Annotated in this window: 209 protein-coding genes, 8 tRNA genes, 2 pseudogenes and 1 riboswitch (2 of these 220 running past the window's edge); of the genes and pseudogenes, 155 read left to right on the forward strand and 64 right to left on the reverse strand. The window is 71.6% G+C overall.

What is annotated here, in order from left to right:
• The 3 genes in view from FDO69_RS41780 to FDO69_RS05930 are tightly spaced (at most 42 nt apart) and all read left to right on the forward strand, a layout consistent with a single transcriptional unit that may run on beyond the window.
• A protein-coding gene (locus tag FDO69_RS41780) for a hypothetical protein (protein ID WP_234387853.1) crosses the window boundary here: on the forward strand, positions 1–606 show its end. The gene continues 750 nt to the left of window position 1, outside the view; the window shows 606 of its 1356 coding nt (coding positions 751–1356); the start codon falls outside the window, past its left edge; its stop codon occupies positions 604–606.
• Complete coding sequence (mycP, locus tag FDO69_RS05925; protein WP_420878489.1) at positions 603–1811, forward strand: type VII secretion-associated serine protease mycosin; 1209 nt, start codon at positions 603–605, stop codon at positions 1809–1811. The genes FDO69_RS41780 and mycP overlap by 4 nt, the downstream gene beginning before the upstream one ends.
• A 42-nt stretch (positions 1812–1853) precedes the next feature.
• Positions 1854–2582 (forward strand): SseB family protein, encoded by a 729-nt coding sequence (locus tag FDO69_RS05930; protein ID WP_104778686.1) that lies wholly within the window; start codon positions 1854–1856, stop codon positions 2580–2582.
• Positions 2583–2602: 20 nt separating this feature from the next.
• Here FDO69_RS05930 and FDO69_RS05935 read toward each other — a convergent pair whose 3' ends face one another.
• Positions 2603–2959, reverse strand: coding sequence for a DUF1844 domain-containing protein (locus tag FDO69_RS05935; RefSeq protein WP_104778687.1), 357 nt, complete (start codon positions 2957–2959; stop codon positions 2603–2605).
• A 395-nt stretch (positions 2960–3354) separates the two neighbouring features.
• On the opposite strand from FDO69_RS05935, the gene infC reads away from it, so the two are divergent.
• The 10 genes from infC to FDO69_RS05985 all read left to right on the forward strand — a co-directional run bounded on the left by infC (position 3355) and on the right by FDO69_RS05985 (position 14258).
• A complete protein-coding gene (gene infC / locus FDO69_RS05940) occupies positions 3355–4017 on the forward strand; it encodes a translation initiation factor IF-3 (protein ID WP_104778904.1) in 663 nt (220 codons plus the stop codon).
• Between the two features lie 107 nt (positions 4018–4124).
• Positions 4125–4319 (forward strand): 50S ribosomal protein L35, encoded by a 195-nt coding sequence (gene rpmI, locus FDO69_RS05945; protein WP_003977225.1) that lies wholly within the window; start codon positions 4125–4127, stop codon positions 4317–4319.
• A 98-nt stretch (positions 4320–4417) separates the two neighbouring features.
• Positions 4418–4801 carry a 50S ribosomal protein L20 gene (rplT, locus tag FDO69_RS05950; RefSeq protein ID WP_003989074.1) on the forward strand — a complete coding sequence of 128 codons (384 nt, stop codon included), beginning with the start codon at positions 4418–4420 and terminating at the stop codon, positions 4799–4801.
• An 87-nt stretch (positions 4802–4888) separates the two neighbouring features.
• Positions 4889–5749, forward strand: a complete 861-nt coding sequence (locus FDO69_RS05955; RefSeq protein WP_104778688.1) for a TrmH family RNA methyltransferase — start codon at positions 4889–4891, stop codon at positions 5747–5749.
• A gap of 53 nt (positions 5750–5802) precedes the next feature.
• Complete coding sequence (locus FDO69_RS05960) at positions 5803–6954, forward strand: sensor histidine kinase (protein WP_104778689.1); 1152 nt, start codon at positions 5803–5805, stop codon at positions 6952–6954.
• Between the two features lie 165 nt (positions 6955–7119).
• Positions 7120–8247 carry a phenylalanine--tRNA ligase subunit alpha gene (gene pheS, locus FDO69_RS05965; protein ID WP_104778690.1) on the forward strand — a complete coding sequence of 376 codons (1128 nt, stop codon included), beginning with the start codon at positions 7120–7122 and terminating at the stop codon, positions 8245–8247.
• The gene (gene pheT / locus FDO69_RS05970; protein WP_104778691.1) at positions 8247–10760 is read left to right on the forward strand and encodes a phenylalanine--tRNA ligase subunit beta; all 2514 of its coding nucleotides are present in this window, start codon (positions 8247–8249) and stop codon (positions 10758–10760) included. The genes pheS and pheT overlap by 1 nt, the downstream gene beginning before the upstream one ends.
• Positions 10761–10981: 221 nt before the next feature.
• Positions 10982–11998: a PP2C family protein-serine/threonine phosphatase gene (locus FDO69_RS05975; protein WP_104778692.1), complete on the forward strand. Its 1017-nt coding sequence runs from the start codon at positions 10982–10984 to the stop codon at positions 11996–11998.
• A 267-nt stretch (positions 11999–12265) separates the two neighbouring features.
• Positions 12266–13606 (forward strand): NsdA family TPR-like regulatory protein, encoded by a 1341-nt coding sequence (locus FDO69_RS05980; RefSeq protein ID WP_104778693.1) that lies wholly within the window; start codon positions 12266–12268, stop codon positions 13604–13606.
• Positions 13607–13712: 106 nt separating this feature from the next.
• Entirely contained in the window at positions 13713–14258 is a 546-nt protein-coding gene (locus FDO69_RS05985) for an NUDIX hydrolase (protein ID WP_104778694.1), read from the forward strand.
• 1 nt (position 14259) lies between these two features.
• Here the strand turns inward: FDO69_RS05985 and FDO69_RS05990 are convergent, their stop codons facing one another.
• A complete protein-coding gene (locus tag FDO69_RS05990; protein ID WP_053668213.1) occupies positions 14260–14517 on the reverse strand; it encodes a hypothetical protein in 258 nt (85 codons plus the stop codon).
• A gap of 235 nt (positions 14518–14752) precedes the next feature.
• On the reverse strand, positions 14753–15628 hold the full coding sequence (locus FDO69_RS05995; RefSeq protein WP_104778695.1) for a 3-hydroxybutyryl-CoA dehydrogenase: 876 nt from the start codon (positions 15626–15628) through the stop codon (positions 14753–14755).
• Between the two features lie 181 nt (positions 15629–15809).
• Between FDO69_RS05995 and FDO69_RS06000 the strand changes: the two genes are divergently transcribed.
• Positions 15810–17039: a glycoside hydrolase family 10-like protein gene (locus tag FDO69_RS06000; RefSeq protein WP_442802774.1), complete on the forward strand. Its 1230-nt coding sequence runs from the start codon at positions 15810–15812 to the stop codon at positions 17037–17039.
• 243 nt (positions 17040–17282) lie between these two features.
• On the opposite strand, the gene FDO69_RS06005 is transcribed toward FDO69_RS06000, so the two are convergent.
• Both FDO69_RS06005 and FDO69_RS06010 read right to left on the reverse strand, forming a co-directional pair.
• Positions 17283–17483 (reverse strand): DUF1918 domain-containing protein, encoded by a 201-nt coding sequence (locus FDO69_RS06005; RefSeq protein ID WP_104778697.1) that lies wholly within the window; start codon positions 17481–17483, stop codon positions 17283–17285.
• Positions 17484–17576: 93 nt separating this feature from the next.
• Positions 17577–18497, reverse strand: coding sequence for a DMT family transporter (locus tag FDO69_RS06010; protein WP_104778698.1), 921 nt, complete (start codon positions 18495–18497; stop codon positions 17577–17579).
• Here FDO69_RS06010 and FDO69_RS06015 point away from each other — a divergent pair.
• From FDO69_RS06015 to FDO69_RS06025, 3 genes are all read left to right on the forward strand, one after another.
• Positions 18496–19932 carry an aminotransferase-like domain-containing protein gene (locus FDO69_RS06015; protein WP_104778699.1) on the forward strand — a complete coding sequence of 479 codons (1437 nt, stop codon included), beginning with the start codon at positions 18496–18498 and terminating at the stop codon, positions 19930–19932. The genes FDO69_RS06010 and FDO69_RS06015 overlap by 2 nt on opposite strands.
• A gap of 41 nt (positions 19933–19973) precedes the next feature.
• Positions 19974–20414, forward strand: coding sequence for a GNAT family N-acetyltransferase (locus tag FDO69_RS06020; protein ID WP_104778700.1), 441 nt, complete (start codon positions 19974–19976; stop codon positions 20412–20414).
• 73 nt (positions 20415–20487) lie between these two features.
• Positions 20488–21084 (forward strand): histidine phosphatase family protein, encoded by a 597-nt coding sequence (locus FDO69_RS06025; RefSeq protein ID WP_104778701.1) that lies wholly within the window; start codon positions 20488–20490, stop codon positions 21082–21084.
• Here the strand turns inward: FDO69_RS06025 and FDO69_RS06030 are convergent.
• Positions 21066–21515: a DUF6314 family protein gene (locus tag FDO69_RS06030; protein ID WP_104778702.1), complete on the reverse strand. Its 450-nt coding sequence runs from the start codon at positions 21513–21515 to the stop codon at positions 21066–21068. The two genes, FDO69_RS06025 and FDO69_RS06030, sit on opposite strands and share 19 nt — an antisense overlap.
• Positions 21516–21649: 134 nt before the next feature.
• On the opposite strand from FDO69_RS06030, the gene FDO69_RS06035 reads away from it, so the two are divergent.
• Positions 21650–24136 (forward strand): alpha-L-arabinofuranosidase C-terminal domain-containing protein, encoded by a 2487-nt coding sequence (locus FDO69_RS06035; RefSeq protein ID WP_104778703.1) that lies wholly within the window; start codon positions 21650–21652, stop codon positions 24134–24136.
• A gap of 61 nt (positions 24137–24197) precedes the next feature.
• Here the strand turns inward: FDO69_RS06035 and FDO69_RS41075 are convergent, their stop codons facing one another.
• A complete protein-coding gene (locus tag FDO69_RS41075; RefSeq protein ID WP_159030594.1) occupies positions 24198–24347 on the reverse strand; it encodes a hypothetical protein in 150 nt (49 codons plus the stop codon).
• A 61-nt stretch (positions 24348–24408) separates the two neighbouring features.
• On the opposite strand from FDO69_RS41075, the gene argC reads away from it, so the two are divergent.
• Genes argC through FDO69_RS06060 form a run of 5 tightly spaced genes read left to right on the forward strand, consistent with a single transcriptional unit; the run spans position 24409 to position 29245 of the window.
• On the forward strand, positions 24409–25437 hold the full coding sequence (gene argC / locus FDO69_RS06040) for an N-acetyl-gamma-glutamyl-phosphate reductase (protein WP_104778704.1): 1029 nt from the start codon (positions 24409–24411) through the stop codon (positions 25435–25437).
• Entirely contained in the window at positions 25434–26585 is a 1152-nt protein-coding gene (gene argJ, locus FDO69_RS06045; RefSeq protein ID WP_104778705.1) for a bifunctional glutamate N-acetyltransferase/amino-acid acetyltransferase ArgJ, read from the forward strand. Before argC ends, argJ begins: the two co-directional genes overlap by 4 nt.
• Complete coding sequence (gene argB / locus FDO69_RS06050; protein ID WP_104778706.1) at positions 26582–27496, forward strand: acetylglutamate kinase; 915 nt, start codon at positions 26582–26584, stop codon at positions 27494–27496. Before argJ ends, argB begins: the two co-directional genes overlap by 4 nt.
• Positions 27493–28692 (forward strand): acetylornithine transaminase, encoded by a 1200-nt coding sequence (locus FDO69_RS06055; RefSeq protein ID WP_104778707.1) that lies wholly within the window; start codon positions 27493–27495, stop codon positions 28690–28692. The genes argB and FDO69_RS06055 overlap by 4 nt, the downstream gene beginning before the upstream one ends.
• A 7-nt stretch (positions 28693–28699) precedes the next feature.
• Positions 28700–29245, forward strand: a complete 546-nt coding sequence (locus FDO69_RS06060; protein WP_104778708.1) for an arginine repressor — start codon at positions 28700–28702, stop codon at positions 29243–29245.
• A 301-nt stretch (positions 29246–29546) separates the two neighbouring features.
• Here FDO69_RS06060 and FDO69_RS06065 read toward each other — a convergent pair whose 3' ends face one another.
• From FDO69_RS06065 to FDO69_RS06090, 6 genes and pseudogenes are all read right to left on the reverse strand, one after another.
• Positions 29547–30350, reverse strand: coding sequence for an FAD:protein FMN transferase (locus tag FDO69_RS06065; RefSeq protein ID WP_234387854.1), 804 nt, complete (start codon positions 30348–30350; stop codon positions 29547–29549).
• Positions 30343–32034 (reverse strand): FMN-binding protein, encoded by a 1692-nt coding sequence (locus tag FDO69_RS42860; RefSeq protein ID WP_104778709.1) that lies wholly within the window; start codon positions 32032–32034, stop codon positions 30343–30345. Before FDO69_RS42860 ends, FDO69_RS06065 begins: the two co-directional genes overlap by 8 nt.
• 40 nt (positions 32035–32074) lie before the next feature.
• Complete coding sequence (locus FDO69_RS06075) at positions 32075–33457, reverse strand: ferredoxin reductase family protein (protein ID WP_167526531.1); 1383 nt, start codon at positions 33455–33457, stop codon at positions 32075–32077.
• A 127-nt stretch (positions 33458–33584) separates the two neighbouring features.
• Positions 33585–34283, reverse strand: coding sequence for a L,D-transpeptidase family protein (locus FDO69_RS06080; protein WP_104778710.1), 699 nt, complete (start codon positions 34281–34283; stop codon positions 33585–33587).
• A gap of 3 nt (positions 34284–34286) precedes the next feature.
• Complete coding sequence (locus tag FDO69_RS06085; RefSeq protein ID WP_104778711.1) at positions 34287–34874, reverse strand: pyridoxamine 5'-phosphate oxidase family protein; 588 nt, start codon at positions 34872–34874, stop codon at positions 34287–34289.
• A gap of 600 nt (positions 34875–35474) precedes the next feature.
• Positions 35475–36365, reverse strand: a pseudogene (locus FDO69_RS06090) (hypothetical protein); the annotation flags it as partial.
• Positions 36366–36589: 224 nt separating this feature from the next.
• On the opposite strand from FDO69_RS06090, the gene argH reads away from it, so the two are divergent.
• From argH to FDO69_RS06110, 4 genes are all read left to right on the forward strand, one after another.
• A complete protein-coding gene (gene argH, locus FDO69_RS06095) occupies positions 36590–38026 on the forward strand; it encodes an argininosuccinate lyase (protein ID WP_104778713.1) in 1437 nt (478 codons plus the stop codon).
• A 201-nt stretch (positions 38027–38227) separates the two neighbouring features.
• Entirely contained in the window at positions 38228–39199 is a 972-nt protein-coding gene (locus FDO69_RS06100) for an aldo/keto reductase (protein WP_104778714.1), read from the forward strand.
• An 89-nt stretch (positions 39200–39288) separates the two neighbouring features.
• On the forward strand, positions 39289–39840 hold the full coding sequence (locus FDO69_RS06105; protein ID WP_104778715.1) for a TetR/AcrR family transcriptional regulator: 552 nt from the start codon (positions 39289–39291) through the stop codon (positions 39838–39840).
• The gene (locus tag FDO69_RS06110) at positions 39837–41372 is read left to right on the forward strand and encodes an MFS transporter (RefSeq protein WP_104778716.1); all 1536 of its coding nucleotides are present in this window, start codon (positions 39837–39839) and stop codon (positions 41370–41372) included. Before FDO69_RS06105 ends, FDO69_RS06110 begins: the two co-directional genes overlap by 4 nt.
• Positions 41373–41618: 246 nt before the next feature.
• Here the strand turns inward: FDO69_RS06110 and FDO69_RS06115 are convergent, their stop codons facing one another.
• A complete protein-coding gene (locus FDO69_RS06115) occupies positions 41619–42293 on the reverse strand; it encodes a lysophospholipid acyltransferase family protein (RefSeq protein ID WP_104778717.1) in 675 nt (224 codons plus the stop codon).
• A gap of 386 nt (positions 42294–42679) precedes the next feature.
• On the opposite strand from FDO69_RS06115, the gene FDO69_RS06120 reads away from it, so the two are divergent.
• The 3 genes from FDO69_RS06120 to FDO69_RS06130 all read left to right on the forward strand — a co-directional run bounded on the left by FDO69_RS06120 (position 42680) and on the right by FDO69_RS06130 (position 44989).
• Positions 42680–43849: a glycerophosphodiester phosphodiesterase gene (locus FDO69_RS06120; protein WP_104778718.1), complete on the forward strand. Its 1170-nt coding sequence runs from the start codon at positions 42680–42682 to the stop codon at positions 43847–43849.
• A 91-nt stretch (positions 43850–43940) separates the two neighbouring features.
• Positions 43941–44435 (forward strand): RNA polymerase sigma factor, encoded by a 495-nt coding sequence (locus FDO69_RS06125; RefSeq protein WP_104778719.1) that lies wholly within the window; start codon positions 43941–43943, stop codon positions 44433–44435.
• Between the two features lie 56 nt (positions 44436–44491).
• Entirely contained in the window at positions 44492–44989 is a 498-nt protein-coding gene (locus FDO69_RS06130) for a GNAT family N-acetyltransferase (RefSeq protein WP_104778720.1), read from the forward strand.
• Positions 44990–45058: 69 nt separating this feature from the next.
• Here the strand turns inward: FDO69_RS06130 and FDO69_RS06135 are convergent, their stop codons facing one another.
• Together FDO69_RS06135 and FDO69_RS06140 are read right to left on the reverse strand one after the other, a co-directional pair.
• Positions 45059–45487 (reverse strand): hypothetical protein, encoded by a 429-nt coding sequence (locus FDO69_RS06135; protein WP_104778721.1) that lies wholly within the window; start codon positions 45485–45487, stop codon positions 45059–45061.
• Positions 45468–45827, reverse strand: coding sequence for a hypothetical protein (locus FDO69_RS06140; protein WP_053668244.1), 360 nt, complete (start codon positions 45825–45827; stop codon positions 45468–45470). The genes FDO69_RS06135 and FDO69_RS06140 overlap by 20 nt, the downstream gene beginning before the upstream one ends.
• Before the next feature lie 69 nt (positions 45828–45896).
• On the opposite strand from FDO69_RS06140, the gene FDO69_RS06145 reads away from it, so the two are divergent.
• The 10 genes from FDO69_RS06145 (at position 45897) to FDO69_RS06190 (ending at position 59121) form a co-directional block, all read left to right on the forward strand.
• Positions 45897–46547 (forward strand): HAD family hydrolase, encoded by a 651-nt coding sequence (locus FDO69_RS06145; RefSeq protein WP_104778722.1) that lies wholly within the window; start codon positions 45897–45899, stop codon positions 46545–46547.
• Positions 46548–46922: 375 nt separating this feature from the next.
• The gene (locus FDO69_RS06150; protein ID WP_104778723.1) at positions 46923–47957 is read left to right on the forward strand and encodes a methionine ABC transporter ATP-binding protein; all 1035 of its coding nucleotides are present in this window, start codon (positions 46923–46925) and stop codon (positions 47955–47957) included.
• Positions 47954–48661: a methionine ABC transporter permease gene (locus tag FDO69_RS06155; protein WP_104778724.1), complete on the forward strand. Its 708-nt coding sequence runs from the start codon at positions 47954–47956 to the stop codon at positions 48659–48661. The genes FDO69_RS06150 and FDO69_RS06155 overlap by 4 nt, the downstream gene beginning before the upstream one ends.
• A gap of 62 nt (positions 48662–48723) precedes the next feature.
• On the forward strand, positions 48724–49542 hold the full coding sequence (locus FDO69_RS06160) for a MetQ/NlpA family ABC transporter substrate-binding protein (protein WP_104778725.1): 819 nt from the start codon (positions 48724–48726) through the stop codon (positions 49540–49542).
• 140 nt (positions 49543–49682) lie between these two features.
• Positions 49683–50315 (forward strand): GNAT family N-acetyltransferase, encoded by a 633-nt coding sequence (locus FDO69_RS06165; protein ID WP_104778726.1) that lies wholly within the window; start codon positions 49683–49685, stop codon positions 50313–50315.
• A gap of 145 nt (positions 50316–50460) precedes the next feature.
• On the forward strand, positions 50461–51681 hold the full coding sequence (gene cbiE, locus FDO69_RS06170) for a precorrin-6y C5,15-methyltransferase (decarboxylating) subunit CbiE (RefSeq protein ID WP_104778727.1): 1221 nt from the start codon (positions 50461–50463) through the stop codon (positions 51679–51681).
• Positions 51682–52060: 379 nt separating this feature from the next.
• Positions 52061–56401 carry a nicotinate-nucleotide--dimethylbenzimidazole phosphoribosyltransferase gene (gene cobT / locus FDO69_RS06175; RefSeq protein ID WP_104778728.1) on the forward strand — a complete coding sequence of 1447 codons (4341 nt, stop codon included), beginning with the start codon at positions 52061–52063 and terminating at the stop codon, positions 56399–56401.
• 193 nt (positions 56402–56594) lie between these two features.
• On the forward strand, positions 56595–57836 hold the full coding sequence (gene cobA, locus FDO69_RS06180; RefSeq protein ID WP_104778729.1) for a uroporphyrinogen-III C-methyltransferase: 1242 nt from the start codon (positions 56595–56597) through the stop codon (positions 57834–57836).
• A gap of 64 nt (positions 57837–57900) precedes the next feature.
• Entirely contained in the window at positions 57901–58719 is an 819-nt protein-coding gene (locus FDO69_RS06185; protein ID WP_104778730.1) for a TrmH family RNA methyltransferase, read from the forward strand.
• 3 nt (positions 58720–58722) lie between these two features.
• A complete protein-coding gene (locus tag FDO69_RS06190) occupies positions 58723–59121 on the forward strand; it encodes an NUDIX domain-containing protein (protein ID WP_104778731.1) in 399 nt (132 codons plus the stop codon).
• Between the two features lie 54 nt (positions 59122–59175).
• Here FDO69_RS06190 and FDO69_RS06195 read toward each other — a convergent pair whose 3' ends face one another.
• Positions 59176–60624, reverse strand: coding sequence for a serine/threonine-protein kinase (locus FDO69_RS06195; protein ID WP_104778732.1), 1449 nt, complete (start codon positions 60622–60624; stop codon positions 59176–59178).
• Between the two features lie 195 nt (positions 60625–60819).
• Here FDO69_RS06195 and FDO69_RS41795 point away from each other — a divergent pair, with 195 nt between their 5' ends.
• From FDO69_RS41795 to FDO69_RS06215, 4 genes are all read left to right on the forward strand, one after another.
• Entirely contained in the window at positions 60820–61059 is a 240-nt protein-coding gene (locus FDO69_RS41795) for a hypothetical protein (RefSeq protein ID WP_104778733.1), read from the forward strand.
• A gap of 236 nt (positions 61060–61295) precedes the next feature.
• Positions 61296–61505, forward strand: a complete 210-nt coding sequence (locus tag FDO69_RS06205; protein WP_053668257.1) for a hypothetical protein — start codon at positions 61296–61298, stop codon at positions 61503–61505.
• A 412-nt stretch (positions 61506–61917) separates the two neighbouring features.
• On the forward strand, positions 61918–62850 hold the full coding sequence (locus tag FDO69_RS06210; protein WP_104778734.1) for a phosphotransferase: 933 nt from the start codon (positions 61918–61920) through the stop codon (positions 62848–62850).
• A 79-nt stretch (positions 62851–62929) separates the two neighbouring features.
• A complete protein-coding gene (locus FDO69_RS06215; RefSeq protein ID WP_104778735.1) occupies positions 62930–63220 on the forward strand; it encodes a TFIIB-type zinc ribbon-containing protein in 291 nt (96 codons plus the stop codon).
• Between the two features lie 73 nt (positions 63221–63293).
• Here FDO69_RS06215 and FDO69_RS06220 read toward each other — a convergent pair.
• From FDO69_RS06220 to FDO69_RS06250, 6 genes are all read right to left on the reverse strand, one after another.
• A tRNA-Val gene (locus FDO69_RS06220) sits at positions 63294–63365 on the reverse strand.
• Positions 63366–63523: 158 nt separating this feature from the next.
• Positions 63524–63595 (reverse strand) — tRNA-Val (locus FDO69_RS06225).
• A gap of 23 nt (positions 63596–63618) precedes the next feature.
• Positions 63619–63687: transfer RNA gene (locus tag FDO69_RS06230), tRNA-Val, on the reverse strand.
• Positions 63688–63713: 26 nt separating this feature from the next.
• Positions 63714–63785: transfer RNA gene (locus FDO69_RS06235), tRNA-Val, on the reverse strand.
• Positions 63786–63901: 116 nt separating this feature from the next.
• Positions 63902–63975 (reverse strand) — tRNA-Cys (locus tag FDO69_RS06245).
• Positions 63976–64012: 37 nt separating this feature from the next.
• A tRNA-Gly gene (locus tag FDO69_RS06250) sits at positions 64013–64085 on the reverse strand.
• Between the two features lie 178 nt (positions 64086–64263).
• Here FDO69_RS06250 and FDO69_RS06255 point away from each other — a divergent pair.
• From FDO69_RS06255 to FDO69_RS06265, 3 genes are read left to right on the forward strand one after another with little or no spacing between them, the layout of a single operon-like run.
• Positions 64264–65319 carry a chorismate-binding protein gene (locus tag FDO69_RS06255; protein ID WP_104778736.1) on the forward strand — a complete coding sequence of 352 codons (1056 nt, stop codon included), beginning with the start codon at positions 64264–64266 and terminating at the stop codon, positions 65317–65319.
• Complete coding sequence (locus FDO69_RS06260; RefSeq protein ID WP_104778737.1) at positions 65316–66137, forward strand: aminotransferase class IV; 822 nt, start codon at positions 65316–65318, stop codon at positions 66135–66137. Before FDO69_RS06255 ends, FDO69_RS06260 begins: the two co-directional genes overlap by 4 nt.
• A 54-nt stretch (positions 66138–66191) precedes the next feature.
• The gene (locus tag FDO69_RS06265) at positions 66192–67016 is read left to right on the forward strand and encodes a GNAT family N-acetyltransferase (protein WP_104778738.1); all 825 of its coding nucleotides are present in this window, start codon (positions 66192–66194) and stop codon (positions 67014–67016) included.
• A 31-nt stretch (positions 67017–67047) separates the two neighbouring features.
• Here FDO69_RS06265 and FDO69_RS06270 read toward each other — a convergent pair whose 3' ends face one another.
• On the reverse strand, positions 67048–67572 hold the full coding sequence (locus tag FDO69_RS06270; RefSeq protein ID WP_104778739.1) for a DsbA family protein: 525 nt from the start codon (positions 67570–67572) through the stop codon (positions 67048–67050).
• Positions 67573–67749: 177 nt separating this feature from the next.
• Here FDO69_RS06270 and FDO69_RS06275 point away from each other — a divergent pair, with 177 nt between their 5' ends.
• On the forward strand, positions 67750–68199 hold the full coding sequence (locus tag FDO69_RS06275; protein ID WP_104778907.1) for a hypothetical protein: 450 nt from the start codon (positions 67750–67752) through the stop codon (positions 68197–68199).
• A 157-nt stretch (positions 68200–68356) separates the two neighbouring features.
• Positions 68357–68575, forward strand: coding sequence for a hypothetical protein (locus tag FDO69_RS06280; RefSeq protein ID WP_104778740.1), 219 nt, complete (start codon positions 68357–68359; stop codon positions 68573–68575).
• A gap of 113 nt (positions 68576–68688) precedes the next feature.
• Here FDO69_RS06280 and FDO69_RS06285 read toward each other — a convergent pair whose 3' ends face one another.
• Positions 68689–69249 carry a CGNR zinc finger domain-containing protein gene (locus tag FDO69_RS06285; protein WP_104778741.1) on the reverse strand — a complete coding sequence of 187 codons (561 nt, stop codon included), beginning with the start codon at positions 69247–69249 and terminating at the stop codon, positions 68689–68691.
• 330 nt (positions 69250–69579) lie between these two features.
• A complete protein-coding gene (locus FDO69_RS06290) occupies positions 69580–69993 on the reverse strand; it encodes an SsgA family sporulation/cell division regulator (RefSeq protein ID WP_004002642.1) in 414 nt (137 codons plus the stop codon).
• 191 nt (positions 69994–70184) lie between these two features.
• Between FDO69_RS06290 and FDO69_RS06295 the strand changes: the two genes are divergently transcribed.
• From FDO69_RS06295 to FDO69_RS06325, 7 genes are all read left to right on the forward strand, one after another.
• A complete protein-coding gene (locus tag FDO69_RS06295) occupies positions 70185–70640 on the forward strand; it encodes a TIGR02611 family protein (RefSeq protein ID WP_104778742.1) in 456 nt (151 codons plus the stop codon).
• A 46-nt stretch (positions 70641–70686) separates the two neighbouring features.
• Positions 70687–70758: transfer RNA gene (locus FDO69_RS06300), tRNA-Val, on the forward strand.
• 491 nt (positions 70759–71249) lie between these two features.
• On the forward strand, positions 71250–72539 hold the full coding sequence (locus FDO69_RS06305) for an ABC transporter substrate-binding protein (RefSeq protein WP_104778743.1): 1290 nt from the start codon (positions 71250–71252) through the stop codon (positions 72537–72539).
• The gene (locus FDO69_RS06310; protein ID WP_167526532.1) at positions 72539–73540 is read left to right on the forward strand and encodes a carbohydrate ABC transporter permease; all 1002 of its coding nucleotides are present in this window, start codon (positions 72539–72541) and stop codon (positions 73538–73540) included. Before FDO69_RS06305 ends, FDO69_RS06310 begins: the two co-directional genes overlap by 1 nt.
• The gene (locus FDO69_RS06315; protein WP_104778744.1) at positions 73537–74424 is read left to right on the forward strand and encodes a carbohydrate ABC transporter permease; all 888 of its coding nucleotides are present in this window, start codon (positions 73537–73539) and stop codon (positions 74422–74424) included. Before FDO69_RS06310 ends, FDO69_RS06315 begins: the two co-directional genes overlap by 4 nt.
• A gap of 52 nt (positions 74425–74476) precedes the next feature.
• Complete coding sequence (locus FDO69_RS06320) at positions 74477–75061, forward strand: hypothetical protein (protein ID WP_104778909.1); 585 nt, start codon at positions 74477–74479, stop codon at positions 75059–75061.
• Between the two features lie 114 nt (positions 75062–75175).
• Positions 75176–77911, forward strand: coding sequence for an exo-rhamnogalacturonan lyase family protein (locus tag FDO69_RS06325; protein WP_104778745.1), 2736 nt, complete (start codon positions 75176–75178; stop codon positions 77909–77911).
• A gap of 71 nt (positions 77912–77982) precedes the next feature.
• On the opposite strand, the gene FDO69_RS06330 is transcribed toward FDO69_RS06325, so the two are convergent.
• The 4 genes from FDO69_RS06330 to FDO69_RS06345 form a co-directional block, all read right to left on the reverse strand.
• Positions 77983–78189, reverse strand: coding sequence for a hypothetical protein (locus FDO69_RS06330; RefSeq protein WP_104778746.1), 207 nt, complete (start codon positions 78187–78189; stop codon positions 77983–77985).
• A gap of 11 nt (positions 78190–78200) precedes the next feature.
• Positions 78201–79547, reverse strand: a complete 1347-nt coding sequence (locus FDO69_RS06335) for a type III PLP-dependent enzyme domain-containing protein (RefSeq protein ID WP_104778747.1) — start codon at positions 79545–79547, stop codon at positions 78201–78203.
• A gap of 260 nt (positions 79548–79807) precedes the next feature.
• Positions 79808–81454, reverse strand: a complete 1647-nt coding sequence (locus FDO69_RS06340) for a helix-turn-helix domain-containing protein (protein WP_104778748.1) — start codon at positions 81452–81454, stop codon at positions 79808–79810.
• A gap of 131 nt (positions 81455–81585) precedes the next feature.
• Positions 81586–84009, reverse strand: a complete 2424-nt coding sequence (locus FDO69_RS06345) for an SCO7613 C-terminal domain-containing membrane protein (RefSeq protein ID WP_104778749.1) — start codon at positions 84007–84009, stop codon at positions 81586–81588.
• Positions 84010–84070: 61 nt separating this feature from the next.
• On the opposite strand from FDO69_RS06345, the gene FDO69_RS06350 reads away from it, so the two are divergent.
• Together FDO69_RS06350 and FDO69_RS06355 are read left to right on the forward strand one after the other, a co-directional pair.
• Positions 84071–84517 (forward strand): SRPBCC family protein, encoded by a 447-nt coding sequence (locus FDO69_RS06350; protein ID WP_104778750.1) that lies wholly within the window; start codon positions 84071–84073, stop codon positions 84515–84517.
• Between the two features lie 39 nt (positions 84518–84556).
• Positions 84557–84628 (forward strand) — tRNA-Val (locus FDO69_RS06355).
• A gap of 72 nt (positions 84629–84700) precedes the next feature.
• On the opposite strand, the gene FDO69_RS06360 is transcribed toward FDO69_RS06355, so the two are convergent.
• Positions 84701–85429 (reverse strand): 3'-5' exonuclease, encoded by a 729-nt coding sequence (locus tag FDO69_RS06360; protein WP_104778751.1) that lies wholly within the window; start codon positions 85427–85429, stop codon positions 84701–84703.
• A 168-nt stretch (positions 85430–85597) separates the two neighbouring features.
• Between FDO69_RS06360 and FDO69_RS06365 the strand changes: the two genes are divergently transcribed.
• The 4 genes from FDO69_RS06365 (at position 85598) to FDO69_RS06380 (ending at position 90113) form a co-directional block, all read left to right on the forward strand.
• On the forward strand, positions 85598–86164 hold the full coding sequence (locus FDO69_RS06365; protein WP_104778752.1) for a DUF4365 domain-containing protein: 567 nt from the start codon (positions 85598–85600) through the stop codon (positions 86162–86164).
• A complete protein-coding gene (locus FDO69_RS06370; RefSeq protein ID WP_104778753.1) occupies positions 86161–87387 on the forward strand; it encodes a hypothetical protein in 1227 nt (408 codons plus the stop codon). The genes FDO69_RS06365 and FDO69_RS06370 overlap by 4 nt, the downstream gene beginning before the upstream one ends.
• Positions 87388–87510: 123 nt before the next feature.
• Positions 87511–89487: a threonine--tRNA ligase gene (thrS, locus tag FDO69_RS06375; protein ID WP_104778754.1), complete on the forward strand. Its 1977-nt coding sequence runs from the start codon at positions 87511–87513 to the stop codon at positions 89485–89487.
• Positions 89488–89552: 65 nt separating this feature from the next.
• Entirely contained in the window at positions 89553–90113 is a 561-nt protein-coding gene (locus tag FDO69_RS06380; RefSeq protein ID WP_031104476.1) for an HIT family protein, read from the forward strand.
• A gap of 138 nt (positions 90114–90251) precedes the next feature.
• On the opposite strand, the gene FDO69_RS06385 is transcribed toward FDO69_RS06380, so the two are convergent.
• Complete coding sequence (locus FDO69_RS06385; protein WP_104778755.1) at positions 90252–91919, reverse strand: hypothetical protein; 1668 nt, start codon at positions 91917–91919, stop codon at positions 90252–90254.
• A 170-nt stretch (positions 91920–92089) separates the two neighbouring features.
• Positions 92090–94288 carry an elongation factor G-like protein EF-G2 gene (locus tag FDO69_RS06390; protein ID WP_104778756.1) on the reverse strand — a complete coding sequence of 733 codons (2199 nt, stop codon included), beginning with the start codon at positions 94286–94288 and terminating at the stop codon, positions 92090–92092.
• Between the two features lie 245 nt (positions 94289–94533).
• Here FDO69_RS06390 and pgsA point away from each other — a divergent pair, with 245 nt between their 5' ends.
• From pgsA to relA, 19 genes are all read left to right on the forward strand, one after another.
• On the forward strand, positions 94534–95292 hold the full coding sequence (gene pgsA / locus FDO69_RS06395; RefSeq protein WP_234387865.1) for a phosphatidylinositol phosphate synthase: 759 nt from the start codon (positions 94534–94536) through the stop codon (positions 95290–95292).
• Positions 95289–96197: a phosphatidylinositol mannoside acyltransferase gene (locus FDO69_RS06400; RefSeq protein ID WP_104778758.1), complete on the forward strand. Its 909-nt coding sequence runs from the start codon at positions 95289–95291 to the stop codon at positions 96195–96197. The genes pgsA and FDO69_RS06400 overlap by 4 nt, the downstream gene beginning before the upstream one ends.
• Complete coding sequence (locus FDO69_RS06405) at positions 96194–97357, forward strand: glycosyltransferase family 4 protein (RefSeq protein ID WP_104778759.1); 1164 nt, start codon at positions 96194–96196, stop codon at positions 97355–97357. The genes FDO69_RS06400 and FDO69_RS06405 overlap by 4 nt, the downstream gene beginning before the upstream one ends.
• A 228-nt stretch (positions 97358–97585) precedes the next feature.
• Positions 97586–97726 (forward strand): lasso RiPP family leader peptide-containing protein, encoded by a 141-nt coding sequence (locus FDO69_RS06410; protein WP_158761618.1) that lies wholly within the window; start codon positions 97586–97588, stop codon positions 97724–97726.
• 52 nt (positions 97727–97778) lie between these two features.
• Complete coding sequence (locus FDO69_RS06415; protein WP_104778761.1) at positions 97779–99614, forward strand: lasso peptide isopeptide bond-forming cyclase; 1836 nt, start codon at positions 97779–97781, stop codon at positions 99612–99614.
• 1 nt (position 99615) lies between these two features.
• Positions 99616–99849 (forward strand): lasso peptide biosynthesis PqqD family chaperone, encoded by a 234-nt coding sequence (locus FDO69_RS06420; RefSeq protein WP_234387856.1) that lies wholly within the window; start codon positions 99616–99618, stop codon positions 99847–99849.
• Positions 99846–100277, forward strand: a complete 432-nt coding sequence (locus FDO69_RS06425; RefSeq protein ID WP_104778763.1) for a lasso peptide biosynthesis B2 protein — start codon at positions 99846–99848, stop codon at positions 100275–100277. Before FDO69_RS06420 ends, FDO69_RS06425 begins: the two co-directional genes overlap by 4 nt.
• Before the next feature lie 61 nt (positions 100278–100338).
• Entirely contained in the window at positions 100339–100881 is a 543-nt protein-coding gene (locus FDO69_RS06430; protein ID WP_104778764.1) for a LemA family protein, read from the forward strand.
• Positions 100882–101017: 136 nt separating this feature from the next.
• Complete coding sequence (gene pdxS, locus FDO69_RS06435; protein WP_030843057.1) at positions 101018–101923, forward strand: pyridoxal 5'-phosphate synthase lyase subunit PdxS; 906 nt, start codon at positions 101018–101020, stop codon at positions 101921–101923.
• 13 nt (positions 101924–101936) lie between these two features.
• Positions 101937–102545, forward strand: coding sequence for a pyridoxal 5'-phosphate synthase glutaminase subunit PdxT (gene pdxT / locus FDO69_RS06440; protein WP_104778765.1), 609 nt, complete (start codon positions 101937–101939; stop codon positions 102543–102545).
• Between the two features lie 48 nt (positions 102546–102593).
• On the forward strand, positions 102594–103346 hold the full coding sequence (locus FDO69_RS06445) for a YebC/PmpR family DNA-binding transcriptional regulator (protein WP_104778766.1): 753 nt from the start codon (positions 102594–102596) through the stop codon (positions 103344–103346).
• A gap of 201 nt (positions 103347–103547) precedes the next feature.
• Positions 103548–104087, forward strand: coding sequence for a crossover junction endodeoxyribonuclease RuvC (gene ruvC / locus FDO69_RS06450; protein ID WP_104778767.1), 540 nt, complete (start codon positions 103548–103550; stop codon positions 104085–104087).
• Positions 104084–104689 (forward strand): Holliday junction branch migration protein RuvA, encoded by a 606-nt coding sequence (ruvA, locus tag FDO69_RS06455; protein ID WP_104778768.1) that lies wholly within the window; start codon positions 104084–104086, stop codon positions 104687–104689. The genes ruvC and ruvA overlap by 4 nt, the downstream gene beginning before the upstream one ends.
• Before the next feature lie 25 nt (positions 104690–104714).
• Positions 104715–105785, forward strand: a complete 1071-nt coding sequence (ruvB, locus tag FDO69_RS06460; protein WP_104778769.1) for a Holliday junction branch migration DNA helicase RuvB — start codon at positions 104715–104717, stop codon at positions 105783–105785.
• A 196-nt stretch (positions 105786–105981) separates the two neighbouring features.
• Entirely contained in the window at positions 105982–106467 is a 486-nt protein-coding gene (gene yajC / locus FDO69_RS06465) for a preprotein translocase subunit YajC (RefSeq protein ID WP_104778770.1), read from the forward strand.
• 132 nt (positions 106468–106599) lie between these two features.
• The gene (gene secD, locus FDO69_RS06470) at positions 106600–108366 is read left to right on the forward strand and encodes a protein translocase subunit SecD (protein WP_104778771.1); all 1767 of its coding nucleotides are present in this window, start codon (positions 106600–106602) and stop codon (positions 108364–108366) included.
• Position 108367: 1 nt separating this feature from the next.
• The gene (gene secF, locus FDO69_RS06475; RefSeq protein ID WP_104778772.1) at positions 108368–109483 is read left to right on the forward strand and encodes a protein translocase subunit SecF; all 1116 of its coding nucleotides are present in this window, start codon (positions 108368–108370) and stop codon (positions 109481–109483) included.
• On the forward strand, positions 109480–110019 hold the full coding sequence (locus FDO69_RS06480) for an adenine phosphoribosyltransferase (protein ID WP_104778773.1): 540 nt from the start codon (positions 109480–109482) through the stop codon (positions 110017–110019). The genes secF and FDO69_RS06480 overlap by 4 nt, the downstream gene beginning before the upstream one ends.
• Positions 110020–110222: 203 nt before the next feature.
• A complete protein-coding gene (gene relA, locus FDO69_RS06490; protein ID WP_104778774.1) occupies positions 110223–112742 on the forward strand; it encodes a GTP pyrophosphokinase in 2520 nt (839 codons plus the stop codon).
• A 167-nt stretch (positions 112743–112909) separates the two neighbouring features.
• Here relA and FDO69_RS06495 read toward each other — a convergent pair whose 3' ends face one another.
• Together FDO69_RS06495 and FDO69_RS06500 are read right to left on the reverse strand one after the other, a co-directional pair.
• Entirely contained in the window at positions 112910–114139 is a 1230-nt protein-coding gene (locus FDO69_RS06495; protein ID WP_104778775.1) for a DUF349 domain-containing protein, read from the reverse strand.
• A gap of 135 nt (positions 114140–114274) precedes the next feature.
• Positions 114275–115120, reverse strand: coding sequence for a peptidylprolyl isomerase (locus FDO69_RS06500; protein WP_104778776.1), 846 nt, complete (start codon positions 115118–115120; stop codon positions 114275–114277).
• 167 nt (positions 115121–115287) lie between these two features.
• Here FDO69_RS06500 and FDO69_RS06505 point away from each other — a divergent pair, with 167 nt between their 5' ends.
• Together FDO69_RS06505 and hisS are read left to right on the forward strand one after the other, a co-directional pair.
• Positions 115288–115995, forward strand: a complete 708-nt coding sequence (locus FDO69_RS06505) for an MBL fold metallo-hydrolase (protein ID WP_104778777.1) — start codon at positions 115288–115290, stop codon at positions 115993–115995.
• 11 nt (positions 115996–116006) lie between these two features.
• A complete protein-coding gene (gene hisS, locus FDO69_RS06510; RefSeq protein WP_104778778.1) occupies positions 116007–117269 on the forward strand; it encodes a histidine--tRNA ligase in 1263 nt (420 codons plus the stop codon).
• Between the two features lie 110 nt (positions 117270–117379).
• Here hisS and FDO69_RS06515 read toward each other — a convergent pair.
• Positions 117380–117754, reverse strand: a pseudogene (locus tag FDO69_RS06515) (ATP-binding cassette domain-containing protein); the annotation flags it as partial.
• A gap of 142 nt (positions 117755–117896) precedes the next feature.
• Here FDO69_RS06515 and FDO69_RS06520 point away from each other — a divergent pair.
• From FDO69_RS06520 to nusB, 17 genes are all read left to right on the forward strand, one after another.
• Positions 117897–118553, forward strand: coding sequence for a vitamin K epoxide reductase family protein (locus FDO69_RS06520; RefSeq protein ID WP_104778779.1), 657 nt, complete (start codon positions 117897–117899; stop codon positions 118551–118553).
• 56 nt (positions 118554–118609) lie between these two features.
• Positions 118610–119962 carry a replication-associated recombination protein A gene (locus tag FDO69_RS06525; protein ID WP_104778780.1) on the forward strand — a complete coding sequence of 451 codons (1353 nt, stop codon included), beginning with the start codon at positions 118610–118612 and terminating at the stop codon, positions 119960–119962.
• A gap of 304 nt (positions 119963–120266) precedes the next feature.
• The gene (gene rpsD / locus FDO69_RS06530; protein ID WP_030843106.1) at positions 120267–120881 is read left to right on the forward strand and encodes a 30S ribosomal protein S4; all 615 of its coding nucleotides are present in this window, start codon (positions 120267–120269) and stop codon (positions 120879–120881) included.
• A 177-nt stretch (positions 120882–121058) separates the two neighbouring features.
• On the forward strand, positions 121059–121499 hold the full coding sequence (locus tag FDO69_RS06535) for a DUF948 domain-containing protein (protein ID WP_104778781.1): 441 nt from the start codon (positions 121059–121061) through the stop codon (positions 121497–121499).
• 9 nt (positions 121500–121508) lie between these two features.
• Entirely contained in the window at positions 121509–121871 is a 363-nt protein-coding gene (locus tag FDO69_RS06540; protein ID WP_104778782.1) for a hypothetical protein, read from the forward strand.
• Complete coding sequence (gene alaS, locus FDO69_RS06545; protein WP_104778783.1) at positions 121871–124543, forward strand: alanine--tRNA ligase; 2673 nt, start codon at positions 121871–121873, stop codon at positions 124541–124543. The genes FDO69_RS06540 and alaS overlap by 1 nt, the downstream gene beginning before the upstream one ends.
• Before the next feature lie 17 nt (positions 124544–124560).
• Complete coding sequence (ruvX, locus tag FDO69_RS06550; protein ID WP_104778784.1) at positions 124561–125025, forward strand: Holliday junction resolvase RuvX; 465 nt, start codon at positions 124561–124563, stop codon at positions 125023–125025.
• A 121-nt stretch (positions 125026–125146) separates the two neighbouring features.
• Entirely contained in the window at positions 125147–126910 is a 1764-nt protein-coding gene (mltG, locus tag FDO69_RS06555) for an endolytic transglycosylase MltG (RefSeq protein WP_104778785.1), read from the forward strand.
• Positions 126891–127730 (forward strand): shikimate dehydrogenase, encoded by an 840-nt coding sequence (locus FDO69_RS06560; protein WP_104778786.1) that lies wholly within the window; start codon positions 126891–126893, stop codon positions 127728–127730. Before mltG ends, FDO69_RS06560 begins: the two co-directional genes overlap by 20 nt.
• Before the next feature lie 51 nt (positions 127731–127781).
• Complete coding sequence (locus FDO69_RS06565; protein ID WP_104778787.1) at positions 127782–128198, forward strand: hypothetical protein; 417 nt, start codon at positions 127782–127784, stop codon at positions 128196–128198.
• Between the two features lie 140 nt (positions 128199–128338).
• Positions 128339–129523: a chorismate synthase gene (gene aroC, locus FDO69_RS06570; RefSeq protein ID WP_104778788.1), complete on the forward strand. Its 1185-nt coding sequence runs from the start codon at positions 128339–128341 to the stop codon at positions 129521–129523.
• Positions 129520–130035, forward strand: coding sequence for a shikimate kinase (locus FDO69_RS06575; RefSeq protein ID WP_104778789.1), 516 nt, complete (start codon positions 129520–129522; stop codon positions 130033–130035). The genes aroC and FDO69_RS06575 overlap by 4 nt, the downstream gene beginning before the upstream one ends.
• Positions 130032–131123, forward strand: a complete 1092-nt coding sequence (aroB, locus tag FDO69_RS06580; RefSeq protein WP_104778790.1) for a 3-dehydroquinate synthase — start codon at positions 130032–130034, stop codon at positions 131121–131123. Before FDO69_RS06575 ends, aroB begins: the two co-directional genes overlap by 4 nt.
• Before the next feature lie 196 nt (positions 131124–131319).
• Positions 131320–132171 (forward strand): Pro-rich N-terminal domain-containing protein, encoded by an 852-nt coding sequence (locus FDO69_RS06585; protein WP_104778791.1) that lies wholly within the window; start codon positions 131320–131322, stop codon positions 132169–132171.
• 194 nt (positions 132172–132365) lie between these two features.
• Positions 132366–133481, forward strand: a complete 1116-nt coding sequence (locus FDO69_RS06590; RefSeq protein WP_104778792.1) for an aminopeptidase P family protein — start codon at positions 132366–132368, stop codon at positions 133479–133481.
• A 53-nt stretch (positions 133482–133534) separates the two neighbouring features.
• The gene (gene efp, locus FDO69_RS06595; protein WP_031138970.1) at positions 133535–134101 is read left to right on the forward strand and encodes an elongation factor P; all 567 of its coding nucleotides are present in this window, start codon (positions 133535–133537) and stop codon (positions 134099–134101) included.
• Positions 134102–134103: 2 nt separating this feature from the next.
• Positions 134104–134538 carry a transcription antitermination factor NusB gene (gene nusB, locus FDO69_RS06600; protein ID WP_104778793.1) on the forward strand — a complete coding sequence of 145 codons (435 nt, stop codon included), beginning with the start codon at positions 134104–134106 and terminating at the stop codon, positions 134536–134538.
• Positions 134539–134734: 196 nt separating this feature from the next.
• Here the strand turns inward: nusB and bldD are convergent, their stop codons facing one another.
• A complete protein-coding gene (bldD, locus tag FDO69_RS06605) occupies positions 134735–135238 on the reverse strand; it encodes a transcriptional regulator BldD (RefSeq protein ID WP_006131213.1) in 504 nt (167 codons plus the stop codon).
• A gap of 267 nt (positions 135239–135505) precedes the next feature.
• Here bldD and pyrR point away from each other — a divergent pair, with 267 nt between their 5' ends.
• The 14 genes from pyrR (at position 135506) to FDO69_RS06675 (ending at position 152341) form a co-directional block, all read left to right on the forward strand.
• Complete coding sequence (gene pyrR, locus FDO69_RS06610; RefSeq protein ID WP_104778794.1) at positions 135506–136081, forward strand: bifunctional pyr operon transcriptional regulator/uracil phosphoribosyltransferase PyrR; 576 nt, start codon at positions 135506–135508, stop codon at positions 136079–136081.
• A 100-nt stretch (positions 136082–136181) separates the two neighbouring features.
• A complete protein-coding gene (locus FDO69_RS06615; RefSeq protein WP_104778795.1) occupies positions 136182–137159 on the forward strand; it encodes an aspartate carbamoyltransferase catalytic subunit in 978 nt (325 codons plus the stop codon).
• A gap of 5 nt (positions 137160–137164) precedes the next feature.
• Positions 137165–138451, forward strand: coding sequence for a dihydroorotase (locus tag FDO69_RS06620; RefSeq protein ID WP_104778796.1), 1287 nt, complete (start codon positions 137165–137167; stop codon positions 138449–138451).
• On the forward strand, positions 138448–139017 hold the full coding sequence (locus FDO69_RS06625) for a PH-like domain-containing protein (RefSeq protein WP_104778797.1): 570 nt from the start codon (positions 138448–138450) through the stop codon (positions 139015–139017). Before FDO69_RS06620 ends, FDO69_RS06625 begins: the two co-directional genes overlap by 4 nt.
• Positions 139014–140156 (forward strand): glutamine-hydrolyzing carbamoyl-phosphate synthase small subunit, encoded by a 1143-nt coding sequence (gene carA / locus FDO69_RS06630; RefSeq protein WP_104778798.1) that lies wholly within the window; start codon positions 139014–139016, stop codon positions 140154–140156. The genes FDO69_RS06625 and carA overlap by 4 nt, the downstream gene beginning before the upstream one ends.
• On the forward strand, positions 140149–143457 hold the full coding sequence (gene carB, locus FDO69_RS06635) for a carbamoyl-phosphate synthase large subunit (RefSeq protein WP_104778799.1): 3309 nt from the start codon (positions 140149–140151) through the stop codon (positions 143455–143457). The genes carA and carB overlap by 8 nt, the downstream gene beginning before the upstream one ends.
• Positions 143458–143527: 70 nt before the next feature.
• Positions 143528–144634 (forward strand): quinone-dependent dihydroorotate dehydrogenase, encoded by a 1107-nt coding sequence (locus tag FDO69_RS06640; RefSeq protein ID WP_104778800.1) that lies wholly within the window; start codon positions 143528–143530, stop codon positions 144632–144634.
• Positions 144631–145476: an orotidine-5'-phosphate decarboxylase gene (gene pyrF, locus FDO69_RS06645; RefSeq protein ID WP_104778801.1), complete on the forward strand. Its 846-nt coding sequence runs from the start codon at positions 144631–144633 to the stop codon at positions 145474–145476. The genes FDO69_RS06640 and pyrF overlap by 4 nt, the downstream gene beginning before the upstream one ends.
• A 277-nt stretch (positions 145477–145753) precedes the next feature.
• Positions 145754–146077 carry an integration host factor gene (locus FDO69_RS06650; protein ID WP_003977346.1) on the forward strand — a complete coding sequence of 108 codons (324 nt, stop codon included), beginning with the start codon at positions 145754–145756 and terminating at the stop codon, positions 146075–146077.
• Positions 146078–146135: 58 nt separating this feature from the next.
• Positions 146136–146729, forward strand: a complete 594-nt coding sequence (gene gmk, locus FDO69_RS06655) for a guanylate kinase (RefSeq protein ID WP_051814725.1) — start codon at positions 146136–146138, stop codon at positions 146727–146729.
• 68 nt (positions 146730–146797) lie between these two features.
• The gene (rpoZ, locus tag FDO69_RS06660) at positions 146798–147070 is read left to right on the forward strand and encodes a DNA-directed RNA polymerase subunit omega (RefSeq protein WP_003988945.1); all 273 of its coding nucleotides are present in this window, start codon (positions 146798–146800) and stop codon (positions 147068–147070) included.
• 113 nt (positions 147071–147183) lie between these two features.
• Positions 147184–148386, forward strand: coding sequence for a bifunctional phosphopantothenoylcysteine decarboxylase/phosphopantothenate--cysteine ligase CoaBC (coaBC, locus tag FDO69_RS06665; RefSeq protein ID WP_104778802.1), 1203 nt, complete (start codon positions 147184–147186; stop codon positions 148384–148386).
• 237 nt (positions 148387–148623) lie between these two features.
• Positions 148624–149832, forward strand: a complete 1209-nt coding sequence (gene metK, locus FDO69_RS06670; RefSeq protein WP_104778803.1) for a methionine adenosyltransferase — start codon at positions 148624–148626, stop codon at positions 149830–149832.
• Between the two features lie 343 nt (positions 149833–150175).
• Entirely contained in the window at positions 150176–152341 is a 2166-nt protein-coding gene (locus FDO69_RS06675) for a primosomal protein N' (RefSeq protein WP_104778804.1), read from the forward strand.
• A gap of 280 nt (positions 152342–152621) precedes the next feature.
• Here the strand turns inward: FDO69_RS06675 and FDO69_RS06680 are convergent, their stop codons facing one another.
• Positions 152622–153167, reverse strand: coding sequence for a hypothetical protein (locus FDO69_RS06680; protein ID WP_104778805.1), 546 nt, complete (start codon positions 153165–153167; stop codon positions 152622–152624).
• A 398-nt stretch (positions 153168–153565) separates the two neighbouring features.
• Between FDO69_RS06680 and fmt the strand changes: the two genes are divergently transcribed.
• Together fmt and FDO69_RS06690 are read left to right on the forward strand one after the other, a co-directional pair.
• Positions 153566–154498 (forward strand): methionyl-tRNA formyltransferase, encoded by a 933-nt coding sequence (gene fmt / locus FDO69_RS06685; protein ID WP_104778806.1) that lies wholly within the window; start codon positions 153566–153568, stop codon positions 154496–154498.
• A gap of 356 nt (positions 154499–154854) precedes the next feature.
• Entirely contained in the window at positions 154855–156273 is a 1419-nt protein-coding gene (locus FDO69_RS06690) for an RsmB/NOP family class I SAM-dependent RNA methyltransferase (protein ID WP_104778807.1), read from the forward strand.
• Here FDO69_RS06690 and FDO69_RS06695 read toward each other — a convergent pair.
• Entirely contained in the window at positions 156254–158395 is a 2142-nt protein-coding gene (locus tag FDO69_RS06695; RefSeq protein ID WP_234387857.1) for an MMPL family transporter, read from the reverse strand. The two genes, FDO69_RS06690 and FDO69_RS06695, sit on opposite strands and share 20 nt — an antisense overlap.
• Positions 158396–158550: 155 nt before the next feature.
• Between FDO69_RS06695 and rpe the strand changes: the two genes are divergently transcribed.
• The 8 genes from rpe to FDO69_RS06735 all read left to right on the forward strand — a co-directional run bounded on the left by rpe (position 158551) and on the right by FDO69_RS06735 (position 166365).
• The gene (rpe, locus tag FDO69_RS06700; RefSeq protein WP_104778809.1) at positions 158551–159237 is read left to right on the forward strand and encodes a ribulose-phosphate 3-epimerase; all 687 of its coding nucleotides are present in this window, start codon (positions 158551–158553) and stop codon (positions 159235–159237) included.
• A gap of 78 nt (positions 159238–159315) precedes the next feature.
• Positions 159316–160359 (forward strand): sugar-binding transcriptional regulator, encoded by a 1044-nt coding sequence (locus tag FDO69_RS06705; protein ID WP_104778810.1) that lies wholly within the window; start codon positions 159316–159318, stop codon positions 160357–160359.
• A gap of 3 nt (positions 160360–160362) precedes the next feature.
• Complete coding sequence (locus FDO69_RS06710; protein ID WP_170320847.1) at positions 160363–160734, forward strand: barstar family protein; 372 nt, start codon at positions 160363–160365, stop codon at positions 160732–160734.
• A gap of 108 nt (positions 160735–160842) precedes the next feature.
• Entirely contained in the window at positions 160843–162285 is a 1443-nt protein-coding gene (locus FDO69_RS06715) for a GuaB1 family IMP dehydrogenase-related protein (protein ID WP_167526533.1), read from the forward strand.
• Between the two features lie 88 nt (positions 162286–162373).
• Positions 162374–162868, forward strand: coding sequence for a GNAT family N-acetyltransferase (locus tag FDO69_RS06720; RefSeq protein WP_104778812.1), 495 nt, complete (start codon positions 162374–162376; stop codon positions 162866–162868).
• Between the two features lie 231 nt (positions 162869–163099).
• Positions 163100–164569: an amino acid permease gene (locus tag FDO69_RS06725; protein WP_104778813.1), complete on the forward strand. Its 1470-nt coding sequence runs from the start codon at positions 163100–163102 to the stop codon at positions 164567–164569.
• A gap of 10 nt (positions 164570–164579) precedes the next feature.
• Complete coding sequence (locus tag FDO69_RS06730; protein WP_104778814.1) at positions 164580–165032, forward strand: Lrp/AsnC family transcriptional regulator; 453 nt, start codon at positions 164580–164582, stop codon at positions 165030–165032.
• Between the two features lie 136 nt (positions 165033–165168).
• Entirely contained in the window at positions 165169–166365 is a 1197-nt protein-coding gene (locus FDO69_RS06735) for an MFS transporter (RefSeq protein ID WP_104778815.1), read from the forward strand.
• On the opposite strand, the gene FDO69_RS06740 is transcribed toward FDO69_RS06735, so the two are convergent.
• On the reverse strand, positions 166334–166873 hold the full coding sequence (locus FDO69_RS06740) for a Repetin (protein WP_104778816.1): 540 nt from the start codon (positions 166871–166873) through the stop codon (positions 166334–166336). The genes FDO69_RS06735 and FDO69_RS06740 overlap by 32 nt on opposite strands.
• A gap of 308 nt (positions 166874–167181) precedes the next feature.
• Between FDO69_RS06740 and FDO69_RS06745 the strand changes: the two genes are divergently transcribed.
• Positions 167182–167970, forward strand: a complete 789-nt coding sequence (locus FDO69_RS06745; RefSeq protein WP_104778817.1) for a carbon-nitrogen hydrolase family protein — start codon at positions 167182–167184, stop codon at positions 167968–167970.
• A gap of 53 nt (positions 167971–168023) precedes the next feature.
• Positions 168024–169721 (forward strand): flavin monoamine oxidase family protein, encoded by a 1698-nt coding sequence (locus tag FDO69_RS06750; protein ID WP_104778818.1) that lies wholly within the window; start codon positions 168024–168026, stop codon positions 169719–169721.
• Positions 169722–169795: 74 nt separating this feature from the next.
• Here the strand turns inward: FDO69_RS06750 and FDO69_RS06755 are convergent, their stop codons facing one another.
• Entirely contained in the window at positions 169796–170509 is a 714-nt protein-coding gene (locus tag FDO69_RS06755; RefSeq protein WP_104778819.1) for a DUF5995 family protein, read from the reverse strand.
• Positions 170510–170684: 175 nt separating this feature from the next.
• On the opposite strand from FDO69_RS06755, the gene FDO69_RS06760 reads away from it, so the two are divergent.
• Positions 170685–171830: a glycoside hydrolase family 6 protein gene (locus tag FDO69_RS06760; RefSeq protein ID WP_104778911.1), complete on the forward strand. Its 1146-nt coding sequence runs from the start codon at positions 170685–170687 to the stop codon at positions 171828–171830.
• Here FDO69_RS06760 and FDO69_RS06765 read toward each other — a convergent pair.
• Both FDO69_RS06765 and FDO69_RS06770 read right to left on the reverse strand, forming a co-directional pair.
• The gene (locus FDO69_RS06765; protein WP_104778820.1) at positions 171794–173188 is read right to left on the reverse strand and encodes a uracil-xanthine permease family protein; all 1395 of its coding nucleotides are present in this window, start codon (positions 173186–173188) and stop codon (positions 171794–171796) included. The two genes, FDO69_RS06760 and FDO69_RS06765, sit on opposite strands and share 37 nt — an antisense overlap.
• 102 nt (positions 173189–173290) lie before the next feature.
• Entirely contained in the window at positions 173291–174496 is a 1206-nt protein-coding gene (locus tag FDO69_RS06770; protein ID WP_104778821.1) for an MFS transporter, read from the reverse strand.
• 135 nt (positions 174497–174631) lie between these two features.
• On the opposite strand from FDO69_RS06770, the gene FDO69_RS06775 reads away from it, so the two are divergent.
• Positions 174632–175903 carry an ROK family transcriptional regulator gene (locus FDO69_RS06775; RefSeq protein ID WP_104778822.1) on the forward strand — a complete coding sequence of 424 codons (1272 nt, stop codon included), beginning with the start codon at positions 174632–174634 and terminating at the stop codon, positions 175901–175903.
• 34 nt (positions 175904–175937) lie between these two features.
• Here FDO69_RS06775 and FDO69_RS06780 read toward each other — a convergent pair whose 3' ends face one another.
• Both FDO69_RS06780 and FDO69_RS06785 read right to left on the reverse strand, forming a co-directional pair.
• Entirely contained in the window at positions 175938–176714 is a 777-nt protein-coding gene (locus tag FDO69_RS06780; protein WP_104778823.1) for an SDR family oxidoreductase, read from the reverse strand.
• Positions 176715–176814: 100 nt separating this feature from the next.
• Positions 176815–177702 carry an RNA polymerase sigma-70 factor gene (locus FDO69_RS06785; RefSeq protein WP_104778824.1) on the reverse strand — a complete coding sequence of 296 codons (888 nt, stop codon included), beginning with the start codon at positions 177700–177702 and terminating at the stop codon, positions 176815–176817.
• Between the two features lie 346 nt (positions 177703–178048).
• Positions 178049–178179, forward strand: a riboswitch (FMN riboswitch).
• 144 nt (positions 178180–178323) lie between these two features.
• Between FDO69_RS06785 and FDO69_RS06790 the strand changes: the two genes are divergently transcribed.
• The 9 genes from FDO69_RS06790 (at position 178324) to FDO69_RS06830 (ending at position 185722) form a co-directional block, all read left to right on the forward strand.
• Positions 178324–178932: a riboflavin synthase gene (locus tag FDO69_RS06790; RefSeq protein WP_104778825.1), complete on the forward strand. Its 609-nt coding sequence runs from the start codon at positions 178324–178326 to the stop codon at positions 178930–178932.
• Positions 178929–179570: a nicotinamide mononucleotide transporter family protein gene (locus tag FDO69_RS06795; RefSeq protein WP_104778826.1), complete on the forward strand. Its 642-nt coding sequence runs from the start codon at positions 178929–178931 to the stop codon at positions 179568–179570. Before FDO69_RS06790 ends, FDO69_RS06795 begins: the two co-directional genes overlap by 4 nt.
• A complete protein-coding gene (locus FDO69_RS06800) occupies positions 179567–180856 on the forward strand; it encodes a bifunctional 3,4-dihydroxy-2-butanone-4-phosphate synthase/GTP cyclohydrolase II (protein ID WP_104778827.1) in 1290 nt (429 codons plus the stop codon). The genes FDO69_RS06795 and FDO69_RS06800 overlap by 4 nt, the downstream gene beginning before the upstream one ends.
• A 53-nt stretch (positions 180857–180909) precedes the next feature.
• Entirely contained in the window at positions 180910–181395 is a 486-nt protein-coding gene (ribH, locus tag FDO69_RS06805; protein ID WP_053668350.1) for a 6,7-dimethyl-8-ribityllumazine synthase, read from the forward strand.
• A gap of 34 nt (positions 181396–181429) precedes the next feature.
• Complete coding sequence (locus tag FDO69_RS06810) at positions 181430–181702, forward strand: phosphoribosyl-ATP diphosphatase (RefSeq protein ID WP_019983911.1); 273 nt, start codon at positions 181430–181432, stop codon at positions 181700–181702.
• A gap of 46 nt (positions 181703–181748) precedes the next feature.
• A complete protein-coding gene (hisG, locus tag FDO69_RS06815) occupies positions 181749–182597 on the forward strand; it encodes an ATP phosphoribosyltransferase (protein WP_030843264.1) in 849 nt (282 codons plus the stop codon).
• Between the two features lie 14 nt (positions 182598–182611).
• On the forward strand, positions 182612–183067 hold the full coding sequence (locus FDO69_RS06820; protein WP_104778828.1) for a PH domain-containing protein: 456 nt from the start codon (positions 182612–182614) through the stop codon (positions 183065–183067).
• A gap of 247 nt (positions 183068–183314) precedes the next feature.
• Positions 183315–184649: a hemolysin family protein gene (locus tag FDO69_RS06825; RefSeq protein ID WP_104778829.1), complete on the forward strand. Its 1335-nt coding sequence runs from the start codon at positions 183315–183317 to the stop codon at positions 184647–184649.
• Positions 184646–185722: a hemolysin family protein gene (locus FDO69_RS06830; protein WP_104778830.1), complete on the forward strand. Its 1077-nt coding sequence runs from the start codon at positions 184646–184648 to the stop codon at positions 185720–185722. The genes FDO69_RS06825 and FDO69_RS06830 overlap by 4 nt, the downstream gene beginning before the upstream one ends.
• Before the next feature lie 44 nt (positions 185723–185766).
• Here the strand turns inward: FDO69_RS06830 and FDO69_RS06835 are convergent, their stop codons facing one another.
• Together FDO69_RS06835 and FDO69_RS06840 are read right to left on the reverse strand one after the other, a co-directional pair.
• Positions 185767–187626, reverse strand: a complete 1860-nt coding sequence (locus FDO69_RS06835) for an AAA family ATPase (protein WP_104778831.1) — start codon at positions 187624–187626, stop codon at positions 185767–185769.
• A gap of 432 nt (positions 187627–188058) precedes the next feature.
• A complete protein-coding gene (locus FDO69_RS06840; RefSeq protein WP_104778832.1) occupies positions 188059–188715 on the reverse strand; it encodes a uridine kinase family protein in 657 nt (218 codons plus the stop codon).
• Positions 188716–188937: 222 nt separating this feature from the next.
• Between FDO69_RS06840 and FDO69_RS06845 the strand changes: the two genes are divergently transcribed.
• The 3 genes from FDO69_RS06845 (at position 188938) to FDO69_RS06855 (ending at position 191280) form a co-directional block, all read left to right on the forward strand.
• Positions 188938–190317, forward strand: coding sequence for a peptidase C39 family protein (locus tag FDO69_RS06845; protein WP_104778912.1), 1380 nt, complete (start codon positions 188938–188940; stop codon positions 190315–190317).
• 90 nt (positions 190318–190407) lie between these two features.
• A complete protein-coding gene (locus FDO69_RS06850) occupies positions 190408–190548 on the forward strand; it encodes an SCO1431 family membrane protein (protein ID WP_104778833.1) in 141 nt (46 codons plus the stop codon).
• 75 nt (positions 190549–190623) lie between these two features.
• The gene (locus FDO69_RS06855; protein ID WP_104778834.1) at positions 190624–191280 is read left to right on the forward strand and encodes a TetR/AcrR family transcriptional regulator; all 657 of its coding nucleotides are present in this window, start codon (positions 190624–190626) and stop codon (positions 191278–191280) included.
• Between the two features lie 48 nt (positions 191281–191328).
• Here FDO69_RS06855 and FDO69_RS06860 read toward each other — a convergent pair whose 3' ends face one another.
• Positions 191329–192591, reverse strand: a complete 1263-nt coding sequence (locus FDO69_RS06860; protein ID WP_104778835.1) for a glycoside hydrolase family 18 protein — start codon at positions 192589–192591, stop codon at positions 191329–191331.
• A gap of 331 nt (positions 192592–192922) precedes the next feature.
• On the opposite strand from FDO69_RS06860, the gene FDO69_RS06865 reads away from it, so the two are divergent.
• On the forward strand, positions 192923–194095 hold the full coding sequence (locus tag FDO69_RS06865) for an acyl-CoA dehydrogenase family protein (RefSeq protein ID WP_104778836.1): 1173 nt from the start codon (positions 192923–192925) through the stop codon (positions 194093–194095).
• Here FDO69_RS06865 and FDO69_RS42990 read toward each other — a convergent pair.
• Positions 194058–194306, reverse strand: a complete 249-nt coding sequence (locus tag FDO69_RS42990) for a hypothetical protein (RefSeq protein WP_078615159.1) — start codon at positions 194304–194306, stop codon at positions 194058–194060. The two genes, FDO69_RS06865 and FDO69_RS42990, sit on opposite strands and share 38 nt — an antisense overlap.
• Positions 194307–194514: 208 nt before the next feature.
• The gene (locus FDO69_RS06875; RefSeq protein ID WP_104778837.1) at positions 194515–194943 is read right to left on the reverse strand and encodes a hypothetical protein; all 429 of its coding nucleotides are present in this window, start codon (positions 194941–194943) and stop codon (positions 194515–194517) included.
• A gap of 269 nt (positions 194944–195212) precedes the next feature.
• Here FDO69_RS06875 and FDO69_RS06880 point away from each other — a divergent pair, with 269 nt between their 5' ends.
• The 4 genes from FDO69_RS06880 (at position 195213) to fxsA (ending at position 199363) form a co-directional block, all read left to right on the forward strand.
• A complete protein-coding gene (locus FDO69_RS06880; protein ID WP_006136660.1) occupies positions 195213–195653 on the forward strand; it encodes an Lrp/AsnC family transcriptional regulator in 441 nt (146 codons plus the stop codon).
• Positions 195654–195749: 96 nt separating this feature from the next.
• Positions 195750–197351, forward strand: a complete 1602-nt coding sequence (locus FDO69_RS06885; protein ID WP_104778838.1) for an amidohydrolase — start codon at positions 195750–195752, stop codon at positions 197349–197351.
• Between the two features lie 534 nt (positions 197352–197885).
• Entirely contained in the window at positions 197886–198689 is an 804-nt protein-coding gene (locus FDO69_RS06890) for a polyprenol monophosphomannose synthase (RefSeq protein ID WP_104778839.1), read from the forward strand.
• A gap of 98 nt (positions 198690–198787) precedes the next feature.
• On the forward strand, positions 198788–199363 hold the full coding sequence (gene fxsA, locus FDO69_RS06895; RefSeq protein WP_104778840.1) for an FxsA family membrane protein: 576 nt from the start codon (positions 198788–198790) through the stop codon (positions 199361–199363).
• A gap of 147 nt (positions 199364–199510) precedes the next feature.
• Here fxsA and FDO69_RS06900 read toward each other — a convergent pair whose 3' ends face one another.
• The 4 genes from FDO69_RS06900 to yczE all read right to left on the reverse strand — a co-directional run bounded on the left by FDO69_RS06900 (position 199511) and on the right by yczE (position 203164).
• Positions 199511–199885, reverse strand: coding sequence for an RNA polymerase-binding protein RbpA (locus FDO69_RS06900; protein ID WP_030247095.1), 375 nt, complete (start codon positions 199883–199885; stop codon positions 199511–199513).
• A gap of 266 nt (positions 199886–200151) precedes the next feature.
• The gene (locus FDO69_RS06905; RefSeq protein ID WP_104778841.1) at positions 200152–201498 is read right to left on the reverse strand and encodes an MFS transporter; all 1347 of its coding nucleotides are present in this window, start codon (positions 201496–201498) and stop codon (positions 200152–200154) included.
• 248 nt (positions 201499–201746) lie between these two features.
• Positions 201747–202514, reverse strand: a complete 768-nt coding sequence (locus tag FDO69_RS06910; protein ID WP_104778842.1) for a glycerophosphodiester phosphodiesterase family protein — start codon at positions 202512–202514, stop codon at positions 201747–201749.
• On the reverse strand, positions 202511–203164 hold the full coding sequence (gene yczE / locus FDO69_RS06915) for a membrane protein YczE (RefSeq protein WP_104778843.1): 654 nt from the start codon (positions 203162–203164) through the stop codon (positions 202511–202513). The genes FDO69_RS06910 and yczE overlap by 4 nt, the downstream gene beginning before the upstream one ends.
• A 99-nt stretch (positions 203165–203263) precedes the next feature.
• Between yczE and FDO69_RS06920 the strand changes: the two genes are divergently transcribed.
• Positions 203264–204763, forward strand: coding sequence for an SCO1417 family PLP biosynthesis transcription factor (locus FDO69_RS06920; protein WP_104778844.1), 1500 nt, complete (start codon positions 203264–203266; stop codon positions 204761–204763).
• An 84-nt stretch (positions 204764–204847) separates the two neighbouring features.
• On the opposite strand, the gene FDO69_RS06925 is transcribed toward FDO69_RS06920, so the two are convergent.
• Together FDO69_RS06925 and FDO69_RS06930 are read right to left on the reverse strand one after the other, a co-directional pair.
• On the reverse strand, positions 204848–206641 hold the full coding sequence (locus FDO69_RS06925; protein ID WP_167526534.1) for a hypothetical protein: 1794 nt from the start codon (positions 206639–206641) through the stop codon (positions 204848–204850).
• 51 nt (positions 206642–206692) lie between these two features.
• The gene (locus tag FDO69_RS06930) at positions 206693–206887 is read right to left on the reverse strand and encodes a hypothetical protein (RefSeq protein ID WP_030843336.1); all 195 of its coding nucleotides are present in this window, start codon (positions 206885–206887) and stop codon (positions 206693–206695) included.
• Positions 206888–207183: 296 nt separating this feature from the next.
• On the opposite strand from FDO69_RS06930, the gene FDO69_RS06935 reads away from it, so the two are divergent.
• The 5 genes from FDO69_RS06935 to FDO69_RS06960 all read left to right on the forward strand — a co-directional run bounded on the left by FDO69_RS06935 (position 207184) and on the right by FDO69_RS06960 (position 212674).
• Positions 207184–207576 (forward strand): ankyrin repeat domain-containing protein, encoded by a 393-nt coding sequence (locus FDO69_RS06935; protein WP_104778845.1) that lies wholly within the window; start codon positions 207184–207186, stop codon positions 207574–207576.
• A 301-nt stretch (positions 207577–207877) separates the two neighbouring features.
• On the forward strand, positions 207878–209296 hold the full coding sequence (locus FDO69_RS06945) for a HEAT repeat domain-containing protein (RefSeq protein ID WP_104778847.1): 1419 nt from the start codon (positions 207878–207880) through the stop codon (positions 209294–209296).
• 194 nt (positions 209297–209490) lie between these two features.
• The gene (locus FDO69_RS06950; protein WP_104778848.1) at positions 209491–210618 is read left to right on the forward strand and encodes a glycosyltransferase family 4 protein; all 1128 of its coding nucleotides are present in this window, start codon (positions 209491–209493) and stop codon (positions 210616–210618) included.
• On the forward strand, positions 210615–211811 hold the full coding sequence (locus FDO69_RS06955; RefSeq protein WP_104778849.1) for a glycosyltransferase: 1197 nt from the start codon (positions 210615–210617) through the stop codon (positions 211809–211811). The genes FDO69_RS06950 and FDO69_RS06955 overlap by 4 nt, the downstream gene beginning before the upstream one ends.
• The gene (locus tag FDO69_RS06960) at positions 211808–212674 is read left to right on the forward strand and encodes an SGNH/GDSL hydrolase family protein (protein ID WP_104778850.1); all 867 of its coding nucleotides are present in this window, start codon (positions 211808–211810) and stop codon (positions 212672–212674) included. Before FDO69_RS06955 ends, FDO69_RS06960 begins: the two co-directional genes overlap by 4 nt.
• Before the next feature lie 335 nt (positions 212675–213009).
• Here the strand turns inward: FDO69_RS06960 and FDO69_RS06965 are convergent, their stop codons facing one another.
• The 5 genes from FDO69_RS06965 to FDO69_RS06985 are packed head-to-tail and all read right to left on the reverse strand — an operon-like array spanning position 213010 to position 217389.
• On the reverse strand, positions 213010–213879 hold the full coding sequence (locus FDO69_RS06965; RefSeq protein ID WP_104778851.1) for a 5-oxoprolinase subunit C family protein: 870 nt from the start codon (positions 213877–213879) through the stop codon (positions 213010–213012).
• Positions 213876–214493: a 5-oxoprolinase subunit B family protein gene (locus FDO69_RS06970; protein WP_104778852.1), complete on the reverse strand. Its 618-nt coding sequence runs from the start codon at positions 214491–214493 to the stop codon at positions 213876–213878. The genes FDO69_RS06965 and FDO69_RS06970 overlap by 4 nt, the downstream gene beginning before the upstream one ends.
• A complete protein-coding gene (locus FDO69_RS06975; RefSeq protein ID WP_104778853.1) occupies positions 214490–215248 on the reverse strand; it encodes a LamB/YcsF family protein in 759 nt (252 codons plus the stop codon). The genes FDO69_RS06970 and FDO69_RS06975 overlap by 4 nt, the downstream gene beginning before the upstream one ends.
• Positions 215249–215263: 15 nt before the next feature.
• Entirely contained in the window at positions 215264–216091 is an 828-nt protein-coding gene (locus tag FDO69_RS06980; RefSeq protein WP_104778854.1) for a putative hydro-lyase, read from the reverse strand.
• Entirely contained in the window at positions 216088–217389 is a 1302-nt protein-coding gene (locus FDO69_RS06985; protein WP_104778855.1) for an MFS transporter, read from the reverse strand. The genes FDO69_RS06980 and FDO69_RS06985 overlap by 4 nt, the downstream gene beginning before the upstream one ends.
• A 196-nt stretch (positions 217390–217585) precedes the next feature.
• Here FDO69_RS06985 and FDO69_RS06990 point away from each other — a divergent pair, with 196 nt between their 5' ends.
• The 4 genes from FDO69_RS06990 to FDO69_RS07005 all read left to right on the forward strand — a co-directional run bounded on the left by FDO69_RS06990 (position 217586) and on the right by FDO69_RS07005 (position 225653).
• Complete coding sequence (locus FDO69_RS06990; protein WP_104778856.1) at positions 217586–218281, forward strand: GntR family transcriptional regulator; 696 nt, start codon at positions 217586–217588, stop codon at positions 218279–218281.
• Between the two features lie 178 nt (positions 218282–218459).
• Complete coding sequence (locus FDO69_RS06995; protein ID WP_104778857.1) at positions 218460–219986, forward strand: hypothetical protein; 1527 nt, start codon at positions 218460–218462, stop codon at positions 219984–219986.
• Positions 219987–220095: 109 nt separating this feature from the next.
• Entirely contained in the window at positions 220096–220977 is an 882-nt protein-coding gene (locus tag FDO69_RS07000) for a hypothetical protein (protein WP_104778858.1), read from the forward strand.
• Between the two features lie 35 nt (positions 220978–221012).
• Positions 221013–225653 (forward strand): coiled-coil domain-containing protein, encoded by a 4641-nt coding sequence (locus FDO69_RS07005; RefSeq protein WP_104778859.1) that lies wholly within the window; start codon positions 221013–221015, stop codon positions 225651–225653.
• A gap of 31 nt (positions 225654–225684) precedes the next feature.
• Here the strand turns inward: FDO69_RS07005 and FDO69_RS07010 are convergent, their stop codons facing one another.
• The 3 genes from FDO69_RS07010 to FDO69_RS07025 all read right to left on the reverse strand — a co-directional run.
• Complete coding sequence (locus tag FDO69_RS07010; RefSeq protein ID WP_104778860.1) at positions 225685–227247, reverse strand: APC family permease; 1563 nt, start codon at positions 227245–227247, stop codon at positions 225685–225687.
• Positions 227248–227572: 325 nt separating this feature from the next.
• Positions 227573–228721 (reverse strand): aromatic ring-hydroxylating oxygenase subunit alpha, encoded by a 1149-nt coding sequence (locus FDO69_RS07020; protein WP_170320848.1) that lies wholly within the window; start codon positions 228719–228721, stop codon positions 227573–227575.
• Positions 228722–228755: 34 nt separating this feature from the next.
• Positions 228756–229046 carry the final stretch of a GcvT family protein gene (locus tag FDO69_RS07025; RefSeq protein ID WP_104778862.1) on the reverse strand. 2160 nt of this gene lie beyond the right edge of the window, so 291 of the gene's 2451 nt are visible here — the last part of the coding sequence; the start codon falls outside the window, past its right edge — the gene reads right to left on this strand; its stop codon occupies positions 228756–228758.

Here is a 229046-nt window from a genome sequence, read left to right on the forward strand (position 1 = left end):
CACAGCGTCCCGGTCGACCAGCTGTTCCCGCCCACCGTGCAGGGCCGGGGCGCCGGCCCCGGCGGAGCGGACCGCACCTGGACCCGGATAGCCGTCGCCCCCGACAGCGGCTGCAAGGACGCCTTCGACCCGCTGCTGCGCCAAGCCCTCGCCCCCGTCGGCTGCGAGCGCCTCCTGCGCGCCACCTACACCGACGCCACCGAGAGCTACGTGACCACCGTCGGCCTGCTCTTCACCACGGCCGACGCCCCCGGTATGACCGCCCTCGCGAACCGTTTCCGCAAGGAACGCCTGGACCGCCGCAGCGACCTGATGCCCCTGCCGTACGCCGCGCAGGGCACGCCCGCCGCCGGCTTCGGCGCCCGGCAGCGCGCTTCCTGGACCGTCTCCGTGCTGACCGAGGCCCCCGTCGTCGTCTATGCCGTCTCCGGCTGGGCCGACGGCCGCACCGTCGACGACCCGCAGCCCGCGGGGGACGCCATGGAGGCCGACGCCACCACCGCGGCCGCCCAGGCCGGCCTCGGCAACGAGGCGCAGGGCCTCGCCGACCGCGTCGAACGCGACCTCCGCAAAGACGTCCGCTCGACCTCGGAGCAACCGTCGTGACCGCCGTGCACGCCCCGGCCGGAAAGCACCCGCGCAGGCCGTCCCGCAAGGCCGCCGCCCTCGGCGCCCTGCTCACCGTCGGCCTCGTCCTCCTCCCCGCCGCCACCGCCCACGCCGACGGCATCCGCGCCCAGCAGTGGGCCCTGGAGGCCATGCACACCGAAGAGGCCTGGCAGACCACGAAGGGCCGGGGGATCACCGTCGCCGTCCTGGACACCGGTGTCGAGGCCGACCACCCCGACCTGGCCGGCAACGTCCTGCCCGGCAAGGACCTGGTCCGCTTCGGCGCCGAGCCCGGCGACCGCGCCTGGGCCCGGCACGGCACCGCCATGGCCGGAATCATCGCCGGCCACGGGCACGGCCCGGGCGGCGCCGACGGCGTCATCGGCATCGCCCCCGAGGCGAAGATCCTCCCCGTCCGCGTGATCCTGGAGGACGGCGACCCCTCCCGGGCCAAAGCCCGCAGCACCCGCGGCAACGCCCTCGCCGAGGGCATCCGGTGGGCCGCCGACCACGGCGCCGACGTCATCAACCTCTCCCTCGGCGACGACTCCGCCTCCGCGCACCCCGAACCCGCCGAGGACCAGGCCGTCCAGTACGCCCTGGGCAAAGGCGTGGTCGTCGTCGCCTCCGCGGGCAACGGCGGCGAGAAGGGCGACCACATCTCCTACCCGGCCGCCTACCCGGGCGTCATCGCCGCCACCGCCGTCGACCGCGCGGGAACCCGCGCTTCGTTCTCCACCCGCCGCTGGTACGCCACCGTCAGTGCCCCGGGCGTCGACGTCGTCATCGCCGACCCCGACCACAAGTACTACGAGGGCTGGGGCACCAGCGCCGCCGCCGCCTTCGTCTCCGGCGCCGCCGCCCTGGTCAAGGCGGCCCACCCCGGCCTGACCCCGGCCCAGATCAAGTCGCTCCTGGAGGACACCGCCCGCAACGCCCCCACCGGCGGCCGGGACGACTCCCGTGGCTACGGGTTCATCGACCCGGCGGCCGCCATCAAGGCGGCCGGCCGGCTCAAGCCCGAGGACCTGCAGTCCGCGTCCCACGGCGCGAAGTACTTCGGCAGCGGACCGGACGAGGACGCCTCGGGCGACGGCACCGCCGCCTGGGCCGCCCCCCTCGCGGGCGGCGCCGGTGGCGTCCTGCTGGTCGCGGCGGTCGTCCTGTGGCGCGGCGGCCGCAGGAGCCGCGAGGACTTCTGAGGCGCTGCCGGGAGCGCAGCGCCCGGCGGATAGGGTCGACGCGTGGCGAACAAGAACATCCCGGACTCCGGCTTCTCCGACGACGACGGCTCCGCCGACCCCCGGCTGAGCGCGGCACTCGCCGCCTGGGCCGAGGACCGGAGCGCGGTGGGCCCGGTCCTCGCCGCCCTCAAGGGCGCCCGGCTGCTCGTGCCCGTCGTGGCGATCCTCGGCGAGGTCGAGGAGGACGAGAACGGGCTGCGCCGCGAGAAGACCAGCGACATGGCCGTTCCCACCCTCAAGGCCGGAAACCGCACCGCCCTGCCCGCCTTCACCTCAACGGACTCCCTCGCCCGCTGGGACCCGCAGGCCCGCCCCGTCGCCGTACCGCTGCACCAGGCCCTGCAGGCCGCCGCCCACGAGAAGGCGGACACGGTCGTGCTCGACATGGCCGGACCGGTGACCTTCGAGCTGACCGGCCCCGCCCTGCTCGCCCTCGCCGAGGGCCGCGCGAGCACCGACCCGCTCGCCGACCCGGCCGTCGTCGGGGCCGTACGGGACGCCGTCGCCGCCGAGCCCGCCGTCGTGCGGGCCCACCTCGGCCCCGGGCAGGCCGACGGCACCCTCGCCCTGGTCCTCGACCCGTCCGCGGTTCCGGCCGAAGCCGCCCGGGCGGTCGCCCGGCGGCTCGCGGCCGACGAGACGCTGAGGGCCCGCCTGGTGCGCGGTCTCGACCTGGCACTGCTGCCGGCCGAGGCGACGCCACCCGGCGAGCCCCTGTTCGTGCGCTGAGGTACGGGTCAGGACACGTTCTAGCCGTAGACCGGGCCGGTGTACTTTTCGCCCGGCCCCTGGCCCGGCTCGTCCGGGACGAGCGAGGCCTCGCGGAACGCCAGCTGCAGCGACTTCAGGCCGTCCCGCAGGGGAGCCGCGTGGAAGGAGCTGATCTCGGTCGCGGTGGCGTCCAGCAGACCGGCCAGGGCGTGCACCAGCTTGCGGGCCTCGTCCAGGTCCTTGTGCTTCTCGCCCTCCTCGGTCAGACCGAGCTTCACGGCGGCGGCGCTCATCAGGTTGACGGCGACCGTCACGATCACCTCGACCGCGGGGACCTCGGCGATGTCACGGGCCATGGCGTCGAAGTCGGGGGACTCAGGAGGGGTGTCACTCATGCCCCACACGATAGGCGCAGGGAGCGGGCGAACCCCACGTGACCCCGGTACGCCCGGATTGGCCGTCCCTGGCCATTGCTGGTAATCTCGTGTAACGACCGGTCGGACACGTGTGCCTCACAGCCCGCGCGTTCGACCCACAAGTGGAGGCTATCGAACTCCCACCCGATCACCCTCAGGGCGGCGGGTCACCGGTCAGGCGGTCCCGTCCCAGCGGCGGCGATCCGTCCGAAAGCGTGCCCCGCGGCCCCCCGCGGCGGTGCTCCGGTAGTTCGAGGAGCCCCGCCTGGGATCGTCCGGGGCATTTTTATTGCTTCGGCGCGGTTAGGTCTATCGATAAAAGACGTTACGCGGCCGTCCGCCAGACCGTCGCGTGGTGCTACCGAGGAGGATCCATCAGCGCCGAGCCCCGCATCAACGACCGGATTCGCGTTCCAGAGGTGCGACTTGTCGGTCCCAGTGGCGAGCAGGTGGGCATCGTCCCCCTGGCCAAGGCACTGGAGCTTGCGCAGGAGTACGACCTGGACCTGGTCGAGGTGGCGGCTACCGCCCGTCCGCCTGTGTGCAAGCTCATGGACTACGGGAAGTTCAAGTACGAGTCGGCCATGAAGGCCCGTGAGGCGCGCAAGAACCAGGCGCACACGGTCATCAAGGAGATGAAGCTCCGGCCGAAGATCGACCCGCACGACTATGACACCAAAAAGGGTCACGTCGTCCGGTTCCTCAAGCAGGGCGACAAGGTCAAGATCACGATCATGTTCCGTGGTCGCGAGCAGTCCCGGCCCGAGCTGGGCTACCGGCTGCTGCAGCGTCTCGCGGAGGACGTGGCCGACCTCGGGTTCGTGGAGTCGAACCCGAAGCAGGACGGCCGCAACATGATCATGGTCCTCGGTCCGCACAAGAAGAAGACCGAGGCGATGGCCGAGGCTCGCCAGGCGCAGGAAGCCCGCAAGGCGGACGCGAAGGCCAACCCCGGCAAGTCGCAGAACGCCGCGGAGGCCGAGGCGATGGCCGAGGAGCCCACCGAGGCGCCCGCTGAGGAACCCGCCGAGGCGTGACTCCCGGGACGCCAGTCCCAGGAAGCAACCGATACAAGACGACGCTTCACCGTGCCCGGTTTCACGACCGGGCACCGGAGCGCCACCGACGAGGAGAGTACGGCGCTATGCCGAAGAACAAGTCGCACAGCGGTGCCAGCAAGCGCTTCAAGATCACCGGCTCCGGCAAGGTGCTGCGCGAGCGCGCCGGCAAGCGCCACCTGCTCGAGCACAAGTCGTCCCGCGTGACGCGTCGCCTCACCGGCAACGCCGAGATGGCCCCGGGCGACGCCGCGAAGATCAAGAAGCTTCTCGGCAAGTGACGTCCGGGCGCGCGAGCGCCGGACGCACGTCAGACCGGGACCCAATCGATTTCGGGTCGTGTGAGCACCCCCACGACCCCGCTACAAGGAGTTAACAAGTGGCACGCGTCAAGCGGGCAGTCAACGCCCACAAGAAGCGCCGGGCGATCCTCGAGCAGGCCTCCGGCTACCGCGGTCAGCGCTCGCGCCTGTACCGCAAGGCCAAGGAGCAGGTCACCCACTCGCTGGTCTACAACTACAACGACCGCAAGAAGCGCAAGGGCGACTTCCGTCAGCTGTGGATCCAGCGCATCAACGCCGCTGCCCGCGCCAACGGCATGACCTACAACCGCTTCATCCAGGGTCTGAAGGCCGCCAACGTCGAGGTCGACCGCAAGATCCTGGCCGAGCTGGCCGTCAACGACGCCGGTGCGTTCGCCGCCCTCGTCGAGGTCGCCCAGAAGGCGCTGCCGAGCGACGTGAACGCGCCGAAGGCTGCGTGACGCCGGCTCCGAGCCGATGTGACTGAAGGACCCGCAGGCCGGACGGTCTGCGGGTCCTGCTGTGCAGCTACCGAGAAAGCGAACCGGATGCCTCCCGCCACCCCCGAGCTCATCTCCCCCCGCTCTCCCCGCGTCCTGGCCGCGCGGCGGCTGGCCAAGCGGAACTTCCGGGGGAAGGACCGGCTGTTCCTCGCGGAGGGACCGCAGGCCGTGCGGGAAGCCGCCGGGCACCGGGCCGGGGACGCGTCGACACTCGTGGAGGTGTTCGCCACGCTCGAGGCCGCCGAGCGCTACGCCGACATCGTCGGGGCGGCCCGGGACGCCGGAGCCCGGGTGCACCTCGCCGCCGAGCAGGTCATCGCCGACATCTCCACCACCGTCACCCCGCAGGGGCTCGTCGGTGTCTGCCGCTTCCTGGACACGCCCTTCGAGGACGTCCTCGCGGCACGGCCCCGGCTCGTCGCCCTCCTCGCCAACGTCCGCGACCCCGGCAACGCCGGGACCGTGCTGCGCTGCGCCGACGCCGCCGGCGCCGAGGCCGTCGTCCTGACCGACGCCTCCGTCGACGTGTACAACCCCAAAGCCGTCCGCGCCTCCGTCGGCTCCCTGTTCCACCTGCCGGTCGCCGTCGGCGTACCCGTGGAGCAGGCCGTCGACGCGCTGCGGGACGCCGGTGTCCGGGTCCTGGCCGCCGACGGGGCGGGCGACCGCGATCTCGACGACGAGCTCGACAAGGGCACCATGGGCGGGCCCACCGCCTGGGTCTTCGGCAACGAGGCCTGGGGCCTGCCGGAGGAGACCCGCGCCCTCACGGACGCCGTCGTGCGCGTTCCGATCCACGGGAAGGCCGAGAGCCTGAACCTCGCCACGGCCGCCGCCGTATGTCTCTATGCGTCGGCGCGTGCACAGCGCGCCTCCGGAGGGTGCCGCTCCGTCACCGGGAACTAGTAGGGTGACCAGCTCAGGGACCCCTCTGCGAGCCTTGGAGGTGGGGTACGGGGATGACCGTCGGCACGAGCAGCGCACCGGGAGCCCAGGACGCCGGGAGCCCGCCCGGCGCGTCCCGGCCACCCGGTGACCACGCCGGCCTCGGCATCGACCCCGACCAGCTGCCCGACGGGCTCGTCGTCGCCGACGAGCAGGGCCGTGTCATCTGCTTCAACGCGGCCGCCGAGCGCATCACCGCCGTCCGCGCCCGGGACGCCCTCGGGCAGCGCCTGGAGAAGGCCCTGCCATTAGAGGACCTGGAGGGCCGGCGCTGGTGGCAGCTCACCGATCCGTACGGCGGCCTCGCCATCCGCGTCGGACAACCCGAGCGCAATCTGCTCCTGCCCGGCGGCCGTGAGGTGCTGGTCTCCGCGCGCTACGTCCGTACGCGGCCGACCGGACCCGTCCGGCGCCTGGTCGTCACCCTGCGCGACACCGAGGCCCGCCGTCGCACCGAGCGCAGCCACGCAGAGCTGATCGCCACCGTCGCCCACGAACTGCGCTCCCCGCTCACCTCCGTCAAGGGCTTCACCGCCACGCTGCTCGCCAAGTGGGAACGCTTCACCGACGACCAGAAGCGCCTGATGCTGGAGACCGTCGACGCCGACGCCGACCGGGTCACCCGGCTCATCGCCGAGCTGCTCGACATCTCCCGCATCGACTCCGGCCGCCTGGAGGTGCGCCGCCAGCCCGTCGACATCGGCGCCGCCGTCGGACGGCACATCCAGGCCTACGTCGCCGCCGGACAGCCGGCCGACCGCTTCCTGCTGCGCGTCCAGCAGCCGCTGCCCGACCTGTGGGCCGACCCGGACAAGATCGACCAGGTGCTCAGCAACCTGCTGGAAAATGCCGTGCGGCACGGCGAGGGAACTGTCACGATCGACGTCACGGCCACGGCGTCCCTCCGCGAGGGCGAGTACGCCGAGAACGCAGCTACGTCGGTCACGGTGAGCGACGAGGGGCCCGGCATCCCGGAGGAGTCCATGAACCGCGTCTTCACCCGCTTCTGGCGGGGCAGCAAGCGCGGCGGGACGGGCCTTGGGCTCTACATCGTCAAGGGCATCGTCGAAGCCCACGGCGGCACCATCACGGTCGGCCGCGCCCCCGGCGCCGGCGCCGAGTTCCGATTTACGTTGCCCGTGAGCGCTCCGGCGTATCTCGCCTGAGCCCGCGGGCGCCTTCGCCTACCTGAGGACCCCTCCCGGACCGGGCGTCCTAGAGGGACCCTCCACCCCGTTAGACTCGGCCATTGGCACCTTTGTGTCCCTTCAGGCGGCCGTCCGAGTCGGAGACGGGGACCTCCAGCCAGCCAATCGGAAGCACGGGAAGAGATGTCGGCACCGAATAAGTCGTACGACCCTGTCGAGGTCGAGACGTTGAAACCGGAAGAGATCGAGCGCATGCGGGACGAGGCGCTCGCCGCCTTCGCCGCCGCGGATTCCCTCGACGCGCTCCACGAGGCCAAGGTCGCCCAGACCGGCCCCACCTCCCCGCTGGCCCTCGCCAACCGCGAGATCGGCGCCCTGCCCCCGCACGCCAAGGCCGAGGCCGGCAAGCGCGTCGGGCAGGCCCGCGGTGCCGTGAACAAGGCCCTCGCCGCCCGCCAGGTGGAACTCGAGGCCGAGCGGGACGCGCGCGTGCTCGTCGAGGAGGCGGTGGACGTCACGCTGCCGTACGACCGCGTACCGTCCGGCGCCCGGCACCCGCTCACCACCATGATGGAGCGCGTCGCGGACGTCTTCGTGGCCATGGGCTACGAGGTCGCCGAAGGGCCGGAGGCCGAGGCGGAGTGGTTCAACTTCGACGCCCTGAACTTCCTGCCCGACCACCCGGCCCGGCAGATGCAGGACACCTTCTTCGTGCAGGGCCCCAAGGGCACCGACGAGTCCGGGTCCGGCGTCGTCCTGCGCACCCACACCTCCCCGGTGCAGGCCCGCGCGCTGCTCGACCGTGAGCTGCCGGTCTACATCGTCTGCCCCGGCCGTGTGTTCCGCACCGACGAGCTCGATGCCACGCACACGCCCGTCTTCCACCAGATCGAGCTGCTGGCGGTGGACGAGGGCCTGACGATGGCCGACCTCAAGGGCACCCTGGACCACATGGTCCAGGCCCTGTTCGGCGCGGACATGAAGACCCGGCTGCGGCCGAACTTCTTCCCGTTCACCGAGCCGAGCGCCGAGATGGACATGCTCTGCTACGTCTGCAAGGGCGAGTCCATCGGCAACCCCGACCGCCCCTGCCGCACCTGCTCCTCCGAGGGCTGGATCGAGCTCGGCGGCTGCGGCATGGTCAACCCGCGGGTGCTCACCGCCTGCGGCGTCGACCCCGAGAAGTACAGCGGGTTCGCCTTCGGGTTCGGCATCGAGCGGATGCTGATGTTCCGCCACAACGTCGAAGACATGCGAGACATGGTCGAGGGTGACGTCCGGTTCACCCGGCCGTTCGGGATGGAGATCTGATGCGGGTCCCGCTTTCTTGGCTGCGGGAGTACGTCGACCTGCCGGAGACGGAGACCGGTCGCGACGTGCAGGCCAAGCTCATTTCGGCCGGTCTGGAGGTCGAGACCGTCGAGCAGCTCGGCGCCGACCTCAAGGGTCCCCTGGTCGTCGGCCGGGTGGCGACGATCGAGGAGCTGACGGAGTTCAAGAAGCCCATCCGCTTCTGCACCGTCGACGTCGGCCAGGCCAACGGCACCGGCGAGCCCCAGGAGATCGTCTGCGGCGCGCGCAACTTCGCCGTCGGCGACAAGGTCGTCGTGGCCCTGCCCGGCGCGGTCCTGCCCGGTGACTTCCAGATCGCCGAGCGCAAGACCTACGGCAAGATGTCCCGCGGCATGATCTGCTCCAGCGACGAGCTGAACATGGGCGACGACGGCACCAAGGGCATCATCGTCCTGCCGCCGGAGATCGAGATCGGCAAGGACGCCGTCGAGCTGCTGGAACTGGTCGACGAGGTCCTCGACATCGCGGTCACGCCCGACCGCGGCTACTGCCTGTCGCTGCGCGGCGTGGCGCGTGAGACTGCCATCGCCTACGGCCTGCCGCTGCGCGACCCGGCCCTGATCGACGTGCCCGCCCCGAACGCCTACGGCTACCCGGTGCAGATCTCGGACCCCACCGGCTGCGACCGCTTCACCGCCCGCACGGTGACCGGCCTGAGCGCCGAGGCCCGCTCCCCGATCTGGCTCCAGCGCCGGCTGCAGAAGGTCGGCATGCGCCCGATCTCCCTCGCCGTCGACGTCACGAACTACGTGATGACGGAGCTCGGCCAGCCGCTGCACGCCTACGACCGCGGCCTGGTCCAGGGCACGATCGGGGTCCGCCGGGCCGAGGCGGGCGAGAAGCTCACCACCCTCGACGGTGTCGAGCGCGCGCTGGACGCCGAGGACCTGGTGATCACCGACGACCGCGGCCCGATCGGGCTCGCCGGTGTCATGGGCGGCGCCAACACGGAGATCGCCGACCACGGCGACCTCGAGAACGCCACGGCGGACGTCGTCAGCGAGGCCGCGCACTTCGACGCCGTGTCGATCGCGCGCACCGCCCGCCGCCACAAGCTCTCCTCCGAGGCGTCCCGGCGCTTCGAGCGCGGCGTCGACCCGCAGGCCGCCGCTGCCGCCGCGCAGCGCACCGTCGACCTGCTGGTGCTGCTCGCCGGCGGCACCGCCGAGGCCGGCGTCACCGAGGTCCTCGCCCCGTACGCGCCGCGCACCATCACCATCCCGGCCGACCACCCGGACAAGGTCGCGGGCGTCGCCTACGGCCGCGAGACCGTCGTACGCCGCCTCCAGGAGGTCGGCTGCGACGTGTACGGGCAGGACGAGCTGGTCGTCACCGTGCCGTCCTGGCGGCCCGACCTCACCGACCCGAACGACCTGGCCGAAGAGGTCATCCGGCTGGAGGGCTACGAGAACCTGCCCTCCACGCTGCCCAAGCCGCCGGCCGGCCTCGGCCTGACGGACCGGCAGCGGCTGCACCGCCGCGTCGGCCGGGCCCTGGCCGGTGCCGGATACGTCGAGGCGCTGAACTACCCGTTCATCGGTGAGCAGGTCTTCGACCAGCTCGGCCTGGAGGCGGACGACCCGGCCCGCCGCGTCGTGAAGCTCAGCAACCCGCTGAGCGACGAGGAGCCCGCGCTGCGCACCTCGCTGCTGCCGGGTCTGCTCGCCGCCCTGCGCCGCAACGACGGCCGCGGCTCGCACGACCTCGCGCTGTTCGAGTCCGGTCTGGTCTTCCGGCCGCGCGAGGAGCAGCGGATCGCGGCCGTGCTGCCCGTCGACCGCCGCCCGACCGACGAGGAGCTCGCCGAGCTGAACGCGGCGCTGCCCGAGCAGCCGCGGCACGTGGCCGTGGTCCTCGCCGGTGCGCGCGAGCAGGCCGGCTGGTGGGGCAGGGGCCGCCCGGCCGACTGGGCCGACGCGGTCGAAGCCGCCCGGTCCGTCGCCCGTGAGGCCGGCGCCGAGCTGGTCATCCGCAAGGGCCAGTACGGGCCGTGGCACCCCGGGCGGTGCGCCGAGCTGGCGGTCACCGTCGACGGTGCCGAGCGGGTCGTGGGGCACGCGGGCGAGCTGCATCCGCGGGTCGTGAAGGCCCTCGGTCTTCCGGCGCGCACCTGCGCGATGGAGATCGACCTGGACGCGGTGGAGACCGCCGGTGACGCCACGGCCGCGGCGCCCCGGATCTCCGCGTTCCCCGTCGCCACGCAGGACGTCGCCCTGGTCGTCGACGCGTTTGTGCCGGCCGTGGACGTCGAGGCGGCGCTGCGGGACGGTGCCGGGGAACTGCTGGAGTCCATCCGGTTGTTCGACGTGTACGAGAACGCCGAGCAGCTGGGCGAGGGCCGGAAGTCGCTGGCGTACGCCCTGCGGTTCCGGGCATCCGACCGGACGCTGACCGTGGATGAGGCTTCCGCGGCTCGGGACGCGGCGGTCGCCCTTGCGGGCGAGCGGGTGGGCGCCGAGTTGCGGAGCTGAATGCCCAAGGGGCGGGGAGCTGCGGTGTGTTGGCGGCTGCGGATACGTCGTGGCCGTTCGCGCAGTTCCCGCGCCCCCGGGAGAGGGTCGGGTCACCTCACTCGTTCGAGTGGTAAAGGTGGGTGATCTCCCCCATTCTCAGCGTGCTGTCGACAGAATCGGACCGGCCTTCTAGGGCCGGTCCGATTCTGTGCGTCAGGGCCTATTGGGGGGCCATCGGCATGATCCGCGTCAGGGGTCGGGTACGCAGCCTCGGTCTTCCCATCGTGTGGGGCGCGGCGGCCGTCGCGTACAAGCTGGCCTGTCCGCTCGCCCAGGAAACCGATCTCCAGGCGCGAATCGTCTCCAGTGCGGTGTTCTTCGCGGTCGGGACCGGGCTGATCCTTCAGGTACGGCACGCGCTGATGCGTGAACTGCGGCAGCTGCGCCGGGTCGCCGGTGCCGCGCAGCGCGCGCTGCTGCGGCCGCTGCCCTCGCGGGTCGACGGGCTGGACGTGGCGGCCGTCCAGGTGTCGGCGGAGCGTGGCGCCGCGGTCGGGGGTGACCTGTACGAGGTCGTCGCCACCGAGCACGGGGTCCGGGCCGTGATGGGTGACGTACGCGGGCACGGGATCGGCGCGCTCGGGACCGTCGCCGCCGTGCTCGGCTGTTTCCGCGAGGCGGCGCACGACGAGGAGGACCTCGGCGGGGTGCTGCGCCGGCTGGAACGGGCCCTGGACCGCCATCTGCGCCAGGAGCATCCCGCGAGCGCCGCCGAGGAGTTCGTGACGCTGCTGCTCGTGGAGATCCGGCCCGACGGTGAGATGCTCGCCCTGAACTGCGGCCATCCCTGGCCGTACCGGCTGAGCCGCGGCCGGGTGGAGCAACTGGCCCCCGGCGACCCGCACCCGCCACTGGGCCTGTTCCCGCTGCCTGCCGTCCTGCCGACGGTGGACCTCGGGTACCTCGCACCCGAAGACGCGCTGTTCCTCTACACGGACGGCGCCCAGGACGCCAGGGACGCCCGTGGCCGGTTCTTCCCGTTGGGGAGCGCGCTGACGAGCGTCGCGGGGGACGGCCCACTCTCCTCGCAGGGTGTCGTCGGCAGGATCTCAGCCGCCCTCCTCCACCACACACGCGGCCAACCGCCGGACGACATCGCGCTGCTCGTGCTCACGAGCAGCGGAGGGATGCCGTCAGGGGCGCGGGGAACGGCGCGATCGACCACGACGTGCCCGCAGCCGACCCCACACCGCTGACCGCAGGGCGAGAGAACGCACCGCCGGCGATGCCGTCCGCCCCGCCACGGAGTGTCGGGCAGGCAGCCGGGCGGACGGCGGTAGCGGGCCGCCGCACTGTACGAGGGGGAGCCGGCGGCCCGGCCGACCTCTTTCGAGGCAGTTCAGTCAACCGGTCCGCGACTGTGAGCGACAGTGTGCACACCCTGCGGATTCGAGCACTCTGTTCACACCCCGTGTGAAGGCGGAACCACTACTCTGTCGGCACCGAGCCACCGGGGGGCCCACATGCAGCCCAACACTCTGCTCGACGCGATCCTGGACGAGGCCGGGATCTCGCACGCGGGGCTGGCCGCACACGTCAACCAGGCAGGGCGGGCCCGTGGCCTGTCCCTGAGGTACGAACACACCGCCGTCGCCCGGTGGTTGAAGGGGCAGCGCCCCCGGGGGCAAGTGCCCGACCTGATCTGCGAAGTGCTCGCCGCCCGGCTGCAACGGCACGTCACGCTCGACGACATCGGCCTCGGCGTGCCCGGCGAGCCGTCCGCCCCGCACACCGGCACGCTGTCCGGGTTCGTCGAACGGGCCACCGCCCTGTGGCGCTCCGACCAGCAGCAGCGCCCGCACATCCTGGGCGCGCCCGCCCTCACCGGCACGCCCGCGGTGATGCCGGTGTGGGAGTGGGAGAACCCGCCCGAGGACGTGGACGTCTCGCGGGGCGGCAGACACCGGGTCACGGCGGGCGACCTGGAGATGCTGCGGGCCGCCCGTACGCACTACGAGCAGATGTACCGCAAGGCCGGGGGCATCGCCACCCGGGCCCGGATCGTCGGCTTCCTCAACGCCGAGGCCGCCCCGCTGCTGCGCGGCAGTTACACCGACGAGACCGGCCGCCAACTGCACCGGGCCACCGGCGGGTTGGTGGCGGTCGCCGGCATCTGCGCCTACGACTCCGACGCGCACGGGCTGGCCCAGCGCTACTTCCACCAGGCGCTGCGGCTGGCGAAGGCCAGCGGCGACCGGGGACTCGGGGCGTACGTCATCGCTCTGCTGGTCAACCAGTCGCTGTTCATGCGGGAGTACCGGCAGGCCGTCGCCTTCGCGGAGGCCGCGCTGCGGGCCGCAGGCAAGCACATCACCCCGGCGCTCGCCTCCGACCTGTACGCGATGCAGGCCAAGGCGTACGCGCATCTCGGCGACGGCACGAGCGCCCTGTCCCGTATCCGGCGGGCCGAGCAGGCGGCCGAGCGCATCCGGCGCGGCTACGAGCCCGACGAGACCGGCTATGTCCAGCCCGGGCTCGTGAACGTCCAGGTCGCGGAGGCGTTGCTGAGCCTGGGCGAGATCGCGGCCGCCGGAGAGCATGCCGCGGCCGCCGTCGACAACCCGGCGCACGACCGCGGCCGGGTGCACCGGCTGGCCATGCTCAGCACCATCGAACTGCGGCAGGGCAACGCCGACAAGGCGGTGGCCATCGCCGTGCAGATGGCCGAGCAGGCCCGGGGCATGGAGTCCCAGCGGCTGCGCGACCGGCTGCGCGCGGTGCGGGAGCACCTGGTGCGCAACGGCTGCGCGGGCACCGCCGAGGCCGCCGAACTCATCGACGGAGCACTGCGCGTACCGTTGTAGATCCGGGCCCGGGTGCCCGGATCGCTCCGAGGCGCTTCCCGTGCGCCTGCTGCCCGTCCGTCCCTGCTGCGATATTGCCACTTACTCGACGGAAGGTGGCAGAACCGTGCAGTGGACGAAACACAACGAGCAAAATGTGTACTCAAACCGCTGGTTCAGCGTCAATCTCGCGGATGTCGAACTGCCGGACGGCAGGCATCTGGACCACTTCCTCATACGGCTGCGGCCCGTTGCGGTGGCCACGGTCGTGAACGAGGCCAACGAGGTGCTGCTGCTCTGGCGGCACCGTTTCATCACCGACAGCTGGGGGTGGGAACTCGCGGCGGGAGTGGTCGAGGACGGTGAGGACATCGCCCGTGCGGCCGCCAGGGAACTGGAGGAGGAGACGGGCTGGCGGCCGGGACCCCTGCACCACCTCATGAGCGTGGAGCCGTCCAACGGGCTCACCGACGCCCGGCACCACGTGTACTGGGCCGACGAGGGCGAGTACGTCGGGCACCCCGTGGACGACTTCGAGTCGGACCGCCGTGAATGGGTGCCCCTCAAGGTCGTCCCCGACATGGTCGCCCGCGGCGAGGTCCCGGCCGCCAACATGGCGGCCGCATTACTCCTGCTGCACCATCTCAGGCTCGGTCAGGACACGTTGCCCTGAGCTAGCGCCCCAGCGCCTGCCAGATCGTCACGACGAGGGCACCCACGGCGGTGAGGGCGGCGACCGCGGGCAGCGGCCAGCGCGCGTGTTCCAGCGAGTTGATCCGGGTGTTGAGCTCGTCGAGTTCCTTGGCGGTCTCCTCGGTGCGATGGCTGAGCAGAGCCAGCCCGCCCTCGACGCGGGCGTAGGCCACATCGAGGCGGCGCCGTAACTCTGCGAGTTCTCCATGAACGACGGGATGTTCGGGCTCGGCGGTCACGAGTCCGCTCCTTTCCGTAGTCGTTTTCACATCCCTTGCATGCGCATGAGGAGTCAACTCGCCTGGTGGGCGCCTGGGGAGAGTGTGCGTAGGGCATATGCGAGCCCGGCGCGCACACGGTGTGTGAATGCCGCGGGCCCGGCACCAAATGCGTTGCCGGGCCCGTCGCTTGGCCGAAATCTGACCGTCCGTAATCGGCCTCGGGGGGCCGGTACGGCATGGCGAAGTGGATCGGTCAGGCGTACGTGTAGAAGCCCGAACCCGTCTTGCGGCCCAGCCTGCCCGCGTCGACCATGCGCTGCAGGAGCGGGGGAGCGGCGTACAGGGGCTCCTTGTACTCCTCGTACATGGACTGCGCGACCGAGGCGACCGTGTCCAGGCCGATCAGGTCGGACAGCTTCAGGGGGCCCATCGGGTGGGCGCAGCCCATCTCCATGCCGTTGTCGATGTCCTCGCGGCTGGCGATGCCCGTCTCGAACATCCGGATCGCGGAGAGCAGATACGGGATCAGCAGCGCGTTGACCACGAAGCCGGAGCGGTCCTGGGCGCGGATCGCGTGCTTGCCGAGCAGCTTCTCGGTGAAGAGCTGGGCGCGGCTGATCGTGCCCTCGGACGTGGTGAGCGCCGGGATCAGCTCGACGAGATTCTGCACCGGGGCCGGGTTGAAGAAGTGGATGCCGATGACCTGGTCGGGGCGCGAGGTCGCGACCGCCAGCTTCACCAGCGGGATCGAGGAGGTGTTGGACGCCAGGATCGCGTCCGGCCGGGTCACGACCTGGTCGAGCACCTGGAAGATCTCGGTCTTGACCTGCTCGTTCTCGACGACGGCCTCGATCACCAGGTCACGGTCGGCGAACTCGCCGAGATCCGTGGTGAAGCTCAGGCGGGCCAGCGTGGCCTCCTTCTCCTCCTCGGTGATCTTGCCGCGCTCGGCTGCCTTGGCCAGGGAGGTGAACAGCCGGGTGCGGCCGATCTCCAGTGCCTCGCCGGTGGTCTCGGCGACCATGACGTCCAGGCCGGCCCGGGCGCACACCTCGGCGATGCCCGCGCCCATCTGACCGCAGCCCACGACTCCGACGCGTGCAATGTCTCCCGCTGGGATGTCCGTCACATCGTCCCTTTCGCTGCTGATCTACGTCCGGGCAGACCGGCCGGGTCCCGGCGACTGCTCCGTTCGTGCACGTTACTCCGAAGTATCGATGATCGATCGCCGGGGGGCGGGCCCGCATCGGGCATGCTGGCCCCGGAGCGATCCGCGACCGGGCGGATCCGCGGCTTTTTGGGGCATGCGGATGGGACGAGTCTCACGCAGGGCGTTCGCGGTCGCGGCGCTGTCGGCTTTCACGATGATGCCTCGGGCGTCGGCCGCGAGCGGGCGCCGGGGCGGGGCGCCGGACTCCGAGATGCGGGGCGTCTGGATCGCGTCCGTGGCCAACCGGGACTGGCCCTCCAAGCCGGGGCTGACCGCCTCGCAGCAGCGCGCCGAACTGCTCACTCACCTCGACACGGCGGTCCGCAACCGGCTCAACACCGTGTTTTTCCAGGTCCGGCCCACGGCGGACGCCCTGTGGCCCTCACCGTACGAGCCGTGGTCGCAGTACCTCACCGGCACCCAGGGCAAGGACCCCGGCTGGGATCCGCTGGGCACGGCCGTCAAGGAGGCGCATGCCCGTGGTCTTCGGCTGCACGCGTGGTTCAACCCGTACCGGATCGCCGCCCACGCCGACCCGGCCCGGCTCGCCCCCTCCCACCCGGCGCGCGAGAACCCGGACTGGGTGGTGACGTACGGCGGGAAGCTCTTCTACAACCCGGGGCTGCCCGAGGTCCGTGCCTTCGTGGAGGACGCGATGCTCCACGCGGTGGCGAAGTACCCCGTGGACGGCGTCCACTTCGACGACTACTTCTACCCCTACCCCGTGGCGGGGCAGACCTTCGACGACGAGGACGCCTACGACGAGCACGGCGACGGCTTCCCGGACCGGGCCGCCTGGCGGCGGGACAACATCGACCGGCTGGTGCGTGAGACCGCGGACCGGGTGAAGGAGGTGCGGCCGAGCGCCCGCTTCGGCATCAGCCCGTTCGGCGTGTGGCGCAACGCCTCGACGGACCCGGCCGGTTCGGACACCCGGGCCGGTGTGCAGACCTACGACGACCTGCACGCGGACACCCGCAAGTGGGTGCGCGAGGGCTGGATCGACTACATCGTCCCGCAGCTGTACTGGAACATCGGCTTCGCCGCGGCCGACTACGCGAAGCTGGTGCCCTGGTGGGCGAAGGTCGCGCGCGACAGCCCGACGCAGCTGTACGTGGGGGAGGCGCTGTACAAGGCCGGCGACCCGGCGCAGCCAGCGGCATGGCAGGAGACGGCTGAACTGTCCCGGCATCTGACGCTGGCCGGGAAGTACGCGCAGGTGCGCGGACACGTCTACTTCGCCGCCCGGGACGTGGCGGCCGACCGGATCGGGTCGATGGCGCGGGTGGTCGCCGACCACTACGGGCAGCCGGCGTCGCCTCCGCGCTGAGCGGCCGAATGTCCTGGTCGTGCGGGTCGATCCTCGGCCGGAGCTTCTACCAGGGGCGCCAGCCGCCGCCCCCGTGCCGAGTCGCCGACGGCCAGGGGCAGCCGCCGCCTCGACGTAGGGTCGCCGACCCCGATGGGCGCCAGCCGCCGCCCCCGTGCCGAGTCGCCGACGGCCAGGGGCAGCCGCCGCCTCCACGTAGGGTCGCCGACCCCGCCGGGCACCAGCCGCCGCCCCCGCGCCGAGTCATGGCCCGGTCATGGTCTCCCTGTGCCGGATCTCCGTGTCGGGTCCCGGGGAGCACACGCCCTCGTGCCCGTCCTCGAACCGGACGCGGTACGGGGGGTTGCCCTCCTGGCCGAGCACTTCGACGATCTCGCCGATCTTGTCGTGCTGACCGACCACCCTGCCGTGCTGGACAAGCTGGTCGCCCACGGTTGCGCGCATCTGGGGCCTCCTCACGATGTGCGGAGCAGCGGTCCGTGGCCTTGAGTCTACGGCGGGGTGCGCCCGTCGGCAGTGGCCGTGCACGCTCCCCGCTCAGCCCCGTGATCGCTGTGTGACGGCGATGCAGACCAGCACCGCCGCGGCCGTCAGCGGGGCGGCGACCGTGAGGTGTTCGCCCAGCAGCAGCACCGACCACACCAGTGTGAGCAGCGGCTGGGCGAGCTGCAACTGGCTGGCCTTGGGGATGCCGATGGCCGCCATGCCGCGGTACCAGACGACCAGCCCGACGAACTGCGAGCCCGCCGCGACCCAGAGCAGGCCGGTGACGCTGTGCGCGGTCAGCTGCACGGGTTCGTGGGCCAGGGCGATCGAGGCGACCGGCACGGTCAGCGGCAGGCACAGCGCCAGCGCCCAGCCGATCACCTGCCAGCCCGGCATGACCCGGGCCAGCCGGCCGCCCTCGGTGTAGCCGGCCGCGCAGACCAGCAGTGCGGCGAACAGGTACAGGTCGGCGGTGGTCAGGGCGCCGCCGCTCTGCTGCGCGGTGAAGGCCAGTACCGCGGCCGCGCCCGCGAGGGCGGCGATCCAGAAGGTGCGCGAGGGCCGGGTGCCGACGCGCAGGGCCGAGAAGAGCGCCGTGGTGAGGGGGAGCAGGCCGACCACGACGGCCGCGTGCGCGGTGGTGGAGGTCTCCAGTGCCAGTGTGGTCAGCAGCGGGAAGCCGAGGACGACGCCGGCTCCGACGACCGCGAGGCCCGGCCAGTGCCGCCGGGCGGGCAACGGCACCCGCAGCGCCAGGAGGGCCGAGCCCGCGATCACCGCGGCCAGGACGCTCCGCACGGCGACGAGCGACCAGGGCCCGAACCCCTCCAGTCCCCAGGCGGTCGCGGGGAACGTCAGGGAGAAGGCGACGACGCCGAGGGCCGCCTGGAGCGTGCCGAAGCCGCTGCCTTCCCGATCCGGTGCGGCCACTGCTATCGCGGGCGGCGCAGTAGCGCTACTCTGTGCTCTCATGCAAGAGCGTAGCAGCGTGGGTGAACTGGCGGAACAGCTGCGGCGGGAGCTCGACCGCTACTCACCCGGTGGAAAGCTGCCGTCGAGCCGGGCCCTGGTCGAGCGGTTCCGGGTAAGCCCGGTGACGGTGTCGCGGGCCCTGGCGCAGCTCGCCGCCGAGGGTCTGGTGGTCACCCGGCCCGGCGCGGGCGCCTTCCGCGCGCAGGCCAGGACGGCGCCGGCTCCCACCGGCGACACCTCCTGGCAGGAGGTCGCGCTCAGCGCGGACGGCGCCGCCGACCTCGTGCCGCGTTCCGTGGACGCCTCCGGGGTGCTGGTGTCGCTGGCCGCCCCGCCGCCCGGCGTGATCGAGTTCAACGGCGGCTATCTGCACCCGTCCCTGCAGCCCGAGCGGGCGATGGCCGCCGCCCTCTCGCGCGCCGGGCGCCGTCCCGGTGCCTGGGGGCGACCGCCCATGGAGGGGCTGCCGGAGCTGCGCGAGTGGTTCGCGCGGAGCATCGGCGGGTCGGTCACGGCCGCCGAGGTGCTGGTCACCGCCGGCGGGCAGTCCGCGCTCACCACCGCCCTGCGCGCCCTCGCCCCGCCCGGCGCACCCGTCCTGGTCGAGTCGCCCACCTACCCCGGCATGCTCGCCATCGCCCGCGCCGCCGGCCTGCGCCCGGTGCCCGTCCCGGTGGACGCCGACGGCGTGCGTCCGGCGCTGCTCGCGGACGCGTTCCGGGCCACCGGCGCCCCGGCCTTCGTCTGCCAGCCTCTCTTCCAGAACCCCACGGGCGCGGTGCTCGCGCCCGAGCGGCGCGCCGAGGTGCTGCGCATCGCGCGGGAGGCGGGCGCGTTCGTCGTCGAGGACGACTTCGTGCGGCGGCTCGTGCACGAGGACGCGGGGCCACTGCCGCGCCCGCTGGCCGCCGACGACCCCGACGGCGTCGTCGTCCACGTCTCCTCGCTGACCAAGGCGACCTCGCCGAGCTTCCGGGTGAGTGCCCTGGCCGCCCGCGGTCCGGTCCTGGAACGGCTGCGCGCGATCCAGGTCGTCGACACGTTCTTCGTGCCGCGCCCCCTCCAGGAGGCCGCCCTCGAACTCGTCGGATCGCCCGCCTGGCCGCGTCATCTGCGGGCCGTCTCCGCCGAGTTGAAGGCCCGCCGGGACGCGATGACCGGCGCCCTCGCCCTGCACCTGCCGCAGTTCGCCCTGCCTCACATCCCCTCCGGCGGCTACCACCTGTGGCCACGCCTGCCCGACGGCACGGACGAGTCGGCCCTCACCTCCGCGGCCCTGCGGGCCGGCGTCGCCCTCGCACCCGGCCGCCCGTACTTCAGCGCCGAACCCCCGGCCGCGCACGTCCGGCTGAGCTTCGCGGCGGTCGCCGGGACGGGGGAGATCGCGGAGGGCGTACGGCGCCTGCGTACCGCCTGTGACGAGGTGCTGGGATAACCGCTCGACGCGCCTTCGGGCGGCCTGCGAGCATCGCGGACATGACCGACACCCCGAGCCTGCCCGAGGGCTACGAGATCTCCACCGACCCCGCCCGCGTCGACCGCGAGCGTGTGCACCACTGGCTGTCCACCGACGCCTACTGGGCACTGGGGCGCCCCCGGGCGACGCAGGACCGGGCGATCGAGGGGTCACTCAACTTCGGGGTCTTCGACACGGTGTCGGGAGAGCAGGTCGCCTATGCCCGGGTGATCACCGACCGGGCGACGTTCGGGTGGCTGTGCGATGTGTACGTCGATCCGTCGGTGCGCGGCAAGGGCGTCGGAAGCGCGCTCGTGGCCGCCGTGCGGGAGGAGCTGCGATCGTTCGGGGTGCGGCGGGTGCTGCTCGCCACGCAGGACGCGCACGGGGTGTACGCGAAGCTCGGATTCGCCCCGCTGGAGCGGCCCGAGCAGTGGATGGCGCTCATCTTCGACCGGTGAGGACCGGGACACCCTGGGTAACTCGTAGGTAACATCTCTTGACCTGCTTACTTGCTGCGCCCACGATCGCCGCATGCCACTTCGGGTCACCTTCGTCGCCGCCGCGCGCAGCTCCCCGCTGCTCGCCGAGCGTTTCGAGGACGACCGGCCGCTGGACCAGGCCGGCTGGGGCGAGGTGGAGCGCGCCGCCCGGGAACTGCTGCCGCTCGCCGCAGCCGAACTGCGCTACTGCTCGCCGACTCCGCGCAGCCGGGCGACGGGGGAGGGGCTCGGGTACGCGCCGCTGGTGCAGCTTGGCCTGCGCGACTGCGACATGGGCCGGTGGCGGGGGCTGACCCTGGGCGAGGCGATGGCCCGGGAGCCGGATGCCGTGGACGCCTGGCTCGCCGACCCCCGCGCCACACCGCACGGGGGCGAGTCGCTGGTCGACTTCATCACCCGCGTCGGCGGCTGGCTCGACACCCGGCCCGTCGAGGACGGCTGCCGGGTCGTGGCGGTGGCCGAGCCCTCCGTGATCCGGGCGGCCCTGGTGTACGCCCTGAAGGCGTCGCCCGCGACGTACTGGAACATCGACGTCCGCCCGCTGTCGACGACCGCCGTGACGGGCCGGGCGGGCCGCTGGCACCTGCGCTTCGACGGCGGGGCGCCGGCTCAGTCCTCGCGCGCGTAGTCGGTCCGCAGGACCAGGTCCTTGGCGGGACCGCGGACGCGCCACACCGTCCGCCAGTGATCGCTGTCGCGGACGACGAACTCGCCGCGGTAGAGGTCCGCCGCACAGGGATGGTCGGCGACGTGCCGGCCCGACGTCAGGTCCAGGTCGTGGAACGGCCGCCCGTCGGCGAACCGCACGTCCGCCGTGCCGCCCGGGCCGGGCAGGAACCGCAGGGTCCGCTCGGCGGGCCGGGCGACGCCCTGCCAGACGAAGGTGCCGGACTCGTGGTGCAGCAGCCCGCCGTCGGGGCTCTCCGTGTCCTCACGGAACCCGGTCGTCCCGGTGAACTCCCCTTCCGCACCGCTCGCGAGATCCCGCACCGACCGCGACACCCTCCAGCGCCCGGCCAGATACGCCAGCACGTCCGGCACTGGCCAGAACTCGCCCATCCTGCCTCGCTCTCCGTCCCGGCCGTTGCGTGCGACCCATTGACGCGCATCCGCCCCCTCCCTATGTTGCCGTTCGAAGTGCTGACCAATGTCTGATATTTCGAACACCTCTAGCAGAGAGCCGCGGAGTATCCATGCCACGCACCGACGCCCGTACCCGATGGAGACTCGGTCTCACGACCACCGCCCTCCTGACGGCAGCAGCCCTCGTACCGGCCCCCGCGCACGCCGAGGACGTCGCCGACTACACGATCACCGTCGACCCGTCCGCCCAGGGCGCGAAGATCGACGACACGATGTACGGCGTCTTCTTCGAGGACATCAACCGCGCCGCCGACGGCGGTCTCTACGCCGAGCTCGTGCAGAACCGGTCGTTCGAGTACTCCACCGCCGACAACGGCTCCTACACGCCCCTGACCTCCTGGACGGTCGGTGGCACGGCCCAGGTCGTGAACGACTCCGGCCGCCTCAACGAACGCAACCGCAACTACCTCTCCCTGGGCGCCGGTTCGTCCGTCACGAACGCCGGCTACAACACCGGCATCCGAGTCGAGCAGGGCAAGCGGTACGACTTCTCCGTGTGGGCCCGCGCCGAGAGCGGCAGCACCCTCACCGTCTCCCTGAAGGACGCCGCGGGCAGTCTGGCCACCGCCCGCCGGATCGCCGTGAAGGGCGGCTGGGCCAAGTACCAGGCCGGCTTCACCGCGTCCCGCACCAGCAACCGCGGCCGTCTCGCCGTGGCCTCCACGAACACGGCCGCGCTCGACGAGGTGTCGCTGTTCCCGCGCGAGACGTACAAGAACCAGCCGAACGGCCTGCGCAAGGACCTCGCCGAGAAGATCGCCGCCCTGAAGCCGGGCTTCGTGCGCTTCCCGGGCGGCTGCCTGGTCAACACCGGCTCCATGGAGGACTACAGCGCGACCTCGAACTGGCAGCGCAAGCGCAGCTACCAGTGGAAGGACACCATCGGCCCGGTCGAGGAGCGCGCCACCAACGCCAACTTCTGGGGCTACAACCAGAGCTACGGCCTCGGTTACTACGAGTACTTCCGCTTCTCCGAGGACATCGGCGCCATGCCGCTGCCCGTCGTCCCCGCCCTGGTCACCGGCTGCGGGCAGAACAAGGCCACCGACAACGAAGCGCTGCTCAAGCGGCACATCCAGGATGCCCTGGACCTCATCGAGTTCGCCAACGGACCGGCGACCTCCGAGTGGGGCAAGGTCCGCGCGCGGATGGGCCACCCCAAGCCCTTCCGCCTCACCCACATCGAGGTCGGCAACGAGGAGAACCTCCCCAAGGAGTTCTTCGCCCGCTTCCAGCAGTTCCGGGCCGCCATCGAGGCGAAGTACCCGGACATCACCGTCATCTCCAACTCGGGCCCCGACGACGCCGGTTCGACCTTCGACACCGCCTGGCAGCTCAACCGCGACGCCAAGGTGGACATGGTCGACGAGCACTACTACAACAGCCCGAACTGGTTCCTGCAGAACAACGACCGCTACGACTCCTACGACAGGAACGGCCCCAAGGTCTTCCTCGGTGAGTACGCCTCGCAGGGCAACGCCTGGAAGAACGGCCTGTCCGAGGCCGCCTTCATGACGGGCCTGGAGCGCAACGCGGACGTCGTCAAGCTCGCCTCGTACGCCCCGCTGCTCGCCAACGAGGACTACGTGCAGTGGCGGCCCGACCTGATCTGGTTCAACAACCGGGCCTCCTGGAACTCGGCCAACTACGAGGTCCAGAAGCTGTTCATGAACAACGTCGGCGACCGAGTGGTCCCCTCCGAGGCCACCGGCACCCCGGACGTCAGCGGTCCCATCACCGGTGCCGTCGGCCTGTCGACCTGGGCGACCAGTGCCGCGTACGACGACGTGAAGGTCACCTCGGCGGACGGCTCGACCCTCCTCAGCGACGACTTCTCCGGTGACGCCTCGAAGTGGAAGCAGGGCGGCACCGGCAGCTGGAGCATCCAGGACGGGGCCTACGTCCAGACCGACACCGCCGCCGAGAACACCATGGTCACGGCGGGCGACCCGGCCTGGAAGGACTACGACCTGCATGTGAAGGCCACCAAGAAGTCCGGCAAGGAGGGCTTCCTCGTCGCCTTCGGAGTCAAGGACACCGGCAACTACTACTGGTGGAACCTGGGCGGCTGGAACAACACCCAGTCGGCGATCGAGCAGGCCGTGGACGGCGGCAAGGGCACCCTGATGACGAAGCCCGGGTCGGTCGAGACCGGCCGTGCCTACGACATCGACATCAAGGTGCGCGGCCGCCAGGTCACCCTCTTCCTCGACGGCAAGGAGTGGGGCAGCTTCAAGGACGACAAGCCGGCCGAGCCGTTCCGTCAGGTCGTCACCAGGGACGCGAAGACCGGTGACCTGATCGTCAAGGTCGTCAACGCCCGGTCGGCCGAGGCCCGTACGGCCGTCGACCTCGGTGGCGCCAAGGTCGACTCCACGGCCCGCGTCACCACGCTGGCCGCCGACGAGGACGCCGTGAACACCGAGACGGACACCCCGGTGACGCCGGTGACGTCCACGTTCCGGGGTGTGGCGAAGAAGTTCGCCTACACCTTCCCCGCGAACTCCGTGACGTTCCTGAGGATCAAGCAGAGGTGACATCCCGCTGTGTGGCCGCCGCCCCGGGCGGCGGCCACACAGCGCCGTCAGCGCCTGCGCGTCAGCCGCCGGCCTTCCACCCCGGGACCGTCGGCAGGACCTTCTCCGCGACGCGCAGCAGCACCGCGTCGTCGGGCACCACTCCGTCCACTCGCCACAGGGTGACGTCGAGGGAGCCGCGCGGCGCCGTCGCGACGACCGCGTGGCCCATGAATGGGATTGCATAAACGTGCAGCGAAACGTATAGTCATGCCCTCTAAGGAGGAGGATCCATGGCGGTACGTGCGGCAGTGGCCGGAGCGAGTGGGTACGCGGGCGGAGAACTGCTGCGTCTGCTCCTGGCACACCCCGAGGTCGAGATCGGCGCCCTGACCGGCAACTCCAACGCGGGGCAGAAGCTCGGTGCGCTCCAGCCGCACCTGCTGCCCCTGGCCGGCCGAGTGCTCCAGGAGACCACCCCGGAGGTCCTCGCCGGCCACGACGTCGTCTTCCTCGCGCTGCCGCACGGGCAGTCCGCCGCCGTCGCCGAGCAGCTCGGCCCGGACGTGCTCGTCGTCGACATGGGCGCCGACTTCCGCCTGACGGACGCCGCCGCCTGGGAGCAGTTCTACGGCTCGCCGCACGCCGGAACCTGGCCCTACGGCCTTCCCGAACTGCCGGGCGCCCGCGCTCGGCTTACGGGGTCCAAGCGCATCGCGGTGCCCGGTTGCTACCCGACCGCCGTCTCGCTGGCCCTGTTCCCTGCGTACGCGGCAAGCCTCGCGGAGCCCGAGGCCGTGATCGTGGCCGCGTCCGGCACGTCCGGCGCGGGCAAGGCGCCCAAGCCGCACCTGCTGGGCAGTGAGGTCATGGGGTCGATGTCCCCGTACGGCGTCGGCGGCGTGCACCGGCACACCCCCGAGATCACCCAGAACCTCAGCGCGGCCGCCGGCGCTCCGGTCTCCGTGTCCTTCACCCCGACCCTCGCGCCGATGCCGCGCGGCATCCTCGCCACGTGCAGCGCCAAGGCCGCCGACGGCGTCACGGGCGAGTCGCTGCGCGCCGCCTACGAGAAGGCCTTCGCCGACGAGCCGTTCGTGCACCTGCTGCCCGAGGGCCAGTGGCCCGCCACGGCGTCCGTCTACGGTTCGAACGCCGTTCAGGTGCAGGTCGCGCACGACGCGGCCGCCGGACGGATCATCGTGATCAGCGCCATCGACAACCTCACCAAGGGCACCGCGGGCGGTGCCGTCCAGAGCATGAACATCGCCCTGGGTCTCGACGAGACCACCGGGCTGACGACGATCGGAGTTGCGCCGTGAGTGTGACGGCAGCAAAGGGATTCACGGCGGCGGGCATCGCCGCCGGGATCAAGGACAACGGCAACCCCGACCTGGCCCTCGTGGTCAACACCGGCCCCCGCCGCGCCGCCGCCGGCGTCTTCACCTCCAACCGTGTGAAGGCCGCCCCGGTCCTGTGGTCCGAGCAGGTGCTGAAGAGCGGCCAGGTGTCCGCCGTCGTCCTCAACTCCGGTGGCGCCAACGCCTGTACGGGCCCCAAGGGATTCCAGGACACCCACGCCACGGCCGAGAAGGCCGCCGAGGTCCTCGGGCGGGGCGCCATCGAGGTGGCCGTCTGCTCGACCGGCCTCATCGGTGTCCTGCTCCCCATGGACAAGCTGCTCCCGGGCGTCGAGACGGCCGCCGCCCAGCTCTCCGAGCACGGCGGTGAGAAGGCCGCCATCGCCATCAAGACCACCGACACCGTCCACAAGACGTCCGTCGTCACCAAGGACGGCTGGACCGTCGGCGGCATGGCCAAGGGCGCGGGCATGCTCGCCCCCGGCCTCGCCACCATGCTCGTCGTCCTCACCACCGACGCGGACCTGGAGAACGACGTCCTGGACAAGGCCCTGCGCGCGGCCACCCGGACGACCTTCGACCGGGTCGACTCCGACGGCTGCATGTCCACCAACGACACGGTGCTGCTGCTCGCCTCCGGCTCCGCCGAAGTCACCCCCGAGTACGAGGAGTTCGCCGAGGCCGTACGGCAGGTCTGCGACGACCTCGGCCAGCAGCTGATCCGGGACGCCGAGGGCGCCAGCAAGGACATCAAGGTCGAGGTGGTGGGCGCCGCGACCGAGGACGACGCCGTCGAGGTGGGCCGCTCCATCGCCCGCAACAACCTCCTCAAGTGCGCCATCCACGGCGAGGACCCCAACTGGGGCCGCGTGCTCTCCGCGATCGGCACCACGTCCGCCGCCTTCGAGCCCGACCGGCTCAACGTCGCCATCAACGGCGTCTGGGTATGCAAGAACGGCGGGGTCGGCGAGGACCGCGACAAGGTCGACATGCGCTACCGCGAGGTGCACATCGTCGCCGACCTCGCCGCCGGGTCCGAGACCGCCACCATCTGGACCAACGACCTCACGGCCGACTACGTCCACGAGAACAGCGCGTACTCGTCATGAGCAGTGGAGCGACGCGCAAGCACACCGCCCTGCCCAAGGCGCAGATCCTCATCGAGGCGCTGCCCTGGCTGGTCCGGCACAACGGCAAGACGGTCGTCATCAAGTTCGGCGGCAACGCCATGATCGACGAGGACCTCAAGGCCGCCTTCGCGAAGGACGTGGTGTTCCTGCACCACGCCGGCCTCAAGCCCGTGGTCGTGCACGGCGGCGGCCCGCAGATCAGTCGGGCCCTCGATCAGCACGGCATCGTCAGCGAGTTCAAGGCCGGCCTCAGGGTGACCACCGAGGACGCCATGGACGTCGTCCGCATGGTGCTGGCCGGGCAGGTCCAGCGCGAACTGGTCGGGCTGCTCAACCAGCACGGGCCGCTCGCCGTCGGCCTGACCGGCGAGGACGCCCACACCATCACCGCCACCAAGCACCAACCCGAGATCGACGGCGAGCTGGTCGACATCGGGCGCGTCGGTGAGATCACCGCGATCGACACGGGCGCGATCGAGGCCCTGCTCGCCGACGGCCGCATCCCGGTCGTCTCCTCGATCGCCCGCTCCCAGGACGACGGACATGTCTACAACGTCAATGCTGATACGGCGGCTGCGGCACTCGCTGCTGCACTGGACGCCGAAACCCTCATGGTCCTCACGGACGTGGAGGGACTCTACGAGGACTGGCCGCACAGCGACGAGGTGATCAGCCGCCTCACCGCGACCGAGCTGGAGCGGCTGCTGCCGGACCTGTCGTCCGGCATGGTGCCGAAGATGGAGGGCTGCCTGCACGCCGTGCGCAACGGCGTCACCACCGCCCGCGTCATCGACGGCCGGGTCCAGCACTCGATCCTGCTGGAGATCTTCACCGACGAGGGCATCGGCACGATGGTCGTGCCCGACGAGCACGAGGGGGACGCCGTATGACCGCGCAGCAGGAGTACGCCGGGCGGTGGCAGGGCGCGCTCATGAACAACTACGGCACCCCACTGCTGCCCCTGGAGCGCGGCGCGGGCACCAAGGTGTGGGACGCCGACGGCAATGCGTACCTCGACTTCGTCGGCGGCATCGCCACCAACGCCCTCGGCCACGCCCACCCGGCGATCGTCGAGGCCGTCAGCCGGCAGATCGGTTCCCTCGGCCACATCTCCAACTTCTTCATGGCCGAGCCGACCGTCGCCCTCGCCGAACGGCTGCTCACCCTGTTCGGCCGGGACGGCAAGGTCTTCTTCTGCAACTCCGGCGCCGAGGCCAACGAGGCCGCCTTCAAGATCGGCCGGCTGACCGGGCGGACCCACATCGTGGCCACCGAGGGCGCCTTCCACGGGCGGACCATGGGCGCCCTGGCGCTGACCGGCCAGCAGGGCAAGCGGGAGCCGTTCCTGCCCCTGCCCGGCGATGTCACGCACGTGCCGTTCGGCGACGCGCAGGCCCTGGCCGCCGCCGTCACCGAGGAGACCGCGCTCGTCATCATCGAGCCGATCCAGGGCGAGCTCGGCGTCGTCGTCCCGCCCGCCGGTTACCTCAAGGCGGCCCGGGCCATCACGGCGGCGACCGGGGCGCTCCTCGTCCTCGACGAGGTGCAGACCGGCATCGGCCGGACCGGGCACTGGTTCGAGTACCAGGCCCACGAGGGCGTCCTGCCCGACGTCGTCACCCTCGCCAAGCAGCTGGGCGGCGGCCTGCCGCTCGGCGCGACCGTCGCCTTCGGGCGGGCCGCCGACCTGCTCCAGCCCGGCCAGCACGGCACGACCTTCGGCGGCAACCCCGTGGCCTGCGCCGCCGGGCTCGCCGTCCTCGACACCATCGCGAACGAGGGGTTGCTGGAGAACGTCAAGCGGCAGAGCGAGAGGTTGCGGGACGGAATCGAGGGCCTCGGCCATCAGTTGATCGATTTCGTCCGGGGTACGGGACTCCTCCTGGGTATCGTGCTCACCGAGCCGCTGGCGCCCCAGGTGCGCGAGGCGGCTCAGGAGGCCGGATTCCTCGTGAACGTGCCCGCCCCCGACGTCGTACGGCTGATGCCGCCGCTGAACCTGCGCGACGACGAGGTGGACGCGTTCCTCGGGGCGCTGCCCGGCATCCTCCAGGCAGTGAGCGGGGACGGACGATCCGGGGAATGAGACGACGATGAGTCAGGCGCAGGACCACGAGCAGCCGGGGGCGAACGGGCCCGCCGTGCCGCAGACCCGCACCGCCCGCCACCGCCGGATCGTGGACATCCTCAACCGGCAGCCGGTCCGGTCGCAGAGCCAGCTGGCGAAGCTGCTCGCCGACGACGGGCTGAGCGTCACGCAGGCCACGCTCAGCCGGGACCTGGACGAGCTGAACGCGGTGAAGATCCGCAACGCCGACGGCGACCTGATCTACGCGGTGCCCAGCGAGGGCGGCTTCCGTACGCCCCGGGCGCCGCTGGGCGGGTCGGCGAAGGAGGAGCGGATGCGGCGGCTCTCGCAGGAGCTGCTGATCTCCGCGGAGGCCTCGGCGAATCTCGTGGTGCTGCGTACTCCTCCGGGGGCGGCGCAGTTCCTGGCCTCGGCCATCGACCAGGCCGAGCTGCACGACATTCTGGGGACGATCGCCGGTGACGACACGCTGATGTTGATCAGCAGGAACCCCGACGGGGGACAGGCACTGGCCGATCATTTGCTGAGGTTGGCACAGAACGGGCACTAGCTAGGGGTTGTCGTTCGTCTGCGGGCGCGCTGCGGCTGGTCGCGCTGTTCCGCGCGCCCCTTCAGGGCGCTGACCCAGCTGTGGGCATGTGTGGCCGTATGGGTGCCGGTGGTGGGTGTGTGCGGGTGCGTTGTGGCTGGTCGCGCTGTTCCGCGCGCCCCTGGGTCGGGTCCGCTGCGGGCAGTCGTGCCGCCAGGGCGGCACGGGTGGGCGTGGGGGTCGCCCGTGCTCGAGCGAGCCGAGAGCTTGGGGGAGGCGCCCCGCCACGCCGGGCTGCGGACCCACCCGCCCCAGCCAGAACTCACCCCAGCCGTGCCGCCAACCCGCCGGTGCAACGCACCTCGTCCCCGGCCGTGATCAGCAGCGCTTCCACGTCCGGCAGCGACTCCAGCCACGCCAGGCCCTCCCGCGAGCCCATCGCGAACGCGGCCGTCGCCCAGCAGTCCACCCACGTCAGCCGGGGGCCCACCACCGTCACGGCGACCAGGTCGGTCACGGCGGAACGCCCCGTACGGGGGTCGACTATGTGGTCCCCGCGCTCCGCCGTCCCGGACGTGGCCACGGACAGTTCCTCCGCCCCGGCCGCCGAGACGACCGCCGCGAGACCCCCCGGACGCAACGGGTCGGACACGCCCACGCGCCACGGTCGCTGCCCACCCGGTGTCCCGAGCAGTTGCACATCGCCGCCGCCGTTCAGGTTCACCCCGCACACCCCGGGCACCTCCGCCAGCAGCCGTGCCGCCCGCTCGACCGCCCAGCCCTTCACGATGCCGGTCGGATCGAGGCGGCCCTGGTACGACGTGCTGAACCAGCCGTCGCTCAGCCGCTCGGCCTCGGCGGCCAGTTCCAGCACCTCGGCGACCTCGGGATCGCACTGCGCGACGGTCACCTCACCGCGCTGCAGCCGTGAGATCTGGCTGTCCTCGCGGTACGTGCTGAACACCTCGTCGACCCGGTGCAGCCCGGCCACGGCCTCGTCCAGGGCCGTGCGCACGGCGGCCGGTTCCCCGCCGCGGACGTCGAAGGAGAAGACGGTCCCCATCGTCTCCTCGGCATGACGTACCGCGGCGGGAGCCTGTGCGGAGTCGGCCACCGTGTCAGCCACCGGCCTGGTCCAGCGCGGACTGGAGGGACTGCTTGTAGCCCGCGCTGGTGTACGTCGCCCCGGACACGGCGTCGATCTGCGCGTTCCCGGCCGCCACGGCCGCCTGGTTGAGGCGGGGGACGGAGGAGGAGGTGATCTGGTCGCTGCGGCCGCCCTTGGGGGCCTGGACCGCCTCGGCCTTGGTGATCTTCCCACCGGCGACGGTCACCCGCACCTGCACCGGCCCGTACTGCGTCTGCGCCACGCTGCCGGTCAGCGTCTGCGTCGCCGCCTGGCCGCCCCCCGAACCCGCCGCCTGCGAGGAACCGCCCTGGGCCGGCGCCTTGTCGAGCGCCGACTGGAGCGACTTCTTGTACCCGGCGCTCGTGTACGTGGCGCCCGAGACCGCGTCGATGTCCGCGGTTCCGGCCGTCACGGCCGCCTGGTTGAGGCGGGGGACGGAGGAGGAGGTGATCTGGTCGCTGCGGCCGCCCTTGGGGGCCTGGACCGCCTCGGCCTTGGTGATCTTCCCACCGGCGACGGTCACCCGCACCTGCACCGGCCCGTACTGCGTCTGCGCCACGCTGCCGGTCAGCGTCTGCGTCGCCGCCTGGCCGCCCCCCGAACCCGCCGCCTGCGAGGAACCGCCCTGGGCCGGCGCCTTGTCGAGCGCCGACTGGAGCGACTTCTTGTACCCGGCGCTCGTGTACGTGGCGCCCGAGACCGCGTCGATGTCCGCGGTTCCGGCCGTCACGGCCGCCTGGTTGAGGCGGGGGACGGAGGAGGAGGTGATCTGGTCGCTGCGGCCGCCCTTGGGGGCCTGGACCGCCTCGGCCTTGGTGATCTTCCCGCCGGCGACGGTCACCCGCACCTGCACCGGCCCGTACTGCGTCTGCGCCACGCTGCCGGTCAGCGTCTGCGTCGCCGCCTGGCCGCCCCCCGAACCCGCCGCCTGCGAGGAACCGCCCTGGGCCGGCGCCTTGTCGAGCGCCGACTGGAGCGACTTCTTGTACCCGGCGCTCGTGTACGTGGCGCCCGAGACCGCGTCGATGTCCGCGGTTCCGGCCGTCACGGCCGCCTGGTTGAGGCGGGGGACGGAGGAGGAGGTGATCTGGTCGCTGCGGCCGCCCTTGGGGGCCTGGACCGCCTCGGCCTTGGTGATCTTCCCGCCGGCGACGGTCACCCGGACCTGCACCGGCCCGTACTGCGTCTGAGCGACATCGCCCGTCAGCGTCTGCGCGCCGCCCGAACCCTGCTGCGCTCCGGCCGACGCCTTCGCCTTGTCCAGGGCCGACTGGAGCGACTTCTTGTAGCCGGCGCTGGTGTACGTCGCCCCGGAGACCGCGTCGATGTCCGCGCTCTGCGCCGCCACCACGGCTTGGTTCAGGCGCGGCACCGAGCTGGCGGTGATCTGGTCGCTGCGGCCGCCCTTGGGGGCCTGGACCGCCTCGGCCTGGGTGATCTTGCCGTTGCTCATGGTCAGGCGGACCTGCACCGCGCCGTACTGCGTCTGCGCCGCGTCACCGGTGACCGCGCCGTTCACGCCGCCCTGCGGTGCCTGCCCGGCCGCCGCGGGCGGTGCCTGCCCCGCCGCCTGGGCGGACCCCGGGTCGGAGGCCGGCTTCAGGGACAGCAGCAGCACGATCCCGGAGACGGTGGCTGCGCCGGCGAGCACGGCACGCCGGACGGGGTGAGACTTCCTCATCGTTTCCCAAACTCCTGAAGGGCCGTTGGTGTCCCGTCGCTCACATCTCGAACGACTCGTGATGGATGCGGCGGGCGGGTACTCCCGCTCCGCGCAGTGCCTCGTAGACCGACTGCGCGAAGCCGGGCGGCCCGCACATGAAGACGTCGTGGTCGTCGATGTCCGGGATCTTCCGCTGGAGTGACTCCGCGGAGATGTCCGGGCGTTCCCCCTCCGGGCTGTTGACCGCGTACATCAGCCGGGCACCGCGCTCGTCGGCGATCTTGGCGAGCTCGCCCCACAGCGCCAGGTCCTGAGTGGTGTTGGCCCGGTAGAGGAGGGTGATGTCGCCGGACGCGCCCGGCAGCGTCTCGAACAGCGCCCGCATCGGTGTGATGCCGACACCTCCCGCGACGAGCAGCACCTTGCCGCGGCTGCGGCGCTGCGCGGTCATCGCGCCGTACGGGCCCTCGGCCCACACCTTGGTGCCGGGCTCGAGATCCCGCAGCCGGGAGGTGTGGTCACCGATCGCCTTCACCGTGATGCGCAGCATGTCCGGGCGGGGCGCCGCCGACAGCGAGTACGGGTGCGAACTGAAGCGCATGCCCGGCGCCTTGAACCGCCAGCGGAAGAAGTGCCCGGCCTCCGCGCCCATCCGGTGCAGCTTGCGCCCGCTGATCAGCACGGACACGATCCCCGGGGTCTCCTCGATGACCGCCGCGACGCGCATGCGGTGCCGCAGGTTCAGCCGGATCGGGGTGAGGATGCGGTACCAGACGACCAGCGCGGTCACCACGCCGTACAGCCCGTACCAGAACGTCTTCGCGGCCGGCTCGACGGCGAACTCGTTGCCGGTCGTGATCTGGTGCCAGAACGTCATGTACACCGAGGCGTACGTGAGCAGGTGCACGTGGTACCAGGTGTCGTAGCCGATCAGGCGGCGCACCCCGCCGATCGACAGGATCCCGATGAGGAACAGCAGGCCCGTGCCGATGGCGGCCTTGCCCATGTCCGGCAGCTGGTTGATGGAGTCCGTCGTCTGCTGGACGATGTCGCCGAGTCCCTTGCCCGCCTGGAGCGCGTAGCCCCACATGGTGAGGAAGACGTGGGCCAGCACCAGACAGAGCGTGTAACGGCCGGTCATGGCGTGCCAGCGCGCCACCCGGTCGGTGCCCACCCGGCGCTCCAGCGCGGGCACCCGGGCCATCTGGAGCACCACCAGCGCCATGAGGTAACCGGCGAGCAGACCGGTGATCCGGCCCGCGGCCAGGATCTTGCTCGTGTCGTCGGCGAGGGACGGTGTGTTGTCCCACCACAGCCACAGCACGGCCGCCGCACCGGCCCACAGGGCGATCAGCAGCGGAACGGCGGGGGAGCGGCGCGGGCGGATGCGGCGCATCGTCTGGCGGCGGGCGGCACGTCCGCCTGCGAGCGTGGTGGTCACGGTTCCTCCGTGGGGACTTGACCCTTGGCCCACAGATACGGACCGCGACACGGGAGTGTTCAGTCGTGCACCGAGTCGCGTGCGGACGGGCGTGACCGCTGGTCACGCTCACCCGGCCCCGCACCGTTCACAGGCGGGTGACGGCCGTGCTCCCGCTCTGCGTGCCCACGGCGATGTGCGGCCGCCGCGCGGGGTCGGCCCACCCGAGGATCCGCCGCATCGCCTTCTCGGACACGGAGACACAACCGGCCGTCGCCCCCCGCCCGTGGACATGGAGGAAGATGCCCGCACCGCGCCCCCGCACGGGCCGCTCGTAGTTGAAGCCGATGACGAGCGCGTGCGCGTACTGCGCGGCGTAGGTGATCAGGTGCTCGGACTCGGCGGCCCGGCAGTCGGCCGCACGCGGCTCGCTCCAGCGGTTGTAGGACCGGGAGTCGTTGTCCTGGCACCACCAGGAATCCCGGTGCACCCGGCGGTAGGCGTACGCCGTCCCGCGCGGCGCGGCCTTGATGCCGAAGGCGTACGGCAGGTCGTAGAGGCCGGTGGGCGTGGTGTTCGTGCCCTGCTTGCGGGTGGCGCCCGCGGCGAGTCCGTTCGCTCCGAAACGGGCGGGTGCGGAGCCCCTCTTCACCCAGCGCCCGTCCTCGCGGTCCCACCAGGTGACCGTGCCCGTCGTCGAGGCCCGCTTCGGGGCCACCGCGGTGATCAGCTGGGTGCCGCCGCCGGTGTGGGCCATCCGGGCCGGCAGTGGTGGCGAGGGGGCGCCCGGACCGGCGCCGAGCACGATCAGGGAGGAGACGGCGAGGGCGACGGCACCGGGGCGCATGCCTCAGACGGTAGAGGGCGGCAGCGGCAACGGCAGCCCGGGTAGTCCGTCCAGGCTGGTGGCGATGTGCTCCTTCTTGCTGAAGTACGCGCTGAGCGAGGCGTCGTCCTCCCGGGCGAACCGCTTGCCGTGCAGGTCCCGGTCCTCCTCGTACGCCATGAACGGGACCCCGTAACCGCACGTGTCGCGGACGAGTTCGGCGGTGACGACGATGATCGCGCGCAGGCCGTGCTGAGCCGGGTCGATGTCCGGGAAGTGCGCGAGCAGTTCCCCGAAGCGGGGATCGTCACGGAAGACCGGCTCGCCCCTGCCGTGCACGCGGACGATGTTCGGCGGGCCCTGGAAGGCGCACCACATCAGGGTGATCCGCCCGTTCTCCCGCAGATGGGCGATGGTCTCGGCGTTGGAACCGGCGAAGTCGAGGTAGGCCACCGTGAGCTCGTCGAGCACCGCGAAGGAGCCCGTGAGGCCCTTGGGGGAGAGGTTGACGGTGCCGTCGGCGGCCAGGGGCGCGGTGGCGGTGAAGAAGACCGGCTGTGCCTCGATGAAGGTGCGGAGCCGGCCGTCTATGCGCTCGTGTGTCTTTCCCATGTCGAACGATTATGGCCGCAGATCTTTCGACCGTCTAAGGAATTGCGGGGTCCGGTCACCTCTGCCGGACCCCGCGCGGACGTCTGCCGTGGCCGCCCCGGCCGGCGCTCCCACGGGGCGGCCACAGCGCCTGTCAGCTCACTTGTTGAGCGTGCAGGCGGCCAGGGAGTCCAGGCCCTGGGGCTTCGCGGCGGTGCGTCCGATGGCGGTGGCGATGCGGTTGACGGTCGAGACGCGCTTGTCCTTGAGGGGGCCGAGGATGGCGTTCTGGACGAAGTTGGGGCCGCCCTGGCCGACGGTGTTCACCAGGCGGGTGTTGGCTTCCCGGATCTGGGTGTCGAGGAGGGCGAGGTTGCGGTCGACCTCGGCCTTGGCGGAGGCGGGGACCGCCGGGAGCTTGGAGCGGACGTCCGGGCACGTGATCGTGCCGGCGGCGGCCTTGCCGGCATTGCCCGCGCTGCCGGCATTCCCTGCATTGCCGGCGTTACCTGCGTTGCCCGCGTTACCGGCGTTACCTGCATTGCCGGTGTTGCCGCCCGCCTGCGGCTTGCCGGCCGCGCCGCCGCCCGCGTTGGTGCCCGCGTTGGTGCCCGCGCCGTTCAGGGTGCAGCCGGCCAGGGAGTCCAGGCCCTGGGGCTTCGCGGCGGTGCGTCCGATGGCGGTGGCGATGCGGTTGACGGTCGAGACGCGCTTGTCCTTGAGGGGGCCGAGGATGGCGTTCTGGACGAAGTTGGGGCCGCCCTGGCCGACGGTGTTCACCAGGCGGGTGTTGGCTTCCCGGATCTGGGTGTCGAGGAGGGCGAGGTTGCGGTCGACCTCGGCCTTGGCGGAGGCGGGGACCGCCGGGAGCTTGGAGCGGACGTCCGGGCACGTGATCGTGCCGGCGGCGGCCTTGCCGGCATTGCCCGCGCTGCCGGCATTCCCTGCATTGCCGGCGTTACCTGCGTTGCCCGCGTTACCGGCGTTACCTGCATTGCCGGTGTTGCCGCCCGCCTGCGGCTTGCCGGCCGCGCCGCCGCCCGCGTTGGTGCCCGCGTTGGTGCCCGCGCCGTTCAGGGTGCAGCCGGCCAGGGAGTCCAGGCCCTGGGGCTTCGCGGCGGTGCGTCCGATGGCGGTGGCGATGCGGTTGACGGTCGAGACGCGCTTGTCCTTGAGGGGGCCGAGGATGGCGTTCTGGACGAAGTTGGGGCCGCCCTGGCCCACGGTGTCGACCAGGCGCTTGTTGGCTTCCTGGATCTGCGTGTTGAGCAGGGCGAGGTTGCGGTCGACCTCGGCCTTGGCGGAGGCGGGGACCGCCGGGAGCTTGGAGCGGACGTCCGGGCACGTGATGGTGCCGGGACCCGCCAGCGTCCGGGCGTTCTTGGCGCCGCTGTCGGGCGTCTCCCCGGCGAGGGCGAAGCCGGCGATGACCGTGCCGGACAGAGCCACCGCGGCGGCGCCGCCGATGAACGTGACGCGACGCTTGTTGTACTTCGGAAGAGCCCTGGACATGCGGATGCCTCACTAGGGGGTCGGAGTGTCGTCGGTGTCGTAACGCGGCGCCTGCGTTCGGCGAGAGGTACGGGTAAGCGGTTTCCCGCGTTCAAGGGATCTTCAAATTCCTTTCGCGTGACCGGAAACCGCCTGTCGGCCCCGCTGAATTGACGAATCATGCAGCGGTCTGCATACTCATGCATGAAGGTGAGGCACAACCACACCCCTTGAGGAGCGCGCAGGTGAGCAGCAACAGCGGTGACGTCCGGCTCTGGGGCGGCCGTTTCGCCGACGGTCCCGCCGAGGCTCTGGCGAAGCTGTCCGCGTCCGTCCACTTCGACTGGCGGCTCGCGCCGTACGACATTGCCGGTTCGCGTGCCCACGCGCGCGTGCTGCACAAGGCGGGCCTGCTCACGGAGGACGAGCTGACCCGCATGATCGCCGGTCTTGACCAGTTGGAGGCGGACGTCGCCGACGGCTCCTTCGTGGGCACGATCGCCGACGAGGACGTCCACACCGCCCTGGAGCGCGGCCTCCTGGAGCGCCTCGGCGCCGACCTCGGCGGCAAGCTGCGCGCGGGCCGCTCTCGCAACGACCAGGTCGCGACCCTCTTCCGTATGTACCTGCGGGACCACGCCCGGATCGTCGGCGGCCTGATCGCCGAGCTCCAGGACGCGCTGATCGGCCTCGCGGAGGCCCACCCCGACGTGGCGATGCCCGGCCGCACGCACCTCCAGCACGCCCAGCCCGTCCTGTTCGCCCACCACGTCCTGGCCCACGTCCAGTCCCTCTCCCGTGACGCGGAACGGCTGCGCCAGTGGGACGCCCGCACGGCGGTCTCGCCCTACGGCTCGGGCGCCCTGGCCGGCTCCTCCCTCGGGCTGGACCCGGAGGCGGTGGCCAAGGACCTCGGCTTCGAGCACGGCTCGTCCGGCAACTCCATCGACGGCACGGCCTCCCGGGACTTCGTCGCCGAGTTCGCCTTCATCACGGCGATGATCGGCGTCAACCTCTCCCGGATCGCCGAGGAGGTCATCATCTGGAACACGAAGGAGTTCTCCTTCGTGACCCTGCACGACGCGTTCTCGACGGGCTCGTCGATCATGCCGCAGAAGAAGAACCCGGACATCGCGGAGCTGGCCCGTGGCAAGTCGGGCCGTCTGATCGGCAACCTCACGGGCCTGATGGCCACGCTCAAGGCCCTCCCGCTCGCGTACAACCGCGACCTCCAGGAGGACAAGGAGCCGGTCTTCGACTCCATCGACCAGCTGGAGGTCCTGCTCCCGGCCTTCACCGGCATGATGGCCACCCTCACCGTCCACCGCGAGCGCATGGAGGAACTGGCCCCGGCCGGCTTCTCCCTCGCCACGGACATCGCCGAGTGGCTGGTCAAGCAGGGCGTGCCGTTCCGCGTGGCCCACGAGGTCGCCGGCGAGTGCGTGAAGGTCGCCGAGTCCGAGGGCAAGGAACTGGACGCCCTGACGGACGAGCAGTTCGCCAAGATCTCCGCCCACCTCACTCCCGAGGTGCGGACGGTCCTGAACGTCCCCGGCGCCCTCGCCTCCCGCAACGGCAGGGGCGGCACGGCCCCGAGCGCGGTCGCCGTCCAGCTGGCAGAGGTGAAGGCCGACGTGGCGGCCCAGCACGAGTGGGCGGTGGCCAAGGGAAGCGCCCTCTAGGCTGTTGCGAAAGCGGCGTCGTCGCACGGCAGGCGCCGCTTTCGCAGCAGACCCTGGGGGCGCGGGGAACTGCGCGACAAGCCACGACGAACCCGCACTCGCCGAACCACCGCTCGAACCGAGCTCTGATCGCGAGCGCCGAAGGTCATCGCGGGTACGTTGGTCGGAAGCCGTACCGGACCCGACCGAACGGAGCTTGCGATGCCCTTCGCGCGACTGGCGACCGCAACGACCCCCACCTGCCACATCGGACTGGGCCTCGCCGCCGTGGGACGCCCCGGCTACATCAACCTCGGCCGGGACGAAGACCTCGGAGAGGACCGCAGCGTCGAAACGCTGCGCAACCGCACCCACGAACTCCTCGACTCCGCCTACGCCCAGGGCGTCCGCTATTTCGACGCGGCCCGCTCCTACGGCCGCTCCGAGGAGTTCCTCGCCGACTGGCTGAAGGACAGGCCCGGCCTCGACGACATCGTCGTGGGCAGCAAGTGGGGCTACACCTACACCGCCGACTGGTCCACCGACGCCGAGCAGCACGAGGTCAAGGACCACACCCTCGCCACCTACGAACGGCAGCGCGCGGAGAGCGACGCCCTACTCGGAGACCGGCTCGATCTCTATCAGATCCACTCGGTCACCCCGGACAGCCCGGCCCTGACCGACAAGGAACTGCACGCGAAGCTCGCGGAAGCCGCCGCGCAGGGCCTCACCGTCGGATTCTCCACCAGCGGCCCCGCCCAGGCGGACGCCGTCCGCGCCGCCCTCGCCGTGACGGTCGACGGCGAGCCGCTCTTCCGTACCGTGCAGTCCACGTACAACGCGCTGGAGACCTCCGCGGGCCCCGCCCTCGCCGAGGCGCACGACGCCGGACTCACCGTGATCGTCAAGGAGGGCATGGCCAACGGCCGGCTCGCCGGGCCGCACGCCCCGGACGCCGTGCGGGAGATCGCCGAGCGGACCGGGCTGGGCTGCGACGCTGTCGCCCTGGCCGTCATCCTGCGGCAGCCCTGGGCCGGTGTGGTCCTGTCCGGCGCTGCCACCACCAACCAGCTCGCCTCGAATCTGCACGCGGCGGTCGTCGACCTCGACGACGAACAGCTCGCCCGCCTCGGCGCGCTGGTGGAGGAGCCCCACGCGTACTGGGAGCGGCGCGCGCAGCTGCCCTGGCACTGATCACCCCGTCAGCCGCACCCACACGGCAGCCGTGAGTCACGCACTCCCCGAATGAGACATCCATGTCTCATATGGTCTAAGCTTGTCTCATGGCTGTCGATCCTGAGCACGTGCTGCGCGCCGCCGCGGCCCTGCTGACCCGCAAATCCACCGCGACCATGGACGAGGTCGCCAAGGCCGCCGGAATCAGCCGGGCCACGCTGCACCGGCACTTCGCCGGACGTGACGCCCTCGTCCGGGCGCTGGAGGCGCTCGGCATCGCGGAGTGTGAAGCCGCTCTGGACGAGGCCCGGCTCGACGAGGGCCCGGCGAGTGACGCCGTACGCCGACTGGTCGGGGCCATCGAGCCCGCCGCCGGACTGCTCGCGTTCCTCTACACCGAGAACCAGCTGTTCGAGGGCGAGGAACAGAACGCCGGCTGGGCCACGATCGACGACCGGATCTCCGCCCTGTTCCGGCGCGGCCAGCTCGGCGGTGAATTCCGCATCGACCTCACGCCCGCCTGGCTCACCGAGGCGCTGTACGGCCTGATGGCCTCCGGCGCCTGGATGGTGCACAGCGGCAAGGGCGCCCCCAAGGACTTCCAGCACATGATCGTCGAGTTGTTGCTCGGCGGCGCACTCAGAAGAGAGGAATCATGACCAGCACCCTGCAGCCGGCGAAGACCACCGAGGCGGTGGAGCGCCCGGGCCGCTGGCTCGCGCTCGGCGTCCTCGTGCTCGCCGTGCTGCTGGTGGCCGTCGACGCGACCGTCCTCGGTCTCGCGACCCCCTACATCAGCGAGGACCTCAAGCCCTCCGGCACCCAGCTGCTGTGGATCGGCGACGTCTACTCGTTCGTCATCGCCGGTCTGCTCGTCTCCATGGGCAGCCTCGGCGACCGGATCGGCCGCAAGCGGATCCTGCTGATCGGCGCGACGGCGTTCGGCGCGATATCCGTGTTCAACGCCTACGCCACGACACCCGAGATGATGATCGTCGCCCGGGCGCTGCTCGGCGTCGCCGGAGCGACCCTGATGCCGGCCACCCTCGCCCTGATCCGCAACCTCTTCCACGACCCGCGCGAACGCAGCCTCGCCGTCGGCGTCTGGGGCGCCACCGCCTCCGCCGGTACGGCGGTCGGGCCGATCGTCGGCGGGTTCCTGCTGGAGCACTTCTGGTGGGGCTCGGTCTTCCTGATCAACCTGCCCGTGATGGCCGTCCTGGTCCTCGTCGGGATCAAGCTGCTGCCCGAGTCGCGCACCGCGAACCCCGGCCCCTGGGACCTGGTCAGCGTCGTCCTGTCGCTGGTCGGCATGATCGGCGTGGTGTACGCGATCAAGGAGGCGGCCACCCACGGCTTCGGGTGGAGCACCCTGGCGGCGGGCCTGCTGGGCGCGGCCGCCCTGTACGGATTCGTACGCCGTCAGCTCAGGCTGCCGACGCCGCTGCTGGACATGCGGTTGTTCCGTCACCGCGGCTTCAGCGGGGCGGTGCTGGCCGATCTGCTGACCATCCTCGGTCTGTCCGGGCTGGTGTTCTTCCTGTCCCAGTACCTGCAACTCGTCCAGGGCAGGCGGCCCTTCGAGGCCGGGCTGGCCGAGCTGCCCGCGGCGATCGGAGCGGTGGTGGCCGGACTGATAGCGGGACGGGTGGCCCGGCGCTTCTCGGTGCGGGCCGTGGTCTCCGGCGGCCTCGCGGCGATAGGCATGGCTCTGGCCGCACTCACGGTGCTCGACCAATCCACCGGCTACCCGCTGCTCGGGACCGCGCTGCTGGTGGTCGGCGTCGGCGCCGGCTTCTCGTTCACCGTGACCGCCGACGTGATCCTCTCCAGCGTGCCGAAGGAGCACGCGGGCTCCGCGTCCGCCGTGTCCGAGACGGCGTACGAACTCGGTGCCGCGCTCGGTATCGCCGCGCTGGGCTCCATCGTGACCGGTGTCTACCGCGACTTCACCGGCCCCGCGGGCACACCGGCGGCGGCCCACGAGTCGCTGGGCGGCGCCGTCGAGGCGGCGGCGCACATGCCCGCCCACAGCGCCGCCACGATGCTGGACGCGGCCCGCACGTCCTTCGTCGACGGCCTTGCCCTGGCAGCAGGCGCAGGCGCGGCGGTCCTGCTGGCAGCGGCGGTGGCGGCGTGGTTCCTGCTGCGGGGCCAGAAACTGGAAGGCGGCACAACGGAACACGCATGAGCCCCACGCCTCAGGGGCGCGGGGAACTGCGCGAATCGGGCACAGGGTCCGACACGGTCACGCCCTGAAGGTCATGCCCTCGGGGGCGCGGGGAACTGCGCAAAGCGGGTACAGGGTTCCACACACCCACGCCCTGAAGGTCATGTCCCAAGGGGCGCGGGGAACTGCGCGACAAGCCCCCACGACCCGCAGCCGCCCACGCAAGCCCCACCAGCCCGAGCTCGCCCGCGCCCGCGCCCGCAAAACCTACGCCGCTTCCTTCGCCTTGCTCGCGTACATGTCCACGTACTCCTGCCCGGACAGCCGCATCACCTCGGCCATCACCGAGTCGGTCACGGCCCGCAGCACATAGCGATCCCGGTCCATCCCCTCGTACCGGGAGAACTCCATCGCCTCACCGAAGCGCACCGTGACCTTGCCGGGCCGGGGCAGCCCCGCCCCACCCGGCTGCAGCTTGTCCGTGCCGATCATGGCGAAGGGCACCACCGGCGCACCCGTCATCAGCGTCAGCCGGGCGATCCCCGTCCGCCCCCGGTACAGCCGCCCGTCGGGCGACCGCGTCCCCTCCGGGTAGATGCCGAACATGCGGCCCTGCTCCAGCACGCGCCGCCCGGTCATCAGCGCGGCGACACCGCCCCGGCCACCGTCCCGGTCCACCGGGATCATGCCGACGCCGGTGAAGAACCAGGCCATCAGCCGGCCCTTGAGCCCCTTGCCGGTGACGTACTCGTCCTTGCCGATGAAGACGACCTGACGGTCGCAGACCAGCGGCAGGATCATCGAGTCGATGAACGTCAGGTGGTTGCCGGCCAGGATGACCGGACCGTCGCCGGGAATGTGCTCCGCACCCTCCACCTGTGGGCGGAACATCAGGCGCATGATCGGGCCGAGCACTGCCTTGATGAGCACGAAGCGGGACAACGGGCCCTCCGGTGTCAAGGGGTTCTGTATGAGTCTGTGCAGGTGAGGACGATACTCGTGGCCCCGGCCATCGCGCACATCGGGCACGGCGACTTCACCGAGGCCTTACGCACTGTTGACGCGCGTTTACCTGCGGTGGCACCCCGCCGACGGTACGAAACGCGGCCGACATGCTGTGACACACGTCGCCCCGGAGCCCACCGCACGCGTTCCCAGAACGGCCGGGCCGAATCGAACAGACACGACGAACCGTCAACTCATCCTCCTCACCAGCCACTACGACATCCGAGGTCACCCGCGTGTTCCGCCCGAGGTCTCCCACTGGTCATGTACGCGCCCCTACGATCGGCGCGGACGGACGAGCCGAACCGGCAGAGAGGGCGCTCATGGGAACGCGGGAGTCGAACGAAGAAACGAGCGGTACCGGACGGCGGGCCCTGCTCGGCGCAGCGGTGCTCGGCGCCGGCGGAGCGGTCCTCGGCATGGCCGGCACCGCGCGCGCCGACAGCGCCCGGCACGGTGGCGGACACGGCGGAGTCAAGAGCCTGCCCAAGCCGACGATCATCGGCCACCGGGGTGCCAGCGGCTACCGGCCAGAGCACACCTTCGGTTCGTACCAACTGGCCCTCGACCTGGGTGCTGACATCGTCGAGGCGGGCGACCTGGTCCCGACCAGGGACGGGCACCTGGTCTGCCGTCACGAGCCGGAGATCGGCGGTACCACGGACGTGGCCGACCATCCCGAGTTCGCCGACCGCAAGAAGACCAAGCTGCTCGACGGCGTCTCCATCACCGGCTGGTTCACCGAGGACTTCACGCTCGCCGAGCTGAAGACGCTGCGCGCGGTCGAGCGCATCCCGGCCAACCGCCCGCACAACACGCTCTACAACGGCCGCTGGGAGATCCCCACCTTCGAAGAGGTCCTCAGGTGGCAGGACGAGCAGACCCGCAAGCGCGGCAAGCAGGTGTGGATCTACCCCGAGCTCAAGCACCCCACCTACTTCCGCAAGCAGGGCCTGCCCCTTGAGGAGCGGGTCGCCAAGCTGCTGGGCAAGTACCGCAAGGACCGGCGCACCTCCCCGGTCATCCTCCAGTCCTTCGAGCCGACCAGCGTCCAGCGCCTGCACAAGCTCGTCGACAACCCGCTGGTCGTCCTGTTGTCCTCGGCGGACTCCCGCCCCTGGGACTTCGTCGAGACCGGCGACCCGCGCACGGTCGCCGACCTGGTCAAGCCGGCCGGCCTCAGGGAGATCGCCTCCTACGCGCAGGGCATCGGCCCGACCCTGGACCTGGTCGTCCCGCGCGACGCCCAGGGCAGGCTCACCAGGCCGACGACGCTCGTCTCCGACGCGCACCGGGTGGGTCTGATCCTGCACCCGTACACCATGCGCAACGAGAACCCCTTCCTGCCCGCCGACTTCCGCGAGGGCACGGACCCGGACGCCTACGGTGACGTCTTCGGTGCCTACAAGGCGTACTTCGCGACGGGCATCGACGGCGTCTTCACCGACCAGCCCGACACGGGTGTGCTGGCCCGCGGGGACTTCACCGGCTGAGCCGCGTCAACGGCCGGGCTCACACCCCCCGGTCGAGTGAGCTTCGGCCGCCCGGGCAACCCGCTGCCCGGGCGGCCGCGTCGCTCCGCATATGACGCACGACCTGGTCGCCGCCCTGCGCCCGCTGCTCACCGCCGAGGCCTCCGCCGAGGCATATTCCGCCGGTACCGAGCCGGGTGACCTGGAACAGGCGGTCTGGCTCCGTCTGCTGGAGCGGCTCGACACCGAAGGGCCGCCGCTCGACCCCGAGCAATGGCTCCGTCGCGCCGTCCGCTCCGAGGCGCGCCGAACCCGCCGTACGAGTCGCCTCGAACGGCCGTACGCCGGTGAACCGGTCGACGACGGGGACCGCGACCCCGAACAGCTCGCCCTCACCGCGGCCCGTGGCCGGGCGCTGCGCGAGGCCGTGCGCCGCCTCCCGGGCCGCTGCCCCCGGCTGATGGAGGCACTGCTCTCGCCGGAGGACCTGACATACCGGGAAATCGCAGGGGAGTTGGGTATCTCACAGGGGAGTCTTGGCCCGGAACGTTCCAGATGCCTGGGATGTCTCAGGAGATTACTGACACCGGAGGTTGCGGCCCACTGAGGACGGGGATAGGAGTGGGGACACCAGGTGATCAGATGAGCGGGAGGCGTGCGCACATGGGCATGAGCGTGACCATCTCTGCGGCGACCGAGCAGGACGCGGAGCAGATCTTCAGACTGCAGTACCTGTGCTTCCAGTCGGAGGCGGCGCTGTACGGGAACTACCGCATCGACCCGCTCGTCCAAACCCTCGACTCGGTTCGCGATGAGGTCACCCGCGACTGCGTCTTCGTGGCCCGGCTCGGCGAGGAGGTCGTCGGCTCGGTCCGGGGCTCGGTCACCGAGGACGGCGCCGCCGCGATCGGCAAGCTCTGCGTCCACCCCCGTCTCCAGGGCCACGGCATCGGCGCCCGTCTCCTCAGGGCGGCCGAATCGGCCCTCGCCGGCGACCGCGGAGCCACCCGCTTCCGCCTCCACACCGGCCACCGCAGCGAGGGCAACCTCCGCCTCTACCGCAAAGTCGGCTACGAAACGGTCGGCACGTCCCAGGGCGCGGACGGCGTCCCGATGATCGTCCTGGAAAAGCCGGCGAGTACGTACGCGGCGACGGCCTGAGTCTCGCCCCTCAGGGGCGCGGGGAACTGCGCGACTAGCCACACCCGGCGCGCGGCCGCCTGACGAACCTCAGGCGGCACCCTCGCGAGGCGCACCCTTCCGCAACCAGTAAATGGCGGACACCGGCAAGATCACGGGAATGAAGAGATACCCCATCCCGAAGTCCGACCACACGGTCGCGTCAGGGAACGCCGAGGGCTCGACCAACGTCCAGGTCCCCACCGTCAGCACACCCGCCAACTCGGCGACACAGCACGCCAGCGCGGCTTTCCGCGCCGTCTCCCCACCCCGCACCAGCGAGTACGTGATGAACCCGTACACGACACCGGCCACGGCCGACAGCGAGTAGGCGAGCGGCGCCCGGTCGAACTCCGTCGCGATCTGAAACGCGGACCGCGACACCGCCCCCACGACCATCACGCCGTACAGCCACACCAGCAGCGTGCCCGGCCCGCTGATCAACCGGCGCCGGCTCACCTCAGCCTCCCCAGATGTCATAGAGACGCACCTCCAGCACCGCCAGCACCACACCGCCGGCGGCCACCGTCACCGAACCCCACCGGGTCCGCTCGGCCAGCGACATGAACCCCGCCGCCGGGACACACGCGAACGCCCCCAGCAGATACGCCACGAAGATCGTCGTGCCCTGCTCCGGCTTCTCGCCCTGCGCGAGCAGCACGATCCCCACGACCAGCTGGACCAGCGACAGCAGCGTGACCACGGCCATCCCGATGAAGTGCCAGTCCTTCGTCGGCTGGTCGCGATAGGCCGCCCAGCCGCACCAGGCGGCGAGCAGCAGCGCGGCGACGCCGGTCACCAGCGTCAGGGCATTCAGCATGCAGCGACCTTATTACGGCCGAAAAGGCCCCCTGCTTCCGGCCCTGGCCTGCACCGTAGGGTCGAGGTCATGACGATCCACGCGCAGGCCCTGCTGTTCGACAACGACGGAACCCTCGTCTCCTCCCTCGCCTCGGTGGACCGCTGCTGGACGCGGTGGGCCGGAGAGTACGGGATCACGGCCGAGGAGTTCGCGCGCATCGAACTGCACGGCCGGCCGGCCGCCGAGATAGCCGCCGACCTGCTGCCCGCCGAGGCCGTGCCGGCCGCCGTCGCGCGGATCGAGGACCTGGAGGTGGAGGACGTACCCAACGACGGGGTGCACCTGCTGCCGGGCACCCGGGCCTTCCTCGACGTGCTGCCCGCCGAGCGCTGGGCCGTCGTCACCTCCGCCACCCGGCGCCTCGCCGAGGCCCGGCTCGACGCCGTCGGCATCCTGCCCAAGACACTCGTCGCCGCCGACGACATCACCCGCGGCAAGCCCGACCCCGAGCCGTACCTGCTCGCCGCCCGCGCGCTCGGCGTCGATCCGGCGCACTGCGTCGTCTTCGAGGACGCCCCGGCGGGCCTGACGGCCGGCCGCGCCGCGGGCATGACCACCGTGGCATTGACCACAACCCATCAGGCACACGAACTCCACGCCGATCTCGTCGTCGAGAATCTGTCGGCACTGTCCGCGCTGGTCACCGAGCGGGGCGTGGAGATCTCCCTGCGCGGCTGACGCTCCCCGGAACCCGTCCACCGCTGTCCAGCATCCGGACAGCGGGGGGTCGGTCATGACCGTACGCATGTTTTACTGACGACATGACCACGACGAGCGACCGCACCCCCGCGACCGAGGCGACCATGACGCCCGGTGCTCGTTGTATGTGTCGAATGTGCGCCTTCTAGAGGGCCCCTGCACCACCCCTGAGCTCGCGCCCCGAAGCGAGACGCGGCCTGTCCGCACGCCCTGAGCGTCGCGTGACCCGAAGCCGCCCCGCGCACATGTTCTCCCCGGTTCCACATCCCAGCGAGAACCGTGTCGCGTCCCTGACCGAATGCACCTGTGCCCGGGCACACCCACGCCCGCGCACTCGACAGTGACGGAATCCCAGTGATCACCACTTCGGGCCTGACCAAGGTCTACCGTGCGCGCGGCCGTGAGGTCACCGCCCTGGACGGCGTCGACCTGCACGTCCGCGAGGGCGAGGTGTACGGCGTCATCGGACAGTCCGGCGCCGGCAAGTCCTCGCTCATCCGCTGCGTCAACCTGCTGGAGCGCCCCACCGCCGGCACCGTGACCGTCGCCGGACAGGACCTGACCGCCCTGGCCGGCCGTGGCCCGCGCGCCGGGAAGGAACTGCGTCAGGCGCGCAGCCGTATCGGCATGGTCTTCCAGCACTTCAACCTGTTGTCCTCCCGGACCGTCCAGGACAACGTCGAGCTGCCGCTGGAGATCCTCGGGAAGTCCGGGCAGGAACGCTCCCGCAAGGCGCTGGAGCTGCTCGACCTGGTCGGTCTCGCCGACAAGGCGAAGTCCTACCCGGCGCAGCTCTCCGGAGGCCAGAAGCAGCGCGTCGGCATCGCCCGGGCCCTCGCCGGCGACCCGAAGGTACTGCTGTCCGACGAGGCCACCAGCGCCCTCGACCCGGAGACCACCCGCTCCATCCTGGCGCTGCTGCGCGACCTGAACCGGCAGCTCGGCCTGACCGTCCTGCTCATCACCCATGAGATGGACGTCGTGAAGTCGGTCTGTGACTCGGCCGCCCTCATGGAGAACGGGCGCATCGTCGAGTCCGGCACCGTCAGTGAACTCCTCGCGACCCCCGGCTCGGAACTCGCCTCGGCGTTGTTCCCGCTCGGTGGTGAGGCCTCCGGTGAGGACCGCACCGTCGTCGACGTCACCTTCCAGGGCGAGAGCGCCACCCAGCCCGTCATCTCGCAGCTCTCCCGCACCTACAACATCGACATATCGATCCTCGGCGCCGCCATCGACACCGTCGGCGGCCTCCAGGTCGGCCGGATGCGCATCGAACTGCCCGGCCGCTACGAGGACAACGTCGTGCCGATCGGCTTCCTGCGCGAGAAGGGCCTCCAGATCGACCTTTTGGGCCACGACTCCGAACCGGTGAAGGAAGGTGCCAAGTGACCTGGTCCGAGATGCAGCCCCTGCTGGAGCAGGCGTGTTGGGACACGCTCTACATGGTCGGCTGGTCCACGCTCATCGCCGTCGCCGGCGGGTTGCCGCTCGGCATCCTGCTGGTCCTCACCGACCGCGGCGGCCTGCTGCAGAACCTCGCCGCCAACAAGGTCATCGGGCAGGTCGTGAACATCGCCCGCTCCCTGCCGTTCATCATCCTGATGGTCGCGCTGATGGGCTTCACCCGCTCGATCACCGGGACGACCATCGGCGTCGAGGCGGCCATCGTGCCGCTCGCCGTCGGCGCCATCCCGTTCTTCGCGCGTCTGGTCGAGACGGCCGTCCGCGAGGTGGACCACGGGCTCGTCGAGGCCGTGCAGGCCATGGGCGGCAGCACCTGGACCATCGTCCGCAAGGTCCTCGTCCCCGAGTCCCTGCCGTCGCTGATCTCCAGCATCACCACCACGATCGTCGCCCTCATCGGCTACTCGGCCATGGCGGGCACCGTCGGCGCCGGCGGCCTCGGCGACATCGCCATCCGCTACGGCTACCAGCGCTTCGAGACCCAGCTGATGTGGATCACCGTGGCGATCCTCGCCGTCGTCATCTCGGTCATCCAGTTCGCCGGCGACTACGCGGCCCGCTCCCTGCACCGCCGCGGCGCCCACTCCGGCCCCGCCCCCAAACTGCGGCTGCTCAAAGCCGCGTCCTGAACTCCCCGTTCACCCACGACGGGGCCGCACCACCCTGAAGGTCATAAGGAAAGGCACTTTTCGTGCGTAACACCGCCCAGATCACCACCGCCGTTCTCGCCGCCGGAGCCCTCACCCTCGGGCTCAGCGCCTGCGGCGCGGACAGCTCGGACACCGACGGACCCCTGATCGTCGCAGCCAGTCCCGTCCCACACGCCGAGATCCTGAACTTCGTCAAGGACAACCTGGCGAAGAAGGAGGGCCTCGACCTGGAAGTCAAGGAGTTCACGGACTACACCACCCAGAACCCCGCGACGCAGGACGGCTCCGTCGGTGCCAACTACTTCCAGAACAAGCCGTACCTCGACGACTACAACAAGAAGAACGGCACGGACATCGTGCCCGTCGTCACGGTCCACCTGGAACCGCTCGGCCTCTACTCCCACAAGGTCAAGAAGGCCGACGACCTGAAGAGCGGTGCGACCGTCGCCGTCCCCAACGACACGGTCAACGAGGCCCGCGCCCTCAAGCTCCTCGCCGCCAACGGGCTCATCACCCTCAAGGCGGGCGTCGGCAACGAGGCGACCCCCTCCGACATCGCCAAGAACCCCAAGAACCTCAAGTTCAAGGAGCTGGAGGCGGCCCAGACGCCGCGCTCCCTCGACGACGTGGACGCCGCGGTGGTCAACGGCAACTACGCCATCGAGTCCGACCTCAAGCCGTCCAAGGACGCCCTCGTCCTGGAGTCCGCGAAGAACAACCCCTACGGCAACTTCCTCGCCGTGAAGAAGGGCAACGAGGACGACCCGCGCGTGAAGAAGCTCGCGAAGCTCCTCACCTCGCCCGAGGTCAAGAAGTTCATCCAGGACAAGTACGCCGGCTCCGTTCTCGCCTCCTTCTGAGCCCACGCCCGGCACCCGCGCACACGGGGCCCTTCCCCCACCCGGTGGGGAGGGTCCCGTGATGCGGATCAGTGCTTTCATGCTGCATGCTGGGCAGTTCAGCATGCCCTGAAGGTTCACCGAAGGTTACGGAGCGGCGCATGACGAGCACCTTCCCCAACATCTCCATCAGCACGGAGCGGTTGGTGCTGCGTCCCCTTGACGAAGACGACGTCGCCTCCCTGGCCGCGATGATGAACGACGAACAGGTGGCGGCCTGGACCTCCGTCCCCCAGCCCTTCACGGAAAGCGGCGCCCGCACCTGGATCACCGAGTACGCCCCCACCCAGCGCACCGAGGGACACGGAATCGACTTCGCGATCACCGAGTTCCTCACCCAGCGCCTGGTCGGCGTCATCCAGCTCGGCAGGACCAACTGGCACGTGCGCTCCGCCGAACTGTCGTACATCATCGCCCCCTGGGCACGCGGTGAGGGCTACGCCTCCGAGGCCGCCCTGGCCACCGCCCAGTGGCTCTTCGGGGACCAGAAGTTCGAGCGCATCGAACTGCGTACGGCGGCCGACAACACCGCCTCCCAGCAGGTCGCCCAGAAGATCGGCTGTATCAGCGAGGGCGTGCTGCGCAACGCCTGTATAGCCCGGGCCCGTGCCGAGGACGGCACATGGACCGACGTACGCACCGACTTCATCGTCTGGAGCCTGCTCCCCGAGGACCTGGAGGGCGTCGGCGAGCAGCTCCGCGACGGCTTCACCTCTTTCGGCGACTGGAACTGACCGGAAGCACCCGGAGGACGCCGGCGACGACGACACCGAAACCCCCTCCGACATCTCCACCGGGTACCCTCACGGAGCCCGCCCCCGGGCTGCTCCCCACCACGCCACGCAGACGACCTGCGAAAACCCCTGGAGACTGACGACGATGGCCGACCGCGTCACGGTGATCGGCTGGGACGGTTCACCGCTGACCGCCGCGGCGAGCGCCGCCCTGGGCGCCGCCACGCTGGTGGCCGGCGCCGCCCACCACCTGGCGCTCCCAGAAGTACCCGCCGGTGCCGAGCGCATTCGCCTCGGCAGTGTCGCCCTCGCCGCCCGCCGCATCGCCGCCCACCGCGGCACGGCCGTGGTCCTCGCCGACGGCGACCCGGGCTTCTTCGGCGTCGTACGCACCCTGCGGGCCCCCGAGTTCGGCCTCGAGGTGGAGGTCGTCCCCGCCGTCTCCTCCGTCGCCGCCGCCTTCGCCCGCGCCGGGATGCCCTGGGACGACGCACAGGTGGTCGTCGCACACCCCCGCACGCTGCGGCGGGCGATCAACGTATGCCGAGCGCACACCAAGGTGGCGGTCCTCACCTCACCCGGTGCCGGGCCCGCCGAACTCGGCCTGCTCCTCGAAGGAGTCCACCGCTCCTTCGTCATCTGTGAGGAACTCGGCACCGCCCGCGAACGCGTCTCCGTCGTCACCTCCGACAAGGCCGCCGACCACACCTGGCGTGACCCCAACGTCGTCATCGTCCTCGGCGGCCCGGCCCGGCCGGACACGGCGGGGGAGAGCGGCGGCTGGATCTCCGGCCGTGACCCGTCCGCCGGGCCGCGCGGCTGGACCCTGCCCGCCGACGCCTACGGGACGGACCTCGGCGAGGGTGAGAACCAGCTGCTGCGCGCTTCCCAACTCGCCCGCCTCGGGCCCCGCGTCGGTGACCTCGTGTGGGACATCGGCTGCGGCAGCGGTGCCTTCGCGGTCGAGGCCGCCCGGGCCGGTGCCGCCGTCCTCGCCGTCGACGGCGACCGGACCGCCTGCGCCCGCACCGACGCCGCCGCCCGTCGCCTCGGCGTCCAGCTCCAGATCGTGCACGGCACCGCCCCGCACGTCCTGGAGAACCTCCCCGAGCCGGACGTCGTCCGCGTCGGCGGCGGGGGAGCGGCCGTCGTCTCGGCGGTCGCCGACCGCCGCCCGCAGCGCATCGTCACGCACGCCGCCACCCGGGACGCCGCCGAACTGATCGGCCGCGACCTGACCGAGCACGGCTACGGCGTCGAGTGCGCACTCCTCCAGTCCGTCGAACTCGACACCAGAGCCTGGACGGAGAAGGAGCGGAGCGTCGCGTTCCTGCTCAGCGGCGTCCTGACGAAGCGCGGCGCCTGACCCCGCGACCGTCTCCACGACCGTCCCCGTGATCGGTTTGTCGTACTGCGCGCGGTAGGCTGGCCGATCGCTGCACCGCACAAGGACGCCCGGCGCTTCGTCGGTCAATGTCCGGAAAACCCGCCCGTTTTGGGGTGTGTGTGGTACGGCAGAACCGGAGGACGCGCAACGTGGCGCAGTCCACAGCGGAACCGTCGCGGATCAAGCTGCCGTGGGGGTGGTTCGACCGCGACAATGCCAGTGAATGGCTTTGTCGCCTTTTCCGGGCGGACCGTTCGTGCCGCTGGGGACGCACGCTCGTTCTTCACTGCGGGGCGGTCGGTGCGCCGTTCCGGGCGAGCTGGTCGTAGGAGCACTAACCGATGGGCGAGGGGTACGCATGACCGACACCGGCCAGGTCCCGGGCGAGGGACTGCCGGAGAGCGCAGGCATGGTGGAGCAGCCGGACGCCCCCGCGCCCGGTGCGTACCCCTACCTCTCCGAGACCACCGCCGAGGACGAAGACCTGCTGCTGTTGCCGGGCGCCCAGGGCGCCTGGGGCAACGAGGTCCCGCCGCCCGCGCCGGAGCCGGTCCAGGAGACCGTGCACCAGCCCGGACCGCACGAGATCTCCGGCCGCGACAGCGGCTCCGTCGACCTCGGCGGCGTCCGCCTGCCCGACCCGCCGCCGATTCCGCCCATCACCCCGCGCCGACCCCTGCACCTCGGCCCGCCGCTGCCCGACAGCTCGGCGAGCCCCGTCCGCTCCCTCGCCGACCGCGGCCCCGCCGACGCGCCGGCACGCCAGCCGGCAGCGTCCTCGGCGGGTCCCGAGTACCTCGACGGCTCCCGTACCTCCGAGGCGCAGACGCAGCCCGCCACGCCCTGGGGCGTACCGGCCCCGCACCCGGCCCAGGTGAGCGCCGGGGTGGCGACTGCGGAAACGGTTGTTCCGGCGGCGGAACCGATGGGCACGGCCGAGACGGTCGCGACCCAGGTGCCGACGGAGACGGACCACACGACGCCGTCGGCTCCGGCCGCACCCGCGCAGCCCGTCGACGCCGAGCAGCCCGCGGGCCCGCCCCTGGCGACCGCCGAGCCCGAGCAGGTCGTCCCCGACGCCGACGCGGCTGCCGTAGGCGACCCCGTGGTTCCGGATGCGGTGCCGGGAGTGGGCCCGGCGGAGGGTCAGCCGGCTGCGGCCGAGGCCGGCCAGGCCCCTGCGGGTGTTCCCGTCGGTGTGGCCGTCCCCGCTGGTGCGGGTGTCGTCCCGGACGGGGCCCAAGTCGTCGCCCCGGAGGAGGTCATGGCCGCGCAGGGGGCAGACCCCGCAGTCCTGGACGTGGACGCGGCGGTGGGCCGAGTGACTGCCGCCCAGGCCGGTCTGGTCGCTGCCGGTGGTCCCACCGGTGCGGCCGAGGCTCAGGTGGCAGGGGTTCAGGTGACCGAGGCTCAGGTGACCGAGGCCGGGTACGTGACTCCCGAGCAGGCTGAGGCCGTCGCGGGTGACCCCGCCGGAACCGCCGCCGTTGCCGACGCGGGCCCGGTGACTGCCGCCGACGCGGGGACCGTGGCTGCTCCGGAAGCGGTCGCACCGCCGGCTTCGGAGCCGGGACCTGTCGTGAACGGCCCTGCGCACAACGGTGAACCTGCCGGAGGCTCTCCTGAGGCTCCCGGGCCGGACGCCTCCGGCGAACAGGCCCCGACACCCGCTGCCGAGCAGGCCGTGGCGGCTCCTGCCCCGCAGGCCGACCAGGCTCCGCAGGCCGTGGCGGCTCCTGCCCCGCAGGCCGACCAGGCTCCGCAGGCCGTGGCGGCTCCTGCTCCGCAGCCCGACCAGGCTCCGCAGGCCGGCCAGGTCCCGGAGGCGGTCCCGTTCCCGGATGCCGCCGCTGCCCCGGAGCACTCGGCCGTCATCCCGCCCGAGCCCACCGGCGGAGAGGCCCCCGCCCAGGTATCGGACGAGGCAGTCCCAGACGCTGCCGCGCCCGCGCCCGACGCAGCGGCCCCGGCCCCGGAGGCCGTTGCGCAGATGCCGGCCCCGGGCGTTGCCCCCGATGCCGCCGCATCAGGCCCGGCCGAGGCTGGACCCGGTGCGGACGCCACCGCCACCGCCACCGCCTCCGAGACCGCGGAGCCGGATCCGGAGGCCGGCGCCGAAGACGCTGGTCCGCAGCCGCAGCCGCAGCCGCAGCCGCAGCCGGTAATTGACGCTGCGCCAGCCGTGCAGGACCCCGAGGCGGCGGCCCCGCAGCCCACCCCGCCCGGCCCTCTCCCCGAGGCACCCGGCCAGGTCGACGCCGCCCAGGCCACCGAGCAGGTCGGCCCGGAAGCGACCGCTCCGTCCGCCGAGGCCGCCGCCACCCCCGGCCCGGCCCAGGTCGCCGAAGGCAGCGCTGCCCCGCCGGCGGACGGTGCCGTCACCCCGGCCCCGGAACCGGCAGCCCTGGCCGCCGAGCCTGCCGAGACACCCGCCCCCGCGCCGGACACCACCCCGGAAGCGACCGCCCCGGCCCAGCCCCCCGCGGCAGCGACACCCGACGAGGCCCCCGCACCGGCCGAGGCCCCGGCCCCCGCACCCGCTCAGGCACCCGAGGCGCCCGTGCCTGCCGCCACCGCCGCGACAGCCCCCACCGCCGACGCGGCAGACCCGGCCCAGGCGCCGGAGGCGGTCACGGCCGCCCCGACCGCCGAGACCGTCGAGCCCGGCCCTGCCCCCGACGCTCCGACATCCGCCGAGGACGTCACCGTCGTCCTCCCCGCCCCGGCCGCGGACGAGCAGCCCGGGCAGCCGGTGCAGGGCCCGCAGCAGTCGCCGCCGGCGACGCCCGAGACGCCGGAGCCCTCCGCACCCGCCGTCACCGTCCCGGCACCCCGCGCCGGCGACGCCGAACTCGCACAGAACGCCGACGACCTGGACACCCGGGCCGCCGAACAGGAAGACCTGGCCGACCAGGAACGCCGAGAAGAGAGTGCGGCCGCAGTGGCAGAAGCCCGACAGTCCACCGGCCCCGCGGCCCCCGGCTACGACCCCGCCGAGCGCGAGGCCGTCCTGAAGGTCATGCGCGAACGCCGCGACATCCGCAACGGCTTCCGCAGCGACCCGATCCCGCACGAGGTGCTGCTGCGCGTCCTGGAGGCCGCCCACCACGCCCCGTCCGTCGGCCACTCGCAGCCGTGGGACTTCGTCGTCATCCGCTCCGCCGACACACGGCGCGCGATGCACGAACTGGCCATGCGCCAGCGCGACGCCTACGCGAAGTCCCTCCCCAAGGGCCGGGCGAAGCAGTTCAAGGAACTGAAGATCGAGGCCATCCTCGACACGCCGGTGAACATCGTCGTCACCGCCGACCCGACCCGTGGCGGCCGCCACACCCTCGGCCGCCACACCCAGCCCCAGATGGCCCCGTACTCGGCCGCCCTGGCCGTGGAGAACCTCTGGCTCGCCGCCCGCGCCGAAGGCCTCGGCGTCGGCTGGGTGAGCTTCTTCGACGAGCGCGAGATGGTCCGCGCCCTCGGCCTGCCCGAGCACCTGGAGATCATCGCCTACCTGTGCGTCGGCTACGTCGACGAGTTCCCGGACGAGCCCGAGCTGTTGCAGGCCGGCTGGTCCAAGCGCCGCCCGCTGTCGTGGGTCGTGCACGAAGAGACATACGGCCGCCGTGCCCTGCCCGGAGAGGAACCCCACGACCTGCTCGCCGAGACCGTCGCGCAGATCCGCCCGCTGGACGCCAAGGCGCTCGGCGAGGCGTGGGAGCGCCAGAAGCGTATGACCAAGCCGGCCGGAGCGCTGGGCATGCTGGAGATCATCTCCGCGCAGCTGTCCGGCCTGTCCCGCCAGTGCCCGCCGCCCATCCCGGAGCCCGCGGCCGTCGCGATCTTCGCGGGCGACCACGGTGTGCACGCCCAGGGCGTCACCCCCTGGCCGCAGGAGGTCACGGCCCAGATGGTGGCCAACTTCCTGGGCGGCGGGGCCGTCTGCAACGCCTTCGCCACCCAGGTCGGTGCCGAGGTGTGCATCGTGGACGTGGGCGTTGCCGCCGACCTGCCGGCCACCCCTGGCCTGCTGCCCCGCAAGATCCGTGCCGGCACGTCCGACCTGACGACCGGCCCCGCCATGACCCGCGAGGAGGCCAAGCAGGCCATCGAGGTCGGCATCGAGACCGCCCGCGATCTGGTCGCCGCCGGCAACAAGGCCCTGCTGACCGGTGAGATGGGCATCGCGAACACCACCGCGTCCGCCGCCCTGATCTCCGTCTTCACGGGTGCGGACCCGGCGGAGGTCACGGGCCGGGGAACCGGAATCAACGACGAGACCCTCGCCCGCAAGACCGAGGTCGTGCGCCGCGCCCTGGAACTGCACCAGCCGGACCCGGCCGACCCGATCGGCGTGCTCGCCGCGATCGGAGGCTTCGAGCACGCCGCCATCGTCGGCCTGCTCCTCGGCGGCGCCTCCCTGCGGACGCCGGTGATCCTGGACGGCGTCAGCGCCGGCGCCGCCGCCCTGGTCGCCCGCGCGATCGCGCCGGAGGTACTGGCCGCGTGCATCGCGGGCCACCGCAGCGCCGAGCCGGGACACGTCGCCGCCCTCAACAAGCTGGGCCTGCGCCCCCTGGTCGACCTCGACCTGCGGCTCGGCGAGGGCACCGGTGCCCTGCTCGCCCTGCCGCTGGTCCAGAGCACGGCCCGGGCGATGCACGAGGTGGCGACGTTCGATTCGGCAGGAGTGACGGAGAAGTAGGGCTCCCGGCCCTCCCCGTGGGTCAGTGGGCGGGCGTCCCGCAGAGTGCAGCGCCCGTCCGGACCGCCCCGGACCGCCCACCGGCGGCACCCTCGGGTGCCCAGCCACTGGACCACCTGAGCCGCTCTCCCTCCCGCCCACTAAAATCCGCACGTCAGGGCACTGAACACCGCCGCAACAGGAGCCGCACCTCATGGCCGAACACCCCGCCTACCCCGTAGGCCTCCGCCTCACCGGCCGTCGTGTGGTCGTCCTCGGCGGCGGCCAGGTCGCCCAGCGCCGCCTCCCGGCGCTGATCGCGGCGGGCGCGGACATCCTCCTCGTGTCCCCCGAGGCGACCCCCTCGGTCGAGGCCATGGCGGACGCCGGCGAGATCACCTGGCTGAGGCGCCCGTACCAGGAGGGCGACCTCGCCGACGCCTGGTACGCCCTGATCGCCACCGGCGACACGGAGGCGAACGGCACGGCATCGGCCGAGGCGGAACGCCACCGCGTCTGGTGCGTCCGGTCCGACGACGCCGACAAGGCCACGGCCTGGACCCCGGCCACCGGCCACAGCGAGGGCCTCACGGTCGCCGTCCTGACCACCGACGCCAAGGGGCGCGACCCCCGCCACACCGCGGCCGTCCGCGACGCGGTCGTCGAAGGCCTGCGCGACGGCACACTCGTCGCCCCGCACCACCGCACCCGCACCCCCGGAGTCGCCCTGGTCGGCGGCGGCCCCGGCGACCCGGACCTCATCACCGTGCGCGGCCGCCGCCTGCTCGCCGAGGCGGACGTCGTCATCGCGGACCGCCTCGGCCCGCGCGACCTCCTCGCCGAACTCCCGCCCCACGTCGAGGTGATCGACGCGGCGAAGATCCCCTACGGCCGCTTCATGGCCCAGGAGGCCATCAACCACGCGCTGATCGAGCACGCGAAGCAGGGCAAGTCGGTCGTCCGGCTGAAGGGCGGCGACCCGTACGTCTTCGGCCGTGGAATGGAGGAGCTCCAGGCCCTCGCCGAGGCCGGCATCCCCTGCACGGTCGTCCCCGGGATCTCCAGCTCGATCTCGGTCCCGGGCGCGGCCGGCATCCCGGTCACCCATCGCGGCGTCGCCCACGAGTTCACCGTCGTCAGCGGCCATGTCGCGCCCGACGACGAGCGCTCCCTGGTCGACTGGCCGTCCCTGGCCCGCCTGACCGGCACGCTGGTGATCCTCATGGGCGTCGACAAGATCGGAAAGATCGCCGAGACGCTCGTCGCCCACGGAAAGCCGGCCGGCACCCCCGTCGCCCTCGTCCAGGAGGGCACGACCGCCGCCCAGCGCCGCGTCGACGCGACCCTCGCGACGGTCGCGGAGACCGTGCGGACCGAGGACGTGAAGCCCCCGGCGGTCATCGTCATCGGCGAGGTCGTGAAGGTCGGCGCCCCGGCCTCGGCGACAAAAGAGTAACCCCGGGTAACCCAACCCGTCCCGAGCCGTTGGCACCACACCCAGGACAAGGCAGTATCACCCTGTGGCCGATCTCATCACCGTCGAGGATCCCGACGACCCGCGTCTGCGCGACTACACCGGCCTGACCGACGTGGAGCTGCGCCGCAAGCGCGAACCCGCCGAGGGCCTGTTCATCGCCGAGGGCGAGAAGGTCATCAGAAGGGCCAAGGAAGCGGGCTACGAGATGCGGTCCATGCTGCTCTCGGCCAAGTGGGTCGACGTCATGCGCGACGTCATCGACGAACTCCCCGCCCCGGTCTACGCCGTCAGCCCGGAGCTCGCCGAGCAGGTCACCGGCTACCACGTGCACCGCGGCGCGCTCGCCTCCATGCAGCGCAAACCCCTGCCGACGGCCGCCGACCTGCTCCGGACCGCCCGCCGCGTCGTCATCATGGAGTCGGTCAACGACCACACCAACATCGGCGCCATCTTCCGGTCGGCCGCCGCCCTCGGCATGGACGCCGTCCTGCTCTCGCCCGACTGCGCCGACCCCCTCTACCGCCGCAGCGTGAAGGTCTCCATGGGCGCGGTCTTCTCCGTCCCGTACGCCCGCCTCGACACCTGGCCCAAGGGCCTGGAGTCGGTCCGCGAGGCGGGCTTCACCCTCCTCGCCCTCACCCCCGACGAGAAGGCCCGGTCCCTCGACGAGGCCGCCCCGCACACCATGGACCGCGTGGCCCTCATGCTCGGCGCAGAGGGCGACGGCCTGTCCACCCAGGCCCTGGTCGCCGCCGACGAGTGGGTCCGCATCCCGATGTCCCACGGCGTCGACTCCCTCAACGTCGGCGCGGCCGCAGCCGTGGCCTTCTACGCCGTGGCCACCGGCCGGCCCACGGCCTAGGTCATGGCCTGGGAGCAGCGCGAGGCGATCGTCGCCGTGCTCCGGCGCGGCGAGCGCCTCCTGGCGATCCGGCGTGGCCCGGCCGTCGCCCGGCCCGGCTACTGGCAGCCCCTGAGCGGCAAGGTCGAGCCGGGCGAGAGCCAAGAGCAGGCGGTCGTCCGGGAGGTCCACGAGGAGGTCGGCCTCACCGTCGTACCGGAGGCGAAGGTCTGGGAGTCGGAGACCGACGACCACCGTTTCCGGCTCCACTGGTGGACCGCCCGGGCCGACACCGGCGAGGTGGTCCCCGACCCGCGCGAGGTCGCCGAGACCCGCTGGGTCACCCCGGGGGAGTTCCTGGCCCTTGACCCGGTCTTCGACGGCGACCGCGAGTTCTTCGAGAGGATCCTGCCGGAGCTGTGACAGCCCGCTGAAGCCGGGCGTCGCTCCACGGCCGCAGTCGCGCGCCCCGGTTTCCTACGGCTCGAAGTTCCGCGGGAGACCGTCCTGCTGGACGTGCTCCTGCCGCACGCCGCCCCCGTCGCCGCCGAGCCCCCGCGCCGGTCCCTGGCAGCCCTGCACCAGGGCGATACCGACCGCCACCAGCAATGTCACCACGACGAACACGAACAGCCGCTGCCGCAGCAACCGCGGATTGGCGGGCCGTAGTTTCGTCCCCGTGTTCCTGGACGCCGGGCGCCCGGTGCCGCTGTGCGGGGCGGGGCGCCCGCCACTGCCCGACCGCGTCCCGTCGCGTCCGGTGGGCGTGGGCCGTGGCCCCGACCGCGACGGGGTGCCGCCCCGCGAGGCACCGGGCCCGCGCATCGGGGTCCTGCCGCGGTTTCCACTCTCCGGCGACCGGTTCCCGCCCCCGGTCGCCCGGGCTCCGCCCCGCGCACCGGTCTGCGAAGCCGTACCGTCCGTCGAGGCATGGCCGTCCCGGGAGGGAGACGAACCCCGGGGCGGGGGAGTGCCCCGGCCCCGCTGCGCCCCGGAACTCTGCTGTCCCTGCGGACGCCGGGTCCGATCGGGGTAGGTGTCGACGGGCCGGTCGCCGTCGGCACCGCGCGGCGCGGGCGGCCGGACGCCGGCGAGGTCCTGCGACTCCCGGGCCGCGATCTCCTTCAGCCGCAACGACAGTTGGAGCGTGCTGGGCCGCTCCTCGGGGTCCTTCGCCAGACACGCCCGGACGAGCGGGGCCAGCGCGTCGGGCACACCGTGCAGCTGCGGCTCCTCGTGCACCACGCGGTACAGCATCACCTCGGAACTGCCGTGCCCGAAGGGCGAGTCGCCCATCGAGGAGTACGCGAGCGTGGCGCCGAGCGAGAACACGTCCGTGGCCGGTGTGACGGCGGCCCCGCGCACCTGCTCCGGCGCGAGGAAGCCGGGCGAGCCGACCGCCGTGCCCACATGGGTGAGCGTCGAGGCGCCGGTGGCCCAGGCGATGCCGAAGTCGATGATCCGCGGCCCCTTGGGGGACAGCAGGATGTTGGACGGCTTCAGGTCCCGGTGCACCACTCCGGCCTCGTGCACCGCGACCAGGCCCTCCGAAAGGGCGGCGCCGACGGCCGCGACATCGGCCGCGCAGAGCGGCCCCTCGGCCGCGACCTTGTCGTGCAGCGAAGGGCCGGGTACGTACTGTGTCGCGAACCAGGGGCGGTCCGCGTCGAGGTCGGCGGCCACCAGCCGGGCCGTGCAGCCACCACGGATCCGCCGGGCCGCCGAGACCTCACGGGCGAACCGGGAGCGGAACTCCTGGTCCTCCGCCAGGTCGGGACGGATGACCTTGAGCGCGACCCGCTGCCCCTTCTTGTCGGAGCCCAGGTAGACCACGCCCATCCCGCCCGCGCCGAGCCGTCTGTGAAGCTTGAACGAGCCGACGACGCGCGGGTCCTCGCGCCTCAGGCGCATCATCGCCATGTTCATCCCCGCTGCCCGGTCCTGTGACGAGCCACAGCTTACGTTTCCGCGGCCGCCCGCGCGCAGAGGCCGCGCCCTCTCGGCGTGATGGATTGTCAGTGGTGGGTGGGAGACTTGAAAGGTGGTCAGGGAGGGCGCGAAGAGGCGGACTTCGCGTGGCGAGTGATCCCAACCACCCGTCGCAGAAGGGGGATTGGTCCTGTGAAGGGTGATCGTGTGGAGATAGTCGTGGACGCGGGGGACACGACGCGGACGTATGAGGTCGTGGCGAGCAGAGCGGGACGCAGGGTGGAGACGACGGTACGCCGAGGTGTCGTGGAAGTGAGCGAAGTCACCCGTAGTGGGAGGGTCGTGCGTACTGCCCGCTTCATGGCGAATCGGGTGCTGGCCCTGGTGGAACAGCCCGTTCCGCGCGAGGAGAGCTCGGACAAAGAGGGATGATCCCGGCGGCCCGTCGGGGAAGACCCTGAGACCCGCGCCCCCGTCTCCACCCAGGGGAGTACATCGCAGGTGGCGGCTCATCCTCGGGGAGGCCCGGCAATCGGTACGAGGGCATGACGCCGGGGAGGGCCCGGACGCCTAGATTTGAGGTCAAGCGGCGGGTGGCAGCACTCGTCCCCCGAGGTCAGACGCCCGCCGCTGCCAACGACAACTGAGAACGGTCAGGAGAGGGACCCATGGCCCAGACGGCACCGCGGACACTGCTCCGCGAGGAGGGACGCAAGGCGTACGCCGCCGCGTTCCGCCCGCGCCGCCAGGGCCGTCGCCACCCGCTGGTGGCGACGCTGATGGCCCTTCCCCTGGCGGTCCTGCTCCTCCTCGTCTTCGACGGGTGGGAGACAGTGGCCACACAGGCGTCGTCCGTGGGAGAGATGCTGGGGCGCTGAGCGGCGACCCCAGGCCCGGAAGAGCGGTCCGGGCGGGGACATCACACCCATGAAACCCCGTGGGGACGGGGGTGCGGCGGACGGCACAAATGCCGGCGCAGCTGGGGAGCTGCGCCGGCATTGCTTTTCCCCCAGCCGGTTCCACTCACCTCCGCGACCGGCATGCGTGCCGGCCAGGGGCGGCACGGGAAGGCCCAGCGGCATCCCACTCCATCGGGCCGCCCCCACCCGGCCCCAGCCGCAGGCCCGACGCCGAGCGCCCGATGTTGGCAGTTCCCGACACCGAGCAGCCTCTGCCGAAGGCTCCTGACACCGCGCACTCGATGCCGAAAGTGCCTGACACCGCGCACCCGATGCCGGCAGTTCCTGACACCGCGCACCTCACCGCAGGTACCGCACGTACCCTCGGCCCGTGACCCCCGCCCCACTCCTGCGTGCGCTCGCCGCCAGGGCACGAGCCGCCGCCCACGCGCGTTCGTCGGCCTGCCCCTGCGGCGCGGCCACGCTCGCGGACCGCCCGGACGGCATCGTCGTACGCCACGCGGACACCGTCGCGAAGGCCCACCCACCGGACAGCGACCCGGCCGAACTCGCCGGCCGCCTCACCCTGGCCACCCGCCTCCCCGGCATCCTCCTGCCCCCACTCGACCCCACTCCGCTCGCCCTGCACGGCCGCCTCGTGACGTTCTGGCCGTACGGCGCCCCTGTGGATCCCGACGACCCGGACGCCGCCCCTTGGGAGGCCGCCGCCACCCTCCTCGCCCGCCTCCACCGCACTCCGGCCCCGCGGGGCCTGCCCCCCATGCGTGGCCCTGCCAAGGCCGCCCGAGCCGTGGCCCGGCTCCGCGAGGCCGGCCCGCACCCCGCGGCCGCCTCCGTCCTGCGCGCCTGGGCCACCCTCCCGCCCTGGGCCCGGGCCGAGGCCCCGATGCCGCACACCAGCACCCTCTGCCACGGCGACCTCCACCTCGGCCAGCTCGTGCGTCGCCCCGCCGACGGCCCCTGGCTGCTGATAGACGTGGACGACCTCGGCACCGGCGTCCCCGCCTGGGACCTCGCCCGCCCCGCCGCCTGGTACGCCTGCGGCCTGCTCCCGCCCGAGGAATGGAACCGGTTCCTCGCCGCGTACCGCGAGGCCGGCGGTCCCGCCGTCCCGGTCGAGGGCGATCCCTGGCCCGCTCTCGACGTCACCGCCCGCGCCCTCACCGCGCAGACCGCGGCCCGGGCCGTCGCCAAGGCGGTCGCGGCCGGGCGCCCGCTGGACGAGGTGGAGCAGTCGGTCGTGGACGCCTGTGACCGAATGGCTACCGTCCCGCCACAGTTGGCGCAGGAGCACACGAAGTAGGGTGCAACCGACTGCAGCGGGACAGAGTCTGTCCTGGCGAGATGTGAAGCAGGACCGACCGGCGAGGAGTTGAACGACCATGCAGTGTCCGAAGTGCCGTGCGCCGATGCACACGTACAACCGCAACGGTGTCCAGATCGAGCAGTGCAGCGGCTGCCGCGGGATCTTTCTCGACTACGGCGAGCTGGAGTCGCTGACGCGGCTGGAGGCCCAGTGGTCCCAGCCCGCCCCGCCGCCTCCGGCCGCCCCGCAGGCCTACCCCGCCCCGCCGGCTCCCGCCTGGGGCGCCCCGCACGGCGGCCACGGCCATCACGGTCATCACGGCCACCACCGCAGCAAGAGCTTCGGTCACATGCTGTTCTCGTCCTGACACACGTCCAAGGACGGCGTCGCGAGACGCAAGGAGCCCCCGGCCGCGAACGGCCGGGGGCTCCTGTGTGATGTGGACGATACTGGGATTGAACCAGTGACCTCTTCCGTGTCAGGGAAGCGCTCTCCCGCTGAGCTAATCGTCCTCGGGGCCATGCGCACGGACTGTGTCCGTACGCGGGCACTGCGTGCGCGATACTGGGATTGAACCAGTGACCTCTTGCTGCGCTAATCGCGCCTCTCCCGCTGAGCTAATCGTCCTCGGGGCCATGCGCACGGACTGTGTCCGTACGCGGGCACTGCGTGCGCGATACTGGGATTGAACCAGTGACCTCTTCCGTGTCAGGGAAGCGCTCTCCCGCTGAGCTAATCGCGCGGGTGGGATCGTGAGAGATCCAGTGGACGATACTGGGATTGAACCAGTGACCTCTTCCGTGTCAGGGAAGCGCTCTCCCGCTGCGCTAATCGCGCGGGTGGGCTCGTGATAGATCCAGTGGACGATACTGGGATTGAACCAGTGCCCTCTTCCGTGTCAGGGAGGCGCTCTCCCGCTGAGATAATCGTCCTCGGGGCCATGCGCACGGACTGGGTCCGTACGCGGGCGCTGCGTGCGCGATACTGGGATTGAACCAGTGACCTCTTCCGTGTCAGGGAAGCGCTCTCCCGCTGAGCTAATCGTCCTTGGAGGTGGAGACGGGATTTGAACCCGTGTAGACGGCTTTGCAGGCCGTTGCCTCGCCTCTCGGCCACTCCACCAGGAGTGTAGGGGACCGGGAGTCCCCCTCTTCCTTCGAGCGGACGACGAGGTTCGAACTCGCGACCTCAACCTTGGCAAGGTTGCGCTCTACCAACTGAGCTACGTCCGCCTGTCGTTTCGGTCCGCTCTCGCGGCCCGGCGACGTGTTGAACTCTAGCGGATTCCCGGGCCAGTACAAAAACGCGTTTGTGCAGCGTGCTGCGCTTCCCCTGCTCAAGGACGTCACAGGGGCGCCCGACGGGACATCCCCCGGCCACCCGCGAGACACCCGCCATAGACTCGACTGCGTGCTCGACCTCCCTCCTCTCGCCCGCTTCGGCGACCGTGTCGCCACCGGGCTCCTCGACGTCACCGACGACCCCGAAGCCCTGGAGTCCAGCGGTTTCTGGGCCGTCTGCGCCGACTTCGAGGGCCGGCTGACCTGCGCACGCTTCGCGCAGATCCGGACCGCGGACGTGCCCGCCCCGGTGCCGGGCGCATGGCACGGACCGGCGGCCGGTGACTGGACGTCCTCGCTCGACCGCGCTGCGTACACGGCCGCCGTGCGGCGGATCCGCGACCACATCGCGGCCGGCGAGGTCTACCAGGCGAACCTGTGCCGGGTGCTGTCGGCGCCCGTCCCGCCCGGCGCCGACGTGGACGCCCTCACGGCACTGCTCGCCCGCGGCAACCCGGCACCGTATGCGGGAACGATTCGCCTGCCCGGGCACGGCGTGGAGATCGCCACCGCCTCCCCCGAACTGTTCCTGCGCCGCGACGGCCGGACCGTCGAGTCCGGGCCGATCAAGGGCACCGGCAGGACGGAGGCGGACCTGCTGGAGAAGGACTACGCCGAGAACGTGATGATCGTGGACCTCGTCCGCAACGACATCGGGCGGGTGTGCGCCACGGGCAGTGTGACGGTGCCCGACCTGTGCGCCGTCGAGAAGCACCCGGGGCTGGTCCACCTCGTCTCGACGGTCCGAGGCGAGCTGGGCCACGGGGCGGGCTGGGCCGAGCTGATCGGCGCCGCCTTCCCTCCCGGCTCGGTCACCGGCGCGCCCAAGTCCAGCGCGCTGCGGATCATCGACGCCCTGGAGACGGGGCCCAGGGGGCCGTACTGCGGCGGGATCGGGTGGGTCGACGCCGACCGGGGGGTCGGAGAGCTGGCCGTCGGCATCCGTACGTTCTGGATCGACCGGGCCGAGGGCGTGCTGCGCTTCGGCACCGGTGCCGGCATCACCTGGGGCTCCGACCCCGAGGGGGAGTGGCGGGAGACCGAGCTGAAAGCGTCCCGGCTGCTCGCGATAGCGTCGGGAGAGTATGAGGTGAGTGGAGAGGACCTGCGGGAGGACCTGACGTGAAGATCTGGCTCGACGGCGCACTGCAGGACATCGAGTCCGCCCGCGTCTCCGTCTTGGACCACGGCCTGACCGTGGGCGACGGCATCTTCGAGACGGTGAAGGCCGTACACGGCCGGCCGTTCGCCCTCACCCGGCACCTCGACCGGCTGACCCGGTCCGCCCGCGGCCTGGGACTGCCGGACCCGGACCACGACGAGGTGCGCCGAGCCTGCGCCGCGGTCCTCGACGCCAACCCCGTGCCGCTCGGCCGTCTGCGCATCACCTACACCGGCGGCCACGGCCCCCTCGGCTCCGACCGCGGCGATCACGGCCCGACCCTCGTCGTCGCCCTCGGCGGGACGACCCGCCGCCCCGACTCCACCGCCGTGATCACCGTGCCCTGGACCCGCAACGAGCGCGGCGCCCTCACCGGCCTGAAGACCACCTCGTACGCCGAGAACGTCGTCGCTCTGGCCCGGGCCCGCGAACAGGGCGCCTCCGAGGCCCTGTTCGCCAACACGGTGGGACAGCTGTGCGAGGGCACCGGGTCGAACGTCTTCGTCGTCCTCGACGGCGAGATCCACACTCCGCCGCTCGCCTCGGGCTGCCTCGCGGGCATCACCCGCGCGCTGGCGGCCGAATGGACCGGCGCGAAGGAGACCGACCTGCCGCTGGACGCCCTGGAGCGGGCCGAGGAGATCTTCCTGACGTCCACCCTGCGGGACGTGCAGGCCGTGCACCGCGTCGACGGCCGTGAGCTGCCCGGCGCGCCCGGCCCGGTGACCGCCAAGGCCATGCGGATCTTCGAGGAGCGGGCCGGGAACGACCTCGACCCCTGACAGCCCCCGGAAATTCGGCTGAACAGGGCCGTGGTTGCGGGTAGAACACCCCTGATGACCACGACCCTGCGGCCGACCGAGCCGCTTCAGCAGAACGCCGACGGGACGCGCTCACGCCGCTACCAGGTATGCGTGAACAGCCGTCCCGTGGGGGCGATACACCTCGGCACGCATCCCGTGTTCGGCGGGGCGGTGGCCCGGATCATGAAGCTGCACATCGACGAACCGGACCGCAGGCGGGGCCGCGGCACGGTCGCCGCGCTCGCCGCGGAGGAGGTGGCGCGCGGCTGGGGGTGCCGCCGCATCGAGGCGGTGGTCCCCGCCACGTCCGAGGCGGGCCTGAGGCTCGCCACGGCGCTCGGCTACGTCGTCCGCAACCGCGGCATGGAGAAGCAGCTCGGCGACACCCCGCCGGAGCTGCCCGAAGGCACCCGCGCCCGGCCCATGACCGAGGCGGAGTTCGGCCCTTGGCTGGAGAAGGGCAAGGAGGACTACGCGCGCAGCTGGATCGAGCGGGGCGTCCCGGAGGCCGAGGCCAGGGCCAAGTCGGAGCGCGACCACGCCACCCTGCTGCCCGACGGCCTCGCCACCCCCGGCATGCTGATCAGCGTCGTCGAGCACCTGGGGACACCGGTGGGCACGCTGTGGCTGGCGGTGCGCGCGGACAACGCGTTCGTCTTCGACGTGGAGACCGACGCCGCCCACCGCGGAAAGGGCCACGGCCGCACCCTGATGCTGCTGGCCGAGGCCCAGACGATCGCGGAGGGCAGGCGTGCCCTCGGTCTCAACGTCTTCTCCGGCAACACCCCGGCCGAGCGGCTCTACGCCTCGCTCGGCTACGAGACCGAGCAGTACGCCATGTACAAACCGCTGCTCTAGCGGCCCGGGAGCCGGGAGCGGGGCGAGGGAGTCAGTGTTCCTGCCCGGCCAGCAGCCGGTCCGCGATCTCCTCGATCCGCTCGCGCAGCCCCTCCTGGCTCTTGCCGCCGTCGAGCCGCTCACCGCCGATGACGTACGTCGGGGTGCCGGTCACGCCGATCGCCTTGCCCTCGGCCTGGTCGGCGTCCACGATCAGGATGTGCCGGCCGTCGACCAGCGCGGTGTCGAACTCCTCGGCGTCCAGGTCCAGTTCGCGGGCCACCTCGACCAGGAAGGGTTCGCCCTCACGGGCCAGCTCCTCGACCCGCCCCAGCAGGGCCTCCGTGTACGGCCATCCCCGGCCCTGCTCCCACGCCTCCTCCGCTGCCTGGGCGGCGGCGAAGGCGTGCTTGTTCTTCTCCAGCGGGAAGTGCCGCAGCCGCAGTTCCAGACGCTCGCCATAGCGGGCGCGCAGGGCACGGAGATCGTCCAGCGCGGTACGGCAGTCCGGGCACTGGAGGTCGCACCAGACCTCGAGGACGGGGGTGGCGGAACGGTCGGAGGAGGAGTCGCTCATACCGACAGTCTTCCAGCAGGTGCGACCGGGAGCGCAGCCCGCATCGGCACCTGCGGAGGAGGAGACCCGGAGATGTCCCTGATGTCGGGCCCGGAGCATGGCCCGCCGGGGTGCGGCGGGTGCAGGATGGAAGGGACGAAGCGTTCCGACCCGACCGTGCCACGCCTGGAGGACCGGATGATTGCCGAGACCGTCTGCTCCGCCGTGTCCGCGGCAGGCCTGGGCATCGCGGTCGTGACGGCGTACCGCAAGCGTTACCTCACCGCGGTCCGTGTCGCGGCCTACTCCCTCGTCCCGATCGGCCTGGTGATGACGGGGGTCGTCGAGTGGCTGGCCGACACCGCGTTCAGCCCGACGGCCTGGGCCGGGTTCGGGGTGCTCGGCGTCGCGTGGGTGCTCTTCATGACCACACGAGCCGTGGAGCGCCGCCGCGGCGGCACCCGCAAGGAGCGCAGGGCCGCGGCCCGGGCGGCCGAGCGGCCCGACGCGGTGGCACCCGCCTCGGCACCGTCACTGGGGCAGAGCTCCCGCCCCGCGTCCCGCCCCGCGTCCCGGCCCGCGTCGGCGTCCCGCGGCGAGGACGACTTCAGCGACATCGAGGCCATCCTCAAGAAGCACGGCATATGACGGCCGCCCCCGCCCGCCGCTGAATCGTCACAGTGAGTCCGCCGACGCGCGGAAGTGATCACAACCCGAACGGGACCTCGCGGAATCGGCGCACTCCCGCACGGAACGAGTGCGTTGATCGCGTTCGGCGGGGCGACTGCGTCATCATCGCCGCGAGATGCTGGACACGACGAAACAGAGCGACCCCGCACCGCCGCAGGACGAGCCATGTCCGCCGCGGGACGAGCCCTTTCTCCCGCAGGACGAGCCACGTCCCCGGCAGGACGAGCCGCGCGGTTGCCTCTTCGCCCTCTCCCAGCCACCGCTGATGATCTTCCTTGCGGTGATCGGGAGCCTGCTGCTCATGGCCTCGTTGCACGATCTGCTGTTGCTGTGAGCCTGACCCGCGGTGCCCGGCGTCACCCGCCGGGGCCGCGTCGGCATCGACGGCCTGCGCAGGGGCCGCGTCGGCATCGACCACGTCCGCGGTCTCCGGCCCGGCGACGGCTGTCAGCCCGCGGCCTCCTTGCGGCGCGCGCGATATGCGGCCACGTGCAGGCGGTTTCCGCAGGTGCGGCTGTCGCAGTAGCGCCGCGAGCGGTTGCGGGACAGGTCGACGAAGGCGCGCCGGCAGTCGGGCGCCTCACAGCGCCGCAGCCGCTCCTGCTCCCCGGCGACCACGAAGAACGCCAGCGCCATCCCGCAGTCGGCGGCCAGGTGATCGGCGACGGAGGCACCGGGGGCGAAGTAGTGCACATGCCAGTCGTAGCCGTCGTGGTCCGTGAGCCGGGGGGTGGTGCCGGCGGCCGCGACGAGGTCGTTGATCTGCCCGGCGGCGGTCCGGGCGTCGGGGGCGGCGAAGACGGCGGCGAAGCGTGCGCGGATCTTGCGCACGGCGGAGAGGTCGAAGTCCGAGAGCACCCCGACATCGCTGATCTCGTGGTTGTGCACGAAGTCCGTGAGGGTCGCCACGTCCGGCAGCCCGTCCGCCGCCGTGTCGTCCTCCGGTGCGGTGTTCACCAGATCGACCACGGTGTCGAGGGCGCACCGGGTGTCGTGGGTGATCAGCACGATTCGCTCCCTGGCCTGAGGGTCGGGCGGGCGCCCGCCGATGCTGGCCGATGGTAACGGCTCCGCCACCGCCGGACCCTCCAGATGCCCGCACATGGCTTCGAATACAACGCCGCAGGGCCCACGGAGGTTCCCGAGGGCCGCAGGGCCCGCGGGGTTCCCGAGCGGTCGGCAGCGGATGTGAGCGAGCGGGGGAGGGGAGCGCACGCGAACCGGCGCCGGACCGCGTGAGCCGCGGTATCGGCGCCGGTGTCATCCCGTATGCGGTGGTCCGAGCCCGAGCCGTCTCCCCGAGTGGACGGCGCCGGGCGGCTTTGTGGGGGCCTCGCCCTAGCTTTCCGCCAGGATGTGCGAGAGCTCCTGGTCGAGGTCGAAGTGCCGGTGTTCCGTGCCGGGCGGCACGGCGGCGTCGGTCCGCTTCAGGAAGGACTCCAGGGCCCGTGCCGGGGCCTCCAGCAGGGCCTCGCCCTCCGGCGAGCTCAGGGCGATGCACACGACGCCCTGGCCGTGACTGCGCGACGGCCAGACGCGGACGTCGCCGGTGCCCGTAGGGCGGTGAAGTCCCTCGGCGAGGAGGTCGCGGGCGAACACCCACTCGACGGTTTCCTCGGCTCCGGTGTGGAAGGTGGCGTGCACGGCGTAGGGGTCGGCCGTGTCGTACCGCAGGCCTGCGGGGACAGGCAGGGAGGACTCGCTCGACACAACGAGGCGCAGGTGCAGCTCGCAGCTGACCGTGGTGTTCATAAGCGCCAGGGCCTTTCGCTCAGTGTGCGCTCGGGGATTCGCACGTCGGCGAAATCGACATGCCACCTACGGTGCCGTTGTAAACCCCTCTGAGTGTTTTGCGTGCCTTTACGTAACTCTTCCGGCCGAGGGATCGTTCGCGTCGTGCGTCCATTCCGGTGACTGGTTTCGCTCGGGTAGTGTTCGGCCGTATGAATACGGGGAGTGACGAGCCGGGCGAGGTGGCCGTGGCATCGGACGGGACGGGGCCGGGCGGGCACGGCGAGCAGGACCGCGGGCTCGGCTCGCGAGCGCCGGAATTCATCAAGGCGCGCCGGGCGCTGCACGTGAGCTGGCAGGTCGGTGTTTTCATCATCGGGCTCGCGGTCGTGGTGGCCGGCATCATCATGCTGCCGCTTCCCGGACCGGGCTGGGTCGTGATCTTCGGCGGCATGGCGATCTGGGCGACGGAGTTCGTCTGGGCCCAGCTGGTGCTCCGCTGGACCAAGCGGAAAGTCACCGAGGCGGCCCAGCGTGCCCTCGACCCCGAGGTGCGGCGCCGCAACATCATCCTGACATCGGTCGGGCTGGTGATCGTGGGCGTCCTGGTCGGTGTCTACCTGTGGAAGTTCGGCATCGTCATGCCGTGGAAGATCAAGGACCAGTGAGCGTCACAGGCACCCCCTGACATGGGGTAATGTTCTTCCTGCGCCCGGGCGATTAGCTCAGTGGGAGAGCGCTTCGTTCACACCGAAGAGGTCACTGGTTCGAACCCAGTATCGCCCACCCGGACCGGCAGCCCACCTGTGATCACGCAGGTGGGCTGCCGTCGTCGTATCTGCCGGAGCATCGTCGGGCCTCCTGGCGCGGGCGGGAGGCCGTAGTCGCGAGAGCGCTGACGAAAGGCTTGCGCGAGGCGGGCAGCGCCGTCCGGCGGTGTGGCCGGAACACCGCCCCCGCCGATCGGGCGCATGGCCGGAAAGGGCCCCCGTCCCGCACCCTCCGTCCGAGGAGCCCGACGTCGCTTTTCGGTCGCGCCCGAACGCGGCCCGGCTCGCCCCTCTGCGTTCGGCGCCTCGGCCACATCGTCGTCACCAGCGAGGTAGCCCGACCCGGCCCACGGCCCCGCCTCCGGGGCCCGGCCCGTCACCCACCGCCTCGGTAAGAAATTCTTGTCCGAATCATTGACGCACTCTCAGCCCCTCCGTACCTTGTGCCAGCAAGCGCTTACTTGAAACGATTCATGCGAGCGGGACGACGTGCGGGGAGGTCCAACCGTGGTGAACGGCAGGAATGTTGAGAGACGTACGATCCTGAAGGCGGCCGGAGCCACGGCAGCCACGCTGGGGCTGGCCGCCACGACCGGCTGCGGTGGTGACGGAGGGACCTCCGCGGACGGGACGGTGACGATCCGTTACGCGTGGTGGGGTGCGGAGGACCGCGCCGAGCGAATCAACAAGACGATCGCGCTCTTCGAGAAGAAGTACCCGAAGATCAAGGTGAAAACGGACTTCCAGCCTTATCTCGACTTCTGGAAGAAGTTCAACACCCAGGCCTCCGGCGGCAATCCGCCGGACGTGTTCCAGAATGCGATCGGCTTCCTCCGGAAATACGACGCGAAGAACGTGCTGCTCGATCTGAGCGAGCAGGCCAAGGCCGGCAACCTCCGGATGGACGGATTCCGCGCGGGCCTCGAGAAGTTCGGCGAGGTCGACGGCAAGCTGCTCGGCGTTCCGGTCGGTTCGAACTCCATGGCCCTGGTCATCGACAAGCCCGTCTACACGCGAGCCGGGGTGAAGCCGGAGCAGGGCTGGACCTGGGACGACTACCACGCGGCGATGAAGACGATCCGTGACAAGACGGGGCGTGCCGGTGACACCGGCCCATACAACATCATGTACCTCTACGACCTCTACCTGCGCCAGAACGGCAAGGCGTTCTTCACCGAGGACGCGCTCGGCTTCACCGAGGCGGATCTGACGGACTGGTGGACGAAGGCCGAGGAAGGCGTCGAGGACGGCAGCTACGCCAACCAGAAGAAGGTCGCCCAGATCAAGCCCAAGTCGGCGGTCGCCGGGGAGATCTCCGGCGGTGAGTTCACCTGGGACAACTTCACCGTCCGCTACACCTCCGAGGGCAAGAGCGAGTACGGCCTGGCCCCCATCCCGACCACGGACGGCAAGAAGACCGGCCAGTACCTCGGCTCCCTCATGCTGAGCGCCTCCAAGCGCACCCAGCACCCCAAGGAAGTCGCCCAGTTCATCGACTTCATGGTGCACGACCCCGAGGTCGCCAAGATCATGGGCTACGACCGTGGCGTGCCCGCGACGCAAGCGCAGTACGACGCGTACAAGCCGACCGACGAGGTCAACAAGGCGATCGCCGCCTACGAGGAGTCCCTCGTCAAGGCGGGCGTCCTGGAGCCCATCACCCCGCACCCGAACGGCGCGGACGTCTGTGAGGCCGCCTTCCTGCGCATCGGCGAGGAACTCGGCCTGGGCAAGCGTTCGGTGGCCGAGGCCGTCAAGCAGTTCTTCACCGAGTCGAAGACGGCTCTCAGCACCTGATGGGAACCACCGTGACACACGCCCCTGCGATGGAGGGCCTGTCCCAGGACTCCGAGCCGCGGCACGGTCCGGTGAAGCCCGAGCGCCCCGCCGCCCTCAAGCGGCGGCGGCGCCGGGAGAACCTGGCCGGCTATCTCTTCATGTCCCCGTGGATCGCCGGGTTCCTGCTGCTCACCGCGGGCCCGATGATCGCCTCGCTCTACTACGCCTTCACCGACTACAACCTCTTCGACGCCCCCAAGTGGATCGGTCTCGACAACTTCTCGGAGATGTTCGGCGATCCGCGATGGCGCCACTCGGTGCAGGTGACGCTCTGGTACGTCGCCGTGGGCACGCCGCTCAAGCTGATCGCCGCCCTCGGCGTGGCGCTGCTGCTCGCCCAGAGCCGGCGCGGGCAGGCCTTCTACCGGGCCGCCTTCTACGCGCCGTCGCTCATCGGTGCGAGCGTCTCCGTCGCGATCGTCTGGAAGGCGATCTTCTCGGACGACGCGATCGTCGACCGTACGCAAAAGCTCTTCGGTATCGACGTCGGCGGCTGGACCGGCGACCCGGACATGATCATCTACAGCCTGGTGGCGCTCACCGTCTGGCAGTTCGGTGCCCCCATGGTCATCTTCCTGGCCGGTCTCAAGCAGGTCCCGCGCGAGCTCTACGAGGCGGCCGAGGTCGACGGGGCCGGCAAGCTGCGGCGGTTCTGGAACATCACGCTGCCGATGATCTCCCCGGTCCTCTTCTTCAACGTCCTGCTGGAGACGATCCACTCCTTCCAGATCTTCAGCTCGGCGTACATCGTCGGCGGCGGTGCCGGTGGCAACGCCTGCGGACCGGCCGACGGGTCGATGGTCTACACCTGCTACCTCTACGTCCAGGGCTTCGAGAACAGCCGCATGGGTCTGGCCTCCGCGATGGCCTGGCTCCTGCTGATCGCGGTCGCCCTGGTGACGGCGGTGCTGTTCTGGTCCCAGAAACGCTGGGTGCACTACGAGGAGGGCGCCCGATGAGCGCGCAGGCCACCACCGACGTCAAGTCGTCCGGCTCGGGGGCGCTCCGGCACAAGCTGCCCGGCTCCCTCGCCTGGCACCTCGGGTCCCTGCTGGTCCTCGCCGTGATCCTGTACCCGGTGGTCTGGGTCGTCGGCGGGTCCTTCAAGAAGAGCGAGGACATCGTCGGCAGCCTGGACCTTCTGCCGAGCGACCCCGTCGTCGCCAACTACAAGAGCCTGGCCGACGGCATCGCCGACATCTCCGTCTCCACGTTCTTCTACAACTCGCTCTTCCTCGCGGTCGGTTCCGTCATCGGCATCCTGGTGTCCTGCTCGCTGACGGCGTACGCCTTCTCCAGGATCCGGTTCGCAGGCCGCAATCTGCTGTTCACGCTGATGATCGGCACGCTCCTGCTGCCGTACCACGTGCTGCTGATCCCGCAGTACGTGCTGTTCCGCAACATGGAGCTGATCAACACCTACACGCCGCTGCTGCTCGGGAAGTACCTGGCCACCGAGGCGTTCTTCGTCTTCCTGATGGTGCAGTTCATGCGCAACATGCCCAAGGAGCTGGACGAGGCGGCCCGGCTCGACGGCTGCGGGCACTTCCGGATCTACTGGTCGATCGTGCTGCCGCTGAGCCGGCCGGCCCTGATCACCAGTGCGATCTTCACGTTCATCAACTCCTGGAACGACTTCATGGGCCCGCTGATCTACCTCAACGAGCCCGACAAGTACACGGTCTCGCTCGGTCTGAAGATGTTCGTCGACCAGGAGGGACTGGCCAACTACGGCGGCATGATCGCCATGTCACTGGTCGCGCTGCTGCCGGTGCTCGCCTTCTTCCTGGCCTTCCAGCGCTATCTGATCGACGGTATGGCCACGTCGGGTCTGAAGGGCTGAGGCGGGCATGACCGGGAGACGGGTGAAGGCACGCGGGGAGTCGGCACTGGCCATGGGGGCGTCCCCTGCTCGAGCGGAGTCGAGAGCTTGGGGAAGGTTCGCGGTGTTCGCCGAGTGCCTGCTGACCGGTGTGTGGATCGCGGTGGCCTCTCTGGGAGTGGTCACCTACCCCGCCGCGTTCGCGGCCGGGGCGCGGCACCTGCGGCGCTGTACCGCCCATGAGGGCGGTGGCCGCCGGGAGTTCGTCGCCGACTTCCGCACCGCCCTGCGCGGCGGGTGGCTCGCCGGGCTCGCCGGGTGGGCGGCGGTGGCCGCGGTCTGGGTGGACGTGCAGGCGGCCAGGGCGGGGATTCCCGGCGGGCCGCTCGTCGGGGCCCTCGGTGTCGTGGCGCTGATCGGGCTCGTCGTGGCGGGGCTGCGTGCGGCGGCGGTCTGGGAGCCGGGCGCACGCTGGCGGACGCTCCTCGCGCACGCCGGGCGCCGTACGGTGCTCGACCCGGCCGGGTCCTTCCTGATCGTCGGCGGGCTGGCCGTGGTGGCCGTGTCCGCCTGGTTCGCCGCGCCCCTGGCGCTCCCCGTCCTCGGGGCCGTGGCGGCGGCGGCCGTCGCCGTGGAGGAGCGGTACCGGCACCGCTGAACGGCGGTGCCCCCCATGTTCCAGGTCGGCGCCTCGGCGCCGCACCTCACTCTGTCATGCCCCTGACCACGTACGCGTTCGCTTCCCGCACGGACAAGGAAAGGCAGCATCGCCATGTCTCCCATCCCCCGCAGGTCCGTTCTCAAGGCGGCCGCCGTGACCGGAGCCGCCGCCCAGTTCAGCTGGGCGCTGGGCGCGCAGCACGCCCAGGCCGCGCCCGGAGCCGAAGCGGCCGACGCCGACCCGGTGACCCTGGACTGGCTGGAGGACGGCGGCCTCGGCGCCGCACCCGGCTCCACCGTCGGTGTCCCCTGGCCGAAGGGCGCGTACCAGAAGGACCAGACCTTCGCGCTGACGGACGCAGGCGGCAAGGCCGTGCCCGTGCAGTCCTGGCCGATCGCCTACTGGCCCGACGGCTCCCTCAAGTGGACCGCGCACGCGGTCGCCTCCGGTGACGGCAAGCTCACCCTCGCCGCCGGGACGCCCGCCGCACCCGAGAAGAAGGTCACCGTGCACAAGCGCGGCGGCGCCATCGACATCTCGACCGGCGTCATCACCGCGAGGATCGGCACGTCCGGCTCCACCCTCGTCAAGTCCGTCACCCGCGGCTCGACGGAGATCGCGAAGAACGGCCGGCTCGTGCTGATCCGCCAGCCCGAGATCGAGGACGAGGACCAGGGGGCGGTCAGGACCGAGCGCTTCGACGGCGCGATCTCCAAGGTCGAGGTCGAGCAGGCGGGCCCGGTCCGCGCGGTCGTCCGTATCGACGGCAAGCACCGCAAGGGCGGCCGCAGTTGGCTGCCCTTCTCGATCAGGCTCTACTTCTACGCGGGCGCCGACTCCTTCCGCATGGTGCACACCATCACCTACGACGGCACGCAGGAGCCCGGCAAGGCCAGTGGCGACTTCATCCGCGGCCTCGGAGTCCGCTTCACCGTGCCCCTGCGGGACGAGTCGTACGACCGCCACATCCGCATCGGCGGCGACGGCACCGGACTGCTGCGCGAGGCCGTCAAGGGCATCACCGGACTGCGCCGGGACCCCGGAGCGGCCGTGCAGGCGGCCCAGTTCGAAGGCCGCAAGCTGCCCGACCCCGCCACCTGGGACCAGCGGGTGACGACCCGGCTGCAGTACATCCCCGAATGGGGCGACTACACCCTCTCGCAGCTGTCCGCCGACGGCTTCACGCTGCGCAAGCGCACCAAGAAGGGACACGGCTGGGTCGCCGCGGGCGGTGGCCGGCGCGCCTCCGGCTTCGGCTACGTGGGCGGGGCGAGCGGCGGGTTCTCCTTCGGACTGCGCGACTTCTGGGAGAAGTTCCCCGCCCAGCTCGACATCCGGGACGCCCACACCGACGAGGCCGAGGTGACCCTCTGGCTCTGGTCGCCCGAGGCGCAGCCCATGGACATGCGCTTCTACCACGACGGCATGGGCCAGGACACCTTCCCGGAGCAGCTCGAAGGCCTCAACATCACCTACGAGGACTACGAGCCGGAGTTCGGCACCCCGTACGGCATCGCCCGTACCTCCGAACTCCTCTTCTGGGCCAACGAGACGACCCCGAGCCCCGACCGGTTCGCCGAGCAGGTCGAGGCCGTCCGCGTGCTGCCGCAGCTGGCCGCCCCGCCCAAGCAGCTCATCACGGCCAAGGTCTTCGGGCCGGGCCTGTACTCCGAGCCCGACCGCTCCACCCCCGCCAAGGCGAAGATCGAGGACCACCTCGACTTCCTCTTCACCTACTACAAGGACCAGGTGGAGCAGCGCCGCTGGTACGGCTTCTGGGACTACGGCGACATCATGCACACCTACGACACCGTCCGGCACCAGTGGCGGTACGACATCGGCGGCTACGCCTGGGACAACTCCGAACTGTCGCCCGACCTCTGGCTCTGGTTCGCCTACCTGCGCTCCGGCCGCGCCGACATCTTCCGCTTCGCCGAGGCCATGACCCGGCACACCGGCGAGGTCGACGTCTACCACCTGGGCAAGTGGGCGGGCCTCGGCACCCGGCACGGTGTGCAGCACTTCGCCGACAGCGCCAAGCAGCAGCGCATCGCCAACACCACCTACCGGCGCTACTACTACTTCCTCACGGCGGACGAACGGGTCGGCGACCTCATGCACGCCAACGTCGACTCCGACGAGACGTTCCTCGTCCTCGACCCCATCCGCAAGATCCGCACCGAGCCCTACACACCCGACCGGCACGCCCTGTCGATCGGCTTCGGCACGGACTGGAGCGGCCTGGTCTCGGCCTGGCTGACGGAGTGGGAGCGCAAGGGCCCGAAGTGGGAGAAGGCCAAGGCACGCGTCCTGTCGACCATGGAGACCATCGCGGCCCAGCCCAACGGATTCGTGCAGGGGACCGGGCTCTACGACCTCGACACGGGCAAGTTCGCCATCGCCGACAAGCCGGTCGTCAGCGTCTCGCACCTCTCCGCCGTCTTCGGCCTCAACGAGCTGTGCGCCGAGCTCATCGACCTCGTCGACATGCCGAAGTTCAACGAGGCGTACTTCGACTACTGCCGGTACTTCAACGCCACCAAGGCCGAACAGAAGGCCCGCTACGGCTCCGACTTCGGCAGCCTGCTGCTGTTCCAGGGCCACTCGCGCCTCGATGCCTACGCGGCCGTCGAGACCGGTGACGAGAAGCTCGCCGAGCGGGCCTGGGAGAAGTTCTACAACTCCGACGGCTACAAGGAGTCGGCACCCTGGCGGACTGAGAAGGTGAGCGGCCCGGTCGCGCTGGTGCCGGGCAGCGAGGCCACCTGGGTGTCCACGAACGACACCGCGCTGTACGGCCTCGCCGCCATCGAGAACCTGGCGCTGCTCGGCGACAGGATGCCGTAGCGGGAAGCTGACCGGGCGGAAGACCGCGACGAGCGGTTCCCGTGGCGACGCCGCGGCGGGAACCGCTCGTCCTAGTCGATGATCTGGTTGAAGAACAGGACGGCCGGGGCCACCACCCCGCCTCCGACGCTCACCGCGACCGGCCACACATTGCCGGCCAGCGCCGCCAGGACGGTGGCACCGATGCCGGCCAGGGCTGCCAGCAGGAAGACGATCGCGGCGCGCTGACTGATGAGCGGTCCGTCCCGGCCGGGCCCTCGACGGTCGGCGTGTGCCACCTCGGTGCCCCCTACCCCACGCGGTGAGCGGGCTCGTGCGCCCGTTCCCGCGGGGACACGGCGTGGCCGCCCGGGCCCGGCACGTCCCAGGGATCCTGCGCCGGACGCAGGAGTTCGAAGCGGACACCGCCGCTCGTCCGGACCCCGTACACGGCGGGTTCGGGCAGGCTGTTGTAGTGGAACGGCGTCGAGAAGTAGTAGGCGCCGGTGTCCGGGACGGTGACCATGTCACCGGGTTCCAGAAGGGGCAGAGCGCGGTCGCGCGCCAGCAGGTCCCCGGCGAAGCAGGCGGGGCCCGCGATGTCCTGGCGGACCGGTCCGCCCCGCTTGGCCCTGCCGCTCGCGTCGTGCGCCTCGATCCGCAGCGGCCAGGCGTCGGGGTTGAACACCGTGCGGGTGGCCACCTGCACACCGGCGTGGGTGACCGCGATCGGCCGGCCGCCCATGCTCTTGGTGTACTCGACGTACGCGGCGGTGAACCCGTTCTTGGCGAGGACGGACCGCCCGAACTCGGTGACGATCTCGTACCCGCCGGAGAACAGGGCGGGAGCCTGGGCGCGCAGCTGCCGGACGTACGTGTCGAAGGTGGGCGTGACCTCGTCGTCGGCGAAGTTGACGGGGAGTCCGCCGCCGATGTCGATGCCGACGACCTGGCGCCGTCCGAGCGAGGCGTTGACCTCCTCGGCGAACGCCACGGCCTGCCCGACCCCGCCGGCCATGAGGTCGAGCGGGCAGCCCTGCGAACCGGCGTGCGTGTGCACCCAGGTCAGCCACGGGTGGTCGTGGTAGGCGCGCAGCAACCGCTGCCGGCTTCCCGGGTCCGCCAGGGGCACGCCGAACTTCGAGGTGCTCGTCGCCGTGCTCATCGCGGCGATGCTGCCACCGCCGAGCTGGGAGTTGACGCGCACCCCGATCCGCGAGACCGGGACGCGGCCGCCCAGCGCCCGGTCGATCCTCGCCAGTTCCTGGTAGTTGTCCGCGTTGACGGTCACACCCAGGTCGAGGGCGTGCCGCAGTTCGGCCTCCGTCTTGGCGGGGGAGTCGAAGACGATCCGGTCCGGTGCGAACCCGGCTGCCAGCGCGCGGGCCAGCTCCCCCGCGGTTGCCACCTCGCAGCCCATGCCGAGCCGCCGCAGCTCCGCCAGCACCGGCACCAGGCAGTTCGCCTTGGCGGCGAACGCATGCAGCACACGCGGCGCGCAGGGGAAGGCGCGGTGCAGGGACGCGACGGTCGCGGCGACGCCGTCGAGGTCGACGAAGGCGGCCAGCTGGGACCGGCCGGCGTCCAGCAGTCCCTGCCGCACCGCTTCCTGGAGGATCCGTTCGCGCCGCTCGGCGGCGGGGGTGGGTCGGGTCATGGCGAGCCTTCCGGTGTCGTACCGCGCCCGGGACCGCCCCGGGTGGAACACCAGGCTGGGGCCCGCACCGGCACGGCGTCTTCGTCGAGTCGTCAAAGACGCGGGCCTCATCGACGGCGGTCGGACGCAACAACTCCTCCGCCGGACACAGGCGTTGTGCGATACGACAAAAGGGAGGCCCTTCGATGGTGGCCCGGGCCGAACGGCGCACGGCACGTCCTCGGTCGCGCCTCGTCGCCGGTCACTCAGGAGCGTGTGCCTCAGGACTCCCCACCCAGACGCAACTGCACCTGGGCGAGCAGCCGGGCGTCGGGATTCTCCAGGTCCAGTCCCGACACCTGCCTGATCCTGCGCAACCGGTAGCGCAGGCTGTTGGCGTGTACGCCCAGCGCGCGCGAGGCGGCGGACACGTCGCCGAAGTGGTCGAGGTAGGCGCGCAGGGTCTCCACCAGGCAACTGCCGCCGTGATCGGCGTCGAACTCCATCAGCCGGGCCACCGAGGTCCGCGGGGGCAGCGTCAACCCGCGCAGGGCCTCGACGACCTGGAGGATGCCCACGGTGTCCGCGACGTCCTCGCTCCGCGCGACGGTGTGCGGCCCGGCGGCCGCGACGAGCGCCCGCAGGGCCTGCTCGGCCGACCGGCGTGACGCGGGCGCCCCTGCCAGGCCGGGGACCACGTCGCCGAGCCCCACCCTCACCGCCGAGCCGATCGTCGCCGACAGCTGATCGGCCAGTGCGTTCCCCAGCCGTCTCACCTGGCCGTCGGCCCGCTCGGGGGCGCGCTCCAGCCCACTCAGCAGCACCAGGGTCCCGCCGCCCGCCGGGACCACCACGACCCGGTGGCCCAGGGCCGCGCAGTGCAGGGTCAGCAGGCCGTACAGCCCGGGCGGGCCGTCGTCCGCGGCGTGGCCGGAGCCGATGCCCACCGCCAGCACGGCACAGGGCTCCCGGGGCGGCAGCGAGGCCCGCTGCGCGAGCACCTCGACGGATCCACGGTCCTCCAGCAGCGCCCGGGCGGCGTCCTCCACCAGTCGGCCGTCCGAACTGTGGGTGCGGTGATGGAGCAGGTGGGCGGCGGCGGTCCGGGCGGCCGCGCGCAGCGTCTGTGCGGCGTTCGGCGACAGCGGGCGGCCGGCCACCGCCGCCACCCAGATCGACCCGAGCGCCTCCCCGCCCGCCCGCACGGCGCCCACCAGACGCTCCGGGTCCTGCCCGTGGGCGGGCCGGTGCAGCACGTCGTCCGCACCCCACAGCGCCTGGAAGAACCCCGCCTCCCGCATGGCCGCCACCCGCCAGGGCGGCACGCGACGGCCGAGGATGGTCAGCCGGCGCATCTCGTCCACGTTCTCCTCGGTGGACGAGTACGCCAGCACCCGCGACTCCGTGTCCTCGATCGTCACCGAGCCTCCCACCAGGCTGGCCACCGCGTCGGCCAGTGAGTCCAGATCGCCCAGAGGCACGCCGCTGGTGGCGGGCATCGGGGGAGCACCCGCCGCGGCCAGCCCGGCCCTCAGCACCCCCACGAGTTGCGCCCAGGTGCACCAGGCGGTGCGGAAGAGAACCGCCGTGCCGCCTTCCTCCGCGGCTGCCTGCAACGCCCGTACGGTGGGATCGGACCGGCCCGGGCCGAACACCACACCCGCCGCACCGGCCTCACCGGCCCGGCGCACCACGTCGACCGCGTGCGCCGAGCTCGGGTCGACACCGACCGCGAGCAGTAACTCCCGCGGTCTGATGACCGGTTCCAGGGCGTCCAGCACATGGACGCCGGTGACCTGCGTCCGCAGCCCCTGCGGGGCCGTGTGCAACTCCACGGCTCCCACCCCCACCACCGAGAGCAGGCGCTCCAGTGTCCCCTGGTCCCCGGTGCCCGTGCCCCCGCCCCGCGATTCCCCCAGGTCCGTCATGCCGCCCCCTGTCCCCGCCCCGAGCGTGCCGATGGCACGGCGGCCGATCGGAGACGTATGACATCACGGCACTTGTCCGCAGTCGAGACGGCCTCGGCGCACCTGCTGCCCCGACGTCGCCTGCAACGGCACTAGTTCATCCTCCGCAGGACCTGTCGCATCCGCCGGACGTCCCGGATCCGCTGCTCGTACGTCGCGCCGAGGGCGAGCAGCAGGAGGCCGGCGAGGGCGGGGGGTGCCCAGCGGGGGAGGGCTCCCGTCACCTGCACGACGTAGGGGGCGAGTTCGTGCAGGGCGACCAGGGTCAGCACCGAGCCGCCGAGCACCAACGGTGCCCGGAGGTGGTGCCGGGCGCCCAGCAGGGTGACCAGCAGCGCCGCGCCGCCGAGCAGCAGCGGCCGCGTCCACTGCGGGTCGGCCCAGGCGGCGGCCAGGCTCGGCAGGAGGGTCGCGGCGAGCCCTGGGCCGTATGCCGTCCAGGAGGAGGCCTGCGGGTCGCGGCGCCGGCGCAGTGCTCCGACCAGCAGCGCCGGGACGGTCACCGGGAGGGTGTAGGCCTCCGGCGTGCCGACGTCCCAGGCGGCCAGCCGGACCCAGGCGGCCAGCACGAACAGGGCCGTGGCCGCGTAGCCGACGGGGCGGCGCTCGGCGCGCAGGGCCGTGCCCGCGGCGATCACTCCGCACAGGGCCAGCACCAGCGCGAGCATCGGCGGGTCGGTGACGGCCAGTCCCACGGCGAACAGACCGAGGGCGGCTCCCACGGACTCGACGGGCACCGTCGCCCGTGACGCACCGAGACGCGCCGCCAGCAGCGCGGCGGCAGCCGTGACCGCCAGGACGGGCAAGGCGGTTCGGGAGGCGGGCCAGTCCGCCGCGGCACCCGACGCCGAAGCCAGCGCGGCGGCGCTCACGAGAGCCGCCGGAGCCGTGAACGGGGAGACGTCCGACCGCCAGGAGACCGCGCCGAACAGCACCGTCAGCACGGACAGCACGACGAGGGTCGCGGACTGGGACGCCAGGGAGACCAGGGTGAGACCGGCAGCCGTGACCAGGGCGAGGACGAGTGCGGTGACCTGCGCGGCCGACGACGTGATCCGGCACGCGTACAGGGCGGCCGCTGTCAGCACGCCCAGGACCAGCATGCCGGCGACGTACGGTATCTCCAGGATCGCCGGAAGGATCAGCGCCGTGGCCCAGAGGAGGCCGACAGCACCGAGCCGGGCCCGTGAACGCCACGCCTGCGCGCGGACCGCCAGGGCGAGCACGGCCGCCACGGCCACCGGCACCACCGGGGCCACGGCCGCGTGCGGCGGCCAGGGCGCGTCGACGACCACCGCCGCACGGGCATCCGACGGTGCCCCGCTCCACACCCGGCCCAGCCATCCGGCCGGTCCCAGCAGCACCACGGCCACGACGGGCAGCGTCCACAGCACGGCCAGCGCCTGTACGGCACCGGAGGCCCAGGCGAGACCCCGCCGCATCGCCTCCGGCAGCCGTTCGACCCGTACCGCCGCCAACAGGGCGATGCCGACGACCAGATGAGCCGGAACCGCCCACTGCGACGGCAGCCCGGAACGCGCCACCCCACCCAGCGCCCCCACGACGAGCAGCCCGGCCGTGATCGCGAGGCCCAGGGCGTGCCCGACGCCCGGCCCTCGCCGGGCCGAACCCACGGCGATCGCCGCAGCGAGCAGGAGCAGCGCCCCGGCGCGGGAAGCGTCGACCGGACCGTCGGCCGTCAGGGACAGCCAGCCGGCACCCGCAACGCCCCAGCCGCCCACGCCGTACGCGCCCACGACGGCGGTGACCCGCACCGCCCCGGCCGGCAGCAGCACCACCGCGACCGCGTCCAGCCCGGCCGTCACCAGCAGCGCGGCCGTGACCACAAAGGGACCCGCGTCGGCCGCCAGGGCCCCCAGCAGCAGCGGGAACTGGGCCGCCGCCAGCGCGCAGGGCAGGGGCAGGCGCAGCGCGGACGTGGCCGGCAGCAGGCCGTACGCCGTCCAGGCCGCTGCCAGCACCGCCGTCGCGGCGGCCGCGTAGCCGGTCCCGCCCGTCCCGGGAAGGGCCGCCGCGTGCAGCGCGTAGGCGTCCAGGACGGTCAGGGCGAGCCCCAGGCCCGCCACGGCCTCGGCCGTCGACCGCAGTCCCCGCTTCAGCAGGGCCACGGGCGCGGCGAGTGTCGCCACCGTGACCGCGCCCAGCACCAGGGCCCGCCCGGCGATCCCCATGTGCCCCCAGCTGACCAGCGTGAACACCGCCGCCGCGAGCGTGAGCAGGACACCGCCGAGGACCAGCAGCGCGTTCTGCACGCTGGGCGCGGCCGTCTCCGCTCGCGGCGGTGCGGGTGCGGTGTGCGGCGGCTGCGGTGACGCCTGGGCGGGCGACGGCTGTGTCCGGTGCAGGGCCGCGACCAGCCAGGCGCGACGGGCCAGCAACTGGGAGCGCCGGGCGTCCAGTTGCCAGAGTTCGGCATCGAGGAGCCGCAACTCCTCGGCCGGGGGCGGAAGATGGGTCATGTACCGCAGTGTGGTCCGCGTCACCTCGTACGGCATGAGTGCGGGTACTCAGGCGCGTACTCAGACAGTCCGCGCCGTGAGTGGGCAGACTGCCGGAATGGACTTCAACCATTACCGCTTCCGCACCCTGTGGACCCTGCCGACACCACCGGCCAGGGTGTACGGCGTGCTGGAGCGCCCCGAGGACTACCCGCGCTGGTGGCGCCAGGTCCAGGAGGTGACCCGGCTCGACGACACCACCGGGGTGATCCGCATCCGCTCCGTCCTGCCGTACGACATCACATTCACGGCGCGGGAAGCGCGGCGCGACCCCGCGGCCGGCGTGCTGGAGACCGCCCTGTCCGGGGACATCGAAGGCTGGGCACGCTGGACCGTCACACCGCACCGGGCGGGCAGCCTCGCGCGGTACGACCAGGTCGTCAGCGTGCACAAGCCGCTGCTGCGGCGCCTCGCCGTACCGGGACGGCCCCTCTTCCGCGCCAATCACGCGCTGATGATGCGGTCCGGACGGCGCGGACTCCTCCGGCACCTTCAAGCGGTTTGAAGGAAGCGTGCCCGGACCTGTATGGTTCAGTGCGTTCCCGGGCGATTAGCTCAGTGGGAGAGCGCTTCGTTCACACCGAAGAGGTCACTGGTTCGAACCCAGTATCGCCCACCGGAAACAGCCGGTCCGTCGCAGACGGACCGGTTTTTTCATGCCCGCGCGGGCCCCACGCCAGATGCGTGCTCAGGCCGCCGCCGGCAGGTCCGGACGCAGCGGCCACGCCGGGTCGACCGCCTCGTCCACACCGCTGCGGGCGAACCACGCCTGCAGGCCCCGCGCCTGCGCCGCGTGCCACACCGCCTGCAGGGTGTGCAGCTCACCCGGGGCGAGACGCTCCAGCCGGGACGCGAACCGGCGGCCCACCGCCCGGGTGACCTCCAGCGCCGCCACCGCGTCGGCCGCCGCGTCGTGCGCGCCCTCCAGGGCCACGCCGTAGTGCGCGCACAGGTCGGTCAGGGTGCGGCGGCCCTTGCGGTAGCGGTCCAAATGCTTGTCCAGGACCCGCGGGTCGAGCACGGACAGCGGCGCCGACTCGAACCAGCGGTCGAGCGCCGAGGCACGGTGGCGGCGCAACTCCCGGTCGAGCAGGGTCAGGTCGAACGGCGCGTTCATCACCACGACCGGCCGCCCCGCGTGTGCCTGCTCCGCCAGCGCCTGCGCTATCTCGTACATCACCGGCGCCGGCCACCGGCCGTTGCGCTGCAGGTGCTCCTCCGTCAGCCCGTGCACCGCCGTCGCCTCGGCGGGCACCGGCACCCCCGGGTTCACGAGCCAGCGGCTCACCCGCGGCCGGATGCCCGGCGCGTCCTGGACCACGACGGCGGCCGACACGATCCGGTCGGTCTCGACGTCCACGCCCGTCGTCTCCGTGTCGAAGGCGGCCAGCGGCCCCTCGTACCAGCACGTCGTCATAGCCACACAACCCCTCGTTCACCTTCGGCAGTTGACGCACCGTCCGCTGCCCGATCCGGTGATACCCGGGCTGTTTGCGCCGTACGCCGGAAGGAGACAACAGGAGTACGGGTCGTTGCAGTTCAGCGGCCCGCACGGGGAAACACTTGTTCTGGAAGGCTGTTGGCCATGGCCATTGCGCAGCCCGAACGGGGCGGGCTGCTGCCCGAGCGCACGGCTCCCTCCCGCGGCACTCTCGCCACCACCGCCTGCATGGAGACACTGCAGGTCGGCTATCTGCACGCCGTCGCGGCAGCCGCCGGCTGTTCGCTGTCCCAGCCCTTTCCCGACAACGGCATCGACTGGCACGTCAGCCACAGCGCCCCCGGGCACACGGTCGACGACGAGGTCACCATCAAGGTGCAGCTCAAGGCCACCTACCAGCTGCCGCCCCACCCACCCGGCCGTACCTTCTCCTTCACCCTCGACAACGACCACCTGGCGAAGCTCGCCCGCACACCCGTGTCGGTGCACAAGATCCTCGTGGTGATGCTGGTGCCGCGCTCCCAGGACGACTGGCTGCGCGCCGGCCACGACCGGCTGGACCTGCGGCACTGCTGCTACTGGACCAACCTCGCCGGACAGCCGATCACCGGCCGCCGCCGCACCACCGTGCGGATACCGACCTCACGCATCTTCGACGACCGGGCCCTGTGCGAGATCATGACGCGGGTCGGGACGGGAGGGAAACCGTGACGCACCGCCCGACCGAGGAGCCACTGAGGCAGGTCCGGCCGCACCCCGTCGACACCACCTGGAGCGGTTCACCGCCCGAGCCGCTCGATCCCGCCGGTATCGACCCGGCGGTGCTGGGCGCCCTGCTGAGCCGGCACGGCTGGCAGCGGCGCGGCGGCGCCCCCGGACGCTACGGCCGCTGGACCCCGCCCGGTCCCGGCGGCAGCGGCACCAGCCTCCTGGTGCCGGAGAGCCGCGCCTTCCCCGACAGCGACGAGCTGCTCGGCGAGGCCCTGCTCGCCCTGTCCCGCAGCGGCTCGCCCTCCGCCCGTGAGGTCCTCGTCTCCCTCGCCGTGCCCAGCGACGAGATCCGCTGGTGGCACGACGTCCCCGCCGGGCCCGCCGCCGCGGCGTCCTGGACCGTCGAGGACCGGCTGCGCGGCGCCGCCCGCCGGATGCTGCTCGCCGCGGCCCTGGCCACCCGCGCCCGGGCCGGCTACCACGGCGCCCGTCACCGTCGCTCCGCCGCCGCGGCCCTGGAGAACGTCCTCGTCGGCTCCGCCGCCGACGGCCGGCTCACCGCGTTCGTGCCCGTCGCCGGCGGCCGCCCGCTGGCCGTACGCCTCCACCAGGCGCTGTTCGCCGCCCGGGAGGCCATCGACTACCAGCGGGCCACCGGCGGCATGGACGGCTTCGACACCGCCGTCGAGGCCGGGGTGAGCCACGAACTCACCGAGGCCCTGGTGACCCTCGTCCGGGGCACGGAGGGGGCCCGGATCGCCGTCGAGTGGGCCCCGGCAGCCGGTGTTCCCGAGGGCTGCTCGCCCGCCGCCGAGCCCGTCGAGTTCTCGCCCGGCGACCTGGCCGTGCTGCGCGAGGCGGGCGCCCGTTACCTGCGTGAGGAACCCGCCGTGCCGGTGCGGATCACGGGAGCGGTGGTACGGCTGCGCCGGTCCGGGCCGCGCGGCGACGGCACCGTACGGCTGCGCGTGCTGGCCGGGGCCGACGTCCCGAACGTCCGGATCACCCTCGACGAGGACGCGTACCGGATCGCCGGGCACGCCCATCTCGTGGGGCTTCCGGTCCGGGTGCAGGGGCGGCTGGAGAGCCGGGGCGGCTTCCGCCGCCTCACCGGTGCCCACGGCGTCGTGCCGGTCCAGGTCGACGACGCCGAGCGGGACCGCCTGATGAAGGAGCTCCACGAGAACCTCGACTTCTTCGAGGGGGCCTGCGAAGGGGACTGACGAAGCCTGCGCCAGGGGGCTGCCGGGGCTGATTTCGCGTCGGGCGGTCCCGGGTCGGTACGATCCTTACTCGTGCGCGCGCTCGGGTATGGCGCCGCAGCCCCCTTCAGTCAGGAGAGACCGGTGTCAGACGTCCGTGTGATCATCCAGCGCGATTCCGAGCGGGAAGAACGCGTGGTGACGACGGGCACTACGGCCGCCGAGCTCTTCGCCGGCGAGCGCTCGATCATCGCCGCGCGCGTGGCCGGCGAGCTCAAGGACCTGTCGTACGCCCTGTCCGAGGGCGACGAGGTCGAGGGCGTCGAGATCTCCTCCGAGGACGGCCTCAACATCCTGCGCCACTCCACCGCGCACGTCATGGCACAGGCCGTGCAGGAGCTCCACCCCGAGGCCAAGCTCGGCATCGGCCCGCCCGTCAAGGACGGCTTCTACTACGACTTCGACGTCGAGAAGCCGTTCACGCCCGAGGATCTCAAGGCCATCGAGAAGAAGATGCAGGAGATCCAGAAGCGGGGGCAGCGCTTCTCCCGCCGCGTGGTGACCGACGAGGCCGCCCGCGAGGAGCTGGCCGACGAGCCCTACAAGCTGGAGCTGATCGGCCTCAAGGGCTCCGCCTCGTCCGACGACGGCGCGGACGTCGAGGTCGGCGCCGGTGAGCTGACGATCTACGACAACCTGGACGCCAAGACCGGCGACCTGTGCTGGAAGGACCTCTGCCGGGGCCCGCACCTGCCGTCCACCCGGGCCATCCCGGCGTTCAAGCTGATGCGCAACGCGGCCGCCTACTGGCGCGGCAGCGAGAAGAACCCCATGCTCCAGCGCATCTACGGCACCGCCTGGCCCACCAAGGACGAGCTGAAGGCGCACCTGGAGTTCCTCGCCGAGGCCGAGAAGCGCGACCACCGCAAGCTGGGCAGCGAGCTGGACCTGTTCTCCGTCCCCGAGCAGATCGGCTCCGGCCTCGCCGTCTTCCACCCCAAGGGCGGCATCATCCGCCGGGTCATGGAGGACTACTCGCGCCGCCGGCACGAGGAGGAGGGCTACGAGTTCGTCTACACCCCGCACGCCACCAAGGGGAAGCTCTTCGAGACCTCGGGCCACCTGGACTGGTACGCCGACGGCATGTACCCGCCCATGCAGCTCGACGAGGGCGTGGACTACTACCTCAAGCCCATGAACTGCCCGATGCACAACCTGATCTTCGACGCGCGCGGGCGTTCCTACCGTGAACTGCCGCTGCGCCTCTTCGAGTTCGGGACCGTGTACCGGTACGAGAAGTCCGGCGTCGTGCACGGCCTGACCCGCGCCCGCGGCTTCACCCAGGACGACGCGCACATCTACTGCACCCGCGAGCAGATGTCGGAGGAGCTCGACAAGACGCTCACCTTCGTCCTCGGCCTGCTGCGCGACTACGGCCTGACCGACTTCTACCTGGAGCTGTCCACCAAGGACCCGGAGAAGTTCGTCGGCTCCGACGAGGCCTGGGAAGAGGCCACGGAGACGCTGCGCCAGGTCGCCGAGAAGCAGGGCCTGCCCCTCGTCCCCGACCCGGGCGGCGCCGCCTTCTACGGCCCGAAGATCTCCGTGCAGACCAAGGACGCCATCGGCCGCACCTGGCAGATGTCGACGATCCAGCTCGACTTCAACCTGCCGGAGCGCTTCGACCTGGAGTACACCTCCGCGGACGGCTCCAAGCAGCGCCCCGTCATGATCCACCGCGCGCTGTTCGGCTCCATCGAGCGCTTCTTCGCGGTGCTCCTGGAGCACTACGCGGGCGCCTTCCCGGCGTGGCTGGCCCCCGTCCAGGCGGTCGGCATCCCGATCGGCGACGCGCACGTGGAGTACCTGGAGAAGTTCGCCGCCGCGGCCAAGAAGAAGGGCCTGCGCGTCGAGGTCGACTCCTCCTCCGACCGCATGCAGAAGAAGATCCGCAACGCCCAGAAGCAGAAGGTGCCCTTCATGGTCATCGCGGGCGACGAGGACATGTCCCACGAGTCCGTGTCCTTCCGCTACCGCGACGGTTCGCAGGAGAACGGCATCCCCTTCGACGAGGCCATCGCGAAGATCCAGAAGGTCGTCGAGGAGCGCGCCCAGGTCTGATCACACCGTGCAAAGGCCCCCGGGGAGATCCGGGGGCCTTTGCCGTCCCCCCAGCTCGACGCCATATGCTGCACTGCATGACGAGTGAGCCGGAGCAGCAGCTGGGAGTGGGGACGCAGGACGCGTTCCAGCGTCTGTGGACGCCGCATCGGATGGCCTACATCCAGGGCGAGAACAAGCCCACCGGCCCGGGCGCCGGCGACGGCTGCCCCTTCTGCTCGATCCCGGCCAAGTCCGACGAGGACGGGCTCGTCGTCCGGCGCGGCGAGCAGGTCTACGCGGTGCTCAACCTCTACCCGTACAACGGCGGCCACCTGATGACCGTGCCCTACCGGCACGTCGCCGACTACACCGACCTCACCGCGGGGGAGACCGCCGAACTCGGAGAGCTCACCAAGCAGGCGATGACGGCCCTGCGCACGGCCTCCGGCGCCCACGGCTTCAACATCGGCATGAACCAGGGCACGGTCGCCGGCGCGGGCATCGCCGCACACCTGCACCAGCACATCGTGCCGCGCTGGGGCGGGGACACGAACTTCATGCCCGTGGTCGGGCACACGCGTGTGCTGCCGCAGCTCCTGGCGGACACGCGGAAGATGCTGGCGGAGGCCTGGCCGACCGCTTGATTGCGGCGGGTGCGGCCTACCCCAGCCCGTCCGGCGTTTGAGGACGAGGCCGTTCAGGCCGATGGGGGTCTGGGGGCGCAGCCCCCAGGGGCACCAGCCACCGCTGGCCCGGGGATGATCGGCTCGACCGCCGGAGGCCTACGCGTCGTACACATCCGCCTTCTTCGGCGAAGCCTCCTGCACCGCCCCGCTGAGCGCCGCCGACCTGGACCCGAACTTCTCCACGTCCACCCCGTTCTCCCGCAGCACCTTCAGCGCCGCCGTGTGCACCACCCGCAGCACCGGCGTGGCAGCCCGCAGCGCGTCGTCGGCCATGAACCGGTGCCGCCACGGCTGGTCGGCCCACGCGTGCCGCAGGCCGAACGGCTCCGGCAGCGTCAGACTGCCGCCGAGCCAGTTCAGCACCGGCGGGTACCAGGTCAGCGGGGCGCGCGCGGCCAGCCGTACCACCTCGTCGGCGTCGATCAGCGGGAGCTTCACCGTGCGGGTCTCCCAGAACCGGAGCGACTTCTGGACCGTCTTCTCCTTGGCGGCGGGCTTCTCGTTGAACAGGGAGTTCACCGGCCCCAGGGCGTGCCCGGTGACCTCGATGCGCAGCGTGTCGTGCAGCACGGTCACCGTGATCAGCATCGTGATCACCAGGTGGCCGTCCCACAGGGTCCACTGCACGCCCAGGTAGTGCCGGTCGCCGCTGCCGAACTGCTGCTTGTTGCAGATGTCCTGTATGGCGTGGGTCCGGACCGTGTACGCGTCGACGTCCGTGCCGCTCGGTCGGGACACCTCCGTCGCCTTCTCGCCGATCGGCGTGACGACCCAGTGCGTGATGGACGGCTTGGGGAAACCGCCGGTGTTGATGGACGTGCGCTCCAGCATGCCGAGACCGCCCTGGATCGCCACGATGACGTCCCAGCTGCGGAACGGGTGGAACTCCTTGCCCGGCTCGGCGGAGACCAGTTCCTCGGCCAGCTGCCAGCTGCCCCACCGCGTGCCCATGCCGAGTATGCCCTTGGGACCGGCGTAGAAGACCGAGTTGGACCGCTGCTCGGCGGCGAGGCGGGCCAGCTCCTTGCGGACCTGCTCGGCCGCGTCACCGGGGTTGCCGGGGACGGCCTCGGGGATCTTGGCGCCGACACCGCCGCCCGACAGCAGGCTCGACCAGCGCTCCCGCAGGTCCCGGGCGGTCCGCTCGCAGATGTGCTTGGCCCAGAACCAGCCGACGACCGGCATGATCACCGCCGCGCGCCCGTACAGGGCCCAGAACCCGGTGAACGGCATGCGCAGCAGGAACAGCACGGCCAGTGCGCTCACCGCGACCAGCAGCGTCGTGGCCAGGGCGCCCGCACGCTTGTCCTCGCGCTTGGCCATGGTGGTGCGCAGGGTGAACACCAGCAGCCACACCAGGAAGCCCGGCAGGAACAGGAGCCCGCAGATCACCGTGATCGCCGACAGCCAGTTGTCGCGGTCCCGGCGGATGCGGTGGGCCGCCAGGCAGTGCTCCACGACGACCTGGGGCTCGATGCCGAAGGACTGGATGACCGGCTTGCGCCCGGCCCCCAGCATCCGGTCGATCACCGCGCGCGAGAAGGCCTCGCCGAGCCTGGGGCGGAAGATCTTCGCCCAGGAGCGCGGCGGGGTCACCTTCGACTGGTGCCACTCGTTGTCGGCGGCCAGGATCTTGGTGACCTCGTCGTCCCGGTACGCCGCCGCGGCCAGCGCGTAGGTCGCCGCCGTCTGGCCGCTCGCACCCGCGAGAGGAACCTGCGCTCCCGGGCTGAAGTCGAATCCGTCCGTCACTGCCGCCCCCATCGCTGCCGCATCCGCATCTGCGGCCTTCCCGACTTCCGCGCTGCGCACACCTGTTGATCAGGTCATCAGCGTATCCGTCCACACCGGCGTGCGGGGGCGGGCGGCCTGTCAAGCCGTCCGCCCCCGCGGAGGGGAGCCCACACGAGGGCACTTGGTGGCGCCGGCGCCAACTACGAGGCTTTGCGCTCCTCTTCACGCACCCGGTCCGCGACCTGCTGCGGCATCGGTTCGTGCCGCGCGTACCGGCGGCTGAACGCCGCCGTGCCGTGCGCCATCGACCGCAGGTCGATCGCGTACCGGTCGATCTCGATCTCGGGCACCTCGGCCCGGATCAGGGTGCGCCCGCCGGGTGTCTGCTCGGTGCCGAGCACCCGGCCGCGCCGCCCCGACAGGTCGCTCATCACGGCGCCCACGAAGTCGTCGCCGACCAGCACGGACACCTCGGCCACCGGCTCCAGCAGATGGATCTTCGCGTCGGCCGCGGCCTCCCGCAGCGCGAGCGCGCCGGCCGTCTGGAACGCGGCGTCGGAGGAGTCCACCGAGTGCGCCTTGCCGTCCAGGAGGGTCACCCGTACGTCGAGGAGCGGGTAACCGGCCGCGACTCCCCTGGCCGCCTGTGCGCGTATGCCCTTCTCCACCGACGGGATGAACTGCCGGGGCACGGCGCCGCCCACGACCTTGTCGACGAACTCGATGCCGGACCCGCCGGGCAGCGGCTCGACCTCGATCTCGCAGATGGCGAACTGCCCGTGCCCGCCGGACTGCTTGACGTGCCTGCCCCGGCCGGCCGACCTGGTCGCGAACGTCTCGCGCAGGGACACCCGGTGCGGCACGACGTCGACCTGGACGCCGTACCGGCTGCGCAGCCGCTCCAGGGCCACGTCGGCGTGCGCCTCGCCCAGGCACCACAGCACCACCTGGTGGGTGTCCTGGTTCTGTTCCAGCCGCATCGTCGGGTCCTCGGCCACCAGCCGGGCCAGACCCTGGGAGAGCTTGTCCTCGTCCGGTTTGCTGTGGGCCTGGATGGCCAGCGGCAGCAGCGGGTCGGGCATCTGCCACGGCTCCATGAGCAGCGGGTCGTCCTTGGCGGACAGGGTGTCGCCGGTCTCGGCGCGGCCCAGCTTCGCCACACAGGCCAGGTCACCCGCGATGACGTGCGACACCGGGCGCTGCTGTTTGCCGAACGGCGTGGACAGGGCGCCGATCCGCTCGTCGACGTCGTGGTCCTCGTGCCCCCGGTCGGCCAGCCCGTGCCCGGAGACGTGGACCGTCTGGTCGGCGCGCAGGGTGCCGGAGAACAGCCGGATCAGCGACAGCCGGCCCACATAAGGGTCGGAGGAGGTCTTCACGACCTCCGCGACCAGCGGAGCGCCCGGGTCGCACGGCTTGAGCTCGCGCGGCTTTCCGTCGATCGTCGTCACCCGCACCGTCTCGTGCTCCAGGGGCGTCGGGAAGCCCCGCGTGATCAGCTCCAGCAGCTCCAGGGTGCCGAGGCCCTGCCGGGCGCCCTCACCCGCGGGGGCGGCGGCCAGCACGGGGAAGAAGACGCCCCGTGCGACGGCGCGTTCCAGATCCTGGATGAGCGTTCCGACGTCGATCGGCTCCCCGCCGAGGTAGCGGTCCATGAGGGTCTCGTCCTCGCTCTCGGAGATGATCCCCTCGATGAGACGGTTGCGGGCCTCCTCGATCAGTGGCAGCTGGTCCTCGCCGGGTTCGGACTCCTTGCACTCGCCGGTCGAGTAGTCGAACAGCTTCTGCGACAGCAGGCCGATCAGCCCGGTCACGGGGGCGTGCCCGTCCGGGGCCTGAGGGCCGTGCAGCGGCAGGTAGAGCGGCAGGACCGCGTCGGGGTCGTCCGCGCCGAAGGCCTCCGCGCAGGTCCGGGTCATCTCCTCGAAGTCGGAACGCGCCGACTCCAGGTGCGTGACGACGATGGCCCGGGGCATGCCCACGGCCGCGCACTCCTCCCACACCATGCGGGTCGAGCCGTCCACGCCGTCCGAGGCCGAGACGACGAAGAGGGCCGCGTCCGCCGCGCGCAGACCGGCCCTGAGCTCACCGACGAAGTCGGCGTATCCGGGGGTGTCGAGCAGATTGACCTTGATGCCGTCCCACTCGACGGGCACCAGGGAGAGCTGTACCGAGCGCTGCTGCCGGTGCTCGATGTCGTCATAGTCGGAGACGGTGCCGCCGTCCTCCACACGGCCCGCCCGGTTGACCGCCCCCGCCGTGAGTGCGAGGGCTTCGACCAACGTGGTCTTTCCCGATCCGGAGTGGCCGACCAGCACCACATTCCGTACGGACTGAGGGTGGTCGGCCGCTTGTGCCCTGCCGGCGGCCCCAGGGTGTGTCTGTGCCTTGTCGCCCATGATCCTGCCTCCCGTGCACGGTGAGGTCACTGTGGGCGCGGACACGCGGAATCCTCCCCCAGACTCCGTCCGGGGGTACCCCCAGCGGTGGTGGCTCCGGCGACGCCCGCGGTCATTCGACCTTCCCACTCCCGTCACGGCGCGTCCATACGAACGACGTGAGCGCGCCGCCCACCAGGGGCTCGCGGGTTCCCCCGAAAGGGGTCCGGGTGCCCGCACCTCGCCCACGCGCGCGCGTGACTACGATGGGCCAGCCGGTGGCCAGCAGGGGCCAGACGGCGACACCGACCCTCGGGAAGGCCATGCTGAACAAGTACGCGCGTGCATTCTTCACGCGTGTCCTCACACCGTTCGCCGCGTTTCTCATCCGCCGGGGCGTCAGCCCCGACACGGTCACGCTCCTCGGCACCGCCGGTGTGGTCGCGGGCGCACTGGTCTTCTACCCCATGGGCGAGTTCTTCTGGGGCACGGTCGTGATCACGCTGTTCGTGTTCTCCGACCTCGTCGACGGCAACATGGCGCGTCAGCTCGGCCGCTCCAGCCGCTGGGGCGCCTTCCTGGACTCCACGCTCGACCGGGTCGCCGACGGCGCGATCTTCGGCGGCTTCATCCTCTGGTACGCGGGAGGGGGCGACGACCTCGTCCTGTGCGCGGTCTCGATCTTCTGCCTGGCCAGCGGCCAGGTGGTGTCGTACACCAAGGCCCGGGGCGAGTCGATCGGCCTGCCGGTGGCGGTCAACGGGCTCGTCGAGCGTGCCGAGCGGCTGGTGATCTCCCTGGTCGCGGCGGGGCTCGCGGGCCTGCACAAGTTCGGTGTGCCCGGCATCCGGTACCTGCTGCCCGTCGCTCTGTGGATCGTCGCCGTGGGCAGCCTCGTCACGCTGATCCAGCGGGTCGTCACGGTCCGCAGGGAATCCGCGGAGGCGGAGGCGGCCGCGCAGGGCGAGCAGGACGATGAGGACGAGCAGCAGAACGCCTCTCACGGGAGCGAGGCGGCCACGTGAGCGCACAGGACCGGCTGACGGACGCGCTGTACGGCCTCGGCTGGAGCACGGTCAAGAAGCTCCCCGAGCCGGCCGCCGTACGCCTCGGCCGCACCATCGCCGACCTCGCCTGGAAGCAGCGCGGCAAGGGTGTCCAGCGCCTGGAGAGCAACTACGCGCGCGTGGTGCCCGGCGCGAGTCCGGAAGCCCTCGCCGAACTGTCCCGCGCGGGCATGCGCTCCTACCTGCGCTACTGGATGGAGTCCTTCCGCCTCCCGGCCTGGAGCAAGGAGCGGATCAAGGCCGGTTTCGAGGCCAAGGACCTGCACCACCTCACCGAGGGCCTGGCCGCGGGCAAGGGCGTCGTACTCGCCCTGCCGCACCTGGCCAACTGGGACCTCGCCGGCGCCTGGGTCACCACGAAGCTCGGCATCCCGTTCACCACGGTCGCCGAGCGGCTGAAGCCCGAGACGCTCTACGACCGGTTCGTCGCCTACCGCGAGGGCCTCGGCATGGAGGTCCTGCCGCACAGCGGCGGCACCGCCTTCGGCACCCTGGCCCGGCGGCTGCGCGAGGGCGGCCTCGTCTGCCTGGTCGCCGACCGTGACCTGTCCGCCTCCGGCGTGGAGGTGGACTTCTTCGGCGACACGGCCCGCATGCCGGCCGGACCCGCCCTGCTCGCCCAGCAGACCGGCGCCCTGCTGCTGCCCGTCACCCTCTGGTACGACGACTCGCCCGTGATGCGGGGCCGCGTCCACCCGGCCGTCGAGGTGCCCGAGTCGGGCACGCGCGCCGAGAAGACGTCCGTCATGACACAGGCGCTGGCCGACGCCTTCGCCACGGGGATCGCCGACCATCCGTCGGACTGGCACATGCTGCAGCGCCTGTGGCTCGCGGACCTCGACCCCGCGAAGGGACGCCCGTGAGAATCGGTATCGTCTGCCCGTACTCCTGGGACGTCCCGGGTGGCGTGCAGTTCCACATCCGTGACCTCGCCGAGTACTTCATCCGCCTCGGTCACGAGGTGTCCGTCCTGGCCCCGGCCGACGACGACACCCCGCTCCCGCCGTACGTGGTCTCGGCCGGACGCGCCGTGCCGGTGCCGTACAACGGGTCGGTGGCCCGGCTGAACTTCGGCTTCCTGAGCGCCGCCCGGGTGCGCCGCTGGCTGCACGACGGTGCGTTCGACGTGATCCACATCCACGAGCCGACCTCGCCGTCGCTGGGCCTGCTCACCTGCTGGGCCGCCCAGGGCCCGATCGTCGCCACGTTCCACACGTCCAACCCGCGCTCCCGCGCGATGATCGCCGCGTACTCGATCCTCCAGGCCGCCCTGGAGAAGATCAGCGCCCGCATCGCGGTCAGCGAGTACGCCCGCCGCACGCTGGTGGAGCACCTCGGCGGCGACGCGGTCGTGATCCCCAACGGCGTCGACGTGGACTTCTTCGCCGAGGCCGAGCCCAAGGCCGAGTGGCAGGGCGACACGATCGGCTTCATAGGGCGTATCGACGAGCCCCGCAAGGGACTCCCGGTGCTGATGAGGGCCCTGCCCAGGATCCTCGCCGCGCGCCCGCAGACCCGGCTGCTCGTCGCAGGGCGCGGCGACGAGGTGGAGGCCGTGGAGTCCCTGCCGGCCGACCTGCGCTCCCGCGTCGAGTTCCTCGGCATGGTCAGCGACGAGGACAAGGCCCGGTTCCTGCGCAGCGTCGACCTCTACGTCGCGCCCAACACCGGCGGCGAGAGCTTCGGCATCATCCTCGTCGAGGCCATGTCCGCCGGAGCCCCCGTGCTCGCCTCCGACCTGGACGCCTTCGCCCAGGTCCTGGACCGCGGAGCGGCCGGCGAACTGTTCCCCAACGAGGACGCCGACGCCCTGGCCGCAGCGGCCGTACGGCTCCTGGCGGACCCGGAGCGGCGGGCGGAGCTGCGGGCGCGGGGGAGTGCCCACGTACGGCGCTTCGACTGGTCGACCGTCGGCGCGGACATCCTGTCCGTCTACGAGACGGTCACGGCGGGAGCGGCGGCGGTGGCCGAGGACGAGCGGACGACCGGCCTGTGGGGGCGGCTGGGGTTCGCCCGGGACTGACGGCGGGCGCCCGGTCCTTTCAGGCCACGTCAAAAGGGCAGGTCGGGCGTCCGCGTGCCACGGTGCACAATGATCGATTGCGCAGATCACCCGTGATCTTTCCGTGTCGTTCGAGTGTCCGAAGTGGCTGCCGGGACTTGAGTGAAAACCGATGGATCATGAATCAACATCGAATGTACGGTGCAATGGGTAGCTGACCGGCTGCCCCTTGTAACGGGAGGAGATGTTGTGGACGAGCAGATCGAGCTCACGACCGCCGAGCCGTACGCCCCGCCGACGCTGACCGAGGTCGGAGAGTTCAACGAGGACACCCTGGGCTTCATCGGCTGGGGCAACGACATCTTCGGTCACTACTCGGGCGGCTTCTGACAGTCGTCTCGCCGGCTCTCGTCGGCACGAGCACGCTCGGAGAGTTGAGCAGATGAGCAGCACCGGGTTCGTGGTCCTGCCGGACACGGCAGCGGCGGCCGCCTTTCGCGCGGCCGTGCCGTGGGCGTCGCCGCAGGAGTACGCGCACGCCTCGGGGCGGCCGTGGCTGGTGGGCCGTTGGTCCACCGGCGAGATCACGGTGGTCACCGCGGGTCCGGTGCGGGTGGCGGTGGTCGGGGTCTGCCCCGTCCCCGCCGCCCGGCTCCGCGAACTGGCCGCCCGCATACGGACGGTGTCCGACGCGGACGCGCTCGCCACGTCCCTCCCCGGCTCCTGCCACCTGGTCGTCTCGGCCCACGGGGAGGTTCGCTTCCAGGGCAGCGCGACCGGACTGCGCCGGGTGTTCCGCACCCGGACGAACGACGTCGAGGTGGCAGCCGACCGGGTCGATGTCCTCGCCGCGATGACCGGTGCCGGGATCGACGAACAGGCCCTGGCCCTGCGCGTGGCCACCGGTGGGTTCCTGCCGCCTCCGCTGGGCGACCGGCCCCTCTGGGCCGGCATATCCGCCCTCGCCCCCGACCACTGCCTGGTGTGGGAACACGAGCGGATACGCGAGACACGCTGGTGGCAGCCGCCGGCTCCCGAACTGACCCTGACCGCGGGCGCCGAGGCGGTGCGCCACGCTCTCACCTCGGCCTTCGACGACCGCGCGCCCGAGCAGGGCCGGCTGAGCACGGACCTGTCCGGCGGCATGGACTCCACGTCGCTGTGCTTCCTCGCCGCCCGGAGCACGCCCGACCTGGTGACGTTCCGCTGGGGCGAGGCCGAGGCCGGCAACGACGACGCCGCCTTCGCCACCCACGCCATCGGCGCCCTCGACCGGGCCGAGCACCTCGTGGTCCCGCCCGGCGACCTCCCCTCCCTGTTCACCGACTGCGACGAGCCGGTGGACACCGAGGGGCCCTACCCGTTCGCCCGCACCCTCGCCCGCACCCGGCACACGGCCCGCCTGCTGGCCGGCACCGGATCGCGCAGACACCTCGCCGGACACGGCGGCGACGAACTGTTCACCCCGTTCCCCGGCTACCTCCACGGACTGCTCCGCCACCGCCCGCTGACCGCCCTGCGGCACGTCCGCGGATACGGCGCGCTGAGCCGCTGGCCCGTCCTGCCGACCCTGGCCGCGCTGACCCGCCCCGGTGACGAGGCCGCCTGGTGGCGCCGCCAGGCCGACCAGCTCACCGACCCGCCCCCGCCCAGACGCCGACCCGCTCTCGGGTGGGGCCTGTGGACGCTGCGCGCCCCGTCCTGGGCCACCGGCACCGCGATCGAGGCTGCCCGAGAGGCCCTGCGGGACACCGCGACCCGGGTACAGCCGCTCTCCGGCGACCTGGCACAACACCAGTCGCTCCTCGCCGTGCGCACCGCCGCCCCCTGGTACCGGCACCTGGCCCGCGTGTTCGCCGACGACGGCGTACAGCTCGACTCGCCGTTCTTCGACGACCGCGTGGTGGAAGCGGTCCTGGCGGTCCGGGCCCACGAACACGCAGGTCCCTGGCGCTACAAGCCACTGCTGGCCGACGCGATGCGCGGCATCGTCCCGCAGCCCGTGCTGGGCCGCTCCACCAAGGGCGAGTTCAGTGACGAGGCCAACAGCGGGCTGCGCCGCAACCTGCCCGCGATCCTGGAGATGCTCGACGACTCGGCCCTGGCCGCCCGGGGCCTGATCGATCCCGCAGCACTGCGCACCCGGTTGCTCGCACCCCAGCCGGACAACTCCACGAGGATCGCCCTGGAACCCCTGATCGGCTGCGAGACCTGGCTGCGCGCCGCCACCCGCCCCACCCCTGCCTGGAGGTTCGACGCCCGTGCGCCTGCACCCTGACGTGAGCACCACCGACACCGACGACGGCACGGTCCTGCTCAACGAACGCACCGGCCGCTACTGGCAGTTGAACAACACCGGTGCCCACGTGCTGCGCGAACTGCTCGACGGGCACCAGCCCGCCGCCATCGCCACCGGTCTCGCGAACCGGTACGGGATCGACTCCCAGCAGGCCGAACGCGACGTGAGCGCCGTGATCGAGCGCCTGCGAGGCTCGGAACTGGTGATCTCGTGAGCATGCCCGTCGCGCTGGCCGAACGGCGCCGTCTCCCTGTGCACCGCCGCATCCTGCCCCTGCTGGCCGTGGGAGTCGCCCGGCCGCTGGCCAAGGCCAGACCCGCCCGGCTGCGCACCGTCCTGGAGTTCGCCCGCCGGGGCGCCGCACCCGCGACAGCCGCGCAGGCGCTCACAGCCCGCGAAGAGGTCGTGTCCGTCAGCCTGCGCTGCGCCGGGCAGGGCTGCCTGCAGCGCTCCATCGCCACCGCCCTGCTGTGCCGCATGCGCGGTGCCTGGCCCACCTGGTGCACCGGGGTGCGCACCCACCCCTTCGCCGCCCACGCCTGGGTCGAGGCGGAGGGCCGACTCGTCGGCGAGGGGCACCCCAAGGGCCACTTCAAGACACTGATGTCCATCCCGCCGCCGGCGGAGGACCGCAACCGCTGACCACGCACGGGGCAGGGCGGGGTGAACGGCCGGACCCCTCGTGCCGCTAGCCTTGCCGCCCGTGACCACCACTCTCATCTGGATCGCCGTCGCCCTGGTCGCGATCGGGCTCTACCTGAGCTGGACCGCCGGCCGGCTCGACCGTCTCCACGCCCGGATCGACGCCGCCCGGGCCGCCCTGGACGCGCAGCTGCTGCGCCGGGCCTCGGTGGCGCAGGAACTGGCGACCTCGGGGGTCCTGGACCCGGCCGCCTCGATCGTGCTGTACGAGGCCGCGCACGCCGCCCGGCAGGCCGAGGAGGACCAGCGGGAGGTCGCCGAGAGCGACCTGAGCCAGGCGCTGCGGGCCGTCTTCGGAGAGGCCCCTCAGGTGGAGGCGGTGCGGGAGGCACCCGGGGGAGAGGAGGCGGCCCGGGAACTCACCGAGGCCGTCCGCAGGGTGCCGATGGCCCGGCGCTTCCACAACGACGCCGTACGCGCGGCCCGGGCTCTGCGCCGGCATCGCAAGGTGCGCTGGTTCCGTCTGGCCGGTCACGCCCCCTTCCCGATGGCCTTCGAAATGGACGACGAGCCTCCGGTGGCCCTGGTGGATCGGGCCGCCTGAGCCCCCTTCACCCGTCGTTTTCCGGCCGTCCGTCGCAAAAGGATCCACGGCGTTCGCATTGGCCCTTGCTGTGGCCTGGTTCTCTCACGTTTCCTCAGTGCTGCAGAAACCCCCTTTCCCCTCAGTGAGGTCACCCGTGTCCATCTCCGAAAACCAGGCTCCCGAGACCGGTACCGCCCGTGTGAAGCGCGGCATGGCCGAGCAGCTCAAGGGCGGCGTCATCATGGACGTCGTCACGCCGGAGCAGGCGAAGATCGCCGAGGACGCGGGCGCCGTCGCCGTCATGGCCCTGGAGCGGGTCCCGGCCGACATCCGCAAGGACGGCGGTGTGGCCCGCATGTCCGACCCGGACATGATCGAGGGCATCATCGACGCCGTCTCCATCCCGGTCATGGCCAAGTCCCGCATCGGCCACTTCGTCGAGGCCCAGGTGCTGCAGTCCCTCGGCGTCGACTACATCGACGAGTCCGAGGTCCTCACCCCGGCCGACGAGGTCAACCACAGCGACAAGTTCGCCTTCACCACGCCGTTCGTCTGTGGCGCCACCAACCTGGGCGAGGCCCTGCGCCGCATCGCCGAGGGCGCGGCGATGATCCGCTCCAAGGGCGAGGCCGGCACCGGCAACGTCGTCGAGGCCGTCCGCCACCTGCGCCAGATCAAGAACGAGATCGCCCGCCTGCGCGGCTACGACAACAACGAGCTGTACGCCGCCGCCAAGGAGCTGCGCGCCCCGTACGAGCTGGTCAAGGAAGTCTCCGAGCTCGGCAAGCTCCCCGTGGTGCTGTTCTCCGCCGGTGGCGTCGCCACCCCGGCCGACGCCGCCCTGATGCGTCAGCTCGGCGCCGAGGGCGTCTTCGTCGGCTCCGGCATCTTCAAGTCCGGCGACCCGGCCAAGCGCGCCGCCGCCATCGTGAAGGCCACCACCTTCTACGACGACCCGAAGATCATCGCCGACGCCTCCCGCAACCTCGGCGAGGCCATGGTCGGCATCAACTGCGACACCCTCCCCGAGGCCGAGCGCTACGCCAACCGCGGCTGGTAAGGCACAGGAATCCATGAACGACACCCCCGTCATAGGCGTCCTGGCCCTCCAGGGCGACGTACGGGAGCACCTCGTCGCCCTGGCCGCGGCCGATGCCGTGGCCAGGCCGGTGCGGCGCCCCGAAGAACTCGCCGAGGTGGACGGCCTCGTCCTCCCCGGCGGCGAGTCCACCACCATCTCCAAGCTGGCCGTCCTGTTCGGCCTGATGGAGCCCCTCCGCGCGCGCGTGCGGGACGGCATGCCCGTCTACGGCACCTGCGCCGGCATGATCATGCTCGCCGACAAGATCCTCGACCCGCGCTCCGGCCAGGAGACCATCGGCGGCATCGACATGATCGTGCGCCGCAACGCCTTCGGACGGCAGAACGAGTCCTTCGAAGCGGCCGTCGACTTCCGGGGCGTCGAGGGCGACCCGGTGGAGGGCGTCTTCATCCGAGCCCCCTGGGTGGAGTCCGTCGGCGCCCGGGCCGAGGTGCTCGCCGAGCACGACGGCCACATCGTCGCGGTCCGCCAGGGCACCGCGCTGGCCACGTCGTTCCACCCGGAACTGACCGGCGACCACCGCGTCCACGCCCTGTTCGTCGACATGGTGCGGGCGAACCGGGAAGCCGACTCCTTGTAGGATTCCTGCGTTCGTTGCTGAGATGGGTTACGCGAAGGAGACAGGCAGATGTCCGGCCACTCTAAATGGGCTACGACGAAGCACAAGAAGGCCGTGATCGATGCCAAGCGCGGCAAGCTCTTCGCGAAGCTGATCAAGAACATCGAGGTCGCGGCCCGGATGGGCGGCGTCGACATCGAGGGCAACCCCACTCTTTACGACGCCATCCAGAAGGCCAAGAAGCAGTCGGTCCCGAACAAGAACATCGACTCCGCGGTCAAGCGCGGCGGCGGCCTCGAGGCCGGCGGCGCCGACTACGAGACGATCATGTACGAGGGCTACGGCCCCAACGGTGTCGCGGTGCTCATCGAGTGCCTCACCGACAACCGCAACCGCGCCGCCTCCGACGTCCGCGTCGCCATGACCCGCAACGGCGGCTCGATGGCAGACCCGGGCTCGGTGTCGTACATGTTCAGCCGCAAGGGCGTCGTCATCGTCCCCAAGGGCGAGCTGTCCGAGGACGACGTCCTCACGGCCGTCCTGGACGCGGGCGCCGAGGAGGTCAACGACCTCGGCGAGTCCTTCGAGGTCATCAGCGAGGCCACCGACCTGGTCGCGGTCCGCACCGCCCTCCAGGACGCCGGCATCGACTACGACTCCGCCGACTCCAGCTTCGTGCCGTCCGTCCAGGTCGAGCTGGACGAAGAGGGCGCCAAGAAGATCTTCAAGCTGATCGACGCGCTCGAGGACAGCGACGACGTGCAGAACGTCTTCGCCAACTTCGACGTGAGCGACGAGGTCATGGAGAAGGTCGACGCGTAACGCTGCCGCGAGTGCCGCGATCTCGGCGGGCCGGGAGACACATGTCTTCCGGCCCGCTGTCGTTGTCGGTGGCAGCGGATAGCCTGGCGTGGCCAAAGATCACCGTCCACGGGCCACGACCATCGATCGAGGAACCACGACGGTGCCCAGCCAGGTCCGCGAGAGCGGCGGCGGTTCAGCCGCGAGAAAAGGGGAGGGCGCGTGCGCGTACTGGGGGTGGACCCGGGACTGACCCGGTGCGGTGTCGGCGTCGTCGAGGGCGTCGCCGGGCGGCCGCTCACGATGATCGGCGTCGGCGTCGTCCGCACGCCCGCCGACGCCGACCTCGGCCACCGCCTCGTCGCGGTCGAGCAGGGCATCGAGCAGTGGCTCGACGAGCACCGGCCCGAATTCGTCGCCGTGGAACGCGTCTTCAGCCAGCACAACGTGCGTACGGTGATGGGCACCGCCCAGGCCAGCGCCGTCGCCATGCTCTGTGCCGCCCGCCGCGGGATCCCCGTGGCGCTGCACACCCCGAGCGAGGTCAAGGCCGCCGTCACCGGCAGCGGCCGGGCCGACAAGGCACAGGTGGGCGCCATGGTGACCCGCCTGCTCCGGCTCAGCGCCCCGCCCAAGCCCGCCGACGCGGCCGACGCCCTCGCCCTCGCCATCTGCCACATCTGGCGCGCCCCCGCGCAGAACCGACTCCAGCAGGCCGTCGCCCTGCACACCGCCCAAGCACCGAAAGGCCGGACGGCATGATCGCCTTCGTCAGCGGCACAGTGGCCGCGCTCGCTCCGGACACCGCGGTCGTCGAGGTCGGCGGCGTCGGCATGGCCGTCCAGTGCACACCGAACACGCTCTCCACGCTCCGCATGGGCCAGCCGGCCAAGCTGCACACCTCCCTGGTCGTACGGGAGGACTCGCTGACCCTGTACGGCTTCGCGGACGACGACGAGCGGCAGGTGTTCGAGCTGCTCCAGACCGCGAGCGGCGTGGGACCGAGACTCGCCCAGGCGATGCTGGCCGTGCACACCCCGGACGCGCTGCGCCGGGCCGTCGCCACCGGCGACGAGAAGGCCCTCATCGCCGTCCCCGGCATCGGCAAGAAGGGCGCCCAGAAGCTGCTCCTGGAGCTGAAGGACCGGCTCGGAGCCCCGGTCGGCGCACCCGCCGTCGGCGCACCGGTCAGCGCCGGCTGGCGCGACCAGCTGCACGCGGCGTTGATCGGCCTCGGCTACGCGACCCGGGAGGCCGACGAGGCCGTCGCCGCCGTGACCCCGCAGGCCGAGGCCGTCGAGGGCACGCCCCAGGTGGGGCAGCTGCTGAAGGCGGCCCTGCAGACGCTGAACCGAGCCCGCTGATCCACGATTCTTCTGAGGCGCATCTATGAACTGGGACGACACGACCGACACCACCGCCGGCGAGCGGCTGGTGGACTCTGTCGCCGACCGTGAGGACCAGGCCGTCGAGGCGGCCCTGCGCCCCAAGGACCTGGACGAGTTCATCGGCCAGGAGAAGGTGCGCGAGCAGCTCGACCTCGTACTGCGCGCCGCACGCGCGCGCGGGGCCACGGCCGACCACGTGCTGCTCTCCGGCGCCCCCGGCCTCGGCAAGACCACCCTGTCCATGATCATCGCGGCCGAGATGGACGCCCCGATCCGCATCACCTCGGGCCCCGCCATCCAGCATGCCGGCGACCTCGCCGCGATCCTCTCCTCCCTCCAGGAGGGCGAGGTCCTCTTCCTCGACGAGATCCACCGCATGTCCCGGCCCGCCGAGGAGATGCTGTACATGGCCATGGAGGACTTCCGCGTCGACGTCATCGTCGGCAAGGGCCCCGGTGCCACGGCCATTCCCCTGGAGCTGCCCCCCTTCACCCTGGTCGGCGCCACCACGCGCGCCGGCCTGCTGCCGCCCCCGCTGCGCGACCGCTTCGGCTTCACCGCGCACATGGAGTTCTACGAACCGGCCGAACTGGAGCGGGTCATCCACCGCTCGGCCGGCCTCCTGGACGTCGAGGTCCGGCCCGAGGGCGCCGCCGAGATCGCCGGACGCTCCCGTGGCACGCCCCGTATCGCCAACCGCCTGCTGCGCCGCGTCCGCGACTACGCGCAGGTCAAGGCCGACGGGCTGATCACCAGGGACATCGCGGCGGCCGCCCTCGCGGTGTACGAGGTGGACGCGCGCGGCCTCGACCGCCTCGACCGGGGTGTGCTGGAAGCCCTGCTCAAGCTGTTCGGCGGTGGCCCGGTCGGCCTCTCCACGCTCGCTGTCGCGGTGGGGGAGGAACGTGAGACCGTGGAGGAGGTCGCCGAGCCCTTCCTCGTACGGGAGGGACTGCTGGCCCGCACCCCCCGAGGCCGGGTCGCCACGCCCGCCGCATGGGCGCATCTCGGCCTCACCCCGCCACGCTCCCAGACCACCGGAAACGGACAACAGGACCTGTTCGGGGCGTGACGGCGCCGTCACGGCTCCGGGGCGGCGGGGTCGCGGCGAGGTCACTGGCCGGACCAGGAACCCCGGTGCCATGCTGAGCGTTGTTCCATGCGCGCGGACTCGCTTAGACTCCGCCGATGCCGCCTTTGTCGGCGGCGTACACACCCCCAACCAGCTGGCCGCTCACAGCGCGGTCGTGTGAAGGAAGTACCGACCCGTGAGTCTCCTGACCCTCCTCCCGTTCATCGTGCTCATCGGGGCCATGTTCCTGATGACCCGGTCGGCCAAGAAGAAGCAGCAGCAGGCCGCCGACATGCGGAACCAGATGCAGCCCGGCAGCGGTATCCGCACCATCGGGGGCATGTACGCCACGGTCAAGGAAGTGAACGAGGACACCGTCCTCGTCGACGCCGGTCCCGGCGTCGATCTCCTCTTCGCCAAGAACGCCATCGGCGCCGTTCTCACGGACGACGAGTACAACCGCATCGTCCACGGCGTCGAGCACGACCTGAAGTCCGACGCCGACCTCGTCCCGGACGACGCCTCCTCCCTCACCGAGACCGGCGACTCCGCCGCCCCCGCTGACGACAAGGCCGTCGACCTCGGCAAGAAGGACACGGCCGATGAGCCGGCCGACGAGGCGATCGAGGCGAAGACGGACGCAGAGCCGAAGAAGACCGACGGCGACTCCGAGGCGAAGTAGTCGTGACCCGGGGTGCGCGGGTCCGGCCCGCGCACCCCGGGGCACGCCCAGCTCGCACGGAATCCCGACACCATGTCATGGCCGCCCGTCCGCCGATCCGGAGCGAGGTGGCCCGAGAGGGAGTACGAGAAGGTGGCCACACCTAAAAAGGGCAGGAACGCGAGCGCCCAGAGCAAGCCGGGGCGCTCGCTGGCCCTGATCCTGATCGCCATCGCGGCGCTCACCGGTGGAATGTTCGCCTCGGGTCACACCAAACCGCGTCTGGGTATCGACCTGGCCGGTGGCACGAGCATCACGCTCCGCGCGGTCCCCGAGGCCGGCAACGAGTCGGCGATCAACAAGACCAACATGGACACGGCCGTCTCCATCATGGAGCGCCGCGTCAATGGTCTGGGCGTCTCCGAGGCCGAGGTCCAGACGCAGGGCCGCGACAACATCGTCGTGAACATCCCCAAGGGGACCAACTCCGAGCAGGCCCGCAAGCAGGTCGGCACCACCGCCAAGCTCTACTTCCGCCCGGTCATCGCCACCGACATCTCCGGCGGCAAGGGCGCGGCCAGCCCCTCCCCGAGCCCGACCGGCAACCCCTCGGACCAGCCGTCCGGCAAGGCGTCCGACAAGCCCGAGGCCACCGACAAGAACTCCGCCTCGCCGTCCGCCACACCCACCACCCAGGGCCGCGCGGTCACCGACGGGCTGAAGGCCGACGCCACGCCGTCCGCGAGCGCCTCGGACAAGCCCGGGACCAGCCCCTCCCCGTCGGCGAGCGGCGGCACCGCCGAGGCCGACGCGAAGGCGCTGCAGGCGAAGTACGCCAAGCTCGACTGCACGGACACCAAGACCCGCTCCACCGTGGGCGACGGCGTCAAGGCCTCCCAGCCCACCCTGGCCTGCGGCAAGAACTCGTCGGGCCAGTGGCAGAAGTACATCCTCGGCCCCGCCGAGGTCGACGGCACCGACGTCGACAAGGCCCAGGCCGTCCTGAACACCCAGACCGGTGCCGGCTGGACGGTCACGATGGACTTCACGGACGCCGGCGCCAAGAAGTTCGGCGACATCACCGGCAAGCTGGCCCAGAACCAGCCGCCGCAGAACCAGTTCGCGATCGTCCTGGACGGCGACGTGGTCTCCGATCCGTCCGTCAAGCAGGCCCTGACCGGCGGCAACGCCGAGATCTCCGGCAACTTCAACCAGCAGTCCGCCCAGGAACTGTCCAACATGCTGAGCTACGGCGCGCTGCCGCTGACCTTCAAGGTCGACAGCATGACGACCGTGACCGCCGCACTGGGCGGTGACCAGCTGCAGGCCGGTCTGATCGCCGGCGCGATCGGTCTCGCGCTGGTCGTCATCTACCTGCTGGCCTACTACCGCGGTCTGTCGTTCGTCGCGATCCTCTCGCTGCTGGTCTCCGCCGCCCTCACCTACACGCTCATGGCCCTGCTCGGCCCGGCCATCGGCTTCGCGCTGAACCTGCCGGCCGTCTGCGGTGCCATCGTCGCCATCGGCATCACGGCGGACTCGTTCATCGTCTACTTCGAACGCGTCCGCGACGAGATCCGCGAGGGCCGTACGCTGCGCCCCGCCGTCGAGCGGGCCTGGCCTCGCGCCCGGCGCACCATCCTGGTCTCCGACTTCGTGTCGTTCCTCGCCGCCGCGGTGCTCTTCATCGTCACCGTCGGCAAGGTGCGCGGCTTCGCCTTCACGCTCGGCCTGACCACGCTGCTCGACGTGGTGGTGGTCTTCCTCTTCACCAAGCCGCTGCTGACCCTCCTGGCCCGTCGCACCTTCTTCGCGAGCGGCCACAAGTGGTCCGGCCTCGACCCGAAGAGCCTGGGTGCCCAGCCGCCACTGCGCCGCACCCGCCGTCCCTCCGCCCCCGTCGACACGAAGGAGGCGTGAGATGTCGAAACTCGGCAACCTCGGCGCCCGGCTGCACCGTGGCGAGATCGGCTACGACTTCGTCAAGAACCGCAAGATCTGGTACGGCCTGTCGATCCTGATCACCGTCACGGCCATCGTCGGCCTGGCGGTGCGCGGCCTGAACATGGGCATCGAGTTCCAGGGCGGTGCCGTCTTCACCACCCCGAAGAACATCAGCGCCTCCGTGTCCCAGGCCGAGGAGTACGCGGAAACGGCCTCCGGTCACGACGCGATCGTCCAGAAGCTCGGTGACGGCAGCCTGCGGATCCAGGTCGCGGGCATCGAGACCGACAAGGCCAACCAGATCAAGAACCAGCTCTCGGACGACCTCAAGGTCGACTCGGAGCAGATCAACGCCGAACTCGTCGGTCCCAGCTGGGGTGAGCAGATCGCCAACAAGGCCTGGCAGGGCCTAGGCATCTTCCTGATCCTCGTGGTCATCTACCTGGCGATCGCGTTCGAGTGGCGCATGGCGCTCGCCGCGTTCGTCGCGCTGATCCACGACATCACCATCACCGTCGGCATCTACGCCCTCGTCGGCTTCGAGGTCACACCGGGCACCGTGATCGGTCTGCTGACCATCCTCGGTTACTCGCTCTACGACACGGTCGTGGTCTTCGACAGCCTCAAGGAGCAGACGAAGGACCTCACCAAGCAGACCCGCTGGACCTACAGCGATGTCGCCAACCGCTCGATCAACAGCACCCTGGTCCGCTCCATCAACACCACGGTGGTGGCGCTGCTGCCGGTCGCGGGCCTGCTGTTCATCGGTGGCGGTGTCCTCGGCGCCGGCATGCTGAACGACATCTCGCTGTCGCTGTTCGTCGGTCTCGCCGCCGGTGCGTACTCCTCGATCTTCATCGCCACGCCGCTCGTCGCCGACCTCAAGGAACGCGAACCGCAGATGCAGGCCCTGAAGAAGCGCGTCCTGGCCAAGCGGGCCCAGGCCCCGGCCAAGGGCGAGACCGGTGCCCAGGCCGACGGCGAGGTGTACGCGGACGAGCCCGAGGACGCCGCACCCGCGGTGGTCGGGCCGCGCAACCAGCCCGCCTCCCGCAACCGCGGCCGCGGCCGTCCGTCGGGGAAGCGCCGATGACCGAGATCAGGGACCTGCTCCTCAGCCGCATCAGGGACGTGGCGGACTACCCGGAGCCGGGCGTGATGTTCAAGGACATCACCCCGCTCCTGGCGGACCCGGCGGCGTTCACCGCGCTCACCGACGCCCTCGCCGAGATCGCCGAGAGCACCGGGGCCACCAAGGTCGTCGGCCTGGAGGCCCGTGGCTTCATCCTCGGTGCCCCGGTCGCCGTCCGCGCCGGCCTCGGCTTCATCCCCGTACGCAAGGCGGGCAAGCTCCCCGGAGCCACCCTCGCCCAGGCCTACGACCTGGAGTACGGCTCGGCGGAGATCGAGGTGCACGCCGAGGACCTGAACCCCGAGGACCGGGTGCTCATCGTCGACGACGTCCTCGCCACCGGCGGCACCGCCGAGGCCGCGGTCGAGCTCATCCGCCGGGCCGGCGCCGAGGTCGCGGGTCTCGCCGTCCTCATGGAGCTCGGCTTCCTGAGCGGCCGGGCCCGCCTGGAGCCGGCGCTGAACGGTGCCCCGCTGGAGGCGCTGCTCACGGTCTAACAGCCACGCAGCCGCCCCGGTGGGCACCTGCACGACACCGCAGAGGCGGGCCCGGAGGAATCCGGCGCCCGCCTCGTGCGTTACCTGCGTTTCCCGGGTAGACGGTCCTCACATTGGCCTGAAGGCGATCCCGGGGCCCGGGATCGCTACCATGGGGGTCCGGAGCCTGACCGGGGGACCCGGATCGCGCACGAGGAGTCCTCTTGCCAGACGAGGCCCAGCACCTGACCGCCGCCAAGCCCGAGTCCGCCTCGGCAGCCGCGGCCAAGCCCGCGCCGAACGCGCCCCACGCGAAGAACGACACCCGCGGGCCGGTCGAGCACGCCCAGGCGGCGCCGGTCGACAAGCCCGATGAGCAGTCGCGGCCCAAGCCCACCCCGCCCGCGGTCCGTCAGGCGGCCGGCCAGCAGGCCCGCTCCGGCTCCTCCAACCGCGTCCGCGCCCGTCTGGCCCGGCTCGGTGTGCAGCGCGCGAACCCGTACAACCCCGTGCTGGAGCCGCTGCTGCGGATAGTCCGCGGCAACGACCCGAAGATCGAGACGGCCACGCTCCGCCAGATCGAGCGCGCCTACCAGGTCGCCGAGCGCTGGCACCGCGGCCAGAAGCGCAAGAGCGGCGACCCGTACATCACGCACCCGCTCGCCGTCACGACCATCCTCGCCGAGCTGGGCATGGATCCGGCCACGCTGATGGCCGGTCTGCTGCACGACACGGTCGAGGACACCGAGTACGGCCTGGAGGACCTGCGCCGCGACTTCGGCGACGTCGTCACGCTGCTCGTCGACGGCGTCACCAAGCTCGACAAGGTCAAGTTCGGCGAGGCCGCGCAGGCCGAGACCGTGCGCAAGATGGTCGTCGCCATGGCCAAGGACCCGCGCGTCCTGGTCATCAAGCTCGCCGACCGCCTGCACAACATGCGCACCATGCGCTACCTCAAGCGTGAGAAGCAGGAGAAGAAGGCGCGCGAGACCCTCGAGATCTACGCGCCGCTCGCCCATCGCCTGGGCATGAACACCATCAAGTGGGAGCTGGAGGACCTCGCCTTCGCGATCCTCTACCCCAAGATGTACGACGAGATCGTCCGGCTGGTGGCCGAGCGGGCGCCCAAGCGTGACGAGTACCTGGCCATCGTCACCGACGAGGTCCAGCAGGACCTGCGCGCCGCCCGCATCAAGGCGACCGTCACCGGCCGCCCGAAGCACTACTACAGCGTCTACCAGAAGATGATCGTCCGCGGCCGGGACTTCGCGGAGATCTACGACCTGGTGGGCATCCGCGTCCTCGTGGAGACCGTCCGCGACTGCTACGCGGCCCTGGGCACGGTGCACGCGCGATGGAACCCGGTCCCCGGCCGGTTCAAGGACTACATCGCGATGCCCAAGTTCAACATGTACCAGTCGCTGCACACGACGGTCATCGGCCCCGGCGGCAAGCCGGTCGAGCTGCAGATCCGCACCTTCGACATGCACCGCCGCGCCGAGTACGGCATCGCCGCGCACTGGAAGTACAAGCAGGAGGCCGTCGCCGGCGCGTCCAAGGTGCGCTCCGACGCCCCCAAGTCGTCCGGCAAGGGCAAGGACGACCACCTCAACGACATGGCCTGGCTGCGGCAGCTGCTGGACTGGCAGAAGGAGACGGAGGACCCGGGCGAGTTCCTGGAGTCGCTGCGCTTCGACCTCTCCCGCAACGAGGTCTTCGTCTTCACCCCCAAGGGCGACGTCATAGCGCTCCCCGCCGGCGCGACCCCGGTCGACTTCGCGTACGCGGTGCACACCGAGGTCGGGCACCGCACGATAGGCGCCCGCGTCAACGGCCGCCTGGTGCCGCTGGAGTCCACCCTCGACAACGGCGACCTGGTGGAGGTCTTCACCTCCAAGGCGGCCGGCGCCGGCCCCTCCAGGGACTGGCTCGGCTTCGTCAAGTCACCGCGTGCGCGCAACAAGATCCGGGCCTGGTTCTCCAAGGAGCGCCGCGACGAGGCGATCGAGCAGGGCAAGGACGCCATCGTCCGCGCGATGCGCAAGCAGAACCTGCCGATCCAGCGCATCCTGACCGGCGACTCCCTGGTGACCCTCGCGCACGAGATGCGCTACGCCGACATCTCCGCGCTGTACGCGGCGATCGGCGAGGGCCATGTCTCCGCGCAGAACATCGTGCAGAAGCTGGTCCAGGCCCTCGGCGGCGAGGAGGCCGCCACCGAGGAGATCGACGAGTCGGTCCCGCCGGCCCGCGGCCGCAGCCGCAAGCGCCGCTCCAGCGCCGACCCGGGCGTGGTCGTCAAGGGCGTCGAGGACGTGTGGGTCAAGCTGGCCCGCTGCTGTACGCCCGTCCCGGGCGACCCCATCATCGGCTTCGTCACCCGCGGCAGCGGCGTATCGGTGCACCGCAGCGACTGCGTGAACGTCGACTCGCTCTCCCGCGAACCCGAGCGCATCCTCGACGTCGAGTGGGCACCCACCCAGTCCTCGGTCTTCCTGGTCGCCATCCAGGTCGAGGCCTTGGACCGCTCCCGGCTCCTCTCGGACGTCACCCGCGTCCTGTCCGACCAGCACGTCAACATCCTCTCAGCGGCCGTCCAGACCTCCCGCGACCGCGTCGCCACCTCCCGCTTCACCTTCGAGATGGGCGACCCGAAGCACCTCGGCCATGTGCTGAAGGCGGTCAGGGGCGTGGAGGGCGTCTACGACGTGTACCGGGTGACGTCGGCGCGCAGCAGGTCGTAGCGGCCCGCAGGACACGGAAGGGGGGCTCCGGTACGACGTGTATGGACCCCCCTAGCGGCCACACGAAAGGGGGGCTCCGATACGACGGGTACGGAACCCCTCCAGCGGCCACACGAAAGGGGGGCTCCCGTACGAGGTGTACGGGAGCCCCCCTTCGCGTCGGCTGCTCAGCCTCCGAACTCCTGCAGGCCCTTCTGCGCCTGGTCCAGCAGCGCCTGGCGGCCGTCGAGCTCACGCTGGAGCTTGTCGGCCCTGGCGTTGTTGCCCTGCGCGCGGGCCTGTTCGATCTGGCCCCGCAGCTTGTCCACCGCGGCCTGGAGCTGGCCGGTCAGACCCTCGGCGCGCGCGCGTGCCTCCGGGTTCGTCCGGCGCCACTCGGCCTCCTCGGCCTCCTGGATGGCCCGCTCGACCGCGTGCATCCGGCCCTCGACCTTGGGCCGGGCGTCGCGCGGCACATGGCCGATGGCCTCCCAGCGCTCGTTCACGTTCCGGAACGCGGCGCGGGCCGCCTTCAGGTCCGTGATCGGCAGGAGCTTCTCGGCCTCCTCGGCCAGCTCCTCCTTGAGCTTGAGGTTCTCCGACTGCTCGGCGTCCCGCTCGGCGAAGACCGAGCTGCGGGCCGCGAAGAAGACGTCCTGGGCGCCGCGGAAGCGGTTCCACAGGTCGTCCTCGTGCTCGCGCTGAGCGCGGCCCGCGGCCTTCCACTCGGACATCAGCTCGCGGTAGCGCGCCGCCGTCACGCCCCAGTCGGTCGAGTTCGACAGCGCCTCGGCCTCGGAGACCAGCCGCTCCTTGGTCTTGCGGGCCTCCTCGCGCTGCGCGTCCAGCTGCGCGAAGTGCTGCTTGCGCCGCTTGGAGAACGCCGACCGCGCGTGCGAGAACCGGTGCCACAGCTCGTCGTCGGACTTGCGGTCCAGGCGCGGCAGACCCTTCCAGGTGTCCACCAGGGCCCGCAGCCGCTCACCGGCCGCCCGCCACTGGTCGGACTGCGACAGCTCCTCCGCCTCGGCGACCAGCGCCTCCTTGGCGTGACGGGCCTCGTCGGACTGCTTCGCCCGCTGCGCCTTGCGCTCCTCGCGGCGCGCCTCCACCAGCTCCACGAGCTTGTCCAGCCGGACCCGCAGGGCGTCCAGGTCGCCCACCACGTGGTGCGCGTCGACCTGCTCCCGGATGTGGTCGATGGCGGCCTGGGCGTCCTTCGCCGACAGGTCGGTGGTCTTCACTCGCTTCTCGAGGAGGCCGATCTCGACAACCAGGCCCTCGTACTTGCGCTCGAAATAGGCCAGCGCCTCCTCAGGGGAGCCCGCCTGCCAGGAACCGACGACCTGCTCGCCGTCGGCCGTACGCACGTACACGGTCCCCGTCTCGTCGACGCGGCCCCACGGGTCGCTGCTCACAGCGCCTCCTCCACATGATGCCTGCGGGGGGCATCAGCTCCCCCGGGCATCGTCCACAGTTTCGTCACGGCCAACATAGGCGACCGGCGGGGGGCCTGTCCGCATCCCGCGCGACCGAAATTTCGCAGTTGGGGGTCAGGATTCGGTGATCGTGGCCTTGTTGATCACGACCGTCGCGTTGGGCGCCGTATTGCCCGTCTGGGGGTCGGGGGCCTGCGCTCCGGCGTCCGCGATCTTCTTCAAAACCTTCATGCCCGCCTCGGACACCGTACCGAACGGCGTGTAGTCGGCCGGAAGCTGACTGTCCTGGTAGACGAGGAAGAACTGGCTGCCGCCGCTGTTGCGGCCCTGCTTCGTCTGCGCGTTGTACTGGTTCGCCATCGCGACCGTGCCCGCCGGGTACATGCCGCCCTTGAGGCTCTTGTCCTTGAGGTTCTCGTCCGGGATGGTGTAGCCCGGTCCGCCCATGCCGGTGCCCTGCGGGTCGCCGCACTGCAGGACGTAGATGCCCTGGTTGGTGAGCCGGTGGCACTTGCTGTGGTCCAGGTAGCCCTTGCCGAGCAGGAAGTCGAACGAGTTGACGGTGTGCGGCGCTGCCGACGCCTTCAGCGCCACGTCTATCTCACCGCAGGTGGTGTCCAGCTTCATCGTGTACTTCGCCGACTTGTCGATGGTCATCGCCGGTTCCTTCTTCCAGGTCTCCGACTTGACCTTGCCCGGGGCCGGCTTCTCGCACGGGTCCGGGGCCTTGCTGGGGGTGGCGCTCGGGGTGACCTCCGCGCCCGCGTTCTCCTTCTTGCCGTCGTCCTCGAACGGCTTGGTCAGGAAGACCGTCACCGAGAGCACCACGATCACGCCGAGAGCCGAGGCGATCACGGAGTTGCGGATACGGGCCTTGCGTCGCGCGTCCGTGCGTCGCTGCTGCTGCCGCAAGAACTTCTCCCGGGCGAGCTGACGCCGCCGCTGTTCCTGGCTGACCACCGGGTTCTCTCCTCATGGGTCTCGAACGTCGACCGGTACGCCTGCGTCCTGTGTGCCGAGCGCGTGCGTGTGCCCCGTACCGTATATGGGTTCGCTGAGGAATCGGCAGCGCCGGTAGGCTCTGTGAGCAGCCGTAGCCGCCCGTATCGACACAACGAAGGACGATCGTGCTCATTGCCGGGTTCCCCGCCGGGGCCTGGGGGACGAACTGCTACCTCGTCGCCCCCGCCGCCGGTGAGGAGTGCGTGATCATCGACCCCGGCCATCAGGCCGCCGACGGCGTCGAGGAAGCGATCAGGAAGCATCGCCTCAAGCCGGTCGCCGTCGTCCTCACCCACGGCCACATCGACCATGTCGCCTCGGTCGTCCCGGTGTGCGGCGCGCACGACGTGCCGGCCTGGATCCACCCCGACGACCGGTACATGATGAGCGACCCCGAGAAGGCGATCGGCCGTTCCATCGGGATGCCGCTGCTGGGCGAGCTGACCGTGGGGGAGCCCGATGACGTCAAGGAGCTGACCGACGGGGCGAAGCTGGAGCTGGCGGGCCTGGAGCTGTCCGTCGCGCACGCGCCGGGCCATACCAAGGGGTCGGTGACCTTCGGCATGCCCGAGGCGGCGGACATCCCGCCGATCCTCTTCTCGGGCGACCTGCTGTTCGCCGGCTCCATCGGACGTACCGACCTGCCCGGCGGCGACATGGCCGAGATGCTCGACTCGCTGGCCCGCGTGTGCCTGCCGCTCGACGACTCGACCGTGGTGCTGTCCGGCCACGGCCCCCAGACGACCATCGGCCAGGAGCGCTCCACCAACCCGTATCTGCGGCAGGTGGCCGCCGGCCAGGGACCTTCTCCGGCTCCCCGACGAGGAATGTGACGAGACCTTCCGTGAGCACCTTCAAGGCCCCCAAGGGCACGTATGACCTGATCCCGCCGGACAGCGCGAAGTACCTCGCCGTCCGTGAGGCGATCGCCGCTCCGCTGCGCAACTCCGGCTACGGCTACATCGAGACGCCGGGCTTCGAGAACGTCGAGCTCTTCGCGCGCGGGGTGGGTGAGTCCACCGACATCGTGACCAAGGAGATGTACGCCTTCGAGACCAAGGGCGGCGACCGGCTCGCCCTGCGTCCCGAGGGCACGGCCTCGGTCCTGCGCGCCGCGCTGGAGGCGAACCTGCACAAGGCGGGCAACCTTCCGGTCAAGCTCTGGTACTCCGGCTCGTACTACCGCTACGAGCGTCCCCAGAAGGGCCGCTACCGCCACTTCTCCCAGGTCGGTGCCGAGGCGATCGGCGCGGAGGACCCGGCGCTGGACGCCGAGCTGATCATCCTGGCCGACCAGGCGTACCGCTCGCTGGGCCTGAGCAATTTCCGGATCCTACTCAACAGCCTGGGCGACCAGGAGTGCCGCCCGGTGTACCGGTCGGCGCTGCAGGAGTTCCTGCGGGGCCTGGACCTCGACGAGGACACGCTGCGCCGCGCGGAGATCAACCCGCTGCGGGTCCTGGACGACAAGCGTGAGTCGGTCCAGAAGCAGCTGGGGGACGCGCCGCTGCTGCGCGACTACCTGTGCGACGCGTGCAAGGCGTACCACGAGGAGGTCCGTGAGCTGATCACGGCGGCGGGCGTCTCCTTCGAGGACGACCCGAAGCTGGTCCGCGGTCTGGACTACTACACCCGCACCACCTTCGAGTTCGTCCACGACGGCCTCGGCTCGCAGTCCGCGGTGGGCGGCGGCGGCCGCTACGACGGCCTCTCCGAGATGATCGGCGGCCCCGCGCTGCCGTCCGTCGGCTGGGCTCTCGGCGTCGACCGCACGGTCCTCGCCCTGGAGGCGGAGGGCGTCGAGCTCGAACTGCCCGCGACCACCAGCGTGTTCGCCGTCCCGCTCGGCGAGGAGGCCCGCCGGGTCCTGTTCGGCAAGGTCACGGAGCTGCGCAAGAACGGCATCGCGGCGGACTTCTCCTACGGCGACAAGGGCCTCAAGGGCGCGATGAAGAACGCCAACCGCAGCGGCGCCCGCTACACGGTCGTCGCCGGCGAACGCGACCTCGCCGAGGGCGTCGTCCAGCTCAAGGACATGGAGTCGGGCGAGCAGACGGCGGTGGGCGTCAACGAGATCGTGGCGGAGCTGGAGGCGCGGCTCGGCTGAGCGCCGCAGAGGGGCGCCGGGGTCTCCCGGCGCCCTCCTCACTCCTCCGGCAGCCCGAACCACATCGCGCTCGTCACCGCGCCCGTCCGGTCGTCCACTCCCAACGTGCCGAACCCGGTCGTCGGCTCGTCCGGGAGCAGCAGGTCGGGACCGCCGATCACGCCCAGTGCCACGTCCAGGCGACGGCGCTGGCCGCCCGACAGCGCCTTGATCCGGCGTTCGCCTTCGCCTCCAGACCGACCAGGCCGATGACCTCCTCCGGGTTCCGCGGCCGGGGGTAGTAGCGGGCGAAGTGGCGCACCGTCTCCCGGACCGTCAACTCCGCGGGCGCCGATTCGTCCCGCCAGACGATTCCGACCCGTGAACGCCACGCGCGCGTGGCGGTCGCCGGGTTCGACCCGAGCACGGACGACGGCGGTCACGCCCTCGTAGCGCTTGCGCAGACCTCGCACGTCCACGGCCAGTTCGTACCCCTGTGCTGTCATGCGACGAGCGTCGGCCGGAACACAACCCTCCGGGACGACCGGGCGGACATCCTTATGTCCACTGAACGGTGGACAGCGGCATCTGTGCGGCACAATGGCCCTGCCCGAAGATGTTCAGGTCTCAAGTGACGGAATCGGCGTGATGAGCAAGACGACAGTGAAGGACGTCTCCGTGGAGCCCGAGCCGCAGCGCGCCGAGATCGCGCCCCGCGCTGAGGGTGGCAGCCGGGCCCTCGCCCTGCTGCTGGTGATCACCGGCGCGGCCGGACTGCTCGCCGCCTGGGTCATCACGATCGACAAGTTCAAGATCCTCGAGGCCAAGGTCGCGGGCACGTCGTACACGCCCGGCTGCAGCCTCAATCCCGTCGTCTCCTGCGGCAGCGTCATGGAGAGCAAGCAGGCCGCGGTCTTCGGTTTCCCGAACCCGATGCTCGGCATCGTCGCGTACGGCATCGTCATCGGCGTCGGCATGGCGCTGCTCGCCCGCGCCCGCTTCCCGCGCTGGTATTGGCTCACCTTCAACGCGGGCTGCCTCTTCGGCGTGAGCTTCTGCGCCTGGCTGATGTTCCAGTCCCTGTACCGGATCAACGCGCTGTGCCTGTGGTGCAGCCTGGCCTGGGTCGCCACGATCCTGATGTTCTGGTACGTGACGTCGTTCAACATCCGCAAGGGCTTCCTGCCCGCCCCGAGCTGGCTCAAGAGCTTCTTCGGCGAGTTCACGTGGGTCATGCCCGTGCTGCACATCGGCATCATCGGCATGCTGATCCTGACCCGCTGGTGGGACTTCTGGCTCAGCTGAGCCCCCGGCTCCGGGGCCCGGCCGGATTGTCGGTGCCGTGAACTAGGGTTTCTGACGTGGAGCCCGACCTGTTCACCGCCGCAGCCGAAGAACGCCAGGAGAAGGAGCCGTCCAGCAGCCCCCTGGCGGTGCGGATGCGCCCGCGCACCCTCGACGAGGTCGTGGGCCAGCAGCATCTGCTGAAGCCGGGCTCACCGCTGCGCAGACTGGTCGGGGAGGCGTCCGGCCCCGCCGGGCCCTCCTCGGTGCTGCTCTGGGGCCCGCCCGGCACCGGCAAGACCACCCTGGCCTACGTCGTCTCCAAGGCGACTGACGCCCGCTTCGTGGAGCTGTCCGCGATCACCGCCGGCGTCAAGGAGGTCCGCGCGGTCATCGACGGCGCCCGCCGCGCCTCCGGCGGGTACGGCAAGGAGACCGTCCTCTTCCTCGACGAGATCCACCGCTTCAGCAAGGCCCAGCAGGACTCCCTGCTCCCGGCCGTCGAGAACCGCTGGGTGACACTCATCGCGGCGACCACGGAGAACCCGTACTTCTCGGTGATCTCGCCGCTGCTGTCCCGCTCCCTGCTGCTCACCCTCGAACCGCTCACGGACGACGACATCAGGGCCCTCATCCGGCGCGCCCTCACCGACGAGCGGGGCCTCAAGGAGGCCGTCACCCTCCCCGAGGAGACCGAGAACCACCTCCTGCGGATCGCCGGCGGTGACGCCCGCCGCGCCCTGACCGCCCTGGAGGCGGCCGCCGGAGCCGCCCTGGACAAGGGCGAGGCGGAGATCGGCCTCACCACCCTGGAGGAGACGGTCGACCGGGCCGCCGTGAAGTACGACCGCGACGGCGACCAGCACTACGACGTGGCCAGCGCCCTGATCAAGTCCATCCGCGGCTCCGACGTCGACGCGGCCCTGCACTACCTGGCCCGCATGATCGAGGCCGGCGAGGACCCCCGCTTCATCGCCCGGCGCCTGATGATCTCCGCCAGCGAGGACATCGGCCTGGCCGACCCGACCGCCCTGCAGACGGCGGTCGCCGCCGCCCAGGCCGTCGCCATGATCGGCTTCCCCGAGGCGGCCCTCACCCTCAGCCACGCCACCATCGCCCTCGCCCTGGCCCCCAAGTCCAACGCCGCGACCACCGCGATCGGCGCCGCCCTGGAGGACGTCCGCAAGGGCCACGCCGGACCGGTCCCCGCCCACCTGCGCGACAGTCACTACAAGGGCGCGACCAAGCTGGGCCACGGCCAGGGCTACGTCTACCCGCACGATCTGCCCGAGGGCATCGCGGCCCAGCAGTACGCCCCGGACGAGCTGAAGAACCGCGAGTACTACGAGCCGACCCGGCATGGCGCGGAGGCCCGCTACGCGGACGCGGTGGAGTGGACCCGGAAGAACCTCGGTCGAAAGCGGTCCTGAGCACCCTGTAAACTCGATCGGAGTGCCGCGTCCCGTGCAGTCAGAACGGGACGGTCGGCCGGAGCCCGATCCCCCGGGATCGGCTCCAGGAGCGTCGCGCACCGTCGAACGGTGTCGCGGGCAGCCCACCACCACCCGTCGCAGGACGGGAGCGGTCGGTGGGCCACTCGCGTGCTGCACGTATGTGCCCAGACCAGGGAGCGGCTGCCCACCCGGTGCCCATCAGGGCCCCAGGCGGGTTTCCCCGGCTGCGGATGCGACCTCCCACAACCCTGACAAGCCGATACAACGAAAGCGAAAAACAGTGGCGAACCAGCCCCGCCCCAAGGTCAAGAAGTCGCGTGCCCTCGGCATCGCGCTGACCCCGAAGGCCGTCAAGTACTTCGAGGCCCGCCCCTACCCGCCGGGTGAGCACGGCCGCGGCCGCAAGCAGAACTCGGACTACAAGGTCCGTCTGCTCGAGAAGCAGCGTCTGCGCGCGCAGTACGACGTGTCCGAGCGCCAGCTCGTCCGCGCCTACGAGCGTGCCTCCAAGGTCCAGGGCAAGACCGGTGAGGCCCTGATCATCGAGCTGGAGCGTCGTCTCGACGCCCTGGTTCTGCGTTCGGGCATCGCCCGCACGATCTACCAGGCCCGCCAGATGGTCGTCCACGGCCACATCGCGGTCAACGGCAAGAAGGTCGACAAGCCCTCCTTCCGTGTCCGTCCGGACGACGTCGTGCAGGTCCGCGAGCGCTCCAAGGAGAAGACCCTCTTCACGATCGCTCGTGAGGGTGGCTTCGCCCCCGACGGTGAGACCCCGCGCTACCTCCAGGTGAACCTCAAGGGCCTGGCGTTCCGCCTGGACCGCGAGCCGAACCGCAAGGAGATCCCGGTGATCTGCGACGAGCAGCTCGTCGTCGAGTACTACGCCCGCTGATCCACGGCAGGCGCGCGGTACCTCAGCCCGCCGTCTCCCCGCCCTTCCGGGCGGGCGAGGCGGCGGGCTTTCGCGATCGACCTGGCGCCGGAGGGTAATCCGGTACGGAGCGCCACCCCCGGCGCGATAGGCTCGGCGCACGACTTTTTCGATGTTCAGGCACGTTTCAGGGAGCGGGTGCACACAGTGTCCGGTGGAGAGGTTGCCGGAATCCTGGTGGCCGTCTTCTGGGCGATCCTGGTCTCTTTCCTCGCCGTCGCGCTGGCGAGGGTGGCCCAGACGCTCAAGGCGACCACCAAGCTCGTGGCGGACGTGACCGACCAGGCCGTCCCGCTGCTGGCCGACGCCTCCGCGGCGGTGCGCTCCGCGCAGACCCAGATCGACCGGGTCGACTCGATCGCCTCCGACGTCCAGGAGGTCACGTCGAACGCCTCCGCGCTGTCGACCACCGTCGCCTCCACCTTCGGCGGCCCCCTGGTCAAGGTCGCGGCCTTCGGCTACGGCGTGCGCCGGGCCCTGGGCGGCGGCAAGGAGGACGTGCCCGCCAAGGCGTCCAGGCGTACCGTGATCGTGGGCCGCACGGTCACCCGGCGCAGCGCCCGAGGGAAGAGGGACTGAGAGCCAGCGATGTTCCGCCGTACCTTCTGGTTCACCACGGGCGTCGCCGCCGGTGTGTGGGCCACCACCAAGGTCAATCGCAAGCTGAAGCAGCTGACCCCCGAGAGCCTTGCCAGAACCGCCGGGAACAAGGCGATCGAGGCCGGTCACCGCATCAAGGACCGCGCGGTCGGCTTCGCGCTGGACGTCCGGGACAACATGGCCGTGCGGGAGGCCGAACTCGGCGACGCCCTCGGGATCAACGAGAATCCCGAACTCCCTGCACCCCGGCGCCACATCGCCATCGAGAACCGCAACGACCCCAAGTACGTCGATGGTTCGAAGCACCAGACGTACCAGACGTACCCGTACAACCGGAATGAGGACCACTGATGGAGTCGGCTGAGATTCGCCGCCGCTGGTTGAGCTTCTTCGAGGAGCGCGGTCACACCGTCGTCCCTTCGGCGTCGCTCATCGCGGACGACCCGACTCTGCTCCTCGTCCCGGCCGGCATGGTGCCCTTCAAGCCCTACTTCCTGGGTGAGGTCAAGCCGCCCTTCGCGCGCGCCACCAGCGTGCAGAAGTGCGTGCGCACGCCCGACATCGAAGAGGTCGGCAAGACCACCCGGCACGGCACCTTCTTCCAGATGTGCGGCAACTTCTCCTTCGGCGACTACTTCAAGGAAGGCGCCATCAAGCACGCCTGGGAGCTGCTCACCAGCGCCCAGGACAAGGGCGGTTACGGCCTCGACCCCGAGCGCCTGTGGATCACCGTCTACAAGGACGACGACGAAGCCGAGCGCATCTGGCACGAGGTCGTCGGTGTGCCGAAGGAGCGCATCCAGCGCCTCGGCATGAAGGACAACTACTGGTCCATGGGCGTCCCCGGCCCCTGCGGCCCGTGTTCCGAGATCAACTACGACCGCGGCCCCGAGTTCGGCGTCGAGGGCGGCCCCGCCGTCAACGACGAGCGGTACGTGGAGATCTGGAACCTCGTCTTCATGCAGTACGAGCGGGGCGAGGGCATCGGCAAGGACAACTTCGAGATCCTCGGCGACCTGCCCAGCAAGAACATCGACACCGGCCTCGGCCTCGAGCGCCTCGCCATGATTCTGCAGGGCGTGCAGAACATGTACGAGATCGACACCTCGATGGCCGTCATCGACAAGGCCACCGAGCTGACCGGCGTCCGCTACGGCGACGCCCACGACTCGGACGTCTCCCTGCGCGTGGTCACCGACCACATGCGCACCTCCGTCATGCTCATCGGCGACGGCGTCACCCCCGGCAACGAGGGTCGCGGCTACGTACTGCGCCGCATCATGCGCCGCGCCATCCGCAACATGCGCCTGCTCGGCGCCACCGGTCCGGTCGTGAAGGACCTGATCGACACCGTGATCGAGATGATGGGCCAGCAGTACCCCGAGCTCATCACCGACCGCGAGCGCATCGAGAAGGTCGCCCTCGCCGAGGAGAACGCCTTCCTCAAGACGCTGAAGGCCGGGACCAACATCCTCGACACGGCCGTCACCGACACCAAGGCCGCCGGCGGCACCGTCCTGGCCGGCGACAAGGCCTTCCTGCTCCACGACACCTGGGGCTTCCCGATCGACCTCACCCTGGAGATGGCCGCCGAGCAGGGCCTCTCCGTGGACGAGGACGGCTTCCGGCGCCTGATGAAGGAGCAGCGGGAGCGGGCCAAGGCCGACGCCCAGGCCAAGAAGACCGGGCACGCCGGTGCCGGTGCCTACCGTGAGATCGCCGACCAGGCCGGTGCCACCGACTTCATCGGCTACACCGACACCGAGAGCGAGTCCACGATCGTCGGCATCCTCGTCGACGGTGCCTCCTCCCCGGCCGCCACCGAGGGCGACGAGGTCGAGATCGTCCTCGACCGCACCCCGTTCTACGCCGAGGGCGGCGGTCAGATCGGCGACACCGGCCGCATCAAGGTCGACACCGGTGCCGTCATCGAGATCCGCGACTGCCAGAAGCCGGTCCCGGGGGTCTACGTCCACAAGGGCGTCGTCCAGGTCGGCGAGGTGACCGTCGGCGCCAAGGCCCACGCCTCGATCGACGACCGCCGCCGCAAGGCCATCGCCCGCGCCCACTCGGCCACGCACCTGACCCACCAGGCCCTGCGCGACGCCCTCGGCCCGACGGCCGCCCAGGCTGGTTCCGAGAACCAGCCCGGCCGCTTCCGCTTCGACTTCGGCTCCCCGTCCGCCGTCCCGACGGCCGTGATGACCGACGTCGAGCAGAAGATCAACGAGGTGCTCGCCCGCGACCTCGACGTCCGTGCCGACGTCATGGGCATCGACGAGGCCAAGAAGCAGGGCGCCATCGCGGAGTTCGGCGAGAAGTACGGCGAGCGCGTGCGCGTGGTGACCATCGGCGACTTCTCCAAGGAGCTGTGCGGCGGTACCCACGTGCACAACACCGCCCAGCTGGGCCTGGTGAAGCTGCTCGGTGAGTCGTCGATCGGCTCGGGTGTCCGTCGCATCGAGGCCCTGGTCGGCGTGGACGCCTACAACTTCCTCGCCCGTGAGCACACGGTCGTCGCCCAGCTCCAGGAGCTGATCAAGGGCCGTCCGGAGGAGCTCCCGGAGAAGGTCTCCGCCATGCTCGGCAAGCTGAAGGACGCCGAGAAGGAGATCGAGAAGTTCCGCGCCGAGAAGGTCCTCCAGGCCGCCGCCGGTCTCGCCGAGTCCGCCAAGGACATCCGTGGCGTTGCTGTCGTGACCGGTCAGGTCCCGGACGGCACGACCGCCGACGACCTGCGCAAGCTGGTCCTCGACGTGCGCGGACGCATCCAGGGCGGGCGGGCCGCCGTCGTCGCCCTGTTCACGGTGGCGAACGGCAAGCCGCTGACGGTCATCGCCACCAACGAGGCCGCCCGCGAGCGCGGCCTGAAGGCCGGCGACCTGGTCCGTACGGCCGCCAAGACCCTCGGTGGCGGCGGTGGCGGCAAGCCGGACGTCGCCCAGGGCGGCGGCCAGAACCCGGCCGCCATCGGTGACGCCGTGGACGCCGTGGAGCGTCTGGTCACCGAGACGGCCAAGTAAGAGACGGGTCGAACAGCATGCGCAGAGGACGTCGACTCGCGATCGACGTCGGGGACGCCCGCATCGGGGTCGCCTCGTGCGACCCCGACGGGATCCTCGCCACCCCGGTGGAGACGGTTCCGGGGCGTGACATCCCCGCAGCTCAGCGGCGGTTGAAGCAACTCGTCGAGGAGTACGAGCCCCTGGAGGTCGTCGTCGGACTCCCGCGCTCCCTCAAGGGGGGCGAGGGCCCGGCCGCGGTCAAGGTCCGGGGCTTCACCCAGGAACTGGCCCGCATGATCTCCCCGGTCCCGGTGAGACTCGTCGACGAACGCATGACGACGGTGACGGCCAGTCAGGGACTGCGAGCCTCCGGCGTGAAATCCAAGAAGGGCCGGTCCGTCATCGACCAGGCCGCAGCCGTGATCATCCTGCAACAGGCCCTCGAATCCGAACGGATGTCAGGTAAAGCACCCGGCGAAGGCGTCGAAGTGGTCATCTGATCGCGATACGGTAACGTTCCGCGCGATGCGACGGCATTCGAACAGCCGCCGCACAGCAAGAGGCGGGACGGGAGCCGAGCCGGAAGTCGCGCGACCGCCGCCTCGCGGCTCTAGGGGATCGATGACTGAGTATGGCCGGGGCCAAGGCTCCGAACCGTGGCATCCGGAGGACCCGTTGTACGGGGACGGCGGATGGGGCGGGCAGCAGGCCCATCAGGGTCAGCAGTCCCCCTACGGCGGCCAGCCGCAGCACTATCCAGAGCAGCCGCAGCAGTCGCAGTACGGCGACTGGGGCACCGGTGACCAGGCCGGATACGGTCAGGCGCAGCAGCAGTACCCGTACGACCAGCAGTACGCGGCACAGGCCCACGGGCACCAGCAGTACCCCGATCAGCAGTACCCCGGCCAGCAGTACCCCGTCCAGCAGGACCACGGACATCACCAGGCTCAGGGCTACCACCAGCAGCAGTACGACACCGGCGGCTGGGCCAACGACCCCCACCAGCAGGTTTCGTACTCCGGTGATGCCCAGGATCCGTACGGGCAGCAGGCCGGCGCCTACGGCGGGGACCAGCAGGACTACTACGGGACACCCGAGGCGTATCCACCCTCGGAGCCGCCCGGCCGTGGGCCAGAGCCCGCCCCGGAGACCCCTCAGGAACCGGCCACCGACTGGGATCCCGGCCCCGACCAGGGCGAACACGCCTTCTTCGCGGGCGGCGACGACGATGACGACGGCGAGGAGCCGGAGGGCCGTCGCGGTCGCGACGACAAGCGCGGACGCGGCGGCGGGAAACCGAAGAAGAAGAGCCGCAACGGCATGGCCTGCCTGCTGGTCGCCGTGATCCTCGGCGGCGGCCTCGCAGGCGCCGGCTACTTCGGCTACCAGTTCTACCAAAGTCGTTTCGGCGACGCCCCGGACTACGCGGGTGCGGGCAACGGTCAGCAGGTGACGGTCGAGATCCCCGAGGGCGCGCTCGGATACAAGATCGGCCAGGTGCTGAAGGACGCGGGGGTCGTCAAGAGCGTCGACGCGTTCGTCGCGGCCCAGGAGGGCAACCCCGACGGCAAGGGCATCCAGGACGGCGTCTACACACTGCAGAAGCAAATGTCGGCGGCGAGCGCGGTCGAACTGATGCTCAGTCCGAAGAGCCGCGACAACCTGATCATCGCGGAAGGCAAGCGCAACGCCGACATCTACCGGCTCATCGACAAGCGCCTCAAGGTCAAGGACGGCACCACCGCCGCGGTCGCCGAGAAGGACTACAAGAAGCTGGGCCTGCCCGCCTGGGCGCTGAATCATCCGAACGTCAAGGATCCGCTGGAAGGATTCCTCTACCCCTCCAGCTACGGCGTCAGCAAGGGGCAGAAACCCGAGGCCGTGCTCAAGCAAATGGTGGCTCGGGCCACCGCGACGTACGACAAGGCCGGCGTGGAGAAGAAGGCCGAGAGCCTCGGACTCGAGAACCCGTGGCAGCTGATCACCGTCGCGAGCCTCGTCCAGGCCGAGGGCAAGACGCACGACGACTTCCGGAAGATGGCCGAGGTGGTCTACAACCGCCTCAAGCCCACCAACACGGAGACCAACCAGCTGCTCCAGTTCGACTCGACCTTCAATTACCTGAAGAACGAGAGCAACATTCACATCAGCGAGTCCGAGATCAACAGCAACAAGGACCCGTACAACACGTACACCAACAAGGGCCTGCCGCCGGGTCCGATCGGGAACCCGGGGGACGTCGCGTTGCAGGCGGCCCTGAACCCCACGAAGGACGGCTGGATCTACTTCGTGGCGACCGACGGTGTGAGCAAGACCGAGTTCGCCAAGACCCATGCGCAGTTCCTGAAATTGAAGGAAAAGTTCGATGCCAGCTCGGGCAACTGACGCCCGCCGTGCCGGGGTGCTCGGCAGCCCCATCGCCCACTCCCTCTCCCCGGTGCTGCACCGCGCCGCGTATGCGGAACTGGGGCTGAGTGGCTGGTCGTACGACCGCTTCGAGATCGACGAAGCGAAGCTGCCCGGCTTCCTCGAGGAACTCGGGCCCGAGTGGGCCGGGCTCTCGTTGACCATGCCGTTGAAGCGGGCCGTTATCCCCTTGCTGGACGAGGTCAGTGAGACCGCCGCGTCGGTGGAGGCGGTCAACACCGTCGTGCTCACCGAGGACGGCCGCCGTATCGGCGACAACACCGACATCCCCGGCATGGTCGCCGCCCTGCGCGAGCACGGCATCGACGAGGTCGACTCCGCCGCCGTCCTCGGCGCCGGCGCCACCGCCTCCTCCGCGCTGGCCGCGCTGTCCCGGATCTGCACGGGCGAGATCGCCGTGTACGTGCGCAGCGAGGCCCGGGCCGCCGAGATGCGGCAGTGGGCGGAGCGGCTCGACGTCGCCGTCCGGATCGCCGACTGGGCCGACGCCGAGCAGGCCCTGCGCGCCCCCCTGGTGATCAGCACCACGCCGGCCGGTGTCACCGACGCCCTCGCCCGGTCCGTACCGGAGCGCCCGGCCGCCCTCTTCGACGTGCTGTACGACCCCTGGCCGACCGACCTCGCCGCCCGCTGGTCGGCGTACGGCGGTGCCGTCGTCAGCGGTCTCGACCTGCTGGTGCACCAGGCCGTGCTCCAGGTCGAGCAGATGACGCGGCTGGCCCCGGCTCCCCTGGACGCCATGCGAAAAGCGGGCGAGCGGGCTCTCGCGGCCCGATAAGATCCGCTCTCGGTTCCGCAGGGGGCGGAACAGGGGAGGGGAACATCCGTCATGTCCACCGGCATGCCTCAGGCGTCCGTCAAGTCCCAGATATTCGAGTCCCTGCTGGGATTCCTGCCGGACTGGGTGCAGGCCACGGTGCTGGCCCTGATCGTGCTCGCCGTCGTGGCGTCGTGGGTCGTCAAGATCAAGCGCAAGGTCGCCTACCGGCGAGCCGTCCGCAACGGGCAGCCGGTCCACGCGGCGGCCCAGTACGGGCAGGGGCGCGGCGCCGACTACCTGGGGCAGTACGCGCCTCAGCAGCAGACCCAGCCTGCACAGCAGGGCAGCGGGGCCGACCACCTGGGGGCGTATGCCTCGCCGCAGCCGGATCGGACCGTGCGGCAGCCGAGCGGCGCCGACTTCCTCGGGGCGTACGCGCCGCACCAGCGGCAGGGCGAGGGCCCGTCCGCGAACGCGTCCGCTTGATGGACCGGCCGCCGGGCAGAGGGCTCCGGCGTGGGAGGATCGGAGATGGCGGACCGGGCCGCGCACCCGGTCACGTCTCGCCGTACGCGACGAGGCGCGTACGCAGGGCAGTACCAGAGCGCGAGCACTGAGGAGCACCGTTGAGCAGGTTGCGCTGGCTGACCGCGGGGGAGTCCCACGGTCCCGCACTCGTGGCGACGCTGGAGGGCCTTCCCGCCGGCGTGCCGATCACCACGGACATGGTGGCGGACCATCTCGCGAGGCGGCGCCTGGGCTATGGGCGCGGTGCCCGGATGAAGTTCGAGCGCGACGAGGTCACCTTCCTCGGCGGCGTCCGGCACGGCCTCACCCTCGGCTCCCCGGTCGCGATCATGGTGGGCAACACCGAGTGGCCCAAGTGGGAACAGGTCATGGCCGCCGACCCCGTCGACCCGGAGATCCTCGACGGGCTCGCCCGTAACGCCCCGCTGACCCGGCCGCGCCCCGGCCACGCCGACCTCGCGGGCATGCAGAAGTACGGCTTCGACGAGGCCCGGCCGATCCTGGAGCGCGCATCCGCCCGGGAGACGGCCGCTCGCGTGGCGCTGGGCGCGGTGGCCCGTTCGTACCTCAAGGAGACGACGGGCGTCGAGATCGTCTCGCACGTGGTGGAGCTGGCGGCGGCGAAGGCGCCGAAGGGCGTGTACCCGACCCCGGCCGACGTCGAGAAGCTGGACGCCGACCCGGTGCGCTGCCTGGACGCCGACGCCTCGAAGGCGATGGTCGCCGAGATCGACCAGGCTCACAAGGACGGTGACACCCTCGGCGGCGTGGTCGAGATCCTCGCGTACGGCGTGCCCGTCGGTCTCGGTTCGCACGTGCACTGGGACCGCAAGCTGGACGCCCGGCTCGCCGGTGCCCTCATGGGCATCCAGGCGATCAAGGGCGTCGAGGTCGGTGACGGTTTCGAGCTGGCCCGCGTGCCCGGCTCCAAGGCGCACGACGAGATCGTGAAGACCGACGACGGCATCCGGCGCACCTCCGGCCGCTCCGGCGGCACCGAGGGCGGTCTGACCACCGGTGAGCTGCTGCGGGTCCGCGCCGCGATGAAGCCGATCGCGACCGTGCCGCGCGCCCTGCAGACCGTGGACGTCACCACCGGCGAGGCGACGCAGGCCCACCACCAGCGCTCCGACGTGTCCGCGGTCCCGGCCGCCGGCATCGTCGCCGAGGCCATGGTGGCCCTGGTGCTCGCGGACGCGGTCGCGGAGAAGTTCGGCGGTGACTCGGTGGCCGAGACCCGCCGCAACGTGACGTCGTACCTCGACAACCTCGCCATCCGATGAGCGGTCCGCTGGTCGTCCTGGTCGGCCCGATGGGCGTGGGCAAGTCCACCGTCGGGCAGCTGCTGGCCGAGCGGCTCGGGCTCTCCTACCGGGACACCGACGACGACATCGTGGCCGCGCAGGGCAGGACCGTCGCCGAGATCTTCGTCGACGAGGGCGAGCCCGCCTTCCGCGCGATCGAGAAGGCGGCCGTGCACCGGGCGCTCGCCGAGCACGACGGCGTCCTGGCCCTGGGCGGCGGCGCGATCCTCGACGCCGACACGCGCGCGCTGCTCGCCGGGCAGCGGGTGGCGTACCTGTCGATGGACGTCGAGGAGGCGGTCAAGCGCACCGGCCTCAACGCGGCCCGCCCGCTGCTCGCGGTCAACCCGCGCAAGCAGTGGCGCGAGCTGATGGAGGCCCGCCGCCACCTGTACGAAGAGGTCGCCACGGCCGTGGTCGCCACCGACGGCCGTACGCCCGAAGAGGTCACCGAAGCAGCCCTGGACGCACTGGAGTTGAAGGACGTATGAGCGAGGCAGTCACCCGGATCCAGGTCGGCGGCACGGCGGGCACCGACCCGTACGAGGTCCTGGTGGGCCGGCAGCTGCTGGGTGAACTCGGCGGGCTGATCGGCGAGAAGGCCCAGCGGGTCGCGATCCTTCACCCCGAGGCGCTGGCCGAGACCGGTGACGCGCTGCGTGCCGACCTCGCCGAGCAGGGCTACGAGGCCATCGCCATCCAGGTGCCCAACGCGGAGGAGGCCAAGACCGCCGAGGTCGCCGCCTACTGCTGGAAGGCGCTCGGGCAGTCCGGGTTCACGCGCACGGACGTCATCGTCGGCGTCGGCGGCGGCGCGACCACGGACCTCGCCGGGTTCGTGGCCGCCACCTGGCTGCGCGGAGTGCGCTGGATCGCGATTCCCACCACCGTGCTCGCCATGGTGGACGCGGCCGTCGGCGGCAAGACCGGCATCAACACCGCCGAGGGCAAGAACCTCGTCGGCGCCTTCCACCCGCCCGCCGGTGTGCTCTGCGACCTGTCCGCGCTGGACTCCCTGCCGGTCAACGACTACGTCTCGGGCCTCGCCGAGGTCATCAAGGCCGGGTTCATCGCCGACCCGGTGATCCTGGACCTCATCGAGTCCGACACCGAGGCCGCCCGCACCTCGGCCGGCCCGCACACCGCAGAGCTCATCGAGCGCTCCATCCGGGTCAAGGCCGACGTCGTGTCGTCGGACCTGAAGGAGTCGGGCCTGCGCGAGATCCTCAACTACGGGCACACGCTCGGCCACGCCATCGAGAAGAACGAGCGCTACAAGTGGCGCCACGGCGCGGCCGTCTCGGTCGGCATGCACTTCGCCGCCGAACTGGGGCGTCTGGCGGGCCGGCTGGACGACGCGACGGCCGACCGCCACCGCACGATCCTCGAAGCGGTCGGACTGCCCCTGCACTACCGGCACGACCAGTGGCCCAAGCTGTTGGAGACCATGAAGGTCGACAAGAAGTCCCGCGGCAACCTGCTGCGCTTCATCGTCCTCGACGGTCTGGCCAAGCCCACCGTCCTGGAGGGACCCGACCCGGCCGTGCTGCTCGCCGCGTACGGCGAAGTCGGGCAGTAAGTCCGCCGGCGCGCCTTCCGCCCGAATTCACCTTCGGAGCCGGGCACTTCGGGCCGCCCCCGGCCGTTCACACATCGACGACCGGGGGCGGTACCGTTCGGATGGGGGTCCTCCCACGCCCTTTAGGCTGTGGGGGAAAGCGGGTTCCGCCCCCGCTGTCAGCGCCCATCGCCTGTACGAGACGGAGTGGCACCGGATGCAGCACGCAGTGGGTTCTCCGCTGCCGCCGCCCCATCAGCCGGGGCACGGACCGGCCACGGGCTGGTCGCCGGCCGCACATCACCCCGGCCCGCAGAACGCGGGCGCCCACCAGGGCTCGGTGCCCGTGCCCCCGCCGCCCCCGGCGCCGGGACATCCGGCGCCCCCGCCCCGACCGGCCTCCTCCTGCGCCCCGTCGGCGCCGGAGACCACCGGCCATGTGCCGCTGCCTCCCGGCGGCCCCGTGGCCATGCCCATGGCCCCGCCCGCCGCGACGCTTCCCGACCCCGCCGGTACGACCCTCGCGGTGCTGCTCATCGGCCCCGCGGGTGCGGGCAAGACCAGCGTCGCCAAGTACTGGGCGGACCACCGCCGGGTCCCCACGGCCCACATCAGCCTCGACGACGTACGCGAGTGGGTCCGCTCCGGCTTCGCCGACCCCCAGTCCGGGTGGAACGACAACTCCGAGGCGCAGTACCGCCTCGCCCGCCGCACCTGCGGCTTCGCCGCGCGGAACTTCCTGGCCAACGGCATCTCGTGCATCCTCGACGACGCGGTCTTCCCCGACCGCCCGGTCGTCGGCCTCGGCGGCTGGAAGCGCCACGTGGGGCCGGGGCTGCTGCCGGTCGTCCTCCTGCCGGGCCTGGAGATCGTCCTGGAACGCAACGCCGAGCGCTCCGGCAACCGCCGCCTCAGCGACGACGAGGTCGCCCGCATCCACGGCCGCATGGCGGGCTGGTACGGCTCGGGCCTCCCGATCATCGACAACTCCCAGCTCGACATCCCGCAGACGGCCCAGGTCCTGAACGACGTCCTGTCCCGCTCCATCGCCAGCCCACCCCAGTGGTGAGCGCCCTCAGGTAAGCGCCCCTCAGGGGCGCGGGGAACTGCGCGACAAGGCCCCACACAGCCGCGGACGGCACACACCCCCTGCGCGGCACGACCCCTCCCGAACAGCACCCTCACCCACCCGGACCCATCCGGCACCGCCCACTCAGACGCCCTCAACCGGCGCCAAACCGGCGGAGCTCATACGCTCGGGTCATGTCAGAGGTGTACGCGGCCCGCCGGACGCGTCTGAGGGAATACTGCAACGCGGGCGGCAGCGCGGCGGCGCTGGTCTCCCGCCCCGCCAACGTGCGTTATCTCGCGGGCGCCGCCCCGCACGACGCCGTTCTGCTGCTGGGCAGGACCGAGGAGCAGGACCGCCTGGTCTGTGCCGGGCCGACGGCCGACCGCCCCATACAGGAGCGCCCCGACGAGGCCCTGCGCGTCCACACCCTGCCCGGAGTCGGCGGCGGTGACCCGGCCGTCGCGGCGGCCCGTCTCGCCGTGGACCAGCACGCCGACTCGCTCGCCGTGGAGGAGCACCACCTCACCGTGGCCCGGCACCGCGCCCTGGGCTCGGTCGCCCCCGGGCTGCGCCTGGCGGGCCTCGGCAGCGCGGTCGAGCAGCTCAGGGTCGTCAAGGACGAGGAGGAGATCTCCTGCCTGCGCATCGGCGCCGAGATCGCCGACCAGGCCCTGGGCGAGCTGCTGGAGTCGATCCTCGTCGGCCGAACCGAGCGTCACCTCGCCCTGGAACTCGAGCGGCGACTCGTGGACCACGGGGCGGACGGGCCGGCCTTCCCGACCTCCGTCGCCACCGGCCCGAACTCCGGCCGGCCCGGACACCGGCCCACCGACCGCCGCGTCGAGGAGGGCGACTTCCTCTCCGTCTGCCTCGGTGCGACGTACCGCGGCTACCGCTGCGAGATCGGCCGTACCTTCGTCATCGGCACCGCTCCCGCGGACTGGCAGATCGAGCTGTACGACCTGGTCTTCGCCGCCCAGCGGGCCGGGCGTGAGAGCCTGGTACCCGGCGCCGCCTGCCGGGACGTCGACCGCGCCGCACGCCAGGTCCTGGACTCCGCGGGGTACACGGAGGGCCTCACGATCCTGACCGGACACGGTGTAGGGCTCGAAATCGACGAGGACCCTCAATTGAGTCCCGCGGCCATGGGTAAACTGGACGCTTGCGTGCCAGTCACCGTCGAACCGGGAGTCCACCTCCCGGGCCGGGGCGGTGTCCGGATCGATGACACGCTCGTCGTCCGCCCCGAGGCGGACGGCGGACCCGAGCTACTCACCATCACGACCAAGGAGCTGCTCGCCCTGTAGCCAGGCAGGTGCGTGCCCCAGGGTCGTACGTCAGTCCAGGAGATTCCGCAACCGTGGCTTCCACGAACGACCTCAAGAACGGCATGGTGCTCAAGCTCGAAGGCGGCCAGCTCTGGTCCGTCGTCGAGTTCCAGCACGTCAAGCCCGGCAAGGGCCCGGCCTTCGTGCGCACCAAGCTCAAGAACGTGCTCTCCGGCAAGGTCGTCGACAAGACCTTCAACGCCGGCGTCAAGGTCGAAACGGCCACCGTCGACAAGCGCGACATGCAGTTCTCCTACATGGACGGCGAGTACTTCGTCTTCATGGACATGGAGACCTACGACCAGCTGCACGTCGACAGGAAGGCCGTCGGCGACGCCGCGAACTTCCTCATCGAGGGCTTCACCGCCACCGTCGCGCAGCACGAGGGCGAGGTGCTCTTCGTGGAGCTGCCCGCCGCCGTCGAGCTCGTCATCCAGGAGACCGAGCCGGGCGTCCAGGGCGACCGCTCCACCGGCGGCACCAAGCCCGCCATCCTGGAGACCGGCCACCAGATCAACGTGCCGCTCTTCATCACCACCGGTGAGAAGATCAAGGTCGACACCCGCACCAGCGACTACCTCGGCCGGGTGAACAGCTAACCGTGGCTGCCCGCAACACGGCCCGTAAGCGCGCCTTCCAGATCCTCTTCGAGGGGGACCAGCGCGGTGCCGAGGTGCTGACCGTCCTCGCGGACTGGGTCCGGCTGTCCCGGGCGGACACCCGGCAGCCTCCGGTCAGCGAGTACACGATGGAGCTGGTCGAGGGCTACGCGAAGCACGCGAAGCGCATCGACGAGCTGATCGCTCAGTACTCCGTCGGCTGGACCCTCGACCGGATGCCCGTCGTCGACCGCAACATCCTGCGGCTCGGTGCCTACGAGCTGATCTGGGTCGACGCGACGCCGGACGCCGTCGTCCTCGACGAGATGGTGCAGCTGGCGAAGGAGTTCTCCACGGACGAGTCGCCCTCGTTCGTGAACGGCCTGCTCGGCCGGCTGAAGGAACTCAAGGCCTCGCTCCGCCGCGACGAGGTCTGAAGCCGGACCACACGCCGGAGGGCCCGCAGCGTCATCGCTGCGGGCCCTCCGGCTTCCGCGTACGTCCCTGGGACCTCTGTGCGGCCGGACCCCGTCAGAGCGTCGACAACGCCGCCGGGGCGGCCGAGAACCATACGGTTTCGGCCACCCCGGCGGCACGTTTCTGCTGGACCCGGCTGCTGGACCCGTGAAGCGGTCAGGCGTCCTCGTGGGACGCCACCGCGCGGCGCGCGTCCGCGTCCAGGACACCCCAGCTGATCAGCTGCTCGGTCAGGACGGACGGCGACTGGTCGTAGATGACGGCGAGTGTGCGCAGGTCGTCCTGGCGGATCGACAGCACCTTGCCGTTGTAGTCACCGCGCTGCGACTGGATCGTGGCCGCGTAGCGCTGGAGGGGGCCGGCCTTCTCGGCCGGCACCGTGGCCAGCCGCTCCAGGTCCAGGACCAGCTTCGGCGGCGGCTCGGCGGCCCCGCCCGGGGTCGTGCCCGGAAGCAGTTCCTGCACCGGAACGCCGTAGAAATCCGCCAGCTCGGCAAGGCGCTGTACGGTCACGGCACGGTCGCCGCGCTCGTACGAACCGACCACGACCGCTTTCCAGCGTCCCTGGGACTTCTCCTCGACACCGTGGAGGGAAAGGCCCTGCTGGGTGCGGATCGCCCGGAGCTTGGCCCCGAGCTGTTTGGCGTATTCGCTGGACATATAGCTCCCCGGCACTGTGTCGACGCGTCTGGCGTGGGTGCCAGGCCGCGCGGCTGGTAACTCACTGTGAGGTTACGCAGCGTTACTCTGCCGCGTCAAGCCGAATGGTCCGCACCGACTCTTCCGTGGTATCGGCGTTCCGTTGCGCCGAGTGGGTGATCCAAGGGGGCCGTACGGGCGATCACGGGGGACCTGCTACCGTGTATGGCGCAATCTCGACGTCCTTTAAGGTCCGTCCCGTGAGGCGGAGAAGGAGGTCCGTTTCGTATGGACACGCATGACACGCGCGACACGCAGTCCGATGCCCGGCCCGTGCTCGAAGGGCCCGACATCGCGCGGGTGCTGACCCGCATCGCCCACGAGATCGTCGAACGCGCCAAGGGCGCCGACGACGTGGTGCTCCTCGGCATTCCGACCCGGGGCGTCTTCCTCGCCCGGCGGATCGCGGACAAGCTCGAGCAGATCACCGAGCGCAAGGTCCCGTGCGGCTCGCTCGACATCACCATGTACCGCGACGACCTGCGCATGCACCCGCCGCGGGCGCTGGCCCGCACCGAGATCCCCGGTGACGGCCTCGACGGCAAGCTCGTCGTCCTCGTCGACGACGTGCTCTTCTCCGGCCGCACCATCCGCGCCGCCCTCGACGCCCTGAACGACCTCGGGCGCCCGCGCGCGGTGCAGCTCGCCGTCCTCGTCGACCGCGGTCACCGCGAACTGCCCATCCGCGCCGACTACGTCGGCAAGAACCTCCCCACGTCGTTGCGGGAGACGGTCAAGGTCCAGCTCGCCGAGGAGGACGGTCGCGACACCGTGCTGCTCGGTGCCAAGCCGACCCCTCAGTAGCGCTCCGGGCGTATGCCACCGCCGTACGCCCGCTCGTTGCGCCCTCGCGCGCCCGTCTGCCCCGATTCTCCCGAATGAACTGCCTTACGGAGCCTGACAGATGCAGCGTCATCTCATCTCGGCCGCCGACCTCACCCGTGACGACGCCGTCCTGATCCTCGACACCGCCGAGGAGATGGCCCGGGTCGCCGACCGGCCGATCAAGAAGCTGCCGACCCTGCGCGGCCGCACGATCGTCAACCTCTTCTTCGAGGACTCCACCCGGACCCGGATCTCCTTCGAGGCCGCCGAGAAGCGGCTGTCCGCGGACGTCATCAACTTCACCGCCAAGGGTTCCAGCGTCTCCAAGGGCGAGTCCCTGAAGGACACCGCCCAGACACTGGAGGCCATGGGCGTCGACGCCGTGGTCATCCGGCACGGCGCCTCCGGAGCCCCGTACCGCCTCGCCAACTCCGGCTGGATCGACGCCGTCGTCGTCAACGCCGGGGACGGCACCCACCAGCACCCCACCCAGGCCCTGCTGGACGCCTTCACCATGCGCCGCCGCCTGATCGGCCCGGACGCGGGACTCGGCCGCGACCTCGAGGGCAAGCGCATCACGCTCGTCGGCGACGTCCTGCACAGCCGGGTCGCCCGCTCCAACGTCGACCTGCTGCACACCCTCGGCGCCGAGGTCACCCTCGTCGCCCCGCCGACCCTGCTGCCGGTCGGCATCGAGACCTGGCCCTGCGAGGTCTCCTACGACCTCGACAGCACGCTGCCCAAGTCCGACGCGGTGATGATGCTGCGCGTCCAGCGCGAGCGCATGAACGCCGCGTTCTTCCCCACCGAGCGCGAGTACTCCAGGCGCTACGGGCTCGACGGCGACCGCATGGCCCGGATGCCCGAGCACGCCATCGTGATGCACCCCGGCCCGATGGTCCGTGGCATGGAGATCACCGCCGAGGTCGCCGACTCCGACCGCTGCACCGTCGTCGAGCAGGTCGCAAACGGAGTGTCCATCCGGATGGCCGTCCTGTACCTGCTGCTCGGTGGGAACGAGCCCGCCGTCACCCACCCCCGCACCGAGGAGAAGTAAGACAGATGAGCAAGATCCTGATCCGTGGTGCGAAGGTGCTCGGCGGCGAGCTCCAGGACGTCCTGATCGACGGCGGCACCATCGCGGAGGTCGGCAACGGGCTGTCCGCCGAAGGCGCCGAGGTCGTCGAGGCCGACGGCAAGGTGCTGCTGCCGGGCCTGGTCGACCTGCACACCCACCTGCGCGAGCCCGGCCGCGAGGACTCCGAGACCGTCCTCACCGGCACGCGCGCCGCCGCCTCCGGCGGCTTCACCACCGTCTTCGCCATGGCCAACACCTTCCCGGTCGCCGACACCGCCGGTGTCGTCGAGCAGGTCTGGCGGCTCGGCAAGGAGCACGGCTACTGCGACGTCCAGCCCATCGGCGCGGTCACCGTCGGCCTGGAGGGCCGCAAGCTCGCCGAGCTGGGTGCCATGCACGAGTCCGCCGCCGGCGTCACCGTCTTCTCCGACGACGGCAAGTGCGTCCACGACGCCGTGATCATGCGCCGGGCCCTGGAGTACGTGAAGGCCTTCGGCGGTGTCGTCGCGCAGCACGCGCAGGAGCCGCGGCTGACCGAGGGCGCCGAGATGAACGAGGGCGTCGTCTCCGCCGAGCTGGGCCTCGGGGGCTGGCCCGCGGTGGCCGAAGAATCGATCATCGCCCGGGATGTCCTGCTCGCCGACCACGTCGGCTCCCGCGTCCACATCTGCCACCTGTCGACCGCCGGCTCCGTCGAGATCGTCCGCTGGGCCAAGTCCCGCGGCATCGCCGTCACCGCCGAGGTCACCCCGCACCACCTCCTGCTCACGGACGAGCTGGTGCGCACCTACAACCCCGTCTACAAGGTCAACCCGCCGCTGCGCACCGAGCGCGACGTCATGGCCCTGCGCGAGGCGCTCGCCGACGGCACGATCGACATCGTCGCCACCGACCACGCTCCGCACCCGCACGAGGACAAGGACTGCGAGTGGGCCGCGGCCGCCATGGGCATGGTCGGCCTGGAGACCGCGCTGTCGGTGGTGCAGGAGACCATGGTCGACACGGGCCTGCTCGACTGGGCCGGCGTCGCCGACCGGATGTCCGTCAAGCCCGCGCAGATCGGACAGGCCACCGGCCACGGACGTCCCGTCTCGGCAGGTGAGCCCGCCAACCTCACCCTGGTCGACACGGCATACCGTGGGCTCGTGGAACCCGCGGGCTTCGCCTCGCGCAGCCGCAACACCCCCTACGAGGGGCGTGAGCTGCCGGGCCGTGTGACGCACACGTGGCTGCGGGGCAAGGCCACGCTCGTCGACGGGAAGCTCACGTGACACCTGTACTCCTGCTGGCCGCCGAGAAGGAATCGGCGCAAGTGACCGACTGGGCCGCCCGCGTCGGATGGGTCGTCGGCCTCGCCCTGTTCGTCGCGCTCGTCTACTGGCTGATGCGCGAGGGCTGGAAGTGGCGCGGCACCCTGCAGGGCGATCTGCCCGAGCTGCCCGTCACCCCGGACGACCCGGGCCCCGCCAAGCTCAGCACGAGCGGCCGCTACCACGGCTCCACCACCGCCGGGCAGTGGCTCGACCGCATCGTCGCGCACGGCCTGGGCACCCGCAGCCGAGCCGAGCTGACCCTGACCGACGCCGGCCTCGACGTCGTACGCCCCGGTGCACAGGACTTCTTCGTCCCGGCCGCGGCGCTGCGCGAGGCCCGGCTCGACAAGGGCATCGCAGGCAAGGTGCTCACCGAGGGCGGCCTGCTGATCGTCACCTGGGAGCACGGCGACCGGCTGATCGACTCCGGGTTCCGCTCCGACCACGCGGCCGAGCACCACGAGTGGGTCCAGAAACTCAACTCCATGATCGAAACGAACACCAGGGAAGGCGCCGAACGATGACCACCTCCACCAGGGGAGCCGCCAAAACTCCCGCCGTACTCGTCCTGGAGGACGGCCGGGTCTTCCGGGGCCGCGCCTACGGGGCCGTGGGGGAGACCTTCGGCGAAGCGGTGTTCTCCACCGGCATGACCGGCTACCAGGAGACCCTCACCGACCCCTCATACCACCGCCAGGTGGTCGTCATGACCGCCCCGCACGTCGGCAACACGGGCGTCAACGACGAGGACATGGAGTCCAGGAAGATCTGGGTCTCCGGTTACGTCGTGCGCGACCCCGCCCGCGTGCCGTCCAGCTGGCGCTCCCGGCGCACGCTGGACGAGGAGCTGGACGCCCAGGGCGTCGTCGGCATCAGCGGCATCGACACCCGCGCCCTCACCCGCCATCTGCGTGAGCGCGGCGCCATGCGCGTCGGCATCTTCAGCGGCGACGCCGTCCGGGACGACGCCGCGCTGCTGGCCCGCGTCCAGGAAGCCCCGCAGATGAAGGGCGCGAACCTCTCCGCCGAGGTCGCCACCACCGAGCCGTACGTCGTCCCGGCCATCGGCGAGAAGAAGTTCACCGTCGCCGCCGTCGACCTCGGCATCAAGGGGATGACCCCGCATCGCATGGCCGAGCGCGGCATCGAGGTGCACGTGCTCCCGGCGACCGCGACCGTCGAGGACATCTACGCGGTGAACCCGGACGGCGTGTTCTTCTCCAACGGCCCGGGCGACCCGGCCACCGCCGACCACCCCGTCTCCGTGATGCGGGGCGTCCTGGAGCGCGGCACCCCGCTGTTCGGCATCTGCTTCGGCAACCAGATCCTGGGACGCGCGCTCGGCTTCGGCACCTTCAAGCTGAAGTACGGCCACCGTGGCATCAACCAGCCGGTGCAGGACCGCACGACCGGCAAGGTCGAGGTCACCGCGCACAACCACGGTTTCGCCGTCGACGCCCCGCTCGACCAGGTCTCCGAGACCCCGTTCGGCCGCGCCGAGGTGTCCCACGTCTGTCTGAACGACAACGTGGTGGAAGGGCTCCAGCTCCTCGACCGCCCCGCTTTCAGCGTCCAGTACCACCCCGAAGCGGCAGCCGGCCCGCACGACGCCGCCTACCTGTTCGACCGCTTCGTATCCCTGATGGAGGGCCAGCGTGCCTAAGCGCACCGATATCCAGTCCGTCCTGGTCATCGGCTCCGGCCCGATCGTCATCGGCCAGGCCGCCGAGTTCGACTACTCCGGCACCCAGGCGTGCCGCGTCCTGAAGGCCGAGGGCCTCAGGGTCGTCCTGGTGAACTCCAACCCGGCGACGATCATGACCGACCCGGAGATCGCCGACGCCACCTACGTCGAGCCGATCACCCCCGAGTTCGTCGAGAAGATCATCGCCAAGGAGCGCCCCGACGCGCTGCTGCCGACCCTGGGCGGCCAGACGGCGCTGAACACCGCGATCTCGCTGCACGGCAACGGCGTCCTGGAGAAGTACGGCGTCGAGCTGATCGGCGCCAATGTGGAGGCCATCAACAAGGGCGAGGACCGCGACCTGTTCAAGGAGGTCGTCGAGGAGGTCCGCAAGAAGATCGGGCACGGCGAGTCGGCCCGCTCGTACATCTGCCACTCCATGGACGACGTCCTCAAGGGCGTCGAGGAGCTCGGCGGGTACCCGGTCGTCGTCCGCCCGTCCTTCACCATGGGCGGCGCCGGCTCCGGCTTCGCGCACGACGAGGAGGAGCTGCGCCGCATCGCCGGCCAGGGGCTCACGCTCTCCCCGACCACCGAGGTGCTCCTGGAGGAGTCCATCCTCGGCTGGAAGGAGTACGAGCTGGAGCTGATGCGCGACAAGAACGACAACGTCGTGGTCGTCTGCTCCATCGAGAACTTCGACCCCATGGGCGTCCACACCGGTGACTCGATCACCGTGGCGCCCGCGATGACGCTGACCGACCGCGAGTACCAGGTGCTGCGCGACGTCGGCATCGCGATCATCCGCGAGGTCGGCGTCGACACAGGCGGCTGCAACATCCAGTTCGCGGTGAACCCCGAGGACGGCCGGGTCATCGTCATCGAGATGAACCCGCGCGTGTCGCGCTCCTCGGCGCTGGCCTCCAAGGCGACCGGCTTCCCGATCGCCAAGATCGCCGCCAAGCTCGCCGTCGGCTACACGCTGGACGAGATCCCCAACGACATCACGCAGGAGACCCCGGCCTCCTTCGAGCCCACGCTCGACTACGTGGTCGTGAAGGCCCCGCGCTTCGCCTTCGAGAAGTTCCCGAGCGCCGACTCCACCCTCACCACCACGATGAAGTCGGTCGGCGAGGCCATGGCCATCGGCCGCAACTTCACCGAGGCCTTCCAGAAGGCGCTGCGCTCGCTGGAGAAGAAGGGCAGCCAGTTCACCTTCGTCGGCGAGCCCGGCGACAAGGACCGGCTGCTGCGCGACGCGGTCCGCCCCACGGACGGCCGTATCAACACCGTCATGCAGGCCATCCGCGCCGGCGCAACGCCCGAGGAGATCTTCGAGTACACGAAGATCGACCCCTGGTTCGTCGACCAGCTCTTCCTGATCAAGGAGATCGCCGACGAGCTGGCCGAGGCGCCCGAGCTGACCACCGACCTGCTCGCCGAGGCCAAGCGGCACGGCTTCTCCGACCAGCAGATCGGCGAGATCCGCGGCCTGCGCGAGGACGTCGTCCGCGAGGTCCGGCACGCGCTGGGCATCCGCCCGGTCTACAAGACGGTCGACACCTGCGCCGCCGAGTTCGCGGCGAAGACGCCGTACTTCTACTCCTCGTACGACGAGGAGACGGAGGTCGCCTCCCGCGAGAAGCCGGCCGTCATCATCCTGGGCTCCGGCCCGAACCGCATCGGCCAGGGCATCGAGTTCGACTACTCCTGCGTCCACGCCTCCTTCGCGCTGAGCGACGCCGGGTACGAGACCGTGATGGTCAACTGCAACCCGGAGACCGTCTCAACGGACTACGACACCTCCGACCGCCTGTACTTCGAGCCGCTGACGCTCGAGGACGTGCTGGAGATCGTGCACGCCGAGCAGCAGGCCGGACCCGTCGCGGGCGTCGTCGTCCAGCTCGGCGGCCAGACCCCGCTGGGCCTGTCGCAGGCGCTGAAGGACAACGGCGTGCCGATCGTCGGCACCTCCCCGGAGGCCATCCACGCCGCCGAGGACCGGGGCGCCTTCGGCCGGGTCCTCAAGGAGGCCGGCCTCCCGGCCCCGAAGCACGGCACGGCCACCACCTTCGCCGAGGCCAAGGCCATCGCCGACGAGATCGGCTACCCGGTCCTGGTCCGCCCGTCCTACGTCCTCGGCGGGCGCGGCATGGAGATCGTCTACGACGAGACGCGCCTGGAGGCGTACATCGCCGAGTCGACCGAGATCAGCCCCTCCCGGCCGGTCCTGGTCGACCGGTTCCTCGACGACGCGATCGAGATCGACGTCGACGCCCTCTACGACGGCGAGGAGCTCTACCTCGGCGGTGTCATGGAGCACATCGAGGAGGCCGGCATCCACTCCGGCGACTCGGCGTGCGCCCTGCCCCCGATCACGCTCGGCGGCTTCGACATCAAGCGCCTGCGTGCCTCCACGGAGGGCATCGCCAAGGGCGTCGGCGTCCGCGGCCTGATCAACATCCAGTTCGCGCTCGCCGGCGACATCCTCTACGTCCTGGAGGCCAACCCGCGCGCGTCCCGGACCGTGCCCTTCACCTCGAAGGCGACGGCGGTGCCGCTGGCCAAGGCCGCCGCCCGGATCTCGCTGGGCGCCACCATCGCCGAGCTGCGCGCCGAGGGCATGCTCCCGGCCACCGGCGACGGCGGCGAGCTGCCGTTCGACGCGCCGATCTCCGTCAAGGAGGCCGTCATGCCGTGGTCGCGCTTCCGCGACATCCACGGACGCGGCGTCGACACGGTCCTCGGCCCGGAGATGCGCTCCACCGGCGAGGTCATGGGCATCGACTCGGTCTTCGGCACGGCCTACGCCAAGTCGCAGGCCGGCGCCTACGGCCCGCTGCCCACCAAGGGCCGCGCGTTCATCTCGGTCGCCAACCGCGACAAGCGCTCGATGATCTTCCCGGCCCGCGAGCTGGTGGCGCACGGCTTCGAGCTGCTCGCCACGTCCGGCACGGCGGAGGTCCTCAAGCGCAACGGCATCAACGCCACCATCGTGCGCAAGCAGTCCGAGGGCACCGGCCCGAACGGTGAGAAGACCATCGTCCAGCTCATCCACGACGGCGAGGTCGACCTCATCGTCAACACCCCGTACGGCACGGGTGGCCGCCTCGACGGCTACGACATCCGTACGGCGGCCGTGGCGCGCTCCGTGCCCTGCCTGACGACGGTCCAGGCCCTGGCGGCGGCGGTCCAGGGCATCGACGCCCTCAACCGCGGCGACGTGAGCGTCCGATCGCTCCAGGAACACGCGGAACAGCTGACCGCGGCCCGCGACTAGCAGCCCCGAGGGGGACACCGGAAACGGTGTCCCCCTCTTCGTGAGGACACCGAGTCCTCGTGAGGACACCATGTACAAGATCTTCTTCCGCCTCGTCTTCAAGCGGCTGGACCCGGAGCAGGCCCACCACCTGGCCTTCCGCTGGATCCGCCTGGCCGCCCGCGTGCCCGTGCTGCGCACCTTCCTCGCGGCCGCCCTCGCGCCCCGGTACAAGGAGCTGCGCACCGAGGCCCTCGGCCTGCGCATGCACGGCCCCTTCGGGCTCGCCGCGGGCTTCGACAAGAACGCCGTCGGCATCGACGGCATGGCCATGCTCGGCTTCGACCACGTCGAGATCGGCACGGTGACCGGCGAACCGCAGCCGGGCAACCCCAAGCAGCGGCTCTTCCGCCTGGTCAAGGACCGGGCGCTGATCAACCGCATGGGCTTCAACAACGACGGCTCGCTCCGCGTCGCCGCCCGCCTGGCCTCCCGGACGCCCGTCTTCAAGCCGGTCGTCGGCGTCAACATCGGCAAGACCAAGGTCGTGCCGGAGGAGGAGGCCGTCGCCGACTACGTGAAGTCCGCCGAGCGGCTCGCGCCGTACGCCGACTACCTGGTCGTCAACGTCTCCTCGCCGAACACGCCGGGCCTGCGCAACCTCCAGGCCACCGAGGCACTGCGGCCCCTGCTGAGCGCCGTCCGCGAGGCCGCCGACCGCACGGTCTCCGCCCGCCGCGTGCCGCTCCTGGTCAAGATCGCGCCGGACCTGGCCGACGAGGACGTCGACGCCGTCGCCGACCTCGCCGTGGAGCTCGGGCTGGACGGCATCATCGCCACCAACACCACCATCGCGCGCGAGGGACTCGGCCTGAAGTCCGACGCCTTCCTGGTCAAGGAGACCGGCGGCCTGTCCGGCGCGCCCCTGAAGGACCGCTCCCTGGAGGTCCTGCGCCGCCTCTACGCGCGCGTGGGCGACCGGATCACGCTGGTGGGCGTCGGCGGCATCGAGAACGCCGAGGACGCCTGGCAGCGCATCCTGGCCGGTGCCACGCTGGTCCAGGGCTACAGCGCCTTCATCTACGAGGGGCCCTTCTGGGGCCGCGCGATCCACAAGGGGCTCGCCGCTCTCCTGGCCACCAGCCCCTACGCCACGCTCGCCGACGCGGTGGGCGCCGACGTGAGGAAGACGGCATGAGTGGTCTCGAACCCTTCGGCGCCCGTCTGCGCCGGGCCATGGACGAGCGCGGCCCGCTGTGCGTCGGCATCGACCCGCACGCCTCCCTGCTCGCCGAGTGGGGCCTGAACGACGACGTGGCGGGCCTGGAGCGGTTCAGCCGCACGGTCGTCGAGGCGGTGGCCGACCGGGTCGCGGTGCTGAAGCCGCAGAGCGCGTTCTTCGAGCGCTTCGGCTCCCGCGGTGTCGCCGTACTGGAGAAGTGCGTCGCCGAGGCGCGGGCGGCCGGCGCGCTGGTCGTGATGGACGCCAAGCGCGGCGACATCGGCTCGACCATGGCCGCCTACGCCGAGTCCTTCCTGCGCGAGGACGCGCCGCTGTTCTCCGACGCGCTGACCGTCTCTCCGTACCTCGGGTACGGCTCGCTCAGCCCGGCCGTCGCGCTGGCCCGCGAGAGCGGCGCCGGACTGTTCGTGCTGGCGCTGACCTCCAACCCGGAGGGCGGCGAGGTCCAGCACGCCGTCCGCTCCGACGGCCGGAACGTCGGAGCGACGATGCTCGGGCACCTGGCCGCCGAGAACGCGGGGGAGGAGCCCCTGGGGTCCTTCGGCGCGGTCGTCGGCGCCACCCTCGGTGATCTGTCGACGTACGACCTGGACATCAACGGCCCGCTCCTCGCGCCCGGTATCGGCGCCCAGGGTGCCGAGCCGGCCGACCTTCCCGGTGTCTTCGGTGCGGCGGTGCGCAACGTCGTGCCGAACGTCAGCCGTGGAGTGCTACGCCACGGTCCCGACGCGGTCGCTCTGCGTGACGCCGCGGAGCGCTTCGCGGAGGAGATCCGTCACGCCGTGACGTCCTCGTGAGGCGGTCCGGACCTTCCGGTGAGACCTCCGATGAGTGGTTCGGGGCGGCCCTGAGTCTGAATACATCCTCAAATCCGGGGCAGTATGTCCTAAATGTCCGTTCAGATGAAGGCTGACCAGGACTTTTCCGCTGTTCTCAATGACTCCGGCGGACTTGCCCGCTAGTCTCCGACGAGAGAACGGGCAAGCGTGTGTTGCTCGTGGCTCCCCAGGTGTGGGGCGACTAGGTTCCTCACCGGTCCGTATCCGACAGTTCGACATCCGAGGTGACGTAGGCGTGGCTCTTCCGCCCCTTACCCCTGAACAGCGCGCAGCCGCGCTCGAAAAGGCCGCCGCGGCTCGCCGGGAGCGGGCCGAGGTCAAGAATCGACTCAAGCACTCCGGCGCCTCCCTTCACGAGGTCATCAAGCAGGGCCAGGAGAACGACGTCATCGGCAAGATGAAGGTCTCCGCCCTCCTCGAGTCGCTGCCGGGCGTGGGCAAGGTCCGCGCCAAGCAGATCATGGAGCGACTCGGCATCTCCGAGAGCCGCCGTGTGCGTGGCCTCGGTTCCAACCAGATCGCCTCCTTGGAGCGCGAGTTCGGCAGCACCGGCTCCTGAATCGGGCAGTCCGGGGAAGCGAGTCCCGGGCACTCCGCGATTGCTGGATAATCGCTGCATGGCTGCAACACCCCGGGGGACGTCCCCCGTACCCCCGGACGTACGTCCGCGGCTGACCGTGCTCTCCGGCCCCTCAGGGGTCGGCAAGAGCACGGTCGTCGCCCATATGCGCAAGGAACACCCCGAGGTCTGGCTCTCCGTGTCGGCCACGACCCGCAAGCCCCGCCCCGGCGAGCAGCACGGAGTCCACTACTTCTTCGTCTCCGACGACGAGATGGACAAGCTCATCGCCAACGGGGAACTGCTGGAGTGGGCCGAGTTCGCCGGCAACCGCTACGGCACGCCGCGTGCGGCCGTGCAGGAGCGCCTGGAGAACGGCGAGCCCGTACTCCTGGAGATCGACCTGCAGGGCGCCCGCCTGGTCCGCGAGTCGATGCCCGAGGCCCAGCTGGTGTTCCTGGCTCCGCCCTCCTGGGAGGAGCTCGTGCGCAGACTCACCGGGCGGGGCACCGAACCGCCCGAGGTGATCGAGCGCCGGCTCGATGCGGCGAAGATCGAACTCGCGGCCGAGCCGGAGTTCGACACCACCCTGGTCAACACCTCCGTCGAGGACGTGGCACGCGAGCTGCTAGCCTTGATGGACGTCGTGTGACCATCGCTGACCGTTCCGGCCGGCCGATCACCCCGACAGAATCTTTCCCATCCATCGGAAGGTAGAGCGTGTCCTCTTCCATCTCCGCGCCCGAGGGCATCATCAACCCGCCGATCGACGAGCTCCTCGAGGCCACCGACTCGAAGTACAGCCTGGTGATCTACGCGGCCAAGCGTGCCCGCCAGATCAACGCGTACTACTCGCAGCTCGGCGAGGGTCTCCTCGAGTACGTCGGTCCTCTCGTCGACACCCACGTCCACGAGAAGCCGCTCTCGATCGCCCTCCGCGAGATCAACGCGGGGCTCCTGACGTCCGAGGCGGTCGAGGGCCCGGCGCAGTAATGAGATTTACAGCTTGACGCTGACTTATCCACAGGCCCGGCAGGCCGACTGCCGGGCCTGTGGTGTGTCATGGAGTCGTACGGTGTGCCGGTTGCCGAGGTGCGGGGAGAGACGTGGACAAGCCGAAGGTCGTTCTGGGTGTCAGCGGGGGCATCGCCGCGTACAAGGCCTGTGAGCTGCTGCGGCGGCTGACGGAGTCGGGCCACGACGTGCGCGTGGTGCCCACGGCCTCCGCGCTGCACTTCGTCGGCGCCGCCACCTGGTCCGCGCTGTCCACAAACCCGGTCTCCACCGAGGTGTGGGACGACGTGCACGAGGTCCCGCACGTCCGCATCGGGCAGCACGCCGACCTGGTCGTCGTCGCCCCCGCCACCGCCGACATGCTCGCCAAGGCGGCCCACGGCCTCGCCGACGACCTCCTCACCAACACGCTGCTCACCGCCCGATGTCCGGTGGTCTTCGCGCCCGCCATGCACACGGAGATGTGGGAGCACCCGGCCACCCAGGAGAACGTGGCGACGCTGCGCCGCCGCGGCGCCCTCGTCATCGAGCCGGCCGTGGGCCGCCTCACCGGCGTCGACACCGGCAAGGGCCGGCTTCCCGACCCGGGCGAGATCTTCGAGGTCTGCCGCCGCGTGCTGGCCCGGGGCGTCACCGAGCCCGACCTCGTGGGCCGGCACGTCGTCGTCAGCGCCGGCGGCACCCGCGAGCCCCTGGACCCCGTCCGCTTCCTCGGCAACCGCTCCTCCGGCAAGCAGGGCTACGCCCTCGCCCGTACCGCCGCCGCCCGCGGCGCCCGCGTCACACTGATCGCGGCCAACAGCACCCTGCCCGCCCCGGCCGGCGTCGACGTCGTCCCGGTCGGCACCGCCGTGCAGCTGCGCGAGGCGGTGCTGCGCGCCGCCCCGGAGGCCGACGCCGTGGTGATGGCGGCCGCGGTGGCGGACTTCCGTCCGGCGGCCTACGCGGCGGGGAAGATCAAGAAGAAGGACGGCCAGGAGCCGGAGCCGATCAGCCTGGTGCGGAATCCGGACATCCTCGCGGAGATCTCCGGGGACCGGGCCCGCGCCGGACAGGTGATCGTCGGCTTCGCCGCGGAGACGGACGACGTCCTCGCCAACGGCCGTGCCAAGCTCAAGCGCAAGGGCTGCGATCTGCTCGTCGTGAACGAGGTGGGGGAGCGCAAGACCTTCGGTTCCGAGGAGAACGAGGCGGTCGTGCTGGGCGCCGACGGCAGCGAGACCGCCGTGGCGCACGGCCCCAAGGAAGCCCTGGCCGACACGGTGTGGGACCTGGTGGCCGAGCGCCTGCGCTGATGTCTCGGACGCCGTGCACGCCATCGAAAGCCGGTCGATCGGGGCGTGGCGCCTCTGGCCAACGTCGCTCGCCATTGGGCAGAATGCCCGTGCCGCAGGTCACAGCACTCCCGAGTGGCGAGACAGGGGGACCGTGGCCGAAGCGTGACCCGTAAACTGTTCCACGGACGGCGCCGGGTGCAGCCCCCGCCGTCCGCCAATGATCAGCCAGCAGCCGCTGCAACCTCAGGGAGCGTTGTGTCCCGTCGCCTTTTCACCTCGGAGTCCGTGACCGAGGGTCACCCCGACAAGATCGCTGACCAGATCAGCGACACCATTCTCGACGCGCTCCTGCGCGAGGACCCGTCCTCCCGGGTCGCCGTCGAGACCCTGATCACGACCGGCCTGGTGCACGTGGCCGGCGAGGTCACGACCAAGACGTACGCGGACATCGCGACGCTGGTCCGGAACAAGATCCTCGAGATCGGCTACGACTCCAGCAAGAAGGGCTTCGACGGCGCCTCCTGCGGCGTCTCGGTGTCGATCGGCGCGCAGTCCCCGGACATCGCCCAGGGTGTGGACACGGCGTACGAGTCCCGTGTCGAGGGCGACGAGGACGAGCTCGACAAGCAGGGTGCGGGCGACCAGGGCCTGATGTTCGGCTACGCGACGGACGAGACGCCGACGCTGATGCCGCTGCCGATCTTCCTGGCCCACCGTCTGTCGAAGCGCCTGTCCGACGTGCGCAAGAACGGCACCATCCCCTACCTGCGCCCGGACGGCAAGACGCAGGTCACCATCGAGTACGACGGCGACAAGGCGGTCCGTCTGGACACCGTCGTCGTCTCCTCGCAGCACGCCTCCGACATCGACCTGGACTCGCTGCTGGCTCCGGACATCAAGGAGTTCGTGGTCGAGCCGGAGCTGAAGGCGCTGCTGGACGAGGGCATCAAGCTCGACACGGAGAACTACCGCCTCCTGGTCAACCCCACCGGCCGCTTCGAGATCGGCGGCCCGATGGGTGACGCGGGCCTGACCGGCCGCAAGATCATCATCGACACCTACGGCGGCATGGCCCGTCACGGCGGTGGCGCGTTCTCCGGCAAGGACCCGTCCAAGGTCGACCGCTCCGCCGCATACGCGATGCGCTGGGTCGCGAAGAACGTGGTCGCCGCGGGTCTGGCCACCCGGTGCGAGGTCCAGGTCGCGTACGCGATCGGCAAGGCCGAGCCGGTGGGTCTGTTCGTCGAGACCTTCGGCACCGCCAAGATCGACACGGAGAAGATCGAGAAGGCGATCGACGAGGTCTTCGACCTCCGTCCGGCCGCCATCATCCGCGACCTCGACCTGCTCCGCCCGATCTACTCCCAGACCGCGGCGTACGGCCACTTCGGCCGCGAGCTTCCCGACTTCACGTGGGAGCGCACGGACCGCGTGGACGCGCTGCGCAAGGCCGCGGGGCTGTAGGTCCCGATCCCACGGCGTCGTGACGAGGCCCGGCCCCCTTCGGGGAGCCGGGCCTCGTCATGCAGCCGGGGGCCCGTTTCCACCGCACCCGCCGTCTCCCCCCTGAGCGGGCAAAACGGTTCGCGGGCAGCGGCGGGCGGTCCCTACGCTGGAGGCGTGCCGGGGCGCCCGGTGCGAAGGTGACGGATGCTTCTGGCTCGGAGGAGCCCCGCGGGTTCGAATCCCGCCGCCGGCCGGGCCGTGCCCGGTGGCGTGGCCGAGTGGTCCAAGGCGAGTGAACGCCGTCGCCGCCGGGGAACTCGGGCGCTGCCGGTTGTCAGTGGTGTTTGGTAAGAATGCAGGCGTGAGCAGCGAGAACGAACAGTCGGGCGGGGGCGCGGAGGGTGCGCCGCCCGAGCAGCTCGCGCTCATCCGGGACAGTGTGCGCAAGGCGAACACGCCCCGGGCCAAGCCGCGGACCTGGCGGGGGGCCGCGCTCGCCAAGGAGCTGCCCGTCGCGCGTGTCCTCGTCGACAAGGGCGTGCTTCATCTCGACCGGTACTTCGACTATGCCGTGCCCGAGGAGCTGGACGCGGACGCCCAGCCGGGCGTGCGCGTGCGGGTCCGGTTCGGGGCCGGGCGGCATCGCGTGCGCGAAGGGCGGCGCGAGGGCGGTGGACTGATCGACGGGTTCCTCGTCGAGCGGCTGGCCGAGTCCGACTACTCCGGGCCGCTGGCCGCCCTCGCCCAGGTCGTGTCGCCCGAGCGGGTGCTGAGCGAGGAACTGCTGGGGCTTGCCCGGGCGGTCGCCGACCGGTACGCGGGCAGCCTCGCCGACGTCCTGCAACTCGCCGTCCCGCCGCGCAACGCACGGGCCGAGCAGCGGCCCTCACCCGACCCGCTGCCACCGCCCCCGGCGCCCGGGGCGGGAAGCTGGCAGCGGTACGAGCAGGGGGCGGCCTTCCTGGAGTCCCTGGTGTCCGGCGGAGCACCCCGGGCCGTGTGGAACGCGCTGCCCGGGCCGCAGTGGAGCGAGGAGCTGGCTCGGGCCGTCGCCGCGACGCTGGCCTCCGGGCGAGGGGCGCTCGCCGTCCTGCCCGACGGACGGGCGGTCGCACGGGTCGACGCCGCCCTGACCTCCCTGTTGGGGAAGGGACGGCACGCGGTGCTCACCGCCGACGCCGGCCCCGAGAAGCGCTACGCGCAGTGGCTCGCGGTGCGGCGCGGTTCCGTACGGGCCGTGATCGGGACCCGGGCCGCCATGTTCGCGCCCGTCCAGGACCTCGGCCTGGTCGCCCTCTGGGACGACGGCGACGACAGCCACAGCGAGCAGCACGCCCCGCAGCCCCACGCCCGCGAGGTGCTCCTGCTGCGGGCCGCCCAGGACAAGTGCGGCTTCCTGCTGGGGAGCTGGGGCTGCACGGTGGAGGCCGCGCAGCTCGTCGAGAGCGGCTGGGCGCGGCCGCTCGTCGCCGGCCGGGACCAGGTTCGGGGGGCCGCCCCGCTCGTCCGGACGGTCGGGGACCAGGATCTCGCCCGGGACGAGGCCGCCCGGGCCGCCCGGCTGCCGACCCTGGCCTGGCAGGCCGTCAGGGACGGCCTGCGGCAGGGCCCGGTGCTGGTGCAGGTGCCCCGCAGGGGGTACGTCCCACGCATGGCGTGTGCCCAGTGCCGTGCTCCGGCGCGGTGCCGGCACTGCTCCGGGCCGCTGGAGGCGCCGGACGGCGGCGCCCTGAACTGCGGGTGGTGCGGGCGCGAGGAGAACGGCTGGCACTGCCCCGACTGTGGTTCCTTCCGCCTGCGCGCCTCGGTCGTCGGGGCCCGGCGGACCGCCGAGGAACTGGGCCGGGCCTTCCCCGCCGTACCGGTACGCACCTCGGGGCGGGAACACGTGCTCGACACGGTGCCGGGGGCGCCCGCGCTGGTCGTGAGCACGCCCGGGGCCGAGCCCGTCGCCGACGGCGGGTACGCGGCGGCGCTGCTGCTCGACGGGTGGGCCATGCTCGGGCGGCCCGATCTGCGGGCCGGGGAGGACGCCTTGCGGCGGTGGATCGCGGCCGCGTCCCTCGTCCGGCCGCAGCCGGCGGGGGGCACGGTCGTGGTCGTGGCCGAGCCGACGCTGCGGCCCGTGCAGGCGCTCGTCCGCTGGGATCCCGTGGGTCACGCGGTGCGGGAACTCGCCGAGCGGGCCGAGCTGGGGTTCCCGCCGGTGTCGCGGATGGCGGCCGTGTCGGGCCCGCCGGATGCGGTGGCCGAATTCCTCCGTGCGGCCGAACTGCCGACCGAGGCGGAGGTGCTGGGGCCGGTGCCGTTGCCCGCCCCCGCGCCCGGGCGACCTCGCCGGGCGGGGGCGCCGCCGCCCGGCGAGCACTGGGAGCGGGCGCTGCTGCGGGTGCCGCCGGGCAGGGGCGCCGCACTGGCCGCCGCACTCAAGGTCGCGCAGGCCGCGCGGATGGCCCGGGGGAGCGGCGGTGGGGCGGGAACCGGTGCCGGGGTCTGGGTGCGGATCGATCCGGCCGACATCGGGTGAGCGTCGCTCGGACCGGAACCAGGAATTGCTGCGGACGACGGAGTGCCGGCGCCGCTGACGCCGGGTCACGAGCGCCGGACGTACTTGGCGAGGGCCATGCCGAGCCCGGCGAGCGCGATCGGCCTCGCCGGAAGCTGCTGCCGGGTTTCCGGGACGCCCACGTCCATCCGATGGGCGCGGGGCGGTGCGGGTGGCGGCGGGAGTCGTCGGCGGGTCCGGCCGGATACGCGGCCGCCCTCCCGGAAGGGGTCCGAGAGGGCAGGGTCGGGGGTGCGGTGCGTCAGCCGTTGCGGGGGCCCGGGAAGGCCGTCGGCCTGGCCTCGTCGCGGAGAGCGGGGCTGCCCGCCGTGGGCTGTGTGGGCATGGAACGGGCCGCGGGGACCGTCGGAACCGGAGGCAGGCCGGTCGTCACACCGACCGAGCGGCCGCCCGTCGGCTCCGGCGTGCGCTCGGGCTCGGGCGCGGCCGACTGGGCCGTGGCGCGGCGGGCGCCGTAGCGGCGGTGGACCGCCTGCTTGGTGACTCCGAGCGCGGAGCCCACCGCGTCCCACGAGAAGCCGAGTGAGCGGTCGAAGTCCACGGCCGCCGTCACCAGGGTCTCGACACTGTCCCGCAGCTCCTGGGCGAGACGTACGGTCGGGGCGGGAGCGCGTCCGTAGACGACGAAGCCCGTGGAAGGGCCGGAGCGGCGCGGGCGGTAGACGTTGCCCAACTGGGCGGTCAGGGTGCGCAGTGCGTCCACCTGCCGGCGGACCCGCTCGATGTCCCGCACCAGCAAGTGCAGGCTGGCCCGAGCCTGGGCGTCGTGGGTTGCGTGGTCGGCCATGAACAAGCCTCTCGAACCGGCGTTGAAAGGGAATGGGCCGCGATCGCGGCCCGTTGTGGTCAACTCTGTCTTGACCAACGCGGATTCGCTCCGCGGGTCACGGTGTGGGGGCGTGGGAGTACATGCGTGCGCCTGTCTGGGCGGGGTGTGCGCCTCGGCCTTCGGCCCTTGGCCTTTGGTCTCCCACCCGCGCACCGCCCGTAGCTCGGCCGAGAGGCCGAGCTCTCGCGTGGGGCCGGGCCGTCGTCGGCGGCGTTCCGTGGCTGTCGGCCGAGAGGCCGAGCCCTCATGTGGGGGGCAGGCCGTCGTCGGCGGCGTTCCGTTTCTGCCTCCGGTTCCGGCTCATAGACTTGGGCGTTGCCCGTCATCGTCCCCGCCCGAGAGGCCCCCACCACCCCATGAAGCTCGTCTTCGCCGGTACACCCGAGGTCGCCGTTCCCGCTCTGGACGCTCTGCTCGCCTCCGGGCGGCACGAGGTGGCCGCCGTCGTCACGCGGCCCGACGCGCCGGCCGGGCGCGGACGCAGGCTCGTCGCGTCGCCCGTCGCCGAGCGGGCGGAGGAGGCCGGGATCGAGGTGCTGAAGCCCGCGAAGCCGAAGGACCCCGAGTTCCTGGAGCGGCTGCGGGAGATCGGGCCGGACTGCTGCCCCGTCGTGGCCTACGGGGCGCTGCTGCCCCGGGTGGCGCTCGACATCCCCGCGCACGGCTGGGTCAATCTGCACTTCTCCCTGCTGCCGGCCTGGCGCGGTGCCGCGCCCGTGCAGCACGCCATCATGGCCGGCGACGAGATCACCGGGGCGTCGACCTTCCTGATCGAGGAGGGGCTCGACTCCGGTCCGGTGTACGGGACGGTGACGGAGGAGATCCGGGCCACCGACACCAGCGGGGACCTGCTGACGCGGCTCGCCTTCGCCGGTGCCGGGCTGCTCGCGGCGACCATGGACGGCATCGAGGACGGCACGCTGAAGGCCGTACCGCAGCCGGCCGACGGGATCAGCCTCGCTCCGAAGGTCAACGTCGAGGACGCGCACCTGGACTGGAGCGCGCCCGCGCTGCGGGTCGACCGGATGGTGCGGGGCTGCACCCCGGCCCCCGGTGCCTGGACCACGTTCCGCGGTGAGCGGCTCAAGCTCATCCAGGTCACCCCCGTGCCCGAGCGGACCGACCTCGCTCCCGGGCAGATCGCCGCCGGGAAGAACAACGTGTACGCGGGCACCGGCTCGTACGGCGTCGAGCTGCTGTGGGTGCAGGCCCAGGGCAAGAAGCCGATGCGGGCGGCGGACTGGGCGCGCGGGGTGCGGATCGGCGAGGGCGAGCAGCTCGGACAATGAGCCAGGGTGGGTCCCGTTCCCTCACGCGGCCCGGCCAGGGCGAGCAGCTCGGAGGCTGAACCGGGGCTGGGCCCTTCGCGCGGCCCGACACCCCGCTGCGGAGCCCCTCGCGCTGCCCGACACCCGCTGCCGGGCCCTTCGCGCTGCCCGACACCCGCTGCCGGGCCCTTCGCGCTGCCCGACGCCCGTTGCCGGGCCCGTCGCGCGGCCCGACGCCCGTTGCCGGGCCCGTCGCGCTGCCCGACGCCCGTTGCCGGGCCCGTCGCGTGGCCCGACACCCCGCTGCCGGTTCCTGACCGCGCCCGGCGGCGTAGGCTGGACGGCGCACTTCTTCTCACCCCCGGAGCACCTTTTTCGTGAGCGAACAGCCCCGTCGAGGCCGCACGTCAGGCAAGCCCTACCGTCGGCCCAAGAAGGACCCCGTCCGCATCCTCGCCTTCGAGGCACTGAGGGCCGTGGACGAGCGGGACGCCTACGCCAACCTCGTACTGCCCCCGCTGCTGCGCAAGGCGCGGGAGAACGACGACTTCGACGCCCGGGACGCCGCGCTCGCCACCGAGCTGGTGTACGGCACGCTGCGTCGGCAGGGGACGTACGACGCGGTCCTGTCGTCCTGCGTGGACCGACCGCTCGGGGAGGTCGACCCGCCGGTGCTGGACGTGCTGAGCCTCGGCGCGCACCAGTTGCTCGGCACGCGCATCCCGACGCACGCGGCGGTGTCCGCCACCGTGGAGCTCGCGCGGGTCGTGCTCGGCGACGGGCGGGCCAAGTTCGTCAACGCCGTGCTGCGCAAGGTCGCGCAGCACGATCTGGACGGCTGGCTGGAGCGGGTCGCGCCCCCCTACGACGAGGATCCCGAGGACCACCTCTCCGTCGTCCACTCCCATCCGCGGTGGGTGGTGTCCGCGCTGTGGGACTCCCTCGGCGGCGGGCGCGACGGCATCGAGGAGCTGCTGCGCGCCGACAACGACCGGCCCGAGGTCACGCTCGTGGCCCGGCCCGGGCGGGCCACCGCGGAGGAACTGCTCGACGAGGACGCCGCCGTGCCGGGCCGCTGGTCACCCTATGCGGTGCGGCTGACCGAGGGCGGGGAGCCGGGCGCCATCGCGGCCGTGCGGGACGGGCGTGCGGGCGTGCAGGACGAGGGCAGCCAGCTCGTCGCGATGGCGCTCGCCAACGCGCCCCTGGACGGACCCGACCGGCGCTGGCTGGACGGATGCGCGGGGCCCGGCGGCAAGGCCGCGCTGCTCGGCGCGCTGGCTGCCGAGCGGGGCGCCCTGCTCGTCGCCTCCGAGAAGCAGACCCATCGCGCCGGCCTCGTCGCCAAGGCGCTGGACGGCAATCCCGGGCCGTATCAGGTGATCGCCGCCGACGGGACGCGCCCGGCGTGGCGGCCCGGCAGCTTCGACCGGGTGCTGGTCGACGTGCCGTGCACCGGCCTCGGCGCCCTGCGCCGCCGCCCCGAGGCACGCTGGCGGCGCCGTCCGCAGGACCTGGAGGGCTTCGCGCCGCTGCAGCGCGGGCTGCTGCGCACCGCCCTGGAGTCCGTGCGGGTCGGCGGTGTCGTGGGCTACGCGACCTGCTCGCCGCACCTCGCCGAGACCCGGGCCGTCGTCGCCGACGTGCTCAAGCAGCACCCGGACACCGACCTCCTCGACGCCCGGCCGTTGCTGCCCGGCGTACCGGACCTGGGCGACGGGCCGGACGTGCAGCTGTGGCCGCATCTGCACGGGACCGACGCGATGTATCTGGCGCTCATTCGCCGGACCGGCTGACCCCCGCTCCCACGGCCGCCCGGCCGGGCGCCCCGCCGTCGTGGCGCGCCAGCCGGTGCGGCCACCACACCTTCGGCCCGACGTCCAGGAACAGCGACGTCACCAGGACCGAGCGGACGATGAAGGTGTCGATGAGGACGCCGAGGGCGACCGTGAAGCCGATCTCGGCGAAGGCGACCATCGGGAGGGTGCCGAGGGCGGCGAAGGTACCGGCCAGGACCAGCCCGGCCGAGGTGATGACCGCGCCGGTGGCGGCGAGGCCCGTGACCACGCCGCCTCTGGTGCCCTGGCGGGCCGCCTCCTCGCGGATGCGCGTGGTCAGGAAGATGTTGTAGTCGATGCCCAGGGCGACCAGGAAAACGAAGACGAACAGCGGGAAGTCGGTCGCCTCGCCCGCGTAGTCGAAGACGTACCGGAACGCCAGCGCGCTGATGCCGAGCGCCGCCGCGAAGGAAAGGATCACCGTCCCGACGAGCAGCAGCGGGGCGACCAGGGCGCGCAGCAGGCCGCACAGGATCAGCAGGACGACCACGAGCACCAGCGGGATGATCAGCACGTTGTCGTGCGTGGTCGCCTCGTCCATGTCCAGCAGGGCCGCCGTACCGCCGCCCACCGCGGCGTCGGCGTCCGGCACCGCGTGCACGGCGTCCCGCACCCGCTCCACCGTCTGTTTGGCGGCCTCGCTGTCCGACGGGGCGGTCATGGTGGCCTCGAAGAGGACCTTGCCCTCGAAGGCCGGTCTCGTGCCGGGCGGCAGACCGAGGGACTGGGGGACCACGCCCGGCGTCCCGGCGACCGCGCGGCCCACCTGCACGGCCTGCGCCTGGTTGCTGACGATGACCAGGGGATCACCGCTGCCCGCCGGGAAGTAGCGCGCCGACACCTCCTGGCCGGTGATCGAGTCCGGCTTCCCGGTGAACGCGTCCGCGTTGCCGATGCCCTCCGCGCGCAGCTGGATCAGACCCAGCGAGCAGAGGGCCAGCGCGAGCGCCGTCACGGCCCAGATCATCCGCGGTCGGCGGGCGATACGGCGCCCGGTGCGGGCCCAGACGCCGCGCTCGGTCGGGTCGGGCGTCCCGAAGCGCGGCACCACCGGCCAGAAGATCCACCGGCCGAAGATCACCAGCAGGGCCGGGAACAGGCTCATCATCGCCACCAGGGCGACGGCGACACCGATCGCGGCCACGGGGCCCAGACCGCTCGTCGAGTTCATCTCGGCGGCCAGCAGGACCAGCATGCTCAGCACGACGGTCGCGCCGGAGGCGAGCACGGCCGGGCCGGCGCGGTGCAGGGCCAGGGCCATCGCCTCGTGCCGGTCCTCGTGCCGGCGCAGTTCCTCCCGGTAGCGGGCCACCAGCAGCAGGGCGTAGTCCGTCCCCGCCCCGAAGACCAGCACCGTGAGGATGCCGGCGCTCTGGCCGTTGACCGTCAGGCCGCCGTGCTCGGCCAGCAGGTAGATCAGCGCCTGGGCGGTGAACAGGGCGCAGACCACCGCGATCAGGGGGACCAGCAGCAGGGTCAGGCTGCGGTAGGTGATGAGGAGCATGACGATGACGACCGCCATCGCCGAGAGCAGCAGGGTCGAGTCGATGCCCTCGAAGGCCTCGGCGAAGTCAGCCGACGTGCCGCCCGGGCCCGTGATGTGCACGGACAGTCCCTCACCGCCCGTGCCCACGTCGTCGCGGATGGAGTCCACGGCCGGTGAGATCCGCTCCCACCCCTCCTCGTCCATCAGGATCGGCACGAAGACCTGCGCCGCCCGCGGGTCGTCCTGCCGGTCGAACACCGGCCCGCGCGTCCGCTCACCGATGATGCCGTGGTCGCCGAGCTGCTTCAGCTGCCGCACGTCCTCGGCGATCTCCGCACGGTCCTGCGGCGTCAGGCCGCTCTGGCGCGCATAGACGACCACCGCCGGGATCTGCTCCGGCCTGAAGTCCTCGGAGATCTGCAGCACCTGCGTCGACTCGGCGGACCCGGGCAGCCAGGACGCGGCGTCGTTGTCCTGCGCGTCGGTGAGCTTCATGGCGAGCGGCGCCGCGACGACCAGCACGACCACCCAGAAGACCAGCACGAGCCACTTGGCCCGCCGCCCGCAGACCAGGTGAGCGACGCCCTGCTTCACGACGGCCCCCTCCGCGAAGACGCCCGGTAAGGGGCGCGGGGCTGTGACGTGTGCGGCTCCGCCGCGTGGGCGCGACGAGCCACATGAGTCCCGCACCCGACGGACCACCTGGGTCCGATGCTCACAACCCCCGCAGGGCATGGCAGTCTTAGGACATGGCCGCGCAGATCAACCCCAGCATCCTGTCCGCAGACTTCGCCCGCCTCGCGGACGAGGCGAAGGCCGTGGAAGGAGCCGACTGGCTCCACGTCGACGTCATGGACAACCATTTCGTCCCGAACCTCACGCTCGGCGTGCCGGTCGTAGAGTCGCTGGCCCGTGCGACGGACACCCCGCTGGACTGCCATCTGATGATCGAGGCCCCCGATCGGTGGGCGCCCCAGTACGTGGAAGCGGGGGCCGGTTCGGTCACCTTCCACGTCGAGGCCGCCGCGGCTCCGGTCCGGCTCGCCCGGGAGATCCGTGCCAAGGGCGCCCGCGCCTCGATGGCGCTGAAGCCCGCGACCCCCATCGAGCCGTACGAGGACCTGCTCCCCGAGCTCGACATGCTGCTGATCATGACGGTCGAACCGGGCTTCGGGGGACAGGCCTTCCTCGACATCATGCTTCCGAAGATTCGCCGCACCCGCGAGTTGATCAGCAAGCACGGACTGGAGCTCTGGCTCCAGGTCGACGGCGGAGTTTCCGCTTCCACCATCGAGCGCTGCGCCGACGCCGGAGCCGACGTCTTCGTGGCCGGATCGGCGGTCTACGGGGCAAACGACCCGGCAGAAGCGGTACGTGCACTACGCACCCAGGCCGAGGCGGCGTCGGCGAAGGCCACCTGGGCCTGCGACCACTGAGCCACAGCAAAGTGAACGGCTCTCATCAGGGCTGATCAACCGCGCCACATCTGCAAGGATGAACGGCGAATCCAGAGTGTGAACAGCAGTGAGGAGAACGCCGTGTCGGGTATGTCGGCGGGCCGGTCAGCCATGCGGATGGGACCCGCTGAGCTGGTGCAGGCGGCGGCCATGGCCCGCCGCTTCTACCTCGAGGGCAAGTCCAAGATCCAGATCGCGGAGGAGTTCGGCGTCAGCCGCTTCAAGGTGGCCCGGGTCCTGGAAACCGCTCTCGAACGGGATCTCGTGCGTATCGAGATCCGTGTGCCGGCCGAACTGGACGCCGAGCGCTCGGACGCGCTCCGCGCCCGCTACGGCCTCAGGCACGCCGTCGTGGTCGAGTCTCCGGCCGAGGCCGAGGAGAGCCCCGACCCCGAGAACCTGGGAGAAGTGGCCGCCGACCTGCTCGGCGAACTGGTCGACGAGGGGGATGTGCTGGGCCTGGCCTGGGGCCGCTCCACCATCCACATGGCGGCGGCGCTCGACCGGCTGCCACCCTGCACGGTGGTGCAGCTGACGGGTGTCTACGACGCCGGGACCGCCGAGCGCGGCTCGGTGGAGGCCGTGCGCCGCGCCGCCCAGGTGTCCGGCGGCGACGCCCACCCCATCTACGCCCCGATGCTGCTGCCCGACGCGGCCACGGCCACGGCCCTGCGCAACCAGACGGGAATCGCCCGGGCCTTCGAGCACTTCGACAAGGTCACCGTCGCCTGTGTCTCCATCGGCTCCTGGGAGCCGGGCATCTCCACGGTGCACGACATGCTCAGCGACGAGGAGCGCGCGCACTACGCCTCTCTCGGTGTCGCCGCCGAGATGTCCGCGCACCTCTTCGACGCCGACGGCCGCCGGGTCGGCCGCGACCTGGGCGAGCGGTGCATCACCGTCAAGGCCGACCAGCTCCGGCGGATCCCCGAGGTCGTCGCGATCGCGGGCGGGCAGCGCAAGGGGCCCGCGATCGACGCGGTGCTGCGGTCCGGGCTCGTGACCAGCCTGGTCACGGACACGTCGGCCGCCGACTATCTGATGACGGCCGGACCGGCGCCGAAGAATGCGCTCAACAGGTCCGACCCGGACGGGGTCTGACGAGTGGCCGGCCAGGCGCACGACGTGCACGACCCGGCGGGCCGGATCGTGCTCGTCCTGGACCTGGACGGGGTCACGGACAAGGCGGGCCTCATGGACCGCTGCGCCCGTGACCTGGCCCTGCCCGACTGGTTCGGCCGCAACTGGGACGCCCTCGCCGACTGCCTCTCCGACCCCGCCCTCTATCCCGAGGGGGCCGGGGAGCGGGGGCTGCTGGTCGTCGTGCGGGGCTGGCGGACGTACGCCGAGGAGCGGCCCGAGGAGTGGCAGGTCGCCGAGGAGATCTTCGCCGAGGCGACGGACCGGGGACCCGGGCTGTTCGTGACCCTCGGCCTTGGAGAATCCTCCGAGACGCCCCCTGACCAGCCTGGATGATCCGCTGGGGGTCGTTCGGGCGGGTGGCATGGGAGAATGAAGTACGTGCTCTTTCCCCCTGGCCGGCCGGTCCGGGGGTCACCTCTGATCGACTGGGATGTGCAGCACGTGCGTTTCCTCAATGACATCCAGCCCGGGTACGACCTGACGTACGACGACGTCTTCATGGTGCCGAGCCGCTCCTCGGTGGGCTCGCGGCAGGCCGTCGACCTCAGCTCCCCGGACGGCACGGGCACCACCATCCCGCTCGTCGTCGCCAACATGACCGCCATCGCCGGCCGCCGCATGGCCGAGACCGTGGCCCGCCGCGGCGGCCTCGTGGTGATACCCCAGGACATCCCGAACGACGTGGTCACCGACGTCGTCTCCTGGGTGAAGAGCCGGCACCTGGTGCTGGACACCCCGATCATCCTGTCCCCGCACCAGACGGTCGCGGACGCGCTGGCCCTGCTGCCCAAGCGCGCGCACGACGCCGGTGTCGTCGTCGACGAGAACCACAAGCCGGTCGGCGTGGTCACCGACGCCGACCTGTCCGGCGTGGACCGCTTCACGCAGCTCGCCGAGGTCATGTCCCGGGACCTGCTGCTCATCGACGCGGACATGGACCCGGGCGAGGCCTTCAACACCCTCGACCACGCCAACCGCCGCTACGCCCCCGCGGTCAACGGGGACGGCACGCTCGCCGGCATCCTGACCCGCAAGGGCGCCCTGCGCGCCACCCTCTACCAGCCGGCCACCGACGCGCAGGGCCGGCTGCGCATCGCCGCCGCCGTCGGTATCAACGGCGACGTCGCGGGCAAGGCGCAGGAACTGCTGGACGCGGGTGTCGACGCGCTCGTCATCGACACGGCCCACGGCCACCAGGAGTCGATGATCAGCGCCCTGAAGCTGGTGCGCGACCTCGACCCGCAGGTGCCGATCGTCGCGGGCAACGTGGTCGCCGCCGCGGGTGTGCGCGACCTCATCGAGGCCGGCGCGGACATCGTCAAGGTCGGTGTCGGACCCGGCGCCATGTGCACCACGCGCATGATGACCGGCGTCGGCAGGCCGCAGTTCTCCGCCGTCCTGGAGTGCGCCGCCGAGGCGAAGAAGTACGGCAAGCACGTGTGGGCCGACGGCGGTGTCCGCCACCCTCGTGACGTGGCCATGGCCCTCGCGGCCGGCGCGTCCAACGTGATGGTCGGCTCCTGGTTCGCCGGCACCTACGAGTCCCCGGGCGACCTGCAGCACGACGCCCAGGGCCGCGCCTACAAGGAGTCCTTCGGCATGGCCTCCGCCCGGGCCGTGCGCAACCGCACCTCGGAGGAGTCGGCGTACGACCGCGCCCGCAAGGCGCTGTTCGAGGAGGGCATCTCCACCTCCCGGATGTTCCTCGACCCGGCCCGCCCGGGCGTCGAGGACCTGATCGACTCGATCATCGCGGGCGTCCGCTCCTCCTGCACCTACGCCGGTGCCGGCTCCCTGGAGGAGTTCGCCGCAAAGGCCATCGTCGGTATCCAGAGCGCCGCGGGTTACGCGGAGGGCAAGCCCCTGCACGCCAGCTGGAGCTGACGCCCAATCCCCTGTCAGCGGCCCCCGTCGACCCGCCCCGCGGGAAAAACGGGGGCCGTTTCGCGCACGCGGACCCTACCGTCGGCGCATGGAGATCGCCGAGTGCAGGACCGAGGACATCGAGGCGCTGGAGCGCCACATGCCGTCGCACAGCGCCGACGGCAGTCATGCCGCCCGCTTCGCACGGCAGCGGGCGGGGGAGAGCACCTATCTGATCCCGTGGCGGGAGGGCAGTCCGGTGGGCCATGCGGAGATCCGCTGGACCGGCTGCGAGGCGCCGGAGGTGCAAGCCGCTCTACCCGGGTGCCCGGAGATCAACGGCCTCTTCGTCTGGCCCGCATCGCTCCGCTCCCGGGGCGTCGGCACCGCGCTGGTGCACACCGCCGAGCGGCTGGCGCGGGAACGAGGTATCGGCGCGATGGGCCTCGGCGTCGGGGACGACAACCCCCGCGCGGCCGCGCTCTACGCCAGGCTCGGCTATCTGCCCACCGTGGCGTACGTCGACCGTTGGGTCCACCTGACCGCCGAGGGCGTTCGACAGGAGCGGGCCGATTCCTGCGTGTTCCTCGTGAAAGCCCTCTGACGGCTCCCTGATGCAACACTCGACAGCCGTCCCGCAACGAACACCCGCCCATCCCCCGGTAACGCAATGATCTTGCAGGTACGCGCAAGGTTGCTGCATTTCACCAGCAACGCCGATGCTCGTAGGCTGTCGCCTCGTACGTGGCGTGGCGGGGACTCCGCTCGGTGGGTCCCTGCTCAAGGGTGCCCGCGGTCCCCGCCGGCCTGACCGGCAGCGATAAGGAGCCAGCGCGTGCTCGACCAAGGCGCACCCCCGCAGAACCCAGGCCCCACGGCGGCCTCCCGACCCCCCGGCGTCGGCGCACGCCTCATGCGCCGCAAGCCGGTGGAACGCCTGGTCGCGGAGGGTGGTCAGGGCGAGGGTGGGTCACTGCGCCGCACCCTCGGGCTGTGGCAGCTGACCATGATCAGCATCGGCGCCACGCTCGGCACCGGCATCTTCGTCGTCCTCGGCGAGGCCGTCCCCAAGGCGGGCCCGGCCGTCACCCTCTCCTTCGTGATCGCCGGTCTCACGGCCCTGTTCTCGGCCCTGTCCTACGCCGAGCTGGCCGGCACCATCCCGGTCGCCGGCTCCTCGTACTCGTATGCGTACGCAACGATGGGCGAGCTGATCGCCTGGATATGCGGCTGGTGCCTGGTCCTGGAGTACGGCGTGTCGGTGGCCGCCGTCGCCGTCGGCTGGGGCGAGTACCTCAACGAACTGCTCGACGGCACCATCGGCGTCACCATCCCGGCCGCCCTGTCCGCCCCGCCCGGCGACGGCGGCGTGTTCAACCTGCCGGCGCTGATCGTCGTCCTGCTCGCGATGGCGTTCCTGCTGGGCGGTGCCCGCGAGTCCGCCCGCGCCAACACCGTCATGGTCGTCGTGAAGATCGCCGCGCTGGTGATGTTCTGCGCCATCGGCGTCCAGGGCTTCCGCTCCGGCAACTACGAGAACTTCATGCCGCTCGGCATGGCGGGCGTCAGCGCCGCCGGTGCCACGCTGTTCTTCTCCTACATCGGCTTCGACGCCGCCTCCACCGCCGGTGAGGAGGCCAAGAACGCCCAGCGCGATCTGCCCCGCGCGATCATGCTGTCGCTGGTCATCGTCACCGCGCTGTACGTCCTCGTCGCCGCCGTAGCCGTCGGTGCCAAGCCCTGGAAGGGCTTCACCGACTCCGAGGCCGCCCTCGCCCAGATCATGCGCGAGGTCACCGGACAGACCTTCTGGGGCACCCTGCTGGCGTTCTGCGCCGTCATCGCCATCGCGAGCGTCGTCCTCACCGTGCTGTACGGCCAGACCCGCATCCTGTTCGCCATGTCCCGCGACGGTCTTGTGCCCAAGGTGTTCGCCAGGGTCCACCCGAAGACCGGCGCCCCCCGCGCCAACACCCTGATCGTGTCGCTGTTCTGCGGTGTCCTGGCCGCCGCGATCCCGCTCGGGCAGCTCGCCGACGCCACCAGCATCGGCACCCTGTTCGCCTTCGCCCTCGTCAACGTGGCCGTCGTCGTGCTGCGCCGGACCAAGCCGGACATGCCGCGCACCTTCCGGGTGCCGCTCTCCCCGGTCCTGCCCGCGCTGGGTTTCGCCTTCTGCATCTGGATGATGGGCAGCCTGTCGACCGTGACCTGGGTGGTCTTCGGTGTCTGGATGGCCGCCGGGCTCGTGTTCTACTTCCTGTACGGCTACCGCCGATCCCGACTCGCGCCATCCGAAAAGTGAACGACCCACTGTGCTGAACGATCTCGACGAACGCATCGTGCACGCCCTCGCCGAGGACGCCCGCCGCTCCTACGCCGACATCGGCTCGCTCGTCGGCCTGTCCGCCCCCGCGGTGAAACGGCGCGTGGACCGGCTGCGGGCCACGGGAGCCATCACCGGCTTCACCGTACGGGTTGACCCGGGCGCCCTCGGCTGGGAGACCGAGGGGTTCGTCGAGATCTACTGCCGCGGGAACACCTCCCCGGAGACCATCCAGCGGGGCCTGGAGCGCTACCAGGAGGTCGTGGCCGCGTCCACCGTCACGGGGGACGCGGACGCGATCGCCCAGGTCTTCGCCTCCGACATGCGGCACTTCGAACGGGTCCTGGAACGGATCGCCGGGGAGCCGTTCGTCGAGCGGACCAAGTCCGTGCTCGTGCTCTCGCCGCTGCTGCGGCGCTTCTCGTCCGGTTCGCCCACGTAACTCCGTGGCCCCCAGCGGACGACACCCCTAGCCTGGGTGTCATGACCTGGCGACATTGATCCACCAGCCGTGCCTCCCGAGGACCGCCTCGGCCGCCGTACCTCCGGCGTCCGATCCGTCCTTCCGGGAAGGCCTCATGACACTCTCACCCGCACGCGTGCAAGCGACCGGTGTCCGCCGTCTGACGCGCACGCTGTACGGCTACGCGTTCCTCGACGACTTCGTCCTGCTCTACCCGGTGTACGCGCTGCTCTTCGCCGACACCGGCATGTCGCTCTGGCAGATCTCCTCCCTGTTCGCCCTGTGGTCGATCACCTCGGTGGTGCTGGAAGTGCCCTCCGGCGCCTGGGCCGACGCCATGTCGCGCCGCAGGCTGCTGTGGATCGGCCCGCTGCTGACCGCCGCCGGGTTCGCGCTGTGGGTGGCCGTCCCGTCGTACGGGGCCTTCGCGGCCGGCTTCGTCCTGTGGGGCGCGGGCGGGGCCCTCGGCTCCGGCGCTCTGGAAGCGCTGGTCTACGACGAGCTGGACCGGCTCGGCGCCGCCGACCGGTACGCGTGGGTCATGGGCCGGGCCCGGGCCGCACGGCTGCTGGGCACGGTGGCCTCCACCGGCCTGGCGGGGCCCGTTCTCGCCCGGGGCGGCTACCCGGCCGTCGGTGCCGCGAGTGTCCTGGCCTGTGTGCTGGCCGCCGTCACCGCGACCCGCTTCCCGGAGCACCGGGTGCGGCCGGAGAGCACCGGCGACTCCTGGGCGAGGACCCTGCGCACCGGCCTCGCCGACGCCCGCGGGAACCGTGCGGTGCGCGGCGCCCTGCTGCTGGTCCCGGCCGTCGCCGCGGTCTGGGGCGCGCTCGACGAGTACACCCCGCTGCTCGTCCGGGACCTCGGCGTCGCCGAGGCCACGGTCCCCTACCTGATCATGCTGATCTGGGCCGGCGTCACCCTCGGCAGCCTCCTGACCGGACCGGCCGAACGCCTCGGCACGACCGGGCTCGCGGTGCTGCTCGCGGGCGCCGCCCTCGCCCTGGCCGTGGGAGCCCTGGCCCGCTCCCTGGCCGGTGTCGTCCTGGTGAGCCTCGCCTTCGCCGGGTTCCAGCTGGCCGAAGTACTCGCCGACGTCCGTCTCCAGCACCGCATCGGCGACTCCCGCCGGGCCACGCTCACCTCAGTGGCGAGCCTGGGCACCGAGCTGGCGACGGTCGCCACGTTCGGCGTGTACGCGCTGCTCGGGACCGACATGGCGCACAGCACCGTCTTCGCGGTGCTGGCGATCCCCTACCTGGTGACGGCCCTGGCGCTGGCTAGAGCTCGGGCTGCCACGGTACGACCGTGAAGTCGCCCGTCCCCTTCTTCACCTTCTCGAAGGGGGCGGCACTCGCGCACTTCGGCGGTTCGTTCCCTTCGGCAGGACTGCCCGACTCCATCCAGCTGTAGCCGAGCCGATCGTGGCGGCCGAGGTCGTGGACGGTGACGCCGACCCGCCTGCCCTCTGCGCCCGGGAGGTCGGACGCGGTGACGACGCCGGAGACGACAGCGACCTTGCCTCCGGTCACCAGGCAGTCGACCCTCGCCTTCGCCCAGGCGCCCTTGCCGTTCAGGTAGTGGCTGAACTCGAAGGTGCCGGTCGCCTGCATCGGGATGGCGGTGTCCTTCGACGCCAGGTGTGCGTCGAACGAGAAAGTGATGTCGTCCCCGTCCGAGCGATACAGCTTGGCGGTACCGGTGAGGGCCGCGGCCTCCCGTGGCGGCCGGGGCGCGTCCGACGCGGTCGCGGCCGAGGCCGCCCCGGCCGTGAGGAGCAGGGCGGAGCCGAGCACGACGATCTTCGTACGGCGCTTCATTGTGTTCCCTTCCGCAGGTCGTGTGGACAGCCCTTACTCTTCCGGCCCGGCGCGGCGGGAACATCGCGCCAGGGGCGGGACCCCGCCTCCGCCGTACGGCGGGGGAGGCCGCGCGGAGCTGCGCTCCGAGGAGGAGCGGGAGTGAGACCCGAGGGGCGCAACGAATCGCCGCGGCGGCCTCCAGGCACGCAACGAACCGTTCACCGGCGCGCAACGGCTCCTGCTTGTCCGCCCTGGTCAGCCGCCCGTACCGTCTACATGGCCCCCCAAAGGTCCCCAACCCCCCTTCCGTCCGGTGAGGATCACGCATGCGCACCGCCCTGCTCCAGAGCTCCGGCCACCCCGGCTCCACCGTCGAGAACCTCAAGGTCCTCGACGAGGCCGCGGGCCGGGCCGCCGCCGCGGGCGCCGGGCTGCTGGTCACGTCCGAGCTGTTCCTGACGGGGTACGCGATCGGCGACGAGATCGGCCGGCTCGCAGAGTCCGCCGACGGCGACTGTGCCGACGCCGTCGCCGAGATCGCGACGAGCCACGGGCTGGCGATCGCCTACGGCTACCCCGAGCGGGCCGGCGAGGCCGTGTTCAACTCCGTCCAGCTGATCTCCGCCGACGGCACCCGCCTCGCCAACCACCGCAAGACGCACCTCTTCGGCTGCTTCGAGCGCGACCACTTCACACCCGGGGACCTGCCGGTCGTCCAGGCCGAGATCGACGGCCTCAGGGTCGGTCTCCTGATCTGCTACGACGTGGAATTCCCGGAGAACGTCCGCGCCCACGCCCTGGCGGGCACCGATCTGCTCGTCGTCCCCACCGCGCAGATGCACCCGTTCCAGTTCGTCGCCGAGTCGGTGATCCCGGTCCGGGCCTTCGAGAACCAGATGTACGTCGCGTACGTCAACCGCGTCGGCCCGGAAGGCAAGTTCGAGTTCGTGGGGCTGTCCACGCTCGCCGGGCCCGACGGGGTCGCCCGGACCCGGGCCGGACGCGGGGAGGAACTCGTGCTCGCCGACGTCGACCCGGCCTTCCTCGCCGCGTCGCGCGAGAACAACCCGTATCTGCGGGACCGGCGGCCCGGCCTGTACGGCTCGCTCGTCTGAATCCCCCTGAACCTGAACCGCCCGCTCGTACCCGTGCAAGGAGTCCGTACCCCATGACGTCCACCGTGCCCAACGCCGTCGAGCACGCTGACGCGCAGCAGCCGCCGATCACCATGTTCGGCCCGGACTTCCCGTACGCCTATGACGACTTCCTCGCCCACCCGGCGGGGCTCGGGCAGATACCCGCGACCGAGCACGGCACGGAGGTCGCGGTCATCGGCGGCGGCCTGTCCGGCATCGTCGCCGCGTACGAGCTGATGAAGATGGGCCTGAAGCCGGTCGTGTACGAGGCCGACCAGATCGGCGGCCGGCTGCGCACGGTGGGCTTCGACGGGTGCGACGAGTCCCTCACCGCCGAGATGGGCGCGATGCGCTTCCCGCCGTCCTCCACGGCCCTGCAGCACTACATCGACCTGGTCGGCCTGCAGACGCGGCCGTTCCCCAACCCGCTGTCGGAGGCGACCCCGTCGACCGTCGTCGACCTCAAGGGAGAGTCGCACTACGCCGAGACGATCGGCGACCTGCCCCAGGTCTACCGGGACGTCGCCGAGGCGTGGAACCGCTGCCTGGAGGAGGGCGCCGACTTCTCCGACATGAACCGGGCACTGCGCGAGCGGGACGTGCCGCGCATCCGTGAGATCTGGTCCAAGCTCGTCGAGAAGCTCGACAACCAGACCTTCTACGGCTTCCTCTGCGACTCCGAGGCGTTCAAGTCCTTCCGGCACCGCGAGATCTTCGGCCAGGTCGGTTTCGGCACGGGCGGCTGGGACACCGACTTCCCGAACTCCATCCTGGAGATCCTGCGGGTCGTCTACACCGAGGCCGACGACCACCACCGCGGCATCGTCGGCGGCTCCCAGCAGCTGCCGCTGCGCCTGTGGGAGCGCGAGCCGCAGAAGATCGTCCACTGGGCCCTGGGGACCTCGCTCGCGACCCTGCACGAGGGTGGCGAGCCCCGCCCGGCCGTGACCCGGCTGCACCGCACCGCAGGCAACCGCATCACCGTGACCGACGCGAGCGGCGACATCCGCACCTTCCAGGCGGCGATCTTCACCGCCCAGTCCTGGATGCTGCTGTCGAAGATCGCCTGTGACGACTCGCTCTTCCCGATCGACCACTGGACGGCGATCGAGCGCACCCACTACATGGAGAGCTCCAAGCTGTTCGTGCCGGTGGACCGCCCGTTCTGGCTGGACAAGGACGAGGAGACCGGCCGGGACGTCATGTCGATGACGCTCACCGACCGTATGACGCGCGGCACTTACCTGCTCGACGACGGCCCCGACAAGCCCGCCGTCATCTGCCTCTCCTACACCTGGTGCGACGACAGCCTGAAGTGGCTGCCGCTGTCCGCGAACGAGCGGATGGAGGTCATGCTGAAGTCGCTCGGCGAGATCTATCCCAAGGTCGACATCCGGGGGCACATCATCGGCAACCCGGTGACGGTCTCCTGGGAGAACGAGCCCTACTTCATGGGCGCGTTCAAGGCCAACCTGCCCGGCCACTACCGCTACCAGCGGCGCCTGTTCACGCACTTCATGCAGGACCGGCTGCCCGAGGACAAGCGCGGCATCTTCCTCGCCGGCGACGACATCTCCTGGACCGCCGGCTGGGCCGAGGGCGCCATCCAGACCGCCCTCAACGCGGTCTGGGGCGTCATGCACCACCTGGGCGGCACGACCGACCCGACCAACCCGGGCCCCGGCGACGTCTACGACGAGATCGCGCCCGTCGAGCTGCCGGAGGACTGAATCGCCGGAGGACTGAAGTGCCGGGGGCCGAGCTGCCGGAGGACTGAAGTGCCGGGGGCCGAGCTGCCGGAGGACTAGCTCCGCAGCGGCGGCTCGGTCAGGGGCGTGAGCAGCATGCGCCCGGCGAAGCCCACCGCCGTGTCCAGGCGCTCGGTGAACTCATCGGCGACGTCGGGGAGTTCACGCAGGACCCACAGGGCCCGGGCCGCCGTCCACGCGGCGTCCCGGGCGCGGTCCAGGCTCCAGGAGCCGAGCAGGTGGGTCAGCGGGTCGGCGATCCGGAGAAGGTCGGGCCCCGGCATCAGATCGTCGCGGATGCGCTCCTCCAGCGAGGCGAGGAGATCGCCCACCATGTCGAACTCGTCCTCCAGATCGACGGGTGCGCAGCCGAGCGTACGGCAGGTGTCCACGACGGCCAGGGCCAGATCGTGCCCGATGTGCGCGTTGATGCCCGCCAGCGCGAACTGCAACGGCCGTACCCCGGGATGGCGGCGGAACTGGAACAGCGGCCGCCAGCAGGCGGGCGGACGCCGCTCGTCCGCCGCCGACTCGACGGCCGCGAGGTACCGCTGCGCGAACCGTACGTCCAGCGTGATCGCGGCGTGGGCGTCCGCGAACCGGCCGGTGTCGACGTACCGGTCCACCGCCTCCGTCACAGCGAGGTAGACACGGTTGAAGACCGCCACCCCGTCCCGCGGGTGCAGGGCCGCGTCGAGGGCGCGCATACGGGAGATGACGGTGTCGACCGGAGTGTCCACGGCTGGGGGGAGTTGTTCGCATCGCGGCATGCGGGCAGAGTCGCAGCTCTAGGCTGACGGGAGTGCCGGCGGGCCCGGCGCTTCCCCGAAACGGGGGAACACCGCCCGCCGCAGGGGGAGGGGGAGCAGCACCGTGGCAGGCTCGCGTGCCCAGCGCCTGGCCGCCCGCAGGGCCGGGCGCAGGCGCGCCGCCCGGCGCGGCGCGATGGTCGTGGCCGCCTCCGTGGTGGTCGCGGCCGGCGCCGTCGCGGGCATCCTCTCCGCGTTCGACGGCAGTCGGGCCACGGACGAGGCCGCGCCCGCCGAGGTGTCGGCCTCGCCCCGCCTGGCGCCCCTGCCGGCCGTGCCGTCGCCGTCCGCGCCGACCGTCACCGAGTCCGCCTCCGCCTCACCGTCGCCGTCCGCGCGTCCGACGCGGAGCCCGTCGCCGCCGAGGACCGAGACGAAGCGGGAGCACACCGCCACCGTGCCCGGACGGCTCTACCGCCACCCCGACTCCCAGGTGCTGGATTGGGTCCGCTCCCACTCCGGCGATCCGCGGCACGCGGTCATCGCGTCCCGTATCGCCCAGCAGCCGGCGGCCGTCTGGTTCGCCGACTACTCCCCGCAGACCGTCACAGCCCGGGTCGCCGCGGTGACGTCGGGCGGTACCGCGCTGGGCCGGGTGCCCGTGGTCGTGCCGTACGCGATCCCCGGCCGGGACTGCGGGGGCCACTCCCAGGGCGGTGCGCCCGATCTGAACGCCTACGACGCCTGGATCGACCGGTTCGCGCAGGGGCTGGGCTCCGGCGAGGTCATCGTCGTCCTGGAGCCGGACTCGGTCGCCCAGACCGAGTGCCTCTCCGCGGCCGCACGCGCGGACCGCTTCGCCTCGCTGGCCCGGGCCGGCCGCGTGCTGAAGGCCGCCAACCCCCGGGCCCGGGTCTACTTCGACGCGGGGCACTCGGGCTGGAACGCGCCCGCCCGGCAGGCGGCTTGGCTGCGGCAGGCCGGTGCCGCCTCGCCCGAGTCGTCCGACGGCATCTTCAGCAACGTCTCCAACTTCCACACCACCGCCGACGAGGTCGCCTACGACCGGCGGGTCCTCGACGCGCTGGGCGGCCCGGCGAGTCTCGGCGCGGTCATCGACACCAGCCGCAACGGCAACGGCGCCCCGGCCGACGGCGAGTGGTGCGACCCGGCGGGCCGCAAGCTCGGCCGGGCCCCCACCCTGAGCACCGGCCAATCCCGGATCGACGCCTACCTGTGGGTGAAGCTGCCGGGGGAGTCCGACGGCTGCAAGGGCAGGCCGGGGACGTTCACGGCCTCCTACGCCTACGCCTTGGCGTCGTCCGACTCGGCCTCGTCGTAGGAGGAGGTGCCCTCGTCCAGCAGCGGCGCCTGCGTCTTCAAGTGGGCCGGGGCGAAGGCCCGCAGGGCGTGGTAGCCGGTGATGACGACCACCGTGCCGAGCGCGATGCCGCTCAGCGAGAACGTGTCGGAGAACTTCAGGGAGACGTTGCCGACGCCGATGATGATGCCCGCCGCGGCCGGGACCAGGTTCAGCGGATTGCGCAGATCCACCTTGGCGTTGATCCAGATCTGCGCGCCCAGCAGGCCGATCATGCCGTACAGGATGACGGTGATGCCGCCGAGCACCCCGCCCGGGATCGCCGCCACGACCGCGCCGAACTTCGGGCAGACGCCGAACAGCAGGGCGAAGCCGGCGGCGGCCCAGTAGGCGGCCGTCGAGTAGACGCGGGTCGCGGCCATCACGCCGATGTTCTCGGAGTACGTGGTGTTGGGCGGGCCGCCGACCGCGGTGGACAGCATGGAGCCGACGCCGTCGGCGGAGATGGCCGTGCCGAGCTTGTCGTCCAGATCGTCGCCGGTCATCTCGCCGACCGCCTTCACATGCCCGGCGTTCTCCGCGACCAGCGCGATGACGACCGGCAGGGCGACCAGGATCGCCGACCACTCGAACGACGGGGCGTGCAGGGTGGGCAGTCCGATCCAGTCGGCCTTGTCCACGCCGGAGAGGTCGAGCCGCCAGTGGTCGGTGAGCTTGCCGCTCGCGTCCACCGAGTGGATCTTGCCGAAGAGAAGGTCGAACACCCAGGAGATGCCGTAGCCGAAGACCAGCCCCAGGAAGATCGCGATCCGGGACCAGAAGCCGCGCAGACAGACCACCGCCAGACCGGTGAACAGCATCACCAGCAGGGCCGTCCACTGGTCCTGCGGCCAGTACGTCGAGGCCGTCACCGGAGCCAGGTTGAAGCCGATCAGCATCACCACCGCACCGGTCACGATCGGCGGCATCGCGGCATGGATGATCCGCGCCCCGAACCGCCGCACGGCGAGCCCCACCAGGAACAGCGCGCCCCCGACGACGAACACCGCCCCCGTGACGGTCGCGCTGTTGCCTCCCTGCGCCCGGATGACCGCCGCCACTCCGACGAAGGAGAGCGAGCAGCCCAGGTAGCTGGGCACGCTGCCGCGGGTGGCCAGCAGGAACACCACGGTCGCGACGCCCGACATCATGATCGCCAGGTTCGGGTCCAGGCCCATCAGAACCGGTGCCACGAAGGACGCACCGAACATCGCCACGACGTGCTGGGCGCCCAGTCCGGCCGTGCGGGGCCAGGAGAGCCGCTCGTCGGGGCGGACCACCGCGCCGGGCGCCGGGGTGCGTCCGTCGCCGTGCAGTTTCCAGCGGACGCCGAGATCCATGGTGCGGTTTCGCTTTCGTCGTGCGTGCGAGTGTCCGGACCATTGTCGGGGTGCGCCGGAGGAGATCCCGACCGGGGCCGACCCGGACGGTGGCGTGTGCGCTCAGGGCCGCGGGTCGGGAACCGCCGCGTCCGTCCGGCCGATCCTCGTCCGCTCGCCGGGCCGCAGCACGCCCGCGAACGCCACCAGGCCGCACGACAGCGCCGTCACCAGGCAGAACGACACCATCAGGCTCGTCGCCTGCGCCAGCATCCCGATCGCGCTCGGCGCGATCAGCCCCGAGGTGTACGTGATGGTCGCGACGCCCGCGATGGCCAGGCTCGGGTTGGATCCGCTGCGGCCGGCGGCGGCGAAGCACAGCGGCACGACGACGGCGATGCCCAGTCCCATCAGCGCGAACCCGCTCATCGCCACCGCGGGATGGTCGGAGATCACGATCAGCAGTCCGCCCAGGACGGCGAACACCCCGCTCGTCCGCACCGTCCGCACGGCACCGAAGCGGTCCACGACCTTGTCACCGGCGAGCCGGGCGACGGCCATGGTGAGCGTGAAGCCCGTGGTGCACGCCGCCGCCAGACCGGCCGAGGTCTCCAGCTGCTCACGCAGATAGACGGCCGACCAGTCCAGGCTCGCTCCCTCGGCGAACACCGCGCAGAACCCGATCGCGCCGATGAGCAGCGCCGACCGGGGCGGCAGCGCGAACCGCGGCGGCGGGTCCTCGTCCTCGGCGGGCTGCAGGTCGAGCACCCACTGGCAGGACAGCACCCCCATGACGGTGAGGACGGCGGCGGCGAGGGCATGGTGCAGCCGGGCGTCCGAGCCGAGATGCGCGGCGAGCGTGCCGGCCGCCGAGCCGACCAGGGCGCCCACGCTCCACATTCCGTGCAGTCCGGACATGATCGACCGCCCGAGGCGGTTCTCGACCTCGACACCCAGCGCGTTCATCGCCACGTCGGTCATGCCGGCCGTCGCGCCGTACGTGAACAGGGCCAGACAGAGTGTCAGCAGGTTCGGCGAGAGAGACGGCAGCACCAGCGACAGCGTCCACAAGGCGATCAGTCCGCGCAGCGCGTTCCGGGAGCCGAAGCGGTGGATGATGCCGCCGGCGAGCGGCATCGCCACGGACGCGCCGAACGCGGGGAAGGCGAGCGCGATCCCCAACTGGCCCGCGCTCACGCCCGCGTGGTCCTGGATCCACGGCACGCGGGTCGCGAACGAGCCGGTCACGGCGCCGTGCACGGCGAAGACGGCGGCCACGGCGTACCGGGACCGCTTCACCTCGCGCTGTTCGTCGACCACGTTGCCCATTCTGCGGTCCCCCTCCAGGTCTCTGCCGCGTTCCGTGACCGGTGCGGGCGTAAACTATCAGGAACCCTGCCTGATAATAAGAGGGTTTTCCGCTGGCCACGGTCGACGGCCCCGTCGATCTGGGAGGATCCGCGCATGCCCGCATCCCCGAGCACCGCCCGGGCCATCAACGACCGGCTCGCCCTGCGCCTGCTCCAGCAGGAAGGCCCGTTGACGGCAGGGCAGTTGAAGCAGCTGACCGGTCTGTCCCGGCCGACCGTCGCCGACCTCGTCGAACGCCTCACCGCCGCCGGACTGATCGCGGTGGTCGGCGAGGCGGGGGAGCAGCGACGCGGCCCCAACGCGAGGGTCTACGGCATCGTCGCCGACCGGGCGCACTTGGCCGCCCTCGACGTCCGTACCGAGAGCGTCGCCGTGGCCGTCGCGGACCTGGTGGGGCGGGTGCGGGCCGAGGCCTCGGTGCCCATCGGGGACGACACCGGCACGGGCCCCGCCGTGGAGCAGGCGGTCACGCTGGTCGAGCACGTGGCGAAGGAGGCCGGTGCCGACCGCTTGCACACCGTGGGGATCGGTGCGCCCGGCCTGATCGACCCGTCCAGCGGCGAACTCCGTGACTCCACCGGACTGCCGGAGTGGCACCGTCGGCTCGTCGCCACCCTTCAGGAGCGGCTGCCCGAGGCCCGCGTCAGCGTCGAGAACGAGACCAACCTCGCGGCGCTGGCCGAGCAGCGCGACGGGGCGGCCCGGGACCGGGACACCTTCGTCCTGCTGTGGCTCGGCCACGCACCGGGAGCGGCCGTGGTCCTCGACGGCGCCCTCCGCCGCGGCGCCTCCGGCGGCACCGGCGAGATCGGCTTCCTCCCGGTCCCGGGCACGGCCGCACTGCCGTCGGCCACGGACTGCGAGGGCGGCTTCCACTCGCTGGCCTCCTCGTCGGCGGTCGTGGCCCTCGCGGCCGAGTGCGGCATTCCGGTGACGCCGGGGGAGCAGACGTCCGCCGTGGGGGTGGTGCGAGCGGCGGTCGCCGTGGTGCGGGCGGCGGCGGACGGGGCCGAATCTCTCACCCCCGGGGCCCAGGCACCCCCACCGCCGGCCCCTGCCCCCACCGCCCGCTTTCTCGACGCCCTCGCCCATCGTCTCGCCGTCGGGGTCGCCTCCGTCGTGGCGATTCTGGATCCCGGGTGCGTGGTGCTCGGCGGTGAGGTCGGTCAGGCCGGTGGCGAGGAGCTCGCCTCACGGGTGCAGGACCGCATCGCCCGGATGACGCCACTGCGCACGGAGGTACGGGCGACGACCCTGGGCGGCGGTGCGGTCCTGCGCGGCGCGCTGCTGACGGCTCGGGACCGCGCCCAAGAAGAACTGTTCAGGCCTGGCGAACCCCCACTCCGGCCCTCCCCGGGCTGGTAGGCCGGTCCGCAACCGGCCCCCTCCGTCCTCTCCCTCAGACCCCGGACCGCCCGCTCTCCTCCTGGACCCGGCCGCCCCCGAACCGCCTCTCCAGGTGCTCCTCGAACGACCCCTTCCCCATCGCCCGTCGCGGCGCCAGATGGCCCCCGCTGCGGAAGCCCCGGTACGCCGCTCCCCACAGCGGTACGTTCACCACCGCTCGCCGGCGGCCCGACGCCTTCAGATACGCACGGGCCAGGGAGTCCAGCGGCCGTATCTCCGACCCGCCCATGTCCTCCACCCGTCCCGCCGGCGCGGCCACCGCCAGTTCGACCAGCCGGTCCGCGACCTCGGCTACCTCCACCGGCTGGTCCCGCACACCTGCCGGCAGGAACATCACCGGCAGTTTCGACAGTCCCTGGAACATCATGATCAGCAGATCGTGGAACTGAGTCGCCCGCAGCACGGTCCAGCCGATCCCCGACTCCTCGACCAGCCTCTCCACCGCGAGCTTGCTCCGGTAGTACGGGAACGGCACCTCGTCGACACCCACGATCGACACGTAGACAAGATGACGCACGCCCGCGCCGCGCGCCGCTCTGATCAGGTTCTCCGCCGCCTGCTCGTCTCCCTTCTGCGACGACGCGCAGTGCACGATCGTGTCGACACCGGCGACGGCCGCGTCCAGCCCGGCTCCGCCCGCCCGCAGATCCACCGCGTACGGCTCGCTGTGCCGGCTGAGCACCCGCACCTCGTGCCCGCCCGGGCGCAACCGCTCGGCGACGAGCCGTCCGAGCGTTCCGGTGCCGCCGGTCACCAGGATCGTGGTCATGCTGTTCAGCCCCTTCGGACGCCGGGCGCTCCCGGGTGGAGCGCCCTTCACCACTGAGACCGAACAGCGCCCGCGAATGTGACAGGCGCGCCCGGCGGTTCTACGGCCGGGTGAGCTGACGCCGTGCGAACGCCAGCTTCTCCGGGTTGACCACGGCCCGCACAGCCGTGACCAGCCCGTCGCGCACCTCGACCACCGACAGTCCGACGAGTGTGTCGCCCGCCCAGCTCGCAAGCCCCAGCGCCCCGTTGACCTCGGTCGGCACGAAGTCCAGGCCCTTCGCGAACTTCGGCCCGCCGCCCGCCAGGAAGCGGGCGATGTCGGGCCCGCCCTCGATGGGCCACCGCGCCGCGGTGACCTTGCCGCCACCGTCGCTCCACCAGGTCGCGTCGGCCGCGAGCAGTTTCTCCAGTCCGGCCAGGTCCCCGTCACGGGCCGCCGTGATGAACGAGGTGACCAGCTCTTCCTGCCGCTCGGAGGCGGGCTCGAACCGGGCCCGCGGTTCACCCACCCGCCGCACGGCACGCCGGTACAGCTGACGGCAGTTGGCCTCGCTCAGGTCCAGCACGGCGGCGATCTCCCGGTGCCCGTAGCCGAACGCCTCGCGCAGCACGTACACCGCCCGCTCGGTCGGCGTCAGCCGTTCCAGCAGCACCAGCAGGGCCATCGACACGGCGTCCCGCTGCTCCGCGGATTCCAGCGGGCCGAGCGTGCCGTCCGAGGTGACCACGGGCTCGGGCAGCCAGGTGCCGACGTACCGTTCGCGCCGGGCCCGTGCGGACGTGAGCCGGTTCAGGCAGAGGTTGGTGACGACCTTGGCCAGCCAGGCCGCCGGGTTCTCGATCCCCGCCCGGTCGGCGCCGCTGCAGCGCAGGTAGGCGTCCTGGACCGCGTCCTCCGCCTCCTCGGCGGAGCCCAGCAGCCGGTAGGCGAGTGAGAACAGCCGGGGCCGGTGGACTTCGAACTCCTGGGCGGTGATCGCGGTCATACGACTCACCCTGCCAGAGGACGGCTCGCCCGGGGTGGGGAGGCTTCGGCGGGCAAAGCCCGGGTGCGGGACTCTGAAACGTGAGGGGGCCCGACGGCGGGCAAGGGCCGTCGTCACCGCCGCCGGGCCGGTCAGTGAGGGTGAGCCGACCTTGATGACCCTAGAAAGGACTAGACCACATCGTCAATAGGTGTGTACCAATGCCGGACTCCAACAGGTCGCGTCGGCGCGGAAGTCGGGGTGGCGGTCGCGCTCGGGAAGGGCTGCGACAGGTCTGTGAGGCAGCCCACATACATCGCCCCTTTGCATGTCGATCAGGCGTGGCACACTGGCCCTGTACCAATAGCAGCGCACTCCGGGGTCGGTGAAAGTCCGAACCGGCGGTTACAGTCCGCGACCCGGTCGCCTCCAGCGGCCGGTTGACCAGGTGAAATTCCTGGACCGACGGTTAAAGTCCGGATGGGAGGCAGTGCGCGGCGAGCGGGCATCCGTGCGTGCCGCCGATACGTCCGTCCTCGTGACGGACTCCGTCCGGCGTCGTCCCCGGTGTTCCTGCTCGTATCTTCTGTCGTCATCGACAGCCCCGGAGTCCGTGCCCGAAGAGGCAGGAGGACCCGGGAAGTGTTCACCGGAATCGTCGAAGAGCTGGGCGAGGTCACCGCCGTCGAGACCCTCGACGACGCCTGTCGCTTCCGCCTGCGCGGACCGGTCGTCACCCAAGGCGCCAAGCACGGCGACTCGATCGCCGTGAACGGAGTGTGCCTCACGGTCGTCGACCACGAGGGCGACGAGTTCACGGCCGACGTCATGGCCGAGACCCTGAACCGCTCCAGCCTCGGTGCCCTGAAGGCCGGCTCCCGCGTCAACCTCGAACGCCCCATGGCCGTCGGCGAACGCCTCGGCGGGCACATCGTGCAGGGCCACGTGGACGGCACCGGCGAGATCCTGGAGCGCAAGCCCTCCGAGCACTGGGAGATCGTGAAGATCTCCCTCCCCGCGGACCTCACCCGCTACGTGGTCGAGAAAGGCTCCATCACCGTCGACGGCATCAGCCTCACCGTCGTCGACGCGGGCCCCGACCACTTCACCGTGAGCCTCATCCCCACCACCCTCGACCTGACCACGCTCGGCCACAAGCAGCCCGGCGACCCGGTCAACCTCGAAGTGGACGTCATCGCCAAGTACGTCGAGCGGATGCTGGGCGACCGTGCGCAGGGGGCCGGCCGGTGAACACGCTGAACTCCGAGGCATTCGTCCTCTTCGGCCAGCACATCCTCTGGTCCGACATGGTCGGCAACCTCTTCGGCCTGGCCGCCCTCGCCCTCGGCTGGCGACGCTCCATCTGGACCTGGCCCGTGCAGTTCCTGGCCGGCCTCATCCTCTTCGGCGCCTTCTACGGCCACCTCACCGGCAGCGCGGGCAAGCAGGCGGTCGTCATGATCGTCGCCCTGTACGGATGGTGGCAGTGGCAGCGCGGCAAGGGCCAGGGAGAAGACGGCCACATCGCCGTACGGTTCGCCACCTGGCGCGAGCGCGCCGCGATGGTCGCGGCGGCCGCCGCCGGCACGGTCGCGGTGGCGCTGCTGTTCGAGGCGTACCCGACCCTGTCCTGGGACCCCTGGCCCGACGCCTACATCTTCGTCGGCACCGTCGTCGCGATGTACGCCCAGGCCCGCGGCATGGTCGAGTTCTGGTTCGCCTGGCTCCTCGTCGACGTCGTCGGCGTCCCCCTGAACTTCGCCAACGGCTACGCCTTCTCCGGCTTCGTCTACGTCATCTACGGCGCGCTCGTCCTGTGGGGCATGCGCGACTGGTGGCTGCGCTCGCGTCAGACCGCGCGGCCCACCCTGGAAGGAGCGCCGGCATGAGCGCCACAACCACCCTGTACAGCACCGACGACGTCGAGAGCTTCACCCTCGACCCCGTGGAGCAGGCCATCGCCGACATCGCGGCCGGCCGCCCCGTCGTGGTCGTCGACGACGAGGACCGGGAGAACGAGGGCGACCTCGTCATCGCCGCCGAGAAGGCCACCCCCGAGATCGTCGCCTTCATGATGAGCGAGTGCCGCGGCCTGATCTGCGCCCCCATGGAGGGCGACGAACTGGACCGGCTGAAGCTCCCGCAGATGGTCGAGGACAACACCGAGTCGATGAAGACCGCGTTCACGGTCTCCGTCGACGCCTGCGCCGCGCACGGCGTGAGCACCGGCATCTCCGCCTCCGACCGCGCCACCACCCTCCGGCTGCTCGCCGACGGCGTCTGTGGCCCCGACGACTTCGTCCGCCCCGGCCACATCTTCCCGCTGCGCGCCCGGCCCGGCGGCGTACTCACCCGCAACGGCCACACCGAGGCCGCCGTCGACCTCGCCCGCCTCGCGGGCCTGCGCCCGGCCGGCGCGATCGTCGAGATCGCCGGCGAGGACGGCACCATGCTGCGCCTGCCCGAGCTGATCCCCTTCGCCCGCAAGCACGGCCTGACGATCATCTCCATCGAGGACCTGATCGCCTACCGCCGCGGCAGCGAACCCACCGTCCGCCGCGAGGCCACCACCCGGCTGCCCACCGCCCACGGCACCTTCACGGCCCACGGCTACCGCTCCACCGTCGACGGCGTCGAGCACGTCGCCCTGGTGCACGGCGAGATCGGCGACGGCCAGGACGTCCTCGTGCGCGTCCACTCCGAATGCCTCACCGGCGACGTCTTCGGCTCGGCCCGCTGCGACTGCGGCCCCCAGCTCGACGCCTCCCTCGCCCGCATCCAGGAGGAGGGCCGGGGCGTCGTGGTCTACCTGCGCGGACACGAGGGCCGTGGCATCGGCCTGATGTCCAAGCTGCGCGCCTACGAACTCCAGGAGCGCGGCCGCGACACCCTCGACGCCAACCTCGAACTCGGCCTGCCCGCCGACGCCCGCGACTACGCGGCCGGCGCGCAGATCCTCGCAGACCTCGGCGTGCGCGGCGTCCGGCTGCTGACCAACAACCCCGACAAGACCGACGCGCTCGTCCGCCACGGCATCGCGGTCAGGGCCCGTGTGCCGATGCCCGTGAACGCCGGCGAGCACAACCTCCGCTACCTGCGTACCAAGCGGGACCGGATGGGCCACGACCTGCCCTGGCTGGACACGACCACCGTGCCGGCCTGCGGCAACCAGTAAGGCAGCACGGCAAGACTGCAAGACGGCACAGCGAGAAAGCTCTGAGGAGAGACGTGAGCGGCAAGGGTGCACCGGAACTGTCCGTACGCAATGTGGGTGACCTCCGGGTCGCCGTCATCGCGGCACAGTGGCACGAGAAGGTGATGAACGGCCTGGTCGACGGCGCCCTGCGCGCCCTGCACGACCTGGGCATCGACGAGCCGACCCTGCTCAGGGTCCCCGGCAGCTGGGAGCTCCCGGTCGTCGCCAAGGTCCTCGCGGGCCGCGGCTACGACGCGATCGTCGCCCTCGGCGTCGTCATCCGCGGCGGAACCCCCCACTTCGAGTACGTGTGCCAGGGCGTGACCCAGGGCCTCACCCAGGTGTCCGTCGACACCGGCGTCCCGGTCGGCTTCGGCCTGCTGACCTGCGACACCGAGGAACAGGCCCTGGACCGCGCCGGGATCGAGGGCTCCAACGAGGACAAGGGGCACGAGGCGGTGACCGCCGCGGTGGCGACCGCGGCCACCCTCCGCTCAGTATCCGAACCCTGGCACTGACGAAAGGCACACGTGGCATAGGCTGAGCGTCACCATGTCCAAGAAGACGTTCGAGGAGCTCTTCACCGAGCTCCAGCACAAGGCCGCCCAGGGCGACCCCGCCACTTCCCGCACCGCAGAACTGGTCGGCAAGGGCGTCCACGCCATCGGCAAGAAGGTCGTCGAAGAGGCCGCCGAGGTGTGGATGGCCGCCGAGTACGAGGGCAAGGAAGCCGCCGCCGAGGAGATCTCGCAGCTGCTGTACCACGTCCAGGTGATGATGGTCGCCCGCGGCATCTCCCTCGACGACGTCTACGCCCACCTCTGAGCCGCACCCCGTTCCCGTCAGACACCACGCAAAGGAAGCCGACCTCATGCTGCGCATCGCCGTCCCCAACAAGGGTTCCCTGTCCGGCCCTGCGGCGGAGATGCTGCATGAGGCCGGCTACCAGCAGCGCCGGGAGTCCAAGGAGCTGCGGATCGTCGACCCGGTGAACGAGGTCGAGTTCTTCTACCTCCGCCCCCGCGACATCGCGATCTACGTCGCCTCCGGGCAGCTCGACATCGGCCTCACCGGCCGGGACCTGCTCATCGACTCCGGCGCCGAAGCCGAGGAGATCCTCGCCCTCGGCTTCGCCCGCTCCACCTTCCGCTACGCCACCAAGCCCGGCACGATCAGCGGCCTGGCGGACCTGACCGGCAAGACGATCGCCACCTCCTACGAGGGCATCGTCGCCGCCCACCTCGCCGAGCACGGCATCGACGCCTCCGTCGTCCACCTCGACGGCGCCGTCGAAACCGCCATCCAGCTCGGCGTCGCCCAGGTCATCGCCGATGTCGTCGAGACCGGCACCTCGCTGCGCAACGCGGGCCTGGAGGTCGCCGGCGAGCCGATCATGCAGTCCGAGGCCGTCGTGATCCGCCGCACCGGCGCGGACGCCGACGACTCCAAGGTGCAGCAGTTCCTGCGCCGCCTCCAGGGCGTCCTCGTCGCCCGGACGTACGTGATGATGGACTACGACTGCCGTGTCGAGCAGCTGGAGAAGGCCGTCGCCCTCACGCCCGGCCTGGAGTCCCCGACCGTCTCCCCGCTGCACAACGAGGGCTGGGTCGCCGTCCGCGCGATGGTCCCGGCCAAGGAAGCCCAGCGGATCATGGACGACCTGTACGACATCGGCGCCCGGGCCATCCTGACCACGGCCATCCACGCCTGCCGTCTCTGAGGGACGTACGCGAGATGTCCGATCTGCCCACCCTGCCCGTCACGTTCCGGCCGGGCAGCACCCGTGTGGTGCTGCTCACCGCGGCCGTCGCCATCCTCGTGGTGATCACGGCGGTCGCGATGCTGCTGAAGCAGCTCAGCCCCGGCGAGCGCGTGAGCTTCGTCTTCACGGCGCTCCTGCTGGACGCCGTGCTGCTCCTGCTGGCGCGACCCAAGGTCGTCGTGGACGAGGACGGCGTCACTGTCGTCAATCTCACGAACAAGCGCCGTCTGGAGTGGGCGGAGATCCTCCAGGTGACCCTCCGGCCCGGCGACCCCTGGGTGTTCCTCAACCTCAGCGACGGCACCAGCCTGCCTGCTCTGGGCATCCAGCCGGGCCTCGCCAAGCAGCGTGCCATCGCCGACGCCCGGGCGCTGCGGGCGCTCGTCGAGGCCCGTTCGGTGACGGACCCCGAGCGGCGTCAGGGCTGACTCGGGGAGATCCTCAGGGTGGTCACCCTGCCGCATCGGGCCATGTCTTGATTAATCTGTTTCCGGAGGCGCGAACGGATGCGCCTCCGCCCCTGCCGCCCCGCCCGGTGCGCCAGGGGTTCCTGCTAACCGAGGAGTGACCCTCTCCGGCGATGGACGGATCGTCCTGCAGTACCTGCGCCGCCCCCTGCCGACATAGCGCGTGTCCCGTTCCCGGGGTACGTGACCGTGTGGAGGCGGCGGCATCATGACCACCCCCCTGCTGCTCCTGGCAGCCGCGTTCCTGCTGATTCTCGCCAACGGATTCTTCGTGGCGGCCGAATTCGGACTCGTGACGGTCGAGCGGCCCGAGGCCGAGAAGGCCGCCGCCGAGGGCGACCGGCGCGCCCACCGTGTCGTCGAATCGCTCAGGGAACTGTCCTTCCAGCTCTCCGGCACCCAGCTCGGCATCACCATCACCTCCCTCGTCGTCGGCATGCTCGCCGAACCGGCGCTCGCCGAGCTGCTGCACGGCCCGTTCACCGCGATCGGCATCCCCGAGGGAGCCGTCTCCGGTGTCACGGTCGTGGTCGGCATGCTGCTGGCCTCCGCCGTGCAGATGGTGATCGGCGAACTCCTGCCCAAGAACTGGGCGGTGTCCCGGCCGCTGCAGGTCGCGCGTTTCGTCGCGGGCCCGCAGCATGTCTTCGCCCGGCTGTTCCGCCCGGTCATCGCCGGCCTCAACGCCGTGGCGAACCGGCTCGTGCGCGCCCTGGGCATCGAACCCACCGCGGAGCTGGCCTCCGCCCGCACCCCCGGCGAGCTCGTCTCCCTGGCCCGCCACTCGGCCCTGGCCGGCGCCCTGGAGCAGGACACGGCCGACCTGTTCGTCCGGACCCTGTCGCTGGGCGAGCTGACCGCGCAGCACGTGATGACGCCGCGCGTGAAGGTCAGCGCCCTGCAGTCCTCGGCCACCGCCGAGGACGTCGTCAACCTGACCCGGGCCACGGGCCTGTCCCGCTTCCCGGTCTACCGGGAGAAGATCGACGAGGTCGTCGGCATGGCCCACCTCAAGGACGCCCTGGCCGTGCCCGTCCAGGACCGGCTGCGCACCCCCGTCGGCCATATCGCCCGTCCGGCGCTGCTCGTCCCCGAGACGCTGCCCGTGCGGCCGCTCCTCACGCGTCTGCGCAGTGAGCAGCCCATCGCGGTCGTCGTCGACGAGTACGGCGGCACCGCCGGTGTCGTCACGCTGGAGGACATCGTCGAGGAGATCGTCGGCGAGGTCCGCGACGAGCACGACGGCCACGACCTGCCCGAGCTGGCCGCCGTGCCGCCGGAGGACGGCAGGCCCGCCTGGGATGTCGACGGCAGCTGCCGGGTCGACATCCTGCAGCGCATAGGCCTCGACGTGCCCGAGGGCCCGTACGAGACCGTCGCGGGCTTGATCGCCGACCTGCTGGGCCGTATCCCGGCCGTCGGCGACAAGGCGGAACTGCCCGGCTGGCGCCTGTCGGTGCGCCAGGTCGGTCACTACCGCGCGGAGCGGGTACGGCTCGTGCGGACCGCCCCGGTGGTCTCCATGGCGGAGGCCGTCCGATGAGCGTGCTCCAGCTTCTGTTCGCCGCGCTGCTCGTGCTCGCCAACGGCTTCTTCGTCGGCGCCGAGTTCGCGCTGGTCTCCGTACGCCGCAGCCAGATCGAACCGCTCGGCACCGCCCGCTCCCGGCAGGTCCTCTACGGGCTGGAGCGACTGCCGCAGATGATGGCGGCGGCCCAGTTCGGCATCACGATCTGCTCGCTGACCCTGGGCGCGGTCGCCGAACCGACGGTCGCGCACCTGCTGGAGCCGGTCTTCGAGTGGATCCACCTGCCGCACGGCATGATCCATCCGCTGACCTACGTCATCGCCCTCGCCGCCGTGGTCTTCTTCCACCTCGTCATCGGCGAGATGGTCCCGAAGAACCTGGCGATGGCGGCCCCCGAGAAGGTCGCGCTGTGGCTCAGCCCCGGCCTGGTCTGGTTCGCGCGCTTCTGCAAGCCCATAACCGCCGCCCTCGGCGCGGTCTCGCAGGGCATCCTGCGGCTCTTCCACGTCGAGCCCAAGGACGAGGTGGAGGCCGTCTTCACCAGTGAGCAGCTCAACCGGCTGGTGGAGGACGCCGGCCAGGCGGGCCTGCTCGACCCCGAGGAGGCCGAGAGCCTGGAGGACGCCCTGGAGCTGGGCTCCCGCCCGGTGACGGACGTCCTGCTCAAGCGGGAGTCGCTGGTGACGGTCAGCCCGTCGGTCACCCCCGGGCGCATCGTCGAGCTCACGGCCCGCACCGGCTACTCCCGGTTCCCGGTCGCCGCGGACAACGGCGCGTTCATGGGGTATCTGCACGTCAAGGACGTCCTCGACGTGGAGGACTCGGACCGGGCCGTTCCGCAGCACCTGTGGCGCCACATGACGACCCTGCGGCCCGAGCTGCCCCTCGACGACGCCCTCACGGTGATGCGGCGGGCGGCGACGCACCTGGCCCAGGTCGCCGACGCGTCCGGCAAGGTGCTCGGGCTGGTCGCGCTGGAGGACGTGCTGGAGCTGCTGGTGGGGGAGGTACGGGATCCCGCGCACCGGGAGGTGCCGGAGGTTCGGGTCACCGAGCCGCGCAGCAGCGAGGAGGCGTTGGCTTCGTAGGTGTTCGGCCGCGGGCGGGTGGGGGCGGCCCGCGGCCGACGACCTCACATCGCCGACGGATCCTGCGGCCCCCGCCCCGACAGGACCTCCCCGTACGCCTGCATCAGATCCGGCAGCCGCAGCGTCGCCAGATCCTCCCGGCCCAGCACCCCGGGGTACACCGACAACCGCAGATCCCGGTACGCGCAGCTCTTCTCGTACAACGTCCGCAGGAACCGCCCGTTGCCCAGTTCGTCGATCCACCCCTGGTCCACCACGTGCCCGGCGATGGACCGCAGCTCGTCCAGGGCCTCCTCGTCCCACAGGTCGCCGTTCTCGGCCGCGAGCACCTTGCCGATCTCGGTGAGTTCGAGCGGCCGGTAGGAGGGGAAGTCGACGCGGGTGGTGAAACGGGACGACAGCCCGGGGTTCGCGGTGAGCAGGCGGTCCATGCCCTCCGGGTAGCCGGCCAGGATCACCACCAGGTGGTCCCGGTTGTCCTCCGCGCGCTTCAGCAGTACCTGCAGGGCCTCGTCGCCGTACGCGTCTCCCTTGCCGTAGCCCGAGTTGGACAGCGCGTAGGCCTCGTCGACGAAGAGGACGCCCCCGAGGGCCGAGTCGATCAGTTCGTTCGCCTTCACGGCCGTCTGCCCGAGGTACTCGCCGACCAGGTCGGCCCGTTGGGCCTCCACGAGATGGTCGCCGCCGAGCAGCCCGAGGGCGTAGAAGACGCGGCCGAGGATGCGGGCGACGGTGGTCTTGCCGGTGCCGGAGGGGCCGGAGAAGACGAAGTGGCGTTTCGGCGGCTGGACCGGGAGTCCCTGACCGGCTCGCAGCCGGGCCATGTTCAACTGCGCCGACAACGCTTTGACCTGGCGTTTCACCGGCTCCAGGCCCACCATGCGTTCGAGCTCGGCGAGAGCCTCCTCCAGTAACGCCGGGTCGGTGGGCCCGGCGGGCAGGGAGGGAGCGGGGCCCGTCCGTTCGCGGACCGGCGGGCCGGTCACCGGTGGCAGAGGGGCGATCGGCGGCTCGGGGTCGGGCAGTCGCAGATCGCGCCCCTCGAGGCCGAAGAGCGGATCGAACCCGTCCGGACCGTCCACGGCGTCCTGGCCCGCACCGGTGAGCGTGATCGCCGCGAGGTCCGTGGCCTCGTCGTACCCGTCGCCCTCGGCGATGGCGGCGAGCCGGGCGGAGGTGTCCATGAAGGCCGGGTCGACGCGGTGCACGGCCCGGTACAGGGGGAGCGCCGCGGCACTGCGGCCGGTGCCCTCGTGTGCCCGGGCCAGCCAGTAGCGCAGCTCCTTGCGCTGGGGCTGCTCGCTGCGGCAGCGCATCAGCGCGGCGGAGAGCAGGGGTTCGGCCTGGCCGAACATCTCCAGACGCACCCGGGCCATACCGCCGAACAGGCCCGCCTCGATGCCGAGCATCGCATCGTCGAGCAGGGGATCGGTGTGACGGACCAGCTGCTCCCAGTCCTTGACCAGATAGGCGCGGCAGGAGTGCAGGAAACGGACCTGGTGGTCGGTGTCCACGGGCGGCAGCCCGGCGAGGGCCCGGTCCAGCTCGGGGACGTGACGGCCGTCCAGCCAGTGGGAGGCGTGCGCGAGCAGCAGGTCGCGGGGGCTCTCCAGTACGGGCTGCACCCACCAGCCCAGCCAGTACCAGGAGTTGAGCGTGCGCTGGTAGCGGGAGCGCTGCTCGCCGAAACGGTCCCGGTGCCGGAACATCCGCAGCAGCGCGGTCGTCGTGTCGACCCGCAGCGCGTGCAGCCCGAGCCAGGCATCGGCCATCCCGGAGTCCATCCGCACGGCGGCCCGGAACTCCTCCTCCGCCTGCGGATACGCGCCCATGGTGTAGGCGTCCACGCCTCGCAGCCAGGCGAGGTCGGCCGGGGCCTGTGGGCCCTGCGTGCCGAAGTCCATCACGTCCCCCACGAACCGTGCCCCCGTCGGTTTGCCAACGAGCCGTCCCCCAGCCGGCTGCCCTGCTCTCGAACCGCTGTGCCACGGACCGGAGTTGCACCGTGCGCGAAGCAACCGTCCGTGGGTCGCGCCGAGGGCATCGTACCTGCGGGGGCGGCGCGCCCGTAGGGTGCCGCACGGGCCGTTCGGCGAGGTGGGAGCGGATGCGGCGGACGCGTGCGCGGTGACCCAGGGTGAGCGCTCGGCGTCACGCGGCGGGCGGAAATCCGGAAGAAGACAGAACGAAGCCCCCGATCACGGGGGAACAACCGGGGGCTTCGCGTCTGTGGGCGGCTCCGATGCCGCTCATTGAGAACGTAAGACCTGTACGGCCCAGCGGTCAAGCCGAGTTGAAGCAGTCCGGCAAGTTGTCCCGCAAGGGCTTTCACAAGTTCAGCACACTGCGGGCGGTCCGTCACCGTGCGTGAGGGGCTGGTCCGGTCCAACGGTCCCGGCAGGTCCCTCGAGCACCTCGTATCCCTTCTCCCGCTGCCGTACAAGAAGGTCGGCGTACGGCCGCGACGGGTCGGCGGCGAAATGCCGGCGCTCGGCGGGGACCCAGCCGTCCCAGAACTCCCGCTGCTCCTCCCCGTCCCGGGACCGCCCGCGCGCCCAGGCCTCCTCGCGCGGCAGCTCCATCCACAGCAGCAGGGTCAGGTGCGGGCGCAGCGCACGGCGCCCCGCGCCGACACCTTCGACGAGGATCACCGGCGCGAGCGGCAGTGCGCGCGGGGAGCCGAAGCGGCGGGCTCGCCAGTCGTAGGGGGCGTAGTGCGCGGTCCTGCCCTGGGTGAGCGGTTCGATCACCTGGTCCAGCAGGCGGCCGGTCCAGTCGAACAGCGCGTCGTGGCTGGCGACGTCGTCGAGGCGCAGCACCGGCGCACCGTCCAGCGCGGCGGCCAACTGCTCGGCGAACGTGCTCTTTCCGGACCCGGCGTGCCCGTCGACCCCCACGAGCCGGACCGGGCCGCAGGCAGGGGGGAGGCTGCGGATCCGGGCGGCCAGATCACGGACGGCGGAGCCCGGGGCAGGGCGGAAGGACGGATTCATCTCGCTCAGCACTCTAACGACGGTGTCAGCCGCGAACGCCACTGGTCGACGGCGTCTGCCGTGTACGCCACTGGTCGACGCCAATATTGGTGGGCGCGGCGCGCGTCGAAGTGCTGGCAGGACACGGCCGCCTGTGCTCATATGTGGCGCACGCACGGAGGTGAACCGCCGTGCACGGACCTGCTCCGCACCTGCCCGACTCCGACATCCGGGGGCCCCGCCATGCGCAGAGCCGAACAGCCGTCCCGCCGTACCGTCCTGGCCGCCGCGGTCGCCGCCGCCGTCACCGCGAGCGCGGGCCCGGCGGCCGCCGACCCCGAGGCCCTCATGACGACCGACACCGCAGACCCCGCCCGGGCGGTCCCGGCCCGTACCGTCGACAACAGGTTCTGGGTCTCGTTCGGCGACTGGTCCGGCGGCACCGCGAAGGGCACCCGGGCCGTGGCGGGCGCCCGCGCGGGCGTGGTCATCGCGAAGCCGGCCGGGACGGTCGACTACACGGACCCGCACACCGGCACCACCGCCGCCTGGGAGTACGCCACCTGGACGTCCCCCGTCCACCGGCTCGCCGTCCCCGCGACCGAGGCGATCGTCTCCTGGAACGCGCACACCCCGGCCGGCACCTGGATCCAGGCCGAGATCAAGGCCACCTACACCGACGGCTCCAGCACGCCCTGGTACGTGATGGGCCGCTGGGCCGCCGGCGACCGGGACATCCGCCGCACCTCGGTCGACGACCAGAAGGACACCAAGAGCACGGTCTGGACCGACACACTGGCGATCGACGACCCGTCGACCGGTCTGCGCCTGGCCTCCTACCGGCTGCGCCTGACCCTCCACCGCAAGCCCGGCACCAAGGCCACTCCGACCGTGTGGCGGCTCGGCGCCATGGGCTCCGACGTGCCCGACCGCTTCACCGTCCCGGCGTCCGCGCCCGGACTCGCGAAGGAACTCGCCGTCCCGCGCTACTCACAGGAGATCCACAAGGGCCGGTACCCCGAGTACGACAACGGCGGCGAGGCCTGGTGCAGCCCGACCTCCTCCCAGATGATCATCGAGTACTGGGGCGGCCGGCTCACCGCCGGGCAACTGGAGTGGGTCGATCCCGCGTACGACGACCCGCAGGTGTGCCACGCGGCCCGCTTCACCTACGACTACCAGTACGCCGGCTGCGGCAACTGGCCCTTCAACGCCGCCTACGCGGCCACGTTCAAGGACCTCCAGGGCGTGGTCACCCGGCTCGGCTCGCTCGCCGACCTGGAGACGCTGATCGCCGCGGGCATCCCGGCCATAACGTCCCAGTCGTTCCTCAAGGAGGAGCTGACCGGCGCCGGGTACGGCACCGCGGGGCACCTGATGACCGTCGTCGGCTTCACCGCCGACGGTGACGTGATCGCCAACGACCCCTTCTCGGCGACCAACGAGGCCGTGCGGCGCGTCTACCGGCGGCGGGAGTGGGAGAACATCTGGCTTCGTACCAAGCGGTACAACGCCTCGGGCAAGGTCGTCTCGGGCACCGGCGGCGTCTGCTATCTGTACTTCCCGGCCCGCCCGAACGCGGCGCAGCGCATGGCACTGGCGGCCGTGGGCGTGCGCGTGTGACCGAGCTTACGGCCGCAAAAGCCGCCTCAGGTGGCAAGGTGGACGGAACGGCGGGGGGATTCCGTCCGTATACCGACCCAGCGAGAAGCCATGACCGCACAGTCAGCCACCGTCCACCGCGCCCGCACCGGCGGCCCCCGGGACGACGGACCGAAGATCGTCGAGCACCTCATGGGCTGGGCCCTCGTCGTGGTCGTCGCGATGCTCGTGACCCGGCTCGGGCTGCTGTGACCTGACCCACGACCCGGCGGTGAGGCCTGCCATACTGCGGAGGTCCCACCCCGCCCGTTGAGACCAGGGTCGAAAGTGAATATCAGCCCCCAGCCTGCCGCGCGCCCCAGGGCCCGCGGCACCGAGCGCTCGATGGCGCGCCGTGCCGAACTCATCGCCATCGGGCGGAGGTTGTTCGCCGACACGTCGTACGACGCCCTGTCGATGGACGACATCGCCCGGCAGGCGCACGTCGCCAAGGGGCTGATCTACTACTACTTCCAGTCCAAGCGCGGCTACTACCTGGCCATCGTCCAGGACTCGGTCACCGAACTGCTGACCCTCGCGGCGAGCGGCCCGGAACTGCCCCCGGTCGACCGGGTCCAGCGCACCATCGACAGCTATCTGCGCTACGCCGAGCACAACCAGGCGGCGTACCGCACGATCGTGAGCGGCGGCGTCGGCTTCGACACCGAGGTGCACGCCATCCGCGACGGAGTGCGCGAGGCCGTCGTGACCACCATCGCCGAGGGTGCGTACGGCCGCGCCGACATCACCCCGCTGGCGCGCATGGGCCTGCTGTCCTGGGTGTGCAGCGTCGAGGGCGCCACGCTCGAATGGATCGACCGTCCAGAACTGCCCCGCGGCACCATGTGCGAGCTGCTCGTGAAGACCCTCGGCGGTGCCCTGCGCGCGATCGAGGAACTCGACCCCGCCCACCAGGCCCCGCAGCCCGCGCGCCGGGGCCTGTGAACGAGGGGCGGAGGGCCGCCGCGGACCCCCCGCCCCTGGGTCCGTGCCCTACCTGATGGCCTTGATCAGCTCCCCGTTCGCCGTGTCGCCGCTCAGCTCCCAGAAGAACGTGCCGCCCAGGCCCTGCTGGTCCTTGTAGTTCATCTTGGTGCCGATGGTCGCCGGGGAGTCGTAACTCCACCAGTTGCTGCCGCACTTGGCGTACGCCGTGCCGGCCACGGTCCCCGTCGCAGGGCACGTGGTCTTGAGCACCTTGTAGTCCTCGATGCCCTGCTCGTAGGTGCCGGCCGCCGGGCCGGTCGCGGTGCCGCCGGGGGCCGCCTGGGTGACGCCGGTCCAGCCGCGGCCGTAGAAGCCGATGCCCAGCAGCAGCTTGGAGGCGGGGATGCCGAGGCCCTTGAGCTTCGCGATGGTCGCCGAGGAGTGGTAGCCGGCCTTCGGGATGCCGGAGTACGAGGTCAGCGGCGAATGCGGGGCCGTGGGGCCGGCGGCGTCCCAGGCGCCGAAGAAGTCGTAGGTCATCGGGTTGTACCAATCGACGTACTGGGCGGCGCCCGCGTAGTCCGCCGCGTCGATCTTGCCGCCCGGGGTGGCGTCGGCGGTGATCGCCGCGGTGACCAGGTTCCGGGAGCCGAACTTGGCGCGCAGCGCCTGCATCAGGGTGCGAAAGGCCGCCTTGCCGCTGGTGTCGCAGGTGGCGCTGCAGGTGTTCGGGTACTCCCAGTCGATGTCGATGCCGTCGAAGACATCGGCCCACTTGGAGTTCTCGACGAGGTCGTAGCAGGACCGGGCGAAGGCGGCCGGGTTCTTCGCCGCCTCGCCGAAGCCGCCCGACCAGGTCCAGCCGCCGAAGGACCACAGGACCTTGAGGTTCGGGTGCTTCTGCTTCAGCTTGCGCAGCTGGTTGAAGTTGCCGCGCAGCGGCTGGTCCCAGGTGTCGGCCTTGCCGTCGACGGACTCGGCGGCCGTGTAGGCCCGGTCGGTGGCGGCGTAGCCGTCGCCCATGGCGCACCTGCCGCCGGTGACGTTGCCGAAGGCGTAGTTGATGTGGGTGAGCCTGCCGCCCGATCCGGACGTCTCGATGTTCTTGACGTGGTACTTGCGGTCGTAGGTGCCCCATTCGGTGAAGTACCCGATGACCTTGGAGCCGGCGGCCCTGGCGCCTGGAGCGGCCTTCGCACCTGCGGCGGCCTCCTGAGCCGAGGTCGCCGCGGTGGCGGAGGTGCCCGCGGCCAGTAGACCGGCGCCGAGGACGGCGCAACAGGCCGCGGACACGATGGCCCGGAAGCGGGAACGGTGGGGGGTGTGCATCCGGTGTCTCCTCGTGGGGAGAGGGAACGCGCGCCGATTGGCATGAACGCGGTGAATCGGTGGAGCGAAACAGTAGGAGGACTAGACCAGTTGGGTCAATGGTGCGGACCAATTCCGCCGACTCCGACGGGCTCCGCCATTTCTTGAAGTGAGCGGTCGTTAACTGGTGACTCGATGCCTCCGATCGGGCATACTCACAGCGCACAGCCGCTGGTCAGCAGCTTCCGAGACCCGGGACTGCAAGCATCGGCAAGGCACCAGAACGACCCGGCGGCGCCGCCCCCACCCATGGGCCCGTCCGCCAGTGCCCGACAGGGAGGAGAGCGTCGCCATGCCCGACCGCGCCCGTCAGCCGGTGGACCGACAACTGCCCACGGAGGAGGCCCGGGACCTGATCTCGCTCGTGCGCGACATCGCGCAGCAGGAGATCACCCCGAAGGCGGCCGAGGAGGAGGACGCCGGCCGCTTCCCGCGTGAGCTGTTCACGCTGCTCTCCCGCTCCGGACTGCTCGGCCTGCCCTACGACTCCGAGTACGGCGGTGGCGACCAGCCCTACGAGGTGTACCTCCAGGTCCTGGAGGAGCTGGCCGCCGCCCGCCTCACCGTCGGTCTCGGCGTCAGCGTGCACTCCCTGGCCTCCTACGCCCTCGCCGCCTACGGCACCAAGGAGCAGCAGGTCGAACACCTGCCGGCGATGCTCGGCGGCGGCCTGCTGGGTGCCTACTGCCTCTCCGAGCCGCACTCCGGATCGGACGCGGCCGCCCTGCGCACCAAGGCCGTGCGGGACGGTGACGACTGGGTGATCACCGGCAGCAAGGCCTGGATCACCCACGGCGGGATCGCCGACTTCTACACCGTCATGGCCCGCACCGGCGAGGAGGGCCCGCGCGGGATCACGGCCTTCCTGGTGCCGGGCGACGCGGAGGGCCTGAGTGCCGCCGTGCCCGAGAAGAAGATGGGCATGAAGGGCTCGCCCACCGCGCAGGTGCACTTCGACGGCGTCCGGGTGTCCGACGACCGGCGCATCGGCGAGGAGGGGCAGGGCTTCGCGATCGCCCTGTCCTCGCTCGACTCGGGGCGGCTCGGCATCTCGGCGTGCGCGATCGGCGTGGCGCAGGCCGCGCTGGACGAGGCGGTGGCCTACGCGGCCGAGAGGCGACAGTTCGGCAAGCCGATCGCCGACTTCCAGGGGCTACGCTTCATGCTCGCCGACATGGCCACCCAGATCGAGGCGGGCCGTGCGCTCTACCTCGCGGCGGCACGGCTGAAAGACGCCGGTCGGCCGTTCGCCAGGCAGGCCGCGATGGCCAAGCTGCACTGCACCGACACGGCGATGCGGGTCACCACCGACGCCGTGCAGGTCCTCGGCGGCTACGGCTACACCGCCGACTTCCCGGCCGAGCGCTACATGCGCGAGGCCAAGGTGCTGCAGATCGTGGAGGGCACCAACCAGATCCAGCGGATGGTCATCGCCCGCCATCTCGTGGGTCCAGAGGGACGCTGAACTGGTCGAGGCCCCGCCAGGGGGCCGCGAGCCGCATCCACTCCGGGTCGTGCCGACCCGGCAGGGTGCGGCCGCCCTCGGCCCAGGTCCGCATCAGGTCGCGGTAGATCGGCGGGTCCTGATAGCGGGGCGGAGCCGGCCGAACCGATTCTGCGGGCGGCGGGACGTACAGGAGGCGCTGACGCCCGGTCGCTGAGGAGATGGGGGTCATACCAGGGCAACGCGGCGAAGCCAGGACAGGTCACCGGTGTGGGGAATCGGGCGTGCGTTCAGAGGCGTCCGGGTCCCCGGGCGCACCGGTCAGGCCGCATCGGCCGGCGCCGCGCGCCGGGACGCACCGAACCCGCACCACGGCGCTTCGCCGGAGCCGTGGTGCGGGTTCGGTGCGTAACGGAAGCGGCGGGCGGAAACGCCCGCGCTCAGGCCGCGCGTCGCATGACCGGGACCCTGATCGGGCGCGAGCCCGGGCCGCCGACATGCGAGAAGGGCTGGGTCCGCCAGTCGAGGCCCTGAGGGAGCGTCAACAGCAGGGCGGTGTCCTGCTCCTGTGGTTCCACGGACTCGTCCGCGGGGCGGGCGTCCGCGGCCCTGCGGCCGGTTCCGGCGCAGACCGTCAGACCGAAGGGGTTCCACGGCGAGGCGCACAGCGCGTGCTCCGGCAGAACCTCCTCGTCCGCCAGCAGGGCGATGGGCTGCGCGCAGTCCGGGCAGACGACCCGGAACATCTCGAACGTGTCGTAGGCGTCGAGTTCGTCGTCGTAGGCGTCGCGTTCGACGCCCTCCGGCTCGGGCTCGACGACGAGCTGCCGCTTGGGTGCGGTGCGACCAGGGCGCTTAAGACTCTGCATTGGGTTCTCCCCCTCGGGCTGGGCCGTATCAGGCACTGCGGCCTCGACCACAGCAAGCACTTCCCGTCCCCCCTGGGCGGTAATCACGAGAACATCACGGAGGCTGTTCGAGCCCTGTGGCGTTCGTCACATACCCCGCCCGGGTGTCCACTGCGGTGCGTTTGTCCCCCGGACGGCTGACCGTCGGCTTCCGGACACATCACGAACCGGGCATGACCTGGGCTGCTCAGGTATCGGAGGAGATCAACCGCCCTGTAGGTTCTTGCGCCATGGAGGAGCTGGACCGACAGATCGTGCAGCTGCTCGTCAAGGACGGGCGGATGAGCTACACCGACCTGGGCAAGGCGACGGGGCTGTCCACGTCGGCCGTGCACCAGCGGGTGCGGCGGCTGGAGCAGCGTGGCGTCATCCGGGGCTATGCCGCGGTCGTCGACCCGGAGGCCGTCGGGCTGCCCATGACGGCGTTCATCTCGGTGAAACCGTTCGATCCCAGTGCTCCGGACGACATCGCGGACCGGCTGGCCGGCGTGCCCGAGATCGAGGCCTGCCACAGTGTCGCCGGCGACGAGAACTACATCCTGAAGGTGCGGGTGGCGACGCCCCACGAGCTGGAGGAGCTGCTGGCGCGGGTGCGGTCGCTGGCCGGGGTGTCGACGCGGACGACTGTCGTGTTGTCCACGCCGTACGAGGCGCGGCCGCCCAGGATCTGACCGCACGTCCGCGGCTGCGCGTCGTGTGTGCTCGATCGCGCAGTTCCGCGCGCCCCTTTGCGGGGGCGTGACGTACGGCCTGTGAGACTGTGCTCCATGAGTGAGTCCAGTGCGCCGCCGAAGACCGTCCTGCTACGCCGCGGTGAGGTCCACAGCCCTGCCGACCCCTTCGCCACCGCGATGGTCGTGGAGCGCGGGCAGGTCGCCTGGGTGGGGTCCGAGGGGGCCGCCGACGCCTTCGCCGACGGGGTCGACGAGGTGGTCGACCTCGACGGGGCACTGGTCACCCCCGCGTTCACCGATGCGCATGTGCACACCACCGCGACGGGACTCGCCCTCACCGGGCTCGATCTGTCCGGCGCCCCCTCCCTCGAGGCGGCCCTGGCTCTCGTACGGGACTTCGCCGCCGCCCGTCCGCACGACCGGGTGCTGCTCGGGCACGGGTGGGACGCCGCCCGCTGGCCCGGGGGCCGGCCCCCGACGCGCGCCGAACTCGACGAGGCCACCGGGCACCGGCCCCTCTACCTCAGCCGGATCGACGTCCACTCGGCGGTCGTCACCACGGCCCTGCTCGACCTGGTCCCCGATGCCACCCGGGTGGACGGACCGCTCACCGCCGACGCCCATCACGCCGTGCGCGCCGCCGCGTTCGCCGCCGTCACGCCGCAGCAGCGCGGCGACGCCCAGCGCGCCGCGCTCGCGCACGCCGTCTCCCTCGGGATCGGCACGCTCCACGAGTGCGCCGGGCCGGAGATCTCCTCCGAGGACGACTTCACCGGCCTGCTGCGCATCGCGGGCGAGGAGCCCGGACCGCGGGTCGTCGGCTACTGGGCCGAGCAGGACGTCGCCAAGGCACGGGAGCTGGGCGCGGCCGGCGCCGCGGGGGACCTGTTCGTCGACGGCGCCCTCGGCTCGCACACGGCCTGTCTGCACCAGCCGTACGCCGACGCCGGGCACACCGGCATCGCCTACCTGGACGCCGACGCCGTCGCGGCGCACGTCGTGGCCTGCACCGAGGCGGGCCTGCAGGCCGGTTTCCACGCCATCGGCGACTCGGCCGTGGACGCCGTGGTGGAAGGGGTGCGCGCCGCCGCCGAGAAGCTCGGGCTCGGCCGGGTCCGGGCCGCCCGGCACCGCGTCGAGCACGCCGAGATGCTCACTCCGGAGAGTGTCGCCGCCTTCGCCGAGCTCGGCCTCACGGCATCCGTGCAGCCCGCGTTCGACGCCCTGTGGGGCGGCGAGGAGGGCATGTACGCGCAGCGCCTGGGCGTGGAGCGGGCCCGTGGCCTGAACCCCTTCGCGGCCCTGCTGCGCGCGGGTGTCCCGCTGGCCTTCGGCTCCGACAGCCCGGTGACGCCGCTCGACCCGTGGGGCACGGTCCGGGCCGCCGCCTTCCACCGCACGCCGGAGCACCGCGTCTCCGTGCGCGCCGCGTTCACGGCCCACACGCGCGGCGGCTGGCGGGCCGTGGGACGGGACGACGCGGGCGTTCTGGTCCCCGGCGCCCCCGCCGACTACGCCGTCTGGCGCACCGGCGAACTCGTCGTCCAGGCCCCGGACGACCGCGTCGCCCGCTGGTCGACGGACCCCCGCTCCGGCACCCCGGGTCTTCCCGATCTCACTCCGGGCCGCGACCTGCCCGTCTGTCTGCGCACCGTGGTGGGCGGACGCACGGTCTTCGTACGGCCGGGCGAGTGATCTACGGGGGTGGCGCGCATGAAGTCGTGTGCCGAGCCCCCGGCGCGCGACCTGCGTATCCTCGGCGCTGACCAGGGCTTTGCCGCGAGATGCGCAGGTCGAACGGCTGTTGACAGGCGGCCGCAGGAGGCCGGTAGGTTCGGCCGAGTCCACCACCGGACGCCCGACCGGGGAACGTCCGAGCACTCGCCGCGGCGCCGCCGGGTCAGGGACGGTGTGCCGCACCGGGGCACCGTCACTGGGAGCCAGGCTCAGGCCGGTGCAGCGCCGAGGGAACGTTCCGGCCGGTCGGGGAGGTGTGACCCGGGTGGGGCCCGCGCGCTCAGTAGACAACGGCTTCAGGTCGATCCGCAGCCGGCGGATCCCAGGTCGGCCCGAAGGGCGCCGGGCCCCCATCCGCCGCACACGCGCACCCGGAGGCGCGCTCTTACCCCCGTCTTCCGGATTGGACACCACGATTCGAACGTCCTGTCACGTCATCGCAGGCCGGGCCCACTATGGTGGACCTCTGCGTATGAACATGAAGGGGCAGCAGTGAACGACGGCGACGGAACCCTCCCGGCAGAAGCCGGGGTGAGGAAGTTCGGCCCGCTCGGCACGGCCTTGGTGATCATCCCGACCTACAACGAGGCGGAGAACATCAAGAGCATCGTCGGCCGGGTACGCGAGGCCGTCCCCGAGGCGCACGTACTCGTGGCCGACGACAACAGCCCGGACGGCACGGGCAAGCTGGCCGACGAGCTGACCGTCGAGGACGACCACGTCCACGTGCTGCACCGCAAGGGCAAGGAGGGCCTGGGCGCCGCCTACCTCGCGGGCTTCCGCTGGGGCCTGGAGCGCGACTACGGCGTGCTGATCGAGATGGACGCCGACGGCTCCCACCAGCCCGAGGAACTGCCCCGTCTGCTCACCGCCCTCAAGAGCGCCGACCTGGTGCTGGGCTCGCGCTGGGTGCCGGGCGGCCGGGTGGTGAACTGGCCGAAGTCCCGCGAGGTGATCTCCCGGGGCGGCAGCCTCTACTCCCGGCTGGCGCTCGACCTGCCGCTGCGCGACATCACCGGCGGTTACCGTGCCTTCCGCCGCGAGACCCTGGAGGGCCTCGGCCTCGACGAGGTCGCCTCCCAGGGGTACTGCTTCCAGGTCGACCTCGCCCGCCGCGCGGTCAAGGCCGGCTACCACGTGATCGAAGTGCCCATCACGTTCGTCGAGCGCGAACTCGGCGACTCCAAGATGAGCCGCGACATCCTCGTCGAGGCGCTGTGGCGCGTCACGGCGTGGGGCGTGGGGGAGCGGGTCGGCAAGGTCACGGGGCGCGGCGGCAAGCCCTCGAAGCCGTAGCGGCAGCCCCCGGCAGACCACTTCGGGGGCGGTCGTTCACAGGAACAGCTGATGGTGGCCTTATCCCGTGCTGAGCCGGGGCCAGGCACACTGGACGCATGACGACTGGCGCTCAGACCCCGCTGTCCCCTGCCCGGCCCAAGCGCTCCCGGCTGCGTACGTTCCTGCCGCTGGGCGTCGCCGCATGGCTGGTGCTGGAGATCTGGCTGCTCACCCTCGTCGCGGGGGCGACCAGCGGGCTGGTGGTCTTCCTCCTTCTGCTGGCGGGTCTCGTCCTCGGCTCGGTCGTCATCAAGCGGGCCGGACGGCGGGCCTTCCGCAAGCTCTCCGAGGCGCTGCAACAGCAGCAGAGCGGTGTGATGTCCGAAGCGGGCCGGTCCAACAGCGAGGGCAACGGCCTGATGATGCTGGGCGGCCTGCTCCTGATGATCCCCGGTCTGGTCTCGGACGCGGTGGGCCTGCTCCTGCTGCTGCCGCCGGTCCAGAAGATCGTGAGCCGCTCGGCGGAGCGCACCTTCGAGCGCAAGCTCCGGGAGGCCGGCGCGGGCGGCCTGGGCGGTGCCTTCCAGCAGGCCCGTATGCACCGGCCCGACGGCAAGGTCGTCCAGGGCGAGGTCGTCAGGGACGAGCCGGGCGACGCCCCGCAGCAGCCGCGCCCGCCGCTGACGCACTGAGCGGTCCCCGGGAGCGCGCAGCCGAGGGGCCGTTCTCCGACCCGCGCCCCGGGGTAGCCGGACATGGACAAGACCGCGGGCGCCGTACTTCACGTACGGCGCCCGCGGTCTTGTGCTGTGCTGTTGTTCGGGCCAGGCCTTGGGGGACTAGGCCGACTTGCGGCTGTCACGGGGATGAACAGCGATGTTCATCGCGCCGGAACGCAGCACCGCCAGGCGCTCCTCGAGGACCTCTTCGAGTTCCTCACGGGTGCGCCGCTCCATCAGCATGTCCCAATGCGTACGCGCGGGCTTGCCCTTCTTCTCTTCAGGGACATCGCCGTCCACGAGGAGTGCCTGGGCCCCACAGACCTTGCACTCCCACTCCGGCGGGATCTCCGCCTCGACCGAGAAGGGCATCTCGAACCGGTGCCCCTTCTCGCATGCGTACTCCACGGCCTGGCGCGGGGCCAGGTCGATGCCGCGGTCCGTCTCGTAGCTGGTCACCACGAGGCGCGTGCCGCGAAGAGCTCGCTCACTCATGAATCGTGCCTCCCGGGCTTGTCGCCCACAGGACAGGTGTCGCTGTCGTCGTCATCCGGTCAACGTCCGGTCGGCGGTAAAGATTCCCGTTCCGGGTCCCGTTCCGGGTCATGCGTCGCCGTCGTAGCCGCCCTTGTTGTACCCACCAGCGCCCGGTTTGTCACATCTGATAACAGATATAACCCAGCGTTTCGGCATCTTTGACGCGCAGTAACGGTACGCCTGGCAGGCCAAACGCGTACACTACAGCCCTTTCGCTCCGAGTGCTAAATCCTGTCAGGAACCGGATTCCCCGCTTCGGCGATCGCACGCCGCACCGGGACGCGGGAGAGCAGGGCGAACCCGAGGACGAAGAAGGCCACCAGCGAGATGATCGCGTCCCGGTAGCTCCCCGTCAGCTGGTAGGTCACGCCGAACAGCAGCGGCCCGAGCCAGCTCATGCCGCGGTCGCTCATCTCGTACGCCGAGAAGTATTCGGCCTCTTTGCCCGGCGGGATCAGATGGGAGAACAGGGACCTGGACAGCGCCTGGCTGCCGCCGAGCACCAGGCCGATCCCGGCGGCCAGGGCGTAGAACCACACCGGCGCCCCGGCCGGCAGGAAGTACCCGGCCGCCAGCGTCACCGTCCAGGCGACCAGCGAGCCCAGGATCGTGCGCTTGGCCCCGTACACCCGGGCCAGCCGGCCCATGGCCAGCGCGCCCGCCACCGCCAGCACCTGCACCAGCAGGACGGCGCCGATGAGCGTGGACTGCCCGAGCCCCAGTTCCTCGGAGCCGTAGATCGAGGCCTGCGAGATCACCGTCTGGATGCCGTCGTTGTAGACGAGGTACGCGAGCAGGAAGGCCAGCGTCAGCGGATGGCGTCGCATGCCGCGGACGGTCGCCGCCAGCTGCCGGAAGCCCGGGAGGGCCGCCTCCCGGCCGGCCGTCCCGCGATCGCGCAGCCGCCGCAGCGGGACGATGGCGAACGCACCCCACCACAGGCCGGCCGACGCCAGGCAGATGCGGACCGCCGTGCTCTCGGAGAGGCCGAAGCCCTCGTGCCCGCTGTAGAGGACCAGGTTCGCGACGAGGACCAGTGAGCCCGCCGCGTAGCCGAAGGCCCAGCCACGGGAGGACACCGCGTCCCGCTGCTCGGGCGGGGCGATCTGCGGCAGGTAGGAGTTGTAGAGCATCATCGCCACGGACTGCGCGGCGTTGGCGACGACCAGCAGGGCACCGCCCAGCAGGTAGCGGTCGCCGTCCAGGAAGAACATGGCCGCCGTGGCCGTGGCGCCGGTGTAGGCGGCGGCCGCGAGGAGGGGCTTCTTGCGGCCGGTGCGGTCGGCGGCGGCGCCGACCAGGGGCATCACCAGGACGGCCACGATCACCGACAGGGACACCGAGTACGCGAAGAAGGACCCGGCCCGCACCGGGATGCCCAGGGGGTGGACGTAACCGTCGGCGTCGGCCGCCGACTCGGCGACCGAGGTCAGGTAGGGGCCGAGGAACACGGTGAGCACGCTCGTCGAGTAGACGGAGCAGGCCCAGTCGTAGTAGTACCAGCCGCGCTGTTCGCGTCTCAGCTCCGCGGCCCCGTCGGCCGGTGGTGTCCGCACGGTGTCGTCGCTCACCCGTGCCCTCGCTTCCCCTGAACGCGCGGAGGGAGGGGTCCGGGGCAGGGTGCTTCCGACGGATCTCCGTGGTGTCGCGACGCCCGGCACGCTCCCCCAAGCTCTCGACTCCGCTCGAGCAGGGGGCACCCCCCACTCGCCGCGCCGGACAAAGGCCTGGTGGCTCCGCCACGAGACGTTCCGCCCGGAACGCCGAGAGCACGCGCCGAACGCCGCTCCTTCCTCCACGGAGATCCGTCAGATGCCCCCTAGACCCAGACGCCGCGGTCCTCCATGACCTTGCGCAGTGTGTCGATGTGATCGGTCATGATGCCATCCACGCCCAGGTCGAGGAGCCGGTGCATCGTCTCGGCGTCGTTGACCGTCCACACGTGCACCTGGAGCCCGCGCGCGTGGGCGGTGTGCAGGAAGCGCCGGTCCACGACCTGGATGCCGGACTGGATCTCGGGGACCTGAGCGGCCACCGCCGAGCGGCGCACCGCCGCAGGCAGCCCCCAGGAGCGCAGCCGCAGGTTGAGCACGCCCCGTGTGCCGTACGACGTGGCCAGGCGCGGGCCGGCCAGCCGCTGGGCGCGCACCACCCGAGCGTCGGAGAACGAGCCCAGACACACCCGGTCCCAGGAGTTCGTCCGCCCGACCAGGTCGAGGAAGGGCAGCAGGGCGCCCTCCGCCTTGACGTCCACGTTCCAGCGCACGTCGGGGAAGGTCTCCAGGAGCTCCTCGAAGAGAGGGAGCGGCTCCTCGCCCGCCACACGGGCCTGCCGTACCTCGTGCCACGGCAGGTCGGCGATCCGGCCCCCGCCGTCCGTCACCCGGTCCAGCGTCGCGTCGTGGAAGGCGACGAGCTTGCCGTCCAGGGTGGTGTGGACGTCGGTCTCGATGTACCGGTAACCCGCCTCGACGGCGCGCCGGAACTGCCGCACGGTGTTCTCCAGGCCGTCCGCGGCCCCGCCCCGGTGGGCGAAGCCGATCGGGCCGGGATGGTCGAGGTAGGGATGGCGTATCCGCGGGGTCACGAACGCAGTATCACTCCTCGGGGTTGACCGGTGGCAACGGCCGTGCCGCCGCCGGATGCCCGGCGGACGGCGAACACCCGCAGGAACATCTGGGCGAGCGGGCCGATCGCCAGGGCGTACAGCAGGGTGCCGATGCCGACGGTGCCGCCCAGCGCGTAGCCGGTCGCCACGACCGCGAGCTCGATGCCGGTGCGGACCAGGCGGATCGAGACGCCCGTGAGCTGGTGCAGTCCGGTCATGAGGCCGTCGCGCGGGCCCGGCCCGAAGCGGGCCGCGATGTACAGGCCGGTCGCCGCGCCGTTCAGGACGATCCCCGCCACCATCAGCGCGATGCACGGAGCCGGACCGTGCGCGTCGGGCACCAGCGCCAGCGTCGCGTCCATCGCCATGCCGATGACCAGCACGTTGGAGATCGTGCCCAGGCCCGGCCGCTGCCGCAGGGGGATCCACGCGAGCAGCACCGCCGCGCCCACCAGGGTCAGCACGACACCGATCGACAGACCGGTCCGTTCGGCGAGACCCTGGTGCAGCACGTTCCACGGCTCCAGCCCGAGCCCCGACCGGACGAGCAGCGCAGAACTCGCGCCGTACAGCGCGAGACCCGCGTAGAGCTGGACGAGCCGACGGGCGAGGCGCCCCTGCGTGGCCATGATGTGCCCCCAGTGGTGGTAGTGGACTGCTTCATGACACCCTGTGGCTTGGATGGAGAGGCCATCCATGGCCAATCCGGGGAAGGTGGACTGATTTCGATGGCGGAATGGACCTCGGCCGTGGGTGCGGCACAGCTCGCGCGGCTCCTCAGCTCCCAGCAGGACCGCCCGGCGGGGCCCGGCACGCGCCGGCCGCCGGCCTATCGCGCGCTCGCCGACGGCATCCGCCTGCTGGTGCTCGAGGGACGTGTCCCGGTGGCGGCCCGGCTGCCCGCCGAACGCGAACTGGCCCTCTCCCTGTCCGTCAGCCGCACCACGGTCGCCGCCGCGTACGAGGCGCTGCGCAGCGAGGGGTTCCTGGAGTCCCGGCGCGGCGCGGGCAGCTGGACCGCCGTCCCGGCCGGCAACCCGCTGCCCGCGCGTGGTCTCGAGCCCCTGCCGCCGGAGGCACTCGGCTCCCTCATCGACCTCGGCTGCGCCGCACTCCCCGCTCCCGAACCCTGGCTCACCCGGGCCGTTCAGGGCGCCCTGGAGGAGCTGCCGCCCTACGCGCACACGCACGGCGACTATCCCGCCGGACTGCCCGCGCTGCGGGCGATGATCGCCGAGCGCTACACCGCCCGCGGGATCCCGACCATGCCCGAGCAGATCATGGTGACGACCGGCGCGATGGGCGCGATCGACGCCATCTGCCATCTGTTCGCCGGGCGGGGCGAACGCATCGCCGTCGAGTCGCCCTCGTACGCCAACATCCTCCAGCTGATGCGGGAGGCCGGGGCGCGGCTGGTGCCCGTCGCCATGGCCGAGGGGCTCACCGGGTGGGACATGGACCGCTGGCGGCAGGTCCTGCGGGACGCCGCTCCACGCATCGCCTACGTCGTCGCCGACTTCCACAACCCGACCGGGGCGCTCGCGGACGAGGACCAGCGCAGGCGGCTGGTGGACGCGGCGAGGTCCGCGGGGACCGTGCTGATCGCCGACGAGACGATGAGTGAACTGTGGCTCGATCCGGAGGTGCGGATGCCGCGGCCGGTGTGCGCGTTCGACCCGGCCGGGTCCACGGTGGTCACGGTGGGGTCGGCGAGCAAGGCCTTCTGGGCCGGGATGCGGATCGGGTGGGTGCGGGCCGCCCCGGACGTGATCCGCAGTCTGGTCGCCGCCCGCGCGTACGCCGATCTCGGCACACCGGTGCTGGAGCAGCTGGCGGTGAACTGGCTGTTCGGGACGGGAGGCTGGGAACAGGCCGTGGAGGTGCGGCGGGAGCAGGCCCGGGCCAACCGGGACGATCTGGTGACCGCGGTGCGGCGGGAGCTGCCCGCGTGGGAGTTCGAGGTGCCTCGGGGCGGTCTGACGCTCTGGGTGCGGACCGGGGGTCTGTCGGGGTCGCGGCTGGCCGAGGCGGGGGAGCGCGTGGGAGTGCGGGTGCCGTCCGGGCCGCGGTTCGGGGTGGACGGGGCGTTCGAGGGGTATGTGCGGCTGCCGTTCACCGTGGGCGGGGCGGTGGCCGAGGAGGCGGCCGTGCGGCTGGCCGCGGCGGCGGGACTGGTGGAGAGCGGCGCGGTGGGGAGCGCGGAGGCGCCGCGTACGTTCGTGGCGTAGGCAGGCGGACGGGGCTGACTGGGCTGACTGGGCTGACGGGGCTGCTGGGGGGTCTGTGCACTCCCAGCGGCATGCCGTCCGCGGCTACGTCTCCTTGGTCAGGACCGGTACCTGGTCCGGCAGGGGCTCTTTGGTGAGGACGGGTTCCTGGTCCGGCAGGGGCCCCTTGGTCGGGACGGGTACCTGGTCCGGCAGGGGCTCTTTGGTGAGGACGGGTACCGGGTCCGGCAGGGGCTCATTCGCCATGGCCTGCGCCGCCTGCTGCGACTGCGCATCCGCCGGGTCCTGCTCCGCTTCTTCGTCCGTCGGCACCGGTGCCGACTTGCCTTCCGGCGGGTCCTGCTCCGGGATCGTCTCCCCGTCCGCCGGGGCCGTGCGCGGTGGGAGGAGGTCCAGGACCGCCTCGCAGAGGGCGTCGGGCGTGGCGTCGTCGTAGGGGTTCGGCGTGGCCGGGACCTGGAGGCGGTGGACCGGGCCCGTGCCCAGGCGCGCGTATCCGCGGCCCGGCGGGAGCTCGTCGATCGGAGTGGTGCGCGGGGGCGCGCCCAGAACCGACTCGAGCTGGGCCGCCGTGGCCGGGCCCAGGACCACACGGGCGCGGGTGTGCTGGCGAACCGGATCGCTCAGGGCGTCCACGCTGTCCAGCTGCTCGGCCACTACCACCGTCACGTTCGCCGGGCGGCCGTGCCGGAGAGGAACCTGGAGCAGGCACTGGGGATCCTTGCGGCCGTCGGCGGCGGCCAGGTGGGTGAACGCCGTCGGGCGGTCCAGGAGAATCCACAGCGGGCGCTTGGTGTCGTCGGGCGGTGGATCGCCCGCCTGGTGGGCGCGGTTGGCGGCGATGAGGCGGCGCTCGGTCTCGGTCGCGGCCCACTCCAGGCCGGCCGTGACCCCGGCGAGCCCCGCCTCGACGGCCAGGACGCCGTCCCGGCCGGTCAGGCAGGCGTACTCGCCGGTGCCGCCGCCGTCGACGATCACCACGTCGCCGTGCCGCAGTGCCTGCAGGGCGATGGACCGCAGCAGGGTGGAGGTGCCGCTGCCCGGCTGGCCGAGAGCGAGCAGGTGCGGCTCGGTGGAGCGCAGGCCCGTGCGCCAGACGACCGGCGGCACGTCCCGCTGCCGCTCCCCGCAGGTGACGGGGAGTGTGCGCTGGACCCGGGTGGGGTCCGTGAAACCCAGGACCGTCTCGCCGGGGGTGGTGACGAAACGCTGGGCGGCGATGTCGACGGGCAGCGGCAGGAGCACGCCGACCGTCAACTGGTTGCCCTCCTCGTCCCACGTGAAGTGGTATTCGCGGCCCCGGCCCGACTTGGCCGCGAGGAGGTTCTCGATCCGGGCGCGGGCCTCGGGCTCGCCGTCGGTGAAGTACGCCGGGTAGCGGACCACCAGCTGCGAGATCCGGCCGCCGCCGTCGAACGCGTAGGTGGGGAAGGCCTTGTCCCAAGCACCGCCGTGGGAGTAAAGCGGCTCGGGGTCCTCGGCGGCGGAGAAGTACGGCACGAGCGCGTCGTACAGCGACTTCAGCCGCTGGGTCTGCGACTCGTCGGGCCCGTCCGACGCCGCCGTGGAGCGCTCCCGGCCCTGCCAGGCCGCCGCCGCCATCAGGGTGATGGCGGCGAGCAGCGGTCCGTACGGCGCCAGTGCCACGACCAGGACGACGGAGGCCACCAGGAACAGCAGCGCCCCCCGTCGCTCCTTGGGGGTCTCGGTCCATCTGCGCCGCCCGGCCGCTGCCAGCCGGCGCAGACCCCGCGTGATCGTGATCAGCGGGTGGAGGACGTCGGTGGCGCTGTCGGCGGCCGTCCGGGCCAGCTCCCGGCTCCGGGCGAGCTGCGCGCTGCCGTTGCTCAGAATGCGGGGGAGGGGGCGCCGGGCCACTACTGCCTCCAGGGAGTGCGTACGGGCGGGGTGCGTACGGGGACGAGCGCGTCAGAACTTGATTCCGCCGAGGAGGCTCGCCAGGCTCTCGCCGCCTGCCTTGATGCTCGGGGCGATGGCGGTGCTCGCCAGATAGAAGCCGAACAGCATGGCGACCACGGCATGCGACGCCTTCAGGCCGTCCTTGCGGAAGAAGATGAAGACGACGATGCCGAGCAGGACCACGCCTGAGATGGAGAGGATCATTTGAGATCTCCTGGTTCGCGGGGACAGTCACCATGAGTACTTCCAGGCTCACAGCTTGTATCCATACGATAAAAGGTGCAACTGGGTGAAATTCGTACGTTTTCCCCTGTGCGGTGAGGTGGTCCGGGCCCGGTCGAGCTGGATGGTCGCGCTTGTCCCGGTCTGCGCTGATCTTTACCTCGGGCACATCGGGTCATGTGCAGCGCCAGCCAGTACCCTGGCGATTCACTCGTACGGCTGCGCCCTCGCAGGCGTACACACCGGAGGCGATGCGTAGTGGAGAGGCGGTCCGCCCGATGACCGAAGTCCCCGACCCCGAGGTCGTGGAGCTGGCGACCAAGGTCTTCGATCTGGCCCGGCGGGGACAGACCGAGCCGCTCGTGGCCTATGTAGACGCGGGTGTTCCGGCCAACCTCACCAATGACCGCGGCGACTCGCTCGTGATGCTCGCCGCCTACCACGGCCACTCCGAGGCGGTGCGCGCCCTGCTCGACCGCGGCGCCGAGGCCGACCGCGTGAACGACCGAGGCCAGACCCCGCTCGCCGGGGCCGTCTTCAAAGGCGAGACGGACGTGATCAAAGCCCTTCTGGAGGGCGGCGCCGACCCGTCCGCGGGCACGCCCTCGGCGGTCGACACCGCCCGGATGTTCGGCCGGACGGAATTGCTCGAACTGTTCGGCGAGCACTGAGCCGACCGGTCTGACCTGGAACGACAACGAAATCGGGGGAGGCGGTAAAAGGGCCGCCGAAATTTCGGTCGCGGCAGACGGAAGTGCCGAGTCATCATGACGACGTGGTTCACGGACGTGATGGTCGGGCAGATTTTGCCGCACCGCGCGGGCCGTGACGCGGTCCGCAAGGGCCACCGACGAGAGGCAGAGGAAGATGGTCTACAGCAAGCAGGAAACGGCGGGCGCCCCGACGTGTTGTCACGCGGCCAGGTAGTACACGTCCCCGGTTGCGTCGACGCTTGATGTGAGGCTGTTTCCCATGTTCGATCCGGTCATAGCGCCCAGCGGAACGCTGCTCGGCCTGCTCCAGCGGGGCCGCGGCGACGGCACGCTGCACGCGCTCACCGCCCCGCGCCCCGAGGCGCTGGCGGCGTTGAACCACTGTGTGCTGCGCGATCCCCGCCACGACTGGCAGGTGGAGAACCGCTCCCTCTACTACGCCCGCCTCTACCTCGACCTGAACGGCGAGCTGGACGAGGTCGAGGCCCATCTCTTCGGCGCCGAGGACGTCCTCGACAGCGACGAGTCACGCACCGGGCTCGCCCTGGCCGTCCTCGGGCACCTCGCCTCCTACGGCAGGCGGGACGCGCTCGAACTGCTGCGCAGGTACGCCGCCCACGGCTCCAACTGGGCCTGGGCCCTCGACGAGCTGGCCCTCAGGGACGACGACGCGGGCCTGCGCGCCCTCGCCGCCCCCGTCCTCGCCCGGTTCCCGGCCGACCCGGAGGGAGACGCCGAGCTGGCCGCCACCGTCCGGGACGCCTTCGAGCCCCGGCCCTGGCGGCTGTGGGCCGAGGATCCGCGCGAATCCGTCGCCACCCGTGTGCGTGCCGCTCACGAGACGGGCTGCTTCGACCGCTGGCAGCGGCAGATGCGCCCCTCCGGCCCCCGCCCGGGCTGGAGCGTCCAGGCCGTCTTCGAATGGGCCCAGCAGGGCATCGAGCGGGGAGCAGCCCTCCACGTGCCGGCCGCCCGCTGTCTCAGCGCCGTGGCCGGACCCGAGGACCGGGCCGAGATCGTTCAGGCGGCGAAGGACGGCACCGACGGAGCACGGTGTACGGCTCTGCGGTACCTCGCCGACGGCAACGATCCCGAGGCCCTCGATCTGATCGAGGGCGCCGTGGCCAACGGCTCGACGCTCGTCGTGGACGCGGCCGTCGACGCCTTCGAGCGGATGCGCTCACTGGCCGCCGTGGACCGGGCCCGCGGCTGGGCCCGGCGCCCGGACCCGCTGGGCGCCGCCGCCGGGCGCGTGCTCGCCTGCCGGGGCGGGGTCCAGGACCGTGACCTGGTCCTCACGGCCCTGCGCGAGGCCGTGCGGGGCGAAGGCCCCGACGCACCGACCCTGTGGACCCTCGTGGACGGCACCGGACGGCTGGGCATCGCCTGCGCCGCACCCGTACTGCGCCACGTCTACCGCGAGACGGCCTCCTCCCACCTGCGCGGCCGGGCCGCCCGGGCCCTCGCCGCCACCGACCCCTCCTTCGCCGCCGGTTTCGCCGTCGAGTGCCTGTGGGACTGCGAGGAGACCACCCGGGAGATCGCCGCCCGGCACGCCGAGACCGGAGACACCCGCGTCGTCGAGCGACTGCGCCGGCTCGCCTCCGACCCGGCCGAGGAGGCCGAGGTGCAGACGGCCGTACGCAGCAGGATCGGTCCCGAGGAGACCGCGGTGTAACCGCTGGATGCTCTTTTTGACGGAATGCCGGGGCGGAATCGCGCCTCCAGGGTGAACGGGGGGTGACCCGCGGGGCAGGAGGGCATGGACACCGCCCGACCTGCGTGGGTGCACCTCAGAACGCTCATGGGACGTTCCTCGTCCGGAAAGATCCACGTTGACGCGGGCACGTCCGGCACGGCGACAACACCGGTATGCGTGTCGTCATCGTGACCGAATCCTTTCCCCCCGACGTGAACGGCGTGGCCCACTGCGCGCTCCAGACCGCCCGGCACCTCGTCGATCGCGGTCACGCCCCCGTCGTCGTCGCCCCGGCCCCCGCACCGGGGAACAAGCCCGACGCCTTCGCGCCGTGCCCCGTCGTCCACGTCCCCTCCCTCCCGCTGCCCGGCTACCCCCAGGTCCGCGTCGCCCTCCCCAGCCGCCGCCTGGCCGCCACCCTCGTCGAGCACCGAGCCGATGTGGTCCACCTCGCCAGCCCCTTCGTCCTCGGCGTACGGGGCATGGCCGCCGCCGCGCGCCTCGGCATCCCCGCCGTCGCCGTCTACCAGACCGACCTGGCCGGTTACGCCCGTACGTACATGGGCGCCGGGGAAGCCGCCGCCTGGCGGCGCATCCGTGCCGTGCACGGCGCCGCCGACCTCACCCTCGCCCCGTCCAGCGCGGCCCTGCACGACCTGGAGACCCACGGGGTGCCCCGGCTCCGGTTGTGGCCGCGCGGTGTGGACACCGAACGGTTCCGGCCCGACCGGCGCGACGAGGCCCTGCGCCGCGCACTCGCCCCGAACGGCGAGCTGATCGTCGGCTATGTCGGCAGGCTCGCCCCCGAGAAGCAGGTCGAACTCCTCGCCGGTGTCTGCGGCCTGGAGGGCGTGCGGGTCGTGATCGTCGGCGACGGCCCCAGCCGGCCCGGCCTGGAACAGGCCCTGCCCGGCGCCGTCTTCCTCGGCCGGCGCACCGGTGACGACCTGGCCCGGATCTTCGCCTCGTTCGACGTCTTCGCGCACACCGGCCCCTTCGAGACCTTCTGCCAGACGGTCCAGGAGGCCATGGCCAGCGGCCTGCCCGTGGTGGCGCCCGCGGCGGGCGGCCCGCTCGACCTGGTCGCACACGGGCACACCGGGCTGCTGGTCCCGTCCCACGACGCGACCGCCGTCCGCGACGCCGTGCGTTCCCTGGCCGCCGACGCCGGACTGCGGGCCGGCTACGGCGCCGCCGGGCGCGCCACCGTCGAGGGCCGCACCTGGGCGGCCGTGGGCGACCGGCTGATCGAGCACTACACGCAGGTGCTCGCCGGACGCCGGACGGCGGTGGCGGCATGAGCGACTCCCCCTCCGGCAGCGGCGACCGCAGGTCGCTGCGGATCGTCCGGCTCGCCAACTTCGTCGCCCCCTCGTCCGGCGGACTGCGCACCGCGCTGCGCGAACTCGGCAAGGGCTTCAAGGCAGCGGGGCACGAACCCGTCCTCGTGATCCCCGGCGAGCGGATGAGCGACCGCGAGACCGAGCAGGGCAGGGTGATCACCCTGCCCGGGCCGCTCCTGCCCGGCACCGGCGGATACCGGGTCCTCGTCGACAAGCGCCGGGTGGCGCGGCTCCTGGAGGAGCTCGCACCGGACCGGCTGGAGGTGTCCGACCGGACGACCCTGAGGTGGACCGGCCGGTGGGCGCGGCGCGCCCGGGTCCCGGCCGTGATGGTCTCCCACGAGACGGCCGACGGGGTGCTGCGCACCTGGGGCCTGCCCGAGGGGGCCGCCCGGCGTGCCGCCGACGCCCTCAACGTCCGTACGGCGCACACCTACGCGCGCGTGGTGTGCACCACCGAGTTCGCCGAGCGGGAGTTCGTGCGGATCGGGGCCCGCAACGTCGTCCGGGCACCGCTCGGCGTCGACCTGGTGCAGCGGCACCCTGCGCTGCGCGACCCGGGGATACGGGCCCGGCACGCGCGCGAGGACGAGACGCTGCTCGTGATGTGCTCGCGGCTGTCCGTGGAGAAGCGGCCCGGCACGGCGCTGGACGCCCTGCAGGCGCTGCGGCGGCGCGGGCGCCGGGCCGTGCTGGTGGTGGCCGGGGACGGCCCGCTGCGCACCCGGCTCGAACAGCGGGCGCGCGAGAGCGGCCTGCCGGTCACCTTCCTCGGGCACGTCACCGACCGCCGGCTGCTCGGCGCGCTCCAGGCGTCCGCCGACACGGTGCTGGCACCGGGGCCCGCCGAGACCTTCGGGCTCGCCGCGCTGGAGGCCATGGCCTGCGGTACGCCCGTGGTGGCGAGTGCCTCGTCCGCGCTGTCGGAGGTGATCGGTTCCGCCGGTGCCGTCGCGGCGGACCACGGGGAGGCCTTCGCGGACGCCGTGGACCTGATGCTGGAACGCCTGGAAGCGGACCGGCGCGAGGCGGCACGCGCGCGTGCGGAGTGCTTCGGGTGGGACGCGGCGGTCGACGCGTTTCTCGCCGCGCACGACGCGGCCGTCCCGGTGCGTCCCGCCCGGCCGTTCGCGCCCCGGGGCGTGGCATGAGACCCCCGCGGCACGAGGGGCCCCTGCGGTTCGTGGCCCTCGGGGACTCGCTCACCGAGGGCGTGGGGGATCCCGTAGGTGACGGAGCGTGGCGTGGCTGGGCCGCGCTGCTCGCGGAGGGGCTCGCCGGGGAGCGGGTCGGGTTCACCAACCTCGCGGTGAGCGGGTCACAGACCCGGGACGTCCTGGAGCGGCAGCTGCCCGCCGCGCTGGAGCTGCGGCCCGACCTGGTGTCCGTCGTCGTCGGTGTCAACGACACCCTGCGCTGCACCTTCGACATCGGGGCCGTGGCCACGCGGCTCGACCGGGTGTACGCGGCCCTCGGTGAGCAGGGCGCGGTCCTGCTCACCGCCTGCCTGCCCGACCCGGGCACGGTGCTCGGCCTGCCCGGGGCTCTCGCCCACCCGCTGGCCCGGCGGCAACGAGCCGTGAACACGGTCGTGCACGCCCTGTCCCAGCGGTACGCGGCGCTGCACCTGCACGCGTGCGAGGGCGACTGGGTCACCGACCGCGCCCTGTGGAGCGCGGACCGGCTGCATCCGGGTGAACGCGGGCACCGGCGACTCGCCCTGCGCTTCCACGAGCTGCTCGCCGAGCACGGCCTCGCGACGGGGCCCGCGCCCTCGGCCGAGCCGGAGTTCCCCGACCCGACCAGGTCGGAGAGCCTGCGGTGGCTCGCCACGGCCGGCACCGGCTGGGTGGCCCGTCGGTGCACCGATCTGCTGCCCCAGCTCCTCTCCTTGGCCGCCGACGAACTCCGGCACCGCGCCCGGGGCACGAGCGCCCGGCTCGACCTGCGGGCCTCGGCCGCGGTGTCCGCCGCACTGGCGGGCCTGTCGGCCGCCCCGGCCGGTCGTCCGTGACCGGCCCGGACGGTTCAGCGGCGGCGTGCGGTCGCCTCGGCTGTGGTCGGCCCGGGCGGTTGAGCGGCGGCGTGCGGTCGCTGCGGCTGTGGTCGGTCCGGGCGGTTGAGCGGCGGCGTGCGGGCGCTTCGGCTGTGGTCGGTCCGGGCGGTTGAGCGGCGGCGTGCGGGCGCTTCGGCTGTGGTCGGTCCGGGCGGTTGAGCGGCGGCGTGCGGGCGCTTCGGCTGTGGTCGGTCCGGGCGGTTGAGCGGCGGCGTGCGGGCGCTTCGGCTGTGGTCGGTCCGGGCGGTTGAGCGGCGGCGTGCGGTCGCCTCGGCTGTAACGGTCCCGGCGGTTCAGCGGCGGCGTACGGACACGAAACGGACCGGTGTGCCGGGGACAGCCTGGGCGGCGGCCGAGAGGTCGGCCGTGCGGACCACGGCGATCACCGGGTAGCCCCCGGTGGTCGGATGGTCGGCCAGGAACACCACCGGTCTGCCGTCCGGCGGGACCTGCACGGCGCCCAGCACCATGCCCTCGCTGGGCAGTTCGCCCGGCCGGGCCCGCTCCAGGGCGGGTCCCTCCGTGCGCAGCCCGATGCGGTTGCTAGCGGAGGACACTCTGAAGGCGCTGGAGACGAAGGTACGGACGGCCTGCGGCGTGAACCAGCCGTCGCGCGGGCCGAGCGTCACCCGCAGTACCAGCTCGGCCGGGGGCGCCGGCTGCGGGACGACGTCCACGCGCGCGTGCACGCCCACCGGCCGGCCCAGAGGCAGCACCGTCCCGTCCGCGAGCGGGGGCGGGCCGAGCCCCGACAGCAGGTCCGTGGACCGGCTGCCCAGCACCGGTTCGACGGCGATGCCCCCGGCGAACCCCACGTACGCGCGCACGCCCGACTCCGCGGGCCCGATGTCCAGCAACGACCCCGCGGGCACCCGCACCGGCGCACCCCAGGCCGCGGGCCGCCCGTCCACCGTGACCCGGCAGGGCGCGCCCGCGACCGCCACGGTGACGGTCGAACGGGGACGGACGGCACAGCCGTTGAGGGTCGTCTCCAGCACTGCCGTCCCCGGCGGATTGCCGACGAGCCGGTTGACGAGGTCCGCGGCGGGCCGGTCCAGTGCCCCGGAGCGCGGAACGCCGAGATGCGCATGGCCGGGGCGGCCCGCGTCCTGCACGGTCGTGAGGGCCCCGGCGCGGACGACGGCGAGCGCCCGGTCCGTCATGACCCCGCCTCGGGGACGAACCGCACGCGCGTGCCCGGCGCCAGCAGCGCGGCCGGCACGCGCGCGTGGTCCCACAGGACGATGTCCGTCGTGCCGATCAGCTGCCAGCCGCCCGGCGACGAGCGCGGGTACACGCCCGTGTATGGGCCCGCCAGCGCCACCGAGCCCGCAGGGACGGCCGTGCGCGGAGTGGCCCGGCGGGGGACGTCCCAACGCGGCGGCAGACCGGTGAGGTAGCCGAAGCCGGGTGCGAAGCCGCAGAAGGCGACGCGGAACTCCGTCGTCGCGTGGATGCGGGCGACCTCGCTCTTGGGAACGCCCCAGTGCGTGGCGACGTCGCCCAGGTCCGGGCCGTCGTAGCGCACCGGGATCTCCACGACCGCACGCGCGCGTTGGGGAGCGGACGGCAGCTTCGCGGCGGTCAGTTCGGCGGCCAGCCCGGCGGGGGAGTCGAGGCCGTCGAGGAGGACCGTGCGGGCCGCGGGCACGATCTCGCGGGCCGAGAGCGATCCCTCCGCGCGGCGCCGCAGCAACTCCGCGTGCAGGGCCTGGGCCTCGTCGTCCGAGGAGACCTCGACGAGCAGGGCGTCCTCGCCGACGGACAGCACCTTCATGCGAAAGCCTCCACCCGGACCCCCGAGGACTCCAGCCGCTCGCGCACCAGGCGGGCCAGCTCCACCGCGCCCGGGGTGTCACCGTGCAGGCACAGCGAACGGGCGCGTACCTCGATCCGTGTCCCCGAGCGGGAGACGACCTCGCCGGAACGGGCCAGGGCGAGAGAGCGTTCCACGACGGCGTCCGGGTCGGTGACCACGGCGCCCTCCAGGGTGCGCGGCACCAGGGTGCCCGCGTCGGTGTAGGCCCGGTCCGCGAACGCCTCGGTGACGACCGGCAGTCCGGCCTTCCCGGCAAGCGTCAGCAGGCGCGAGCCGGGCAGTCCGAGCACGGGCAGCGCGGCGTCCGCGAGGAGCACGCCGTCGACGACCGCGGCGGCCTGCTCCTCGTCGTGCACGACCCGGTTGTAAAGCGCGCCGTGCGGTTTGACGTAGGCCACGCGGGCGCCCGCCGCACGCGCGAAGACCTCCAACGCGCCGATCTGGTAAGCGACTTCGGCCGCCAGCTCGGCGGGCGGCACGTCCATCGCGCGCCGCCCGAACCCGGCCAGGTCCCGGTAGGACACCTGGGCGCCGATCCGGACCCCGCGCTCGGCCGCCAGCTCGCACACCCGGCGCATCGTGACCGCGTCCCCGGCGTGGAAGCCGCAGGCCACATTGGCGCTGGTGACGACGGACAGCAGCCGTTCGTCGTCGGTGAGCCGCCAGCGGCCGAAGCCCTCGCCGAGGTCGGCGTTCAGGTCGATCGAGGTCATGTGCCGTGTCTCCTGTCAGGCCACGCGGTACTGCTCGTCGCGGGCGTCGGTGAGGAACATCTGCCCCGGGGCGTGCGTGAGGGCGAACGGTGGACGCGAGGCCATCACGGCCGCCTGCGGGGTGACTCCACAGGCCCAGAAGACCGGGATGTCGTCCGGCTCGGCGTCCACCGGGTCCCCGAAGTCGGGGCGGCCGAGGTCGTCGATGCCGAGGCCCGAGGGATGACCGCAGTGCACGGGGCTGCCGTGTACCGCCGGCATCAGGCTGCTCTCGCGGATCGCCGCCGCCAGCTGCCGGGGCGGCACCGGCCTCATGGACACCACCAGCGGCCCGTGCAGCCGCCCCGCCGGACGGCACTGCCGACTCGTCACGTACATCGGGACGTTGCGGCCCTGCTCGACGTGGCGGATCGGAACACCCGCCTCGCCCAGCGCCCACTCGAAGGTGAAGCTGCACCCGATGAGGAACGACACCAGGTCGTCCCGCCAGTACGCGCGCACGTCCGTCGGTTCGTCCACCAGCTCGCCGTCCCGCCACACCCGGTAGCGCGGCAGGTCGGTGCGCAGGTCCGCGCCGTCGGCCAGCACGGTCGTCCAGGAGCCGGCGTCCGTGACGTCGAGGACCGGGCAGGGCTTGGGATTGCGCTGGCAGAACAGCAGCATGTCGTAGGCCCAGTCGGCGGGCACCGAGATCAGGTTGACCTGGGTGTGGCCCGCCGCGACCCCCGCCGTGGGGCCCGTGAGGCCTTCCCGGAAGCGGGCCCGGGCCGTTGCGGGGCTCCACGCGCGCGCGTGCTCGTCCACGAGGAGCAGGGGGCGGTCCTCGGTACTCGTGCGGTTCACGCGAGCTCCTTCCCGCGCGTCTCGGGCAGTCCGAGCAGCGCCAGCGCCGCGATGCCGTAGCCGATCGCGCCGAAGACCAGCGCGCCGCCGACGCCCCAGCTGTCGGCCAGGAACCCGACCATCGTCGGGAACACGGCGCCCACCGCGCGGCCGGTGTTGTACGTGAAGCCCTGCCCCGTCCCACGCACCGCCGTCGGGTACAGCTCGCTCAGGTAGGAGCCGAAGCCGCTGAAGATCGCCGACATGCAGAACCCGAGCGGGAAACCGAGCACGAGGAGCAGGGTGTTGGCGCCGCTCGGGATGTTCGCGTACGCCAGGATGCACAGCGCCGAGAGCAGGGCGAAGAGCCAGATGTTGCGCCGCCGGCCCAGCTTGTCGGTGAGGTAGCCGCCGGTCAGATAGCCGATGAAGGCGCCCGAGATGAGGAACGTCAGATAGCCGCCGGTGCCGACGACCGAGAGGTCGCGCTCGGACTTCAGATACGTCGGCACCCAGGTGGCCAGCGTGTAGTAGCCGCCCTGGACTCCGGTCGAGAGCAGTCCCGCGAACAGGGTGATCCGCAGCAGACCGGGCTTGAAGATCGCCGTGAAGGAACCCTTCTCCGCGCTCTGTTCACGCGCCGCGGCGGCCTCGGGGGCGTCGTGCACACTGCGCCGCAGCCAGATGACGAGCAGCGCGGGCAGCGCGCCGGTCCAGAACATGATGCGCCAGGCCAGGTCGTCGCCCGCCACCGAGAAGACCAGGGTGTAGACGATCACGGCGAGACCCCAGCCCACGGCCCAGGAGCTCTGGATCGCGCCGAGCGTGCGCCCCCGGTTCTTGGCGCTCGCGTACTCGGCGACCAGGATCGCGCCGACGGCCCACTCGCCGCCGAACCCGAGGCCCTGGAGCGCGCGGAAGACCAGGAGGGTCTCGTAGTTGGGCGCGAAGCCGCAGGCGACGGTGAACACCGCGTACGTGATCACCGTGACCATCAGCGCCTTGACCCGGCCGACGCGGTCCGCGAGCACGCCCGCGAGGGCGCCGCCGACCGCGGAGACCACCAGGGTGACCGTGGTGAAGAGACCGGTCTGGCCGCTGCTCAGGCCGAAGTAGGCGGACAGCGCGACCATGCTGAGCGGCAGCGTGAAGTAGTCGTACGAGTCCAGCGCATAGCCGCCGAAGGCACCGGCGAAGGCGCGGCGGCCACGCGGGCCCAGGGCGCGCAGCCAGCCGAACGCCCCGTCGTCCGAGGTGCGTTCGGTGGTCGCGGGGCGTGGGTCGTCGATCTGGGCCTGCGGTGGAGGGGTCGTGCTCATGGGCACCTCGCAGAGGGAGGACGGAGGGTGCTTCGGGGTGAGCCGTGCCGTACGGAGGCGGTCGGCGCCGCGGTGGGGAAAGCGGTGGGGAAGCGGCCCCGCCGCCGCGACGCTGTGCGTAGCACCGTAGAGGATTGTTCAACGATCCCTCAATACCCATGTTGGTTCTTCTTGTGATCTGCGATTGAATTCCGGCATGGCAGAGCAGCTGAAGGACCTTGCCGACGACCGGGCCCTCCTGGGGCGCACCAGCACCGCGGAGCGGGTCTCGGACATCCTCAGGAGCCGGATCGCCGAGGGGTACTTCCCGCCCGGCACCCGCCTGTCGGAGGACAGCATCGGGGGCGCGCTCGGCGTCTCCCGCAACACCCTGCGCGAGGCGTTCCGGCTGCTCACGCACGAGCGCCTGCTCGTCCACGAGCTGAACCGGGGTGTCTTCGTCCGGGTCCTGACCGTCGAGGACGTCGAGGACATCTACCGCACCCGGCGGCTCGTCGAGTGTGCCGTCGTCCGTGGCCTCGGCGAGCCGCCGTACGGCCTGGACGGTCTCGCCGGGGCGGTGGCGGAGGGGCGGGCGGCGGCCCGGGAAGGTGACTGGAAAGGAGTGGGTACGGCCAACATCCACTTCCACCGGGAGCTGGTCGCCCTCGCCGCGAGCGAGCGTACCGCCGAGCTGATGCGGAGCGTCTTCGCCGAACTGCGGCTGGCCTTCCATGTGGTGGACGAGCCGCAGCGGCTGCATGAGCCCTATATCGCACGAAATGTCGCTATCCTCGAGGCTCTTCAGGACGGGGACCGTGAGAAGGCCGAGAGCCTGCTCGCGGGATACCTCGACGACTCGCTGGAGCGCGTGGTCGAGGTGTACCGGCGGCGGGTCGGCGAGGACGGCTGAGGGCGGCGGCTCAGGAGGGATCGGCGGGGACGGCTGAGGGGCCGCGGTTCACGGGGATCGGCGAGGACGGCTGAGGGCGGCGGCTCAGGGGGATCGGCGCGGGCGGCTGGGGGCGACGGTCCGGGGGCGTACCGCGTCGTTTGGGAGGTTGTCAGACCCAGGACCTAGTCTGTGCACCGTGACTTCGCCTGCATCGACGGACAGCGTTCCGCCCCAGCTCAGCGCGGGGCCGCGCCCCGCCCCGGGGCCGGCCGCCGACGAGGGCCTGGCGCGGCGCCTGCGCGCGCTCGCCTGCACCGCGCCGCTGCACGACCTGGACGCGCGCAAGGCCAACCTGGCCGGCGAGTACTCGGTGTACGGCATGGCGGAGGTCGCCCTGGCGGCCATCGACCTGGTCACCCTGAACATGGACTTCGACACGGGCGCGGACCACGACCAGATCGTCGCCCGCCTCATCCCGCGCATCGCCGCCCAGGCCGCACAGCGCCCCGCCGCCGAGCACGAGCGGGTGGCCCGCTGGGTCCTGGAGAACCTGATCAACGTCGGCAGCGTCGACCGCGGGTTCCGCGCCGTGTACGGCACGTTCGGTGCGGACGGCACCTATGTGCGCCGCGACTACGACTTCAAGCTGATCGAGGAGGTCCCCGGCCCCGGCGGCACGGTCTACCTCCGCACGACGGACGAGGCGGTCAACGTCCTCGTCGGCGCCCTCGACACGGACGTCACCAGCGCGCAGATCGCCGCCGAGGTCAAGCTGGAGATCCTGATCAGCCGGGGCCGCCTCGCCGACGCCCAGCTCGCCGCCGAGCAGGCCCGCTACCGGACCGTGCAGTACTCCGAGACCCTGCGCCGCGCCCTGGACGCGACCCGGCGCAACGTGCGCGCGGTGGACTGGCTCTCCGCCGTGCCCGACATGATCGCCGAGGCCCTGGAGCACGTCGCCGACCGCTACCGCCACGAGAACGCGATCCTCACCAACATCCGCAAGGCCCGTGACGAGTCCGAGGACCCCGAGCACAAGCGCCGCACCGCCGAGCTCGTCGACATCGTCAAGGACTGCATCCGCCGGCACACCCAGCTCCAGTCCCGGCTGCTGGAGGCCGGACCGCTGTTCCGCGCCGAACAGGACCGGCAGGCCTTCGCCACACCCCTGACGACGTCGGGCATAGACCTCTACGGGCATCTCGTCTCGCCCGTGCTGCCGCTGCCGCTGGAGCAGGCCGTCCGCGTCACCGACGCCTTCTTCGGCCGCGGCACCGGGCTGCGCACGCCCGTGTCCGTCCGGGTCGGGGACCTGGTCGACATACTGCTGACGCCGCCCGTGGAGCGCGAGCACCTCGGCGCCGAGATGCCCGAGCCCGACCTGATCGCCACGCCGGACGACAGCCGTTTCAGCGAGGAGCAGCTGGCGGCGGCGCAGGAGCTGCTCGACCTGCCCGCGGACGCGCCGCGCCGGTTGTCGGGGCTGCTGGCCGAGGCCCGGCGGCAGGACCCCGAGCTGCCCTACCTGGTGGCCCTGCTGGCGGTGCACGCCGCCAGCCCGCCGGTCGGCACGGCCTATCGCCAGGGCGAGCAGAAGCTGCTGTTCGCCGTGGACGACGGGACCGAGCTCGACGACCCGGAGTTCGGCGGAGCGGACCTGATCGTCGGCACCGCGCTGCTGGACGCGGCGGGGATGGCGGCGGACCGGACGGAGGCCGCGTAATGCTCCCGCCGGTGGGCGGCTGCGACGCCGTCGTGGCCGACCGCGCAGTTCCCCGCGCCCCTGAGGGCGCTGCCCGCAACCTCGTCTACAAGGTCAAGGAGTTCAAGTCGTGAGCGAGCACGTCGAGTGGAGTGAGCCGGAGGGCCCGGCCCCGGCGGCCACCGCCGCCGTCACGCCCGCCGACGCCGCCGACGCGGCTCGGCTCGTCTCGTTCGGCCTGCAGCCCAAGCTGCAGCCCGCCCGCGACCAGGAGTACGCGGACCTGCTGCGCCGCTACCGCGAGGACCCGCCCTTCGCGCGGCTCGCGGACGCCGTGGCGACCGGGCTCGGGCTGATCGTGCTGGAGGTCTCCCCGCGCGCGGGCATGGCCGTGACCGCCGCCGAGGAGTCGGTGTTCGCCGTCCGCATGGGCGACTACGCGCGTCGTACGTCCGCCGACGGCGGCGACCGGTTCCTGCACGGGCTCGCCCATCTCGCCGTCGCCGCCATGGCCTTCCCGCGCCCCGAGGACCTCGCCGACGACGGCTACATCGGCCGGATCACGGTCAACGGCGTCGACGCCTTCGTCCGCCAGGCCTGCCGCCGGCTGGAGGAGCGCGCCGAGGAGCAGGGCGAGAACACCGACCCGGCGACCGACGCGCCCGGCCTGGAGGCCGCCTGGCGGATCTGGGTACGGCGCAGTGCGACCGGCGCCACCAAGGACGCCCGCCGCCTGGCCGGTTCGACCACCGGCATCGTCGCCAAGGCCGCCGCGTTCCTCACCGAATCCGGCTTCCTGCAGCGCACCGGCGACGACCACGGCGGCACCTACCGCACGACCGCCCGCTACCAGCTCCAGGTCCGCGACATGGCCGGCAGCGCCGCCATGGCCGAGCTGCTGGACCTGGGCGTCGTCCCGGTCACCGATGGCACGCCGACACTGCTGCCCGCCGAGGAGAGCGACGACCTGGAGCTGGTCGCCGACGCCGGGCTGCCCTTCCACTCCTCCTGAACTCCCCACCTCACGAAGACTTACGAGAGTCCGCCATGTACGAGCTGTCCCGGGTCCGCCTCTACTCGATCGGGCCCGCCGGTGCGCGCTACGCCGACACCGTGCTTGACCTGCGCGGTGTGGGCGAGATCGTGCCCGACCCCGCGCCCGCCCAGGCGGAGTTCTTCGAGGAGGAGCCGGTCGGCCCGCCGCGCCGGCCCGCGCCCGCGGGCGTGCTCTTCCTGGAGAACGGCGGCGGCAAGTCGGTGCTGCTCAAGCTGATCTTCTCCGTGATGCTGCCGGGCCACCGCAACACCCTCGGCGGCGCCAGCTCCGGCGTGCTGCGCAAGTTCCTGCTCGCCGACGACTGCGGGCACGTCGCGCTGGAGTGGCAGCACGTGCTGACCGGCGAGTGCGTCGTCGTCGGCAAGGTCAGCGAGTGGCGCGGGCGGCAGGTCTCCAACGACCCGCGGAAGTTCGCCGAGGCCTGGTACTCCTTCCGGCCCGGCCCCGGCCTGAGCCTGGACAACCTCCCCGTGGCGGAGGCCACCGCCGTACGGGCCACGGCCGAGGGCCAGTCCGGTGCGCGCGGGCGGCGCCGCACCATGAAGGGATTCCGTGACGCCCTCACGGAGGCGGGCAAGAACTACCCGCACCTGGAGGTGCACTGGGAGGAGATCCACGACCGCTGGATCGAGCACCTCGGCGACCTCGGCCTCGACCCCGAACTCTTCCGCTACCAGCGCGAGATGAACGCCGACGAAGGTGAGGCGGCCGGTCTCTTCGCCGTCAAGAAGGACGCCGACTTCACCGACCTGCTGCTGCGCGCCGTCACCGACACCCGCGACACCGACGGGCTCGCCGACCTGGTCAGCGGCTTCGGCAACAAACTGGGCCGGCGCGCCGAGCTGATCGCCGAACGCGACTTCACCGCCGGGTCCGTCGACCTCCTCGGACGGATCGTCGAGGCCGCCGAGGCCCGCTCGCGCGCCCGTGACATCCACACCGCGGCCGAGCGCCGGACCCGGAGCCTGGCCCGCAGGCTGTCCGCACGCGGTGTGCGGGAGCGGGCCCGGGCCGCCGACCTGGCCCAGCGGGTCACCGCCGCCGCGTACGCCGTCACACACGCCGAGGCGGCCCGCGAGCGCAGCGCGCTGATCTCCGCCGAACTCGCCTACCGGCACGCCTCGCTGGCGCTGGCCGGGGCCGAGAAGTCCGCCGCCGCACAGAAGCGCGAGCTCGCCGACGCCCGCACCCTGTACGCGGCGTGGCAGGCCGCCGAGGCCGTGCTGCGCCACCGCGCCGCCTCCGATCGCGTCACCCGCGTGGCCGCCGCGATCCAGGAGGCCGAGCGGGACGCCGCGCCGGCGCTGGCCGCCCGCTCCAAGGCCGCCGTCGACCTCGTACGGGCCCTGCACGCCGCCGCGGAGAAGGCGGAGAGCCACGCCAACGAGGAGGAGGAGCGCTCCGCCGCCCTCCAGGAGGTCAGCGACGCGGCCTACCGGGACTCCACCGCCGCCGCCACCCAGGCACAGCGAGCCCGCAGCGAGATCGGGCACCTCAAGCAGCGCCTCGCCGAGGTCGAGCAGGAGACCGCCGAGGCGGTACGGGCCGGCTGGCTCGACGACTCCGCGCCCGACGCCGACCCGGCCCGCGCGGCCCTGGCCGCCAGCGACGCCGAGAAGACCGCCGTCGCAGCCTGGGACGCGGCCCGTGAGGCGTCCCGCCGGGCCACGGAGCAGGCGCGCGAAGCCGCCGCCACCGAGAGCCGCGCCGAACTCACCGCGGCCCGTGCCGCCGACGCGGCCACGGCGGCGGAGCGGTCCTACGAGGCTGAGCGCCGCACCGCCGAGGCGCTGGCGGGGGAGGAGCGGCTGGCGGAGCTGCTCAGCCTCACCCCGCAGACCCGCCCGGGCATCCCGCAGCCCCGGCACGGCACGGACGGCGAGCCGGCCACGCAGCAGGCCACCGGCGAGCAGGGGCTCACTCCCGAGGAACTCGACCGCTTCGCCGACGACCTGCGCGACCTGCTCGACAACGCCGTCTCCTCCGCCGAGCGGCAGCTGTTCGACCTGCGTACGGCCGCCGCCGACGACTCCCGGATCCTCGGCGCGCTCGGCGACGGCGGGCTGCTGCCGCCCGGCCCCGACGTGCTCGCCACGGTCGAGTTCCTCGGCGAGCACGGCATCCCCGCGCTGCCCGGCTGGCGCTATCTCGCCCAGGCCGTCGACCCGGCCGACCACGCACGCGTGCTGGCCGCCCGGCCCGAACTCGTCGACGGGGTGATCATCACCGACCCGGACTCCCACGCCCGCGCCCGGGAAGCCCTGGGTGACGCGGCACTGCTGCCCCGCTCCGCCGTGGCGGTCGGCACCGCCGCTGCCCTGCTCGCCCCGACCCCGGCCCCGGACACCGACAGCGGCGACGTGTTCCTCGTGCCGCCGAACCCGGCCATGCACGACGAGCACGCCGCCGACGAGGAGCGGCAGGCCCTGCGCGCCCGGGCCGCCGAGCGGGACGAGGAGATCCGCACGCTCGCCGCCCGGCTCGGCAAGGACCGCGAACTGGCCGCCCGGCTCGCTTCCTGGCGTACCGGCTGCCCCGCCGGCCGGCTGACCGAACTGGCCCGGGCCGCCCATGACACCCAGGAGTTCGCCGAGGAGTCGGAGGCCGAACTGGCCGAGGCCCGGACCCTGCGGGCCGAGGCCGACGAGGTCGCCACCGAGGCCGCGCGCGTCCGCGACGAGCGGCAGGAGGCCGCCCAGAAGGCCCGCCGCTCCGCCGACGCCCTCGCCGGGCTCGCCTTCCGGCTGCGCGAGCGGGCCGGCTGGCAGGTCAAGCTGCGCGAACTGGCCGACGAGGCAGCCGAGTCCGAGGCGAGCGCCCAGTCCTGCCTGGAGCGGGCCCGGGCCGCCGACGAGGACCGGCGTGCCGCCCAGCGCGCCGCCGACGACACCCGCCGCACCGCCCGCGCGTTGCGCGCCGAGCGCTCCGAGATCGCCGGCGCCCCCGACGACGTGCCCGAGGACGAGGACCAGGCCCCCAAGGCCTCCCTGCCCGCCCTGCGCGAGGCCTACCGGGCCGCGTCCCAGCTGTACGAGAAGGTCGGCGTCGGCGCCGACCTGCGCGCCGAGCAGGCCCGCGCGGAGAGCGACGAGAGCGCGGCCCGCGCGGAACTGGACCGGCTGAGCAACAAGGTCCGTACGCGCGCGGAGCAGCTCCTCGAATCACCCGACGGCTCCGACGGCCCCAGCCGCCAGGCCGCCGCCGCCCGCGCCGAGGAGCTGGTGCAGCTCCTGGAGACCCGGATGTCGACCGCGAGCGAGCAGCTCGGGCGGCTGCGCGGCGAGGCCGAACGCCTCGCCCCCGCAGACGACGGCGAGACGCACACCGACTTGCCCGAGGAGCTCCAGCCGCGCGACGCCGAGCACGCGCAGACCCTGCTGCGCACCGCCACGGCCGAACTCGCCTCCCACACCGAGTCGCTGGACCAGGCCCGCGAGGCGCACGCCGAGCTCCTCGACGCCCACCGCGCCGCCGAGGACGCGGCGAGCGGCTTCGACGAGATCGCCGCCATGCTGCGCGACCTGCTGCGCGAGCACTCCACGGACGAGGAGCACGAAGAGCCCGAGCCCTACGCCGGCAGCCCGGAGGAGGCCCGGCAGGCGGCCGCCGAGGCCAGGCGTTCTCTGCGCGGCTGCGCCGCCGACCTGTCCGCCGCCGAGGCCGCCGTCCGCGAGGCGAGCGACATCCTCGTCCGGCACGCCAACTCCACGCGCTACGAGCAGGTCCGCACCCCGGCCCGCCAGCAGATCCGCGAACTGCCCGCCTCAGCGCTGCCCGAGCACGCCCAGAAGTGGGCGGACGCCTTCGCACCCCGCCTGCGTGTCCTGACCGACGAACTGGAGCAGCTGGAACGCAACCGCGACTCGATCGTGGACCGCCTGCGCGGCCTGGTCGAGTCCGCCCTGGCCACCCTGCGCTCCGCCCAGCGGCTCTCCCGGCTGCCCGAGGGCCTCGGCGAATGGTCCGGGCAGGAGTTCCTCCGCATCCGCTTCGAGGAACCCGACCAGGCCACCCTCACCGAGCGGCTCGGCGAGGTCATCGACGAGGCGACCCGTGCCGCGGTCAAGAAGAACTCCGACCTGCGCCGCGACGGCATGTCCCTGCTGCTGCGGGGCGTCGCCGCCGCTCTCCAGCCCAAGGGCGTCGCCGTCGAGATCCTCAAGCCGGACGCCGTGCTGCGCGCCGAGCGCGTCCCCGTCGGGCAGATGGGCGACGTCTTCTCCGGCGGGCAGCTCCTCACCGCCGCCATCGCCCTCTACTGCACGATGGCCGCCCTGCGCTCCAACGACCGGGGCCGCGACAAGCACCGGCACGCCGGCACGCTCTTCCTCGACAACCCCATCGGCCGCGCCAACGCCACGTACCTGCTGGAACTCCAGCGGGCGGTGTCGGACGCCCTGGGCGTGCAGCTCCTCTACACCACGGGCCTGTTCGACACCACCGCGCTGGCCGAGTTCCCGCTGGTCATCCGCATGCGCAACGACGCCGACCTGAGGGCCGGCCTCAAGTACATCAGCGTCGAGGAACACCTCCGCCCGGGCCTGCCGCAGCAGCCCCAGGCGGGGGAGGCGGTCCACAGCGAGATCACGGCGACCAGGATGTACAAACGCCCGTCGTCCGCAACGCCCTAGGAGCGCGGGGAACTGCGCGACCAGCCGGCCTTCAGTCGGCCGTCGGGGCGGCGGCTGGAGCGGTCGCCGAGGCCTCGGAACGGTGCTCGGCGAGCACCCCGGTCCGGTGCCGCTGGACGAACCAGTAGTAGGCGAAACCGCCGCCCGCGATGACGGCGACGAACAGCACCGCGCCCCAGCGCAGGTACCAGTGGTAGGGAGCCGCGGCGTTGTAGACCGCGGCCCGCGGCCAGATCAGGTTGAGGGTCATGGCCGCGCCCCACAGGACCGCGAGGATGTTGACCGGCAGGCCCCAGCGGCCCAGCGAGAACCGGCCCTCACCCGCCGGCTGCCACGTTCCGCGCAGCCGTGCGACCAGCAGCGGCACCGTGACCCCCAGGTAGGCGAGGTAGATCATGATGATGCCGATGCTGGTGACGACGGTGAAGATCTGCGGCTGGCGGATGTTGACCACCAGGATCGCCAGCGCCAGGATCCCGATGATCACGGTCGGCAGGACCGGCGTCTGGAACCGCGGGTGACACCTGGCCAGCTTCGAGGACGCCGGCAGGTTGTTGTCGCGGGCCATCGCGAACGCCAGCCGGACCGCCGCCGTGTGGACCGCCAGGGCGCACACAGTCACCGCGATGAGCACGCACCACAGCATCGCCTTGCCGGCCGTCGGGCCGAGCACGTCCAGCACGATGTACTGCAGGCCGTCCGTGGACAGCTTGTCGCCCTTCAGGCTGGACACGCTCATCAGCGCGAGCAGCAGGATGAGGCCGCCGAGCACGAAGGACGCGACGATCGCCCGGATGATCGCGCGCGGCGCGTTCCGGGTCGGGTCCAGGGACTCCTCACCGAGCGAGGCGGCCGTGTCGAAGCCGTACATGACGTACGCCGAGGCCAGCGAGGCCACCAGGAAGGCACCCAGGTAGCCGTTTCCGTAGCCCGCGCCGGTGCCGTGCGTCTCCATGACGACCTGCGGACCGCGCGTGATGTGGACCGCGAACAGGATGATCAGTACGACGGTGGCGATCAACTCGATGAACACGCCCGCCGTGTTGATCCGTGCCATCAACTTGACGCCGAAGGCGTTCACGAGAGTCGTGAACAGGATCAACACCGCGGCCAGGATGACCGCGTTGGTCGCCACGTCGTACGTACCGGTGCCGTCCCCCACGAACTGGAAGAACGACGAGATCTGCGGCAGCGTCAACTGGTAGGCCAGCGCGACGGCCGAAATGGAGACGATCGAGGCGATCAGCATCATCCAGCCGGCGAGCCAGCCCAGATGCGGATTGCCTATCTTCTTCGACCAGTTGTAGACGGAGCCCGCCACGGGATAGCGGGCGGCGAGCTCAGCGAAACACAGGGCCACCATGAACTGGCCGACGAAGACCATCGGCCACGACCACCAGTAGGCGGGGCCGCCGCTGCCGTAGCCGAAGTAGAACAGCTGGAAGGTGCCGGTCAATATCGAGATGTAGCTGATCCCCGCGGCGAAGGTGTGGAAGTTGCCGAGGGTGCGCTTGAGCTCGGGTCTGTAGCCGAACTCGGTGAGTTCGGCGTCGTCCCGGCCGTGTGGGTCGGTCGACTCTGCGGTTGCTCTCATGGGCGGTACCTCAATGGGGGTCTCAGGGTCGGTTCGATCAGTCGAACCAACCCTGAGGGTTGGGGCGGGTGTTGCGCCAGAGGTGTTTCGTCTCGCGATACTCGGTGAGCCCCGCGGGCCCGAGTTCGTCCGAAGCCGGACTGCTTGAAACCGTCCCATTCCGCCGCCTGTGGGACATGAGGGTGGCAGTCGTCGATCCAGACCGTGCCGAGCCGCAGCTGAACAAGACCAGACCGATCAGCCGCCCGAAGCAGCGGAAGGAGTGCGCGATGTCGTCGATGTCGTAGGCGCTCTCCACCAGCCGCTCGCCCGTGTGCCCCGCCACTCACCGTCGATGAACAGGTCCGGCATGGGCGCCTCCCAGCCGCTCCACGAGCCATTCGTGGAAGATCCGGATGTGGTGCTCGGTGGGGACCAGCACACCGCCCTTGCGGTAGGCACGGGAAGCCATCGCCGGCTGCGTCCGTTCACAGGCCTCGAAGTCCTGGACGTTCACCCGGTGGAAGAGCTCCACGGACTTCGACACGTCCGCCCCGGACTCCACCACCTCCGGCGCGTACAGCCAGTCGCACTCGACGACCGTGCGGTCCTCGGCGAGCGGGAACATGCGGTGCAGGATGACGTGGTCCGGGACGAGGTTGACGAAGACGGTCGGCTTGACCGTGATGGCGTAGTAGCGGCGGTCCTGGTCGGTGCTCACCTCGGGCAGCCTGCCGAAACCCTCGCTGCCGTCGACCGTGAAACCCTTGACGTCGTCGCCGAACTCCGCGCCGTGGCCCACGTAGTACTGGGCGGCGTATCCGTCCGCGAACTCCGGCAGCACCTCGGTCAGTTCGGGGTGGATCGTCGCGCAGTGGTAGCACTCCATGAAGTTCTCGACGATCAGTTTCCAGTTCGCCCTCACGTCGTAGGTGATGCGTTTGCCCAGCGCGAGGTTCTCCGTGCCGTAATGATCGATCGCGGCGACGTCGCCGAGCCGCTCGACTGCCGCCTGCAGGACCGTCTCCTCGAAGGAGGGCGGTTCGTCGGCCAGGCACACCCAGACGTAGCCGAGCCACTCGCGCAGGGCCACCTGGATCAACCCGTACGCGACGCGGTCCACGTCCGGCATCTTGATCAAGTTGGGCGCGGCGATCAACCTCCCGTCGAGGTCGTACGTCCACGCGTGGTACGGGCACTGGAGCGTGCGGCGGATCTCGCCCGACTCCTCCGTGCACAGACGCGCCCCGCGGTGCCGGCACACATTGAGGAAGGCGCGCAGGTCGCCTTTGCGGGTACGGGTGATGATGACGTTCTCGCGGCCGACCTGGACGGTGCGGAAGGCGCCCGGGCGGTCGAGGTCGGCGCTGCGGACGGCGCAGAACCACATCGACTCGAAGACGCGTTCCTGCTCCTGCCGGAAGACCTCCGGGTCGGTGTAGTAGTGCCCGGGGAGGGTGGCGATCAGGCTCGGGGTGATCGGGGTGGTCGTCACGTGCGTGCTCCTCAGAGAGGTTAAGGCAGGTCCCCTAGCGGCGGATGCGCGTCATCTTCGGGTCGAACAGCGGCTCGTCGGCGACGGTGGCCGGGACCTTCTCGCCGATGTACTCGATGTGCACGCCCGTGCCCGCGGGAAGACCGGCGGGGAGCCAGGCGTACGCCACGCAGCGGCCGAGCGTGTAGCCGTACGACGCGCTGGTGACGTAGCCGGCCGGGAGGTCGTCCAGGTAGACGGGCTCCTTGCCGAGGACCACGGCGGCAGGGTCGTCGAGGAGCAGTGGGGTGAGGCGCTGGGTGGCCTCGCTCTTCCGGGCGAGTGC

Source organism: Streptomyces tibetensis (assembly GCF_007655005.1).
Taxonomy (GTDB): Bacteria; Actinomycetota; Actinomycetes; order Streptomycetales; family Streptomycetaceae; genus Streptomyces; species Streptomyces tibetensis.

Bases quoted from the DNA above. Each gene is read 5' to 3' on its own strand.
- FDO69_RS06390 (WP_104778756.1), bottom strand. From the start codon at position 94,288: ATGGGCGACAAGGCACAGACACACCCTGGGGCCGCCGGCAGGGCACAA.
- FDO69_RS06345 (WP_104778749.1), bottom strand. From the start codon at position 84,009: ATGCCGTACGAGGTGACGCGGACCACACTGCGGTACATGACCCATCTT.
- FDO69_RS06885 (WP_104778838.1), top strand. From the start codon at position 195,750: ATGAGTGAGTCCAGTGCGCCGCCGAAGACCGTCCTGCTACGCCGCGGT.
- FDO69_RS06935 (WP_104778845.1), top strand. From the start codon at position 207,184: ATGACCGAAGTCCCCGACCCCGAGGTCGTGGAGCTGGCGACCAAGGTC.
- FDO69_RS06270 (WP_104778739.1), bottom strand. From the start codon at position 67,572: ATGAGCGACTCCTCCTCCGACCGTTCCGCCACCCCCGTCCTCGAGGTC.
- FDO69_RS06215 (WP_104778735.1), top strand. From the start codon at position 62,930: ATGCAGTGTCCGAAGTGCCGTGCGCCGATGCACACGTACAACCGCAAC.
- cobA (WP_104778729.1), top strand. From the start codon at position 56,595: ATGGCCGAACACCCCGCCTACCCCGTAGGCCTCCGCCTCACCGGCCGT.
- ruvB (WP_104778769.1), top strand. From the start codon at position 104,715: ATGAACTGGGACGACACGACCGACACCACCGCCGGCGAGCGGCTGGTG.
- FDO69_RS06015 (WP_104778699.1), top strand. From the start codon at position 18,496: ATGCAAGAGCGTAGCAGCGTGGGTGAACTGGCGGAACAGCTGCGGCGG.
- mltG (WP_104778785.1), top strand. From the start codon at position 125,147: ATGACTGAGTATGGCCGGGGCCAAGGCTCCGAACCGTGGCATCCGGAG.
- FDO69_RS06415 (WP_104778761.1), top strand. From the start codon at position 97,779: ATGAGCAGCACCGGGTTCGTGGTCCTGCCGGACACGGCAGCGGCGGCC.
- FDO69_RS06740 (WP_104778816.1), bottom strand. From the start codon at position 166,873: ATGAAGCGCCGTACGAAGATCGTCGTGCTCGGCTCCGCCCTGCTCCTC.
- FDO69_RS06755 (WP_104778819.1), bottom strand. From the start codon at position 170,509: ATGCCGCGATGCGAACAACTCCCCCCAGCCGTGGACACTCCGGTCGAC.
- FDO69_RS06560 (WP_104778786.1), top strand. From the start codon at position 126,891: ATGCCAGCTCGGGCAACTGACGCCCGCCGTGCCGGGGTGCTCGGCAGC.
- FDO69_RS06975 (WP_104778853.1), bottom strand. From the start codon at position 215,248: ATGACCTCGATCGACCTGAACGCCGACCTCGGCGAGGGCTTCGGCCGC.
- FDO69_RS06875 (WP_104778837.1), bottom strand. From the start codon at position 194,943: ATGCAGAGTCTTAAGCGCCCTGGTCGCACCGCACCCAAGCGGCAGCTC.
- FDO69_RS07005 (WP_104778859.1), top strand. From the start codon at position 221,013: ATGTACGAGCTGTCCCGGGTCCGCCTCTACTCGATCGGGCCCGCCGGT.
- FDO69_RS06290 (WP_004002642.1), bottom strand. From the start codon at position 69,993: ATGAACACCACGGTCAGCTGCGAGCTGCACCTGCGCCTCGTTGTGTCG.
- ruvA (WP_104778768.1), top strand. From the start codon at position 104,084: ATGATCGCCTTCGTCAGCGGCACAGTGGCCGCGCTCGCTCCGGACACC.
- FDO69_RS06585 (WP_104778791.1), top strand. From the start codon at position 131,320: ATGCAGCACGCAGTGGGTTCTCCGCTGCCGCCGCCCCATCAGCCGGGG.
- FDO69_RS06130 (WP_104778720.1), top strand. From the start codon at position 44,492: ATGGGCATGAGCGTGACCATCTCTGCGGCGACCGAGCAGGACGCGGAG.
- FDO69_RS41075 (WP_159030594.1), bottom strand. From the start codon at position 24,347: ATGGGCCACGCGGTCGTCGCGACGGCGCCGCGCGGCTCCCTCGACGTC.
- FDO69_RS06205 (WP_053668257.1), top strand. From the start codon at position 61,296: ATGGCCCAGACGGCACCGCGGACACTGCTCCGCGAGGAGGGACGCAAG.
- FDO69_RS06745 (WP_104778817.1), top strand. From the start codon at position 167,182: ATGCGCACCGCCCTGCTCCAGAGCTCCGGCCACCCCGGCTCCACCGTC.
- FDO69_RS06965 (WP_104778851.1), bottom strand. From the start codon at position 213,879: ATGACGGACCGGGCGCTCGCCGTCGTCCGCGCCGGGGCCCTCACGACC.
- FDO69_RS06335 (WP_104778747.1), bottom strand. From the start codon at position 79,547: ATGACCCGACCCACCCCCGCCGCCGAGCGGCGCGAACGGATCCTCCAG.
- FDO69_RS06820 (WP_104778828.1), top strand. From the start codon at position 182,612: ATGTCCGATCTGCCCACCCTGCCCGTCACGTTCCGGCCGGGCAGCACC.
- FDO69_RS06900 (WP_030247095.1), bottom strand. From the start codon at position 199,885: ATGAGTGAGCGAGCTCTTCGCGGCACGCGCCTCGTGGTGACCAGCTAC.
- FDO69_RS06750 (WP_104778818.1), top strand. From the start codon at position 168,024: ATGACGTCCACCGTGCCCAACGCCGTCGAGCACGCTGACGCGCAGCAG.
- pheS (WP_104778690.1), top strand. From the start codon at position 7,120: ATGTCGGCACCGAATAAGTCGTACGACCCTGTCGAGGTCGAGACGTTG.
- FDO69_RS06620 (WP_104778796.1), top strand. From the start codon at position 137,165: ATGAGCAAGATCCTGATCCGTGGTGCGAAGGTGCTCGGCGGCGAGCTC.
- FDO69_RS06035 (WP_104778703.1), top strand. From the start codon at position 21,650: ATGCCACGCACCGACGCCCGTACCCGATGGAGACTCGGTCTCACGACC.
- FDO69_RS07010 (WP_104778860.1), bottom strand. From the start codon at position 227,247: ATGAGAGCAACCGCAGAGTCGACCGACCCACACGGCCGGGACGACGCC.
- FDO69_RS06845 (WP_104778912.1), top strand. From the start codon at position 188,938: ATGCGCAGAGCCGAACAGCCGTCCCGCCGTACCGTCCTGGCCGCCGCG.
- FDO69_RS06985 (WP_104778855.1), bottom strand. From the start codon at position 217,389: ATGAGCACGACCCCTCCACCGCAGGCCCAGATCGACGACCCACGCCCC.
- pyrR (WP_104778794.1), top strand. From the start codon at position 135,506: ATGGACACGCATGACACGCGCGACACGCAGTCCGATGCCCGGCCCGTG.
- FDO69_RS06680 (WP_104778805.1), bottom strand. From the start codon at position 153,167: ATGGCCGACCACGCAACCCACGACGCCCAGGCTCGGGCCAGCCTGCAC.
- FDO69_RS06520 (WP_104778779.1), top strand. From the start codon at position 117,897: ATGAGCAAGACGACAGTGAAGGACGTCTCCGTGGAGCCCGAGCCGCAG.
- carA (WP_104778798.1), top strand. From the start codon at position 139,014: ATGACCACCTCCACCAGGGGAGCCGCCAAAACTCCCGCCGTACTCGTC.
- yczE (WP_104778843.1), bottom strand. From the start codon at position 203,164: ATGGCCACGCAGGGGCGCCTCGCCCGTCGGCTCGTCCAGCTCTACGCG.
- FDO69_RS06385 (WP_104778755.1), bottom strand. From the start codon at position 91,919: ATGGGGGCGGCAGTGACGGACGGATTCGACTTCAGCCCGGGAGCGCAG.
- FDO69_RS06275 (WP_104778907.1), top strand. From the start codon at position 67,750: ATGATTGCCGAGACCGTCTGCTCCGCCGTGTCCGCGGCAGGCCTGGGC.
- FDO69_RS06575 (WP_104778789.1), top strand. From the start codon at position 129,520: ATGAGCGGTCCGCTGGTCGTCCTGGTCGGCCCGATGGGCGTGGGCAAG.
- FDO69_RS06100 (WP_104778714.1), top strand. From the start codon at position 38,228: ATGCCCTTCGCGCGACTGGCGACCGCAACGACCCCCACCTGCCACATC.
- FDO69_RS06960 (WP_104778850.1), top strand. From the start codon at position 211,808: ATGAGACCCCCGCGGCACGAGGGGCCCCTGCGGTTCGTGGCCCTCGGG.
- FDO69_RS06055 (WP_104778707.1), top strand. From the start codon at position 27,493: ATGACCGCGCAGCAGGAGTACGCCGGGCGGTGGCAGGGCGCGCTCATG.
- FDO69_RS06945 (WP_104778847.1), top strand. From the start codon at position 207,878: ATGTTCGATCCGGTCATAGCGCCCAGCGGAACGCTGCTCGGCCTGCTC.
- FDO69_RS06860 (WP_104778835.1), bottom strand. From the start codon at position 192,591: ATGCACACCCCCCACCGTTCCCGCTTCCGGGCCATCGTGTCCGCGGCC.
- FDO69_RS06830 (WP_104778830.1), top strand. From the start codon at position 184,646: ATGAGCGTGCTCCAGCTTCTGTTCGCCGCGCTGCTCGTGCTCGCCAAC.
- FDO69_RS06880 (WP_006136660.1), top strand. From the start codon at position 195,213: ATGGAGGAGCTGGACCGACAGATCGTGCAGCTGCTCGTCAAGGACGGG.
- FDO69_RS06810 (WP_019983911.1), top strand. From the start codon at position 181,430: ATGTCCAAGAAGACGTTCGAGGAGCTCTTCACCGAGCTCCAGCACAAG.
- FDO69_RS06190 (WP_104778731.1), top strand. From the start codon at position 58,723: ATGGCCTGGGAGCAGCGCGAGGCGATCGTCGCCGTGCTCCGGCGCGGC.
- rpmI (WP_003977225.1), top strand. From the start codon at position 4,125: ATGCCGAAGAACAAGTCGCACAGCGGTGCCAGCAAGCGCTTCAAGATC.
- pheT (WP_104778691.1), top strand. From the start codon at position 8,247: ATGCGGGTCCCGCTTTCTTGGCTGCGGGAGTACGTCGACCTGCCGGAG.
- FDO69_RS06125 (WP_104778719.1), top strand. From the start codon at position 43,941: ATGACGCACGACCTGGTCGCCGCCCTGCGCCCGCTGCTCACCGCCGAG.
- FDO69_RS06970 (WP_104778852.1), bottom strand. From the start codon at position 214,493: ATGAAGGTGCTGTCCGTCGGCGAGGACGCCCTGCTCGTCGAGGTCTCC.
- FDO69_RS06835 (WP_104778831.1), bottom strand. From the start codon at position 187,626: ATGGACTTCGGCACGCAGGGCCCACAGGCCCCGGCCGACCTCGCCTGG.
- hisG (WP_030843264.1), top strand. From the start codon at position 181,749: ATGCTGCGCATCGCCGTCCCCAACAAGGGTTCCCTGTCCGGCCCTGCG.
- FDO69_RS06640 (WP_104778800.1), top strand. From the start codon at position 143,528: ATGTACAAGATCTTCTTCCGCCTCGTCTTCAAGCGGCTGGACCCGGAG.
- FDO69_RS06080 (WP_104778710.1), bottom strand. From the start codon at position 34,283: ATGCGCCCCGGTGCCGTCGCCCTCGCCGTCTCCTCCCTGATCGTGCTC.
- argB (WP_104778706.1), top strand. From the start codon at position 26,582: ATGAGCAGTGGAGCGACGCGCAAGCACACCGCCCTGCCCAAGGCGCAG.
- FDO69_RS06615 (WP_104778795.1), top strand. From the start codon at position 136,182: ATGCAGCGTCATCTCATCTCGGCCGCCGACCTCACCCGTGACGACGCC.
- FDO69_RS42990 (WP_078615159.1), bottom strand. From the start codon at position 194,306: ATGACCCCCATCTCCTCAGCGACCGGGCGTCAGCGCCTCCTGTACGTC.
- FDO69_RS06110 (WP_104778716.1), top strand. From the start codon at position 39,837: ATGACCAGCACCCTGCAGCCGGCGAAGACCACCGAGGCGGTGGAGCGC.
- FDO69_RS06765 (WP_104778820.1), bottom strand. From the start codon at position 173,188: ATGGATCTCGGCGTCCGCTGGAAACTGCACGGCGACGGACGCACCCCG.
- FDO69_RS06590 (WP_104778792.1), top strand. From the start codon at position 132,366: ATGTCAGAGGTGTACGCGGCCCGCCGGACGCGTCTGAGGGAATACTGC.
- rpe (WP_104778809.1), top strand. From the start codon at position 158,551: ATGGCCGCGCAGATCAACCCCAGCATCCTGTCCGCAGACTTCGCCCGC.
- FDO69_RS06775 (WP_104778822.1), top strand. From the start codon at position 174,632: ATGCCCGCATCCCCGAGCACCGCCCGGGCCATCAACGACCGGCTCGCC.
- FDO69_RS06085 (WP_104778711.1), bottom strand. From the start codon at position 34,874: ATGGGAAAGACACACGAGCGCATAGACGGCCGGCTCCGCACCTTCATC.
- FDO69_RS06195 (WP_104778732.1), bottom strand. From the start codon at position 60,624: ATGAACATGGCGATGATGCGCCTGAGGCGCGAGGACCCGCGCGTCGTC.
- FDO69_RS06825 (WP_104778829.1), top strand. From the start codon at position 183,315: ATGACCACCCCCCTGCTGCTCCTGGCAGCCGCGTTCCTGCTGATTCTC.
- FDO69_RS06760 (WP_104778911.1), top strand. From the start codon at position 170,685: ATGGTCGTGGCCGCCTCCGTGGTGGTCGCGGCCGGCGCCGTCGCGGGC.
- FDO69_RS06120 (WP_104778718.1), top strand. From the start codon at position 42,680: ATGGGAACGCGGGAGTCGAACGAAGAAACGAGCGGTACCGGACGGCGG.
- argC (WP_104778704.1), top strand. From the start codon at position 24,409: ATGGCGGTACGTGCGGCAGTGGCCGGAGCGAGTGGGTACGCGGGCGGA.
- FDO69_RS06350 (WP_104778750.1), top strand. From the start codon at position 84,071: ATGGACTTCAACCATTACCGCTTCCGCACCCTGTGGACCCTGCCGACA.
- FDO69_RS05955 (WP_104778688.1), top strand. From the start codon at position 4,889: ATGCCTCCCGCCACCCCCGAGCTCATCTCCCCCCGCTCTCCCCGCGTC.
- FDO69_RS06380 (WP_031104476.1), top strand. From the start codon at position 89,553: ATGCTGCACTGCATGACGAGTGAGCCGGAGCAGCAGCTGGGAGTGGGG.
- cbiE (WP_104778727.1), top strand. From the start codon at position 50,461: ATGGCCGACCGCGTCACGGTGATCGGCTGGGACGGTTCACCGCTGACC.
- FDO69_RS06060 (WP_104778708.1), top strand. From the start codon at position 28,700: ATGAGTCAGGCGCAGGACCACGAGCAGCCGGGGGCGAACGGGCCCGCC.
- gmk (WP_051814725.1), top strand. From the start codon at position 146,136: ATGGCTGCAACACCCCGGGGGACGTCCCCCGTACCCCCGGACGTACGT.
- FDO69_RS06025 (WP_104778701.1), top strand. From the start codon at position 20,488: ATGCCACTTCGGGTCACCTTCGTCGCCGCCGCGCGCAGCTCCCCGCTG.
- FDO69_RS06770 (WP_104778821.1), bottom strand. From the start codon at position 174,496: ATGGGCAACGTGGTCGACGAACAGCGCGAGGTGAAGCGGTCCCGGTAC.
- FDO69_RS06445 (WP_104778766.1), top strand. From the start codon at position 102,594: ATGTCCGGCCACTCTAAATGGGCTACGACGAAGCACAAGAAGGCCGTG.
- ruvX (WP_104778784.1), top strand. From the start codon at position 124,561: ATGCGCAGAGGACGTCGACTCGCGATCGACGTCGGGGACGCCCGCATC.
- FDO69_RS06365 (WP_104778752.1), top strand. From the start codon at position 85,598: ATGGCCATTGCGCAGCCCGAACGGGGCGGGCTGCTGCCCGAGCGCACG.
- FDO69_RS42860 (WP_104778709.1), bottom strand. From the start codon at position 32,034: ATGAGGAAGTCTCACCCCGTCCGGCGTGCCGTGCTCGCCGGCGCAGCC.
- FDO69_RS06850 (WP_104778833.1), top strand. From the start codon at position 190,408: ATGACCGCACAGTCAGCCACCGTCCACCGCGCCCGCACCGGCGGCCCC.
- FDO69_RS06735 (WP_104778815.1), top strand. From the start codon at position 165,169: ATGACACTCTCACCCGCACGCGTGCAAGCGACCGGTGTCCGCCGTCTG.
- FDO69_RS06840 (WP_104778832.1), bottom strand. From the start codon at position 188,715: ATGAATCCGTCCTTCCGCCCTGCCCCGGGCTCCGCCGTCCGTGATCTG.
- FDO69_RS06930 (WP_030843336.1), bottom strand. From the start codon at position 206,887: ATGATCCTCTCCATCTCAGGCGTGGTCCTGCTCGGCATCGTCGTCTTC.
- FDO69_RS06005 (WP_104778697.1), bottom strand. From the start codon at position 17,483: ATGCGCGCAACCGTGGGCGACCAGCTTGTCCAGCACGGCAGGGTGGTC.
- FDO69_RS06950 (WP_104778848.1), top strand. From the start codon at position 209,491: ATGCGTGTCGTCATCGTGACCGAATCCTTTCCCCCCGACGTGAACGGC.
- pdxT (WP_104778765.1), top strand. From the start codon at position 101,937: ATGAACGACACCCCCGTCATAGGCGTCCTGGCCCTCCAGGGCGACGTA.
- FDO69_RS06315 (WP_104778744.1), top strand. From the start codon at position 73,537: ATGAGCGCGCAGGCCACCACCGACGTCAAGTCGTCCGGCTCGGGGGCG.
- alaS (WP_104778783.1), top strand. From the start codon at position 121,871: ATGGAGTCGGCTGAGATTCGCCGCCGCTGGTTGAGCTTCTTCGAGGAG.
- FDO69_RS06145 (WP_104778722.1), top strand. From the start codon at position 45,897: ATGACGATCCACGCGCAGGCCCTGCTGTTCGACAACGACGGAACCCTC.
- FDO69_RS06800 (WP_104778827.1), top strand. From the start codon at position 179,567: ATGAGCGCCACAACCACCCTGTACAGCACCGACGACGTCGAGAGCTTC.
- pgsA (WP_234387865.1), top strand. From the start codon at position 94,534: ATGGGCCAGCCGGTGGCCAGCAGGGGCCAGACGGCGACACCGACCCTC.
- FDO69_RS06325 (WP_104778745.1), top strand. From the start codon at position 75,176: ATGTCTCCCATCCCCCGCAGGTCCGTTCTCAAGGCGGCCGCCGTGACC.
- FDO69_RS06105 (WP_104778715.1), top strand. From the start codon at position 39,289: ATGGCTGTCGATCCTGAGCACGTGCTGCGCGCCGCCGCGGCCCTGCTG.
- FDO69_RS05935 (WP_104778687.1), bottom strand. From the start codon at position 2,959: ATGAGTGACACCCCTCCTGAGTCCCCCGACTTCGACGCCATGGCCCGT.
- FDO69_RS06540 (WP_104778782.1), top strand. From the start codon at position 121,509: ATGTTCCGCCGTACCTTCTGGTTCACCACGGGCGTCGCCGCCGGTGTG.
- FDO69_RS06135 (WP_104778721.1), bottom strand. From the start codon at position 45,487: ATGACATCTGGGGAGGCTGAGGTGAGCCGGCGCCGGTTGATCAGCGGG.
- FDO69_RS06000 (WP_442802774.1), top strand. From the start codon at position 15,810: ATGGGACGAGTCTCACGCAGGGCGTTCGCGGTCGCGGCGCTGTCGGCT.
- FDO69_RS06865 (WP_104778836.1), top strand. From the start codon at position 192,923: ATGCCCGACCGCGCCCGTCAGCCGGTGGACCGACAACTGCCCACGGAG.
- FDO69_RS06990 (WP_104778856.1), top strand. From the start codon at position 217,586: ATGGCAGAGCAGCTGAAGGACCTTGCCGACGACCGGGCCCTCCTGGGG.
- FDO69_RS06785 (WP_104778824.1), bottom strand. From the start codon at position 177,702: ATGACCGCGATCACCGCCCAGGAGTTCGAAGTCCACCGGCCCCGGCTG.
- FDO69_RS06020 (WP_104778700.1), top strand. From the start codon at position 19,974: ATGACCGACACCCCGAGCCTGCCCGAGGGCTACGAGATCTCCACCGAC.
- FDO69_RS05980 (WP_104778693.1), top strand. From the start codon at position 12,266: ATGCAGCCCAACACTCTGCTCGACGCGATCCTGGACGAGGCCGGGATC.
- FDO69_RS06780 (WP_104778823.1), bottom strand. From the start codon at position 176,714: ATGACCACGATCCTGGTGACCGGCGGCACCGGAACGCTCGGACGGCTC.
- FDO69_RS06140 (WP_053668244.1), bottom strand. From the start codon at position 45,827: ATGCTGAATGCCCTGACGCTGGTGACCGGCGTCGCCGCGCTGCTGCTC.
- bldD (WP_006131213.1), bottom strand. From the start codon at position 135,238: ATGTCCAGCGAATACGCCAAACAGCTCGGGGCCAAGCTCCGGGCGATC.
- FDO69_RS06310 (WP_167526532.1), top strand. From the start codon at position 72,539: ATGGGAACCACCGTGACACACGCCCCTGCGATGGAGGGCCTGTCCCAG.
- FDO69_RS06955 (WP_104778849.1), top strand. From the start codon at position 210,615: ATGAGCGACTCCCCCTCCGGCAGCGGCGACCGCAGGTCGCTGCGGATC.
- cobT (WP_104778728.1), top strand. From the start codon at position 52,061: ATGACCGACACCGGCCAGGTCCCGGGCGAGGGACTGCCGGAGAGCGCA.
- FDO69_RS06340 (WP_104778748.1), bottom strand. From the start codon at position 81,454: ATGACGGACCTGGGGGAATCGCGGGGCGGGGGCACGGGCACCGGGGAC.
- FDO69_RS06480 (WP_104778773.1), top strand. From the start codon at position 109,480: ATGACCGAGATCAGGGACCTGCTCCTCAGCCGCATCAGGGACGTGGCG.
- aroB (WP_104778790.1), top strand. From the start codon at position 130,032: ATGAGCGAGGCAGTCACCCGGATCCAGGTCGGCGGCACGGCGGGCACC.
- pyrF (WP_104778801.1), top strand. From the start codon at position 144,631: ATGAGTGGTCTCGAACCCTTCGGCGCCCGTCTGCGCCGGGCCATGGAC.
- FDO69_RS05960 (WP_104778689.1), top strand. From the start codon at position 5,803: ATGACCGTCGGCACGAGCAGCGCACCGGGAGCCCAGGACGCCGGGAGC.
- FDO69_RS06565 (WP_104778787.1), top strand. From the start codon at position 127,782: ATGTCCACCGGCATGCCTCAGGCGTCCGTCAAGTCCCAGATATTCGAG.
- FDO69_RS06720 (WP_104778812.1), top strand. From the start codon at position 162,374: ATGGAGATCGCCGAGTGCAGGACCGAGGACATCGAGGCGCTGGAGCGC.
- FDO69_RS06320 (WP_104778909.1), top strand. From the start codon at position 74,477: ATGGGGGCGTCCCCTGCTCGAGCGGAGTCGAGAGCTTGGGGAAGGTTC.
- FDO69_RS06010 (WP_104778698.1), bottom strand. From the start codon at position 18,497: ATGAGAGCACAGAGTAGCGCTACTGCGCCGCCCGCGATAGCAGTGGCC.
- FDO69_RS06030 (WP_104778702.1), bottom strand. From the start codon at position 21,515: ATGGGCGAGTTCTGGCCAGTGCCGGACGTGCTGGCGTATCTGGCCGGG.
- FDO69_RS06920 (WP_104778844.1), top strand. From the start codon at position 203,264: ATGGCGGAATGGACCTCGGCCGTGGGTGCGGCACAGCTCGCGCGGCTC.
- FDO69_RS06295 (WP_104778742.1), top strand. From the start codon at position 70,185: ATGAATACGGGGAGTGACGAGCCGGGCGAGGTGGCCGTGGCATCGGAC.
- fxsA (WP_104778840.1), top strand. From the start codon at position 198,788: ATGACGACTGGCGCTCAGACCCCGCTGTCCCCTGCCCGGCCCAAGCGC.
- FDO69_RS05975 (WP_104778692.1), top strand. From the start codon at position 10,982: ATGATCCGCGTCAGGGGTCGGGTACGCAGCCTCGGTCTTCCCATCGTG.
- FDO69_RS06265 (WP_104778738.1), top strand. From the start codon at position 66,192: ATGACCACGACCCTGCGGCCGACCGAGCCGCTTCAGCAGAACGCCGAC.
- FDO69_RS06360 (WP_104778751.1), bottom strand. From the start codon at position 85,429: ATGACGACGTGCTGGTACGAGGGGCCGCTGGCCGCCTTCGACACGGAG.
- FDO69_RS06280 (WP_104778740.1), top strand. From the start codon at position 68,357: ATGCTGGACACGACGAAACAGAGCGACCCCGCACCGCCGCAGGACGAG.
- secF (WP_104778772.1), top strand. From the start codon at position 108,368: ATGTCGAAACTCGGCAACCTCGGCGCCCGGCTGCACCGTGGCGAGATC.
- FDO69_RS06165 (WP_104778726.1), top strand. From the start codon at position 49,683: ATGACGAGCACCTTCCCCAACATCTCCATCAGCACGGAGCGGTTGGTG.
- fmt (WP_104778806.1), top strand. From the start codon at position 153,566: ATGAAGCTCGTCTTCGCCGGTACACCCGAGGTCGCCGTTCCCGCTCTG.